The sequence below is a fragment of the Paenibacillus castaneae genome (genome assembly GCF_002884445.1).
GTDB classification, from domain to species: Bacteria; Bacillota; Bacilli; order Paenibacillales; family Paenibacillaceae; genus Pristimantibacillus; species Pristimantibacillus castaneae.
In genome coordinates this window covers 4,190,837-4,421,522 of the sequence record NZ_KZ614144.1, presented here as the reverse complement: position 1 = coordinate 4,421,522, position 230,686 = coordinate 4,190,837, and the positions used below count along the sequence as shown (strand labels likewise).

At 45.3% G+C, this 230,686-nt stretch carries 201 protein-coding genes, 2 pseudogenes and 1 other annotated feature (2 of these 204 cut by a window edge); of the genes and pseudogenes, 179 read left to right on the top strand and 24 right to left on the bottom strand.

The features are described 5' to 3' along the window. The 26 genes from CEF13_RS19990 to CEF13_RS19865 form a co-directional block, all read left to right on the top strand. Positions 1-216 carry the end of a carbohydrate ABC transporter permease gene (locus tag CEF13_RS19990; protein WP_102713317.1) on the top strand. Its footprint begins 654 nt before the window's first position, so the window shows 216 of its 870 coding nt (coding positions 655-870); its start codon lies beyond the left edge, outside the window; the stop codon is at positions 214-216. Between the two features lie 81 nt (positions 217-297). Further along, complete coding sequence (locus CEF13_RS19985; protein ID WP_102713315.1) at positions 298-2,016, top strand: type 2 periplasmic-binding domain-containing protein; 1,719 nt, start codon at positions 298-300, stop codon at positions 2,014-2,016. Between the two features lie 259 nt (positions 2,017-2,275). Beyond that, on the top strand, positions 2,276-2,932 hold the full coding sequence (locus tag CEF13_RS19980) for a response regulator transcription factor (RefSeq protein WP_102713313.1): 657 nt from the start codon (positions 2,276-2,278) through the stop codon (positions 2,930-2,932). Between the two features lie 3 nt (positions 2,933-2,935). Then, positions 2,936-4,375, top strand: a complete 1,440-nt coding sequence (locus CEF13_RS19975; RefSeq protein ID WP_102713311.1) for a sensor histidine kinase — start codon at positions 2,936-2,938, stop codon at positions 4,373-4,375. After that, a complete protein-coding gene (locus tag CEF13_RS19970; protein ID WP_102713309.1) occupies positions 4,372-5,157 on the top strand; it encodes a hypothetical protein in 786 nt (261 codons plus the stop codon). The genes CEF13_RS19975 and CEF13_RS19970 overlap by 4 nt, the downstream gene beginning before the upstream one ends. A gap of 203 nt (positions 5,158-5,360) precedes the next feature. After that, positions 5,361-6,764, top strand: coding sequence for an ABC transporter substrate-binding protein (locus CEF13_RS19965; protein WP_102713307.1), 1,404 nt, complete (start codon positions 5,361-5,363; stop codon positions 6,762-6,764). 79 nt (positions 6,765-6,843) lie between these two features. Then, positions 6,844-7,734 carry a carbohydrate ABC transporter permease gene (locus CEF13_RS19960; RefSeq protein WP_244917104.1) on the top strand — a complete coding sequence of 297 codons (891 nt, stop codon included), beginning with the start codon at positions 6,844-6,846 and terminating at the stop codon, positions 7,732-7,734. A gap of 55 nt (positions 7,735-7,789) precedes the next feature. Next, positions 7,790-8,623 carry a carbohydrate ABC transporter permease gene (locus CEF13_RS19955; RefSeq protein WP_102716463.1) on the top strand — a complete coding sequence of 278 codons (834 nt, stop codon included), beginning with the start codon at positions 7,790-7,792 and terminating at the stop codon, positions 8,621-8,623. A gap of 17 nt (positions 8,624-8,640) precedes the next feature. Continuing rightward, the gene (locus CEF13_RS19950) at positions 8,641-9,765 is read left to right on the top strand and encodes an efflux RND transporter periplasmic adaptor subunit (RefSeq protein ID WP_243864280.1); all 1,125 of its coding nucleotides are present in this window, start codon (positions 8,641-8,643) and stop codon (positions 9,763-9,765) included. Between the two features lie 175 nt (positions 9,766-9,940). Further along, complete coding sequence (locus tag CEF13_RS19945; protein ID WP_102713303.1) at positions 9,941-10,852, top strand: AraC family transcriptional regulator; 912 nt, start codon at positions 9,941-9,943, stop codon at positions 10,850-10,852. Positions 10,853-10,946: 94 nt separating this feature from the next. Continuing rightward, entirely contained in the window at positions 10,947-11,945 is a 999-nt protein-coding gene (locus CEF13_RS19940) for a phytanoyl-CoA dioxygenase family protein (protein ID WP_102713301.1), read from the top strand. A 47-nt stretch (positions 11,946-11,992) separates the two neighbouring features. Further along, positions 11,993-12,784 (top strand): sugar phosphate isomerase/epimerase family protein, encoded by a 792-nt coding sequence (locus CEF13_RS19935; protein WP_102713299.1) that lies wholly within the window; start codon positions 11,993-11,995, stop codon positions 12,782-12,784. 311 nt (positions 12,785-13,095) lie between these two features. Then, positions 13,096-14,328: a multidrug effflux MFS transporter gene (locus CEF13_RS19930; protein ID WP_102713297.1), complete on the top strand. Its 1,233-nt coding sequence runs from the start codon at positions 13,096-13,098 to the stop codon at positions 14,326-14,328. A 329-nt stretch (positions 14,329-14,657) separates the two neighbouring features. After that, the gene (locus CEF13_RS19925) at positions 14,658-17,471 is read left to right on the top strand and encodes a beta-galactosidase (protein ID WP_102713295.1); all 2,814 of its coding nucleotides are present in this window, start codon (positions 14,658-14,660) and stop codon (positions 17,469-17,471) included. A 146-nt stretch (positions 17,472-17,617) separates the two neighbouring features. Next, positions 17,618-18,646, top strand: coding sequence for a LacI family DNA-binding transcriptional regulator (locus CEF13_RS19920; protein ID WP_102713293.1), 1,029 nt, complete (start codon positions 17,618-17,620; stop codon positions 18,644-18,646). Between the two features lie 332 nt (positions 18,647-18,978). Further along, complete coding sequence (locus tag CEF13_RS19915) at positions 18,979-20,370, top strand: ABC transporter substrate-binding protein (protein ID WP_243864311.1); 1,392 nt, start codon at positions 18,979-18,981, stop codon at positions 20,368-20,370. A 134-nt stretch (positions 20,371-20,504) separates the two neighbouring features. Further along, positions 20,505-23,408: an extracellular solute-binding protein gene (locus CEF13_RS19910; protein WP_102716461.1), complete on the top strand. Its 2,904-nt coding sequence runs from the start codon at positions 20,505-20,507 to the stop codon at positions 23,406-23,408. A 42-nt stretch (positions 23,409-23,450) separates the two neighbouring features. Beyond that, positions 23,451-24,386, top strand: coding sequence for a carbohydrate ABC transporter permease (locus CEF13_RS19905; protein WP_102716460.1), 936 nt, complete (start codon positions 23,451-23,453; stop codon positions 24,384-24,386). Positions 24,387-24,391: 5 nt separating this feature from the next. After that, complete coding sequence (locus CEF13_RS19900; RefSeq protein ID WP_102713289.1) at positions 24,392-25,255, top strand: carbohydrate ABC transporter permease; 864 nt, start codon at positions 24,392-24,394, stop codon at positions 25,253-25,255. A 20-nt stretch (positions 25,256-25,275) separates the two neighbouring features. After that, the gene (locus CEF13_RS19895; protein WP_102713287.1) at positions 25,276-26,724 is read left to right on the top strand and encodes a gluconolactonase; all 1,449 of its coding nucleotides are present in this window, start codon (positions 25,276-25,278) and stop codon (positions 26,722-26,724) included. Next, entirely contained in the window at positions 26,702-27,325 is a 624-nt protein-coding gene (locus CEF13_RS19890; protein WP_102713285.1) for a Yip1 family protein, read from the top strand. The genes CEF13_RS19895 and CEF13_RS19890 overlap by 23 nt, the downstream gene beginning before the upstream one ends. A 16-nt stretch (positions 27,326-27,341) precedes the next feature. Further along, a complete protein-coding gene (locus CEF13_RS19885) occupies positions 27,342-29,924 on the top strand; it encodes a DUF5696 domain-containing protein (protein ID WP_102713283.1) in 2,583 nt (860 codons plus the stop codon). Next, positions 29,921-30,820 carry a carbohydrate ABC transporter permease gene (locus CEF13_RS19880; RefSeq protein ID WP_102713281.1) on the top strand — a complete coding sequence of 300 codons (900 nt, stop codon included), beginning with the start codon at positions 29,921-29,923 and terminating at the stop codon, positions 30,818-30,820. The genes CEF13_RS19885 and CEF13_RS19880 overlap by 4 nt, the downstream gene beginning before the upstream one ends. 227 nt (positions 30,821-31,047) lie before the next feature. Then, complete coding sequence (locus CEF13_RS19875; RefSeq protein WP_102713279.1) at positions 31,048-32,064, top strand: carbohydrate ABC transporter permease; 1,017 nt, start codon at positions 31,048-31,050, stop codon at positions 32,062-32,064. Between the two features lie 9 nt (positions 32,065-32,073). After that, positions 32,074-35,031: a glycoside hydrolase gene (locus CEF13_RS29325; protein ID WP_243864281.1), complete on the top strand. Its 2,958-nt coding sequence runs from the start codon at positions 32,074-32,076 to the stop codon at positions 35,029-35,031. A 371-nt stretch (positions 35,032-35,402) separates the two neighbouring features. After that, positions 35,403-35,837 (top strand): SRPBCC family protein, encoded by a 435-nt coding sequence (locus CEF13_RS19865; protein WP_102713277.1) that lies wholly within the window; start codon positions 35,403-35,405, stop codon positions 35,835-35,837. A gap of 294 nt (positions 35,838-36,131) precedes the next feature. Here CEF13_RS19865 and CEF13_RS19860 read toward each other — a convergent pair whose 3' ends face one another. Beyond that, positions 36,132-37,193: an NAD(P)-dependent alcohol dehydrogenase gene (locus tag CEF13_RS19860; RefSeq protein ID WP_102713275.1), complete on the bottom strand. Its 1,062-nt coding sequence runs from the start codon at positions 37,191-37,193 to the stop codon at positions 36,132-36,134. A 265-nt stretch (positions 37,194-37,458) separates the two neighbouring features. On the opposite strand from CEF13_RS19860, the gene CEF13_RS19855 reads away from it, so the two are divergent. From CEF13_RS19855 to tyrS, 4 genes are all read left to right on the top strand, one after another. Next, positions 37,459-38,487, top strand: coding sequence for an ATP-binding cassette domain-containing protein (locus tag CEF13_RS19855; RefSeq protein ID WP_102713273.1), 1,029 nt, complete (start codon positions 37,459-37,461; stop codon positions 38,485-38,487). After that, complete coding sequence (locus CEF13_RS19850) at positions 38,484-39,299, top strand: ABC transporter permease (RefSeq protein WP_102713271.1); 816 nt, start codon at positions 38,484-38,486, stop codon at positions 39,297-39,299. The genes CEF13_RS19855 and CEF13_RS19850 overlap by 4 nt, the downstream gene beginning before the upstream one ends. A 253-nt stretch (positions 39,300-39,552) precedes the next feature. After that, positions 39,553-40,209, top strand: a complete 657-nt coding sequence (gene fsa / locus CEF13_RS19845) for a fructose-6-phosphate aldolase (RefSeq protein ID WP_102713269.1) — start codon at positions 39,553-39,555, stop codon at positions 40,207-40,209. 140 nt (positions 40,210-40,349) lie between these two features. Continuing rightward, positions 40,350-40,574: a binding site (T-box leader), on the top strand. Positions 40,575-40,691: 117 nt separating this feature from the next. After that, on the top strand, positions 40,692-41,951 hold the full coding sequence (gene tyrS, locus CEF13_RS19840) for a tyrosine--tRNA ligase (RefSeq protein ID WP_102713267.1): 1,260 nt from the start codon (positions 40,692-40,694) through the stop codon (positions 41,949-41,951). A 171-nt stretch (positions 41,952-42,122) separates the two neighbouring features. Here the strand turns inward: tyrS and CEF13_RS19835 are convergent, their stop codons facing one another. Continuing rightward, on the bottom strand, positions 42,123-43,325 hold the full coding sequence (locus CEF13_RS19835) for an ROK family protein (protein ID WP_102713265.1): 1,203 nt from the start codon (positions 43,323-43,325) through the stop codon (positions 42,123-42,125). A 296-nt stretch (positions 43,326-43,621) separates the two neighbouring features. On the opposite strand from CEF13_RS19835, the gene CEF13_RS19830 reads away from it, so the two are divergent. From CEF13_RS19830 to CEF13_RS19740, 20 genes and pseudogenes are all read left to right on the top strand, one after another. Then, positions 43,622-44,233 carry a chromate transporter gene (locus tag CEF13_RS19830; RefSeq protein WP_208414282.1) on the top strand — a complete coding sequence of 204 codons (612 nt, stop codon included), beginning with the start codon at positions 43,622-43,624 and terminating at the stop codon, positions 44,231-44,233. 12 nt (positions 44,234-44,245) lie between these two features. Continuing rightward, the gene (locus CEF13_RS19825) at positions 44,246-44,785 is read left to right on the top strand and encodes a chromate transporter (protein ID WP_102713261.1); all 540 of its coding nucleotides are present in this window, start codon (positions 44,246-44,248) and stop codon (positions 44,783-44,785) included. Between the two features lie 34 nt (positions 44,786-44,819). After that, positions 44,820-45,812 carry a formylglycine-generating enzyme family protein gene (locus tag CEF13_RS19820; RefSeq protein WP_102713259.1) on the top strand — a complete coding sequence of 331 codons (993 nt, stop codon included), beginning with the start codon at positions 44,820-44,822 and terminating at the stop codon, positions 45,810-45,812. A 180-nt stretch (positions 45,813-45,992) separates the two neighbouring features. Next, the gene (locus tag CEF13_RS19815) at positions 45,993-46,883 is read left to right on the top strand and encodes a glycoside hydrolase family 43 protein (protein ID WP_243864282.1); all 891 of its coding nucleotides are present in this window, start codon (positions 45,993-45,995) and stop codon (positions 46,881-46,883) included. Positions 46,884-46,916: 33 nt separating this feature from the next. Beyond that, on the top strand, positions 46,917-47,543 hold the full coding sequence (locus tag CEF13_RS19810) for an SGNH/GDSL hydrolase family protein (protein WP_102713255.1): 627 nt from the start codon (positions 46,917-46,919) through the stop codon (positions 47,541-47,543). Between the two features lie 312 nt (positions 47,544-47,855). Continuing rightward, the gene (locus tag CEF13_RS19805; protein ID WP_166742676.1) at positions 47,856-49,862 is read left to right on the top strand and encodes a GxGYxYP domain-containing protein; all 2,007 of its coding nucleotides are present in this window, start codon (positions 47,856-47,858) and stop codon (positions 49,860-49,862) included. Positions 49,863-50,046: 184 nt separating this feature from the next. Further along, a complete protein-coding gene (locus CEF13_RS19800) occupies positions 50,047-51,237 on the top strand; it encodes a GntR family transcriptional regulator (protein WP_102713251.1) in 1,191 nt (396 codons plus the stop codon). A 312-nt stretch (positions 51,238-51,549) separates the two neighbouring features. Next, positions 51,550-51,874: pseudogene (locus CEF13_RS29715) on the top strand (transposase); the annotation flags it as partial. Positions 51,875-52,081: 207 nt separating this feature from the next. Next, the gene (locus CEF13_RS19795) at positions 52,082-53,038 is read left to right on the top strand and encodes a carbohydrate ABC transporter permease (protein ID WP_244917102.1); all 957 of its coding nucleotides are present in this window, start codon (positions 52,082-52,084) and stop codon (positions 53,036-53,038) included. Positions 53,039-53,041: 3 nt separating this feature from the next. Beyond that, on the top strand, positions 53,042-53,968 hold the full coding sequence (locus CEF13_RS19790; protein WP_102713247.1) for a carbohydrate ABC transporter permease: 927 nt from the start codon (positions 53,042-53,044) through the stop codon (positions 53,966-53,968). Between the two features lie 95 nt (positions 53,969-54,063). Beyond that, positions 54,064-55,497, top strand: coding sequence for an extracellular solute-binding protein (locus CEF13_RS19785; protein WP_102713245.1), 1,434 nt, complete (start codon positions 54,064-54,066; stop codon positions 55,495-55,497). An 84-nt stretch (positions 55,498-55,581) separates the two neighbouring features. Then, positions 55,582-58,599, top strand: a complete 3,018-nt coding sequence (locus CEF13_RS19780) for a glycoside hydrolase family 38 N-terminal domain-containing protein (protein WP_102713243.1) — start codon at positions 55,582-55,584, stop codon at positions 58,597-58,599. 183 nt (positions 58,600-58,782) lie between these two features. Then, the gene (locus CEF13_RS19775; RefSeq protein WP_243864283.1) at positions 58,783-60,585 is read left to right on the top strand and encodes a sensor histidine kinase; all 1,803 of its coding nucleotides are present in this window, start codon (positions 58,783-58,785) and stop codon (positions 60,583-60,585) included. Continuing rightward, a complete protein-coding gene (locus tag CEF13_RS19770; protein WP_102713241.1) occupies positions 60,578-62,176 on the top strand; it encodes a response regulator in 1,599 nt (532 codons plus the stop codon). Before CEF13_RS19775 ends, CEF13_RS19770 begins: the two co-directional genes overlap by 8 nt. A 29-nt stretch (positions 62,177-62,205) precedes the next feature. Continuing rightward, positions 62,206-63,561 (top strand): extracellular solute-binding protein, encoded by a 1,356-nt coding sequence (locus CEF13_RS19765; protein ID WP_102713239.1) that lies wholly within the window; start codon positions 62,206-62,208, stop codon positions 63,559-63,561. Positions 63,562-63,790: 229 nt separating this feature from the next. Next, the gene (locus tag CEF13_RS19760; protein ID WP_243864284.1) at positions 63,791-65,629 is read left to right on the top strand and encodes an ABC transporter substrate-binding protein; all 1,839 of its coding nucleotides are present in this window, start codon (positions 63,791-63,793) and stop codon (positions 65,627-65,629) included. 93 nt (positions 65,630-65,722) lie between these two features. Continuing rightward, positions 65,723-66,733 carry an ABC transporter permease gene (locus CEF13_RS19755; protein WP_102713237.1) on the top strand — a complete coding sequence of 337 codons (1,011 nt, stop codon included), beginning with the start codon at positions 65,723-65,725 and terminating at the stop codon, positions 66,731-66,733. Between the two features lies 1 nt (position 66,734). Next, positions 66,735-67,571: an ABC transporter permease gene (locus tag CEF13_RS19750; RefSeq protein ID WP_102713235.1), complete on the top strand. Its 837-nt coding sequence runs from the start codon at positions 66,735-66,737 to the stop codon at positions 67,569-67,571. Positions 67,572-67,575: 4 nt separating this feature from the next. Further along, the gene (locus tag CEF13_RS19745) at positions 67,576-68,631 is read left to right on the top strand and encodes an ABC transporter ATP-binding protein (RefSeq protein ID WP_208414284.1); all 1,056 of its coding nucleotides are present in this window, start codon (positions 67,576-67,578) and stop codon (positions 68,629-68,631) included. After that, positions 68,618-69,418 carry an ABC transporter ATP-binding protein gene (locus tag CEF13_RS19740; protein ID WP_102713233.1) on the top strand — a complete coding sequence of 267 codons (801 nt, stop codon included), beginning with the start codon at positions 68,618-68,620 and terminating at the stop codon, positions 69,416-69,418. Before CEF13_RS19745 ends, CEF13_RS19740 begins: the two co-directional genes overlap by 14 nt. 10 nt (positions 69,419-69,428) lie before the next feature. Here the strand turns inward: CEF13_RS19740 and CEF13_RS29510 are convergent, their stop codons facing one another. Further along, the gene (locus tag CEF13_RS29510) at positions 69,429-69,554 is read right to left on the bottom strand and encodes a hypothetical protein (RefSeq protein WP_279588820.1); all 126 of its coding nucleotides are present in this window, start codon (positions 69,552-69,554) and stop codon (positions 69,429-69,431) included. A gap of 467 nt (positions 69,555-70,021) precedes the next feature. Between CEF13_RS29510 and CEF13_RS19735 the strand changes: the two genes are divergently transcribed. After that, positions 70,022-71,287, top strand: a complete 1,266-nt coding sequence (locus CEF13_RS19735; RefSeq protein WP_102713231.1) for an AraC family transcriptional regulator — start codon at positions 70,022-70,024, stop codon at positions 71,285-71,287. Positions 71,288-71,438: 151 nt separating this feature from the next. Here the strand turns inward: CEF13_RS19735 and CEF13_RS19730 are convergent, their stop codons facing one another. After that, on the bottom strand, positions 71,439-72,428 hold the full coding sequence (locus tag CEF13_RS19730; RefSeq protein WP_102713229.1) for a LacI family DNA-binding transcriptional regulator: 990 nt from the start codon (positions 72,426-72,428) through the stop codon (positions 71,439-71,441). A 170-nt stretch (positions 72,429-72,598) separates the two neighbouring features. Here CEF13_RS19730 and CEF13_RS19725 point away from each other — a divergent pair, with 170 nt between their 5' ends. The 11 genes from CEF13_RS19725 to CEF13_RS19675 all read left to right on the top strand — a co-directional run bounded on the left by CEF13_RS19725 (position 72,599) and on the right by CEF13_RS19675 (position 84,974). Further along, complete coding sequence (locus tag CEF13_RS19725; protein ID WP_102713227.1) at positions 72,599-73,360, top strand: SDR family oxidoreductase; 762 nt, start codon at positions 72,599-72,601, stop codon at positions 73,358-73,360. Further along, on the top strand, positions 73,360-74,634 hold the full coding sequence (locus tag CEF13_RS19720; RefSeq protein ID WP_102716456.1) for a nickel pincer cofactor-dependent isomerase, group 22: 1,275 nt from the start codon (positions 73,360-73,362) through the stop codon (positions 74,632-74,634). Before CEF13_RS19725 ends, CEF13_RS19720 begins: the two co-directional genes overlap by 1 nt. Further along, positions 74,631-76,151 carry a gluconokinase gene (locus CEF13_RS19715; protein ID WP_102713225.1) on the top strand — a complete coding sequence of 507 codons (1,521 nt, stop codon included), beginning with the start codon at positions 74,631-74,633 and terminating at the stop codon, positions 76,149-76,151. The genes CEF13_RS19720 and CEF13_RS19715 overlap by 4 nt, the downstream gene beginning before the upstream one ends. A gap of 20 nt (positions 76,152-76,171) precedes the next feature. Next, complete coding sequence (gene larE / locus CEF13_RS19710; protein WP_102713223.1) at positions 76,172-76,987, top strand: ATP-dependent sacrificial sulfur transferase LarE; 816 nt, start codon at positions 76,172-76,174, stop codon at positions 76,985-76,987. Beyond that, positions 76,984-77,658, top strand: a complete 675-nt coding sequence (gene larB / locus CEF13_RS19705; protein WP_102713221.1) for a nickel pincer cofactor biosynthesis protein LarB — start codon at positions 76,984-76,986, stop codon at positions 77,656-77,658. The genes larE and larB overlap by 4 nt, the downstream gene beginning before the upstream one ends. 1 nt (position 77,659) lies before the next feature. After that, positions 77,660-79,024 carry a nickel pincer cofactor biosynthesis protein LarC gene (gene larC, locus CEF13_RS19700; protein WP_102713219.1) on the top strand — a complete coding sequence of 455 codons (1,365 nt, stop codon included), beginning with the start codon at positions 77,660-77,662 and terminating at the stop codon, positions 79,022-79,024. A gap of 36 nt (positions 79,025-79,060) precedes the next feature. Further along, positions 79,061-79,720: a HoxN/HupN/NixA family nickel/cobalt transporter gene (locus CEF13_RS19695; RefSeq protein WP_102713217.1), complete on the top strand. Its 660-nt coding sequence runs from the start codon at positions 79,061-79,063 to the stop codon at positions 79,718-79,720. Positions 79,721-79,781: 61 nt separating this feature from the next. Next, the gene (gene gndA, locus CEF13_RS19690; protein ID WP_102713215.1) at positions 79,782-81,191 is read left to right on the top strand and encodes an NADP-dependent phosphogluconate dehydrogenase; all 1,410 of its coding nucleotides are present in this window, start codon (positions 79,782-79,784) and stop codon (positions 81,189-81,191) included. Positions 81,192-81,210: 19 nt separating this feature from the next. Further along, the gene (locus tag CEF13_RS19685; RefSeq protein ID WP_102713213.1) at positions 81,211-82,473 is read left to right on the top strand and encodes a glucuronate isomerase; all 1,263 of its coding nucleotides are present in this window, start codon (positions 81,211-81,213) and stop codon (positions 82,471-82,473) included. A 265-nt stretch (positions 82,474-82,738) separates the two neighbouring features. Then, the gene (locus CEF13_RS19680) at positions 82,739-84,118 is read left to right on the top strand and encodes a sulfatase family protein (RefSeq protein WP_102713211.1); all 1,380 of its coding nucleotides are present in this window, start codon (positions 82,739-82,741) and stop codon (positions 84,116-84,118) included. Between the two features lie 169 nt (positions 84,119-84,287). Continuing rightward, positions 84,288-84,974, top strand: a complete 687-nt coding sequence (locus tag CEF13_RS19675) for a helix-turn-helix domain-containing protein (protein WP_166742677.1) — start codon at positions 84,288-84,290, stop codon at positions 84,972-84,974. Between the two features lie 72 nt (positions 84,975-85,046). On the opposite strand, the gene CEF13_RS19670 is transcribed toward CEF13_RS19675, so the two are convergent. Beyond that, positions 85,047-86,558 (bottom strand): sulfatase family protein, encoded by a 1,512-nt coding sequence (locus CEF13_RS19670; protein ID WP_102713207.1) that lies wholly within the window; start codon positions 86,556-86,558, stop codon positions 85,047-85,049. A 147-nt stretch (positions 86,559-86,705) separates the two neighbouring features. Between CEF13_RS19670 and CEF13_RS19665 the strand changes: the two genes are divergently transcribed. Both CEF13_RS19665 and rbsK read left to right on the top strand, forming a co-directional pair. Then, positions 86,706-87,554: a helix-turn-helix domain-containing protein gene (locus CEF13_RS19665; RefSeq protein WP_102713205.1), complete on the top strand. Its 849-nt coding sequence runs from the start codon at positions 86,706-86,708 to the stop codon at positions 87,552-87,554. A 130-nt stretch (positions 87,555-87,684) separates the two neighbouring features. Next, positions 87,685-88,602, top strand: coding sequence for a ribokinase (gene rbsK / locus CEF13_RS19660; protein WP_102713203.1), 918 nt, complete (start codon positions 87,685-87,687; stop codon positions 88,600-88,602). 125 nt (positions 88,603-88,727) lie between these two features. Here the strand turns inward: rbsK and CEF13_RS19655 are convergent, their stop codons facing one another. After that, positions 88,728-90,482, bottom strand: a complete 1,755-nt coding sequence (locus tag CEF13_RS19655; RefSeq protein WP_102713201.1) for a sulfatase family protein — start codon at positions 90,480-90,482, stop codon at positions 88,728-88,730. Between the two features lie 183 nt (positions 90,483-90,665). On the opposite strand from CEF13_RS19655, the gene CEF13_RS19650 reads away from it, so the two are divergent. From CEF13_RS19650 to CEF13_RS19630, 5 genes are all read left to right on the top strand, one after another. Further along, complete coding sequence (locus CEF13_RS19650) at positions 90,666-91,403, top strand: phytanoyl-CoA dioxygenase family protein (RefSeq protein ID WP_102713199.1); 738 nt, start codon at positions 90,666-90,668, stop codon at positions 91,401-91,403. A gap of 28 nt (positions 91,404-91,431) precedes the next feature. Continuing rightward, the gene (locus CEF13_RS28890) at positions 91,432-91,596 is read left to right on the top strand and encodes a hypothetical protein (protein WP_166742678.1); all 165 of its coding nucleotides are present in this window, start codon (positions 91,432-91,434) and stop codon (positions 91,594-91,596) included. 133 nt (positions 91,597-91,729) lie between these two features. Then, complete coding sequence (locus CEF13_RS19640) at positions 91,730-92,500, top strand: helix-turn-helix domain-containing protein (protein WP_342352596.1); 771 nt, start codon at positions 91,730-91,732, stop codon at positions 92,498-92,500. Positions 92,501-92,705: 205 nt separating this feature from the next. Further along, positions 92,706-93,248 (top strand): TraR/DksA C4-type zinc finger protein, encoded by a 543-nt coding sequence (locus CEF13_RS19635; protein ID WP_102713196.1) that lies wholly within the window; start codon positions 92,706-92,708, stop codon positions 93,246-93,248. Positions 93,249-93,413: 165 nt separating this feature from the next. Continuing rightward, complete coding sequence (locus CEF13_RS19630; RefSeq protein ID WP_102713194.1) at positions 93,414-94,301, top strand: glycoside hydrolase family protein; 888 nt, start codon at positions 93,414-93,416, stop codon at positions 94,299-94,301. A gap of 134 nt (positions 94,302-94,435) precedes the next feature. Here the strand turns inward: CEF13_RS19630 and CEF13_RS19625 are convergent, their stop codons facing one another. Then, positions 94,436-95,449, bottom strand: a complete 1,014-nt coding sequence (locus tag CEF13_RS19625) for an LLM class flavin-dependent oxidoreductase (RefSeq protein WP_102713192.1) — start codon at positions 95,447-95,449, stop codon at positions 94,436-94,438. A 320-nt stretch (positions 95,450-95,769) separates the two neighbouring features. Here CEF13_RS19625 and CEF13_RS19620 point away from each other — a divergent pair, with 320 nt between their 5' ends. The 14 genes from CEF13_RS19620 to CEF13_RS19555 all read left to right on the top strand — a co-directional run bounded on the left by CEF13_RS19620 (position 95,770) and on the right by CEF13_RS19555 (position 112,548). After that, complete coding sequence (locus CEF13_RS19620) at positions 95,770-97,143, top strand: ABC transporter substrate-binding protein (protein ID WP_102713190.1); 1,374 nt, start codon at positions 95,770-95,772, stop codon at positions 97,141-97,143. A gap of 93 nt (positions 97,144-97,236) precedes the next feature. Further along, a complete protein-coding gene (locus tag CEF13_RS19615) occupies positions 97,237-98,124 on the top strand; it encodes a carbohydrate ABC transporter permease (RefSeq protein ID WP_102713188.1) in 888 nt (295 codons plus the stop codon). Between the two features lie 86 nt (positions 98,125-98,210). After that, the gene (locus CEF13_RS19610) at positions 98,211-99,044 is read left to right on the top strand and encodes a carbohydrate ABC transporter permease (RefSeq protein ID WP_102713186.1); all 834 of its coding nucleotides are present in this window, start codon (positions 98,211-98,213) and stop codon (positions 99,042-99,044) included. A gap of 236 nt (positions 99,045-99,280) precedes the next feature. Further along, positions 99,281-99,541, top strand: a complete 261-nt coding sequence (locus CEF13_RS19605) for a metal-sensitive transcriptional regulator (protein ID WP_102713184.1) — start codon at positions 99,281-99,283, stop codon at positions 99,539-99,541. A 144-nt stretch (positions 99,542-99,685) separates the two neighbouring features. Beyond that, positions 99,686-101,809 (top strand): heavy metal translocating P-type ATPase, encoded by a 2,124-nt coding sequence (locus CEF13_RS19600; protein WP_102713182.1) that lies wholly within the window; start codon positions 99,686-99,688, stop codon positions 101,807-101,809. A 181-nt stretch (positions 101,810-101,990) separates the two neighbouring features. Beyond that, on the top strand, positions 101,991-103,352 hold the full coding sequence (locus tag CEF13_RS19595) for a multi antimicrobial extrusion protein MatE (RefSeq protein WP_102713180.1): 1,362 nt from the start codon (positions 101,991-101,993) through the stop codon (positions 103,350-103,352). Positions 103,353-103,390: 38 nt separating this feature from the next. After that, on the top strand, positions 103,391-104,332 hold the full coding sequence (locus tag CEF13_RS19590; protein WP_102716455.1) for a DNA-binding transcriptional repressor DeoR: 942 nt from the start codon (positions 103,391-103,393) through the stop codon (positions 104,330-104,332). Positions 104,333-104,477: 145 nt separating this feature from the next. Continuing rightward, positions 104,478-105,143, top strand: a complete 666-nt coding sequence (gene deoC / locus CEF13_RS19585) for a deoxyribose-phosphate aldolase (protein WP_102716454.1) — start codon at positions 104,478-104,480, stop codon at positions 105,141-105,143. Between the two features lie 153 nt (positions 105,144-105,296). Continuing rightward, the gene (locus CEF13_RS19580; protein ID WP_102713178.1) at positions 105,297-106,478 is read left to right on the top strand and encodes a NupC/NupG family nucleoside CNT transporter; all 1,182 of its coding nucleotides are present in this window, start codon (positions 105,297-105,299) and stop codon (positions 106,476-106,478) included. Between the two features lie 29 nt (positions 106,479-106,507). Further along, on the top strand, positions 106,508-107,689 hold the full coding sequence (gene deoB, locus CEF13_RS19575; RefSeq protein WP_102713176.1) for a phosphopentomutase: 1,182 nt from the start codon (positions 106,508-106,510) through the stop codon (positions 107,687-107,689). Between the two features lie 21 nt (positions 107,690-107,710). Next, positions 107,711-108,427 carry a purine-nucleoside phosphorylase gene (gene deoD / locus CEF13_RS19570; RefSeq protein WP_102713174.1) on the top strand — a complete coding sequence of 239 codons (717 nt, stop codon included), beginning with the start codon at positions 107,711-107,713 and terminating at the stop codon, positions 108,425-108,427. Between the two features lies 1 nt (position 108,428). Further along, positions 108,429-109,730: a pyrimidine-nucleoside phosphorylase gene (locus CEF13_RS19565; protein WP_102713172.1), complete on the top strand. Its 1,302-nt coding sequence runs from the start codon at positions 108,429-108,431 to the stop codon at positions 109,728-109,730. A 125-nt stretch (positions 109,731-109,855) separates the two neighbouring features. Next, a complete protein-coding gene (locus CEF13_RS19560) occupies positions 109,856-111,544 on the top strand; it encodes a glycoside hydrolase family 2 protein (RefSeq protein ID WP_102713170.1) in 1,689 nt (562 codons plus the stop codon). 5 nt (positions 111,545-111,549) lie between these two features. Then, a complete protein-coding gene (locus CEF13_RS19555; RefSeq protein ID WP_102713168.1) occupies positions 111,550-112,548 on the top strand; it encodes a Gfo/Idh/MocA family protein in 999 nt (332 codons plus the stop codon). 169 nt (positions 112,549-112,717) lie between these two features. Here the strand turns inward: CEF13_RS19555 and CEF13_RS19550 are convergent, their stop codons facing one another. Beyond that, the gene (locus CEF13_RS19550; RefSeq protein WP_166742679.1) at positions 112,718-113,629 is read right to left on the bottom strand and encodes an AraC family transcriptional regulator; all 912 of its coding nucleotides are present in this window, start codon (positions 113,627-113,629) and stop codon (positions 112,718-112,720) included. A gap of 214 nt (positions 113,630-113,843) precedes the next feature. Between CEF13_RS19550 and CEF13_RS19545 the strand changes: the two genes are divergently transcribed. Both CEF13_RS19545 and CEF13_RS19540 read left to right on the top strand, forming a co-directional pair. Continuing rightward, on the top strand, positions 113,844-115,151 hold the full coding sequence (locus CEF13_RS19545) for a family 4 glycosyl hydrolase (protein WP_102713166.1): 1,308 nt from the start codon (positions 113,844-113,846) through the stop codon (positions 115,149-115,151). Between the two features lie 270 nt (positions 115,152-115,421). After that, on the top strand, positions 115,422-116,312 hold the full coding sequence (locus tag CEF13_RS19540) for a hypothetical protein (protein ID WP_102713165.1): 891 nt from the start codon (positions 115,422-115,424) through the stop codon (positions 116,310-116,312). A 60-nt stretch (positions 116,313-116,372) separates the two neighbouring features. Here the strand turns inward: CEF13_RS19540 and CEF13_RS19535 are convergent, their stop codons facing one another. Beyond that, the gene (locus CEF13_RS19535; RefSeq protein WP_146022740.1) at positions 116,373-116,846 is read right to left on the bottom strand and encodes a ferritin-like domain-containing protein; all 474 of its coding nucleotides are present in this window, start codon (positions 116,844-116,846) and stop codon (positions 116,373-116,375) included. Positions 116,847-116,897: 51 nt separating this feature from the next. On the opposite strand from CEF13_RS19535, the pseudogene CEF13_RS29710 reads away from it, so the two are divergent. Continuing rightward, a pseudogene (locus tag CEF13_RS29710) lies at positions 116,898-117,254 on the top strand (ThiF family adenylyltransferase); the annotation flags it as partial. Positions 117,255-117,477: 223 nt separating this feature from the next. Here CEF13_RS29710 and CEF13_RS19525 read toward each other — a convergent pair. Together CEF13_RS19525 and CEF13_RS19520 are read right to left on the bottom strand one after the other, a co-directional pair. After that, a complete protein-coding gene (locus tag CEF13_RS19525) occupies positions 117,478-117,756 on the bottom strand; it encodes a MoaD/ThiS family protein (RefSeq protein ID WP_102713163.1) in 279 nt (92 codons plus the stop codon). 8 nt (positions 117,757-117,764) lie between these two features. Then, positions 117,765-118,865 carry a WD40/YVTN/BNR-like repeat-containing protein gene (locus tag CEF13_RS19520; protein ID WP_102713162.1) on the bottom strand — a complete coding sequence of 367 codons (1,101 nt, stop codon included), beginning with the start codon at positions 118,863-118,865 and terminating at the stop codon, positions 117,765-117,767. Positions 118,866-119,034: 169 nt separating this feature from the next. Here CEF13_RS19520 and CEF13_RS19515 point away from each other — a divergent pair, with 169 nt between their 5' ends. Both CEF13_RS19515 and CEF13_RS19510 read left to right on the top strand, forming a co-directional pair. Further along, the gene (locus CEF13_RS19515) at positions 119,035-121,296 is read left to right on the top strand and encodes a serine hydrolase domain-containing protein (RefSeq protein WP_166742680.1); all 2,262 of its coding nucleotides are present in this window, start codon (positions 119,035-119,037) and stop codon (positions 121,294-121,296) included. Positions 121,297-121,495: 199 nt separating this feature from the next. Then, positions 121,496-122,311, top strand: a complete 816-nt coding sequence (locus CEF13_RS19510) for a nucleotidyltransferase domain-containing protein (protein ID WP_166742681.1) — start codon at positions 121,496-121,498, stop codon at positions 122,309-122,311. 555 nt (positions 122,312-122,866) lie between these two features. Here the strand turns inward: CEF13_RS19510 and CEF13_RS19505 are convergent. Next, a complete protein-coding gene (locus tag CEF13_RS19505; RefSeq protein ID WP_102713159.1) occupies positions 122,867-123,511 on the bottom strand; it encodes a Type 1 glutamine amidotransferase-like domain-containing protein in 645 nt (214 codons plus the stop codon). 206 nt (positions 123,512-123,717) lie between these two features. On the opposite strand from CEF13_RS19505, the gene CEF13_RS19500 reads away from it, so the two are divergent. The 3 genes from CEF13_RS19500 to CEF13_RS19490 all read left to right on the top strand — a co-directional run bounded on the left by CEF13_RS19500 (position 123,718) and on the right by CEF13_RS19490 (position 127,184). Beyond that, the gene (locus CEF13_RS19500; protein WP_208414290.1) at positions 123,718-125,331 is read left to right on the top strand and encodes an alpha-amylase family protein; all 1,614 of its coding nucleotides are present in this window, start codon (positions 123,718-123,720) and stop codon (positions 125,329-125,331) included. Between the two features lie 133 nt (positions 125,332-125,464). Beyond that, on the top strand, positions 125,465-126,340 hold the full coding sequence (locus tag CEF13_RS19495; RefSeq protein WP_102713158.1) for a DMT family transporter: 876 nt from the start codon (positions 125,465-125,467) through the stop codon (positions 126,338-126,340). A 118-nt stretch (positions 126,341-126,458) separates the two neighbouring features. After that, positions 126,459-127,184: an MORN repeat-containing protein gene (locus tag CEF13_RS19490; protein ID WP_102713156.1), complete on the top strand. Its 726-nt coding sequence runs from the start codon at positions 126,459-126,461 to the stop codon at positions 127,182-127,184. 128 nt (positions 127,185-127,312) lie between these two features. Here CEF13_RS19490 and CEF13_RS19485 read toward each other — a convergent pair whose 3' ends face one another. Then, on the bottom strand, positions 127,313-127,753 hold the full coding sequence (locus tag CEF13_RS19485) for a hypothetical protein (RefSeq protein ID WP_102713154.1): 441 nt from the start codon (positions 127,751-127,753) through the stop codon (positions 127,313-127,315). 469 nt (positions 127,754-128,222) lie between these two features. Between CEF13_RS19485 and CEF13_RS29705 the strand changes: the two genes are divergently transcribed. The 4 genes from CEF13_RS29705 (at position 128,223) to CEF13_RS19465 (ending at position 134,051) form a co-directional block, all read left to right on the top strand. Continuing rightward, positions 128,223-128,351: a hypothetical protein gene (locus tag CEF13_RS29705; protein ID WP_425320553.1), complete on the top strand. Its 129-nt coding sequence runs from the start codon at positions 128,223-128,225 to the stop codon at positions 128,349-128,351. A 105-nt stretch (positions 128,352-128,456) separates the two neighbouring features. After that, positions 128,457-130,454, top strand: a complete 1,998-nt coding sequence (locus tag CEF13_RS19475; RefSeq protein WP_102713150.1) for a putative thiazole-containing bacteriocin maturation protein — start codon at positions 128,457-128,459, stop codon at positions 130,452-130,454. Further along, entirely contained in the window at positions 130,451-132,394 is a 1,944-nt protein-coding gene (locus CEF13_RS19470; protein WP_102713148.1) for a TOMM precursor leader peptide-binding protein, read from the top strand. The genes CEF13_RS19475 and CEF13_RS19470 overlap by 4 nt, the downstream gene beginning before the upstream one ends. A gap of 67 nt (positions 132,395-132,461) precedes the next feature. Further along, positions 132,462-134,051, top strand: a complete 1,590-nt coding sequence (locus CEF13_RS19465) for a SagB family peptide dehydrogenase (protein WP_102713146.1) — start codon at positions 132,462-132,464, stop codon at positions 134,049-134,051. Positions 134,052-134,137: 86 nt separating this feature from the next. On the opposite strand, the gene CEF13_RS19460 is transcribed toward CEF13_RS19465, so the two are convergent. Continuing rightward, positions 134,138-134,557, bottom strand: coding sequence for a hypothetical protein (locus CEF13_RS19460; protein ID WP_102713144.1), 420 nt, complete (start codon positions 134,555-134,557; stop codon positions 134,138-134,140). Positions 134,558-134,755: 198 nt separating this feature from the next. On the opposite strand from CEF13_RS19460, the gene CEF13_RS19455 reads away from it, so the two are divergent. Beyond that, positions 134,756-135,013 (top strand): STM3941 family protein, encoded by a 258-nt coding sequence (locus CEF13_RS19455; protein ID WP_342352595.1) that lies wholly within the window; start codon positions 134,756-134,758, stop codon positions 135,011-135,013. 74 nt (positions 135,014-135,087) lie between these two features. Here the strand turns inward: CEF13_RS19455 and CEF13_RS19450 are convergent, their stop codons facing one another. Continuing rightward, entirely contained in the window at positions 135,088-135,534 is a 447-nt protein-coding gene (locus CEF13_RS19450) for a tellurite resistance TerB family protein (protein ID WP_102713140.1), read from the bottom strand. A gap of 193 nt (positions 135,535-135,727) precedes the next feature. On the opposite strand from CEF13_RS19450, the gene CEF13_RS19445 reads away from it, so the two are divergent. The 15 genes from CEF13_RS19445 to bshB2 all read left to right on the top strand — a co-directional run bounded on the left by CEF13_RS19445 (position 135,728) and on the right by bshB2 (position 149,228). Then, on the top strand, positions 135,728-135,997 hold the full coding sequence (locus tag CEF13_RS19445) for a hypothetical protein (protein ID WP_102713138.1): 270 nt from the start codon (positions 135,728-135,730) through the stop codon (positions 135,995-135,997). A 170-nt stretch (positions 135,998-136,167) separates the two neighbouring features. Next, positions 136,168-137,166 carry a beta-ketoacyl-ACP synthase III gene (locus tag CEF13_RS19440; protein WP_102713136.1) on the top strand — a complete coding sequence of 333 codons (999 nt, stop codon included), beginning with the start codon at positions 136,168-136,170 and terminating at the stop codon, positions 137,164-137,166. Then, positions 137,156-138,325 carry an ATP-grasp domain-containing protein gene (locus tag CEF13_RS19435; protein WP_243864288.1) on the top strand — a complete coding sequence of 390 codons (1,170 nt, stop codon included), beginning with the start codon at positions 137,156-137,158 and terminating at the stop codon, positions 138,323-138,325. The genes CEF13_RS19440 and CEF13_RS19435 overlap by 11 nt, the downstream gene beginning before the upstream one ends. Continuing rightward, positions 138,303-139,322 carry an NAD-dependent epimerase/dehydratase family protein gene (locus CEF13_RS19430; protein WP_244917099.1) on the top strand — a complete coding sequence of 340 codons (1,020 nt, stop codon included), beginning with the start codon at positions 138,303-138,305 and terminating at the stop codon, positions 139,320-139,322. Before CEF13_RS19435 ends, CEF13_RS19430 begins: the two co-directional genes overlap by 23 nt. Then, the gene (locus CEF13_RS19425) at positions 139,319-140,173 is read left to right on the top strand and encodes an MBL fold metallo-hydrolase (protein ID WP_102713134.1); all 855 of its coding nucleotides are present in this window, start codon (positions 139,319-139,321) and stop codon (positions 140,171-140,173) included. The genes CEF13_RS19430 and CEF13_RS19425 overlap by 4 nt, the downstream gene beginning before the upstream one ends. Further along, a complete protein-coding gene (locus tag CEF13_RS19420) occupies positions 140,173-141,498 on the top strand; it encodes a F390 synthetase-related protein (RefSeq protein ID WP_102713132.1) in 1,326 nt (441 codons plus the stop codon). Before CEF13_RS19425 ends, CEF13_RS19420 begins: the two co-directional genes overlap by 1 nt. Then, the gene (locus CEF13_RS19415; protein ID WP_102713130.1) at positions 141,495-142,655 is read left to right on the top strand and encodes an ATP-grasp domain-containing protein; all 1,161 of its coding nucleotides are present in this window, start codon (positions 141,495-141,497) and stop codon (positions 142,653-142,655) included. The genes CEF13_RS19420 and CEF13_RS19415 overlap by 4 nt, the downstream gene beginning before the upstream one ends. Continuing rightward, positions 142,643-143,791 (top strand): GNAT family N-acetyltransferase, encoded by a 1,149-nt coding sequence (locus CEF13_RS19410; RefSeq protein WP_243864289.1) that lies wholly within the window; start codon positions 142,643-142,645, stop codon positions 143,789-143,791. The genes CEF13_RS19415 and CEF13_RS19410 overlap by 13 nt, the downstream gene beginning before the upstream one ends. Further along, positions 143,788-144,816 carry an aromatic ring-hydroxylating oxygenase subunit alpha gene (locus tag CEF13_RS19405; protein WP_102713126.1) on the top strand — a complete coding sequence of 343 codons (1,029 nt, stop codon included), beginning with the start codon at positions 143,788-143,790 and terminating at the stop codon, positions 144,814-144,816. The genes CEF13_RS19410 and CEF13_RS19405 overlap by 4 nt, the downstream gene beginning before the upstream one ends. Positions 144,817-144,992: 176 nt before the next feature. Further along, positions 144,993-146,501 carry an MDR family MFS transporter gene (locus CEF13_RS19400; protein WP_102713124.1) on the top strand — a complete coding sequence of 503 codons (1,509 nt, stop codon included), beginning with the start codon at positions 144,993-144,995 and terminating at the stop codon, positions 146,499-146,501. A gap of 156 nt (positions 146,502-146,657) precedes the next feature. After that, positions 146,658-146,906: a helix-turn-helix domain-containing protein gene (locus CEF13_RS19395; protein WP_166742682.1), complete on the top strand. Its 249-nt coding sequence runs from the start codon at positions 146,658-146,660 to the stop codon at positions 146,904-146,906. An 87-nt stretch (positions 146,907-146,993) separates the two neighbouring features. Further along, positions 146,994-147,563, top strand: coding sequence for a 50S ribosomal protein L25 (locus CEF13_RS19390; RefSeq protein WP_166742683.1), 570 nt, complete (start codon positions 146,994-146,996; stop codon positions 147,561-147,563). Positions 147,564-147,805: 242 nt separating this feature from the next. After that, positions 147,806-148,036, top strand: coding sequence for a hypothetical protein (locus CEF13_RS19385; RefSeq protein WP_102713118.1), 231 nt, complete (start codon positions 147,806-147,808; stop codon positions 148,034-148,036). Between the two features lie 170 nt (positions 148,037-148,206). Beyond that, positions 148,207-148,551 (top strand): YojF family protein, encoded by a 345-nt coding sequence (locus CEF13_RS19380; RefSeq protein WP_102713116.1) that lies wholly within the window; start codon positions 148,207-148,209, stop codon positions 148,549-148,551. A gap of 20 nt (positions 148,552-148,571) precedes the next feature. Beyond that, positions 148,572-149,228, top strand: a complete 657-nt coding sequence (gene bshB2, locus CEF13_RS19375; protein ID WP_102713114.1) for a bacillithiol biosynthesis deacetylase BshB2 — start codon at positions 148,572-148,574, stop codon at positions 149,226-149,228. A gap of 102 nt (positions 149,229-149,330) precedes the next feature. Here bshB2 and CEF13_RS19370 read toward each other — a convergent pair whose 3' ends face one another. After that, positions 149,331-150,236 (bottom strand): helix-turn-helix transcriptional regulator, encoded by a 906-nt coding sequence (locus CEF13_RS19370; RefSeq protein ID WP_102713112.1) that lies wholly within the window; start codon positions 150,234-150,236, stop codon positions 149,331-149,333. A gap of 229 nt (positions 150,237-150,465) precedes the next feature. On the opposite strand from CEF13_RS19370, the gene CEF13_RS19365 reads away from it, so the two are divergent. From CEF13_RS19365 to CEF13_RS19350, 4 genes are all read left to right on the top strand, one after another. Then, positions 150,466-151,317, top strand: a complete 852-nt coding sequence (locus CEF13_RS19365; protein WP_102713110.1) for a sugar phosphate isomerase/epimerase family protein — start codon at positions 150,466-150,468, stop codon at positions 151,315-151,317. Positions 151,318-151,346: 29 nt separating this feature from the next. Then, positions 151,347-152,357 (top strand): Gfo/Idh/MocA family protein, encoded by a 1,011-nt coding sequence (locus tag CEF13_RS19360; protein ID WP_102713108.1) that lies wholly within the window; start codon positions 151,347-151,349, stop codon positions 152,355-152,357. A 147-nt stretch (positions 152,358-152,504) separates the two neighbouring features. Next, positions 152,505-153,617, top strand: coding sequence for an AI-2E family transporter (locus CEF13_RS19355; protein WP_425320552.1), 1,113 nt, complete (start codon positions 152,505-152,507; stop codon positions 153,615-153,617). Positions 153,618-153,740: 123 nt separating this feature from the next. Further along, positions 153,741-154,568: a uroporphyrinogen-III synthase gene (locus CEF13_RS19350; RefSeq protein WP_102713104.1), complete on the top strand. Its 828-nt coding sequence runs from the start codon at positions 153,741-153,743 to the stop codon at positions 154,566-154,568. 117 nt (positions 154,569-154,685) lie between these two features. Here the strand turns inward: CEF13_RS19350 and CEF13_RS19345 are convergent, their stop codons facing one another. Together CEF13_RS19345 and CEF13_RS19340 are read right to left on the bottom strand one after the other, a co-directional pair. Further along, positions 154,686-155,537 (bottom strand): polysaccharide deacetylase family protein, encoded by an 852-nt coding sequence (locus CEF13_RS19345; protein ID WP_102713102.1) that lies wholly within the window; start codon positions 155,535-155,537, stop codon positions 154,686-154,688. Between the two features lie 439 nt (positions 155,538-155,976). Next, on the bottom strand, positions 155,977-156,855 hold the full coding sequence (locus CEF13_RS19340) for an AraC family transcriptional regulator (protein WP_102713100.1): 879 nt from the start codon (positions 156,853-156,855) through the stop codon (positions 155,977-155,979). Positions 156,856-156,987: 132 nt separating this feature from the next. On the opposite strand from CEF13_RS19340, the gene CEF13_RS19335 reads away from it, so the two are divergent. The 26 genes from CEF13_RS19335 (at position 156,988) to CEF13_RS19210 (ending at position 187,439) form a co-directional block, all read left to right on the top strand. Then, complete coding sequence (locus CEF13_RS19335) at positions 156,988-158,067, top strand: Gfo/Idh/MocA family protein (RefSeq protein ID WP_102713098.1); 1,080 nt, start codon at positions 156,988-156,990, stop codon at positions 158,065-158,067. A gap of 27 nt (positions 158,068-158,094) precedes the next feature. Then, positions 158,095-158,931, top strand: coding sequence for a sugar phosphate isomerase/epimerase family protein (locus tag CEF13_RS19330; protein WP_102713096.1), 837 nt, complete (start codon positions 158,095-158,097; stop codon positions 158,929-158,931). A gap of 243 nt (positions 158,932-159,174) precedes the next feature. Then, on the top strand, positions 159,175-161,550 hold the full coding sequence (locus CEF13_RS19325; protein ID WP_102713094.1) for a glycoside hydrolase family 95 protein: 2,376 nt from the start codon (positions 159,175-159,177) through the stop codon (positions 161,548-161,550). 15 nt (positions 161,551-161,565) lie between these two features. Then, positions 161,566-164,394, top strand: a complete 2,829-nt coding sequence (locus CEF13_RS19320) for a glycoside hydrolase family 3 protein (protein ID WP_102713092.1) — start codon at positions 161,566-161,568, stop codon at positions 164,392-164,394. A gap of 167 nt (positions 164,395-164,561) precedes the next feature. Continuing rightward, the gene (locus CEF13_RS19315; protein WP_102713090.1) at positions 164,562-164,909 is read left to right on the top strand and encodes a hypothetical protein; all 348 of its coding nucleotides are present in this window, start codon (positions 164,562-164,564) and stop codon (positions 164,907-164,909) included. 148 nt (positions 164,910-165,057) lie between these two features. Beyond that, positions 165,058-166,860 (top strand): cache domain-containing sensor histidine kinase, encoded by a 1,803-nt coding sequence (locus tag CEF13_RS19310; protein ID WP_243864290.1) that lies wholly within the window; start codon positions 165,058-165,060, stop codon positions 166,858-166,860. After that, on the top strand, positions 166,853-168,397 hold the full coding sequence (locus CEF13_RS19305) for a response regulator transcription factor (RefSeq protein ID WP_102713088.1): 1,545 nt from the start codon (positions 166,853-166,855) through the stop codon (positions 168,395-168,397). Before CEF13_RS19310 ends, CEF13_RS19305 begins: the two co-directional genes overlap by 8 nt. A gap of 255 nt (positions 168,398-168,652) precedes the next feature. Further along, a complete protein-coding gene (locus CEF13_RS19300) occupies positions 168,653-169,612 on the top strand; it encodes an ABC transporter permease (protein WP_102713086.1) in 960 nt (319 codons plus the stop codon). A 12-nt stretch (positions 169,613-169,624) separates the two neighbouring features. Then, positions 169,625-170,518, top strand: a complete 894-nt coding sequence (locus CEF13_RS19295) for a carbohydrate ABC transporter permease (protein WP_102713084.1) — start codon at positions 169,625-169,627, stop codon at positions 170,516-170,518. A gap of 71 nt (positions 170,519-170,589) precedes the next feature. Then, a complete protein-coding gene (locus CEF13_RS19290; RefSeq protein ID WP_102713082.1) occupies positions 170,590-172,302 on the top strand; it encodes an ABC transporter substrate-binding protein in 1,713 nt (570 codons plus the stop codon). A 107-nt stretch (positions 172,303-172,409) separates the two neighbouring features. Beyond that, positions 172,410-174,434 (top strand): beta-galactosidase, encoded by a 2,025-nt coding sequence (locus CEF13_RS19285; RefSeq protein ID WP_102716450.1) that lies wholly within the window; start codon positions 172,410-172,412, stop codon positions 174,432-174,434. Between the two features lie 170 nt (positions 174,435-174,604). Beyond that, positions 174,605-175,096 carry a stage V sporulation protein AC gene (gene spoVAC / locus CEF13_RS19280; protein WP_424991939.1) on the top strand — a complete coding sequence of 164 codons (492 nt, stop codon included), beginning with the start codon at positions 174,605-174,607 and terminating at the stop codon, positions 175,094-175,096. Position 175,097: 1 nt separating this feature from the next. Beyond that, positions 175,098-176,111, top strand: coding sequence for a stage V sporulation protein AD (gene spoVAD / locus CEF13_RS19275; RefSeq protein ID WP_102713080.1), 1,014 nt, complete (start codon positions 175,098-175,100; stop codon positions 176,109-176,111). 6 nt (positions 176,112-176,117) lie between these two features. Continuing rightward, the gene (spoVAE, locus tag CEF13_RS19270) at positions 176,118-176,468 is read left to right on the top strand and encodes a stage V sporulation protein AE (protein WP_102713078.1); all 351 of its coding nucleotides are present in this window, start codon (positions 176,118-176,120) and stop codon (positions 176,466-176,468) included. A 138-nt stretch (positions 176,469-176,606) separates the two neighbouring features. Continuing rightward, positions 176,607-177,563, top strand: a complete 957-nt coding sequence (locus tag CEF13_RS19265) for an AAA family ATPase (protein ID WP_102713076.1) — start codon at positions 176,607-176,609, stop codon at positions 177,561-177,563. A gap of 4 nt (positions 177,564-177,567) precedes the next feature. Continuing rightward, positions 177,568-178,815, top strand: a complete 1,248-nt coding sequence (locus CEF13_RS19260) for a DUF58 domain-containing protein (RefSeq protein ID WP_102713074.1) — start codon at positions 177,568-177,570, stop codon at positions 178,813-178,815. Then, the gene (locus tag CEF13_RS19255; RefSeq protein WP_102713072.1) at positions 178,812-181,064 is read left to right on the top strand and encodes a DUF4129 domain-containing transglutaminase family protein; all 2,253 of its coding nucleotides are present in this window, start codon (positions 178,812-178,814) and stop codon (positions 181,062-181,064) included. The genes CEF13_RS19260 and CEF13_RS19255 overlap by 4 nt, the downstream gene beginning before the upstream one ends. 151 nt (positions 181,065-181,215) lie before the next feature. Further along, a complete protein-coding gene (locus CEF13_RS19250) occupies positions 181,216-181,740 on the top strand; it encodes a YqeG family HAD IIIA-type phosphatase (protein WP_102713070.1) in 525 nt (174 codons plus the stop codon). Further along, positions 181,737-182,864: a ribosome biogenesis GTPase YqeH gene (yqeH, locus tag CEF13_RS19245; protein WP_102713068.1), complete on the top strand. Its 1,128-nt coding sequence runs from the start codon at positions 181,737-181,739 to the stop codon at positions 182,862-182,864. The genes CEF13_RS19250 and yqeH overlap by 4 nt, the downstream gene beginning before the upstream one ends. Before the next feature lie 25 nt (positions 182,865-182,889). Next, entirely contained in the window at positions 182,890-183,759 is an 870-nt protein-coding gene (gene aroE / locus CEF13_RS19240) for a shikimate dehydrogenase (RefSeq protein WP_244917098.1), read from the top strand. 62 nt (positions 183,760-183,821) lie between these two features. After that, positions 183,822-184,127, top strand: coding sequence for a ribosome assembly RNA-binding protein YhbY (gene yhbY, locus CEF13_RS19235; RefSeq protein WP_102713066.1), 306 nt, complete (start codon positions 183,822-183,824; stop codon positions 184,125-184,127). 76 nt (positions 184,128-184,203) lie between these two features. Then, positions 184,204-184,800 carry a nicotinate-nucleotide adenylyltransferase gene (gene nadD, locus CEF13_RS19230; protein ID WP_102713064.1) on the top strand — a complete coding sequence of 199 codons (597 nt, stop codon included), beginning with the start codon at positions 184,204-184,206 and terminating at the stop codon, positions 184,798-184,800. After that, the gene (yqeK, locus tag CEF13_RS19225) at positions 184,790-185,368 is read left to right on the top strand and encodes a bis(5'-nucleosyl)-tetraphosphatase (symmetrical) YqeK (protein WP_102713062.1); all 579 of its coding nucleotides are present in this window, start codon (positions 184,790-184,792) and stop codon (positions 185,366-185,368) included. The genes nadD and yqeK overlap by 11 nt, the downstream gene beginning before the upstream one ends. A 3-nt stretch (positions 185,369-185,371) precedes the next feature. After that, complete coding sequence (rsfS, locus tag CEF13_RS19220; protein ID WP_102713060.1) at positions 185,372-185,719, top strand: ribosome silencing factor; 348 nt, start codon at positions 185,372-185,374, stop codon at positions 185,717-185,719. After that, positions 185,716-186,675 carry a CvfB family protein gene (locus tag CEF13_RS19215; protein ID WP_102713059.1) on the top strand — a complete coding sequence of 320 codons (960 nt, stop codon included), beginning with the start codon at positions 185,716-185,718 and terminating at the stop codon, positions 186,673-186,675. The genes rsfS and CEF13_RS19215 overlap by 4 nt, the downstream gene beginning before the upstream one ends. Then, positions 186,672-187,439 carry a class I SAM-dependent DNA methyltransferase gene (locus CEF13_RS19210; RefSeq protein WP_102713058.1) on the top strand — a complete coding sequence of 256 codons (768 nt, stop codon included), beginning with the start codon at positions 186,672-186,674 and terminating at the stop codon, positions 187,437-187,439. The genes CEF13_RS19215 and CEF13_RS19210 overlap by 4 nt, the downstream gene beginning before the upstream one ends. Positions 187,440-188,047: 608 nt before the next feature. Here CEF13_RS19210 and CEF13_RS19205 read toward each other — a convergent pair. Beyond that, positions 188,048-188,269, bottom strand: coding sequence for a hypothetical protein (locus tag CEF13_RS19205; protein ID WP_102713056.1), 222 nt, complete (start codon positions 188,267-188,269; stop codon positions 188,048-188,050). Between the two features lie 280 nt (positions 188,270-188,549). Between CEF13_RS19205 and nrdI the strand changes: the two genes are divergently transcribed. The 20 genes from nrdI to CEF13_RS19105 all read left to right on the top strand — a co-directional run bounded on the left by nrdI (position 188,550) and on the right by CEF13_RS19105 (position 205,319). Then, positions 188,550-188,909, top strand: coding sequence for a class Ib ribonucleoside-diphosphate reductase assembly flavoprotein NrdI (nrdI, locus tag CEF13_RS19200; RefSeq protein ID WP_102713054.1), 360 nt, complete (start codon positions 188,550-188,552; stop codon positions 188,907-188,909). Then, complete coding sequence (nrdE, locus tag CEF13_RS19195; protein WP_102713052.1) at positions 188,896-190,980, top strand: class 1b ribonucleoside-diphosphate reductase subunit alpha; 2,085 nt, start codon at positions 188,896-188,898, stop codon at positions 190,978-190,980. The genes nrdI and nrdE overlap by 14 nt, the downstream gene beginning before the upstream one ends. Before the next feature lie 98 nt (positions 190,981-191,078). Beyond that, a complete protein-coding gene (gene nrdF, locus CEF13_RS19190) occupies positions 191,079-192,035 on the top strand; it encodes a class 1b ribonucleoside-diphosphate reductase subunit beta (RefSeq protein WP_102713050.1) in 957 nt (318 codons plus the stop codon). 172 nt (positions 192,036-192,207) lie between these two features. Then, positions 192,208-193,185 carry an ABC transporter ATP-binding protein gene (locus CEF13_RS19185; protein WP_244917096.1) on the top strand — a complete coding sequence of 326 codons (978 nt, stop codon included), beginning with the start codon at positions 192,208-192,210 and terminating at the stop codon, positions 193,183-193,185. Next, the gene (locus CEF13_RS19180; RefSeq protein WP_102713046.1) at positions 193,185-193,988 is read left to right on the top strand and encodes an ABC transporter permease; all 804 of its coding nucleotides are present in this window, start codon (positions 193,185-193,187) and stop codon (positions 193,986-193,988) included. Before CEF13_RS19185 ends, CEF13_RS19180 begins: the two co-directional genes overlap by 1 nt. Before the next feature lie 5 nt (positions 193,989-193,993). Continuing rightward, complete coding sequence (locus tag CEF13_RS19175) at positions 193,994-194,776, top strand: ABC transporter permease (protein ID WP_102713045.1); 783 nt, start codon at positions 193,994-193,996, stop codon at positions 194,774-194,776. Positions 194,777-194,911: 135 nt separating this feature from the next. After that, positions 194,912-195,820, top strand: coding sequence for an HPr(Ser) kinase/phosphatase (gene hprK / locus CEF13_RS19170; RefSeq protein WP_102713043.1), 909 nt, complete (start codon positions 194,912-194,914; stop codon positions 195,818-195,820). A gap of 97 nt (positions 195,821-195,917) precedes the next feature. Beyond that, complete coding sequence (locus tag CEF13_RS19165; protein ID WP_102713041.1) at positions 195,918-196,370, top strand: GyrI-like domain-containing protein; 453 nt, start codon at positions 195,918-195,920, stop codon at positions 196,368-196,370. A 156-nt stretch (positions 196,371-196,526) separates the two neighbouring features. Continuing rightward, positions 196,527-197,075 (top strand): hypothetical protein, encoded by a 549-nt coding sequence (locus tag CEF13_RS19160; protein WP_102713039.1) that lies wholly within the window; start codon positions 196,527-196,529, stop codon positions 197,073-197,075. 163 nt (positions 197,076-197,238) lie between these two features. After that, positions 197,239-198,270, top strand: a complete 1,032-nt coding sequence (locus CEF13_RS19155; RefSeq protein ID WP_102713037.1) for a DUF2332 domain-containing protein — start codon at positions 197,239-197,241, stop codon at positions 198,268-198,270. Beyond that, positions 198,267-198,512 (top strand): nucleoside/nucleotide kinase family protein, encoded by a 246-nt coding sequence (locus CEF13_RS29315; protein ID WP_243864291.1) that lies wholly within the window; start codon positions 198,267-198,269, stop codon positions 198,510-198,512. Before CEF13_RS19155 ends, CEF13_RS29315 begins: the two co-directional genes overlap by 4 nt. A 186-nt stretch (positions 198,513-198,698) precedes the next feature. Then, a complete protein-coding gene (locus CEF13_RS29310; protein WP_243864292.1) occupies positions 198,699-198,923 on the top strand; it encodes a hypothetical protein in 225 nt (74 codons plus the stop codon). A 101-nt stretch (positions 198,924-199,024) separates the two neighbouring features. Beyond that, entirely contained in the window at positions 199,025-199,525 is a 501-nt protein-coding gene (locus CEF13_RS19145; RefSeq protein ID WP_102713035.1) for a DinB family protein, read from the top strand. Positions 199,526-199,552: 27 nt separating this feature from the next. Beyond that, positions 199,553-199,948, top strand: a complete 396-nt coding sequence (locus CEF13_RS19140; protein WP_102713033.1) for a VOC family protein — start codon at positions 199,553-199,555, stop codon at positions 199,946-199,948. A gap of 340 nt (positions 199,949-200,288) precedes the next feature. Beyond that, positions 200,289-201,041 carry a spermidine synthase gene (locus CEF13_RS19130; protein WP_102713030.1) on the top strand — a complete coding sequence of 251 codons (753 nt, stop codon included), beginning with the start codon at positions 200,289-200,291 and terminating at the stop codon, positions 201,039-201,041. Between the two features lie 125 nt (positions 201,042-201,166). Further along, a complete protein-coding gene (locus CEF13_RS19125; RefSeq protein ID WP_102713028.1) occupies positions 201,167-201,547 on the top strand; it encodes a VOC family protein in 381 nt (126 codons plus the stop codon). Between the two features lie 25 nt (positions 201,548-201,572). Then, a complete protein-coding gene (locus CEF13_RS19120) occupies positions 201,573-202,319 on the top strand; it encodes a class I SAM-dependent methyltransferase (protein ID WP_102713026.1) in 747 nt (248 codons plus the stop codon). Between the two features lie 294 nt (positions 202,320-202,613). Further along, positions 202,614-203,336 (top strand): RDD family protein, encoded by a 723-nt coding sequence (locus CEF13_RS19115; protein WP_166742684.1) that lies wholly within the window; start codon positions 202,614-202,616, stop codon positions 203,334-203,336. Between the two features lie 50 nt (positions 203,337-203,386). Further along, the gene (locus CEF13_RS19110; protein WP_102713022.1) at positions 203,387-204,403 is read left to right on the top strand and encodes a S66 family peptidase; all 1,017 of its coding nucleotides are present in this window, start codon (positions 203,387-203,389) and stop codon (positions 204,401-204,403) included. A gap of 46 nt (positions 204,404-204,449) precedes the next feature. After that, positions 204,450-205,319: an NAD-dependent epimerase/dehydratase family protein gene (locus CEF13_RS19105; protein WP_102713020.1), complete on the top strand. Its 870-nt coding sequence runs from the start codon at positions 204,450-204,452 to the stop codon at positions 205,317-205,319. A 116-nt stretch (positions 205,320-205,435) separates the two neighbouring features. Here CEF13_RS19105 and CEF13_RS28885 read toward each other — a convergent pair whose 3' ends face one another. Further along, complete coding sequence (locus CEF13_RS28885) at positions 205,436-205,606, bottom strand: hypothetical protein (RefSeq protein WP_166742685.1); 171 nt, start codon at positions 205,604-205,606, stop codon at positions 205,436-205,438. A 206-nt stretch (positions 205,607-205,812) separates the two neighbouring features. Here CEF13_RS28885 and CEF13_RS19100 point away from each other — a divergent pair, with 206 nt between their 5' ends. Continuing rightward, the gene (locus CEF13_RS19100) at positions 205,813-206,778 is read left to right on the top strand and encodes a Gmad2 immunoglobulin-like domain-containing protein (protein ID WP_166742686.1); all 966 of its coding nucleotides are present in this window, start codon (positions 205,813-205,815) and stop codon (positions 206,776-206,778) included. Positions 206,779-206,890: 112 nt separating this feature from the next. On the opposite strand, the gene CEF13_RS19095 is transcribed toward CEF13_RS19100, so the two are convergent. Then, positions 206,891-207,118, bottom strand: a complete 228-nt coding sequence (locus tag CEF13_RS19095; protein WP_102713016.1) for a hypothetical protein — start codon at positions 207,116-207,118, stop codon at positions 206,891-206,893. Positions 207,119-207,478: 360 nt separating this feature from the next. Between CEF13_RS19095 and CEF13_RS19090 the strand changes: the two genes are divergently transcribed. The 6 genes from CEF13_RS19090 (at position 207,479) to CEF13_RS19065 (ending at position 212,387) form a co-directional block, all read left to right on the top strand. Beyond that, positions 207,479-207,901, top strand: a complete 423-nt coding sequence (locus CEF13_RS19090; RefSeq protein WP_102713014.1) for a DUF1801 domain-containing protein — start codon at positions 207,479-207,481, stop codon at positions 207,899-207,901. Between the two features lie 25 nt (positions 207,902-207,926). Further along, on the top strand, positions 207,927-208,403 hold the full coding sequence (locus CEF13_RS19085) for a GNAT family N-acetyltransferase (protein WP_102713012.1): 477 nt from the start codon (positions 207,927-207,929) through the stop codon (positions 208,401-208,403). 303 nt (positions 208,404-208,706) lie between these two features. Then, complete coding sequence (locus CEF13_RS28880; RefSeq protein ID WP_166742687.1) at positions 208,707-209,480, top strand: hypothetical protein; 774 nt, start codon at positions 208,707-208,709, stop codon at positions 209,478-209,480. A gap of 129 nt (positions 209,481-209,609) precedes the next feature. Continuing rightward, positions 209,610-210,197 carry a signal peptidase I gene (locus CEF13_RS19075; RefSeq protein ID WP_166742688.1) on the top strand — a complete coding sequence of 196 codons (588 nt, stop codon included), beginning with the start codon at positions 209,610-209,612 and terminating at the stop codon, positions 210,195-210,197. 552 nt (positions 210,198-210,749) lie between these two features. Continuing rightward, positions 210,750-211,418, top strand: coding sequence for a CalY family protein (locus CEF13_RS19070; RefSeq protein WP_243864319.1), 669 nt, complete (start codon positions 210,750-210,752; stop codon positions 211,416-211,418). Between the two features lie 168 nt (positions 211,419-211,586). Next, the gene (locus CEF13_RS19065; protein ID WP_102713004.1) at positions 211,587-212,387 is read left to right on the top strand and encodes a PhzF family phenazine biosynthesis protein; all 801 of its coding nucleotides are present in this window, start codon (positions 211,587-211,589) and stop codon (positions 212,385-212,387) included. On the opposite strand, the gene CEF13_RS28585 is transcribed toward CEF13_RS19065, so the two are convergent. Beyond that, a complete protein-coding gene (locus CEF13_RS28585) occupies positions 212,376-212,495 on the bottom strand; it encodes a hypothetical protein (RefSeq protein WP_244917166.1) in 120 nt (39 codons plus the stop codon). The two genes, CEF13_RS19065 and CEF13_RS28585, sit on opposite strands and share 12 nt — an antisense overlap. Before the next feature lie 60 nt (positions 212,496-212,555). Next, positions 212,556-212,639 (bottom strand): beta-galactosidase, encoded by an 84-nt coding sequence (locus tag CEF13_RS29590; RefSeq protein ID WP_146022777.1) that lies wholly within the window; start codon positions 212,637-212,639, stop codon positions 212,556-212,558. Positions 212,640-212,974: 335 nt separating this feature from the next. Here CEF13_RS29590 and CEF13_RS19060 point away from each other — a divergent pair, with 335 nt between their 5' ends. From CEF13_RS19060 to CEF13_RS19020, 9 genes are all read left to right on the top strand, one after another. Beyond that, entirely contained in the window at positions 212,975-213,928 is a 954-nt protein-coding gene (locus CEF13_RS19060) for an ABC transporter permease (protein WP_102713002.1), read from the top strand. A 29-nt stretch (positions 213,929-213,957) separates the two neighbouring features. Further along, entirely contained in the window at positions 213,958-214,842 is an 885-nt protein-coding gene (locus tag CEF13_RS19055; RefSeq protein WP_102713000.1) for a carbohydrate ABC transporter permease, read from the top strand. Between the two features lie 99 nt (positions 214,843-214,941). Beyond that, on the top strand, positions 214,942-216,540 hold the full coding sequence (locus tag CEF13_RS19050) for an extracellular solute-binding protein (protein ID WP_102712998.1): 1,599 nt from the start codon (positions 214,942-214,944) through the stop codon (positions 216,538-216,540). Positions 216,541-216,744: 204 nt separating this feature from the next. After that, entirely contained in the window at positions 216,745-219,090 is a 2,346-nt protein-coding gene (locus CEF13_RS19045; protein ID WP_244917095.1) for a helix-turn-helix domain-containing protein, read from the top strand. A 148-nt stretch (positions 219,091-219,238) separates the two neighbouring features. Next, positions 219,239-221,827, top strand: coding sequence for an exo-rhamnogalacturonan lyase family protein (locus CEF13_RS19040; protein ID WP_102712996.1), 2,589 nt, complete (start codon positions 219,239-219,241; stop codon positions 221,825-221,827). After that, positions 221,824-222,501 (top strand): DUF1961 family protein, encoded by a 678-nt coding sequence (locus tag CEF13_RS19035; RefSeq protein WP_102712994.1) that lies wholly within the window; start codon positions 221,824-221,826, stop codon positions 222,499-222,501. Before CEF13_RS19040 ends, CEF13_RS19035 begins: the two co-directional genes overlap by 4 nt. Before the next feature lie 27 nt (positions 222,502-222,528). Beyond that, positions 222,529-223,329 carry a polysaccharide deacetylase family protein gene (locus CEF13_RS19030; protein ID WP_102712992.1) on the top strand — a complete coding sequence of 267 codons (801 nt, stop codon included), beginning with the start codon at positions 222,529-222,531 and terminating at the stop codon, positions 223,327-223,329. 86 nt (positions 223,330-223,415) lie between these two features. Then, entirely contained in the window at positions 223,416-224,675 is a 1,260-nt protein-coding gene (locus CEF13_RS19025) for an FG-GAP-like repeat-containing protein (protein ID WP_102712990.1), read from the top strand. Between the two features lie 16 nt (positions 224,676-224,691). Then, positions 224,692-226,896, top strand: coding sequence for a glycoside hydrolase family 88/105 protein (locus tag CEF13_RS19020; protein ID WP_102712988.1), 2,205 nt, complete (start codon positions 224,692-224,694; stop codon positions 226,894-226,896). Positions 226,897-226,974: 78 nt separating this feature from the next. Here the strand turns inward: CEF13_RS19020 and CEF13_RS19015 are convergent, their stop codons facing one another. Beyond that, complete coding sequence (locus tag CEF13_RS19015; RefSeq protein ID WP_102712986.1) at positions 226,975-228,141, bottom strand: GGDEF domain-containing protein; 1,167 nt, start codon at positions 228,139-228,141, stop codon at positions 226,975-226,977. 120 nt (positions 228,142-228,261) lie between these two features. Here CEF13_RS19015 and CEF13_RS19010 point away from each other — a divergent pair, with 120 nt between their 5' ends. Both CEF13_RS19010 and CEF13_RS19005 read left to right on the top strand, forming a co-directional pair. Then, positions 228,262-229,389 carry a glycosyltransferase family 4 protein gene (locus CEF13_RS19010; protein ID WP_102712984.1) on the top strand — a complete coding sequence of 376 codons (1,128 nt, stop codon included), beginning with the start codon at positions 228,262-228,264 and terminating at the stop codon, positions 229,387-229,389. A 34-nt stretch (positions 229,390-229,423) separates the two neighbouring features. Beyond that, positions 229,424-230,686: the 5' portion of a metallophosphoesterase family protein gene (locus CEF13_RS19005; protein ID WP_102712982.1), read on the top strand. 24 nt of this gene lie beyond the right edge of the window; the window shows 1,263 of its 1,287 coding nt (coding positions 1-1,263); its start codon is at positions 229,424-229,426; its stop codon lies off the right edge, out of view.

Here is a 230,686-nt window from a genome sequence, read left to right as displayed (position 1 = left end):
AGAACCTACTTCCCTATACAATTGCTGCTTTATAACATACTTAATAGTATCACCAGTGTTGAAGTGGCTACACAGGAAGGCTTTTCAAGCCCAGGCCTGTCTGAAACGATTAAATCAGCAACTGTTATGTTTGCCACTGTACCGATTTTGCTCATATATCCGTGGCTGCAGAGATACTTTATATCCGGTGTCACAATTGGAGCGGTAAAAGGTTAATCTTTAACACATGATAGAAATTGACTATGTCAATTTTTATAAATCAATCCAAAATAGTAATTAAAATGAGGGGGAACAAACATGGGATTTCGTAAAGCGGCATCCATTCTGGCGATTAGTACTACTCTTGCTTTAGCACTTTCAGGATGTACCAGCGACAAACCAGCACCATCAGCTTCACCAGCGCCATCAGCTTCTTCAGCACCTACATCTAATACAGCTGAAGACAGCAGCGATCCAAGACTAGAAAAGCTAGGTCTCGATTCCAATTTCAAATTCAAGGAGACTCATAAGATTACAGTAGAGATTTATGACCGTGGTAATGACGGGGGAACCAAACCAGAGGACAACTTTTATACACAATATATCAAAGACGGAATGCTTCGTGACCACAATGTAGAAGTTACTTTTGTTCCTGTTCCACGTTGGACAGAGGGCGAGGTCATTAACAACCTTTTGGCAGGGAATCAAGCGCCGGATATCAGTCTAACCTACTCTTATCCAACAATTCAAACGTACGCCAATATGGGTGGTGTTCTTGACTTAGGCCCCATTGTCGAAGAAAACAAAGACATTCTGCCAGACATGTGGGATTATCTAACCGAAGCAAACATCTATTGGGACAAGGATCCTAGCACAGGAACCTTATGGGCATTGGAAACTCGTTTGAATGTCCTTAACCGTATTAATACCTTTGTGCGCGAGGATTGGTTAAAGAAGCTCAATCTCCAAGCGCCAACAACGTTACAAGAATTTGAAAGCATGCTCGTAGCATTTAAAGACAACGCCTCTACACTTTTAGGAAAAGATGCTGACAAGATGATTCCTTTTTCAACGAGCTTTGACATCGGTTGGCGTGCAGATCATTTGACTTCATCCTTCGTGCCTAATAATTTAACAGACAAGGACATCTACATACAGGGCTTTGATGATCGACATTTCCTTTTTCCGAATTACAAAGAAGGCATAAAAACGTTGAACAAGTGGTATAACGAAGGTCTGGTTTGGAAAGATTTCTCACTTTATCCTGCCGGAGATACAACGGAAGATAATCTTATGAAAATGGGCTATGTGGGTGCATTTATACACAACTGGGATTATCCATATCGTAACGGTGACGACAGCATTCATGCAAGCCTTCAGCGGCTTGTTGGCCCAGATGCAGCTTATATTGCTGTTGAACCATTTGCCAACGATGCTGGTGTTTATAAGAAATTTTTATCAGGTCCTGTTGACCGTAAAATATTTTTCCCAGCTACAAACAAAGAACCAATTGCTTCTCTGCTCTATGTGAATTGGATTTCCAAGCTTGAAAATCGCGTATTCTTGCAATTTGGAGAAGAAGGCGTTACTCACGAAAAGTTGCCTGACGGTTCCTTTAAGACAATTGCAACAACAGGCGAAAAAATTATGAACTCTCCAGCAAACATCGACTACACAATTACAAGTAATGGTCTTAACCTTGGCGATCCTGATAAGACAGTCAAATCAATTGCCAACGGTTATGCTGGTGTTGACTCAAAATATATTGAGATAGCAAATCAAATTACAACTCATGACGGACGTGTAGGCAAAAATGCCAATGTGGGTGAAATCAAGGCAGAAGACGGGCAAGGTCAAGCACTTAAAGAGAAACGTGATACGCTCTTGAACAAGGCTGTTGTGGCATCTGTTGACAAATTTGACGCTATATATGACGCAGGCATGAAAGATTACCTCGGTTCAGGCGGTCAAGCGATTATCGACGAGCGAGCAGCTGCATGGGAGAAATATTTCGGTAAAGATACAATGCTGAAATAGCATTCTACGAGCAAAAGATTGATAAAGCCTAGAGGCTTGCGCATGCAAGCCTCTAGGCTTTTATCGAGGTAGGAATTTTTCCACCATGTAAATCCACAACCGCAAGAGGTTGTGGATTTTTCTTTTCATAGTACCTATAATCTAGAGCAGTCAGTATAAAATTAAAGATAATTAGATTAATCGTCGCTGTTGTATAATGCAAAGGTGGGTGCTACAGTACATTAAAAGAAGAGATATTAATAACTAGGAGATAAAAGGAATGCCGAAAAAAATATTGATCGTGGAAGACGATATTCATATCTCTAAAATTATAAGAATGAATCTTAAACTGGTGAATTACGAAACAATCGAGGTTTACGACGGTTTAGCAGCGCTAGAGGCAATAAAGCGGGAGAAGTTTGATCTTATTCTTCTCGATGTAATGATTCCTAAGCTTGACGGATTTGCACTGATGGAAAAAATTCAACCTCACGGTATTCCTGTCATTTTCCTAACTGCCAAAAACTCTGTCTATGATAAAGTGAACGGACTTAAGTTAGGGGCTGATGATTATATGGTTAAGCCCTTCGAAGCGATTGAATTGTTAGCTCGAATTGAATCTGTCCTTAGAAGATATGGCAAGGAAGAGCATATGATACAGTATCAAAACTTGCAAGTTGATCTGGACAAACGAGAAGCAACGATAAATGGTAAATCTATTGAACTGACTCCGAAGGAATATGATTTGTTAGTGATGCTGCTCAAAAACAAAAACATAGCATTGTCAAGAGAACAATTTATCGATAAGGTGTGGGGTGGCGATTATTATGGTGAAACTAGAACGGTTGACATGCATATTAAATCGTTACGAAAAAAACTGGATATGCAAGAGCATATTAAAACTATCTATAAAATTGGATATAGACTTGAGGATTAACGTATGAAGTTTTGGCAGAAAATTTATTTGATCTCGATCCTCGTCTTTTTTGTTATTTTTAATGCAGCATCCATTATGGTTATTGAGAGAAGTCACAATAAAATAGTAAGCCAAGAAATGAACAATGCGCTCAGTCAGAATATGAGCATCCACTCTAGTGTTGACGCGATTGTTCCTATTTTGCGTATTTATGATTCTATCGATTATGAAAAAACGGTTCTTATCAATATTGCGAATGAGTTTGTTGGCAAAAATAAAGATCAGCTCGTTTATTTGGATATTCAGAGCGACAGTAAACAGACAATATTCACTAATATTGATACTGAAATTCCTGTGCATCGCGAGGAATTGAAAGGGCTAGAGAAGAATGAGATTAATTATATTGTGCGGGACATTGACGAGCGAACACTCGTATTTACAACGAACATTGTAGACATTAACCAAAAAAAATATGTGTTCTCCTATATAAAAGATATATCAGCACTTTACAAGGATCGTATCGATCAATATCGTTTTTTTGTGAATGTAGATGTGGTTGTACTGATAATCTATTTAATTGTTATGTATTTTGTAAGCAAAGGTCTTACAAGGCCAATAGATCGTTTGAATGAAATAGCTCAGCGTATAACGAGAGGCAAATTTTCAGAGCGTGTCAGAATAAAGTCAAAGGATGAAATCGGTGTTCTAGCTAATAATTTTAACGAAATGGCTTCGGTTGTAGAGGATAAAATTAATGAACTAGAACGGATTAATGAAGGGAAACAGCGGTTTATTAACAATTTCACCCATGAATTGAAAACACCTTTAACATCCATTATCGGTTATGCTAATTTTTTGCGGACGACTAAATATAACGAAGAGTTGTTTGTAGACGCTTTGGATGTTATTTATTCTGAAGGTAAACGATTAGAGTCTCTTTCCTTGAAATTGATGGATATGATTGTGCTGCAAGGCGATCATTTCCAACTGATTGAATATGATCTGAGTGCAATCATAGCAGAGTTGGAGCCTTCACTTCGAATGAAAACGAAGGAAAAAGGAGTCATGATTGTAACGGACTGTGAAGCAGGGAAGTTGTTGCTAGAGAAAGACTTGATGATAACGTTGATTTTTAATCTAGTGGATAATGCACTTAAAGCCTCTAGTGAGCGGCAGCATATTACTATTCGTACGTATTGGAACAATAATCGATATGTTCTTGAAGTAGTTGATGAAGGTATTGGCATTGCAAAAGAACATCAGAGCAAAATTTTTGAACCATTTTATATGGCAGACAAAGCGAGAACAAAAAGCAATAATGGGGCAGGTTTAGGACTTTCGATTTGTCAAAGTGTAGCGGCCGTTCATCATGCCGTTATAGAAGTGAATAGTGAAGAGAAGCTAGGTACAACTATTAAAGTTATATTTGACCCATTTGCTCAGAAAGGTGGGACGGGCTTATGAAAAGGCTTAATAGAGCTATCTTATGTGCGACAATTATTGTTCTGCTGTCAGGGTGCAGCGGATATTTTGACACGATCGAAAAAAATAAAGTTATGGTTAAAAAGCTAAATGAAGAACAAACAAAGGGTGAAGCGAGTTACGGAGACCTACTTTCACTAGAAACGGTGAATACGTTAAGTATTAATGCAGTGAATAAATATTTTGACAAAAAACTTAAGGAAGACGATGTTCAGATAGATATAAGGGTCGTAGATCAAGAAAATTTACGCCATTTATTGGAAAACTTAGAGGATGCTGCTCCGCGACCAGAAGGAAGTAAGTCCATTCTTTTTGACACAGAGACGAATCTAAAGGAAGTACCGAGTGGTTTGTTCTATGTGGATTTGGGTGATAAAACCGATTCAACTATTCAGTATGATCTTGTACTTAACGCTAGAGACGGTAAAGTATTGCAGGTTAAGGAGCAAATCGCTCCCAAAGTAATAGTATCGCCGAAAAGTCGGGTGATCAACCCTATAATAGAGATAGACAATAGCGATTCTAATAGGCTGGATAAAGTGATTGAAATTGCTACACGATTTATTAAGGAAAAGGATGGGTCAACCTCGGTTAATTTGGCATTAGGCGAAAAATCAATGCGATGGGAAGGAACTGTTGTTGAATTATTTATTAAAGATGAACACGATGAGTCGTCTTTATATAGTGTATTTGTAGATATAAATACGAATACGGTTGTTGGTTTTAATAGGGATTTAATGGTTATGCTTAGTTTCTTTTCATAAATGGATTACCACAAAGAGTATTGAAGTCAGTTGCAGCCGCAGCTGGCTTTTTTTGTGTTGTGCACGTCTGAATAGCAAATTGACCTACTGAGTAGTTTTGAAAACTTTACAAGTTCAATACAAGTCCATCGTACTTATCATATATTTGGGCAGTACACTGATGAAAGGCCGAAGCAACTTAAATAGGGAAGGGAATGTTTCCGATGAAAAAAACGATATCAATGATGATCATAGTTGTATTACTGTTTTCAATTACTGCTTGTAGCAAGCCTGCCAATACTGGAGAGACAAACAAATCAATAGACGAGGGGAGTTCCCGAGAAGAGGCAGCTAAGGAGAAGCCACCAGCAAAAAAAGATGATAATTCACCCAAAACAATTGTGTTTTCAACTTTTTTTGAAGATGGGTTTTTCGTGGAAGCAAAAAAGAAATATGAAGCTAAACATCCTAATATTACGATTGAGTACAGCTTTATCGATTCGGATGATGCGACATTCATGGGAAAAATGGAAGAGTATATTAAGAAAATAAATACAGCAATGTTATCAGGAAATGGGCCGGATCTCATCCAAATGGACGTATTGCCAATAGGGAAATATGTAAATAAAAACTTGTTGGCAGACATGAGCAAAATGATGGATAACGATCCTGCATTTAAAAGAGAGGACTATTTTACAAACGTGTTGGACGGCTCGAAAGTGAACGGCAGTTTGTACGGTATGCCTTTAAACTTCTTTATGTATGGTTTTATTGGGAATGAAACAGTCATCGAAAAAAGCGGAGTGGCTTTTGAGGATCACAATTGGAGCTGGAATCAATTTTTTGAAGCTGCAGAAGGTCTCAAGGCTTATGGCGACCCAAACTATTCGTATTCGTTAGCTGCTTATCCAGAAGAGTTATTGAATGGAATCGTAATGGACCAGTACACTTCATTTGTGGATGAGCCTAATGGAAAAGCGAAGTTTGATTCGGATTCTTTTATCCAATTACTGAAGCAAGTAAAAGGCTTGTATGATAAGGGGATCGCTACCACTGAGAATGTGCATTCAATCTTTAGGGAAGAGCAAATTAATTCGCCCTCGGACTATTTCCTCGCATTAAAACTAAGTGAAAACTTTGCTAAAGGCTATGAAAGCTATGAATACAAATCAAAGCTATATTCGAGTCCAAAGGGCGAAGGGCAAGGGAAGGGTGGATACTTTAGAAGCTATAAAACGATGGGTATTAACGAAAAGTCTTCAGTGAAAGAAGAAGCATGGGATTTTGTTAAATTCATCTTGTCCGAGGAGATGCAAGGATCAAGGGGCACTGGATTCCCTTTAAATAAAGAGGTATATAAACAACAAGTGGAGGAACTACTGAAGAAGGGCAAAGTTGAGGATCATCCGGAAGGATTTCTAGGCGGTATAGTCTTTACGATAACAGCACAGGATATCGAAGGTCTGGATATATTTTTAGAGCAAGCGCAGTATCCTGTTGCGTTTAATCGTGACCAAGTGCAAGAGATAATCGTTGAAGAGTCTAAAGCTTATTTTAGCGGACAGAAATCTGCAGTAGCGGTAGCGAAACTGATGCAAAATAGAATATCCCTTTATTTGAATGAATAAGAAATGGTTTGTAATAAACCTTGAGCGGGAGTTCAAGGTTTGTTTTTTTACTAGAAAACGGAAAGGTGGGTGGACGAAAGTGGCTACTCGCATATGGAAGAAGGGAGTAAAGGTAATTAGAAGAGATAGTGCGATCGCTCTTCTTTTCTTGGCTCCAAGCCTGGTTGGTTTTGCATTATTTTATTTCATACCCTTTGTAATGGGTTTTTTTTATTCCTTGCAAGACAATGTTGTGGATGGCTCTTTTGTTGGTGTAGATAATTATAAGGAATTGTTGGAGAGCAGCTCATTCCGCAAAGCAATAAACAATACGTTGTTGTTTACTGGTGTAAGCGTACCGCTCATTATTGCGTTGTCCTTGTTGTTAGCCCTTATTTTGAATCAAAAGATCTTTTTCCGAAAAGGATTGCAGACTGCATTTGTTATGCCGCTTGTTGTGCCCATCGCATCTATCGTTATGATCTGGCAAATTTTATTCGACTGGAATGGAACGTTAAATAAATGGTTGCAGGACATGTCGATTGATCGGATAGACTGGATGAAATCTGATTGGTCTATGGGTGTGCTTATATTTGTTTATGTGTGGAAAAATATTGGCTACAACATCATTTTATTTCTGGCCGGACTGCAAAGTATTCCGAGCGATTACTATGAAACCGCAGATATTGAAGGCGCTGGGAGGTTTCCCAAACTGCTTCATATTACGATGGTCTATTTAACGCCTACGACGTTTTTTGTTACTCTCATGTCGATTCTTAATTCCTTTAAAGTATTTCGGGAAACGTACCTGATTGCAGGTGATTATCCGTATGACCGCATCTATATGCTCCAACATTATATGAACAACATGTTCATGTCACTCGATATACAAAAGCTTACAGCTGCTGCAACATTAATGGTCGCAGGCATTCTCTTGCTCGTGTCTGCCATGTTATATGTTGAGCGCCGTTTCAGGCAATTTATTGATTAGCTTCTAGGGGGTGTGCAAATTGAGGATAGTCGGAAAAATTTCATTAACTGTTCTGATGGGGATAATAGCCCTGCTGATGTTATTTCCTATTCTATTTACGGTCTCAAACTCTTTCATGTCAGAAGGTGAAATAGCATATAACTACCAGTTGATTGGCAAGATGATTGATGTCGAGGCAGGGGGGGCCGATGGTTTTATTAACGTTAAGCTTATTCCCGATTGGCTGTCATTTAAGCAATATTCAGAGGTGCTGATTCAAACACCTGTGTTTCTTCATAAGTATTGGAACTCGATATTTATAGTTGTACCAATTATCGCAGGGCAAGTGTTGGTAGCTTCCCTTGCTGCATACGCTTTTGCCAAACTTAGGTTCAAGGGACGGGATGGATTATTTCTAATTTATATAATGACGATGTTAATGCCATTTCAAGTCACCTTAGTTCCTAATTATATCATTGTAGAGAAACTCGGGCTCATGAATACATCCTCTGCACTTATTTTACCCGGTATATTCAGTGCATTTGGTGTTTTTATGCTGCGGCAGTTTATGTTTCATATTCCAAGTTCATATATTGAGGCTGCCAAAATCGATGGTGCTGGTCATTTCCGTATTTTTTATAGCATTATCGTTCCACTAATTGGCCCCGGTATTGCTGCTCTAGTTGTTCTGTTGTTTGTTGACAATTGGAATATGGTTGAGCAACCGCTCATTTTTTTGCAGGATACTTTCAAACAGCCGTTATCACTCTATTTGTCTCGAATTAACGAAGGAGCTCGGGGTGTTGCATTTGCTGCGTCTGCCTTGTATATGGCCCCGATGGTGCTGTTGTATTTGTATGCAGAATCTTATTTTGTTGAAGGTATACAGCTATCAGGTATTAAAGGGTAGGAAAGGAGGTGGAAGCGTTGCAAAACGAAGAAAGAAAGAGGAATGGTAAAAGAATGCTTCGTATTCTGTTTGGATGTTTTATAGGACTGCTGCTGCTGTTTACGCTATTTAGCAACACGCTGCTGTCTCTAACATTACCAACAGTAGCAATAGTAGAATCACGTAAGGGAGAGTTGGTCCATAAGTATCAAGGCAATGGTGTGCTGAAATATAGAGAAGAGCTTCCTTTGACGAACCCTATGGGATGGAAAGTAACGAAGGTGGCAGTAAAGGAGGGTGACCTTGTGAAGAAAGGAGATACTTTAATCGTCTATAATAGTAAGTCTGCTGAACAACAAATAGTGGAGGAGCAAGCGGGTCTGCAGAAGCTGAAGCTGGAAATGGAAGAGTTACAGGACCTTCTTGTTGAGGCGATAAGAAACGGGGATGAAAATAGTAATCGAAGCGTCAAGCGAGATTTACAAAAAGGTGAGATCGATATGAATATGATGAAGAGGAACATCGAACGGTTGCAGGATGATCTGGCTAACAATCGCAAATTGATTGCTCCGTTCAACGGAATTGTGACAAAAGTAAATGCGGTGGAGGGTCTAAGCTTAACAACTGACGGAATTGATGTGATGCTTGCAAATGGAAGCAAGGAGCTGGAGTTTGAATTCACAGCGCCTGCTAAAGTGGCCGCTAATCTTAGGGCTGGAGAGAGGCTAAACGTGTATGTACCGAGTATCCCGGGCAAGCAAGTTGATGGTGTCATTGTAGAAATGGAGAATAGTGTCGCAGGGGGTGAGGAAGCAGTCGCCTCTAGCATTCCGATGAAACGTCTTCTAGTTACAGTCAATGATGCTGAGGTGAGTAGTGGGGACAACGTGGTCATTGATTTGACAAACAAGGTGGCCGAGAAAAAGATGCTGCTGCCTAATAAAGCGATTCATGAAGACGGCAGCGGATCATATATTTATAGAGTGGAAGAGAAGAAAGGTCCACTAGGCAATACTTTTTATGCCCGTAAAGTATTTATTTCTGTAATGGACTCCAATGATCATCAATCAGCTGTAACGGATCAGCTATTTGAATCGGATAAGATCATTATCGAGAGCAGCCAACCATTGCAGGATGGAAGCAAGGTACGAATACATTTTTGATGACCAAGTAAACAAAATGTCTACTAAACTGAGAGGTACTTAAGCGCAACGAATCTATTGGTCTTATACTTATAAAACGAAGAAAAGCTCTTCAGTTACCTGAAGGGCTTTTCTTCTGACTGCGGCCGGCTGTAAAATAAATACAACGGTCAGTATAAATTCAGCGGAGAGGCAGATGAAGAACATGAGCGAACAGGAGCCTAGCCACTGGCCCTCAATAAATAATGTAGGAGACTTCGTCATTCAAGCTGGGTTTGTGCTTGGGCCCCGGCAAATTGACGATTTCGAATTAGTCTACTTTCCCGATGGCACCCAAACGGAATATGAGATAGGTGAGCGCCTATTTGTTCTTAATGAGCCTTGCTTCATATTCACGCGCCCAGGTGACTGGCATACCTACCGGTTCGCGCCGGAAAAAAACGTACGACATTTGTTCGTGCATTTTGATTATGCCTCTCTACGCGAAGCGGACGAGCGATTCGAGGCATTGCTCCAAGAAGGTCATATGTTCCTAGCAAGGCGCCATATGCTCGTAACCAGCTTAATGGAGAAAATGCTTTGGATTGCGAATCACCAGCCAGCGCATTGGCCAAGAAGGCTTGCCGTTTTGGTTTCCGCATCTTTAGAAGAGCTGTCGTCCTTTTCCGCACAAGTCGCGGAAGGGGAGACCATCTCATTGCCTGTCCCTATTCAACACGCGATTACGTATATGGAAGAGCATTTGACCGATCCCGTAAAAATTGAAGAAATCGCTTCTATATCGGGCTGGTCTCATGAATATTTCACACGAATGTTTGTTGCTGCCACAGGCATGTCCCCAAAACGGATGCTGCTTGAGTTACGGTTTCGGCGTGCCGAGCTATTGATGATGGGGGGCTTCAGCACGGTGAAGCAAATCGCCTATTCGGTTGGCTTTAGGGATGAACACCATTTCTCTAAAATGTATAAAAAAGTTCGCGGAATAACAGCATCGGATTACATAAAAAGATGTCAGGATCCATTATTCCGCCACACGGTATCCGTATTGGACCCGTACACACCTTATCCTTTGAATCGAAATATTTTGGTGAATTCCTTGGTCAAATAAACACATCATTTCCCGGTTTTAGACTATGGAGGGTGCTGCTGCAACACGCTACAATTAGCGGGTAAGCATTTCATTCTAAGGAGTGATCGGATAGATGGGGAAGTTTTATGTGCCTAAATCACGTGCAAGGGACAACCGCTATTTAGTAAGCGTGAAGGAATATTCCCACTATCACAGAGAAGGCTACTTAATTGTCCGAAACCTATTGTCAAAAGAAGACATCGCCGAGCTCTATGAATTAGCAGAGCAGTCAAGGCTTAATAGCCTTCAGCTTGATAAGCAGGCAGATAGTGATAATAAGGATCCTCTCAAAGAGGAATTTGCAAAGGCGACACGCATCCATATGATGTCTCGTTTAAACGCAGCAGCGGAGAGGGGCATCCTAAACCCTCGAATTGTCGATGTTACGGAGGCTTTGGTTGGGCCGGATGTATACGCTCTTCAGTCCATGCTTTTTTTAAATCCTCCTGGAAAAGGCGGCCAAGGCTGGCATCAGGATGCATGTTATATTAAAACGCATCCGGATACGCTAATCGGAGCGTGGATTGCCTTAGAAGATGCAGATGAAGAAAATGGCTGCTTATGGGTTGTACCTGGTTCGAACCACGAACCCATATATCCTCCTGATGGTGTCGGAGGAGGAAATGTACATGCAGTGGATGCATTCGAGGACTTGAATGGCGTGCAGAATGTAAGCCATTTGGACGATAATGTGAACACGCTTTCTAAGGTTGTCGCAAACTATCCTCCAGCCATACCCGTTCCGCTAAGCCCGGGGGATGTTTTGTTTTTTCATTCTCATTTGCTTCATCGGTCCTATCCGAACCGTACCCAAGACCGGTACCGCCGCTCGTACGTTTGCCATTATTGCAATGCTCGTTCTTGGGTGCCATGGGACCATGACGGATTCGAAGGCCAATCAGGGAATTACCGTCAAATTCTCGCCCGTGGAAATACCGACCATCCTTATGCAGAGCCTGCATTCGGAACGGAGGTATATTTGGCAGACGAAGAAGAGGAATCGAGCAGCGTAACGATGATGGGGATGGAAAATGGGATGATGATGCCGATGGGCATGGAGAAAGATGAATAAGCAGTATTGTTTTATGTACAGTGAAGATTGAACGGAGGAGGGCTCATATGAAATTGCAACTATTTCATGCCTTTTGGGGTATGGAAGGCTCATTGCGGGAGAAATTCGAACGAGCTGCTCATCATGGTTATCAAGGCGTTGAAACAGCGCTTCTAGAGAATAGAGACAGGAATGAGTTTAAGGAGCTGCTGGAAGAGTTCCAGCTATTATACATTCCGCAGATCTTTACGCACGGGAATCATGAGGAATCGTTCCAGGAGCAATTAGAGCAAGCGATGACATTTTCGCCGGTATTCGTAAATTCACATACCGGCAAAGATTATATGACAGAAGAAGAGCAGTTTCCCTTGTTTGAGTTTGCTTTGAGAAAAGAGCAAGAGCTTGGTATTTCCGTTGCGCATGAAACCCATCGGGGACGCGCAATGTTTACTCCGCGTGCGACTGCGAAGCTGCTGAAGCAATTTCCTGAATTGAAAATAACAGCAGATTTCAGCCATTTCACCTGTGTTTGCGAATCTTTGCTACATGATCAAGAAGCGGATTTAGCCCTTTTGATAAGGCGGACACTTCACACTCACGGAAGAGTAGGATTTACGCAAGGACCTCAGGTGCCGCACCCAGCTGCGCCTGAGTATGCAGAGGAACTTGCCAGATTCGAGGGCTGGTGGGATGAGATTTGGCAGTGCCGACGCCAAGCAGGCATGCTGCAGACAACGGTGACTCCTGAGTTTGGTCCAGTTAATTATATGCCGAGGATTCCTTTCACTGGTGAGCCGACAGCCGATTTGTTTGAAGTCAATCAGTTTATTGCGAAACGTTTCTTGGTGAAATATGAATAATTTCTATTTTTAAAAAATTCAATATGTAGTTAAGACCGTCAGAGCAACAATATGTGCTGACGGTCTTTAGTGTGCACCCAGCATGGGCGCTATCTCTAAGGTTAAAGACCCGAATGGTGAAGGCAGTAGTAGCTATAGCTCCGTACGAGAGTAAATGAAGCAGATAGATGAAGAGGAAGATAGCGCTTTGTCTCTTTCTAGTAAAGGGATCAAATTACTATTGGGTTTATCTCTATCTTCGTCTATAATGAAACAAGTTTACATGATTAGCATGATTCATCATCTGGAATAGTTTAGGAGAAGATTATACGATGTCTGCAACAAAAAATTATGATCGCTTAAGATTAGTATTACTGTTAGGTGCTTTTTCAGCCCTTGGTCCACTTACGATTGACATGTATTTGCCGTCATTCCCGCAAATTACCGCTGATTTCGGAACCGAGGCTTCTCTTGTTCAGCTTAGTTTGACAGCATGCCTCATTGGATTAGGTTTGGGTCAAATTATTATGGGACCATTAAGTGACGTTCATGGGAGACGCAAGCCAATTATTATTTCACTTGTTTTCTATCTGATTGCTTCGTTTGTCTGTGCGATCTCCCCCAATATTTATTGGTTTATAGCTGCACGCTTTGTTCAAGGTTTCGCTGCCTCTGCGGGCATTGTTATCTCCCGAGCAATCGTACGCGATGTATACAGCGGAACAGAATTAACGAAGTTTTTCTCGATGCTCATGCTTGTAAATAATCTGTTTCCTATGATTGCGCCTTTGGCTGGCAGCGGTGTGATCTCATTTACAACGTGGGTAGGTGTGTTTTTCGTACTGAGCATTGTTGGTTTACTACTCGTTATTTTGGCAACGACGAACTTAAAAGAGACCTTGCCTGCCGAGAAGCGGGTATCCGGTAACTTCGGCGAGCTGTTAACTGGTATTCAAGCTCTGCTTAAAGATCGGCAGTTTCTCGGTTATGCGCTTGCACAAGGCATTATGATTGGGGGCGTATTTGCTTACGTATCAGGGACTCCATTTGTTTATCAAAATATTTACGGAGCTTCTCCACAACTGTTCGCGCTATTGTTTGCATCCAATGGAATAAGCTTAATTATTGGTTCACAGGTCGTTGGATGGTTCAGCAAATCGTTCTCGGAACGCAAATTTGTTATCCTTGGCTTACTGTTAGCTTGTACGGCCAGTTTTGCAGCCTTGATCGTTATTTTATTGCACGGTCCTTTACTGGCATTGGTTGTTCCGTTGTTCTTCTTTGTGGCGTCAATCGGTATGACGGCAACAGCTTCTTTTGTTCTGGCGATGGGTTCGCAAAGCCAAAGGGCAGGAAGTGCAGCCGCCCTGCTTGGTTTATTGCCTTTTGTGATTGGTGCATGTACTTCACCACTAGTCGGCGTTGCCGGAGAGTATTCCGCAGTTCCGATGGGGATCATCATCTTGTCCACTAGCCTGCTTGCTCTTTTCGCTTTCTTTGGACTCGCACAGAAGTCGCAAATTAAGATTACTAGTAACCCTGTTACATCAAAGGTTTCTCAATAAAGCCCCTGATTGTCGTATTTGGTGAAATAACTTTATTAAAGTGGAATATAGCTTAGACGTCCTTATATAGGGCGTCTATTTTATTATAATTGAGCTGATGAATACGGCGAACACATGTGGCGATGGCGAAGGGAAACTGATGAGAGGGTAGCCGTTGACAACGTTTACCAAGTAGTTCTATAATTTAAATGCCATTAATGAAACCCATTTCATAAATTATTGTTGAAAATATTAAATACGTATATCGCTGCTTTCAATGCTTAGGTATTCATGTATTCGATCAGCGATTCTACTAAGACAATGCGTTCAGAAAGGAAGGTAAGAGATTCATGACTTATACGAATGAGACCTCTGGATTACAAACATTAATAGACAATTCACAGCAAGGAACGCAGCTTCATTACGATGCGAAGAGTTTTATAATCGGGGGAAAGAGAGTGTTTCTGAACATCGCGTCGATTCATTATTTTCGGATGCCGAGGCAGGAATGGCGGGAAGTGCTGGTCAAAGCAAAGCTTGCTGGAATGAATTGCGTCGATACTTATTTTGCTTGGAACGTGCATGAACCGGAAGAAGGAAAATGGGACTTTAGCGGCGACAACGATTGTGGGGCTTTCCTTGATTTGTGCGCCGAGCTGGGACTGTGGGTTATCGCGCGGCCGGGACCGTTCATCTGTGCAGAATGGGATTTTGGCGGTTTTCCATATTGGCTGAAAACCAAAGAAAACATGCAGTTCCGAACGGACAATGAAGCGTATCTCCGTTACGTCTATCTATACTTTGACCAGATTGTTCCGATTATCCGTTCTCGTCAAATTACGCAAGACGGCACCGTTATTCTCGTTCAGGTGGAGAACGAATACGGATATCTGGCCGGTGACGTGTTGGGCATGTCTTATATGAACGGTCTTCGCGACGCTTTGCTGGAACGGGGAATTGACGTGCCGTTGATCACCTGCGAGGGAGGCGCCGAAGGAACGATAGAAGGCGCGAATTTTTGGTCAGGCGCAGACGGACATTATGAGAAGTTAATGCGCAAGCAGCCAGACGTTCCGAAGCTTGTAACCGAATTTTGGACGGGGTGGTTCGAGCATTGGGGAGCGCCAGCGGCTACGCAGAAAACGCCCGTTTTGTATGAAAAACGGATGATGGAGGCCATTCGTGCCGGTTTTGACGGCATCAGCCATTATATGTTTTTTGGCGGCACCAACTTTGGAGGATACGGTGGGCGTACGGTAGGAAGCAGTGATATTTATATGGTGACCTCCTATGATTACGATGCTCCTTTATCGGAGTACGGAAGAATTACAGCTAAATTTAGAACAGCCAAAAAGGTATCCTTGTTCACGCAGGCGCTTGGCGACTTCTTACTGGAATCGGAGCCAATGGATAACATGGCGCGTTGCGAGGAAGGTATCCAGCTCCAAGGCAGGGAGTGGAACGGACAAAAGCTGTGGTTTGCCGAAAGTGTTAAGCAGGAAAAGGGAATGTTTCCGATTACGCTCGAAAGCGGTCGAACGCTTCCGGTGTCGATCAAGCCGGGGCAGATCGTTCCGATTCTCGACCGGATCGAAATTTGTCCAGGTCTAAAGCTCACTAGCGGCGGATTTCTAATCGGCAACGACCGAATTGGTGAAGTTCGAACCGTGATATTGGCGGGAGACGACGGAGGGCGTACGCATATCATATTCGAATCAGATCAGCCCATTCATTACGATAATGCAGGAAGTATCCCGCATGAGAGCAGCCCGGACGGCCGAACACTGCATATGGACGTTTTCCATTTCCAGACGTCGCAGCGCATTTGGCTGAAGGTTGGCGGGCAACTCGTCGAAGTAATTATGTTAAACGGCTATATGTCGGATAGGGCATGGAAGCTCCAAGGGAACGAAGTCCGCTGGGCAATCGGCTGGGAGGATTTGGACTTAGGAGCCGAGGGGAGAATTAGCGGAGTAAGCGGCGGCTCCGATTGCGATCCGTTCCTTTTAGGGAATTGGGATCGTAAAGGCGACGATGGGCGGGATACTGGAGACAGAATATTACACGGCTCCGGCAATGACACCAAACCGCTGCTCTCGCCAAACTTGTCGGAGTGGAAGCGGAAAACCGTACCTCTTCTCTCGCTTGGATCAGGAGGGATTGCCGAACGTCCACGCGGATTTGCGGAGCTTGCTCTGGCATTCGGTTATCTCATTTACAGCAGTGATGTGGAATGTGATCGAGATCAAGAAAGCACGCTTATTTTCTCAGCCATACAAGATTCTGCACGCCTGTTTGTAAACGGACGAGAGCAAGCGATGATCCGCCAGGTCGGCGCGGCGTCTGCTGTCGTGCGTCTAACGAAGGGAAGAAACAAGCTGCAGCTTCTTGTACAGCATATGGGCAGTCTCAATTTTTCTCCTTATTTGGGTGAAGAAAAGGGAATATTCGGAGCGATATATATGGACGGCTCGGCCATCGAGCTTCGAAGAGGATGGTATTGCGGCGAAGAAGTTGTCCATCTGGACGAGGTTAATCCCGGACCTTTTGCTTCCGCGCTAACGCGAACGTTCGAGCTGATGGAGAATGACCAAGCGATACTGGTTGGTGCATTAAACAGCGGACTTCGGATTAACGGCAGGGAGGTTCTTATCGATGGTTATCAGAATTGGTTTGCTTATCATGCAGTTGACATCTCTGCCTATCTCGTCAAAGGCAGCAACTTGATTGAAATGCCGGTATCTCAAACGCCTTTGAATCGGCTGGAGCTGCTAATGTTTAACCGATCACGTGAATTGAGAAATTGGTCGTCAGTCTTGCTGGAAGACGCGGTGAATTTTGAGGAAGGTTCAGACTCCATCGGATCCGGGCCTACATGGAATCGTAGCAAGTTCGATCTTCCTGCAATTTCAGAGGATATAAATCCTAAGCTAAAGCTCCGAATGACGGGAATGAGCAAAGGCTATTTGCTTCTGAACGGCCGAAACCTGGGGCGCTATTGGCAAATTGGGCCTCAGGAGGATTACAAAGTTCCGATGGCGTGGCTGAAGCAGACCGGCAATGAGCTAATCTTGTTTGATGAAGAGGGAAGACGGCCAGATCGGGTAAAGCTCTTCTTTGACGAGCAATCGAATCGAAGCTGGCAACCGCTAAATGAAACGTAATTAGGTTTTATAGATGGGGCAGGAACGATCGTTGAAGCGACGAGCCTGTCCCTTTTAACGATGACAAATGTAACGCATTACATACCATGTCCGTCTTTGCTATAATGGGACGAGATAGACGTGAAATCAGGAAGGAAGCGTTAGGCTTGAGACAGGTCACCATATATGATATTGCAAAGGAAGCAAATGTATCGGTTTCGACTGTATCCCGGGTATTAAACGATACCGCTCCGGTAAAGGAATCTACCCGTGCCAAGATTGAAGAACTTATTCAAAAATACAACTTTCAGCCTAATGCGATGGCCAGAAGCCTTCTTACAAATGAAACTGGAATTATTGGCGTGATCGTGCCCGATCTAACCAATCCCTTCTTTCCGGAAGTGTTCGCTGGAGCAGAGAATGAGGCCCAGCAGTCGGGACAAACATTCCTGCTTAGCAATACGATCGGCGATTATGCTAAGGAATCACAATATCTCAGCATTCTGCGGGAGAAACGTGTGGACGGTATTATATTTTTGGGCGGAAGAATCAATCTAAAGAACTGCGATGAGCATCTGGTGCAGGAGCTCGTGCAGTGTGCTAGCGTCATTCCGACCGTACTAGTCAATGGAGCCTTGCGGGGCACCGATTTAATTAGGGTAGCTACGGACGAGTCGGCTGGCACCGCTCTGGCTGTACGGCACTTGATTGAACTGGGGCATTCAGAAATCGGATTCATCGGCGGAGAAAGTCATATGACAACAACTTCCAACAAGCTGCGAGCATTCCGTAAGACGATGAAAGATGGAGGGCTGGATGTCCGAGAGGAATGGCTGCTGCCCGACAGCTTCTCCATTGATTCGGGCAAGCGACAAATGCTGAAGCTGCTCGCGATGAAGGAGAAGCCGACTGCGGTGTTCTGCGTCAATGATTATACGGCGATCGGAGCGATCAAGGCGGTGACGGATGCAGGACTAACGATTCCAGACGATATGTCTATCGTCGGATTTGACGATATTCCATTGGCGCATCATTTTATCCCCGAATTGACTACTGTTTCCCAGCAGGCACACGAGCTAGGCAGGACGGCAGTCAAAGTGCTTAAAGCGATGATGAACAAAGAAAAAGTTAAGAAGCTTACCTCGCTCGAGCCTCAGCTTATTATTCGGCAAAGCTCGGGGCCCTATAAGCGATGAACCCTTTACAGCACTTATAATAGTTAAATTCTTTCTAAAAGAGCAGTAACCAGAATATCTGGATGCTGCTCTTTTATTATTTATTGTTCGGAAGAAGGGCTGATTTGTTGCAATATACATTGTGCCGCCGCTGGAAAATATAAACTTTATTATTGACCAAGAACTGGAATGAAGCTATAATGAAATGGGTTTCATGAAAACCGTTTCATAGCTCTGCTAACGATCAGGATGTGCTGTTTTGGGGGGAGGATCGAGCCGATTTCTTTAATTGAACCGTCTTGTTTTTATTCGTTTAATCATTCATTAAGGGGAGTGTGTTAACAGTGAAACAGATGAAAAAGATGAAACCGATGTTGATTGTTTTATTAACAGCTATGTTGATGATTATGTCTGCATGCAGCAGCAACAGCGGAGGAAATACACCGGCAACCAAAGCACCGGCAACCGATGCACCGGCTGCAACCGAAGAACCGAGCGATGAGCCTGAACCGTCTGCCCCTAATTTGGGAGGCAGAGAAATTCGCATTTCGCATTGGTGGGATGCAACACCAGTCGGAGATTCGGAAGCGGACGAATTGGCACGCGAAAGAATCAAAAAGGTCGAAGAGAAATACAACGTCAAAATTAAGTATCTAAACACGGAATACTGGTCGACTTCTGAGAAGCTGTCGTCCTCCGTTATGGCTAACGATCCTTTTGCGGAAATCGTCCGCCTGCCTGACGGATTCATCTGGGGACTTATGAATGGCGGATTCCTAACACCACTGGAAGATTACCTGAATAATACGCATATTGCTCCAGACGTAATCGATTCAATGCGTTTTGGCGGCGAGCATGTATTCGGACTAGAAGGCTGGTTCAACGCGAACGACTCCGGTATGTACTACAATAAACGTATTTTCAAGGAAGCTGGATTGAAAGATCCTCAACAATTGATGGACGAGGAGAACTGGAACTGGACGACAATGCTTGATGCTGCGAAGAAACTAACTGTAGACAATAACGGTGACGGCAAAGTTGACCAATACGGTCTCGCTGGCGCGCATTATATTTTCTCGGAGCAGTTGATCGCAAGCAACGGCGGCCTTATCTACGATGAAGCTTCTAAAAAAGTGAGTTTTGATTCTCCAGCTGCAATGGAAGCGCTTAACTTTGAGTACGAGCTGTACAACACACACAAAGTTGTTAAAGAAAACGAAGGAAACGACTGGGAAGATCCGGCTAAATATTTTGCGGAAGGCAAGATCGCTATGTACCCAGGCGGTTTATGGGAAATCGAGGGACGTCTGACAGATAAGATGAAGGATGAATGGGGTTACGTTTACTTCCCTAAATCACCTAATTCAGTATCCTATTCCGATCCGCTCGGACAAACAGCTGCTTATGTCATTCCTAAAGGCGTCAAGGATGCGGAAGCTATCGTGAGAATTTGGGAAGAGCTGCAAGACTTCGACAACTGGCAACCAAACCGCCAACTGTGGCTTGAGAATGTGCTGCCGGATGAAACCTCCATCGCCAATGCAATGAATGAAGCTGGAAAAGTACAGCGGGTATTCGGCGGACGCTTCGGTGGTCTGGGTGTTAAAGATCAACTCGACACTGTAACAGGCAAGTTCGTTAAAGGTGAAATTACGCCGTCGACAGGTATCGCTCAAGTTATCGGACCAGCGCAAGCGGCTGCTGACAAAGTGATGAGAGGCGAGGTTGAAGAGAAGAAAGAGTAGCTTCGAAAAAGTCTTAGATGTGAATAAGCAAACTGCCCGGTGTTCCGATAATGGTAGACCGGGCGGTTGCTGACAAAATAAGATTCCGTTAGTTTGCAAAAGGGGGAAATTAGGTGAAAATCGCCTTTTCCAGAATGACCGTCTCTTGGCTGATTATCATCACTATGCTGATCTCGATATTGGTTTTCCCTATACCTCAGTCCAACGCGGCTGGTACTGGGGCCGCGGCAAATACAGAAGCCGATGCAATCATCGACCAGAATTCCTTAACGAGAGCATCGGAGAACAGCTACGACCATTATTTGCAGCAGTACAAAGATGAAGAACGGCCGAGTGGGGAGATCGTGATCCGAGGCGCGGACTATACCAGCGCTGATGAAATGAACCCCGAAATCGTAGATAAGCTAGGCGGAATATCAGGCGACTTCGTCAAGACGGGGGAAAGCGGTTCGATTGGGTGGGAACTCGAGGTACCGAAATCGGGCTTATATCATATCGCCATTCGCTATTTTCCGATAGAAGGCAAAAGCTCTGCAATCGAAAGGGAGCTGTTGATCGATGGAGAGCTTCCGTTCTTCAGTGCCCAAAACCTGACTTTTCACCGTGTATGGAAAAACGAGAGCGAGCAAATCACACAAGATAACAGGGGCAATGAGCTGCGGCCGCGCCAAGTCGAATCGCCGATGTGGCAGGAATCGCTGCTTAGAGATACAGAGGGATATTACGAAGATCCGTACATGTTCTATTTCTCGGCTGGCAAGCACACGTTGACACTAGTGTCTTCCAGAGAACCGATGGCAATTGACTACATCAAATTGTATCGATACGATGCGCCTGCTGCTTACGAAGTGGTGAAGGCCGACTATGACTCTAAAGGTTATAAAGAGACTAGCGGGCATCTGATCAAAGTTCAGGGGGAGAACGCCTCTTACAAATCATCTCCGACATTATATCCCATTTCCGACCGTTCCAGTCCGTCTACAGAACCTTATGACGTGTCGAAGATCAGAATGAATACGATCGGCGGCAACAACTGGCGAGTGCCGGGCCAATGGATCACATGGGAAATCGAAGCGCCGGAGGACGGATTATACCGCATTGCCCTTAAGAGCAGACAAGAATTGCTGCGGGGTATTTATTCTACACGCTCGCTATGGATTGACGGGGAAATCCCGTTTAAGGAAATGACACAAATTCCGTTTTATTACAACTCGGATTGGCAGATGAATGTGCTCAGCAGCGAGGAAGAGCCTTATTTATTCTATTTGACAAAAGGTAAGCACGAGCTGAAGCTCGAGGTCAGCCTAGGTGCGGTCGCGACTCTGATTCGCCAAGTAGAAGCAAGTGTGCTCGAAATTAATGCCATGTATCGAAAAATCTTGATGATTACCGGTAACGTACCAGATCCTTACCGAGATTATCAATTAGATAAACAAATTCCCGACATGGTTGATGTATTTAAGAAACAAAGCGACATTTTGTATGCTGTGTCGAAAGAGCTTGTTCGCCTGACGGGCGAGAAGAGCGACAAAACCGCCGTATTAAACAAAACGGCTTATCAACTGGCAGATTTGGCGAAAAAACCGGAGACGGTTCAGAAGCGGCTGGGTCAATTCAAAATCAATGTAGGCAGCGTCGGTGCCTGGCTTCTCGAGGTCAGAGAGCAGCCGCTTGAAATTGATTATCTAGTTCTTGCTTCATCTGACGAGAAGCTGCCTAAAGCGAAAGCTTCTTTTGGCAAAAAAATGGTACATGAGGTATCGTCCTTCTTTCATTCCTTCTTTGAAGATTACAATACGATCGGAAACACGTCTGAAGATCAAGAGTCCATAACGGTATGGATCGGAACGGGACGCGATCAGGCGCAAGTGCTGAAAGCGATGATTGATGATACGTTTACGCCGCTTACAGGAATTGGCGTAAATCTTAAGTTGGTCAATCAGGATGTACTTCTTCGCGCTTCGCTCGCAGGTGAAGGCCCCGATGTGGGCATGCAGGTCGGAAACGATGTGCCAGTCAATTACGGTATGCGGCATGCAGCGGAAGATCTAACGAAATTCCCGGATTACAGGGCGGTTGTGAAACAGTTCAGAGATAGCGCGACTGTTCCCTACCAGTTTGAGGATCAAGTATTTGGTCTGCCTGAGCAGCAAATCTTCAATATGCTCTTTTACCGAAAAGATATTTTGGAAGAGTTGAATTTGGAACCGCCGCAAACATGGGAGGATGTATATGCATTGATCCCGGTTCTGCAGAAGAACCACATGGATTTCGCTCTTCCGGTTGCCCAGACGACGGGTGTACCCGTGCTGGAGGCAAACCGTGCCTTTGCGATGATGTTATACCAGATGGACGGATCATTCTACTTGAACAACGGTGCCAAGAGCGGTCTGGATACCGAAATTGGACTCGGCGCATTCAAGAAATGGACTGACTTCTATACGAGCTATAAGCTTCCGTTGATTTTTGATTTTCCAATGCGATTCCGGACGGGTGAAATGCCGGTTGGCATTCAGGATTATACCTTCTACAACTATTTGACCGTTTCCGCACCGGAAATCAAAGGCTTATGGGAATTCGTTCCGGTTCCAGGCTTGGAGCAGCCGGACGGCACCATTCGCCGTGAGGTCGCCAGCAGCGGAACGGCCACCATTATGCTCCAAGGGGCCAAGAACAAGAATGCTGCTTGGGAGTTCATGAAATGGTGGGTAAGCAAGGACGCCCAGGTACGCTTCGGCAGAGAGATGGAAGGGTTGATGGGCGCCGCAGCGCGTTATCCAACGGCCAATATCGAAGCGCTCAAGGAGCTGCCGTGGCCGGCTCGTGATTATCTCAATCTCGAAGAGCAATGGCAGTGGGTGCAGGGTGTGTCAGAGGTGCCAGGCGGTTATTTCACGGGAAGGCATCTCGACAATGCGCTTCGTGAAGTGATCAACAACGGTACGAACACGGCCGATGCCTTGTATGACTACGTTCAGGAAATCGATTATGAGATCAAGGAAAAACGTAACGAGTTCAAGTTGGACGGTAAGGACTAGGGAGGGACTCTTTTGCAAAAAACGAAAATCGCAGCCGAGATTATGATGCAGTCGAAGGGCAGCTCTGCCCGGTTGCAAGGGAAGTGGGAGTTGTTCGTCAAGGACATAAAGCGGGATCGGCATGCGTACGTCCTGCTTGCTCCTTATGTGTTGTTGTTCCTGTTATTTACCGTGCTCCCGGTCGTTATATCTATTTTTTTTAGTTTTACGAGTTTCAACATGCTGGAAGCTCCGCACTGGATCGGCTGGGAGAATTATTCCAAGCTGTTGTGGAACGATGACGTATTCTTGATCGGGCTAAAAAATACGATGATTTTTGCCGTTATTACCGGACCGGTCAGCTATATCGCCTGTTTCGTCTTTGCCTGGCTCATCAATGAGCTTAAACCGAAGGTCAGGGCACTCATGACACTCGTGTTTTTCGCACCATCGATATCAGGCAACGTGTTTTTTATATGGCAAATTATTTTTTCCGGCGATTCGTACGGCATCATGAATGGATTGCTGATGAAGATCGGTATCATCTATGAGCCAATTCTATGGCTTCAGAATCCCAAATATATGCTTGGGATCATTATTATCGTCCAATTGTGGCTGAGTCTGGGCACCAGCTTTCTGGCGTTTATTGCCGGCTTGCAGACGGTTGATCGCACATTGTACGAGGCGGGGGCGGTGGATGGAGTCAAAAACCGCTGGCAAGAGCTTTGGTTTATTACACTTCCTTCGATGCGGCCTCAGTTAATGTTCGGCGCCGTCATCCAGATCACGTCCTCCCTTGCGGTAGCGGACGTCGCGATGGCTCTAGCGGGCTTTCCGAGTGTGCAGTACGGAGCGCATACGATCGTTACCCACTTGGTGGATTACGGCACGATTCGATTCGAAATGGGTTATGCGTCCGCCATTGCAACCGTGCTGTTTATTCTGATGCTAGGCTCGAATCTGGCCGTTCAAAAGTTGCTGAAGAGGGTGGGGGAATAGGCTAGATGAAGCTGGCTGTACGTCTCAAAAAAAGGGTAAACCGCTCCTGGCAGGTAGATATTATGCTGTTCCTTTTGCTAGGCTTGTTCGGTGCCTTTATGGCAGTCCCGTTGATTTATGTCATTAATAATGCGTTCAAACCGCTGGATGAGTTGTTCGTATTCCCGCCTACGCTGTTTGTAAGGAATGCAACACTCGAGAACTTTTTGGATTTGTTTCAAGTGATGAAAAGCTCTTGGGTTCCATTTTCCAGATATATTTTCAATACGTTTTTTATTACGGCGGCAGGCACTGCAGGACATATTCTGCTCGCTTCGGCGGCAGCTTACCCGCTGGCCAAGATTAGATTCCGTGGTCATAAAGTACTGTTCACGGTCATTGTTCTTTCGTTGATGTTCTCTCCGCATGTAACGGCTATTCCGAACTACATGATCATGTCTGTCTTGGGATGGATTGATTCGTATCAGGCTGTCATCGTTCCGGCGTTTGCGTATCCGCTCGGCTTGTATTTAATGAAGCAATTCATGGAGCAAATACCGGATGCGCTTCTGGAAGCCGCGAAGATCGACGGAGCTAGCGAATACCGTATTTTCTGGCAGCTTGTCATGCCGCTCGTCAAGCCAGCTTGGTTGACGCTGCTCATCCTGATGATGCAAATGCTGTGGGGAACGGATGGAGGCAGTTTTATTTACAGCGAGCAGCTTAAGACGATGCACTACGCCATGGGGCAAATCGTTCAAGGCGGTATCGCCCGCGCAGGGGTGGGAGCCGCAGTTGCGGTTATTATCATGACGGTGCCGATCGTAACGTTTGTTTTGTCTCAAAGCAATGTGATTCAAACGATGGCTTCGTCCGGCATGAAGGACTAAAGCGATGGAGGCGTATAGGTTTGATAATTAAGCGATCGATTCTGATCCTGGCGGCAGCGATGATTATATTCGGCCTAAGTCCGAAGTCGGCTCAAGCATCGCCGTACCAAGGATATACCTATTCGTATTGGGGAGAAGACGTTAAATCGCCAATTGCTTATCTTCCTTCTAGGACGATAACGGGACAGGAATTAGGCATTGGACCATTCACGACGCCGAGTGATATGTTTGCGTCATCGGATGGCAATCTGTACATTCTGGATTCCGGTAACGGGCGAATTGTAGTGCTCAACAGCGAGTGGAAGGCGATTCGCCAAATACAAGACTTCGACAATAACGGAAAGCAGGATAGCTTCAATAAACCGGAAGGCATATTTGTTACCGGCGGGGGTCATATTTTTGTGGCGGATACCGAAAACAGGCGCGTTGTTGTACTAGACGGCAACGGAACATTCATCAGAGAAATCGGCGCTCCGAAGTCGGAGGTGCTTAGCGACAAATTCGAATATATCCCGCGCAAGGTTATCGTCGATAAAGCTGGTCGTATTTACGTTGTCGCCAGAGGTGTCTTTGACGGGATAATCGAATTCGATAGTGAAGGCGAGTTTAACGGCTTTATAGGTACAAACCCTGTGCAATTCGATCCGGTGGATTTGTTCTGGAAAACAGTATCGACCAAAGAACAGCGGGAGAAGATGATCCGCTTCGTCCCGATTGAATTTAACAATGCGGATGTAGATGCAGACGGATTTATTTTTACGACTACGGCTGATAAGAAAACCTCAGTTCCCGTCAAAAGGCTGAACCCTTCCGGCATCGATGTGCTTCGCATAAACGGGGAATGGGGTCCGATAGGTGATCTCAGCAGAGATCGATCGGCTTTTATCGACATCGATGTCAGCGATAATGGCGTGTACCGGACGCTTGATTCAACTCGGGGGCGAGTTTTCACTTACAACGAGGACGGCAATCTGCTGTATGTGGTCGGTCAACTTGGTAATCAACTCGGCACGTTCAAAACGCCGATCGCTATTGAAAGTTTCGGTAATCGAATTTTCGTTCTGGATCGCGATTTAGGAATGATTACGGAGTTTACCGCGACCAAATTCGGAAGACTGGTTAACGAAGCGAATGGATTATACAGCATAGGGAAGCACGATGATGCGGCGAAGCTGTGGGAAGAGGTGCTCAAGCTTGACGCGAATTACGAAATGGCTTATGTCGGAATCGGCAAGTCGATGCTGCGTCAAGGCGAATACAAGCAAGCTATGAAATATCTGAAGCTGGGTAACGACAGGGAATATTACTCCAAAGCGTTAACGAAATACCGCAGGGAATATATGCGCGAGTATTTCGGGATCTACATGACGATTGCAATCGCATTAATAGTGATCGTAATGGCCGTGCGTCGTGGCCTAAGGCTAAGAAAGGGGGGCATGAAACAGCATGCAGTTTCTCAAGGACGCTAAGTACACGCTGCACGTCGCTTTCCATCCCTTTGACGGGTTTTGGGATTTGAAATACGAGAATAAAGGGAAGCTTAGAATCGCGCTTACCATCTTGTTCGGCGTGACGGTTATGATGATACTGAAACGCCAATATTCCGGCTATGTAGTCAACTTTAATTACCCGCTTGATTTAAACAGCATTGACGAGTTGAAATACATTGCCCTCCCATTTCTGCTCTGGTGTGTCGCGAACTGGTCGCTCACCACACTGATGGACGGAGAAGGTAAATTCAAAGAAATAGTTATCGCCACAGGCTACGCGATGCTCCCTTTGATTCTGATCTATCTGCCCAATTTATTGCTCAGCAATGTCATTTCGCTGCGTGAGGCTTCATTCTATTATTTGCTGGAATCAGCAGCTACGCTATGGTTTGTTTGGCTGCTGTTTATCGGAACGATGACGGTTCATCAATATACGGTTATGAAGACGATTATGACGATGCTGTTAACTGTCGTGGTCATGGGTATCATCATCTTTTTGGGGCTGCTGTTCTTCAGCCTCATTCAACAATTCATTGGGTTTGTTTATACGATCTATCAGGAACTTTCATTGCGAGCATGAGAAAGGGGGCCAAGCGATGAAGCGGAGACTTGCGATTATCATGACTGCAGTCATGATCGGCTGCTTGCTAATATCCCAAGGCACCAATTTCGCGGAACCTAAATCGGGGGTAGTGTCTGATTTAGAGGCAGAGGTGGTGTCCGAAGCCGCACCAGGAGACGAGCAGACTTTCGATGTTATGGCTGCGAGTGTCGATTCCGGCAAGGCGGCGAGTTTAGCCGAAGGTATGGAGATGGCGGCGGAGAATGAATTTTTGATTTTGTACATTAACACGGCAACGACGGAAATCGCAGTTCAGGACAAGCGCAGCGGGGCGATCTGGTATTCCAATCCGCAAGATCGCGAAGACGACAAGGTCGCAACCGGCTATAACAAAGCGAAGCTGAACGTACAGATCGAAATTTCTTATTTGGATAGTGCGGGTAATTCGTTAAAGTATGACAATTATACGCACAGTGTTCAGAACGGCCAATTTGTCTTAGAGAAGGTAACCGACGGCTTGAACATCGATTATACGCTGGGGGAAGCGAAAAGCGATATCGACGCAATTCCTAAGTATATTAGCGAGGAAAGATTTCAAACTCTCATCCTAGACAAACTTGAAGACGCAGGAGAAAAAAAAGAAGTTGAGAAACGTTTTAAATACAACGAGCAAGAAAAGCATTACGAAAGAAGAGACTCCTCCCTCAAGGGTGTCGGATTAAAGAAGGTTATGGATGCTTTCGAAAAGGTCGGATATAACGACGAGCAGAAAGCGATCGATAACGCTGCGTTTGGCGTAACTGCTGCCGACCACCTCACGATTAAGATCCCCCTCCATTATCGACTTGACGGAGAGCAGTTGAAGGTGACGATTGAGTCGGGCGGGATTCAATACCCGGAATCGTTGAAAATTCAAACACTATCCCTTCTGCCATTCTTTGGAGCGAGCGGACGCGAGGATGAAGGCTATACGCTCGTTCCGGACGGTTCGGGTTCACTAATCCGCTTCAACAATGAAAAAACATATGCCGCACCTTTCCGTAAAGAATTATATGGAACCGATTCTGCCATTAGCCAGCAGATCCGAATTCAGAATGATGAAGCTGCGCGATTGCCTGTATTCGGGATGAAATACAAGGATCGGGCATTCGTCGGTATCATTGAAGAGGGGGATGCAGTCGCATCAGTTGAGGCAGACATAAGCGGCAGGCTGAACGTCTATAATACGGTGTCCCCTAGCTTTACGCTCCGTAAACTGGAGGAGGTTACGCTGACGAACGGGTGGCGCTCCAGTACGGTTAAGAAGTTTCAAGCAGAGCCTTTCCGTGGCGATATTAGCGTTCGCTACGGATTTCTCGGCGCAGAGGATGCCAGCTACTCCGGGATGGCCACGCATTACCGCGATTACTTAATTAAGCAAGCGGGTCTCACTAGGTTGACGGACGAAGAAAGTATTCCGTTCTATGCGGAGCTTATAGGCGGCATACCGAAAAAGAAATTTTTCCTAGGCATTCCTTATAACGCCTATGAGCCGCTTACGACCTTTGATCAGGCCGAATCCGTATTGGGTCAAATGCTGGATTTGGGAATCGGCAATATTAAGCTGCGTTATACGGGTTGGTTCAACGGGGGGATAAACCATGACCTTGCGAAATCCATATCCGTCGACAAGAAGCTTGGTGGAAGCAAAGGATTGAAAGAGCTGAAAGCTTATGCTGATGCGAACCGCATCTCGCTGTTCCCTGACGCAGCTTTTCTTGAAGCAGCTCCGCATTCGGAAGGTTTCAAGAAATCACAGGCTTCCCGATTTATTACAGGCAAGCTGGCGAAAGTATATCCGTACAGCTTTGCCAATTTCAAAGAAGAAGACTACCTGGATCCAGGTTATGTACTCAGTCCAAAGTCGCTGCCTGAAGTGGTAAGTGGATTTATGGAAGATTACGAGAAGTTGCAGCTCGCGGGATTGTCGCTCAGAGATCTTGGCAATAAGCTGAATTCTGACTTTAACCGTGTGAGCGTCATAGATCGCGAAGAAGCGAAGGGTATCGTCGATGAACAGCTGCAGCGAATGAGCGGCTCCATCAAGGAAATATTGGTGGAAGGCGGTAACGCCTATGCAGCCTCCTATGCAAGGCATATCGTGGATGCGCCGATGACAAGCAGCAACTTTATCATTACCGATGAAGCTGTTCCATTCTTTCAGTTGGTGTTTCACGGTTATGTAAATTACGCGGGAACCGCCTGGAATATGGCGGATGATCAGGATTCTACGTACAACTTCTTGAAGGCGCTCGAAACGGGCTCCGCTATGAACTATACATGGTTTAATGCTGATTCTTCAGTGATAAAGATGACGGAGTTCGATCACTTGTATTCCGCCGATTACCGCTTATGGATCGACGAAGCGGCACAAAAATATCGTGAACTAAACGATGTCCTCCATGATGTACAGTCCCAAACGATTACCGATCATCGGATGCTGGTGGGCGGCGTGTATAAAACTACATTCGAAAAAGGCAAAACGATTATCGTTAATTATAACGATACGGAATCGAATGTGAGCGGAATTAAAGTGGGGGCAAAGGATTATTGGGTTGGAGGTGAAACGCAGCGATGAGGTTCAAGAAGCTTTCGCTAGAACAAAAAAACAGATATTACGGGCTATATTTCATACTACCCTGGTTTGTAGGCTTCTTGTTCCTGTTTATGATTCCGCTCTTGTCCTCGTTCCGGTACAGCTTAAGCAATCTGCAGGTTACGAACGAGGGCTTCAGCTTGAAGTTTATCGGCTTGTCCAACTATCGAGAGGCCTTGCTGTCGCATGAATCGTATGTCAGGATATTGACGGAATCCGTGATGAATATTGCGGTTAACACGCCGCTTATTATTATTTTCAGTTTATTTTTTGCGGTTCTTCTTAATCAGAAGTTTAGAGGACGGGTGCTTGCACGGGCAATCTTCTTCCTTCCCGTTATTCTGGCATCGGGAATTATCGCTAGTATCGAGAACGGAGATCTGATGCAATCCGTCGTTCGAAGCGCGAACGATTCGACCGGAGGCGGTTTGTCCGTTATGAAAAATTTGGAGCTGACCGTCATGCTCGTCGAATCCGGAGTAAATATTACCTTTGTCGAGTATTTGACCGGGGCTGTCAGTCGAATCTATGAGATTGTCAGTCATTCCGGTGTCCAAATTTTGATTTTCCTAGCAGGGCTTCAGTCGATCTCTCCCTCCTTGTACGAGGCTGCCAAGATCGAAGGCTCTACAGGCTACGAGGCTTTTTGGAAAATTACGTTTCCGATGATCAGCCCGCTGATTTTGACGAATCTGGTCTACACGATAATCGATAGCTTCATCAGCGATGATACGAGCCGGTTAGTGGTGGATACAGCATTCAAAAGCTTCGATTTTGGTCTCAGCGCCGCGATGGCATGGATGTATTTTGCCGTCATTGCGCTTGTGCTGTGGATCACGACATCGATTGTGTCGCGGAAGGTCTTTTACCAAGATTAGCGGTTTAAGTGAAAGCTTACGAAGTATGTTTGCTCTGCAAACATTTAAGGCGAATGCTTACGAAGTATGTTTGCTCTGCAAACATTTAAAGTGAATGCTTACGAAGTATGTTTGCTCTGCAAACATTTAAGGCGAATGCTTACGAAGTATGTTTGCTCTGCAAACATTTAAAGTGAATGCTTACGAAGTATGTTTGCTCTGCAAACATTTCAGGAGGGAGAGATTACATGAAGACGGAAAACGCAATGCAACAGCGGCAGGCGAGAGAAGAGCGGATGCATCGGATAGCATCCACTGCCTATTGGGTTGAATTCGCAAAGAAATGGTTATGGGTCGTCGTCCGATTCGTACTTATTTTCGGCATATCGTTTGTCATCATCTACCCAATTCTGTTGAAATTATCGATTGCGTTCAAAAGTATGGACGATTTATACGATTCCACCGTCATTTGGGTGCCTAAGGCGTTTACGCTCGATAACTTCAAGCTCGTGTTCAAAGCGATGAACTATCCGCGCGTTCTGCTCAATACGTTATTTCTCTCTTCGGCAGTTATGCTGCTGCAAACGATAACCTGCGTACTGGCCGGATACGGTTTCGCGAGAGTAAAGTTCAAGGGAAGCGGCCTTTTATTTGGGGCAGTTATTTTTACGATTTTAGTACCGGCCAACACGATTATGATTCCTCTCTATTTAAATTTCAAAAATTTCGATTTGTTCGGAGTGATTGAATTGATAAGCGGCAAACCCTTTAATCTAATCAACTCCTATTGGCCGTTTATTATTTCTGCGATTCTCGGCATGGGCGTGAAGACGGGCTTGTACGTCTATATTTTCCGCCAGTTTTTTAAAGGGATTCCGCGTGAAATTGAAGAAGCCGCTTACGTTGACGGAGCCGGCTACTTTTCAACTTTCAGTAGAGTTATTTTGCCCAATGCGATCCCTTCGATGGTGACGGTCATGCTGTTCTCGTTCGTATGGCAATGGAATGATTCTTTCTTTACAAACATGTATTTAAATGAACCGAAGATCATGTCTTCGATGATGGCTTCTTCCGGGTATGCAATCGCAACTTACCTTAGCGGAGGGGAACAGGCAGCAACGGCATCCTACGTTCAGGACCCGTTCTTTATGTCCATGATGATGAATACCAGCGTCTTGATGGCTATACTGCCGCTCATTATTTTATATGTGTTCGTGCAAAGACATTTTGTGGAAAGTGTTGAACGTTCAGGATTAGTAGGTTAGGAGAGGCGGATGAAGAAAAAATTGATAGTCATTACACTTGTTGCTTTTACATCAGTGCTCGGCTTGTATTTCGGATTCACATCAGGAGGCCAAGGCAGCACCAATAGTTCCAATAGCGTGAAAGAGACGGAGGAGCCTATGCAGCAGCCGGCGCCTCCGGACGCCTATGTAACGATCGATGGATCGGTACGATATCAAACAATTGATAACTTCGGCGCATCCGACGCATGGTCCATGGAGCCTCTTGGCAAACATTGGACGGAACAAAATAAAAATCGTGTAGCGGATCTGCTTTTTTCAAGGGAGAAAGGGATTGGACTATCGGCCTGGCGTTTCAATATCGGCGCCGGCTCGACGGAAACGGACCAGACCATTATTCCGGATCCGTGGCGTCAGGCGGAAGCATTCAAGACTTCGGAGGATGGCGATTACGATTGGAGCAAGCAGGCGGGGCAGCAGTGGTTTCTGCAGGCAGCCAAGGCTCGCGGCGTGGACACCCTGATCGCATTCTCGAACAGTCCTCCAGTCTGGATGACGAAGAACGGACACGCTCAACCGGATCCGGATATCGGCTCCACCAATCTGAAAGATGGCTATGAGGATGAATTTGCAACTTATTTAATTGATGTCTTGGAACACTTTAGACAGGAAGGCCTAGTCTTCCAATATATTAGTCCAATTAACGAGCCGACCTGGGATTGGAACAAGGCGCAGCAGGAAGGGAACCGTTATAACAACGACGATCTAAAGCGTGTCATTCTTGAATTGCACCAGCAGTTAAAGGAAAGCAGTCTTGATGCGCAAATCAGCGCTCCGGACGGTGTGGAAATTACTTCGCTGCTAGATGATGAATATTATCAAATGTTTGCGGGCGGCGGGCAATATTCGAGCGGGGCTAACAGTCTGGGAACGGGAAAATACCGAGAATATATTAAGGATTTGCTAGGCGACCCCAATCTCAAGGAAGCCGTTGGCAATAAAATTGCTTCGCATTCCTATTGGTCCGATTACAGTAAGCCAGGCGACGATCGGTTGGGTAAGCTTAGAGAATTGCTGGATGCCAATTTGAAGAAATACGACGCTGAAGCAAAATATTGGGTCACGGAATATTGCATTCTTGGCGATTACGGTCCCGGCCGCGACCTCGGCATGGATCCCGCTTTGCATGTGGCCCGTACCATTCATTTTGATTTGACTGAGGCGAATGCAGCCGCATGGCAATGGTGGACGGCGGTGTCCAAGGTGGATTATAAGGACGGACTGATCTATACCGATTATAAAAAAGCGGGAGACGAGCAAAATGTTTTGACTTCAAAAATCATGTGGGCTCTCGGCAATTACAGCAAATTTATACGTCCCGGCGCGGAGCGCATCTCGCTTGCGGGGCTGGATGAGAATTCACGGAACGGGTTGCTGGGATCGGCGTACGTTCATGAAGGAGAGCAGACGGTTACAGCGGTGTTCGTCAACGATAGCGATGAGGATAAGCGTATTCGGATTTCATTGAACGGCGTCGATAAGAACCGTGCCATTGAAGTCATGCAATTGTATATCACATCGGCTGGCCGCGACCTTGCCCAAGGAGAGGACGTACCGATTCTAGATGATCATTCCTTTGAAGCGGTTATTCCTGCGAAGTCGGTCGTCACCTTGACGGGAGGCGGGGCAGACGGAACAGTCGAAGCAAACGTAGACAAGGAAAGTGAAGTGACGACGGAAATGGCTGGTAAGCATGGAAACAGCGGAAGTGATGACGAAGCGGTTCAACAGGTTAAAGAAGCGCTAACGGTATACAATATCGACAATGTGCGCGGCAACTTGACTTTGCTTGAGAGAGGGGATAACGGAACGTCGATAACTTGGCAATCCGATAACCCTAGTGTCATTGCGGCGTCTGGGGTAGTAACACGTCCCAAGCACGGCAGTGGAAACGTATCCGTGACGCTTATAGCGGCCATCTCCAGGAATGACGTCAAAGCAGAGAAAAAGTTCAAGGTAGTGGTAATGGAACGACCGGTCAAGGAAGAATACGCCGGTTACCTCTTCTCCTACTTTACGGGTGAAGGGACGCCGGACGGTGAGCAAATCTACTTTGCACTTAGTGAAGGGAACGACCCGCTGCACTGGAAGGAGTTGAATGGCGGGAAGCCGGTGCTTTCGTCCACAATGGGCGAAAAGGGTGTAAGGGATCCTTTTATCATCCGGTCCCCAGAAGGAGACAAGTTCTTTATGATTGCCACCGATTTGAAAATAAACGGTGACTGGAACTGGGATCGAGCTCAAAGGGAGGGGAGCCGTTCCATCATGGTATGGGAATCGGGCGATCTTCTGAAGTGGTCAGAACCAAGAATGATCGAGATTTCGCCTGCAGAAGCTGGAAATACGTGGGCGCCCGAAGTTTTTTACGATGAGACGACGGGTGAGTATATCGTATTTTGGGCTTCCAAGCTGTTCGCGGATGAAAGCCATGTGGGGGATGCTTATCAAAAAATCATGTATAGCAAAACTCGGGATTTCCATGTCTTTACGGAAGCACAGGTCTATATGGATTTCGGATATTCCATTATCGATACGACTATGATCTCTCATAAGGGGAAAATTTATAGGTTTACGAAAGATGAAAGAGACAACCAGCCGTTATCCCTTTACGGCAAAATGGTATTTCAGGAGGTATTGGGCTCTGTATTCGATTCCGGTTATCGAATCATTAAAGAAGGTGTCGGCAGCGTTAAAGGCGTCGAAGGGCCAACTGTTTTCAAATCCAATACGGAAGAGAAATGGTATTTGTTCGTCGACGAATTCGGCGGCAGAGGTTATGTGCCCTTAGAAACGACGGATCTAGACTCTGGAGTATGGAAGGTTTCTCCCGATTACGACTTGCCAAATAGTCCTCGCCACGGAACGGTCATACCGATAACGAAAACCGAGTACGATGCGATTAACGCTAAATATTTTCTTAAGCGTTGATGGTTTAGCAAGACGGGTCTTACAGGCCTGTCTTTCTTGTGCGTTTGGAAGGTATTATATGAAAAATAAAATCTTAGACTGCCGATGCGTCATTGGTCCAAGGGGATACATATAGAAGAGAAATGAAATTTTGTATATAAACCCTAGAACAGTGAATAATATTGTTGAGTATAACTTCTAATTTATAATCGACTCCAATTGCAAACAACATTATAGGTATGAAGTATCAGAATTAGTAAAAAAGCAGTTTTCATGCTGCATTTTTCTTAGTATTTCTAATGCTGAGTGTTGTTTTGAACTATCATATCCTATAAGTTTAATAGTATAATTAACCTTAAATATAAATCTAAAATAGCGAGGCGATAATCATAATGGAAACAGGTGACAAAGTAGTAATAACGGTAGAAACCACAGTTCATGCACCAGTTGAAAAAGTGTGGGAATATTGGACAGAGCCAGAGCATATAACGAAATGGTCTTTTGCTTCTGATGATTGGCACGCACCACATGCCGAAAATGATTTAAGGGTTGGCGGAACTTTTACTACAAGAATGGAAGCAAAGGATGGAAGCTTTGGATTTGAGTTTGGCGGTGTTTATGATGAAGTTAGATTAAACGAATTTACTTCTTACACCCTTGGAGATGGAAGAAAAGTTACGGTCACTTTTATTAGTGATGGAAACGATACAAAGGTAATTGAAACGTTTGAAGCAGAAGCGACCCATCCCGTCGAGCAGCAACAAGCAGGCTGGCAGGCGATTATTGACAATTTCAAAAAATATAGCGAAATTTCTAAAGCAAATTAAATATGATTCGGACATAAGATCTGGCGAATTTTCCAGTGATATATTTCCGTTCTAGGCACCTATCTGAGGGTGCCTTTTCTTCGTATTAACTGTATCTCACAAACGATTGATTAAGAGGAAATGAAATATCCCGGCAGGCTTATGGGTAGCGGCGCTATCGGAATTTCTCATAATGAACAATATAGGGATGCTTCGCTATGGACAATTTGGACTGGTTAATATAATAGCGTATAACTTCCAAATCTTACTGCCTCCCGGTCGGATAGTTCGATCGGGAGGCAGTAGGCTGTTGCACTATTCTGCGACAAAATTCGGATATATCATGACTTTAATGCTAGTATCCTTACGTGTCCGAGCCGTTTCCACAGCTTCCTTAATGTCTGTAAGCGCGTAACGGTGCGTGATGATGGACTCAAGGTCAACGGCGGATCGCTGTAAAGCTTGAATCGCAGCCGGATAAGTGTTGGCATACCGGAATACGCCGTAGGTGTCGATCTCGCCGTCGATCAAACTGGCCATATCCATCGGCACTGTGTCAGCAGTAGGCAACCCGACAAATACAATCCGACCGCCACGCTTGACCAGCTTCACGGAGTCAGCCATCGCTCTGGCATTGCCCGAAGATTCAACGACGAGTGTAATACCTGCACCGTCGGTCAGCTCATTGAGCTTCTCTCCAATCTGATCTGCTGCAGGGTCGAAAACCGCCGTAAAGCCCATCTCCAGGGCAAGCTCCCTCCGAAATGCAACCGTATCGGTTCCATAGATTTCGGTTATGCCGAACAGCTTAGCTGCTTGTCCGACAAGCAATCCAATTGGTCCAAGTCCTGTAATCAACAGGCGATCAAACGGCTTCGCGCTGCCGCGCTGCATCGCATGGAATCCGACCGATAACGGCTCCAGCAGCGCTCCTGTCTCATAGCTCATCGAATCCGGCAGCTTGTGCAAATAGCTGACCGGCATTACAATATATTCTGCCCAAGCACCATTCACAGGCGGTGTTGCGAGGAAGACTACATCTGGGCATAGGTTGTAACGCCCTGATTTGCAATATTCACAGTTCCCACACGCCACACCCGGCTCAACCGCTACACGGTCACCAGGCGATAAAGTGGTTACCGCTTTGCCAACCTTTACAACTTCACCTGCAAGCTCGTGTCCGAGGATGATGGGTTCCTTCACGATATATCGTCCAATTTGGCCATGCTCATAGTAATGTACATCTGAACCACATACACCGATACAATGAACCTTAATCAGCGCCTCGTGTTCCCCCGGAACAGGTATATCCACCTGCTTGATCGCAATGGACAAAGGCTTGTCCATTATAGCTGCATTCATTTTGCCTGACTTCATACGTATTCGCTCCTTTGGAAAAAAAATCACACAGCTGAATAAATAGACCTTTATCACACCACCTTAACACTTCGATATTCGACTGGCATACTCCTTGCGCTATTTCAAATTGCGGTTTAATTTACAGCATTGAGGTATAGAAGCGGACATACGATTAGTAATTGTATGAGTATACATAATTTAAATTTCAGGGCAATCTTCGTTTACATTCCGTTTAAAAACGTGTGTTAGGATGACTACATCATCAAATATTGGAGGAATTGCAATGGATCATGTATACAAGAAACTAGAGCCAGGCAATAGTGAGTGGGCTGTCGAAGCGCGTGGACTCGTTAAATCTTTTGGCAATTTTCGCGCGGTGGATGGCGTAGATTTAAATGTACGTACGGGGTCAATCTACGGTGTGCTCGGTCCCAACGGGGCGGGGAAAACCACTACAATTAGAATGCTGGCAACCTTGCTTCGACTGGATTCGGGTTCGGCTCGAATCTTTGGACACGATGTGGTGAAGGAGTCGCAAATTATCCGCCAATTGATCGGAGTGACTGGTCAATACGCATCGGTAGACGAATCACTTAGCGCTACTGAGAATTTGATCATTTTCTCACGGCTGCTAGGGCTGGGACGTGCTGAGTCGCGGAAGAAGGCAGGGGAGCTGCTTGAGGAATTTGGTTTGACGGAGGCCGCGAAGCGTCCGCTCAAAAATTTCTCCGGCGGTATGCGTCGCCGTCTAGATCTGGCGGCGAGCCTTATTGCACAGCCACCTCTTCTTTTTCTAGACGAACCGACTACGGGGCTGGACCCGCGTACGCGTGCACAAATGTGGGATACGATTCGCCGCTTGGTGAACACAGGCTCAACCGTATTGCTAACTACGCAGTACCTCGAGGAAGCAGATCAATTGGCAGACCGAATCGCGGTTATCGATCACGGCCGAGTCGTCGCAGAGGGAACTTCTGATGAACTGAAAGCTTCGGTGGGCACCTCGTCGCTTCAATTGAAAGTTCAGAATCCGCTTGATTTAGAGGTCGCTCGCAAGACCGTCGAACAGGTGCTCGATATTCGGTCAAACGTGTCCCACGAAGCTGGTAAGATTACTGCACCTTTAGTGAATGCAGACCGGGCCACTGATGTTCTAAATGCCCTCCGTGAAGCAGGCGTTCACTTGGCTGAGATGAGTGTCCAGAAGCCGACTCTTGATGAGGTGTTTCTAACGATTACAGGGAATGGTATTACGGAAGACGCAACATCGTCATCCTCTAAATCCAAAGAAGCGGAGGTGGCAAGCGTATGAGAACCGCTTCCATTAAGCCAGGCGCCGATCGTGAGCTGAAAAACTACACGAGCTTCGGTCAAACATTACGAAATTCGTTAACTATGGCCTATCGAGGTTTATTGAAGATTAAGCGTACCCCTGAGCAATTGTTTGATGTAACGCTGCAGCCCATCATTTTCACTTTAATGTTTACTTACATTTTTGGCGGAGCTATCTCGGGTGATGTGCTGAGCTACTTGCCCGTCATTATTCCGGGTATCCTCGTGCAGACCGTCATCACGACCTCAATGGTTACTGGCGTCCAATTACGCGAGGACATGGACAAAGGTGTGTTCGACCGGTTTAAGTCTCTGCCTATCGCGCGCATAGCTCCGCTCGCAGGAGCTTTGCTTGCAGATACTATCCGTTATACGATAGCGACAGTTCTCACCTTTGTTATGGGATATATTATGGGCTATCGTCCCGATGGCGGCCTGGGCCACGTCGCTATCGCAGCACTTCTTGTCATTGTTTGCTCATGGTCGATTAGCTGGATATTTGCCTTTTTCGGAGTGATCGCACGTACAGCTTCAAGCGTTCAGGGAATATCGATGCTTGTACTTTTTCCACTCACATTTCTTTCGAACGCTTTCGTGCCGGTCGACACGATGCCAAATTGGCTTCAGTGGTTTGTAAAAATCAATCCGATCTCGCATCTCGTCACAGCTGTCCGTGATCTTGCCAATCACGGTACCGTTGGTTGGGATCTCGGAATCTCACTCATTGGAGCTGCTGTCATAGTGGCGATCTTTGCACCTATCACAGTGCGTGCATATATGCGCCGGACATAATCCTATTTAAGACTGCTCGGATTTCGGGCAGTCTTTATCATGATGTGACAATCTACTGCATGAGCTCATGAATCGACCAAGGCAAATATGGAAAACGTAGTAAAGGAGCTTTTATCCTTACAGAAACAAATAATGAGAACCCGGAACCAAAGTCATAGATTACTTTGGCTTCTCCTTGGAGAATGTGGTTCGTTTGACAAAAGAATGGTTTAAGTAAATAAGATGACCCATTATTAAAACGGAGGTAATGAAGATGAAATTTTTTATCGATACTGCAAATTTGGAAGATATCAAAAAAGCGTATAAAATCGGCGTCTTATCCGGTGTTACGACGAATCCATCTTTAGTTGCCAAGGAAGGTGTCAAATTCGAAGATCGAATTGAAGAGATTTTGCGGGAAGTGCCTGAGATTGAATCCGTTTCTGCTGAAGTAACGCCTGATGCGATTACAGCCGAAGAAATGATCGCGCAAGCGAATGAGCTGATCAAAATCAATAATCATGATAAAAACATTACGATCAAGCTTCCAATGACGCTCGAAGGGTTAGAGGCTTGCCGTTACTTGACTAAAAAAGGGGTGAAAACGAATGTGACGTTGATTTTCACTGTAAACCAAGCGTTATTGGCAGCTCGCGCAGGCGCTACCTACGTATCGCCATTCCTTGGCCGATTGGATGACATTTCGGAAGATGGAGTCTTATTAGTTACGAAAATCGCCCAATTATTCCGAACGCATAATCTGGACGCACAAATTATCGCTGCCTCCGTCCGGCACCCAGATCACGTGACTCGCGTAGCAATGGCAGGAGCCCATATTGCAACGATTCCGTTTTCGGTTATCGAACAGATCTCCAAGCATCCTCTAACGAACCAAGGGATGGACAAATTTGCGGCCGATTGGAAAAAATAATTTCACTTTAAGAAGGCAGTCCGGACCTCTATTCAGGTTCCAGACTGCTTTTTTATTTAATCAATTAGGAACTGGTCTAAAGTATTTGTCTTATTGACAATGATTTTGTAATTCAGCTATACTGACTGTAATCTTATAGAACGTATACGTTGAAAGAGCCCAGTAGCAGCTTTGTCCATGTTATAGAAAGTCAGGGGTCGATGGAACCTGATACACACAAGGACTGCGAATTACACTCTGGAGTATCTTGGGTAATGCCAAGCGGAGCAAGCGAACGATAACTCGCTGTAAAGTGGCATGAGCAGTGCTTAAAAGGCTGTTGGTGCAATTTGGGTGGTAACACGGTTTATTCAATCGTCCCTATGTCTACAATAGACAAGGGGCGATTTTTTTATTTGGAATTTATCGTATCCACTCCGTGCTCCTGCTGATTCAACGTTAAATCATAAGAAAATTAATTTATACAAAGGGGCTGTATCGCTTTGAACATTATTGACGAACTCGAGTGGCGCGATGCCATTAACCAGCAGACGGATGCGGAGGGCTTGCGCGAATTAACGAATACGAAAGCGGTCTCGCTCTATTGCGGCGTTGATCCAACGGGCGACAGTATGCATATCGGTCATTTGATTCCGTTCATGATGCTGAAGCGGTTTCAACTGGCCGGACATCGTCCTGTCATCCTGATTGGCGGAGCAACAGGCACAATTGGTGATCCAAGCGGCCGTCAAACCGAGCGCTCATTGCAAACGATGGAGCAGATTCAGGACAATGTAGATGCCTTAACCGCTCAGATGAGAAAGCTTTTTGTAACCGAAGGCGACAATCAGGTTCGTATGGTTAACAACTATGACTGGACACATAAGATTAATGTGATCGACTTTTTGCGTGATTACGGTAAAAACTTCAGCATCAATACGATGCTGGCAAAAGACGTCGTATCGAGCAGGCTCGACAGCGGCATCTCGTTTACTGAATTCTCCTACCAGATTTTGCAGTCGCTTGACTACCTGCATCTGTACCAGCATGAAGATGTACAGCTTCAAATCGGGGGCTCTGATCAGTGGGGCAATATTACGAGCGGTCTTGATCTCATTCGCAAAAAAGAAGGCTCGGAGGCACAAGCATTTGGTCTTACGATTCCACTTATGCTGAAGGCAGACGGGACGAAATTCGGCAAATCGGCAGGCGGAGCGATATGGCTTGACCCGAATAAAACGACACCGTTCGAATTTTATCAGTTCTGGGCAAATACGGATGACCGTGACGTTGTGAAGTACTTGAAGTATTTCACTTTCCTAGATAAAGTGGCGATTGAATCACTGGCAGAGAAGGTCCAGACCGAGCCTCATAAACGTGAAGCGCAAAAAGCGCTGGCGGAAGAAATGACGAAATTCGTACACGGCGAAGATATGCTGGAGCAAGCGAAGCGAATTACGGCAGCGTTGTTCAGTGGAGATATCCAATCGCTCACAGCTGACGAAATTGAGCAGGGCTTCAAGGAAATGCCGACTTATACGACGGACAAAGAATCTAAAAACATCGTTGACTGGCTGGTGGAGCTTGGCATCGAGCCATCGAAGCGCCAAGCGCGCGAAGATATTACGAAAGGCGCGATCTCGATGAATGGCGAGCGTGTCAGTGATGTTGAGCTAAACGTTACGGCTGAGCACGCGATCGGCGGACGGTTTATTATTATCCGCAAAGGGAAGAAAAATTACAGTCTTGTGAAATTGACATAAGAAAAATAAGAGATGACTACTGACTATCAGTGGTCATCTTTTTTTAGGTGCATCAGGGGCTACACGATACTCTTTGTGTCATACAATCTGTTTTATAGCTTTGATCTGTGCTAACGGACATCAGATCCGTTATATCAGAAATCATAAGGTTTTTTGATGGAGCTGCGGATATTAAATCTCCATCCCTCTCCATATCATCAAAGCGGAGCCGGTGACAACGGCTTCTTCCTTAAGCTCACCCTTCGAGAAGGAGGGCTGATGGTTGGGAAAATAATACGAGTTTTTCTGAGCAATTTCAATTGCTGTTTGATAGAACTGTTCACTGGAATTGACCAATACGCCGCCGAGAATGATTTTTTGTGGGTGAAAGACATTGATGAGGTTAGCGAGTCCGATCCCGAAATAGACGGCAGACTGCATGAATAGTTCACGCGCGTAAGGGTTATCTTGAGAAAATGCGTGCAGCAGCATATCGTAATTAATTTTCTCAGGAGAAGTTTGGCCAATGTTCAGCATATCCGTTCGCCCAAGCTTGGCGTGGCTTCTAGCCTTCGACTCCAAGGCTTGTACGGAAACGAAAGCTTCTAATGCACCGTAATTTCCATGATCATGCAGCCTTGGACCGTCCATTTGGATAATCATTTGACCGATGGATCCTTCCATGTCGATTGATCCATGTACAATTTGACCGTAGGACATCATGGCTGACCGAAGACCAACACCTGCATGAACATACAGCATATGCTGTAGATTTTCACTTCGCATCGCCCATTGTTCACCGAGCAATGCGGCATTCGCGCCGTTCTCCAGCTGGGCTGGAATGCCTGTTTCCTCTTGAAGAATGCTGCATATAGAGACGTTATTCCAGCCTGAAGCGGGAAAATTCAAAGGCTGAAGAATGATCCCCTTCTCGCGATCGAGCGGACCTACAGCACCGACTCCAATCCCGATCACGCGGCTGCGGTCAATATTATGGTCAAGCAGAATGGAACGTATATTATTAGAAACGTATTCAACGAATTGATGAGGAGTCATAGCTTCATCCATTCGCCAGCGAATGAGAGATTTGGGATTCATTTTCATATCAAAAAAACCGAGCGAGGAATATCTTCTGGATATTTCCAATCCAAAAAAATAGCCGTAATCGGGATTGATTTCATAAAGAATCGGTCTTCTGCCTCCGTTTGACGGGCCGAGACCGGACATAATCAATAATTTCTCCGCTACCATTTCGTCCAGAAGCCGAGTTAGGGAGCTGCTAGTAAGTGAAAAGGCAGCTAGTAATTCCGCTTTCGAGACAACGCCTTGCTCTGCAATGCGATTATATAGCTGTTTCTTGGAAGAGGGTATTTTGTTTAATGATGGGTTACTCATCTTTCTACCTCTTTTTCCGATTGAAGTAATGGGGATTATTCTTGTTCTATTATATCGTAAGTCCATACTGGTTCGCTACTTCTTAGCTTGGCAGGAATTGAAATGTTCTGTTCCAAGAAATACATATCTCAATTAAATCCAAAATGAATTTAACTAAGTGTAAATATGGTATTGGAATACAATAAGATAGTCGTCAGCAGAACGAATTCATATATTTTTAGTGAAATATGAAAATCTTTATTTCAAAATGAAATAAAGATGATATACTATAAGTAATTGAGTAGAGGAGGAATATGATGAACCTCGAACATTGGAGTAAATTATGGCATTTATTCATTATGTTTCTTAAAATTGGCCCCGTTACTTTCGGCGGCGGCTATGCGATGATTCCTGTTATTGAGCAAGAAGTTGTTGAGAAGCGCAAATGGCTTGAATCCAAAGATGTCGCAGATGTATTTGCAGTTGCCGGGTCCGTACCAGGGGCAATCGCGATTAATTCAGCGACTTTTATAGGTTATCGGATTGCTGGTGTCGCGGGTGCTATTGCTGCTACTATCGGAATTTTGCTCCCGACCTTTTGTATCGTTTTAGCGTTCTCAATCTTTTTCTTAGGAATGAAAGATAATCCAAAGGTTGAAGCAGCTTTTATATCCATTCGCGCGACAATTGTCGCATTGATTGTTTATGCAGCCTACAAGACGGGGAAGACAGCCATAATCGATAAAGCTTCCCTTCTGCTAGTGCTTACTACCGTCGCCCTTATGTATTTCACTCATAACCAAATTCATCCGATTCTTCTCATTTTAGGCGGAGCAATCGCAGGTATTGTAATCATTGGTATACGTACAAGGCTCGGACGTAAAACAATACTTCATGAAAAAGAGCAAGTCTATGATTATATGATCTAATGGGGAGTTGCCATGCTAATCGAATTATTTATTACCTTTTTCTTAATCGGTTTAGTTTCATTCGGGGGCGGCTATGCGATGATTCCATTAATTCAGGAGCAGATCGTCAATCAACATGGCTGGATGGATCAGCAGCATTTTATTGATACGATTGCCATTGCGAGTATGGCGCCCGGTCCGATTGCGACCAATATTGCCGTTTTAATCGGATATAATGAGAAGGGACTATTAGGTGCGGTTATCGCGACAATGGGCACAGTGCTGCCCTCTGTTATTATCATTCTCATTTTAGGTAAAATTTTTTATAAAATTCAGGATCATTCTTTGGTGAAATCGTCCTTTTATGGTCTACGTGCGATCATTACTGGTTTGATTATTTACACAGCGTATATGTTCGCAGATACAAATGGCATGTTTGCATCAATGTCCTGGTACACTTGGAGTCAGATCCTCATTTTTGCAGGTTCGCTCGCTGCATTTATTGTATTCCATAAGCACCCTGTTTCGGTTATTATTCTATCAGCACTAGTTGGTATTGCTGTGTATAGTTAAAGGAAACAATTTGACATAAGAGGAGAATGAAGCGTTGGAACAGAAAAAATCATGTTGTGCAGCCAGCAGGGAGCAAGCTCAGTTCGATAGTACGGAGCGGTCTACTCATTTGTCTACCGCTTCTGCCACCCCTGTCTCTAATCATAAAACGTTAGAACAATTGATAGCGCTGCCTGGCGGTCAGTTTGATATGGGAACCGATTCGGCAGAAGGATTTCCTGCAGATGGCGAGGGTCCTGTCCGAAAAGTGACACTCGCGCCCTTCCGAATCTCTCCTTATGCGGTGACGAATGAGGAATTTCAAGCGTTTGTTAAAGCGACAGGCTATGTGACGGAGGCGGAAAGCTTCGGATGGTCCTATGTATTTCATTTGCTTGCTTCTGATGAAACGAAGGAGAAAGTAAAGGATGTCCCACAGCAGGTCCCGTGGTGGTTAGTAGTTGAGGGAGCTTACTGGGCGAAGCCGGAGGGCCCGGATTCCAGCATAGAAGAACGAATGGATCATCCCGTTGTACATATTTCTTGGCAGGATGCTGAAGCTTTCTGTGGGTGGTCCGGCACTAGACTTCCGACTGAGGCTGAGTGGGAATTTGCTGCAAGAGGAGGACTCTCTCGGAAAACGTACCCGTGGGGAGATCTGCTTAAACTAGACGGCAAGCATATGTGCAACATATGGCAGGGCAAATTTCCGGTCAAAAATAATGCAAGCGACGGTTATATAGGAACAGCGCCTGTTCATGCCTATGAGGCCAATGGCTATGGCCTTTATAATATGTCAGGAAACGTATGGGAATGGTGCGCGGATTGGTTCAGCCCCGGCTATCACAGACAGACATCTTCAAATAATCCAAGATTTGTGCAGCCTACCGGCAGAAGGTCCATGAGGGGCGGCTCTTATTTATGTCACCGTTCCTATTGCAACCGTTATCGGCTGGCAGCGAGAAGCTCCAATACGCCGGACAGCTCGACAGGGAATTGCGGGTTTCGTGTAGCTGCGGATATAGAAGCTATCCCATCGCAATCATAAAAGCTTAAAAATGCAAATACGGAAGGCAATCCTCTTGATCCTTGTGATCGAGGGGATTTTTTATATAGCGATTACATAACAAGGAAAAAATGCTTTTGTGCAGAATATATATTTTATAATTTAATGCAAGTCCGCTTCCCACATAGCGTTTATACTTACACCTTAAGGAGTTGTTCCATTTTGAAAGGGATTACAAATCCGATCGTGCCGGGATGGTACGCGGATCCTGAAGCAAGAACGTATGAAGGCAAGCACTGGATTTATGCGACACGTTCCTATACGGAATACACGCAGCAGCTGAATTTGGATGCTTTCAGCTCGGAGGATCTGATTCATTGGGAGAAGCATGAAAGCATTATAGAGATGTCGGACTTTCCATGGATGTGGAGAGCGGTATGGGCGCCTACGATTATTGAGCATAGGGAGAAATATTATCTCATTTTTGCAACGAATGATATTCAAACCGATGATGAGATCGGAGGCTTAGAGATTGCGGTGTCTGATCGTCCGGAGGGCCCGTTCAGAGGCTATTTAGGCAAACCGCTCATTGATCGTTTCATTCATTCTGCCCAGCCGATAGATGCCCATTTGTTTAAAGACGAGGATGGAACCATCTATCTCTATTACGGAGGCTGGCGTCATTGCAATGTAGCTAGAATGAACGAGGATATGACGGGATTCGTTCCGTTTGCCAGCGGTGAGACGTTTCTATCCATTACACCAGAAGGATATGTAGAAGGGCCGTGCATGATCAAGAAGGACGGGTTGTACTATCTGATGTGGTCGATGGGAGATTGGGTGAATGGTTCTTACCGAGTTGCGTATGGCGTAAGCGACAGTCCTTTGGGACCTTTCGAGAATAAGGGCACAATCCTTCAACGTCAGGAACCCATTGCGGAGGGACCTGGCCACCACGGGTTCCTTCATCTGCCTGATGAGGATGAATGGCTCATCGTTTACCATCGGAGAGTAATTGGAGACCAAGAAGCTGGCAATCGGATGCTGTGCATAGATAAGATGGTTATATCGGATGGAGCAATACAGCCTATAATAATGACGGATGAATGGTAATTTTGAGCAAATAAATAGAGGAGATGGACAGACATGACAATGATTGAAGATGGAGCTGTAGTATTATTTCAAGGTGACAGTATTACCGATTGTGGCCGGAATTATGATGATTATCATAGCTTGGGTCATGGTTATGCGCTGTTTGCAGCAGCAGCATTCGGCCGCAAGTATCCGCATAAGAACGTCCAATTCCTAAACCGGGGAATTAGCGGAAATCGTGCCGTTGATCTGGAGCGCAGGTGGGAAAAAGATTGCCTGGAGCTGAAGCCAACTTGGGTTTCTATATATATTGGCATAAATGATACCTGGAGGCGTTATGACAACGGTGATGCCACTTCTGCGGATGAGTTCTACCAAAGCTACCGCAAGCTAATACTAGATACGCGAGACCGTCTTGACAGCAAGCTGATCCTCATCGAGCCATTTGTTCTCCCGGTTCCAGAGGAACGCAGAGGCTGGCGTGAGGATCTGGATCCTAAGATTCAGGCGGTACGTGATCTCTCTCGTGAGTTCAAGACATTGTACGTTCCGCTCGATGGTCTGTTCGCCGCAGCGAGCTCTAATACGGAGCCTGCATACTGGGCGGGAGACGGTGTTCATCCTTCGCCTGCTGGACATGCACTTATTGCTGAAGCGTGGCTGCAAGCTGTGAAGGCTTAACCGATGATATGAAATGGAAGGGCTGTCCCTAAGGTGAATAACCTTTGGAGACGGTCTTTTTTTGTACGTGATGTTTTGCCGTTCTATCGAAACGGGCTTCTTGATTAAATATATTGATCATTATTAATATATGTTATATGATGATCAGGAAATCGTTTCCTGTATTATATAGTTATTGTGGGAGGTGAATTTTTCAGTTACCCCTAATGAACGAAATGTTGAGAATGAAGGAATATACCGGATCGACTATAGAAATCAGGCTGCGGTAACGGTAGACCGCTATGCCTTGAGATGAAGACAGGAGGAGAGACAGTGAAACAGAAGGCCGGAGGAAAGATTGCTCTAAGTCTTGTCTTAATTGCGGCCGCGCTTACAGTCTATTGGTTTTGGCCGCATAAGCAAGAAGGTATAAGCTGGCCGAAGAATCAGGCTTTGCCCACCTTTGCCGCACCGTCGTCGATGCTGGATCTTGTTAGTCTCGACATCAAGTTGGCCTTTGAGGGGGAAGATCCCGCTTATGGGCATGAGACAGGCAAGGCGGACGGGGATGGCTGGCTGGCCGAGGTTGGCAGCGACTCTCCCGGAGAATTAATCATGGATGCTAAGTCCATTATTGGCGTTCCGACCGGAGAGACAAAAGCAGTATTTCGCATGAGCATCGATAAATTTGCGGATGAGAACGGAGTCGTTGCCAAGCTGGAGGTCCTCGATCAGACTAAAGGAGAGGATTTGGGCAGCTTGGACGTTAGCAATTGGGATTTTGATCAAGAAAATGCTTCCCAGAGCTTTGAGATTCCTCTAACAGCTCCAGGCGAGGAAAAACCGATTGAAATCCGTGTCACCTGGACAGGGAAGTCAACCTTGAAGCTGTATGGTGTCGAGTTCTCATCCCCGATGAGAGCTGATGAATCAGCTATGTTCGAGACGCTCAAAGGGGTCGTTAATAAGTCGAAACCGCGCATCTATGACAAGGATAAGTCGGGGACGTACTGGCTGGATGCTCTAGGGATGGAATATGTGGCTGTTAAGGATAACTGGAAGCTTATGGAGAAGTATCATGCGGAAATCAAGGGGGTTGTCGTGTATGATCCGGAGGTTCCGGATACCTACAACCTGGCGACAACGATCGCTGGCTTGAAGAACGCCGTCGTTGCCTCTCCCTCCCTGTTGGAGAAGCTTACGGGCGCCCCTTACCAGCTGCCTGTCCTTGAGGACCTGCGGGGGAAATTCAGTACGAACATTGAGGTGTACAATCATCTCTATGACAAGTACTGGTCCAAGACGACTCATCGTGTTCTTGTTGGCTTGACCCCTGACCTGAAGACGAACTTGCGTGAATATGCCATAGGCATTCAAGCGGCTGTCGTCTGGCTAAATCCGGCCGTGCCCGAAGAGGAACAATTATTGAACAAGTTCATGAAAGATATGCCCTATGGAAGCGGTCTCTATCTCGGTTGGTGGCCAGATGAAGGAATAGGAGTAAGCAAAACCTCGGAATTCGGGCTTGCCACGGTGGCTGCCGATTACTCTTCCAACTTGTCCGTACTGAGCGGAACGTCCAGAAAAATTACACCGCCGCCGAAGCCTCCTATGAAACCTCCGCTGGAGAATAAGGTTTATGTGACCTATATCTTGAGTGACGGCGACAACCTGCAGTACATGGAAGGAGCCTTCAAAGAGTTCTGGGCTTCGCCGAACCGGGGAGAAGTACCGCTAGGTTGGACGGTTTCGCCGCTGATGGCAGACGCTATGCCGGGAGTGCTTGATTATCTTAACCGAACCGCCACGGAGAATGACGTTCTGGTTTCGGGTCCAACAGGTATGGGATATACTTATCCTAATATGTGGAATGATCCGAAAGGGTTGGATCTCTTTTTCTCACGTACGAATGAGTATATGTCGCAAAGCGGCATCAGGGTGCTTACTGTATGGAATACCGTAAATGGGGTTACCAATCCGAATGTAGGCGAGAGCATAGCGGCTCATGCTCCTTCGCTTCTGGGCTTTACCTCGCAAGGGAATTCTGGAGTCATAACCGTATACAACAACTCTATGCCCGGCCAAGAACTCAATAAGGGCTATGGCTCATCTGAGGGGGATCTTATATCCCATGTAGAGGAAGCAATGAAGAAATGGGACCGAAAGTCCCCGCTCTTTGTCGGCATTCAGGCCAATCCTTGGGAAGTTCCTTATCAGAATTTCATTAACGCTGTCAATTATTTTAAAGCTGACAAAGATATCGTCATTGTAAGGCCGGATATTTATTTTGAACTGGTCAGAGAACATAATGGCTTGCCCATTGAACCAACTGCCCGCTAATAGGATAGCGACAGCCCGCAACTTTATTCTCTTCTTTGTTTGCGGTATCAGGCAGCAAGTTCGATCTCGTTCAGCTTGATGGGCGCTATAAGCGTCTGTCAGGCTTTTTTCCATGAGTTCATTTGACTAAAAGATATAAATGATATATTATCTTCACAAATCCATCCTAGGGAGTACTTAATCGATGCAAAACGATCGTTTACCGCTTTATATGCAAATTCAGGATTATTTTAAAGAGAAGATCATATCTCATAAATTGAAGGTGAATGATAAAATTCCTTCCGAAAAAGAGCTCATGGAGCAGTTCCGGGTCAGTCGAATTACGGTTGCCAACGCCTTGGTTCAGCTTGCCAAGGAAGGGTGGATCGATCGGATTCCGGGTCGGGGAAGCTTTGTGAAGGAAGTGGCTGCCGAAGTGAAGTCCGGCATGACGGATTCGCTCTTTGCTTCTGCGCCGGATGAGCGGCAGCAAGGAAGCTATATGGCGGCAAGGGAAAGAGGGGCTGGGGATCTGCAGAAGAAAACAGTCGGAGTCATCATCCCGACACTTGTGGATTTTTTTGCCCTTCGCCTTATTACAGGGATTAACGAGGTTCTTAAGGCGGAAGGGTACCATTTATTTATCTCCCTTAGTAACAACTGCATTGAAACCGAAAAGAAGCTGATTCTTGAGAGCCTGGCGAACGGAACGTCCGGTCTTATTATTTTCCCGAGCGATGCGGAAACGTATAACGAGGAGATTATTGCGTTGAAAATGTCGCATTATCCCTTTGTTCTAATTGATCGCAATTTGGCTGGAATAGACACTAACTTTGTATGTACGGACAGCATGAATGGGACAAAGCTGGCTTTGAATCATCTGTGGGAGCTGGGTCACCGCGAGATCGCCATTTGTTCGGATACGCCTCTGCCTACCATTACTGTGAGTGATCGGATAGCTGGTTATATGGAAGCCTTGATGCAGCATGGGGCGATGATTAATCCTGCCATGATTCTGACTGATTTCCAAGTGGATTACTCCAGCATTAGCGAGGATCATCCGCTATTCCGGTTCATCCGAAACCGGATGGCAACCGCGTACATTACCCTTAATGCGCGCCTCGGGATTTATATCTCCACTGTTGCCAAGCAAATCGGGCTGAAGGTTCCGGATGATATTTCCATTCTTACGTTTGATAATCCATCATCCGGTTATGACGAGTTCGGAACCTTTACCCATATTTCCCAATCGGAGACTTGTATGGGAAGACAGGCGGCAGAGATTCTGATGAAACTCCTGGAAGAAGGCGAACCTGCATCCAAGTACAGCAAAGTCGTCCTTCAGCCGGAGCTTGTTGTCAGAGCCTCGACAGGAGTGGTCAAGACGACCGTATAAATGAAATGCGCGAAAGAGGGTGCCCCAAAAGCCATATGCTTTTGGGACACCCTCTTCTATTTATTTGATCTGCAAAAGTTAACGGACACAGGTGCCCTTATTTGCTGAAAAAACGACTTTTCGAATTGTTTACGGACCTCAGAGCACTTATTGGCTCGAAAAGTCCCAATTATGACCCGATCCAAGCGAAATAACGGCTCTCATGTCCGTAAATTTTGCTTTTACATCTAATTCACTCATATAACGTACCCCATGTCCGTAACTACTCGTTCAATGATCTTATATGATCCTACGCCATCTTATAAACGATCATCGAGTGGATATGAAATCCGACATCTTCATTACCGTAGCGTGAGCAGTGAAGGGTGTCCAATGAAGGCTGCATATACGAAGGCGCAAGGGAATCGAGAGATTCGGGTCAGTTTGAACTATATACGCTACAAGCAGCAGGCGAGGGAAAAGCTACGCGGCGAGGAAGGTAAGGTTATGCGCTGTCGGTGAGACAAATGATTGAACCCGGAAGTGTATTCGGGCAGATAAAGAATAACCGGGGGGTTCGGCGTTTCCTGCTTGCTGCTTGCCTAAGGGGAGTCTGGAGGTCGGATGGCTCTCGCTTGCCCATAATCTGATGAAGTAAGCAACCATAGACAAAAAAATAGCCGTACAGGAATAGACGCCCTGTACGGCTATTTTTTCATGTTTTTCAACATTTCGGTTCGAAGTGAGCTGTCTCTTCAGCGAACCTCATGCTTTTGGGATACCCTCTTTTTTTATTTCATCATTGACTGAATAAATAATATTTATTATATTTAATAGTGCATATATACATGGAGGAGGGGAAAACGTGGAACAAACCGTGCCTTTGGAACATCCTATACGCAAAACGAGATTTAAACGGCTTCTTGTCAGGCACCGAGATGCTTTTATCGCTGCTGCCATTCTTGGCCCAATGATTTTCTGGTGGCTTGTTACATCCGGCTTTCCAACCTTGTTTGGTTTTGTTCTCGGTTTTTTCGAGTGGATCGGCATTCAAGGGAATCCAAAATTTATCGGGCTGGATAATTACATTCGCTTCTTCCAAGATCCGCTATACTATGGAGCCTTATTGAGATCGATATGGATGGGGGCTTTGGTTAGTATCACAACGCTTTCAGCAGGCTTCGGCGCGGCACTGCTCATGAACATGCCCTTGTTCGGAAAAGGTGTATATCGGTCGATTTGGTATATTCCTGCAGTGACGTCAACGGTGGCGACGACTCAAATTTTCAACTTACTGCTCGATCCCAATAACGGAATGATTAACAATTTCATTAAATCCATGGGTTATGAACCGATCGTATGGCAGTTTTCCGTCCCTTGGAGCGTATTCTGGATCGTCGTTTATTCCGTTTGGAAGGGGGTCGGAGGAGCGGCGCTGATCTGGCTGGCCGGTCTTCAATCCGTGGACGTGACGTTGTATGAAGCCGCTGATATCGACGGCGCAGGCCGCAGGCAAAAGCTCCGGCATGTGACGATCCCTGGTTTGAAACCGATTGCAACTTACATTATCATTACCAGTCTGATCGGCGCCATCCAGATTTATGAGCAGGTCATGTTCATGACTGGCGGCGGACCTTACGGCCAGACCGAAGTTCTTGTGTTCCGGATTTACCGTGATGCCTTCTGGGATTTCAACTTAGGAATGGCAGGAGCCTCATCATTGGTTATGGCGGTCATCGTATTTACGGTCACAACAATTTATTACCGCCGAACAACTCGTTCCGACCGCAGAATGACTATTCCTCTTAAGAAGGTGAAATAGACGATGGCTTCTCCTATTGTTCGATTGAAACCTGTACGGAAGGCAAATCCACTCCACTTCGCAGCACATGTCGTACTTCTCGGGGTCGGCCTAATCCTATTGTACCCTTTGTTTTTCATGATTTTGGCTGGTTTTTTTTCGAAAGAAGAATTCAGCATGACTATTCTCCCGTTTATTCCGATTCCGAATAATCCGACTCTGATGAACTATAAAACCCTCATTTTTGGATCTGTAGACTCTTCAACCAGCACTTATATTTTGAATTCGTTATACCGGACCTTGTACAACACGTTTTGGGCCTTGCTTACTTCTTTTCTGGCAGGGTATGCGTTTGCCCGGCTGAAATTCAAGGGCAAGGACGGGTTGTTTCTGACTTTGCTTGCCACTCAGATGATTCCGGGCACCATCGCCCTTATTCCAACGTATCTCCAGCTCGCCCGTTGGCCTTATGCCAATGGTAACGATATCTTTACCGGCGGTACGGGAATTCTCAATACATGGTGGGTGTATTTAATCGGTGGTCCCGCCATCAACATCATGGGGATGTTCCTCGTCAAGCAATCTCTAGAGAAGGTTCCGATTGAATTGGACGAAGCGGCCAAGGTGGATGGAGCAGGAACGCTGCGTCTGATCTTTCAAATACTGCTCCCACTACAGCTGCCGATTCTGGCCTTTGTCGCTATTACAACGGCACTTGGAACCTGGAACGACTTTGCAACCCCGTTCTTCTATACGTCAAGCGACAGTCTGCAAACGCTTCCTTCTGCTATAACGAGGATGTCTTCTGCGGCGATCGGCCCTGTAGGCACACCAAATTATCCGATGATGATTACGCTTGGGCTCGGGACGACTCTGCCAGCGCTGTTAATATTCTTTTTCTTCCAAAAGTACATCGTTCAAGGCTTAGCCAGCACAGGCATTAAAGGATAATTTGAAATGCTATATTTAAAACATATTGAATACATTAAAGATATGTGATATGTTTTGTTAGAAATAATCATGATCTAATATTTGGAGGGGAAAACATGAGACAACGCGCAATGGCTGCCTTGATGGCAATCGCTTTGATCGCAGCCAGTTTGATTGGCTGCAGCAACGGGGGCGACACAAAAGCAAGCAATAGTCCGAGTAACAATACTGGAACCACTGTCAACCCACCGTCTCCAACTCCGGCAGGTTCTCAAGTTTCCACGATTACGGTGCTGACAGAAGGAGCAACGAACGTAGGAACAGGGAAGCTGGGCGATCTGCTGGCTCCGAAGGAAAAGGAACTAAAAGGAAAAGAAATTGATACGGCCTACAAACCGGGCAGCGTTTTCCCTACAGATGCATTCGGCCTGCACTATCAAACGATTATGTACAACAAGATGAACGAACAAAATATTGAAGTCAAAATGGAAGACTGGGGCTGGGGAGAAGCATTGATCCAGAAGCAGACCGCCGGATTTCTAGCGAAAAACACGCCGGACATTATCGTGGGTGAAACCCAGATGCCTGGATTTGCTCAACAAGGACTGCTTGAGCCCTTCCCTGAAGACATGGCAAGCGAGATTCGTGAGAATGTATCGGATGCTGCTTGGAAGCCGATGGAATACAACGGTAAAATCTACGGCATCGCCGCGCAGCCAGGTGTCAGCAGCCTGTTCTGGAACAAAGGGCTGGTTAAGCAAGCCGGCCTCGACCCCGACAAAGCACCAGACAGCTGGGCGGAACTCGCTGATTTCTCTAAGAAAGTGACGGAAGCAGGGAATGGCAAGTTTTACGGCGGCGGCGTTTATGCGGGAGCCAACTTCGGAGGCTATCTTCGTTTCGGCGCGCTGATGATGATCAATGGGGGCAGCTTTGCAACGGATGGGCTGCCGGCTTTCAATAGCGAGCAGAACGTGGAGACAGTGAACCTGCTTCGAGAACTGAACGGTGACCATCCTCCAGGCCTGATGGTGAATAAAGACGAAGGGGCTTACTTTGACGCTTGGTACAAAGGCCAGTTGGCTTATATCATTGACGGTCCGTGGCAATCACAGCAGGCGAGAGACAAAGGAATCGACGTCGGCATGGCTCCGATCCCGCTCTCTCCGAACGGCAAAGCGGGCAATATAACGATTGGAGCAGCTTTCCATTCTGTAACGAAAGATTCTAAAAATAAAGAAGCAGCGTTCGAATACATTCGCGCAATGTACAGCAAAGATATCCAGCAGCTGATCGCAGACTCCAACGTTCGATCGCCTATTCTGAAAGAAGTGGCGGAATCGGACGATTACAAAACCAAGCATCCGGAACTCTATGTGCATTATCAAGCGATGTCGGGTAATGTACAGGGACTACCTACTTTTGCGAAGGAGAACTCGAAAGCTTGGCAAATGTTTGGCGATGCAGTGGTCAAATCGCTGATGACCAAAGGCGACGTCAAGGCGATTCTCGATGATGCCCAAAAAAGAGCAGAAGCAGTTACCAAATAAATGAAAATAATCACAATAGAAAGAGCGGATATCCGCTCTTTCTTCTTACTCTGGACATTACTGGATTCTTATAGGAGTGATTAAATGCCATATGAAACAAAGCAAATTATGCTAGATAAGGTGAAAGTCGTTCTTTCGCGGCTGCGCGAGGCGATTTACGAGCCGGTTGGGAACTTGCTTGTTCATGCTTGGGCGACCAAAGAACCGGTAGTTTACAAGGAGAGAATGTCAGGCAATCCCATCGGTCCGCTCAATCCGGGCGATCAATGGGCCGAATTATGGGATTGTGCGTGGTTCCGCTTCAAGGGTACTGTGCCGGATTCAGCGAAAGGGCATAAAGTGGTTTTGCTGCTGGATATCAGTGGTGAATTGTGCATCGTGGATAAGGACGGGGAGCCGTACCGGGGACTTACGACCAAAAATTCGACCTTCGATTTGGTATTAGGGCTGCCTGGCAAGCGGGTGGTGGAAGTCAGCGGCTGCGCAGCTGGCGGTGAGAGCATTGACTTGTGGGCAGATGGGGCCTGCAACGACCTGTTTGGAAATTTCCAAGGCGGCACAATCAGGGAAGCGAATATTTCAATCTGCAACGAGCCTTATAGACAACTTTATTATGATTGGGAGGTTCTCTCCGAACTGGCTGAGCAGCTGCCGCAGACAAGCGCTCGCCGGGACCGACTACTCCAGACGTTATATGAGGCTTCTCTCATTCTGAGCGAACTGCGGGAAGAAACGGTCTTCAGAGCTGCCGAAATGCTGCAGATCGAGCTGGGGCGGCAAGGTGGGGATCCGGTACTGGAAGTCAGTGCGATTGGGCATGCCCATATCGACCTAGCATGGCTGTGGCCGATTCGCGAAACTATCCGTAAGGGGGCCCGCACATTCGCGACTGCTTTACGCAACATGGAGACCTACCCGGATTATATGTTTGGCGCCAGCCAGCCTCAGCTTTATGAATGGATCAAGGAGCGTTATCCGAAGATATACGCCCAAATTAAGGAACGAGTGCATGAAGGACGATGGGAAGCCCAGGGAGCCATGTGGGTGGAGCCCGATACGAACATCTCCGGCGGGGAAGCTCTGATCCGCCAGATTTTGTATGGGAAACGCTTCTTCCAACAGGAGTTCGGCCAAGAAATGAAGGTTCTTTGGCTGCCGGATGTGTTCGGGTACAATGCCAGTCTGCCGCAATTGCTCAAGAAATCGGGCGTGGACTACATGATGACGCAGAAGCTGAGCTGGAGTGTCTATAACAGCCATCCGCACCACAGTTTCTATTGGGAGGGCATTGACGGAACCCGCGTACTGACCCATCTTCCGCCAGAAGACACGTACAATAGCCCAGCCGCTCCAAGATCACTGGCGAAGATCGAGAGCCAGTATCTGGACCGCAATGTTTCCAGCCATGCGCTGATGCTCTTCGGAATCGGCGATGGCGGCGGCGGCCCCGGCGAAGAGCATCTGGAACGATTGGCACGGGAGAAAAACCTGCTCGGCATCCCTCCGGTCGTACAGGAAAGCTCACTTTCTTTTTTTCACAAGCTGGAGAATGAAGCCGAACGCTTCCAGATCTACAAAGGCGAACTGTATCTGGAGAAGCATCAAGGCACGCTGACGACGCAGGGCCGGAACAAATGGTATAACCGTAAGTTGGAGAAGACCCTTCGTGAGGTGGAGTATGCTGCCTCGCTATTATGGGTGACCGGTGGCATTCCCTATCCTTCGGATCGTCTTGAGGAGATATGGAAGGAGGTCCTGCTTTACCAATTCCATGATATTCTTCCCGGTTCGTCTATTAAAAGAGTGTACGACGAGTCGCTGGAGCGTTATTCCGTCCTGTATGACGAGGTTTGCGCCATGAAGGCTGATGCCTACGAGCGGCTTGCAAGCATGGCGGGATGGAGCGGAGAAACGGCAGTTTCCAACTCCCTTCCGTGGACACGGGAGACTTGGATCTGTCATAACGAGCATTGGCACAAAATCGCCGTGCCTGCTATGAGTTTCGTCCAATTGAAGGATGCCATCATGGAGCCTTCACCGGAAGTCACGCTTAAGGCAACGGAGCGGCTGCTTGAGAACGATCTTTTGACCGTTCTTTTCAATGATGAGGGCCAGATTACTTCTCTATACGACAAAAAGAATGGACGCGAAGCTATTCTGCCTGGTTCTGCAGCTAACATCTTGTCCGTCTATCATGATGACGGCGATGCATGGGACTTCCCACAGGATTACCGGGACCGAACTGCAGGAACGATGAGACTTGTCCATAGCCATCCATCTGTTGTAGGGCCGAATGCAATTCTGGAGCAGAAGTACCAATATGGGGAATCACAATTTTCACAGCGAATCGTACTGGCCGAGGGAGACTCGGTGCTCAAGTTCGAAACAGAAGTAGAGTGGAAGGAATCGGGGAAAATGCTGCGCGCGTCATTCCCTGTGAACGTTTGGGCAGACGAGGTGAGCTGCGATATTCAGTTCGGCTCCATCAAGCGTCCGACAACCCGCAATACCGGCATTGAATTTGCCAAGGATGAAATTTGTGCCCATCATTTCATTGACCTATCGAGACATGACTATGGGGTCGCTCTGCTAAACGATTCCAAATACGGCCACAGCGTAAGGGGATCCGTCATGGATATTAATCTGCTGCGCAGTCCAGCTTATCCGGATCCGCAGGCGGATCGCGCGTCTCATCGCTTTACCTATGCCCTCTATCCGCATGCAGGCAATGAGATCGAGGCGAAAGTTTATCGCAAAGGGTATGAACTCAACATTCCCTTAACGGTGATGGAAGGAAGTCAGAAGGCGGAAGGCGGATTCCCGCCGATACAGCTGCTTCAAATCCATCATCCCCTCATCATGCTCGAGTCGGTCAAAAAAGCCGAAGACAGCGATCATCTCGTCTTCCGTCTCTTTGAAACCGCCGGAACACTAGCTCGAGCGGAGATTGCAATGGGAATGGAATGCGTTTCAATCGAAGAAACCGACTTGATGGAGCAGCCGATCCGGCTGCTAGGCGAGCAGTGTTCATCGGTTGAGCTGGAATTTTCACCCTTTGAAATTAAAACGATCCGCATTGCGGTTGCAAACCCGAGTGAATAAAGGTGACCTAAAATAAGTTGGGAATGGAAATAGAATCATTAAATAAAGAGAGGCTGCCATTAGCATGGCAGCCTATTTTAGTGTGAGATAAATTTAATTAGAAACGCCCTAATAACGGTAAAAGATTAGAAGGAGCTTCGACAATCGAAGCGAATAATTAATAAAAGCGCATACTGAAGCAGGTTGGGGAATAACAAGACAGAGCTGTTAATGAATGACTTAGACGGCGGTGTTTATGGTATGAGAAATAAACGGTTTTTCAGTATTCGTTCCAAGGTAATGCTGCTTTCTGTTGTACTCGCCGTTTGTCCATTATTAATCGTGAGCGGCTTCTCCTATTTCGAGTCCAACAAGGTGGTCCGAAATCAAGTCATTGATTTAAATTTAGCGAATGCCCAGCAGATTTCGAACAATCTGGACATGATTGTAAACGATGTGAATACCATATCTTTAAACCTCATACAGAATAATGAGATAGCAGCCTATCTCGCATCTCCGAGCACAGCTGTCAAGCAGCAAAATTACCCGCGAATTCTCTCCATTCTTAATGATCAGACCTTTAATAAGAAGCATATCTATTCCATTTACATGCAGGACCTAGGCGAAGTAGGTTTCGATAACCGCGGAGCGGTTAATCTCGTGCCTAACGACATGCTGCTGCAAGCCAAAGCGCTGAAGGGCAAGGACAGCTGGTATTTAGATACCGTATGGGTGCAGAACAAAGAAGTGAAGGTAGTCTCTATGATTAGGGACATCCGAGATATCAATCATATCAGCCGTTCATTGGGCATATTGAAAATAAATATTCTTGAAAGCAGCTTCGGAGATTTATACCGGACAAAAATGAAGGATAAGAGCCTATTCTATTTAATCGATGAGAGAAAAGATATTTTGTCAACCATCTCCGCTGATCAATTAGGAAGTCCTATCGCGACGTCACTGACTAGCCCTGATATGGCGCGCCGGACAGAAGGCTTTTTTAACACCGTCTATAAGGAAAAGGAATATTTAGCCGTCTACTACCGAATGGAAACGAAGAACTGGAACATCTTGGAGCTGACGCCTTATGAGTTAATTATGAAGCCGGGCAATGTCATCAAAAGTGTTACCATTTATTCAATCGTAGTAAGTCTCGTCATTTGTTTGACTGTTATATTTCTTTTCGCATCAAGAGTACTTACGCCTTTGAAACAAATTCGATTGCTGATGAAGCGAGTGGAACGCGAAAATTTTAATTTGGAAATGAAAGTGACAGGCAATGACGAGATTACGCTGCTGGCACTTGGTTTCAATCAAATGTCTCAGAAGCTGGACGAATTGATCAATGAAGTGCATGTATCGAAGATTAAACAGAAAGAGGCGGAATTAAAAGCGCTTCAGGAGCAGATAAACCCCCACTTTCTATACAATACGCTTGATCTTATTTATTGGATGAGCCGAATGGAGAAGGCGTTCGACACATCTGTCATGATTAATTCACTCTCCCAATTGTTTAGGATCGGTCTTAATAGTGGAAGCCGTTTCACTACCGTAAGGAAGGAAGCCGAGCATATTCAACACTATATGTTGATTCAGCAGAAGCGTTATGAGGAAACCATCACCTTCTCGCTTCAAATTGACGACGAGGACATACTCGACTGTACGGTGACCAAGATGGTGCTGCAGCCCATTGTCGAAAACGCGATTCGCCATGGAATCGAAGAAAGGGAAGGCAGCGGGCGGGTTGATATTCACATCTTTCGAGATGGCGTCGACCTTGTTTATTCGGTACACGACGATGGAATAGGTGCAGACGAAACGTCCATTCGCGAAAAGCTGAACAGCTCCTCAGATGAGCCTCAAGGCTTGGGGCTTAAAAACATTCATGATCGAATAAAGCTCAATTACGGTTCGCTATATGGTATCGAATTTCATAGCACCCCTTTGAAGGGGACAACGGTAATCGTCAGACAACCTTATTCGAAAGGACATGTGACGAATGTTTAAAGTAATGATCGTAGATGACGAGATTGTTGTGCGCAAAGGAATCATGACCTCTATCGATTGGGCTGCTCATGGGATTGAGATTACGGCAGACGCAAGAAACGGCAAAGACGCTCTTTACAAACTGCAGCAGGAGCCTGTCGACTTGATCGTAACGGACATTCGTATGCCCTTTATGTCAGGAATAGAGCTCGCCAGATCGGTCAAAATGTTATATCCGAATATTGGAATGATTCTGCTGAGCGGATATGAGGACTTTCAATATGCAAAGGAAGCGATGCTGATCGGTATTCAGCATTATTTGCTCAAGCCGGTCATTGCAGATAAATTAATCAGCACGATAATGGAGGTTATGGATAGCGAACATAAAAAACGCATAATGAGGCAGGCAGACCTTATTAAGAGCAAGCTGTTTAATGAGAATTTGCCATTTATTAAATCCAAATTTATGAACAGTCTGATTAATAAAAGGCTGGATAAGAGTGAAATGATGGAGAAAGCGAACAGTTTGAGAATCAGCCTAGAAGGACCGATGTATCAGATCATTGTGATGGAAATCGACGACTATACCATTTTTAAAGAGTGTTTATCGCAAAAGGAAAATGAAGCTTATTTGTTCGCACTCCTCAATGTAGCAGAAGAAACGCTCGTATCACGTTATCGAGGGTTTGTCGGCTTTGGGGAGTCCGGGAAATTGATCATATTAATCAATATCGAAGCAGATACGTCGATCATGAGTCTTTGTGAAGATATTCAGTCCAAGCTCATGCACTATTTAAAAGTGTCCGTATCAATCGGCATAGGACAGCCCGTTCATTATATAATGAATGCTTCCCAAAGCTATGATCAGGCCGTTCAAGCTATTCAGGAAAAAGCTTTTTTCGGAAAGGGAAAAATTATCGTCTATTTAGAGCAGAATGGAACGAGAAGTCCTGACTCGAAGCGTCTCGTATTTTTTAGAGATGAAGAAAAGAAGCTAGTGCAGTCTCTGTTAACCTTTAATATTGAAGGGCTGCGCGAAACCATAGACCATTATTTCATGCGTTTTAAATCGGAGAGCATCTCATTTGAAGGCATAAAAAGCTACTGCGTCCGGATTATGATTTGTCTCATTCAGACACTGAAGGAAATGGATATTGATTCTGAAAGGGTGTTTCCAGCTCATTTTCTACCTCAGATTGCAGTTGAGAAATACGAGCTGGTTGCCGACTTGGAAATTTGGATCAATGAGTATATGGAGCAAGTGATTGATTTGATTGGAGAAAGGACAAAACATCATTCCAAAAAAATAGTAAAAGAAGTGATTCATTACGTTAGAAATCATTACGATAAACCAATTGGGTTGACGGAAGCGGCGGACTATATCGCAGTGACGCCTCCCCATTTAAGCAAAGTATTCAAAGAAGAAATGGGCATTACGTTCATTAAGTGGCTGAATCAGCTTCGAATGGAGGAAGCCAAGCGGCTTTTGAAGCATACTTTCCTCAAAACCTATGAAATCGCAGAGAAGGTAGGCTTTCAGGATTACAAATACTTTTCGTTGATTTTCAAAAAACACACCGGCTATTCTCCACGGGACTATCGGAATAAATGAGCTAATCTGAAGCAAAGGGAGGCGTTATAATGAGCGATATCTGTAAGCTTCGCACCCTTTTATTCATCGTTTTTTTCATTCTAAGTGGCTGTGCCTCTAATGCTGCCGAAGGTGTTACAGATGCCGAGCGCAAAGATTTCATTGGGACGTCTGCTAAAATCAAGCTGACATTGACAGATTCTTGGTTAGCGACATCAACAGCTGCGGTTGACGTCGTCCATCGCAGCCTGATTGAGCAGTTTGTCCGGGAGCACCCTCAAGTTGAGCTTTCAGAGGATATACTAGACAATGCCTCGCTGAAAACGAAAATCAAAACGCTGGCAGCCGCCAATTCACTTCCGGACGTATTCATGATGCTCGGGTCGGATGCGAAGATGCTGCTGGATAATGATCTAATCATGCCAATGGAAAATATAATGGACCAAGATTCCGAATGGAAGCAGGGGTTTCGTCCACAATCATTCGAAGACTTCATGTTTGATGGTGTACTCGCAGGCGTTCCTATGCAATTAACTGCGACATCCATCATTTATTATAATGAAATTATTTTTCGGCAAGCGGGCTATTATACCTTTCCCAAAACATGGGATGAATTTATCGAAGCGGTCAAAAGGATCAAGGAGATCGGTTATACACCTATAGCTATGGGCAATAAAGATCAGTGGGTTGCAGGTTCATGCTTACTGAGCGCGCTTGCCGACCGTTTTACAGGGACGGAGTGGTTCAGAAGCATTGAAGAAAACAGCGGTGCGGCATTTACAGATAGGCCGTTTGTCAACGCGCTGGCAGCAATGAAGCAGCTCTCGGAAATAGGCGCATTCAGCGAGGACATGATTAGCATGGATAATGCACAGCAGCGCTCGCCCTATTATCTAGGCAAAGCGGCTATGTTTATGGAGGGCGGCTGGGCAGTATCGTCTGTTGTGGCAGATGCGCCGAAGTCGATTCTGGATTATACGCATCTCGCTCTGCTTCCTCCTGTTAATGGAGGGAGAGGACAGGCAGGCACGGCAGCGGGCGGGTCAGGCTGGGCTATTGCTCTCAATTCAAATCTGGAAGGAGAAAGGCTGGCAGAAGCCATTGAATTAGTCAAGCTGCTGACGGGTGAAGCCGCTGCTAATCGAATGGCGGAACGTGGTGATATTTCGGGTTCGTTCGCGACTAATTATGATAAAAGCAGCTCGTCTCCATTATTTGAACAATATTTGGACCTGCTGCAAAAGGCAAAGCTGACTCCGGTCTTTGATGTGAGGCTGGCTCCGGAGGTTGTGCTTGCTATGAATGCAGGGCTGCAGCAGCTGCTGCTGCCTGAATCCGAGTTGACGCCTGAGGTGCTGGCACAAGATATTCAAGCTGCATATGACCGCATGCAAATGTATGAATAAGGGCATCAGCGCTCGCTCCGGCGATGTGTTGGTGTCTTTTTGCTTGAATCATAAAAAAATGGATATAACCACAAAAATACGCATATTTACCGTATATGAAAGAAACTCTATACTAAATATGTAAGCGTTTTCTAGCAGCTGGATAAATCATTTAGGAAGGGGATCTGGGGGCACGACTGATTTGTTTAACGCTTGTAACGAACATCATTTTATGATTGGAGATGTGAAAATGAATATGAAAGCGACTTCGAGGATGCTTTTGCTCGTTTTTATGATCGTTACACTTTTAGCAGCGTGTACAAACTCACCAGCACCACCGTCTGCCACTAACCAGCAAACAGATAAACCAGCAGCAACGGATACTAAAAAAGAAGATCCTCCTGCTACAGAGGAAACGACGAAACCAGACTCGGGAAGCTCAAAGGAAACGGCTAGAAATGAAACGCTATATATAAACGGTTTGCAGTGGGGAGCACCGACTAACTTCAATTTGCTAAGCGGAAACCCTGCATTTCCAATCAACTACGGGAACTCTCGCGAGCTCATTTACGAGACCTTGTTTATGATCAATATGAATGATGGCAACTTGGAGCCCCTGCTTGGCAGTTCATATTCATGGTCTGACGACACAACGCTCAAAGTGGAGCTAAACAAGGATGCCAAGTGGAGTGATGGCACTCCATTTACAGCGGACGATGTCGTATACACGTATAAGCTCGGTCAGAAATATGAAATTAACTGGACTAGCTACTGGGATTACATTCAGGATGTAACCGCGGATGGCACTAACTCGATTACCATTAAGCTCAAAGCTGATAATGCTAATAAGCTGACGGTAACGGAGAGCTTAGAACTGATCCCGATGCTTCCGAAGCATATCTGGGAAGCAATCGAGAAGAAAACGAATAATGACTTGGCAGAAATCCGCAAGGAATTTAATGAAGACCCAATTGGTACTGGTCCTTACAAAATGTTTTTCTACAATGACCAAAAAATTACTGTACAGCGCGATGACAATTACTGGGGCAAAACCTTGTTCGGCAAGCTTCCTGCTCCGAAATACATTACGCACGTGATTTACAAAGATAATGCTTCCGGTGACTTGGCGTTCAAAAACGGCCAGGTTGACGTTTCGCAGCAATTCACTCCACAGGTATGGAAAATGTGGGAAGGCGGAGCACCGGTTAAAACCTACTTGAAGGAAGCTCCATACTATCTGCCGGGCTCGATGCCATCTATTTTCTTCAATATGGAACGGAAAGGTCTGGATAATAAGGACGTAAGAAAAGCGATTGCGATGGCGATTGACTACAAAAAGATTTCTGAGCTGGCAATGAGCGGTTATTCCGCCGACATGAAGCCATCCCTTACGCTTGATACACCGGCTGAATCCAAATATGTTGACCAAGGGGCTATAAAGTCTCTGCAATGGACGACGGATATTGATGCCGCCAACAAATTACTCGACAGCATTGGCGCCAAGAAAGCCAAAGATGGCATTCGGGTTCTTAATGGGGAAAGACTGGGGCCTTTCGAAATCGAGTGCCCATACGGTTGGTCGGATTGGAACGCCGCATTGGAGATTGTAGCGCAAAGCGCGAAAGCAATCGGGGTTGAAATTCGCACCAAATTCCCTGAAGCGCCGGTATGGACCAATGATCTTCAAACCGGCAAATTCGATATTATTATGAACACGCCTGCCGGCAACGTTACTCCGGCGAATCCTTGGAGCAGATCAAGAACGATCATGTATTCCAAAGGTGTAGCAAAAATGGGTGAAATGGCGTTCTGGAACTGGGGCCGCTACAAAAACGACAAAGCGGACGAAATTATCGATAAAATTCCGACGGCAAGCGAGGCGGATGCGAAAGGTCTTTACACGGAATTGACTAAAATTTGGCTGACGGACGTTCCGTCGATTCCACTTATGTATCGCCCATGGGTATTCTATACCGTAAACGAAACGGTATGGAAGGGCTTCCCGGTTGACGGAGACGGAAGCAATATTCCACCACAAATCGCGATAGATGGTGCAGGTGTCAGAGCTTTGTATCAAATTACAAACTAATTAGCGAAAGCACTAGAGGCAGGCCTATATTTGGGTATTCTCTCCCGAGTATAGGCCTCCTTTCACCAGTACTCTATCGGAGGTGGAATACGATTGAATGCCTATACTAAATATTTTATCAGAAAATCGGGATGGTATTTGCTTACGCTGTTAATTGCTCTCATCCTGAACTTCATGCTGCCTAGACTTATTGAAGGCAATCCCGTCAGTACGATCGCATCTCAAGTATCGCAGGGTATGACGGACAGCGATTCCATAAAGCGGGTATATGATAATTTTATGAAGGAGTTTGGTGTAGACAAGCCGCTCGTCGTTCAATTTGGCATTTACTTAAAAAATCTTGTGTCAGGTGATCTTGGCACCTCGTTTGGCTTATATCCAAGGAAGGTATCCAATATATTGGCCTCGGCAGTTCCTTGGACAGTAGGTTTGCAGCTGCCAGCTATACTTGTTGGCTGGATTCTGGGCAACGTGCTTGGTGCCGTTGCCGCTTATCGCAAAGGCGTTTTTGACAAAGTGCTGTTCCCGGTAGCTTTATTCGTGAATTCCATACCGTTTTTCACACTGGCGATCATCATGCTGTATTTGCTCGCCATTACTTTCAAGTGGTTTCCGATGGGGGGAGGCTATGATTACCAGATGGTGCCGCATTTCAGTCTGGACTTCATTCTATCTGTCATCAGGCATCATACTCTTCCCTTCCTGTCCATCGTGTTAGTTACGATTGGGGGCCAAGCGATAGGCATGAGAGAAATGTCCATCTATGAATTGAATTCGGACTATGTTCTCTATAGCAAGCTGCTCGGCATCCGCGATTCACGTGTAGCCAGATATGTATTTAAGAATGCAATGCTGCCGCAAATTACCGGCTTGGCCCTATCTATCGGCACCATGGTCGGCGGCTCTCTTATTTGCGAAATCGTATTCAGCTATCCCGGCATCGGCACTTGGTTGTTCACAGCTATAAGACAGCTTGATTATCCACTAATATCCGGCTGCACGCTGCTTATCGCTTTAACCGTGCTGCTTGCTAATTTCACAATTGAAATCATTTATGGCATCGTTGATCCAAGGATCAAGGCGGCACAAATGGAGGAAAACTGATATGACTCATTCCATTGGCATTTTAATGAAATCCCCCAAATTCCTAATTGGCTCTATCACATCATTGCTCATGATTCTGCTGGTCATGATTTACCCTCTGATTAATACAAAAGATCCGCTGGAGATGATGGCACTTGCATTTCAACCGCCAAACTCGGATTTAATATTGGGCTCAGACAATTTCGGAAGAGATTTATTTCTAGAGCTTATATACGGTATCCGAACCTCCATTATGGTAGGTCTGGTAGCCGGCTTATGCGCAACTTTGATCGGTTTAGTCATCGGCTTGGCATGTGGATATATCGGGGGATTTGTCGATAATATTCTGACAGCGCTAACGAATATGTTTATCGTCATTCCATCTTTCATCGTCTTGATTCTAATCTCTGTCAGTCTTAATTCACGCAGCTCCTTCATCGTCGCGCTTATAATCGGACTTACCAGCTGGCCGTGGACGGCGCGAGCCGTACGGGCGCAGACTACGTCGCTGCGCAACAGGGATCACGTGAACATCGCTAAAATTTCAGGGCACAGCACACCCAAAATCATCCTGTTCGAGATTCTTCCCTATATCGCATCATATGTGGTCATGGCATTCATCCTACAGGTGGCTTCCGGAATTTTATCGGAGGCTTCGATCTCGATGCTCGGCTTGGGGCCCTATAATACGATATCTCTTGGAATCATTATGAACTGGGCATTGGTATTCGAAGCTCCTGTGGCAGGAGCATGGTGGGCTTTCATCCCAGCGGCGTTTGCTATTGCCATCATTACGTTCTCCCTCTATATGATTAACACCGGAATGGATGAGATTTTTAATCCTAAGATAAGGAGCTAACGCCATGAGTCTTAACGCGGTTGAACTGATGGGGGATGTGAGCCCGGCTCCACGGAAAAACATATTAGATGTACAGGGCTTAAAAACGTATTATAAAACCCGTCTCAAAGAAAATGTGTATGCAGTTGACGGTGTCAGCTTCGCGCTGGAGGAAGGAAAAACGCTCGGTATAGCAGGCGAGTCGGGATGCGGGAAGTCAACCTTGGCGCTCAGTCTGATGGGCTTCTATTTCCCGCCGCTTAATTTCGGCAGTGGGTCGATCAATATTAACGGTATAGATATTATGAAGCTGAATAAAGAACAGCTAAGGAAGCAGATTCTGGGCAAGGAAATCGCCTATATCCCTCAGGCGGCTATGAATGCTTTGAACCCGACGCTGAAGATTATACGATTTATCGAGGATATGATGAAGGAGCATCGTCCTGATCTGACCAAGAAACAGGTATGGGATATAGCAGCTGAGCGCTTTAAAACATTAAATTTATCGCCCGATGTGCTTCAATCCTATCCGAATGAATTGTCCGGCGGGATGAAGCAGCGTACCGTAATTGCGATCTCCACCATTCTGAATCCCAAAATACTTGTCGCAGACGAGCCGACCTCGGCACTTGATGTCACCTCCCAGAAGACCGTTATCAAATTGTTGAAGGAGCTTTTGGACAAAAAATTTATCAAATCGCTTGTCTTTATTACTCACGAGCTGCCGCTGTTATATCATGTGACTGACGATATTATGGTCATGTACGCGGGTGAAATTGTGGAGCGAGGCAGCGCTCATCAGATGATATTTGATTCCCTGCATCCGTATACAAAGAAATTAATGGGTTCCATCATCGTACCCGAGGAAGGCATGAAAGAGAATAGGCTAACCGCTATTCCAGGTACTCCCCCGAATCTGAAAAACGTGCCGAGCGGCTGTCGCTTCGCGGATCGCTGTTCTTATGCCCAAGAGGAATGCAAGCAGGGTGATATCCCGAACCGTTATGTAGGTGACCGAGTCTACAGATGTATCTTCGATCCCGATACCTTGAAGGAGTGGTATAAGAATGAAGAACGCTGATGTGCTGTTAAGCGGCACTAACGTTGTGAAGGAATTCGGGTATGGTAAGAAAAAAATGACGGCAGTCAATAACGTGAACTTCGCATTCCATGAGGGCGAAATCATCTCCATCGTTGGTGAAAGCGGAAGCGGAAAAACAACATTGGCGAAGATTCTAATGGGCTTGTTGAAGGAAACGAGCGGAGATATTCAGTATAAGGGGATGCCTAGACAGTTCAGAAGCCATAAGGATCGGAAGAAGTATTGGAAGGATATCCAGGCTATATTTCAGGACCCGTTCTCGTCCTTCAATCTGTTTCACAAGGTGGATAAATTACTGCTTGACTGTATTGAGCTTCAGGGCTTAAAGCTTACGAAGGAGGAGCAGTTCATTAAAATGAAAGAAGCCTGCGCTTTCGTCAATCTAAAGTTCGAGGAGCTGTTTAACAAGTACCCCTTCGAGCTTTCCGGAGGACAGATGCAGCGGCTTATGATTGCCCGTATCTTTATGCTGCACCCCAAAATTCTAATTGCCGATGAGCCGACATCGATGATTGATGCTTGTTCACGATCTACTATATTGGATATGCTGCTTAAGCTTAGAAATGAGAACAATATGACGATTATCTTCATCACTCATGACGTTGGGTTAGCTTATTATATTAGTGACACCTTGTGTATCATGGAGAAAGGGAAAATTGTAGAAAGTGGTCCAGCGGAAGAAATCATTATTAATCCGAAGCATCGCTACACGCAGCAGTTGATTTCCGATGTGCCGAAGATTCATGAGGAATGGAATCTCGCGTGATACGGCGAATTTAATACGCCATTACTTTTGAGCAATCGAAGGTAATGGCGTTTTTTAGTTTTTCAATTAGCAGCACTTCTGCATCACATTCGTCGCTCAGCTGCCGCTTCGAGCTCCATGTGCTGCATATCTGCATCACTTTCGCTGCTCTACCGCCGCTTCGAGCGCCATGTGCTGCATATCTGCATCACATTCGCCGCTCGGCTGCCGCTTCGAGCGCCATGTGCTGCATATCTGCATCACATTCGCCGCTCGGCTGCCGCTTCGAGCTCCATGTGCTGCATATCTGCATCACTTTCGCTGCTCTACCGCCGCTCCGCGCTCCATGTGCTGCATATCTGCATCACTTTCGCTGCTCTACCGCCGCTTCGAGCTCCATGTGCTGCATATCTGCATCACATTCGCTGCTCTACCGCCACTCCGCGCTCCATGTGCTGCATATCTGCATCACATTCGCAGACTTTCACCAGTTCAAGCTTCAAATCTATCCGAAAACAATCTGCAGTTATGTCTCCTTTTTTTGCTCCGATTTCAGTAAGTCCGTATTGTAAATGCATACAAAATGAGTATAATCATATGCAATACGAGTGAGAAGGATAATAAATGCTTTTTCAGGACTGTATTGACGTGGAAAGGGCTGGTTTAGTGATGGTTCAACACCTTCAAATGACATCTGCTAGCATAAATGTGTATCAATTAATCGATACGAATATAGTTATTTTATCGAATGACGGCTCAGTTATTCTGACACATATACGGGACCCTATTCCTGATTTTTTACTCGAAATGCAGCAGAAAGACTTCTTATTGCTTGGCAAGCAAATCGAGCAAGATTCCAGTCAGTGCTATATGAATACGAATGAACTCGGATTGACCTACTTATCGAAATTGATCGAGTTTGAAGGGGATGATGCCCATATATGGTTTATTGGGCCTTTTCTGATGCAAATGCCGGATTTGGAGAAGCTTGATTCACTATTCCATACGGATCAAAACAAGCGGAATAGGATGCAAGAGTTTATACGGAGCTTAAAGCTGTTCAGCAACTCCAAAATTCAGAGTGTTGTTAACATCCTGAGCCTTGCAAGGTCTATTCGTCAGATTCCATATCAGATCGTTAACTTGCATCAAGACCCATTGGAACGGGGAGATGGGAAAACCATGATGCAAATTTTACAGCAGCCGGATGAGAGTGATAGTAAATTTATTGAACTGAAATATGAGCTTGAGAAAGAAATCATGCATGCCGTCGAAAAAGGAGATAAAACAAAAATAAAAAAGGTTATGTCAGAAGGGAAAAACTGGCATGATTTCTCTAAAAGATTTCCGAATCAGCCGGTTCGGGCCATGAGAAATATGCTTATTATTCTTAATACACTGCTGCGAATCGCTGCGGAGAAGGGGAAGGTTCCACCATTTTTCCTTCATCACATATCGGAGAAATTTTCCAAGCAAATTGAACGTTCAGAAAGTATAAATTCACTTAATTCTTTACAAGAATTGATGCAGGATGAGTATTGCGATTTAGTTAAGGCGCATGCCATATCCGGTTATTCGAAATTAGTGCAGCAAGCAGCAAAGCATATTAAGATTCACTTTAGTAAACCTTTGAACCTGAAGCAGCTGGCCGAGTATTGTGTTGTGCATCCTGCTCATTTGTCGAGACAATTTAAGAAAGAAACCGGAATGACATTAACTGATTATCAGAATAAGATGCGAATAGATGAAGCGAAGCTATTACTGAGGGAAGGCCGTACCTCGATTGATCGAATAGCCGGCTATATTGGTTTTGATGATGCAGGTTACTTTGCTCGCATTTTCAAAAAAATAGAAGGAATGACCCCGACCCAGTTTAGAAATTCCTGTTGATTAGATCTCTTTTACGCCTTGATTCGAACACGGATGAAAATAATCATGGCTGCAAAAAAAATCCCCTCAATAGCAACAGCATGAGAGTTCATGTTTGGATGAACTGACACTGTTGAATGGAGGGTTTTTTTATTCAGCTAATTAAGGTAAGTTATTCTCGCAGTTGGGAGGTGGATTGGCGAACAACAAGCTCTGGTTCCAAGTATACGGTTTTAAGCGATTTTGGTGATTCAATAAGCTCAAGAATAGTGGATGCGATAGCTGTTGTTATGTTAGCTATGGCAACGCCAACCGCAGTCATCGGAACATCCAAGTCTTCCATTTGAGGGAGATTGTCATAACTGACGATTGAGATGTCTTGCGGGATGCGAAGACCATGCTCTCCAATAGCCCGAACAATTCCGCGAGTCATGTCTATGCCTCCGCTTATTACGGCAGTTGGATGTGAGGTCTTCTCCAGCATGGATCGAGCAGCCATATATCCATCGTGAAATGCTAAGCCGTTCATTTGTATGATGGCTTCTTCATCAAATGGAAGACCAAGATCTATTATTTCCTCGCGAAAAGCTTCGATCTTGACAGTCTGCAACGGATCATGCGTCTGAGGCTCCCCTATATAGGCGATATTTCTATGACCCAAGCCTACCAAATGACGAACAGCAAGTCGGACAGCCTGACCACGGTTGACATCAACGGCGGAATACGCCGTGTAACCGGCAGCACCGTAAGTTAGAATAGGCATCTGAAGCGGAATTAAGTTGTTGAAGCTGGATATACTATCTCTATCTCCAAATACCAGCACTGCATCTACTTGGTATCGTCGGAAGATTTCGATCGCAGATTCTACATTGCTTATCGATAGCAAAGTAATATAGCCGTTCTTTTCAAGCTGTTCATTGATCAATGTAAGGAGAGAGGAAAGGGCAGCACGTTCAATTGACGGCCATACGACACCGATCGCTCCGCTTCTTCGAGAGACGAGGCTTCGGGCTGCGATATTGGGCTGGTAGCCCATTTCCGCTGCGATTGAAAGGATATGCTGTTTGGTTTTGTTTTGTACGAGCGGACTATCTCTTAATGCCTTGGAGACGGTAGAGAAACTGACTCCAGCCCGGTCTGCAATATCTTTAATAGTTACCATGGCTTCCCTCCGGAAGGAATGTTTACGTATGCTAGTTTATGTCGTTCACTTTATCATAGTATTTATTTTTTGCAACTGAAAGCGTTGTATTTTTTCGTGTGGACAGCAAAGAAATATTCGGATATGATAAAATAACAACGTTGTTAATTTGGAGTAGGGGTGATTTGAGGATGTTTAATTTACAAGATACCGTATCCGTTGTGATCGGAGGCAATGGGGTGCTTGGAAGTGCCATGGCCTCCGCGCTTGCCGAGGCTGGTTCTAAGGTGGCTGTCGTTGGCCGAGATATGGATAAAGCCAGACGAGTATGTGAAGAAATCGAAAGCAACGGAGGTACAGCAACCTCTTTTCAAGCTGATGCTACTAAAAAAGATGAGCTAGAATCCGTATTGAACGCGGTATTGCAATGGGGAGGACGCGTGGATACCCTTGTGAATGCCTCTGGAACAAATAGCTCTACACCTTTTTTGGATTTGGAAATGGAAGAATGGGACCGAATTATGGACGTCAACCTGAAAAGCGTAGTGCTGGCGTGTCAAGTTTTTGGTAAAAAGATGATTGAACAGGGAAGTGGAGGCTCTATCATCAATATTTCTTCTGTTTCATCTGAGCCGCCGCTGTCACGGGTGTTTACTTATTCGGCTTCCAAAGCGGGAGTCAATAGTGTAACGAAGTTTTTAGCTCGGGAATTTGCTCCCGATAAAATAAGGGTTAATGCGATTATTCCAGGCTTCTTCCCTGCAGAGCAAAATAAAAAAATATTATCGCCAGACAGAATTGAATCCATTATGCGGCATACCCCGATGAACCGCTTCGGAAATCCGGAGGAGCTTAAGGGAACCGTTGTATATTTAGCTTCACCACAAGCTTCATCATTTGTCACAGGAGCATTGCTCCGAGTAGATGGCGGATTTGGAGCGATGACCATATGATCGACATCCTAAAAAAACTAGTCGAGAACACGCCAATTCCTAAGCTTGTGAAAATTCGTCAGTCGTTTGACAATACGATTCTTGAAAATCCGATTGGAGAATTGAGTGAGCGGCTGCGAGCATCGGATTCCATGACGAGAATTGCTTCTGGACAAAAGGTTGCGGTAGCTGTAGGAAGCCGAGGCATTTCGAGAATTGACGAGCTGACAAAAACGGTTATCGATGAGCTGAAGTTAATAGGCGCTCACCCTTTCATTGTACCTTGCATGGGAAGCCATGGCGGAGCTACAGCAGAGGGGCAGACCGAGGTGCTTGCCCATCTTGGCATAGATGAGGGAAGGATGGGTTGTCCGGTCCGTTCGTCCATGGAGGTTGTAGAGCTGGATCGTCTTCCGAATGGCCTGCCCATTTACTGTGACAAAATCGCTGCTACAGAGGCGGATGCGATCGTCGTAATCAATCGCATTAAGCCGCATACCGCTTTCCGGGGAGCGATTGAAAGCGGCATGTTTAAGATGATTTCAATCGGGCTTGGAAAACAAAAAGGCGCGGAAGCATGCCATCAGCTTGGGTTTAAATATATGGCTGAGAATGTGCCTGCAATGGCGCGGGTTATGATTGAGAAGCTTCCGATTCAGTTCGGAGTAGCCATTGTTGAGAATGCATATGACCAGATTTGCCGGATTGAAGTTCTTGGAACAGATACGATGGAGGAAAGAGAGAAAGAGCTGCTTATAGAGGCGAAGAGCCGACTGCCGCAAATTCTTTTTAACGATATAGACGTACTCGTTATTGATTATATTGGCAAGAACATTAGCGGAGATGGAGCAGATCCGAATATTACCGGCAGATATCCGACGCCTTATGCACATGGCGGGCCAGAGGTGAACAAGATGGTTGTTCTTGATCTGACTCCAGAGTCCAAAGGAAATGCCAATGGAGTAGGCACTGCTGATTTCACGACGAGCCGCTTAGTAAGCAAGACGGATTGGCCCAGCACGTATGCGAATGGATTAACTTCGACTGTTTGTGCGCCAACGAAGCAGGCTACAACACTTTCCAATGATTGTGATGCGATCAAGGCTGCGATCAAAACCTGCAACATTCTGGATTATACAACATGCAAGCTTATTCGGATTCGCGATACGCTTCATTTAGGTGTTATTGAAATTTCTGAAGCGCTGCTTGAGGAAGCCCAAAAAAATCCTCGTATTGAAATTTTGGAAGGGCCTTATGAGTGGGCGTTCGACGAGGAAGGATTTTTGTCAAAATGAGTGTAAATAGCAAAATTGTATTAGCGGTTGATATCGGAACGACAAGTACAAAAACCTTGGCAGTAGACCGTGAAGGGAATATCCACGGCAGTCACTCTATAGGATATCCGCTGCATACTCCGAGTCCCGGTTATGCAGAGCAGGACCCAGTAGTCATATACGAGGCGGTTTTAGATGGGGTGGCCCATGTCATGAAGCAGGGCGCTTGGACGGCGGATGATATTGTGTGCGTAACGTTCAGCTCAGCCAATCACAGCCTGATTCTTCTGGATGCTGAGGGGAGGCCGCTTACACCCAGCATCACTTGGGCGGATCAGCGCAGCGCTCTTCAAGCGGAGCGTTTGTTGAATGATGGCACAGGGTTGCCTATATATTCTAGAACGGGGACACCCATTCACCCGATGTCTCCTCTCGTCAAGCTGATTTGGATGAGAGAGGAGCGTCCAGATCTATTCCACTCCGCTCACTTATTTGTCGGAATAAAGGAATATATTTTGAATAGGCTATTTGGGATTATGGTGATGGATCATTCTATCGCAAGTGCTACCGGATTATTCAACTTAGAAACGTTGACTTGGGACCGGGAAGCTCTTCTTCTGGCAGGCATCCGTGAGGATCAACTGCCCAGGCTTGTTCCGACTACGGAACGTATCAACGGGTTGAAGAAAGAAGCCGCCGATCGAATGGGACTTAGCAAGGAAACGACATTCATTGCCGGAGCCCAGGACGGTGTGCTGGCCAATCTCGGCATTGGAGCTGTTGATGATGGTGTGCTGGCTGTTACAATCGGCACGAGCAGTGCTGTTCGCACCGCTGTTAATCGTCCAACTATTGATCCAGAAGGTCGTTTGTTTTGCTACGCTCTAACGCAGGACGTCTGGATTGTAGGTGGTCCTTCAAATAATGGCGCTATTGTAGCCCAGTGGATTTCAGATCGTCTCTACCCAGGCCAATCCATGGAAGAAATTGTTCCGTTAGCAGCTGCTTCGCCCGCTGGCTCGAACGGTTTGCTCTTTCTGCCTCTTCTATCAGGTGAACGAGCTCCTTTCTGGGATGCGCAGGCGAAAGGCGTCATGTTCGGTCTGACACTTTCGCATACCGAGACGGATATGCTTCGAGCTGCGCTGGAAGGGGTTTTGTTCCAAATTGCTGCGATCGTTTCTTTAATGAAGCAATCCGGAGAAAAGCATAAAGAGGTTCGAGCATCCGGCGGATTTGCCCGTTCAACCTTATGGTGCCAGATGATGGCTGATATGCTGGGCGTGCCTGTTAGAGTGCCCCTTTCCGTAGAAAGTTCAGGGCTTGGAGCAGCTCAGCTTGGATTGTATGCTATGGAAGGCTGCAAAGGCTCTCTTCTGAGATGGAAAGAGACTGAAGGCAAGCTTTACGAACCGGATGAAACAAAACATAAAATGTATCAACGATTATTGCCGCTTTATCTGAGTCTATACGATAGATTGAAAGAACCTATGCACGAAATATCAAAGCTGCAGCATGCGCCGGAACGAATACTTTAGCTGAAGGAGGTTTTCCTAACATGCATGATAAATATAACAAGCTTCAACAGATTCTTATGGATATGGAATCGGTTGTGGTAGCATTCTCAGGAGGCGTGGACAGTACTTTTCTTCTTGATGCCGCAATAAAGACGCTGGGAAGCGAACATGTATTGGCGGTCACAGCCGATTCGGAAACCTACCCGACGGAAGAACTGCAGGAAGCTATTCAACTGGCGAAGAGTCTTGGAGTGTCTCATCAAGTAATTGAAACCTCTGAACTCAATATACCGGGTTATAAAGAAAATAACGCAAACCGTTGTTATTTTTGTAAAAAAAGTTTGTTTGAGCATTTAGAACCGTTCATCAAGGATGGCAAATATCGTCATATCGTCTATGGGCTAATAGCAGATGATATGAATGAGCATAGGCCTGGAGTTCAAGCCGCGAAAGAGCGAGGCGTGCGGGGGCCTTTGCAGGAAGCAGGTCTTTTTAAAGAAGAAATCCGTGATCTTTCCCGTGAGCATGGACTTGCAACTTGGAATAAGCCATCATTCGCTTGCCTTTCTTCGCGTATTGCATACGGTGAGACGATTACAATAGAGAAGCTAGGCCGTGTCGGAGAAGCCGAGCGTTATATTCGTTCACTAGGCTTTGGGCAAGTAAGAGTTAGAAGCCATGGTGAAATTGCTAGAATTGAAGTTGAACCAGATGCCATGGAGCTGATGATTAGTCATGCTGCGAATATTTCGCATCGATTGAAAGAGCTTGGTTTTATTTATGTATCGATGGATCTAACGGGCTATCGCAGCGGCAGTATGAACAAAGTGCTTGAGCGTGGAGGCTCTGTCGTATGAATGAGTTCGAAGATCTAGGCTTTTGTAAACTTGATGTGGGGCGCAGCGAGCGAACGGGCCATCCTGAAGTTGTATTCGGACAGGGCAAGACAGCTGACCAAGTTGAAACGATATTCTCACGGCTGGTAGAAAATCATGGAAGGGCACTTGTCACCCGCGCAACTGCAGAGATGGGAGAGAGAGTCATTGCCAAGTACCCGGAAGCCCGTTACGACAATGTATCCCGTCTCATCTCCTATGGTAAATCCCCACGGATTCTTCCTGGAAAAGTGGCTGTACTTACTGGAGGGACAACAGATATTCCAGTAGCAGAGGAAGCAGCGGGGACAGCGGAGTGGATGGGCTGCGAGATTGATCGCATCTATGATGTTGGGGTTGCTGGAATTGACCGTCTGCTTAGCCAGAAGGATCGGATTAGGGAAGCGTCTGTTGTGATTGGAGTTGCGGGCATGGAAGGCGCCCTAGTAAGTGTAGTCGGAGGACTTGTACGCAGGCCGGTTATTGCCGTACCTACGTCTGTCGGGTACGGTGCAAATTTACAAGGCATTACAACGCTTCTTGCTATGATGACTTCCTGTGCAGCAGGCGTTACGGTAGTCAATATCGATAATGGCTTCGGAGCAGGTTATCAAGCGGCAATGATATTACAATTGGTAGCGGAGGGAACATAGAATGAGGACGATTTATTTGGATTGCATTTCAGGCATTGCAGGAGACATGGCGCTGTCCGCGCTTGTGGACCTAGGTGCAGACCCGGATTATATTGCCTTACATTTATCGAAGCTGCCCATTGATCCCTTCACAATGGAATTCGTAAAGGTAGACCGACGGGGCATTACAGCGAAGTGGCTAAAGCTAGACTTTGATAAAGGCAGTCATGATCACAGTCATGCACATAGCCATGATCACAGTCATGATCATAGTCATGCACATAGCCATGATCACAGTCATGATCACAGTCATGCTCATAGCCATGATCACAGTCATGCACATAGCCATGACCACAGTCATGCACATAGCCATGATCACAGTCATGATCACAGTCATGCACATAGCCATGATCACAGTCATGGCCACTCGCATGAGCATAGAAAAGCTTCCGACATTATTCATATGATCGAGAGTTCGCATCTGCCGGAGCGAGTGAAAGAGAGAAGTCTGTCCATCTTTCATTTAATTGCGGAAGCGGAAGGTAAAATCCATGGCATGGACCCGGCTGATGTCCACTTTCACGAGGTTGGGGCAATGGACTCCATTTTAGACGTAATTGGGGTATGTTTAGCTCTTGAGAGTCTGGATGCCAGCAAAATAATTGTTTCTCCCGTACCAACAGGAACAGGAAGACTCCGTATGGCGCATGGCTTATATCCCATTCCGGCTCCTGCGACGGCGGATCTGCTTCGCGGCGTACCGTTATCGGCGTTCACGGCTAATGGCGAGCTGACTACTCCTACGGGAGCGGGGATTGTCAAAGCGTTGGCTTCTGAATTCGGCCCATTGCCCGCAGGAACAATTGAGCGAATTGGTTATGGGGCAGGCACCAAAAATTTCGACCATCCCAATGTTTTAAGAGCAATTCTTTATGAGCAGGAGCAAGGGAAAAGAGAAAAAGAAACGATTGTCGTATTGGAAGCTCAAGTGGATGATTGTACCGGAGAGACGCTAGGGTATGCTATGGAAAAACTGTTCGAAGCAGGGGCGCTTGATGTATACCATACTCCCGTTTATATGAAAAAAAATCGTCCTGGTGTCCTCATTAGTGTTCTATGTCATCCGGCTGATAGCGACCGTTGTGAGGAAACGCTTCTTGCGGAAACGTCCACGTTCGGCGTACGTCGAAGCGAATGGCAGCGCAGGGCGCTTGAGCGCCGATGGATTCAGGTGGAAACGCCTTATGGCCTAATAAGAGTCAAGCAGGCACTTGACGGAGAGCGGCTCATCAGGCAATCGCCCGAATTTGAGGATGCGGCTCAAGCTGCCCGAAGCTACGGGGTGCCTCTAGAGACCGTATACCGGGAAGTCTATAAAAGCCTATAAAAGTCTATAAAAGGTAAGACAAATAGGAGGATAATAGTGGAGTTTATAGGCTTATTAGTATTATCTATATTACTGGGGCTCCGCCATGGTGTTGATTACGATCATATAGCAGCATTGGCGGATATAACTGGAGGAAGCACAGGGTCGAAAAAAGATCGGTTGAAGCTGTCTCTTTATTACGCAAGCGGTCATGAAACCGTCATTTTCATTCTGGGCTGCAGTATTTTGCTTTTCGCTTGGACAGTGCCTATATGGGCCGACCACTTGATGGGCAAGGTAGTAGGACTTACTTTAATATTCATGTCAATCCTTATGCTTATGGGGAGAAAAGAAGGTAAAGTTGGCTATTGGAGCAGAGGGATTGCCATGCTTCAGAAGCTTAGACGAAAGAATGGTGAACCGTTTACCTTCACACGCCGAAATGTATTTACGATTGGTGTCATTCATGGCATAGGTGCAGAAACTCCGACCCAGCTTTTGTTGTTCACTACTGTGGCTGGAGCGGCGGCGCTTCATCATGGCGTGTTTGCAGTCGCGGCTTTTAGCTGTGGTTTACTTATTTCCCATGCGATTATTGCAATTATAAGCATATGGTTTCATGATGTATCCAAAAAAATTCGTCCGCTGCTGCCTATTACCATGTATGCGGCATGTTTATTCAGCTTTGTGCTCGGTGTAAGTTATTTAATAGAGTAATTTTAAATCTTTTTAACAACGTTGTTAATACATGGATATATAAGGAAAAGGAGAGACCTATATGAATAAGCAACAGATCGGTGTTATTGGCCTTGCTGTAATGGGGAAAAATCTAGCTTTAAATTTGGAAAGCCGCGGATTCGCAGTAGCTGTCTATAATAGATCCTATGCGAAAACAGAAGATTTAGTAAAGGAAGCAGCCGGAAGGAATCTGAGTGGATATGAGTCGCTGGAGCAGTTTGTCGCATCGCTTGAAGCACCTAGAAAAATTTTGATCATGGTCAAAGCAGGGGCTCCAACAGACGATACGATCCAGCAGCTTATTCCGCTGCTGGAGCAAGGAGATATTTTAATAGACGGAGGCAATTCGTACTTTGTAGATACACAGCGCAGAACGAGGGAGCTGGAGCAGCAAGGCTTTCTCTTTATTGGTACAGGCGTCTCAGGAGGCGAGCAAGGAGCACTTGAAGGGCCAGCTATTATGCCGGGCGGAACCAAAGAGGCGTATGCACATGTCGAGCCATTCTTGACTGCTATTTCGGCTAAAGTCGATGAGGAGCCTTGCTGTACACATATTGGACCAGATGGAGCGGGCCACTATGTCAAAATGGTACACAACGGCATTGAGTATGGCGATATGCAGTTGATTTGCGAGGCCTACCATTTGCTGAAGGATGTCATTGGGGCAGAGCCGGATGAGCTTCATCATATATTCAAGGAATGGAATGAAGGCGAGCTTAACAGCTACCTAATTGAGATTACGCAAGACATATTCACTAAGATCGATCCGGAAACGGGTAAGAGAGTGGTCGATATTATTAAGGATTCTGCGGGTCAGAAGGGTACTGGCAAATGGACCTCGCAAAATGCTCTGGATCTTGGCGTACCTCTGCCTGTCATCACAGAATCTGTGTTTATGCGTTATTTATCATCTCTGGGGGAAGAGCGCAAGAGAGCTTCGGCATTGTTCGACAAGCCGTCAGCTCCAACGTTCAAAGGGAATCGAGCAGACTTTATTGAGCTTGTGCGCAAGGCGCTGTATGCGAGCAAAATATGCTCCTATGCCCAAGGCTTTGCTCAAATGAAAATGGCGTCTGACACTTACGGCTGGGATTTGAATTGCGGGAACATTGCGATGATATTCCGGGGAGGCTGTATTATCCGGGCTCAATTCCTTGAAAATATTAAAAATGCATTTGAAAAAGATGCGAATCTTCCAAATCTGCTCGTAGACAGCTATTTCAGAAATATTGTGAATGAATATCAGCAAGCATGGCGTGAAGTTGTTGCTGCCGCTGCGCTAAACGGCATTCCTGTACCGGCATTCGCTTCGGCGCTATCCTACTTTGATGCCTATCGCACCGCGTATCTTCCTGCTAATCTGCTTCAAGCTCAGCGTGATTACTTTGGGGCACATACATTTGAACGTATCGATAAAGAAGGCAGTTATCACTATCAATGGAATAGCTAAGAAAAGGGGAGATATCATAATGAATACGGAAACGGTTATTAGCTTGGCTGATCTTCGGAATACTGTTGAGCGCTTGGCTCACAGTATGCCTGTCACAGATATGCATACGCATCTATACGCCCCGGAATTTGGGGACCTGCTATTGTGGGGTGTTGATGAATTACTGACGTATCATTATTTGATTTCAGAGTCTTTCAGATGGTCAGAGGACGAGTATGATCATTTCTGGTCGATGTCCAAACGCGAGCAAGCAGATTGGATTTGGAAATTATTATTCATCGATCATTCTCCGGTAAGTGAGGCAGCCAGCGGATTCATTACTATTCTTAAGCGGCTTGGGTTCGATGTGTCTTCACGCAACCTCGACGACTACCGTCAGGCGCTCGCGCAGCGCACGGTGCAAGAACAAGTTGACACTGTCATGCAAATCGCAGGAATTGAGAAGATCGTTATGACAAATGATCCGTTTGATGCTGTTGAACGCCCCGTTTGGCTGTCCGGCCAAGGGAAAACAGATAAACGTTTCTATGCGGCGCTTCGTGTTGATGCCTTGCTGAATGACTGGCCGCACGCGGTTAAGGAGCTTCAGCAGCTTGGTTATGCTGTACAGGCGGAGTGGACCGAGAAGACGAAGGAGGAAACAAGACGTTTTCTGTCGGAATGGATTATTCGAATGGATGCACTTTATCTAGCTGTATCGATGCCTGGCGATTTCAAATATCCGGCCGATGATCATCGGAGCAAGATGATTGATGAAGTTATGATTCCGGTTTGCCGCGAGCAAAACATTCCGTTTGCTCTCATGATTGGTGTACGAAGGAAAGTGAATCCTTCGCTTGGACTAGCAGGTGACATGAGCATGCTGTCAGATGTGTCAGCAGTGGAGGCGCTATGCCGCCGATATCCAGAGCAGAAGTTCCTTATCACTATGCTTGCGAGAGAGAATCAGCATGAATTGACGGTGCTTGCGCGTAAATTCCGCAATTTGATGATTTTCGGCTGCTGGTGGTTTCTGCATATCGAGTCGATGGTGGAGGAGATGACTCGATTCCGCTTGGAGCTTCTCGGCACTTCCATGATCCCGCAGCACTCTGATTGTCGAGTATTCGAACAGCTGATCTATAAATGGGAGCATTCCAGAAAAATTATCGGCAACGTGCTGGCAGACAAATATGAGAAGCTGCATCAAAGCGGCTGGAGCGTTACAGAAGAGGAAATTAAAAGAGATTTGGATGATATGCTGAACCGTAACTTCTGGCGTTTTCTTGGCAAAGAGCAATAAGGGCTAACGGTTAAAAAAAGAGAAGGCGCAGCTGCAGAGCTGCGCTTTTTTTGTCGTGTGCGGAAAATAATAGTTAGACTAACGAAAGTATCAAATATACAAAATAAACGATCAAACCTACATTGCCGGGTGCAGGTCAGTCCTTTAACATAATAAGCAACTAGAGGCGCATTGTATGAAAACGCGTACGATAGCTGGGCAGTTAAAGGTTAATTCAATATTATCCGTATTTTAAATATTAAACTCAAAGGCAGGTGCTTTTATAATGCGAATACTTTATTTGGATTTAGATTCATTGCGTCCCGATCATTTGGGCTGCTATGGCTATCATCGCGAAACGTCGCCTAATATTGATCGTGTGGCAGAGGAAAGCGTGCAATTTACGAATTACTATTGTTCTGATGCGCCCTGCATGCCTTCAAGAACAGCGTTGATGTCAGGAAGATTTGGGATTCATAATGGAGTCGTTGGACATGGCGGTACCGCTGGGGACATGAGACGCGAAGGGAAAGATCGGGGCTTTAGTGATCGTCTGAAGACAGAAAGCCTTCCGGGAATGCTGAGGAAGCTTGGGTTCAAGACGGCCTCCATTAGCACCTTTGCGGAGAGGCATTCGGTGTGGACGTTTAATGCAGGCTTTAATGAAATTCACAATGTCGGCGGCAGCGGGAATGAATCGGCAGAGCAGGTGCTTCCTACCGCTTTGAAATGGTTGGAAGACAATGCAGAAGTGGAAGACTGGTTTCTGCATTTGAATTTCTGGGACCCGCATACGCCATATCGCGCTCCAGAGCATCTGGGAAATCCCTTCGAGAATGATCCGATGCCCGAATGGATTACAGAAGAGGTATTCCAGCTTCATAAGCAAAAAAAGGGTCAGCACAGCATTGAAGACATGAATGCCCTTGCCAAATCACATTATTACAACTATGTCAGACATCAAAAACCAATTGAAGAGCATGATGATCTTAGAATGATAATCGATAATTATGATTGTGCCATTCGTTATATGGATGATCATATCGGACAAGTGCTTCGTACGCTGGAGAAGCTGGGCATCATGGAGGATACAGCCATTATTATTAGCGCTGATCACGGGGAAAATATGGGCGAGCTGGGTATCTATTCGGAGCATGGGACGGCTGATCAGGCAACCTGCCGCATTCCAATGATCGTTCGATGGCCGAATGGGTTAAAGGGTGTACAGGACGATGGACTGCATTACCAGCTTGATCTTGCTCCTACTCTAGCTGAGCTGCTTAATACGCCAAAGGTTGAATCATGGGATGGCTTAAGCTACGCAGGCAGTATAACGAAGGGTGAGCAAACAGGCAGAGATTATCTGGTTATATCCCAATGCGCGCATGTGTGCCAGCGTAGCGTTAGATATGAGGATTGGTTGTATATTCGTTCTTATCACGACGGTTATCATGGATTTCCAAAGGAAATGCTGTTTGATTTGAAGAATGACCCGTATGAGCAGTATAATTTGGCTAGTGAAAGGCGCGATATTTGCAGGGAAGCGGTCTATTTGCTGAATGAATGGCATGATGAAATGATGATGACGATGAAAGAGGACAATGATCCGTTATGGACGGTCATGAAGGAAGGAGGGCCTTTCCACGCCAAAGAATATAGAAACTGATCTGCAGAGGAGACAAATAAATACAAGCATCCAGGATCAACTGCAGGTTTCTCTCTACTACATGGAAGAATCCATTTATAATTATCGCGACCTATTCATTCAAAAGCAGACGTATTGCACGATTTCTTTCATTAAAAAAGGGAATGTCACCCTGATAGTGGAGGATCGGGTGTTTCATGCGAAGGCCGGTGACATCATGATTCATCGTCCGGACGTTAATATTCGTGTGAAGAATGACAGTGAAGGCGTTCATTTGTTTATGAATATCGATCTTAAAGTGCTTGGTGATGTAGATTTTTTTCAGCTGTATCCGCTGAAAAATATTGTCACGCTGCGCGATCCCGAACGCTATGAGAGCAGCTTCTATGAATTATTCTCGCTCTGGCAGCAGGATCACTCCTTCCGCGAGGTGCAAAGCATCTGCTTGGTGTTCTCACTGCTGGGCGAGATTATTGGGAGCGCCAGAAGCAACCCGGACATCGTCCCGCTGGACCTGCTGAAAGGAAAAGACCGCTTTCGCAAAGTAATTACGTACATGCAGGAGCGGCTGCATGAGAAGATTACAAGAAATACGTTAGCGGAGCTTGTGTTTATGGACCCCGTATATTTCAGCCGCGATTTTCAGCGGATTTATGGGAATACACCAATCGCGATGTTGAAAAAACTTCGATTAAGACGTGCGAAGACGCTGCTTGAGAATTCAAACGTGACGATCAAAGTAATTGCTGAGCAGTGCGGGTATTATGATCAAGCCCATTTCACGCGCGCATTCCATGAGGCTTATGGGCAGTTGCCGAGTGAATATAAAGATAGCATACATGATACAAAGCTGTTGTCTGGCGTAATAAAGGATTAGGCAATGGCAGTGATAAAGAAACCCGGCGTAGGAAAGCAATACTTCTCCTATGCCGGGTTTCTTTTGTTTGGGTTACGCGTGATGAATTCTTGGCATTGCGAGCGGCTCTTTGCCGAGCTCAGCCCAAATGTACTTTAAGAAGAGCTCCGACTTTAGCGCTGCAAAGTCGGGATCATTCCATAAATTATTGACTTCGCCGGGATCCTCTTGAAGATCAAACAGCTCCCCATAGGTTTGCTTGTAGTAGACGGTGAGCTTATACCGTTCATCAACATAAGTTTTCTGATGAATTGTTGTCGCTTCATGACGGAACTCGCATATCGCATGGTCTCTAGCCTTGTCCTTCTTGCCGAGCCATACCGCGCTTTGATCAACTCCGGTCATTGCTGACGGTATTGGCAGACCGGAAAAGGAAAGAAAAGTCGGTGCGAGGTCTACTAATGACTGAATAGCTGACGATTGTACAGAGGGCGGTATATGTCCTGGGTAACGGACAATAAAGGGCAGCTTGATGAGATCTTCATAATGAAATCCACCCTTGTATTGAAGCCCATGCTGACCGAAGAAATGGCCGTGATCCGTCGTGAATACGACGATGGTGTTGTCAGCAAGCCCGAGCTCATCCAGCTTATCGAGTATTTGTCCGATGTATTTGTCCATGCAGCTGATCATCCCATAATAAGTAGCCACAAGCTTTTTGCGTTCGTTTTCTGATATTTGAGTATGTGATTGATACCCGTGAATACCATACCCGCTTTCAACCAAATCTGAGAAGTCAGGCTGTTCCAGCTGTGTCTTGCCGAAATGAGGAGGGTTTTTCTCATGCTCGCCCGGCGTTATTGCAGGTATAGTTAATTTCTCAGGATCATACATGGTGTCCCAAGGCTCGGGAACAAGATATGGCGGATGGGGATCGAAGAAGCTTGACCAGAGAAAGAAGCTTTCGCCGCTCTCCTTGTATTGCTCCAATAGAGCATTGCTGCGTTCTGCGATCCATGTATTATAGTGATATTGCTCAGGTATTGCCCATTTATGCAAGGCAGATCTATCCATAGTGCCGGTAGGAGGCAGGAAATAATCTCGCCAATTCATACAGCCCTTCTCCTCCATCCAAAGGGCATAGTGCTGCCCGATATGGGCTTCATTGGTATGATTGCGGGCCAATTCCACATGATCGAAGCCGTAAAAGGGGCCGTGAAAGTCTTTCCAGAACGGCAAATCCTGCAGAAGAGGATAAGATTCGAGTGAAGGATATTCATCGCTGCCGCGCAGCGGTTGGAAATGGGCTTTCCCGACAAGCGCAGTCTGATAGCCGGCTTTCGAGAAATCTTCACCTATCGTGTGCCGGTCCTCCAGCAGCTTCGTGCCAAGTGTCCAAGCCCCATGCTGGCTGGGATACATTCCTGTAATAATGGAAGCCCTTGTTGGTGTGCAGGTAGGATTGGGGCAGTAGGCTCTATTAAAGGTAGTTCCTTCGTTAACGAGACGATCCAGATTTGGGGTAGACAGCTCATGGTTGAAGGCGCCAATGGTATTCCAATGCTGCTGGTCGCTTGTAATGAGCAAAATGTTTGGTTTTTTCATTTAAGAAGTTCCTTTCAAATATATGTTATATTCAGTAATGATAAGATGAAATGGTCGGTAATGAAATGTTCGAATGTTGTGTTTTCACTTGTCATTTTGTTCGGTAAGATGATGACATAAAACTTATAATCCGGAAGGAATAACGGGATGAAGGAACATCAGATGGAGTTTTCAGATAGCTGGTTCTCCTTGCCATCCGCGGTTCAGGGAGCCGGAGGATGCTGGATTGTCCGGGCAGGGCGGAATCGGGCAAAGCCGAATTATGTAATCGGACCCAAAATGATCGGTCAATACGGCCTTCATTTTGTACTGAATGGCAAAGTTACAGTAAACAGCGGCAGCTGTTCCGTTGAATTGGAAAGCGGCGATATATTTTGCTTATTCCCTGAGAAACTTTACACTTACCATACGGCTTCAGGAAATACACCACCTCTGGAAATGATTTGGCTTGCTCTAGATGGTGAACAGACGCCGCTCATCCTTGCGAGCATAGGAATAACGAGTGAAGCAGAATATGCGAAGACGCTTCTAAGTACGGAAGCAAGAGCTGTTTTAAAGCAGCTGCTCATCTATTTATTGAAACAGTCTGGTTACGGTTACCAAGCCCAAAGTATGCTGTATCAGCTTTTCTGGAAGCTGGAAGAAAGTGCGAAAGGGAGAAGGGCTGGCATTATTGCGGACCATAGCGATTGGCTGTATATGGCGAAGGAGTATATGGAGCTGCACTTTGCGGAGGATATAATAGTATCTGATCTAGCCCAAATGGTTAGTATTCATCGCTCCCATTTCACCACTATGTTCTCGCGACAGTTCGGCGTCTCGCCTTCACAATATTTACAAAGGCTTAGAATGGAGAAAGGGGCTAGCTTACTGAAGGACACTTCCCTTAGCGTAACTGAGATAGCTCTATCGATAGGCTATGCGGAGCTTTACGCTTTTACGAGAAGCTTTAAAAAGCATTATGGCATTTCACCCAGCGCATACCGCGGAGGATGAATAAATAGAATGGTGACATGACTGATTATGGAAATAAATATGCAAATGCGACTTCTGCAAATGAATTAAAAACGGTAAAATAAATGGATCGGCACATGCTAATAAAAGTAACCATTAAGGATGATCAACGATGAAGAAAAATAAAATCGTAGTAATTGGAAGCATCAATATGGACTTGGTTATGAGAGTTCCTTACATTCCGAATATTGGCGAAACCATTATGGGCAAATCAGTTGAACGAATTCCAGGAGGAAAAGGGGCCAATCAAGCCTTTACCGCAGCGAAATTAGGAGCAAACGTTTCTATGCTTGGGAAGATCGGCGGAGATGAATTCGGCGCCCGCTTAATTGAAAGCATGCAGAATGCCGGTGTGGATACAAGCTGTATCGATCTCGAAGCAGACGCTTCTTCGGGACTTGCCATCATCCAAGTAAACGACGAAGGCGACAATAGCATTGTAGTGTTGTCCGGTGCAAATGAGCTTTGCAATAAATCATACATAATAGCACATGAAAACGTAATTGGCGAAGCGGGAATTGTTATTGTACAAATGGAAGTCCCCAATGAGGCGGTTTATCAAGCGATCGAACTGGCTAGCAAAAGCGACGCGATCATGATTTTAAATCCTGCGCCGGCTCCTGACTATATTCCTGATCATGTGCTGGAAAAGATTGATTATTTGGTTCCTAATGAGACGGAGCTTCAGAAGCTAACCGGCATGCCAGTCCATTCCATCGAAACGGCGGGAACAGCTTCAAGAACGTTATTATCCAAAGGGTTAAAAAATATGATTGTAACTCTCGGAAGCAAGGGATCATTATTGGTAAATTCAGATGGGATCGTTCATTTCCCTGCTCCTAATGTCCAAGCGATTGATACGACAGCTGCCGGAGACTCCTTTGTGGCTGCTTTTGCAGTCGGGTTGTCAGAAGGGAAAAGTGACAAAGACGCTATAGCATTTGCTACTAAAGTTGCAGCTATAGTAGTTACGAGAGCGGGCGCACAGACATCCATTCCGGATAGAAGAGAAGTGGATGCGGCAACCTGATTTACTAAATAAAGCTTATTTCAATACAATAGCCGATCAGGGTTTCTACACCTGTTCGGCTATTTGCTTCTTGGTCTATTGCAGATCACGATAGAATCGTTCTTATATATACGGGTTCATTTTAGCTATTTAATCCCTCCGTTTGTTTGGACGGGATATAGACGTTTGTGCTGCCGCTGCTCATTCAGCTGGTGCATCATCCATTGCTGTATTCTTCTGGTATATGGCGTTGAGTATAGAGTATGTGCTAGGTTTCGTGTTTCTAAAGGATCGTCAGTTAAATTGTACAGCTCGTATTCATCAGGCGCTGGTTGTGTTTTAACTTGCTCCTTACCATGCGGACTGGAAGCTGGCTGATGGGTTGCGTCTTTTACCCCTGGCTGGCTCCAAAACTGAACATTATCAAAGTAACGTGATAATTTCCATAATTCCTTCTTGCCATTCGGATTCATATTCATGATGATGGTTTCGATATGGTTAGGCTGCACAACAGAGGGGTAAGCCTCACCTAATAAATTCACTTGGTGTTGTCCCCGAGTGACATCATCATCCGTCATGAAATAAATCGGTTCTTCAGCTGGGGCATAATAGTCCTGATCCACAATTTGAGGAGTGAGATCGCGTCCCACTAAAGGGCGGGCTTCACTGAATTTTTTGTGCAAACGGCCTTGTATTTCTTCCACATTCACATGGGCAAGCCCGAGCATGGTCGGAAGGAGATCGACATGGCTTGTTAAAGTATCGACATTTCTCTGCTGCGGAAACAGATGTTTATTATGAATGATGAAGGGGACATGCAGCGCTTCTTCGTAGGCATTGTACCATTTTTGATAGAGATGTCCATGAGCCCCCAATAGATCTCCGTGATCGGATGTGAAAATAACTATCGTATTGTCATAGAAAGATGAGCGGGTAAGAGCGTCAAAAACCTTAATCATTTGCCGATCGGCATTAAGCTGCAGCTGGTAATAAAGACGACGATAGAAGGCTTGATCGATGATGGGCTGCACCGCTTTTGGGTAAGTATCCCGATAGCTTGCTTGACAGCGCGGTTTCGTGACAAGTGTTTCGTTGATGGTTGGAGGAGGAGCGATGAACGGAATCATCGGATCCACATCAAACCGGAACACTGGCAGCTGTGCAGTAATTGCGCCATATAACACAATATCATGCGGATTCACAAATGAAGCTACAACTAACCAAGGCTTGGCGCTGTTGTCATGTTCCTTCTGATGCTCGAGTGCTTCTAGCAGCTCTACGGTTTCCAATCCATAGATTTCATCTCGGCCGCTTAATCCGAAAGACGCGGATGAGCCGGAATTTCGCGGGTTTTTCCCGTGAGGCTCAGGACCGATCCAACTAGAAAAACCGAAGCTGTCTAAGCGGTTGGCTTGATCGTATAATTGTTCTAGCTGGGTGTCAGGCACGCCTGTAAGGGAATTGTAGCTAGGTACTGCTTTGTGCGTACCGGGAATAATAATGTCTTCATCGGAGATATGCCATTTCCCTTTATAGTAGGTCTGGTATCCGGCTTCACGAAAGTAATCGCCCATCGTAGGCACAGTGTTTCGATCCAGCCAATACATATCGGAGTCGAAAGCTCCCTTGGCGAGCCCGTCCGTTTGACTGACACCGTGGAGTGAAGGATAATGTCCGGTAAATAGGGTAGCTCGACTCGGACAGCATGCCGTGCTCCCAATATAATGCCTGTGAAATTCCAGAGCATTAGCTTTCATAAGGTTCTGTGTATGAAGATTTTGTGTGCGCCATTCGCTTATTTCAGCATTTTCATAGACGGGAGGATATCGTTCCTCGTCTACGAGCAGCACTAGGAAATTAGGCTGTTCAAGCTTTCGAGACAATGATTTCTTATCGATCATCGCATACACATCCCTGGTTAGCTGTTTACACTAGCGTATGTAGCAATAACAGCATTTAGTAACATTCGCAAGCAGTTGGCATCTGAAGATATGCATACTTTTACGGATAGAATGAGAAGTAAATAATATAGCTCTCCGTTATGATGAAAACGTAGCCATTACAACATATTCGGAGGGATTGAGATGACAACCGCGGCATTATCTGAGCAGGAGATTCAATTTTATAAGGATAACGGTTATATTCTTCATAAGAAACAATTATTCAGTGAACAGAAAATGGCAGAGCTTTCCGGTATTTTTGAAGAACAATGGGAATTGGTCGGCAGGAGATTGAACAGCGAGCTGGACACGCCGCATTTCCGCGATGAGAGACTGTTGAAGTTTTTGCTAAGTGATGAAGTGCTTGATTTAGTCGAGCCGCTGATTGGACCGAATATCGGATTATGGTCAAGCCATTTTATTTGCAAGGAGCCGTTAATTGGGAAGCAGACGCCTTGGCATGAGGATTCGGCCTATTGGAATGGACGTTTAAGCAGCTTCGACAAAATCGTAACCGTCTGGCTGGCAATTGACCGCAGTTGGCAAGAAAATGGCTGCATGCGTGTCATTCCAGGCACTCATAACAACGGATTTTCTACGTATGAAGAAGTGGACGGCAGCAAAAATATATTTAATACCGAGATTAAAAATATAGATGATTCAAAAGCGGTATACTTCGAGCTTGAGCCGGGAGAAAGCTCTCTGCATGATTCCCGCATCATTCATGGAGCACGTCCCAATCAAAGCCCTTATCGCCGCTGTGGTTATACGATGCGTTACTTTTCGACGGAAGCGAAGGTCTATGAGGAGAAAAATCATAATCATAAAATTTGGCTAGCTCGCGGCAAGGATCTGGCAGGCAATTCTTTCGTCAATGGATAAGAAATGAGATAGAGGGGAGCGGCTATCTATGGAACTGAGACCGTTTAAAGCGTTATGGGGAATGGAAGGCACTTACGCAGAACAATTCAGAATTCGGACCTCCAGGCTATATACCGACCGAGCCTTTTACCAACAAGCCTGTCGCCGATTTATGGGAAGTCAATCAATGGACAACGGATTATATATCGAATAAATACAACGAATGGTTTGACAACTAACGAATGTATGAATAAAGGGGGAAATGAAGCTGGAAAAATATAAAGCTCCTGAGAGGCTGCTTAGCAAAAACTTCTTAACTTTGTCCTCCCCCTTTCGTCTATTTAAACATTGTCATTGAAAGCAAAATTGAAACGCATTGGCATGATTTTTTCGAGTTGGGCTTTATTCTATCAGGTTCCGGCACACATATTATTAACGGCGAGTCATTCCCTCTGAATAGAGGAATGGCTTTTCTGCTTACAACGGCAGATATTCACGAAATCGTGCCAAATGAAGGCGAAACAATACGGTTGTACAATTTCATATATGATGATTCATTCATACGGCCTTCATTAAATGAGATGCTCTTCGAGCAGGCTTCTTATTATGTTCATACCTTTAGTAGTTTGAAAGCAGCTGAAATCGAAATGGAGTTCGGACGCATATGGAAGGAAACGGAGCTGTGGCAGCTTAGCAGTGAAATGCTTGTCCAAGGCTGCTTTGAAAGAATTTTGATTGAGCTGTTCCGAGAAATGGGACAAGTGAAGCCTGAGGAAACACGCTCTGTAAGTAAGATTCACCCTTCCATAAGGAAAGCGGTCATTTATATTCAGCATCACTTTCGAGAGTCGATAACGCTTCAAGACGTTTCAAGTCATGTTGGGTTCTCGATGAATTATTTCAGCGAATGCTTTCGGAAGCAGACGGGAATGACATTCCAAGTACATCTTCAGGAAAAAAGATTGCAATTCGCACAGGCCTTGCTCTGCAGTACGACGCTGCCGATAACTGAGATTTGTTATGCGGCAGGCTTTAATACCATTCCGAATTTCGAAAAAGCTTTTAAGAAAAGGTTTGGTCAACCGCCTCGTGATTATAGAAAATCTAAAATAGAATAAGCCATTCAACCTAATACCTTTCTTGAAATGGATAAAATGGATGTACATAACGAAAAAAATGTATTTATATCATTTTTTTAAAAATAATATTATTTACTCCATCTTAGCTAGCCATAGCGACTCAGACTATTTATTTGTCTGAGTCATTTTTGATCGTACGTGGGTAAGTAAGAAGGAGAAAGAGGATTAGAAGGGAGAGATAGGAATGCTGCATTTAACAAAAGCACAGCTGAAGGAATTAAAGGGATTGCTTACCGAGGAGAAAAAGGAGCTTACAGCTCATTTTGAAATGAATAAAGAAGCTATCGGTGAATTAGACAATTCGCTTACAACATCTACTGGAGAATTGTCTTCATACGATAACCATCCGGCTGATCTGGGTACCGAAACGTTTGAGAAAAGCAGGGACTTGGCTCTCGATGAGACATTGGGCGAAAGGCTCAATGATGTAAACAATGCATTGGAATTGCTGAAAACGGACGAATACGGCAAATGCAATGTATGTGGCGAGAATATTCCTTTCGAAAGGCTGCAGGCGCTTCCGACCGCAACGCGCTGTATCGAGCACGCCTCAGATACCGGGCTGTCTCAAGATCGGCCAGTGGAAGAGCAGGTAATGACGCCGCCTCCTGCCGGAGCGGGCGAGAAACGTCAAGCGGACTCCGGTCATTTCGACGAGGCAGATGCCTGGAACGCTGTTGAGAAATACGGTAATGCAAGCGATACGGTAAAACCCGATGCGAACTAGCATCGGGTTTTTTAAAAGGCAAAAAAAGATTGCCATGCGGCACCCTTTCGTAATCTGCTAACTATATAAAGAAAATAAAGTAATAGATTGCAATAATCGATAGAATAGTCTTATATTTGAATTATTAACTGGCTGCAATGGCGCCGGCAAAAGGGAGAGAAGTAAGTGGAAACGAAACGCAAGCTTATACCGATACAAGATGGTCCTTGGAGTCAGCTGTTCAAGCCGGAGAAGACAGGGTCCTATATCAATGATAATAGCTTAATCCAGGCAAGTGACGGCAGCTGGCATGTGATTGGAATTACTCGTTTATCGGAAGGAATCGATCCTGAGGACGAGCGCTATTTTGCGCATGGCTGGGGAGACAATATTCTTGATTCCTTTAGCCATGAGGAAAAGGTGATCGATCATGGTATAAAGGCATGGGCACCAGGTATAATCGCTCATAAGGGACGTTATTTCATGCTGTACGGACCTTCTCCGACGAAGCTGGCTGTTTCCGGCGATCTGCATCATTGGATCAATCACGAGGTGGAGTTAGTTGGGGCACCGCTGGAAGCCTGCCACCGAGATCATATGATTATGAAGCTAAACGAAGATACATGGCTTATGTATGCAGTTGGCGTTAAAGACGGACGTGGTTGTGTATCGGTATTCGTTTCCAACGATTTTATCCAATGGCGCTTCGTGCAATATGCGCTTGTCACTTTACCTGCTGCTCCGCTGCGGCCAGCTTGGGGCGCTGTCGAATCTCCATTCGTACTGAAGCATGAAGGCTATTATTATTTGTTTATCACGTATACGGACGGCAGGAAAGAAAACTATCATGACACACTCGTTTTTCGATCAACCAATCCATACGATTTCGGCAGCTACGATGGAGCCGGCGGAGGCACTGAACCGATCGCTCGCATGTTCGGTCATGCATCTGAGGTCATCCAGAATCCAGAGGACGGCGCTTGGTATATAACTACATGCGGCTGGCGAGGTATGGGAACGCCTCATGAGGGTGCGGTGTCTATTGCACGCCTTGTATGGAAGGAAGCAGAATAGCAATAAGAGGCTTTTTTCAGGAGTTTTTGATATATGCAAGCACCAAAAAATAAACACGCCGATATTGGCGTGTTTATTTGTATTTCGAGTAATTTCGTAAGTTCTCATTAGTTTTACGGATCCTTATTGTTACCTTACTGTGCGTTCATCCCGAATGCATCAGCAATGAGCTTATAAGAATGAATTCGCGCTTTCTCGTCATGAATCGGGCTATTGATGAGGATTTCGCCGACATTGTAATCCTTGCTCATCTGAATTAGCTGCTCCTTCACTTGCTCCGGTGTGCCGATAATTCGCCGCTGGCGTGTTTGCTGAATATGCAGCAGATCCATCTCCGAGTATGGGTAATTGACAGCTGTCTCTGCTGAAGGCAGGAATGGTACCTCTAGTCCTGTTCGAATACCAAGGAACAACAAATCTCCGCTCTTCGCCAAACGATCCGCTTCTTCTTCCGTGTCAGCGCAGATCGCTAGTGTTGCTATCATCGAGCGCGGATGATCCTCCAATACATTATTGGGTTTGAAATGCTCGTTATAATGCTGTGTTGCCGCTTCTCCTCCAGGTGTTCCGAAAAACTCGGCAAAAGCATAGGAGGTGCCCAGCATGGCGGCTATTCTTGCACTCTCGCCGCTGGAACCCAGCAGCCATATTTCAGGTGCGCTTGAAATAGCCGGAGCGGCCAACAGTTTATCGAAGGGATGCCCAGCAGGAATGGAATCATATAAGTAACCGATAATATCAAGCACCTGCTGCGGATATTTATTCACATCAACATATTTATCTTGTTGAAGAGCTCTCGTAGCAAGGGGCATGCCGCCCGGTGCGCGGCCGAGGCCTAAGTCAATGCGGCCGGGATGAAGAGCCTCCAGCAGTCGGAAATTCTCGGCAACCTTGTATGCACTGTAATGCGGGAGCATGATGCCACCGGAACCGACACGAATATGAGAAGTTGCAGCAGCGAGATGGGCTACCAGCACTTCGGGACTTGAGAATGCAAGAGCACGCATAGAATGATGCTCGGACACCCAGAAACGGGAGTAGCCTAGAGACTCCGTAGCTTGAATGAGACGAGTCGATTGCTGCAGACCCTCCGTAGCCGTTCGGCCTTCTGGGACATATACCTGATCAAGAACACCTAACTTTACCATATGAGTGTAACTCCTTTTCTCTGTTGTGTAGAACAAACAGCCATTAAAAAAGCCCTTTCTGGAAAGGGCTTCACATATTCATAATGAAGTTCTCTTATCGCGAAGAAATGAAAGTTTATGTTATAGCTTAATTTAACCTAAAGTATAACATCTAAATCTGGAGTGTTCCAGAAAGCGAAAAACCTAGACTCGGTTGATATGTCATCTAAAGAAAAGTTCGAATAAATATATTGTTATATAAATAAGTTAATAAAACTACCGATAAACGCATACATCAAGACAAGGAGTACCAAGCATTAAATCAAAAGGGAGGTAACATCATGGCAATTAATAAAAACAGATTTATGCTCTTGATCACGATTCTAATGTGCGTGTCGTTGCTGTTCGGCTGTTCCAGCAGCACAGGAAAGGGAGACAGCAAGTCTGGCAAGAAAACAATTACGATTACCTACAGAGATGACGGAATAGGGGAGGAGGGCACGCTTTATAAATGGATCAAGGAAGTATCAGCCAGCTATCCTGATAAAACTGTGGAAATTAAACCGACGCCCATTCAAGCGTCAGAAGGAGATTATTTCGCAAAAATTGCCTTAGCATTGAAATCAAAGGATACGGCACCAGACATTGTAACAGAAGATACCTTTATTCTGAATTCGGATGCCAGTGCAGGCTATTTGGAACCTTTGGATGGGAAATTAAAAGGCTGGGAAGATTGGACGAATGGATCATTTATTGAGGCTATGAAGAAAGGCGTTACAGCGAGCGACGGAAAAGTATATGGCGTGCCTTATAATACCGATTCCAGGGGACTTTGGTATAACAAAGACATATTCAAGCAAGCAGGTCTTCCTGAAGATTGGAAGCCGAAAAACTGGGATGAAGTATTGGATGCAGCGAGAACGATTAAACAAAAAGCAGCGAATGACGTTGTTCCGATCTGGATGAACCTAGGCAAGGCAACAGGAGAAGCGACCTCCATGCAAACCTATGAGATGCTGCTCTATGGAACAGGGGAAAGGCTCTACCAGGACGACAGCAGCAAATGGATTATTAAAAGCCAAGGGATATTGGATGCATTAACCTTTATTGAAACGATTAACAAAGAAAAACTAGGGCCTCCGCTGTCTAAAGTATTAAATGGTCAAGCAGGAAATACTTCTTCGCGTGAATTATTACCGAAGGGCAAGCTTGCCATCTCCCTAGACGGCTCATGGATCACAGGCAATTATTTCGATACAGGCGCTGCGCCTTGGCCGGAATATAAAGATGTGCTCGGTTTTGCGCCTATGCCGACAAGCAAAGGACAGGAACCAGGCTCCATTACGCTGGCCGGAGGCTGGGCATTATCGATTCCAAGCAATGCGAAGCACAAGGATGAGGCGTGGGAATTTATTAAATATGCGCTGAACAAAGAGAATACACAAAAGCTTGTCATCGCCTCAGGCAATATTACGGTTCGGGCAGATGTTGCGAAGGACCCTGGCTATACGAAAATGCCATTTAACGAAATTGCGACGGAATATTTGCAAAATGCTGAATTTAGACCAGCGCAGGATAAATATCCGGAAGTATCTACGCAAATTCAATCGATGGTTGAATCGGTCACAACGGGTACATCGCCTGCAGACGCGCTCAAAAAGTATGCGCAGGATGTAACAAGAATTGTTGGAGCGGATCATGTAGTGGAGAAATAAAGGCAAAAGACTTTCCCAAGTCGTTCCTGATGCGCAGGAATGACTTGGGAAAGCGATTATTGTCAATTCCAGCGTGCGGGAGGAGAAATACGCATGAGCAGCTTGACGGTTCATTTACCTAGTAAGAAAAGAAAAACATATACATGGTTATACTTTTTGCTGCCATCGATAGCGATTATGCTCGTTTTTTTCATCTATCCCATTTTGTTAACTTTTTTTTATTCGTTCACGAATCTAGCATTAACCGGAGAATCTGCCAAAGAACTTAAATTTATCGGGCTTGATAACTATATTCATATGTTCCAAGATCCGACAGTCAAAGTCAGCATATGGAATACGCTGATCTTCTTGTTCGGTTCTGCTGTTATCGGCCAGCAGGTGCTTGGATTTCTTATTGCACTTTTGATGAAGCACAAAAGCAAGATGTTTCGACGTGTAATCGGTACGATTGTACTGGCAGGCTGGGTCACTCCTGAAATTGTGTGTGCTCTATGCTTATACAGCTTTTTTGGCGATGAAGGCACACTTAACTCCATCATTTCATTCTTTGGCATCCCAGGGATCACGTGGCTGTATACCGTACCTATGCTTACGATTATTCTTGCGAACATCTGGCACGGTACTGCTTTTTCTATGCTTGTGTTTCAAGCGGCGCTGGATGATGTGCCGAGAGAGATTGAAGAAGCGGCAGTTATGGACGGGGCATCGAAATGGCAAAACCTGACTCGAATTATTATTCCGGTTATTAAAGATACCATCACAACAAATATGATGCTTGTTACCTTGCAGACGCTGGGTGTATTTGGACTCATCTATGCCATGACAGGTGGAGGCCCGGGAACATCAACCACAACATTACCCATCTTTATGTACAATCAAGCTTTTGTTAATTATCAGCTTGGTTATGGAACAGCGATATCGTTATTGCTGCTCATCATCGGTGTTGTTCTAAGTCTATTTTATATTCGGTCAATGAAATAGTACATAATAGCGAATGCTTTCGAGGATCGTTGTGTTCGAAGCTTAACGATAGCGGCATCGCTCACAAAACGTTAAGGAGAATTCGTATGAATACGAAGCAACGTAACGCGGTTTACCGGATTATGCCGTATACGGTCCTAATTTTAATTGGAATATGTTTTATATTGCCACTTCTATGGGTTTTTGTTGCATCGGTCGATTCCAATGCGATGCAATCACTGAAAATTCCTCATCGACTAACCGGAGCCAACTATGTGGACGTAATTACGAGCAGCGCAAATCAGCGTGCCTTCGTAATCGGCCTGATTATGTCAGTTGGCCAAGCTATAATCGTCGTCATATTGGCATTGCTCGCTGCCTATCCATTGTCACGCTATCAATTGAAATATAAGAAGTCGTTCATGCTCACTATTTTATTTATGACTTCTTTGCCGATTACAGCTGTAATGGTGCCTGTTTATCAGCTGTTCTTAAGTCTCAAGCTATATGATAATATTGCGGGTGTCGTTCTTTTCTACGTTGCATCCTCCATGCCTTATGGAATTTGGATGCTAAAAAACTTTATGGATTCGGTCCCTAATGATCTGGAAGAAGCAGCGTGGGTGGATGGGGCGTCGGTTTTCGCCGGTATTCGTAAAGTGGTTGCACCTTTAATGGTACCCGGCATCTGTACAGTAGCTATTTTCACGTTCTCTGGAAGCTGGGGTAATTTTTTTGTCCCCTATATTTTATTACAGAATCCTGACAATTTTCCGGCATCTTTGAAGCTGTATCAGTTTTTTGGACAATACGGTATGGTGGACTACGGTAAATTGGCTGCATTTTCCATGCTGTATGCAACACCTTCCATTATTATGTATATTCTTTCGCAGCGCTTTATGTCCAAGGGCTTCGGACTGCAAGGCGGGACGAAAGGATAATAAAGCTGGGCAAGAGTCTGTTTCCTAAGATTACTGCTGATGCCGGCTGGACAGCGTATTAAGAAACATAAAGGCTATTATCTAATAATACCGAAAAGCCGCGTCGATGGGGACGTGGCTTTTTTGCATGAATGAACACGGAGGAAATTGGCGCTTGCCTTTATTCATATTGTTTTCGTTAACCAAATAGGCAATAATATACCTATACCGGTATGAACGAAAGGAAGGCAATATAGATGAACTACGATGATGATGTGAAAAAAAGATTAAAGCGCATGGAAGGCCAAATTCGCGGGGTGCTGCGGATGATGGAGGAAGACCAGGATTGCAAGGATGTCGTGAGTCAAATCTCAGCTGTTAGAAGCGCGGCAGATAAAGCGATTGCCTATATTGTTGCGGTTAATTTAGAGCAATGTATTCGCGAAGAGCAGGAATCGGGCGGAGACACAGGCAAAATGGTTAAACAAGCGGTTGAATTATTAGTCAAAAGCCGATAATAAGAATGAACAAAAGTAACCCAAGCCATTCCAATGGTGAGGGTTATTTTTTTGTAATTAGGTTTGACAGTTTTAGCTAACTGACATAACATATGAATATGTACTCATGTTAACATATTTATAACAAAGGGCGAGGTAACTTTTATGAACGAGTATCGTGTGAAAGGCTTAACATGCGCCAACTGCGCTCGGGAATTACAGGAGCAAATTCAGAAGCTAGAGCATGGTGATAGTGCGATTTTGAGCTATAACACCGCAAAGTTGAAGCTGGACCCAAAAGTATCTATGAACGCTGTTAGAAATGTGTTGAAATCAGATGGCGCTTATATCGAAGAGAATACACATGATCATGACCAAGAGCATGTTCATGAACATGAGCACAGCCACAAGCATGGGGACGAAGGGCATTCACATGTTCATGCCCCAAATACTGCAATAAAACGTTTATTAATCATTGCGACGGTCATTTTTGGTACTGCTTTATTCGTTGATGGGAAAATAGCTGTACCCCTCGTCATTTCCTTGTATCTCATTTCGATGGCTTTAAGCGGGTATCAAACATTTATGAAGGGCATTCGCAATCTGCTTCACTTTAAGTTTAATATCGAGACATTGATGACAATTGCTCTAATTGGAGCTATCGGCATCGGGGAGTGGAAAGAAGCGACTCTTGTTGCGTTGTTATTTGGCTTGAACGAGCTGCTTGAAGGTTTAGGAATGGAGAAAGCTCGCAAATCGATGGAAACACTGCTGCAAGTCGCTCCCAAGAAAGCAACTGTGCTGAAAGACGGAATGGAAAGTATTGTTCCCATCGCTTCATTAAACGCCCTAGATATCGTATTGGTTCGCTCTGGCGAGAAGATTCCTTCGGATGGAGTTGTCGCAGAAGGCAGAAGCTCTGTTAATGAGGCAGCTATTACCGGTGAATCGCTTCCTGTTGAGAAAAAGGTTAACGATCCGGTATTCGGCGGGAGCATTAACAATGAAGGCGTCTTGAAAATCAAAATCGAAAAAGCGTATCAGGATTCCTCGCTTGCCAAGATTCTTCATCTCGTGGAAGAAGCGCAGGAGACAAAAACACCAACCGAATTATTTATTACTCGGTTTGCGAAATATTACACGCCAGCGATCATTACCGTCAGTCTTCTCGTTCTGTTCATTCCGCCTCTCTTCTTCGGTGGAGAGTGGAGTAAATGGCTTTATCAGGCTCTTGCCGTTCTAATAATTGGTTGTCCTTGTGCTTTGATCCTATCTTCACCTATTGCCATCGTCTCAGGTATTACAAGAAATGCACGAAACGGGATTCTTGTGAAAGGCGGCGTTTTTCTAGAGCAGCTTGGTCATATAAACACATTAGCCTTTGACAAAACCGGCACGCTGACGAAAGGCGAGCCGCATGTCGAGCAAGTGAAATGCTATGATGAGCAACGTTTTTATGAAATAGCCTACGCTGTAGAGAAATCATCGACGCATCCGCTTGCCAAAGCCATTATTAAGCATTTGGATGAACAAGCCGTTTTTGCAGCTGATCCGGACGAGATCGAGACAGTTTCCGGCCTTGGCATTAAAGCGAAAATAAAAGGCTGCTCATATTATGTTGGCAATGAGAAAAGCATGGAACATATACGAATGCCTGACGATATTCGCCAAGCTATTAACGGTTTCAAAGAAGAAGGCTTAACTTTAGTATTAGTTGCGGATGATTCGAAAATTTTGGGCATGTTCGGAATTGCCGATGAAGTTCGTGAAGAGAGCAAGGCTGTCATTCAAGCGCTTCATGCCAGAGGGGTTAAGCATACGGTTATGCTCACTGGTGATCATCAGAAAACAGCAGAGAAAGTTGCCAAGCTAGTAGGAGTAACCGAATATTACAGCAGCCTGCTGCCAGAAGATAAAGTGAATAAAGTAAAAGAAATGGCGACAAAGGGCGTCGTTGCGATGATCGGTGACGGAATCAATGACGCGCCTGCTTTGGCATCAGCAGATCTAGGCATTGCGATGGGGAAAGGGACGGACAGCGCAATTGAGACAGCCGATATTGTGCTTATGCAGGATCATTTGGGCAAGCTGCCTGAAGCGATTTCAATAGCCAAAAGGGTAAATACCATTATTAAATTCAATATTTCTTTCTCGCTTGGCTTGAAGCTGATCGCACTTCTTCTCGCTATTCCGGGTTGGCTCACACTATGGATTGCTATTCTCTCTGATATGGGAGCTACGATATTTGTCACGCTTGTCAGCTTAACTGTTCTGATTCAAAAAAAATAATGGATAAATTTAACCCTTCAAGCCCGGACTTTAGTCGTAAAAGCTTGAGGGGTTATCTTGTTTTTTATGCTTTTGGCAAGATGATAGTGAACTTCTAGTTGACAATAAGTGCTATTATAGAATTAGGAGTCTAATAGAGCAGATTGCGAATGAGCTTGCTTGCTTCGAAGGAGCCGCATCGATGAACATACCCGTATCGAATAAACAATCCGTGACCATGAAGAAGCTATGGTCTTTTTTTCTACCGCTGGGTGTTTCGGCAAGCTTAGTTACGATTTCTCACGTTATCATCAACAGCACGTTAAGCCGTGCAGCTGATCCCGAGCATGTCATAGCCAGCTATGCAATTGCAATGAGCTTGCTAGGCATTACAGAACGGCCAGCTGTGCTGCTGCGGCAAACCTGCTCAGCGCTTGTTCGGGACAGGCGGTCATTTAAAGCGACGCTGACCGTCGCACAGATTGTGTTTGCCAGCATAATCGCCATGGGGTTCGTATTCAGCTATACTCCACTAGGCACTATTATTTTCAAAAATGTATTCGGCGTTCATGAAGACAATGTTCAAGCGGTCATTAACGTGTATCGAGTACTCATGTTCGTAAGCCTATTTTCCGGCATTCGTTGTCTATATCAAGGCGTAATTATTTATCAGCTGCGAACCAAATGGTTAACTATCGGCATGGCGATACGATTGGCCGGCATGTATATGCTTTCTCTTTATTTCATTCATACAGGAGTGACAAGCGGTACTGTTGGGGCAATTATATTTCTATTCGGTATGATGATTGAAGCGGCAGTCAGTTTCTCAGAGGGCCGGTTACTTGTGCGAAAGCTTCCAGACAAGCTGGATAATCATGCCATTGGACACAAACGTCATGTATTCTCTTTTTATCGGCCGCTTCTGATGTCCTCCGTTATTTCGGTATGGATCGGTCCGGCGATTAACGCGATGCTGGGAAAAACATGGGATGCTCAGCTGGCGATCTCTTCCTTTGCAGTCGCAGCCAGCTTGGTTATGCTTCTCAGCAGCTTTTTTAGTTATTTGCATCAGATTGTCATCAATTTCTATCGAATTGATCCAGCAGCGGTTAAGAAATTTATTACTATGCTCGGATTCATTCCTGCGCTATTAATGGGATTAATCGCATTTACGCCTGTAGGTGTTTTTCTGCTGGAGCATATCATTGGCATTCATGGCCGGCTGCAGGAGGAAAGCATACGGGTGCTGCAAGCATTCGTGCTGTTTGCACTTGTTATGCCTTGGCTTGATGTTCTCAATGGGCTTGTTCTCGTGCGCGGACAAACGAAGCTGATTGTTGGCTCGCAGTTTTCTAATTTAACATTTACACTTATTACGCTCATTATATGTATAGGGATATCTCCGGAATGGAACGGTACGATCGGGGCTTGGGCACAATCGATCGGCATGACTGCAGAGTGCATCTTCGTGGCGCTGGCGCTGCGTTTTATAAAGCCTATGAATTCTTTATCGCCAGGCAAGCTTCCCCATGATCCTCATATGGAGAAGAGAAGTAAGGTATAATGGCTGAAGCACATCATAATAAAGTGGGTTGAATGATTATGGATAAAGAAAAACAGCGTTTAAGCATCGAAGCTGCTAAGCTTTATTACCAATCGGATTACAGTCAGCAGGAGATATCTTCTAAACTGGGATTGTCCCGGCCGACGGTATCGAGGCTGCTGCAGTATGCCAAGGATAAAGGGTATGTAAAGATCGAAATTAGGGATCCTCGCGAGGACGCCGATATTTTGGCTAATGAGCTGAAGTTGAAATATAAGCTCGATACGGTCCAGCTATGTCATTCGCCTCTTAACGAGCCGGATGAAATCAAAAAAAATATTAGCAAAGAAGCTGCTTTGTTCCTTAACAATACGGTGCGTGATGGTGACATTATCGGAGTTACTTGGGGCACGACCATGCATGCAGTTGCTCTTCAGTTACAATCGAAGCCTCTAAAAGGTGTGGAGGTTGTTCAATTGAAAGGGGGCGTCAGCCACTCTCAAGTCAACACATATGCTTCTGAAATTGTAAATTTGTTTGCAGAAGCCTATCAGACTATACCCCGATATTTGCCGCTGCCTGTTATTTTTGACCGGATTGAAGTCAAACAAATGGTCGAAGAGGATCGTCATATCGGACGAATCATTGAGCTAGGGAAACAAGCCAATATTGCTGTTTTTACGGTGGGAACCGTAAAGGAAGATGCGCTTTTGTTCCGTCTAGGCTACTTTAATAAAGAAGAACGGGAGCTGCTGCAGCGAACGGGAGCAGGAGATATTTGTTCCCGGTTTTTCGATACAGAAGGTAGAATAATTAGTGAAGAAATCAATAATCGCACCGTTGGGCTTGATCTGAATGAACTGCGTAAGAAGGAAAAGTCGATTCTTGTTGCAGGGGGTCAGCGTAAACTTGAAGCCATTCAGGCTTCGCTAGCGGGAGGATTCGCCAATACATTAATTACGGATCAGTTTACTGCAAAAGCATTGTTAGCCCAATTGTAAGCCTGCTGTAGCTCATACAGCAGGTTTTTCTTTGTTTTAACACTGCGTGAACATAATTTCATAATTGAGTTTACATATGTTCAAGAGCGTGTTATTATAACGATGCACTTGAGGATTCGTATAAGAGGAGGATGAAATGTACATGATAAATTTGTCCAGTATGATTGACCATACGTTACTTAAAGCAGATGCGACAAAAGCTGAGATAACGACTTTAACGGAAGAAGCTAAAAAATATGAATTTGCATCCGTTTGTGTAAATCCAACATGGGTAGCCTATTCTGCTGAGCAATTAGTAAACAGCAAAGTAAAGGTTTGCACCGTGATCGGCTTTCCGCTAGGAGCATCTTCTTCAGAAACGAAAGCTTTTGAAGCTCAAAACGCCATTTCGCATGGCGCGACAGAGGTTGATATGGTTATTAACATTGGTGCTTTGAAAGACGGAGATGTTGAGCTCGTTGAGCAAGATATCAAAGCAGTAGTTGATGCAGCGTCCGGAAAAGCGATTGTGAAGGTCATCATTGAAACTTGTCTTTTAACCGATGAGCAAAAAGTTACAGCATGCCAATTAGCAGCAAAAGCAGGAGCTGACTTTGTCAAAACCTCGACAGGTTTCTCAAGCGGCGGTGCTACGGCAGAAGATGTAGCTCTGATGCGTAAAACGGTTGGAGACAAGATGGGGGTTAAAGCCTCAGGCGGAATTCGCAGTCTTGAAGATATGAATTCCATGATATCGGCAGGAGCAACAAGAATCGGTGCCAGCTCAGGCGTGAAAATTATGCAAGGTCAAGAATCCGACACTTCCTATTAATTCTAGTGAATGTCAGTGCTGCTCCTTATTGGAGCAGCACTGCAATTTCTCAAGTTTTATAAAGGAGAAACGGCTTCATACACTGCATGTGATGTAAGCGCTCTATAGTAATCTATCGATTCATAACATCATGAGTGACAAGGAGAATAGACAATGAAATTTTTAATTACTATATTGGGTGTGCTTGTTGTATTTGGCTTGGCTTACATCGCTAGCAACAATAAAAAGAAGATCCGTTATCGCCCATTGTTAATAATGGTCATCCTGCAGGTGATTTTAGCCTTTGCGCTATTAAATACGTTTGCGGGCGAATTTCTAATTAGAGGATTTGCCGGCATGTTTGAAAAGCTGTTAACCTATGCCGGAGAGGGTATTAATTTTGTTTTTGGCGGCATTCTTAATGAAGGTCAATTTTCATTCTTCTTATCTGTATTATTGCCGATCGTGGTCATCTCAGCGCTTATAGGTATTTTGCAGTACTTCAAAATAATGCCGTTTGTTATTAAATATATCGGTCTTGTTCTGAGTAAGGTAAACGGAATGGGAAAATTGGAGTCCTACAATGCAGTCGCTTCGGCTATATTAGGACAATCTGAAGTATTTATTTCTGTCAAAAAACAAATTGGCTTGCTTTCACAGCAGCGTTTATATACATTATGTGCTTCCGCTATGTCTACTGTATCGATGTCGATCATCGGATCCTATATGCAAATACTTGAACCGAAATATGTCGTTACAGCGCTTGTGCTCAATTTATTTGGAGGTTTCATTATCGCTTCGATTCTGAACCCGTATACCGTCTCCAAAGAAGAGGATATTTTGCACGTACAGGAAGATGAAAAACAATCCTTTTTTGAAATGCTTGGCGAGTATATAATGGATGGATTCAAAGTTGCCATTATCGTAGCGGCAATGCTAATTGGTTTTGTAGCATTAATCGCACTGGTCAATGGAATATTTAATGGAATATTCGGCATTTCATTTCAACAAATACTCGGGTATATATTCGCACCTGTTGCTTTTATTATGGGTATACCATGGCGTGATGCGGTTGACGCGGGAAGCATTATGGCGACAAAGTTGGTTTCCAATGAATTTGTCGCTATGCTAGAATTAAGTAACTATCCAACACTTTCATCAAGATCAGTTGGAATTGTTTCCGTGTTCTTAGTTTCATTCGCAAACTTCTCTTCCATCGGTATCATTGCCGGTGCTGTTAAAGGACTGAATGAAAAACAAGGAAACGTAGTAGCTCGCTTTGGTCTAAAGCTGTTGTATGGGGCAACCTTGGTAAGCGTCCTGTCTGCAACTGTAGCTGGATTGTTTATTAAATAGTTTCAAAACAAATGGGAGGTAAATGAAAAATGGCCCAATTTAAACGGATTCATCTCATCGTCATGGATTCGGTGGGAATTGGCGAAGCGCCAGATGCTGCTGAATTTGATGACTTTGATGTCGACACGATTGGACATATCGCACGTGAATGCGGCGGTCTCGAGATGCCGAACATGTCAAAGCTCGGACTTTCCAATATTAAAGAAATTGCTGGTGTGCCTGTTGCAGATCAACCGCTTGCTTATTACACGAAGATGCAGGAGAAATCAGTCGGCAAAGATACAATGACAGGCCACTGGGAGATCATGGGCCTCTATATCGATACGCCCTTCCGCGTATTCGAGAATGGTTTCCCTGATGAGCTCATCGCACAAATCGAAGCAAAAACAGGCCGGAAGGTAATCGGCAACAAACCGGCCAGCGGCACTGAAATTATTGTAGAGCTGGGCGAAGAGCATGTGAAAACGGGCGCATTGATCGTCTATACTTCCGCCGATTCTGTACTGCAAATCGCAGCACATGAAGATGTAGTGCCTTTAAAGGAATTATATGAGATCTGTGAATACTGTCGTCAAATCACGCTGGAAGATCCGTATATGCTGGGGAGAATTATTGCACGCCCCTTTACTGGAGAACCTGGACACTTCGAGCGGACCTCCAACAGGCATGACTATGCCTTGAAACCATTTGGCTCCACGGTCATGAATGAAATGAAGAACGCAGATCTAGATGTTATCGCCTTAGGGAAAATCTCGGATATTTATGATGGCGAGGGAGTAACCGAATCGATTAGAACGAGCTCGAACTCGGATGGCATGGATAAATTCATTAAAGTGTTCGATGAATCATTCACCGGACTAAGCTTCATTAACTTAGTTGACTTCGATGCGTTGTATGGACATCGCCGTGATCCGCAAGGGTATGGGAAAGCGTTGGAGGAGTATGACAGCCGTCTGCCAGAGGTGTTTGCCAAGATGACAGATGATGATCTTCTTATCATTACAGCTGATCATGGAAATGATCCGACCTATCGCGGAACAGACCATACACGTGAATATGTGCCGCTTCTCGCCTACTCACCGCGTTTCAAGCAAGGCGGCCAAGCACTGCCATTGAGAGATACATTCGCAGATATCGGCGCGACAATAGCAGACAACTTTGGCGTAAAAATGCCGGAGTATGGTAAAAGCTTCTTGCCAGAATTGAAATAACAAAGCAGAGGGAGAGATAATATGAGCGTTCATATAGGAGCTAAACAAGGTGAAATTGCCGAAACGGTATTGCTGCCTGGCGATCCACTTCGGGCTAAGTTTATCGCAGAAACATACTTGGAGGATGTCACTTGCTACAATCAGGTGAGGGGCATGCTAGGCTTTACCGGTACTTATAAAGGTCAACGTATTTCTGTGCAAGGAACAGGAATGGGAATTCCTTCAATCAGCATTTATGTGAATGAATTAATTCAGGAATATGGCGTGAAAAACCTTGTTCGTGTTGGTACATGCGGCGCTATGCAAGAGAAAGTGCATGTTCGCGAAATTGTTTTGGCACAAGCTGCTTGTACAGATTCAAGCGTCAATCGTCATGTATTCGGCGGTTATGATTTCTCTCCAATTGCCAACTTTGGTTTGTTAAAAGCAGCGTATGAACGCGGAATGGCGAAAGGCTTAAAGCTGCATGTAGGCAACGTGTTTACATCAGACACCTTCTATCGCGATGACAAATCAGTAGTAGAGAAATTGATGGCGCACGGCATATTAGCCGTAGAAATGGAATCAACAGCCCTATACACATTAGCTGCCAAATATGGCGTTAATGCCTTAACGATTCTAACCGTTAGTGACCACTTATTGACAGGGGAAGAAACGACATCGGAGGAGCGTCAATCCACATTCAACGAGATGATGGAAGTTGCTCTTGAGACGGTAACTAGCAAGGAGGATATATAAGATGAGAATGGTTGACTTGATTGAGAAGAAGCGTGACGGCGGGGAACTGTCTACCGAAGAAATTAATTTTTTTATAGATGGTTATACGAAGGATGAAATTCCTGATTATCAAGTAAGTGCAATGGCAATGGCTATTTTCTTTCAAGATATGACGGAGCGTGAACGAGCTGATTTGACGATGGCTATTGTCAATTCCGGTGATACGATTGATTTATCGGCCATTGAGGGTGTGAAGGTAGACAAACACTCCACAGGCGGAGTAGGCGATACGACTACGCTGGTTCTGGCGCCATTAGTTGCTGCGCTGGATATTCCGGTTGCGAAGATGTCAGGCCGCGGACTTGGTCATACCGGCGGTACAATTGACAAGCTGGAAGCTATTGCTGGCTTCCACGTCGAGATTGGCAAGGACGAATTCGTAAGCTTGGTGAATAAAGATAAGATTGCGGTTATCGGCCAGTCTGGTAATCTGACGCCAGCCGATAAGAAATTGTATGCACTCCGTGATGTAACGGCAACAGTGGACTCCATTCCATTGATCGCCAGCTCGATTATGAGCAAGAAAATTGCGGCGGGTTCCGATGCTATCGTATTGGATGTGAAAACAGGTGCAGGTGCGTTTATGAAAACAGTGGATGATGCGAAGGAACTGGCGCATGCAATGGTTAGTATCGGGAATAATGTCGGCCGCAAGACGATGGCTGTCATATCCGATATGAGTCAGCCGCTAGGCTTGGCTATCGGTAATGCACTGGAAGTCAAGGAAGCGATTGATACGCTGCAAGGAAAAGGGCCTAAGGATCTGGAGGAGCTTTGTCTTGCGCTAGGCCGTCAAATGGTTTTCTTAGCGAACAAAGCAAGCTCGCTTGAAGAAGCAGAGGAAATGCTTAAGGAAGTTATTCGCAACGGTAAGGCTTTGGAGAAGTTCAAACAATTCATCGCTAACCAAGGCGGCGACGCTTCGGTAGTAGATCACCCGGAAAAACTGCCGCAAGCCTCCTACCTAATTGAAGTGCCTGCTAAGGAATCAGGTGTTGTTGCTGAAATCATTGCTGATGAAATCGGTACAGCTGCTATGCTGCTAGGCGCTGGAAGAGCGACGAAAGAATCGGAAATCGATCTTGCTGTCGGTCTTATGCTGAACAAGAAAATCGGCGATTCTGTCCAAGCGGGAGAATCATTGGTTACCATTCATGCGAACAGAGAGAATGTAGAAGATGTTATAGCCAAAATCTATGACAATATTCGGATTAGCGACCATGCTGAGCCTCCTGTATTAATCTATGGTTTTGTAACGGAGTAAAGCTGCTCTACTTGGAAACACTAAAGCATTTATTGCTTTAGTGTTTTTTTGGTTGTGGTGCAATGATATAATGATACAACGTTCCATTATGAAAGCGAATTCATCTGAAAAGGAGATCTGCACATATGATCCGTTTGTTTCAAACCAATGATATTCGTTCAGTAACTGAGCTGGAGGGAGTGTGGGATTTTGCTATTATAGATCAAGAGTCTGATAGAGAGCTTAACTATACATACCGCCTTCCAGTACCAGGATGCTGGGAGATGCATCCGAATCTGCTGACTTACAGAGGAAAAGGCATGTACCGCCGAACCATTGTGACGGACAAACAGACGGCGCTGCGCTTTGTTTTCAAGGGTGCCAGCCATACGGCGGAGGTTTATTTCGATGGGGAAGAAATAGCAAGGCACTACAACGCTTATACCGCATTTTCTGCTGTCGTAAAGCATGTTGAACCCGGAAAGCATGAGCTGAGGGTCATGGTTGATAACTCCTTTCACGAGAATTCGTCTCTGCATGTTCCGAATGATTATTACGCCTATGGAGGATTAATTCGGCCTGTCGTAATGGAGGAAATCGGTGGTGTATGGCTTGACCGTATTCGCTGCACTCCTTTTTGGGAGAATGGCGTATGGGGTGCGGATATTAGCGTTACTGTGCACAGCATGGAACAGACGTCTGGGCTAATAACCGTTCGTGGGGAATTGGCTGGGCAAAACCTTGAGCTGGGAACCGGTACAGTTCAGCAAGGAGAACCGTTCGTTCTGAGCACCAGGCATTTATTCCCAGAAGCCGAGCCTTGGTCAGAACATAATCCTTCTCTTTACCTATTGAAGGCGAAGCTGTATCGTGAAGGCTCGGTAGAGGCGATAGACGATCTGAATGAAAGAGTAGGCTTCCGTATCGTTTCAACGAATGATGGCAAAATCCAAGTAAACGGAACAAATGTGGTTCTTAAGGGCTTTAACAGGCATGAGGATCATCCGATGGCCGGCTCTGCGCTGACCTTGCCTCTTATGGTAAAGGACATGGAGCTAATGCGGGATATGGGAGCCAATTGCGTCCGTACAAGCCACTATCCGAATGATGAACGTTTTCTGGATTTGTGCGACGAATTAGGGATGCTGGTCTGGGAAGAGAACCATGCAAGAGGATTAAGCTTAGAGCAGATGAGGCATCCTCGGTTTATTGAGCAGTGCGAGGCAGTGAATAGGGAAATGGTAGAGCAGCATGGAAACCATCCTTCCATCGTGACATGGGGGATTTTGAATGAATGTGCCAGTGATACGGAAGAAGGCAGAGAGCATTATAAGAGACAGCTGGAGCAGATTCGCGAGCTTGATGGCAGCCGCCCGCTAACGTTCGCCTCGGACAAACGCATGAGGGAGCTGTGCTTCGATCTAGCGGATATTTTATCATTTAATCTGTATCCTCAGTGGTACACAGATGAAGACCCGGGAGAGTTGATTGATGGGCTGCGGGAGTGGGCGCAGACTGCTGGCGGCAGCGGCAAACCGATTATTATGAGCGAATTCGGCGGTGACGGGTTTTATGGACACCGATCGCCTACGAGGGTGAAAGGAACGGAAGAACGGCAGGCTGACATCATTGAAAGCAATTTAGCGGCCTACACAAGCCGGGATTATATATCCGGAATTCTGATTTGGCAGTTTTGCGATTGCCGAGTGACGGAAGAAGGGCCTTGGCCAATGTGGCGGTCGATGACGAGGAACAGCAAAGGCATTGTAGATGAATACCGCCGTCCGAAGCTCGCTTATTCGGTGGTGAAGCACTATTTCGAAGGGGGAATGTGACAGGTATGACTAATCATCGCATTGTTCTTATTGGACACGGTACAATTAGCGGAGCCTATTTGAAAGCTTTTGCATCGCTTCCGAATAATGAAATCGTGGGCGTTGTGGGCCGCAATGAGCAACGGGCAGAAGCATTTGCGAAGCAGCACGGAATTGCGGTGTCAGGAATCAGTTTGGCGGAGGTTGCTTCTAGATCAAACGCGACCGCGGTGGTCATTTGCACGCCAAATGCACTGCATGAGGAGGCTGTTCTATCTGCTGCACAGCTAGGGCTGCATTGTCTTTGTGAGAAACCGCTGCACATTTCAGTAGCGAAGCAGCAAGAAATGATCGCAGCCTGTGAGCAGGCTGGCGTTAGGCTTGCCGTTTCCTTTATGCGCAGATTCACCGAGCATTGGCAGCTTATCAAGCAAATGATGGATGACGGTAAGCTTGGAAGAATTATCGCTGTCGATACCACCATCAAACATTACCGAACTGCGGCCTATTATGATTCCTGGCATGGTACTTACGAAATCGACGGCGGAGGGCCGTTTATTCAGCAGGGCAGCCATATCATCGATCTGGCGCAGTGGTTGTGCGGTGGATTTCAAGAAGTGACCGATGCGCGGTTATTTCGTTTGGTGCACGATATCGAAACGGAGGATCACGGATACGCGATCGTCAGATACGGGAATGATGCAGTCGGTATGATCACTGCTTCCACCGCTTGTGCGGGTATGGGCCGCGAGCTCATTGAAATATCGGGGACCGCGGGCTCTCTTTCGGCTGATTTCAATGGTCTTGTTAGCTGGTCGGTTCCGGGAATGGAGCAGCCGCTGAAGCAAGAGGGAGGAATCGTTGCCGAGTCACTATTCAATCGTCTAGCGGATGATTTCCTTCGGTCGATTGAACAGAACCGTCCGCCGTTTGTAGACGGTGTTTCTGCTGGAGTTACAACGGAGCTTATTAGTCATATTTATAGTAAAGCAGGTCTCCCTGTCGTTACACATACAAATAGTTAAACGCAAAAAACAGGATGACGGAGCATTAGTTGATGAGCGGTTAGCAGCCATTATCGGACGTGACTGGAAGCATAATTTATGATTTCAATAAAATCGGGGTACCTTGTTAAGGTATCCCGATTTGCTTGTTTTTAATGCTGAACGACGATCATCCTAACTCCGCTGGAGCTTACTCCCTAGCAAGCTCCAGCGGAGTTAAATAGTTTAAATTATTATGCTCTTTTTTGCGAAACGCGCCAGGTGTCATGCCTGTCCACTTTGTAAACTGCCGGATAAAGCTTTGGGCGTTCTCGAAGCCGATACGATGGGCAATTTTTTCTACCGTTTCACTGCTTCCGAGCAGCATATGCATCGCCTCCTGCTGACGGATGATGGAGAAGTATTGCCGCGGAGACATGCGGTAAGCCTGTTGAAATACGCGATGACAGTGGCGCCGGCTAATTCCGAGCTTCTGAGATATTACTTCAAGCCAGTTGGCAGGCTGAATTTCTTCATCCCATGGTTCGACCGAGAACGTCAGCACCTCAATTTCTCTAGCAATTTGCTCCGCTAAGTTATGCTCCTCCTGTGGTAAAGCATCGTTCATTACATCTGGATTTAAGTCCTCCTCCAATTGGATGAGCAGCTCAGCGCAAGCGTGCATAATACGGTTTTGGGAACCGTTTTCTTGTAATAAATCAATTAATCGAAGAAGAACGGGTCTTATTTTGTCATTCAGTTCAGTCCCAACCGGATAAAGATAGGTTTCGGATTTGGAAAGCAGCTGCATCAACTGCCTTCCGACATTTTGGATATGAATGACAAAAAACTTAGCTTCTTCGAAGGGCTGTACCATAAATTCATGGAGCCGCATAGGAGGGATCGCGATGAGGTCTCCAGTCTGTTGAACATAATGCTGAGAGCCTATAATAGCTGTCTGGCTTCCCTCTAGTACAAGGTTCAACTCAAGCATTCGGTGATGCAGATGACGGTCGCACAGCATGCCTGATCCAACGGAAGCCATATGCATCCCGTGCAAGTAAAGCTCTATTTTTCGATTGGGGTAGGTTTGAGATTGCCAATTCACTGACTTAACTGCCAAGTCCATTCGTCCTCCATATGTCCCAATTGGTTAATTGTTTTTGCACTAAACAGCCCTAATGGTTATCACACAATGACTCTATACAAATTATACTTTAATTATTCGCTAGTTATAGTGAAAATTGCAATAGTGATTTTTACAGAAAATTTCAGTTGGCAAACTGATAGTGTAAATCGAATCATAATAGACAGCTATAGAGAGGAGTAGATTCATTTTGAAAATCGTATTAATCGGCGGAGGAAGCTTTGTATTCGCTCCTACCGTATTAGAGGACGTTATCATAAAACATAGATTGGATAGCTGTGAGCTCTTGCTTGTGGATCCAAACGCAGAAGCAGTTGAGGCTATGGCTGGAGCAGGAAGACAAATTGCTGCGAAGCTTGGCGTGAGGGCGGTTATCCAATCGTTTACGGATCGACGGGCAGCTCTTCCGGGTGCCGATTTCGTTATTGTTTCTGCTTCCGTGCAGGGAGCAAGAAGATGGCGTATGGACTATGACTTATTATCCGAAGCGGGAATGGCCGACCAAGCAAGAGAGTGCGGCGGACTTGGCGGGCTTGTAAATGGATTGCGTTCAATAACGTTGCTGCTGGATGTATGCAGGGATATGGAAGTGCTCTGTCCGCAAGCGTGGCTGCTTGATGTGACGAATCCAATGCCTCGCGTGGTTACAGCCATTAACCGATATTCTTCAATACAAGCAGCAGGCTTTTGTAATATCGCTTATCGGAGCAATGGAAGCTACGGTTTCTTAGCAAGGCTTGTCGGCAAGCATCCTTCTGAAATAACCGTCGTAACCGGCGGTCTGAACCACTTTGCTTGGGTACTTAGCATCCAGGATAAACAAACAGGCGATGACCTGCTTGTGCCGCTAATTGATTATATCCGTTCCGGAGAGTTCGAAGAGCAGGATCAGGAAACGAGAAGAGAGCTGCTTGTTATGCGCCGCTGGCTGAATGAGTATGGTGCGGTGGCAGCCGGTCATATTGATCACCATGCAGAATATTTGCCTCGTCAAGCAGATATTGTGTATACAACGGCTCCACCCTATCATGGTACGGAAGAGGAACGCATTCGCAGATTGTCGGAGCTGCAAGAGATTGGGCGAGGTGAACGCAGCATGGATGATCTATTTACCAATCCAAGCTGGGAGCATCCGGTATCTGTTGCAATCGCTCTATATCGGGGAGAAGAGCTGCCGCTTGATATTTTGAACATACAAAACAACGGAGCGATCGCTGAGCTTCCAGATGAGCGCATTGTCGAAGTGCCCGTAGTTATTAGGGAAGGAATGCTGCAGCCGCAGACGCTGCCGGCATTACCTCCGAAACTCGCGGACATCTGCCGATTGATTTCCGATGTGCATGAGCTCGTTGCCGAGGCCGCTGCAACCGGCAGCCTGGATGCAGTTAACCGCGCCATTACGCTCGACCCTGCAATAACAGATAAGCAAGCCGCTTATGAGACAGTGAAGCTTATGCTGCAAGCGCATGCGGATATTTTGCCTCAGTTTAACAAGTAATAGCTGCAAATCAAAAAAGACTTTCCGCCACATGCGCGGCAAGTTTTTTTTTGTTTTCATAAAGCTTTTACGTTTGAATAACCTGTCCTAGAGACGAAGCACACATCCTATTTGAATACAAAGGAAATATTTAAGCATCTACTTTTTAAGTGAAAATTGATAAGGTGGAAAATAAGTATAGTGCTTATTAAGCTTATAAGCTTATTTATCACGAATTTGCCCTGATTTTAGATAAGATGTTCGAATAATATATAGAGGTGATTTACGGAAATGGTAAAAAAGACTTGTCTGTTTTGTGATGAAATCGTTCCAATAGAGCCAAAAGGCGATCTCGATAAATACGTAGGGTGTCAATGCTCACCTAATGGATTTTATAGCTTATTAAGAGAAAGCTATGATTCAATCTTTTCCATATCGTATCAAAGGAAACGCAAAATATTTCCTATTATTTCTGCATATATCCGGGAGCTGACAGATAGCGATGAACCGGTCGAAATAGCATTCGAAGATATAGATACGATCGAGAATTCGCCAAGAATACCAGTGGCAATTGAAGAGAAGGGGATGCGTCTGCTGCAATATTTGTACAGGCATTCGGAGGAGCCGGAGCAATCCGTTCTTATTCATCCCCTAGCTGCTAACTATAACTTGACGTATTCTCCAAACTTACAAGAGTTTGTTTATATTATCGAGAAGCTAAGAGAAGAGCAGTCCATTATACGAGATGGCATGAGCTTCAAGCTTACTGAAAAGGGAAGAAGCGAAGCGGCGGCAAGAGCTGGAGGCAGAAAGCTGAAAGCCTGCTTCGTGCTGCTTTCCGATGATGAAGAGATCCGTTCGGATTGGACAGAAAAAGTATTGCCTAAAATTGAACAATGCGGCTATTTCCCTCGTTTATTTAATTCGTACGGGAAAGGAAATATCGATAATCATACCATCGAGCTCTTATCCGAGAGCAAACTGATTATCGCGGATCTGACTAATCATGCGAATGAGGTGTATTTTGCTGCTGGTTATGGGCTCGGTATGGGTATTCCAGTTACATGGACGATCAAGCGAAGCCATTTGGATAAGTTAACTGTGAAATCTCACCAGCTTCGTCCGCTCATTTGGGACACGGCAGAAGAATTGGCTGACATTTTGCAGCTAAGATTAAGTTAAAGCTATACTGTATGCAAGGAGCTTGGTTTAACCAGACTCCTTCTACAATTTGTTCAGTAGTTAACCTTTGAATTCATTTAAGGTAAATAAATAATTATATTTGCTTGCGTGTTTCAGTTCGTCAAAAATAATGCCTAATACCGTATCCCGATATATGCCAGGAGACAAGCCAAACCATATTTTTCTGTATTTTTCGACTGCAGACAGCTCACCTAGAAGAGCTCGCTGTAAACCTTCTACATAAGACGTTACCCGTTGGTATTGCTCATTGCTAACTCCTGTAATGTCTTGCCCGGTGATTTCTTTAAACATATCCCTGAACATTTGGTTATGGCTGCGTTCATCATCCCGTATAGAAGCAATAATGGAGGCTTGATCTTGATTTGGAGCAAGCTTGATAAGTTCATCATAAAATAATTCGTCATTACGTTCTCCTTGCACTGCTTCTTTCATTAAAGCTAATGCTTCCGAGGGAGTTATAAACCAGACCGGCTTAAACATGGACCTTTTCCAATAAGGGTGCATCCAATACATCTGATAAACCTCCTATTACCTTCATCATTGTTAGAAACAATATATGTGCCAATGTCCCGCTTGGTTTTTATTGTTGCGAAATATGGGCGGGTGTTTTTGTTCAATGGTGAAAGAGGAAATATTCAACTTCTGGCGGAAATACTTGCGCGTTCGGGTGTTGGGAGGATTACTCTTGCAGATCGTGATTATGTGGAATGGAGCAATCTTCAGAGGCAGCAGCTATTTTGCGAAGATGATGCTATACACCGAATACCTAAAGCAATTGCAGCCAAGACTCGTCTTGCTCAAATTAATTCTGAAATTGAGATAAACGGGGTTGTTGCCGATGTTTCATGCCAAGAAATAGAGTCGCTCTGTGAGAATGTTGACCTGATCATCGATGCGACCGATAATTTTGATACCCGTTTCTCGAAACGGGAAGGCATCGTAGCGCGGAATGCTTATTTATTGTCTATTCAGCTGGAAGACCGACGTTTGATCATATTTGAGGACGGAAGAGCACTTGTTCAGGGTACGCAGGATCTCGTAGAAGCCAAACGTCTTTATCACCGTTATTTGCGGAAGGGTTATGAGATTTAGAGAAATAGCAAAGCCCAGCTCCCGCAATAAGCAGAAGTTGGGCTTTCATTCTTTATCCGCCGGAAACGGCTTGAAGAACGGTCAGCCGATCACCCCGCTTTAATGGAATATTATACGTATCAATCCAAGCTAAATTGTCCTCGTTGTAGAACAAAAGCACATGCTTGCGAACGGCTCCCGTCTCGGTAAAGAGATGAACGCGAAGCAGAGGATACGTATTCTGCAGCAGGATTAATGCTTCTTCTAAGGTGTCAGCTTCTAAGGTGAAGCGGCTTTTGCCGCCTGTACAGTCGCTGATGAGGGAGGGAACGGAGCATTCGATAATTGGCATGCCAGACTTTACACCTCCACAATCCAAGACTTGACGTTCAGTATACGGGAAAGCTGGCCGGGAAGGCGCTGCCAGGATTGTCCGCTATCTAGCGAGCAGAATACTTCACCGCTTGATGTGCCTATATAAAGCCCGAATTGTTCCATAGCATCAACAGTCATACCGTCTCTAAGAACGCTCACATGCCTTAGCTCATCCGGCACGACATCCCCGATAGGCTCCCATCTTGCACCGCCGCGAGGGCGCGACCATACGATCAATTTCCCATCCCGCATGGAACGTTTCTCGCTGCTTTCGAGAGGGATGAGGAATAAGTCGCCATTCGAACCAATAGCGATCGGGAAACCGAACGGGCGATCGTCGCCATGCATGTCCAGCCCTTCCTCGTAGATTTGCCAAGAGTCTCCTCCATCCTTCGAAATAAATACGCCGCTATGTTCCTGCATATAAAGCGTATCTGGATCGATAGGATCGGCAACCATCTTGTGGATGCAATAACCGATACTCTCGTCTGGCTGACCGGTAGCAGCACGATTAAGCCCTTTGTTGCATACAACCCAGCTTTTGCCGCCGTCATCGCTGCGGAATACGCCTACCGCTGACATTGCAGCCCATATGCGATTCGGGTTTCTTGGATCAATAAGAATGGTATGCAAGCACATGCCGCCAGCACCGCCAAACCATTCTGGACGCGTCGGGTGTTTTGTAAGCCCGTCCAGCTCAGTCCAGGTTTCACCACGGTCATGACTAACGAACAGCCCTGCTTCTTCAACACCGGCATAGAACGTATCAGGCTGTGTGTCTCCCCCAGGAATTAGCTGCCAAATACGATTGAGTGAAAAACCACTCTCCGACGAATAGCTGGGACTTTGCGCCGCCTGACGCCAGGTTTCTCCATAATCATCACTTATTCGAATGGTAGCACCATATGCTGCATGAGAAGTGCCTGCAAACATTCTGCTTCCTGATCGGCTGTCTCCCAATACGCTATAAGCTTCCCAACCGTTTAAGAAAGGGCCTTTCAACGACCAATCTTTTCTTTTCTCATCGGAGCTGTACATAAACACGCCTTTGGCAGTGCCAACTAACAAATGAATAAGCTTACTCACATAAAACCTCCGTTCGAATTGTAAATAGTTTGCATCTATGAGATATGGTTCTACATAAAGTTTAATTTTCCTTCTACTAGTTAACTTTAATTAAAGCGTTTACATGGCATGTATCGTGGGATATTATGAAAATAGTGGTCAAAATTCCAGTTGGAGGGTGGATTTTGGGATGAGTTTGGAGTTTATGGCGGGAATGGCAGATGTTAAGCCGATTAATGACGGCATAGATGTCGAGAGATTGTCTGCATTAAAAACTTTTTTTGAGGATCAACTTCAAGACAAGCGCATTCAAGGAGCCAGCTACCTGATCTCTAAGAATGGAAAGGTTGTAGCAGAGGCTGCTGTTGGTCGACGAACATGCCGCGAGGGCAGTGATGAACTGACTACTAGAGCAAGTGGAAACATATATGAAGTGACGATGACTTTTACAGCAACAGCTATTTTACAATTAGTGGAACAAGGAAAAATCAGTTTGCATCAGCCGGTGGCTGACCTATTAGACGAATTTGATAACCCTCATTTCGAATCCATCACGGTCTTTCATCTATTAACACAAACTTCCGGACTTATCGCGAACCCGCATATTCGCGGGGAATCTTTTCATTTCCCTCATTTCGAATGGCAATCGACTTTTAAAGGCCATTGGCTGCAAGGCATTCTTTCTTTCCCGCTATCAGGTAAGCCTGGCGAACGGCATGAGCTCAGTTATGCCAACTACGCCGTATTAGGTGTCATCATTGAGAAAGTGACAGGCGCAAGTTACGAGACCTATATCGAAAATCATATTCTACAGCCGCTGGGCATGAACGATTCATTCTTTGCTGTACCGCAGGACAAAAGGAATCAGGTGCTTTACTCGTTTGAGTGGCAGGAATGGGGGATTAATGATTCAGATACTCGGATGCCAAGATCCTTTATAGGCTTGAATGCCTCTCTTCATGATTTAATAAGATTCGGACAAATGCTGCTAAGCGGAGGAATGCTGGATGGAACTCGAATATTAAGCAAGCGTTCCGTGACCATGATGACGAGTAACAACCTATCGGATGTCAAAGAAAGATCTTGGGGGAAAGAAACGGACAATTGCCAATTTGGCTTAGGCTGGAATGTGTTAGATGGACAAGGTGTAATGATGAGTCCAGGCACATACTGGCAAGGAAATGCAATGTGCGGACTTTATATCGATCCAAAGGAAGGACTTATTTATACTTACTTTGTGCCAAACTCGACTTGGAACTTTGAGGTTGCAAATGCTCTGCCGCGCAGCATCGTTTGGTCTGCTTTGTCCCCTGCTCGGAATGAAGGCGAGGCTGCCCAGCGGACGGATACCCACTCCATCTTGCAAGAGAATACAGTGAAACAGCTTGATAGGCATCTGAAGGAGCTTGTTGCTAGCGGCAGCATTCAAGGGGCGAGCTATTTACTTGCTTGTGATGGAGAATGCTTGGCTAAGAATGCAACAGGCATATTGGAATATGGCAGCAAAAAAACGCTGGAACGGGACACTGTTTATTTGGTCTCCTCTTTAAACAAGCTGCTGACCATGATCGCAGTGATGCAGCTGGTTGAAGACGGAAAGCTCATGCTGACGCAGCCAGTGAAAGACATTATTGCCGAATTGGATACGGATCAGCATCGCAAGATCGAAATCTTTCATTTGCTGAATCATACCTCTGGCTTATCCCCTGAACCTGGAATGTTCGGTGAACCGAGTCCTAATGGCTGGTGGGAATACCGCTTTCTTTATGACGGTGAGCAGGAGAATAGCGCAAAGTGGATTAAGGCTATTCTTACGGGTCCCTCAATTGCAGCACCTGGCAAGAAAAGATTGTACTCCACTGCGGGTTATATATTGCTAGGCGAGGTTATCGCCCGTGTAAGCGGCATTCCTTACGAGCAATATGTAAAGGAACGGATTCTGCAGCCTCTTGGCATGGAAGCTACCTATTTCACTGTGCCGGAGCATTTGCATAACAAAGTGGCTGTTGCAGATGAATGGCAGGATTTATTGCTTCGTACAAACCGTACCGTTCAAGGAGATCCTCCTCGTTCCGGTGCTGGGATCTATTGTACAATAGATGATTTGCACAGGCTTGGACAAATGCTGCTCGACGGAGGGGTTGCGAGGGAAGGGAGCAGGGTTTTGGGCCGATCCTCTATCGAAATGCTGGAACGAAATGAATTTATGCGAACACCGGGCTTGTTGTGGGCTGGTGCTAATGATCGTCATTTCCCATGCGGGGACGGGCTTTATCCGCTTAAACAGCCTGATTTTCCAATGCCGTATTACCATGATTCTGTTATCAGCTGTGCCCTAATTCTTGAACCTTCTTACCGCTTTGCTGCGGTTGTAGTCGTCCCATCGACGATCGATTGGTCTCCAGAACCGCTCGTACAATCCAAAAATATCATTTTATCCGGCTTGCAGTAACGCACCGATAATTTCAAAAGAATGAAGAAGAGGCATTTGTCCGAAAAGGTGTGACTAGCTACGGGGACAGCCTCTTTTTATCGTTTGCTGCGAAAATAGGAAAGTAATCATTTGGAAGTTTCTCTATATTATTATTCTTTTTGAATTTATGATGATCGTAAAGAGATTGCTATTACGATTTATAAAGGAGAAAAGAGCTTTGAATTCAAGAATACCCATTGAAATCCAGCCTCTCATTTCCGATTTTAGCCGGTTGCTTCGTTCTAAACTGCCGAATGCCGCGATTGGACTATATCTTCAAGGATCGGTTGTACTGCAAGGATTTAACAAAGACAAGAGCGACATTGATTTTGTCGTCGTATTCAATCACGAATGTACAGAAGATGAGCTTCTTATTATTCAAGCTATTCATGAAGAGCTTAAAGGAAACCATCGTAGTTATATGGTTGCAGAAGGACAATACACGACACTTGCACATCTGAATAAAACCATTCACGCAGCTAATGATCGTTATCCGAAATTTTATTACGGTCAATATGAAGGACTTAGAAATGGTTGGCTTGACCCTACAGCTTTATGGATTGTTAAGTATGAGGGGATCGCCGTTTTTGGACCAGAAGTTAATGAATTAGACATCGTAGTGGACTGGAATGATTTGCTTTACGCTATGAAATACAATCTCCATCATTATTGGACAAATAAAGCGCAGAACGTTGAGATCTTTATGCATGACGATTGGATTGACTTTACCGTGCTTACTCTCGGTCGAATTATGTTTACCCTACAAAACAAAAGCATCATTACAAAAGAGCAGGGCGGCTATTATCTATTAAAGGAATTGCTGCCGCAATGGCATCCCCTTATTCATGAAGCCTTACAAATAAGGAAAGGTGCAGCAGAAATAAGTCATTTTGGCTCAAAGGAAGAACGGGCTTTTGAAACACAAAAAATAATCCATTTCATCATTAATTTGTGCAATAAGAAATACAATCTATTAGATCATACTGAGAAATAACCAAGAGGGAATCGATGTCTCCGATAAAGCTGGAAATAAGGCGCAGCAATGGAGGTCGACCTTCAACGTAGCAGTTGATCAAAGCGAGGGTAAAGCGCTTGCGCTAGGCGACTCTTTAGCGGCAGGTATAACTCCTTACTCAGCGTTTGATATCGGTTAAACAGACATGCTGGCAGAAGATATGCGCAAATATGGAATCCTTTATGAGTAGTTACGGACATGAGGTACGTTATATGAGTGAATTAGCTGAAAAAGAAAAGTTTACGGACATGAGAGAAGTTATTTTCATTGAATCGGGTCATATGCGGGACTTTTCGAGCCAATAAGGGCTCTGAGGTCCGTAAGCAGTTCGAAGAGTGTTTTTGCAGCAAATAAGGGCTCCTGTATCCGTTAATTTTTGCAGACCAAATAAATAGAAGAGGGTGTCCCAAAAGTCAATGGTATTTGGGACACCCTCTTCTTAGTTCGCCTTACAGTGCCATAGCCGAAGTTACCCTGCTGTAGACTGTTTTTATTAAGATTGTTGTGATTTAAAAACAGTTAAACGCAAATTGTTCAACCATTACCGTAGTAAAAATATACTTGTCCCGCAGTTTCCGAAACCATTTCATTTTTAAAATAAATGCCGGAATCATCATCAATCCCATAACCCTGTGAAATATTAGTTTTAGCAAGTGCAGTTTTTAAATTGTTTTCTTCGTCCCACTTTGAAAAATGCGCACTTATTAAGCCATTAGTTATCAAACCTAGGCCTTGCAAGAAGAGATGCTCATTTTTTCTATTGTCGATTGGCGGAATAACGCACACAGTAGGACTTATTAAGGCACCTGCAGAAAAACCTGCGATAGGAACTCCTTCTAAATATAATGTTTTTACTATTGTTCCGACCTTTGTATCGACGATATAATCGCGATACAGCTCAGTATCACCGCCACAAATGATAATTCCTGTTGCTGAATAGAGTTGTCCCATTAAGTCGGCTGACGGTGTTGAAGTCAATGGGAAATATAAAAAATCCGCAACGCCGTATTGCGCTAATATATCGGTATATTTAGGCATGTATTCTTGCCATCCTTCTCGTTCTATCAACAAAATAACGACCTTGTTCAAACCGTTTGAAGACAGAGTTGCGAACTTTTTACCTAAGCTTTCATTAAACGGTGCTCCTCCGCCGAATAAAAACAAATGCTTATCTGTCATCTGAATCTCTCCCTTGGCTATTTAACACCAAATTATACCAGACAAGAGGGATTGTTGTCCAAGGCAAGTCTCAATTGGTTCATTTTTATTGTGAGTCCGACCCTGATGGTTATCCCTTAATAATGGATTACTCCTTATACTTTATTTAATCGCAGAGATGATTTGAAATGGCGAAGTATGGTGGCCGAGGGAGGAACCAAGCAATCATGTTATTTAATCGCATGCATCAACCGGATATGGTTATTGCCGAAAGTGAGAATGAATGGGTCAAGCTAATAAAAGACAGTGACGGTGTATGGGAGAAGAACGGATTAACCGTTTCCCTTTCCGCGAATCAAACAGGCATAGAGGCGGATCTGTCGCTGCAGTCCCCTAAGCTTGCAGTCAAGACTGTCAAGCTTAGATGGAATAGGCCAATGACAGGCCAATTAACGATTGTTGGTGATCAATGGGAACGGGCATATGGGAATTTAGAATGGCGCGGTATCGTGGCAGAGAGAGTAATGCCTTGGTATTTCTTGTTATATGATGGAAATCGCACAGATGGCTTTGGCGTGAGCACAGGCCCCAATGCATTCTGCTACTGGCAGGCAGATACTGAGGGTATAACGTTTACGGCCGATGTCCGGAATGCGGATGCGGGTGTACAGTTAGGCAATCGAATGCTTAAAATTGCGAGACTCCTTTTCCACGAAGGACGGGTCGATGAATCTTCTTTCGCATCTGCACAAAGATTTTGCGCAGCAATGTGCGAGCATCCGCTTATGCCTGCTCAACCGGTATATGGTGGGAATAACTGGTACTATGCGTATGGAAACAGTACACATCACAATATTTTGGAGGATTCGAGATTCATTTCGTCGCTTGCTGATTCGAATACAAATCGTCCTTTCATGGTCATAGATGATGGTTGGCAGCTCAGCAGCGGAGGCGGTGCTTGCAACGGGGGACCCTGGATTGGCAATAAGAAATTCCCTGACATGGAGAAGCTGGCAGCAGAAATGAAAGTTACAGGCGTAAAGCCAGGAATTTGGTGTCGTCCGCTGCTGACTTCTCAGGCTGTTCCTCAGGAATGGATTAGGTACGAGGCCAACAACGGTTTCGTTCTTGATCCGAGCCGGCCAGAAGTGCTGGAACATATCTCGAGCACGATTTCGACCCTTTCCGCATGGGGATATGATTTAATCAAGCATGATTTCTCAACCTATGATCTAGTTGGCAAATGGGGTTTTGAAATGAACTCCAATCTAAACGGTATAAGCCACCCCTTTCATGACCGATCGAAGACAACTGCTGAAATTACAATGGATCTTTATCGGGCGATATCGAAAGCTTCCGGCAATAGTATGATTATTGGCTGCAACACCGTGAGCCATATGTCGGCAGGCTTGTTTGAGATACAACGTACGGGCGATGATACGAGTGGAAAGTCCTGGGAAAGGACACGATATATGGGCATTAATACACTCGCCTTCCGGATGCCGCAGCATGGGACCTTCTACAGCCATGATGCGGATTGCATTGGGATTACATCTGAGGTTCCTTGGCATTTAAATCGTCAATGGCTCGATCTTCTGGCAGGAAGCGGAACGCCATTGTTCGTATCCGCAGCTCCCGAAGTAGTGACGAAGGAGCAGCAAGCTGCGCTCCGTTCAGCTTTCGACGTCGCCTCGCGTTCGCTTCCGTTAGGAGAACCATTGGATTGGATGGAAACAACATGTCCGCGCCGATGGCTGCTGGATGGGAAGGAAACGGAGTTTTTATGGAATGATCCCTTGGTAAGCGCATCTGGTAACAATGATAACCATTGGTGGGTATAGAATGATTGGTATAGAAGAGATCGTCGATGTTTATCGGCGGTCTTTTTTGGTATTTGATAACCTGTATGAAGGAGCGTATTATAAATGATTGGGATTTACACGAAATAATTTGAGAAACAAGGGGACCGGCATCATGAATAAACTAACTAGTAAACAAACGGTATTGCTAATTATTTTTTTAGTATTGGTCTGGGGAATTAACTGGCCATTATCCAAATTTACATTGGCATACATACCACCGATTCTTTTTTCGGGAGTGAGGACATTATTAGGCGGCATTCTTCTGTTGTTCATCGCCATTCCGAGATACAGACAGCTGCGTTTCAGAGAAACATGGCCGATCTATCTCATATCAGCTTTGTTTAACGTTATTTTGTATTATGGTTTGCAAACGGTGGGACTGAATTATTTGCCAGCTGGATTGTTCTCCGCTATTGTGTTTCTTCAGCCTGTACTGGTCGGTATATTCTCATGGCTGTGGCTGGGAGAAAAAATGAACGCCTTGAAAATAACGGGGCTTGTTTTTGGTTTCTCAGGTGTTGGAATCATTTGCAGCGGTGCCGGCGGTTTATCTGGACATATTTCGGTAGCGGGTATTTTGCTTGCGCTGGGCTCCTCGCTCAGCTGGGCGCTTGGAACGATATATGTTAAGAAAAAAAGTTCAATTGTAGACCCGATTTGGCTTGTCACGCTTCAATTAATAGCTGGTGGATTGTTGATGACCAGTCTTGGTTCTGGCATCGAGAAATGGTCTGATGTCAGGTGGGAGCCGCTGTTTATCATGAGCCTGTTATTCATTTCAATATTCGTAATAGCTATTGGCTGGCTCGTGTTTTATAAACTAATTGATTCAGGTGAAGCAAGCAAGGTGGCTTCCTTTACATTTCTTATTCCTGTAGTAGCGATTTTGACTGGAACCTTATTTCTAAATGAACCGTTTACAATTACTCTTCTGCTTGGTCTTATGTTGATTTTGTTCAGTATTTATTTTGTGAATAGAAAGGCATAATTGCCAACTAAAGCCTTATTTTCACAGAATGAGCAATTCATGTTTGGAAACTGCATATCGCGTTTATTATTGTAATAGTATGAACTAATTAAATACAGAAATGGGGAAGTGATGTACATTGAGAAAAGCAGCTCTAATGTTACTCAGCTTAGCGATTGCATTCGTTTTCGGCACAGCTTCATTGGGAACGGATACTGCTCATGCAGCCTCAAAAAAAGAATACCTCAAAATTTCTGATCAAGTGATCTATTACGGACAATTGAAGGATGGCAAACCCAATGGAAGAGGTACAATGACTTGGAATATGCAAAAATCATACTCTGGTGATTGGGTGGATGGCAAACGAACCGGTACGGGCAAATATGTAAATAACTATACAATCGATGGCAAAGTATTTTTAATTACTTATAATGGTGCTTGGAAAGATGATTTAAAAGTAGGCAGCGGCACTTATATCGTGAAAACCTCTGATTCTAATGGAGCGGTAGCTTCTCATAAGATCCAGTCAGGTACTTTCTCGAATGATCAATTTGTTGCAGGGTATTCTGTTGCGCATTCAACAGCCGATCCGCCATATAGCTTTAACTACAAGGATAGCAAGCTGTTCATCCAATTGAATGGTTCCAATCATAATATGCAGGAAGCATGGAAAAACGGCGAGTTTGTAACGATGCAATACAAAAAAGGTCAGGTACTGAAGCATTATTCCCCTCTATTTAATGACAACCCTTCTATGGTGAAGCAAAATAAACAAGTGCTTAAATATTTACAAGGCATTCAACCCGAAATAAAGTCTTATTTAGATAAATTCCAGCAGCTATCCAAACAAGTTCCGCTATCATAAAATAGATGAAATAACGAGAAGATCCATGCAATTGTGCATGGGTCTTCTCGTTTTCTTGCGATATGTATGATGATCTTGCAGGTTGCCAAGATGCTCTCGGCAACCTGAGATCGTGAACTGATTCGGTCTTAGCGGCCGCTGCGCTTGCCTCTTGAGCCGTTGTTACGGTTGCCCTTTGAGCCGTTATTACGGTTACCCGCAGTAGCGTTGTTACGGTTGCCTGCAGTGGCATTGTTGCGGTTGCCTGGAGCGGCGTTGTTGCGGTTGCCTGCAGTGGCATTGTTGCGGTTGCCTGGAGCGGCGTTGTTGCGGTTGCCTGGAGCGGCGTTATTACGGTTGCCCGCAGTAGCGTTGTTACGGTTGCCAGCGGTGGCATTGTTGCGGTTGCCTGCAGTGGCATTGTTGCGGTTGCCTGGAGCGGCATTGTTGCGGTTGCCAGCAGTAACGTTGTTGCGGTTGCCAGCAGTGGCGTTGTTACTGTTGTCCGCAGTGCTATTGTTCCGGTTGCCTCCAGTACCGTTGCCGCTATTCTCTTCTGAACGATTACCTCTTGATAATGGTCCTGGCATTCAATCTCCTCCTTTAATTGACTCTTTATATGCTATGAAACGAATCTACCAGCTGTGTTAGTCATAAGCTCATTTTGCTAGAAAACAGACAGAAAAGGACCATTCATAAGAATAGATTAATAGATCAACTCCAAAGAGCGGGTTTGTTATTAGCGTATAAATAAATGAGTACAGCTGTATTAGGAACACAAGCGGAGGAATTTTCATAAATATAAGGAGTGAAGTGTCATCGGCACTGAAATTAATTTTTCCAGCTGAAATTTTGCATTCTTATTTCTTTCCCGTCGGTGGTCAAGTAACGAATAGCAAACGGAGGTTATTGAGATGACTGATTTCCAAAATGAGCTTCAGAACTTGAATATGGACGCTTTCCAAGCAAGTGGGATGACGCCTAATGGAGGGCAGGGCCCGAATGTTCCAAGTGATCCACGTCTATGTCTTTTCTTCTGCGTAGGATTTTGTGGCGGTTGTGGCGGCTGCGGTGGTTGTGGCGGTTGTGGAGGCGGCTGTGCCCGCTGTGCTCGCTGCGGTGGCTGTGCCCGTTGCGGCGGCTGTGCCCGTTGTCGCTAATGTAAAGCAGACGGTTGTGTTTATTTGAGAATGAAGGTGCCCCTGCAAGCGTTTAATCGCTGACAGGGGCACCTCTCTACATAAGTTAAGGAATGAGGGACAAATAGCTCTACATAGCATGAAAGAGGGAACTATGCACTTGTTTTTGAAAATCGAAGGTAAGGAGGAATGGAATTTGAATCCTTCTATGCGTCTTAAAGTGAAAGGGGACATGTTTTTTCTCCCTATGCAGGATGGTGGCGTTTATTTTCGAAATAATGTTGGATCATTCCGTATGGAAGGCAGCTCAATCAATCAGTGGATTGAAAAATTGATGCCTATGTTCACCGGGGAATACACAATGGGTGATTTGACGAATGGATTGCCGGAGCCATATCGAGAACGGGTATACGAAATCGCCTCTGTTCTAGTTGCAAACGGTTATGTTCGAAATGTGAGTGAGGATCAGCCGCATCAATTGCCAGACAGCATTCTGCAAAGGTATGCATCTCAAATTGAATTTTTGGACAGCTTTGGCGGATCAGGCGCATATCGCTTTCAGCAGTATCGTCAGGCGAAGGTGCTGGTAATTGGTTCTGGATCGTTTTTATTATCTCTTATGAAGTGCCTGCTGGAATCTGGAATGCCCAAATTCCATGTTCTGATCACAGATGCAGTCTCTACTAATCGGGAACGCTTAACTGAGTTGGTGCAGCATGCTCGTCAAATGGACTCTGAGGTTGAGGTTGAGGTTGAGGAGACCTGTATGTCGCAAAGTGAGGAGGGGGTGGACTGGCGCAAGGCTGTGCAGCCATTTCAATCGATATTATACGTATCACAAGAGAGCGATTCTTTCGAATGGAGGACTATTCACGCTATTTGCAGAGAGGAAAAGAAGCTGCTGCTGCCGACTATGTACTTAGGGCAAAGAGGTGTAGCAGGTCCGCTGATACATCCAGAATGGGAGGGCTGCTGGGAATCGGCACGGAGGCGCATCCATCAAGCCGCGCTTTGCAGCGACCGTGAGCAGCATGTGAGATCCTCTACATCGGATGCCATGCTTGCGAATGTAGTTGTGTTTCAATGGTTTAAAGCGGCTGTGGAGGTATTGGTCCCGGAACTGAGAAATAGTTTGTTTTTGCTGGATTTAGAAACATTGGAAGGAGGCTGGCATCGCTTTTATCCGCACCCGCTTGTTCATGGGAGTCTGGCGGCTGAGAGGATAGAGGATTTGGAGAGTCTTCTGCTGCAGAGTCCAATTGAAAAGGAATCAGATGGCATACTCCATTATTTCAACCAGCTAACATCCATGGAAACAGGAATTTTTCATGTATGGGACGAGGGGGAACTGACACAGCTTCCGCTAGCTCAATGCCTTGTTCAGCCTGTCAGCCCATTATCCGACGGGCCGGCAGAGCTGCTTCCCGCCATTGTCTGCAATGCACTAAAGCATGATGAAGCACGAAGGGAAGCGGGGCTCGCCGGTTTAGAAAAATATGTATCACAAATGGCGGATCAGCTCGTAAGGTCTACTTCAGCTCATAGCGAAGCAGTAAGCACCACTAATCTTTTTGTAGGTGTTGGAGCGGGAGTGACGGCTTCAGAGGGCATCAGTCGAGGATTGCAGAAGTGTTTAGCAGAAGAGCTGCGCACACAGCTGGCGGAGAGCAAGCCATCTATCAAATATTTGCAGCTAAGCGCAGTCGAGGATAAACAATGCCATTATTATTTGACAGTCTTAACAACCATGCTGGGAGCACCGCTGATTGGATTAGGGAACAAATTAATGGGCTTTCCTGTCGTGTGGATTGGAATAAATGGCGGTTGGCATGGCAGTGTTGGCTTGAATCTAACGCTCGCGCTGCGAAAAGCGCTCCAACAGGCTTTATTAGAAGCTCAGAATAAAGAAATTTTCCAGCAAGAACAAGCGCTGAGGATTTCTTCTGTCTCTCTGGAAGCTGAGACACCGCAAAATATGTTGATTTCTGCCTATGAAGACTCTGATCATCGTCTCGCTTTACAGTCAGCCTTGCAAATTTTGAAAGAAAATGACAAGCAAATTTCCGTCTACAATCTGGCTTGTGAATCATTCCTGAAAGAGGAATTAGCGGGCGTGTTTGGCGTATCGCTGGGAGAGGAGGAATCAGCATGAATACTGTCGTAGCGCTAATTGGAGAAGGCCTGCTCTCGGATTTCGTCTATGAACAGTTGGCTGATCATTACAAGATCACGCGTCAAAAGGATCTGGTTTCCGAAATCCCGGAAGCTGTGAAATTAGCGTTGGTGTTGAATGATGAATGGAATCCTTCAATACACGAGATGGCGGAAGAGGTGTTTCAGCAGTCAGGAACGCCTTGGCTGCGTGGATTTGTTTCATTTGGCGAGGGTGTGGTGGGACCGCTGGTTCGTCCAGGCGAGCAGGGATGCTCCCAATGTGCGGATATGCGTCGTTTATTGGCAGGTAATGACCGCAAGGAAATGTGGGAGCTGCAGCATAGGCAGTCGATGCAAAGTTTCATACGCCGTGATGCTTGGGCTTCGCGAACAGCACTTTTGCAGATGGCGCATTTGATTGCGGAGGAAGCTGGAAAGATATTGCGAAACAGCCGTGCCAAGACGGAAGAGCGGGTATATTTAATTAATCTACAAACGCTAAGCAGCTCCATGCACTTCTTCTTGCCTGATCCGCAGTGCCCAGTCTGCAGCTTCCAGCCGGAGGATACGGCGAGTGCGGCCCTGATCTCGCTGCGGCCAAGTCTCAAGGTCAGCGCAGATAGTTACCGTTGTCGTCCGAAGGATGAGCTGAAGGGCGTACTATCCAAAGAGTATCTAGACGCTCGAATGGGTTTTCTGAATGGAAAAATGATTGACCTCACATCGCCGTTTGCAGATGCTAGTATTAACCTGCCATTTTTCTCGGGAGACGAGGGTTGTGCGGGGCGGACTCATTCCTACGCAGACAGCGAGATGACTGCTATATTGGAGGGCTTGGAGCGTTACTGCGGAATGTCGCCCCGCGGCAAACAGACGACAGTCCATGACAGCTTCCACAATATAAATGATCAAGCGCTTGATCCCGTACAAGTGGGTGTTCATGCGAAAGAGAACTATGAACGGCCTAATTTTCCATTTATGCCATTTGATCCCGATCAGCAAATCGATTGGGTGTGGGGTTATTCTTTTTTGCAGAAGCGTCCCCTTCTTGTACCCGAGCGGCTAGCTTACTACAGTTCGGGCTGCGGCCACGGCTTTGTCTATGAAACTTCCAATGGATGCGCATTAGGCGGCAGCCTAGAGGAAGCCATTTTCTATGGCATTATGGAGGTAGTAGAACGTGATTCATTCCTGATGACTTGGTACGCGCAGCTGCCACTCCCACGCCTTGATCCGTTCTCTGCCGGCGATCTGGAATTAAGCTTGATGGTGGAGCGCTTGCAGGAAGTAGCAGGATATGATGTGTATTTGTTCAACTCCACGATGGAGCATGGGATTCCGAGCGTTTGGGCATTGGCCAAAAATAGGACTCAAAAAGGAGTAAACCTCATTTGTGCAGCAGGAGCCCATCCTGATCCCGTGAAAGCAGTGAAAAGCGCGATCCACGAAGTGGCGGGCATGCTGCTGCCATTTAACGATAAGCTCGAAAAAAACCGAGAGCAGTATGAGGAGATGCTCCATGATCCATTTCTGGTGCAGCAAATGGAGGATCATTCCATGCTGTACAGCTTGCCGCAAGCAGAGGAACGATTGTCATTTCTGCTGAATTCCAATGTTCCGCTGCGCACATTTCAAGATGAATTTAAACCAAGGAGCAGTCATAGTGACTTGACCGAGGATTTAAAAGGAATTCTAAGTGTATTCGATCAACTGAAATTGAATGTGATCGTAGTAGATCAGACAACGCCGGAAACGATTCGAAATGGCCTACATTGCGTGAAGGTATTGATTCCGGGTATGCTTCCGATGACATTCGGTCACCACCTTACCCGTTTATCAGGTTTGGAGCGAGTATTTAAAATTCCAATGGTACTGGGCTATACGAAAGAACCGCTTACTTCCGCGCAGCTTAACCCGCATCCCCATCCTTTTCCATAAGACCTGCTGGATTATTTTTTCTAAGCGGTTTGCTTTAGCTCTAGCAATTGCTTGAGGAGGAATAAGGATGAGCTTGAAAACATTTATGCACCAGCTGCAGTTCGAACCGGATATGGTTAAACCTCACGATTGGCAAGCAGATTGGGAGGACGCTCCGCTTCCTTATAAGCTCTATCGGCGCTTGCCGTCGGTAGAGCTGTCTGCGGAAATACCGCTGACTTTAGAAGAGGGGGGGAGGCTAGCGCAGCCAGATATTCGGAATTTGGGTCATTTTCTCTGGTACGTATATGGTCTTACGCAAATGAGCCATACCGTAACAGATCCCGATTCAAATGATTACGAGGAGCCTTCTTTGCTTAGGTGCAGGCGCTTCATTCCATCCGGCGGAGGGTTGTATCCAAGCGAGCTGTATTTATATTTGAAATTGGAGGACTTGCCCTCTGGTATCTATCATTATGATGTGGCGCATCATCGCTTGATTTTGCTGCGTGAAGGTAATTTTGACTCTTATTTGACTCATGCTCTCGGGAATCGCTGTGAGGTACCCGCTTGTTTCGGTGTCGTTTTTGTTTCCACCATGTTTTGGAAAAACTTTTTCAAATACCATAATTTTTCTTATCGCTTGCAGGGGCTGGACGCTGGTGTTCTGATCGGGCAGCTGCTTGAGGTTGCGAAACGGTGGGGAGCTGCGGCAAGCGTATATTTTCAGTTTCTTGATAAGGCTGTCAATCAGCTTCTATGCTTGTCCCAGGAAGAGGAGAGTGTATACGCAGTTATTCCTCTCTCGGCAAGGCTTGATATGAATTGGTTTGCTTACGGTCAAGAGACTGCATCAGCGGCTTCCGCAGCCGGATTGACCCGGGAACTTACTCCGAATCGCCATGACCACTTCGTTAGGTCTAAGAAGATTGTGGAATTTCCCATGCTGCTCCGAATGAATGAGGCATCTTTAATGGAGCATGCTTCTTTATTCCAGCAGTTGGGAAGGAAGCATGAGCACGTCCCAAAGAGCGATCTGGATGTTTTGCCTAGAGTGAACAGGCTGATCTATGATATGGCGTCGATTTGCCGGAAACGCTATTCGCCGGAGGCTGATTTTGTTCTGCGCCAAGTCAGCCGTACACAGTTAGCTGCTTTGCTTCAGGAGGCAATGGCTTCCTTCATGTATCGGAATGATTTGGACGCAGCGGAGGAAGAGAAGGACAATGCGCTTCCGCGTGTTTCCTTATATGGCTGTTTCTATGGGGTGGAGGGACTAAGGGACGGTGCTTACCGCTATGATGCTTCTGCTCATGCGCTTCAGATGATGCGGCCCGGGGATCATCGTTCCTGGCTGCAGCAGGGGATGTCACTTGATAATGTGAACTTGTCTCAGGTTCCTCTTTGCTTTCATGTGGCAGGAGACATCGACCAGCTCTATTCCCAGCTGGGTTATCGTGGCTACCGCATTCAGCAAATGGAGGCAGGAATGCTCGTTCAACGATTATTGCTTGCTGCATCCGCTTCTGGGATGGGAGGCCGTCCGCTTCTCGGGTTCGATGCGAGTATGAGCGATGATATATACGGAATGGCTTCGTACGGGCAAACCAGCCTGATCCAAATTCCAATCGGTCCCTATCGTGGGTGTGTCCGACTAGAGGGAAGCATGGGCTGCTAATCATGATAGACAAATGAAAGAAATGGCGTGGCAAGAATAATTCTTGCTCCGCCATTTCTTGTTTGGATACTTCTGCAGGTGTTAGATTACCAGTGGTGCCCATCGTCATCCCAAGAGTGGTGTCCAACGGGATGGTAGTCATGCTCGTGATAATCACTTGGGTGGAACCAACCATGGTGATAGTCGATAGCGGTGAATTCCCAGCCTGCTGCATGGTGAGGATGAGGATGAAGATGGTCGTGGAAATCCCACGGATTGAACATTGCAGGATGGATGTCATGCATGGAATAAGGATCATGCATGGAATAAGGATCATGCATAGAATAAGGATCATGCATAGAATAAGGATCATGGAAGCATATGCAATGGGTTATTTGGTGTGCGCCTTCTTGGGCCATTGGATTCACATTCATAGCAGGCTGCATCTGCTTTGGTGAATTTAAATCATGAACATTTTCCGTGTTTCGATAAGGCTGATTAAACGTATTAGGTTGATTTTGTATCATGGTATTCCTCCTCTTTTACATACTTTAGAATATGCGGGGAACAGAAAAAGGGCACTTATCCCTATAAATTGGGCTATTGTGAAGAACATGCACCAGTACAATGCATTTCTGGCACTTTTCCTTAAGTTGGAGTTTTGATATATTTTATGGGTGAGTGCATGGTTGATTATTCCTTTTTTGTGTAATGGATAAAGGGGGATAGGCGGCGGCAAGCTGAACTGGACAGATATACAGGAAATTTCGATCTATGAGTTTATGGGGCAGAAGTTTATCGGATTGAAGCTGGAAGATACAGATCATTTTATGTCTCAGCAGAGCGGTTTGAAAAAATGGTTGATGAGAATGAATAAAGGCATGGTGCAAGCGCCCGTCAATATCGCTCAATCAGCCATATCAATCTCGCTTGAGGAATTGTACGTTATGATGGTAAGTACGTGGCAGCGTGCAAGGGAATAGGGGAGAGAGCGAAGCTTGACCTCATTGCCTGTGAGCGATGAGGTCGGTATGTTTCCAGTTATGCATATCATGTATTATATGTTGAATTCGCTTGGGTTTAGCCCTAGAGTATTGCAGATTTCGCTTACGGCTGCTCTTTCAGTTGGGTCAAAATCGCCGTCAGCTGCCCCGATTGCACAGCATACACCTACAATAACACGGCCGATTTCGGGCTTGCTGTGAAATTTCGCAATAGTTTTCAATGCTTCCTGTTTACCAATCATGGCATCGAACTCGATATTTCCTACATAATGATTGAACCGATTGATGACATCTGAGATATCAAAAACTTTCAATTCTTCGCTTCTGCTTATGTAGCCGACCATTTTTTGCTTTTCGCTTGAGTCGATCGATCCGTCGGCACCCGCCACTATTGCGCAACCGGCAACTACTGCATCCATAAAGTCTTTGTTCTTGAATTTTTTGACCTGATCCGTTAATCCTTGCTTGCTGTTTTGCAGCCAAGTTTTAAATGTACTCATGCTTATTGCCCTCCTAAAGTAGATATGATCTCATAATCTCTATTGTAGTTGTAGTCAGCAGTCTAATGCAAATTTTGTAGACTAATGTCTAAATACCGTTCCTAAGTTTATAAGGTACTAAGGAAATATAGTACTATGTGGATGAATTATCCTACTGTATAGTGGAGTAAGGATAGTAGGAAGGTGAGTATGTATGGTGGAGACGACAATAAGCAGGAAGCAAGAGCTGCAGCGAAAGGCAGCAGTTCTTAAACAGTATGAGGTCTACTGTTACCAAATGGCTTATTTCTTGCTTGAAGATGAAGCTTTAGCTGCACAAGCGGCCAAACAAGCCTTATTTCACTTGCTGAACGACGAGACCTTCTTTCTTGATCATGAGCAGCTGCAGAAACAAAAAACGAAGCAAATTACGATAAAATACGCATTGCAGACCAAATCTGCCTTATTGCAACAAGCTCTCTGACGCTAGTTCGGTTCATAATTTCAAATGAATATGAAGAGCTTTTGCAGCAAACAGGCAGATGCTTTTTTTTGTATATCACTAACAAAGCCCTTGAAAAAGATAGTACTTCTATATGGAAAGCTAGATCAATTAATATAAGTTGAAAATTAGCGAAAATTGGCTGGTGACTCATGCAAACTAGACGAACTAAAATTTTAGGTACCGGAAAATATTTGCCGAGCAGACAAGTAACTGCGGAGCAGCTTGATGAGCAGCTAGGAAAACGAAAAGGCTGGGTTTTTAAAAAATCCGGTGTTCGAATTAGGCATTATGCGGATGGCGAGACGGTATCTCAAATGGGGGCAAAGGCGGCAATTGCAGCGCTTCTTGATGCGAGGCTTTCCTTTCGGGATATAGATTGCATCATTTGTACGAATTCAATTCCGGAGCAGCCCATTCCGTGTACGGCAGCTATTATTCAAATGGAAATGAATCAAGGGGAATCAGGTGTACCTTGCTTTGATGTCAACTCGACCTGTCTTTCGTTTCTGGCTGGCTTCGATTTGATTTCGTATTTGGTAGACAGCGGAAGATACAGGAGAGTATTGATCGTTGCTCCTGAGATAGCATCTGTTGGCTTAAATTATAAAGATCCCGAAAGCTCCATTCTATTCGGAGATGGCGCTGCGGCAGTCATTATTGGCAAATCCACAGATGACGAGCATTCGAGGATTCTAGCCTCGCGCATCGAAACCTATGGATCGGGCCATTCACTTTCCGAGGTGCGGGGTGGCGGCTCCAAGCTGCCGTCTACGCAGTATGGCAGGAGCAATGCCGACGAGTACCTCTTTCAAATGCAGGGGGAAGCCTTATTTAGGAAAACATCCAAGCTGCTGCCTGAGTTTCTTAATCGTTTGTTTGCCGATGCAGGCGCTCAAATGTCCGGGATGAAGCTGGTCATTCCTCATCAGGGAAGTGCGATGGCCATGCGTCTGCTGCAGAAGAAATTGGAAATATCTGACTCGCAATTTATGAATATAATCGAAAATCATGGGAATACGATAGCCGCCTCCTTGCCAATGGGTCTTCATGAAGCCATTCATCAAGGCCGTCTCAAGCGAGGGGATTACCTTGCATTAGTCGGTATATCCGCAGGCGTATCTTTAGGTGGGATGGTTCTTGAATATTAATGAATCAACTGGCAATCAGGCAGTTTTAATAACAGGCGGCAGAGCTCCAGCCGCATTGGAGCTGGCAAGGCAGCTATCGGCGCTTGGACATACGGTTTATGCGGCCGACAGCTTGGCTAATCCGCTTATCCGGTTCTCCAATTGTATAAGCCGATTCTATAAGCTTCCCAGTCCGAGGGAGAACGAGCAAGCTTTTGTAGCTCGAATCAAAGAAATCGTTCAAGCCCATCATATCGAGCTGCTCGTGCCCACCTGTGAAGAAATTTATTATATATCCCAAATAAAAAACAGCATTGCGGGCTGCAAAGTGTTTACAGATGATCCCGAAAAGCTCATTATGCTCCATAATAAGTGGGCATTCATTGGGCTGGTTGGTGCGGCTGGCTTGCATGCTCCGGAAACCATATTGCTGCAGTCCCAGAATGACTTAGAACTGCTGCATAACGCTTCGTCTGACGCGAAGTGGGTGCTCAAGCCTGTGTATTCCAGATTTGCAAGCTACACCCGCGTATATGAGGCTCGTGAGCTTCCACCGGCCTTATTCCTATCGAAGGAGTATCCGTGGGTTGCTCAGCAATTCGTAAAGGGACGGGAATATTGCACATACGCGATTGCACAACAAGGAAAAGTATACGCATACACAGATTACGAGGTCGATTTCACCGCAGGAATGGGGGCAAGTATTTATTTTAAGCCATGCGGTCATCCTGAGCTTCTTAAGTGGGTTCAAGCATTTGTCCATCATATCGGCTTTACGGGACAGATCGCATTTGATTTCATTATCGATGAGGGCGGTGAGATCAATCCGCTGGAATGCAATCCAAGAGCAACGAGCGGGCTTCATTTATTTTGCGAGAAGGATAAGATTGACCAAGCGCTATGGGATGCAGATGCTGGGATGATTATTCCGAGCGAAGCTAAGCCGAAGATGATTTCGTCAGCCATGCTCTATTATGGGATTAAGCAGCGAAAGTCGCTGCGAGGCTTTGGGCACTGGCTTGTCTCGATGGCAAGCGGCAAGGATGTTATTTTTCAGTGGAAGGACCCGAAGCCATTTCTAGCGCAGGGCTATGTGATGTTCGATTTATGGCGGAAAGCACGCAAAGCGCGAAAAACGATTAAAGCATTCTCCACACATGATATTGAATGGAATGGTTAATATGAAGGCGCTTATTACGGGTGCAACCGGATTTCTAGGTAAAAACTTGAGCGGCCGCTTGTTGGCGGAAGGGCATGAGGTTACGGCTGTCGGCCGAAATGAAAGAGAAGGTAAACTGCTGGCAGACAAGGGCGCGCGGTTTCTGCGTCTCGACTTGTCATCGCCCGACTTGGCAGAGGCGATAAAGGACCACGATTTTGTTTTTCATTGCGGAGCACTGTCATCGCCTTGGGGAGCTTATAGAGATTTTTTTGAGTCTAATGTTGTTGGAACACGGCAGGTGATTGAGGGATGCTTCAAATACGGGGTAAAGAAGCTCATTTATGTTTCCACTCCTTCGATTTATTTCGATTACCGCGATCGCTTGTTAATAACAGAGGATGAGCAACTTCCAAAGCGTGGCGTTAATCGCTATGCGGCTACGAAACGGTTGGCGGAGGCGGAAATTGATCGGGCATTCGAGGCGGGACTGCCTGTCGTGACGATTCGTCCGCGCGCGCTGTTTGGGCCTGGGGATACAGCGATTTTCCCACGTTTAATGAGGGCAAATGAACAACGTTTCTTGCCGGTTTTTGGAGGCGGACGCGCACTGATCGACGTTACGTACATCGATAACGTAACAGAAGCGCTCCTATGCTGCTTGCGTGCGGATAGCAGCACCTTGGGACAAAAATATAACATTACGAATGGCGAGCCAGTACAGCTGTTTGATCTATTATCGCGATTGTTTGAGCGGCTTGATACGCCTTTCCATTACAAATCGATTGCCTATCCCGTTGGCTTTGCCGCTGCCGCTTTGATGGAGTCTGTAGCAAAGCTGCCATGGGTGAAAAAAGAGCCGCTTATGACTAGATATACGGTAGGGATACTCGCATACAGCCAAACGCTGGATATATCAAGGGCCGAACGAGAGCTTGGCTATCGGCCAATTGTTACGATTGACGAAGGCATACAGCGCTTTTGCCAGTGGTGGAAGGAGCAGGAAACGATACATTGAACATTTCACTCTTTAGTACAGGGCATTGCAAGCAATTGGAGGCCCTTTCGATCCGGGGAGGAAGATGGGGAAATATCTCCTTTCCTGGTATTTTTGCAATGATCGAGCATCCCGAGCTGGGCTTGATTTTGTTTGATACCGGCTATTCAGAGCAATTCTATGAAGCGACACGACGTTTTCCATATCGTTTGTATCGTTGGATTACGCCAGTCAGCATCCGTCATGAACGTTCGGCGGCTCAGCATGTCAAGGCAGCAGGCTTCTCGCCTTCAGAAGTTCGAATGGTTTTTATTTCACATTTTCATGCCGACCATATTTGCGGTCTGAATGATTTCCCTAATGCGGAATTCATTTGTTCACGGGCTGGTTATCAATCAATCAAGCCGCTTAAAGGGTTTGCGGCTGTGAAGCGTGCCTTTCTGCCAGAGCTCATTCCGTCTGGCTTTGAAGCAAGAGTTAGGTGGATCGAGGATGCGCAAGTCGTGGCACTGCACGCCAGCTTTGCACCCTTCAAGAACGGTTTCGATCTGCTAGGCGATGGGAAGCTCATTGCTTTGGAGCTGTCAGGGCATGCCCTGCATCAGTTCGGCGTTATTATGCAAGATGAAAGTGAAAACCACATTCTGCTGGGAGCGGATGCATGCTGGTCAGCCCGTGCAGTGAAGGAGAATCGCCTGCCGCATCCGCTGGCCTTTCTTGTGTTTGACCATGCCAAGCAATATAAGGAAACCTTCAGCCGTTTAGTAGAGCTGAATCGATTGAATCCCGAGCTGCCTATGCTATTTACGCATTGCGAGGAGGCTTGGCGAATGTGCGGAAGTCGACTAGATCCAACAGAGGGTGATCGTTGATGAGAGTAATAAAGCTTCTCATGCATTATGGACTGGCAAAGTACCGCAGAAATCGATGGAGAAGCAGAGAAGAGCTGGAGGCTTGGCAGCAGCTTAAGGTGAAGTCATTTCTGAAGGGCATTCGAAGAAAGTCGAAGTTTTACGGGCAATATTATAAGGATTTGCCCTTGGACAATTGGCGAATTTGGAAGACAACCAACAAGGCGATCATGATGGAGCAATTTGATCTTCTGAATACGGCGGGCATAACGAAAAAAGAAGCGTTCGAGATAGCTATTCGCGCGGAACGTGAACGGGACTTCTCCTCTCAGTTGAAAGGCGTTACTGTTGGGCTCTCGTCCGGTACTTCCGGAAATCGCGGCATATTCCTTGTAAGCGAGGAGGAGAGAGCAGCATGGGCGGGTACGGTTTTGGCGAAGGTGCTGCCGGGCTCGCTATTATCCAAACATCGGATTGCTTTCTTCTTAAGAGCGGACAGCAATCTGTATCAGACCGTTCATTCCAGGCGGCTTCAATTCCAATTCTATGACATGATCAAGCCGCTGCAGGAGCAAATCGAGAAATTAAACCTGCTGCAACCGACCATTCTTGTAGCTCCTCCCTCTATGCTTCGCTTCTTGTCGGAAGCTAAGCTGCAGGGGACTTTGTTAATAGCTCCCATCAAAGTCATATCTGTGGCGGAGGTGCTGGAGCCCATCGATAAGCGCTATATAGAAGAAGCTTTTCAGACATCGCTGCATCAGGTTTATCAATGCACGGAAGGTTTTCTGGCAGCTTCTTGCGAGCATGGGACGCTTCATTTAAATGAAGACATTCTCGTCATTCAGCGTGAGTATATCGATGCCACACGACGTATTTTTACGCCGATCATTACGGACTTCTCAAGGCTGACCCAGCCGATTATACGATACCGTTTAAATGATATGCTCACGGAGAGTGAGAAGCCTTGTCCTTGCGGCTCTGTTTTTACTGCTATTGAATCGGTAGGGGGACGCATGGATGATTTGTTCTTCGGGCTGCACGATCAGACGAACCATCGTATTCCGATTTTTCCTGATTTTATCCGTAGAGCGGTTATGATGTCATCTGACCGGATTCTGGAATATAAGATCGTCCAGCTGTCAGAGACTGAGCTCGTTGCCGCTCTCCGAATTGACGGAGAGGAAGAATCTGTAAAGGATGCGCTAACAGGCCAGCTGCGGAGCTTGTTTGCGGAAATACAATGTAAAGCGGCGCATGTTCGCTTCGTTCCATACCGGTCTCAGTCAGGACTGCAGAAGCTGCGCCGAATTGAACGCCGGTATGCGGTGGAGTCCGGCGGATGAAGCTGCTTATAACGGGAAGTCGATCCTATACCGCTCTGGATATGGCGAGGCAGCTTAAACGTGCGGGGTTCGATGTGTATACAGCTGATTGTGTAAAATACCCTGTTTGCAAAGCATCAAATGCAGTGACAAGAAACTTTACGATTCCCTCCCCGAGAGATCAATATCGATTATTTATAGATAGCTTGATAGCGATTATTCAAAAATTCCGCATCGATATTCTTATCCCGAGCTGCGAGGAAATATTTTATATTGCCAAAGGCGCACACATTCTGAATAAATATTGCCGAGTGTTCTGCGACAGCTTTGAGAAGCTAAGCAAGCTTCACAACAAGTGGGAATTCTCGCTTTTAACCGAGCATTGCTCCGTTCGAACACCACCGACGACCTTACTGAGGTCAGCGGAAGATTTGCAATTGCTCCCTCAGAAGAGCGAGCATTATGTATTTAAGCCGATCTATTCCCGTTTCGGAGCTCGCACGTTGATTGCTCCAGCCGCTGACAAGCTGGCCAGAATTGAACCTTCTGAGCATGACCAATGGATCGCTCAGCAATATATAGCCGGGAAGGAATATTGCAGCTATCATATTGCGGTGGACGGACGAATACAGGCGCATTCCTGCTATGAGCCGCTTTATCGTCTCGGGAAGGCGTCCAGTTACTATTTTCACCCCATCAGACATATGGAAATGGAGCGCTTCGCGGAGCAGTTTGTGCATCAGCACCATTTCACCGGCCATATCGCGTTTGATTTTATACAAGGGAATGACGGGCAGTTGTATGTACTGGAATGCAATCCCCGAACGACAAGCGGCCTGCATGTGATGGCACCGAACATGCTGGCTCGTATGATGGAACAATCGGTTGTTGATCACAATCCGGGAGTTCATCCCGAAGCTAAGACGAAGCCTAGAATGATTGCGTATGCGATGCTTGCTAATCCGCTCTATCATGGCTTCCAGGGAATACGTCGCTGGGCAGCAGATGTGAAATATGCCAAGGATGTTCTCTATGACCGTGAAGATCGTCTTGTACCTTTATTCCATGCCCAGAGCCTGGCTGAGACGATTTATGATTGCTTCACGAAGCGAATTAGCTTTAAGGATGCCGCTACAGCAAATATCGAATGGAATGGGGAGGACTTATGGGATCGATGATTGATTGGCTCGACTCGAGTCATCCCTTGTTAGCTCAGCTGCAGCAAAGCGGACAGCACCAGATGGAATTGGCATATGCTTTGCCACTAATGCAGGATGGAACAGAGAACCATTTCCGCAACGTCCGCACGAGCTTTTATTTGCTGCAAGCAGGAAGGCAGCTGCTGCCGATGACAGTGAACGATACGGAATATACGAATTCCTATGTTTGCTCTCCGTATTCCACCTATATCAGCTACGCGGAGGAAGAGCTTTATTTATTTAATATGAAGCTGGTTCGAGGCGTGCTGCGCGCCATTATTTCTTCAATCGCTCCTCTATTAAAGGCTGCGAGAATCAACCGCAATATCCATTTGAATAACTGGCTCTTATCAACAAATCTTTATGATGGTCGAGAAGGGGAGCAGCTTCCACAGCTAACAAGCCGTTTAGTGGAGGGTTTCCCCGATCATGCCCTTATTTTTCGTTCTTTAAATGAGGTTACGAACGGGACGTTCATGAAGGAATTGCTTGAACAGGGGTATGTGATGGTGCCCAGCCGCCAGGTTTATTTTTTTGACGGCAGAAACCCGCTTTATCTAAAAAAACAAAACAGCAGCTGGGACCAGAAGCTTCTGCTTCGCTCTTCATACAGCCGTATTTCCCATGCTGACATTAATCAGAATGACTATAAACGAATAGAAGAGCTTTACAAGCTTCTCTATATCGATAAATATTCGGCTCTTAATCCTCAGTTTACGGAGGCGTATATTCGCAATGCTCATGAGCATAAGCTTTTGCATATGATGGGTTTGCGCGATTCGGATGGTATATTGCAAGGCGTTGTCGGCTGTTTTATTCGCGGCGATGTGATTACGGTCCCTCTCGTTGGCTATAACACGAGCTTGCCTCAAGAAATTGGACTTTATCGGATGCTGATGGCTATGGTGCTGAAGGAAGCGGCTGAGCGTGAGCAGCTGCTGCATCTTAGCTCGGGCGCAGCCCATTTCAAACGAATTCGCGGCGCAGCGCCGGCTATAGAATATAGTGCGGTATATGTAAAGCATCTGCCCCTTGGAAGAAGATGGGCCTGGACAATTCTTGGCGCAATATTAAATAAAATCGGGGTGCCGCTAATGAGGAAATATAAATTATGAGCGATAACTATTTAACAAAATATTGGCTGGTTGCTTGTCGTTCCCAGGAGCTTGGCAAAAAGCCGCTGTCCCTATCTCTGCTCGATACGCCGATCGTGCTCTTCCGAACAAAGAGAGGCATTCATGCCCTGCTTGACCGATGCCCTCACCGCAATGTGCCGTTATCCAAGGGCAAGATTAGAAATGATGTACTCATTTGTCCGTATCATGGCTGGGAATTTGATGGTCAAGGTGAATGTGTGCGCGTACCCGGGCTATGCTCTTACTCTCCAAGCGAGCATACCCGGGCGACTGTGATAGCAGTTAAGGAGCAGGATGGTTTCATATGGGCTAAGCTTCCTTCGGATTCATCGGAGGAGGAGAAGGAAGGGAAGAGAACTGATCAGCCCTTTGCGTTACCCTTTATGCGGGACGTACAGTATTATTCCTTTGTATGGAAGACATCGGTCGCAGGAAATTTGAATAATACGGTGGAAAATTTTTTGGATGCGACGCATACGCACTATGTTCATGCTGGATTAATTCGAACGGATAAGCATAGGCAAACCGTTACGGCCAAACTAGCAGCAAGCTGTGATTTCGTAGAAATAGAGTATAGCGGAGAATCCAAGCAGGCTGGCTTCATCTCCAAAGTATTTGAACCCGAAAGACAAACAAGCTATGGAAGATTTTTTATGCCGGGAATCGCTCAAATCGAATATCGTTCATCGAAGGGCTTGACTCTTATGATTACAGCGATTATCCGCCCGACATCAGAGTCCTTCCAAGACATATACGCGGTAGTTACGATGAAGCGGGGCTTGATTCCAAATGCGCTCAAAAAAATGGTTCTCTCACCATTTCTTAAGAAAGCATTAAAGCAAGATATCGAAATTGTAGAGCTGCAGCAAGCGTGGCTTGAACGCTTCGGAGCTTCGGACTTTCATTCCACGCAAGCTGATCTAATTCGGCCGTTTGTTGAACAGCTGACAAGTGGAAAATATTATGATAAGCCGTTTGAAAGATCATTTCAGCTGCTATTGTAGTTCAGAGAGGGATGCGGGATTGAAACGTGTTTCCCCCCATCAGAGCTATTTGGGACTCATATTCTGTTAATATTTGACATGATATTAGAATTTCCATAATATAATTTTCAGGGCAATTGTCCACGCGAGACTAACGAGTTCAGTCACTTCGTTAATTGAAGGGGAGGATTTGGAGGATGAGCCAAGCGTCTGCAAGTGAGGGAACAGAGCCGGAATTTCGTGTTAGAACTATTTTAGTACCGCTTATTGCTATCATTTCTGGTATTTTTATGGTAATTCTCGATGCGACGGCGATGAATGTCGCTTTGTCGAGGCTTGTTGTGGATTTTAAAACGGATTTGCCTACCTTGCAATGGACTGTGACGGGGTATATGCTGGCAACGGCAGCTGTCATTCCGCTAGCAGGGTGGTTATCGGACCGATTCGGCGCCAAAAATGTATTTCTTACGTCTATCATTTTATTTACGATAGCTTCAATGCTGTGCGCAACGCCAAATAGTGCGGAATGGCTGATTGTTTTCCGTATTATTCAGGGACTAGGCGGCGGATTCGTCATGCCCGTAGCGATGGCATATGTGTTCCGGCTAAGTCCTCCGAACAAGATCGGTGTGGTCATGGGCATGCTTGGCGTTCCTGTTTTGCTCGCGCCTGCTATTGGCCCCGTCTTATCCGGCTGGTTGATTGAGTATCATTCCTGGCACTGGATCTTTCTAATCAATATTCCTGTAGGTATTTTTAGCGTCGCCTTTGGATTGTGGAAGCTGCCTAAGGTAGGGCGCAAGAAAGTAGCAGGGTTTGATTTGCCGGGAATGATCCTCGGGCCGATTGCATTCGCATCTTTATCGTATGGGGTTTCGCAAGGCGCCGAAAGCTGGACCTCGGATAAAACGCTCGCTGGACTCATTATTGGTGCTGTCGCCCTCATTGCCTTTATCATCGTTGAGCTTAGAGCGAAAATTCCTTTGCTTGAGCTTCGAGTATTCCGATCTATTGATTTTTCATTTAGTATATTCGTTCAATGGATTCTTCAGTTCTCCTTGTTCGGAGCTATATTCCTGCTTCCGCAATTTCTTCAGCAAGCACGCGGATACGGGGCATTCGATACAGGTATGACATTATTTCCGCAAGCATTAGCTTCAGCCGTCATGATGCCGATAGGCGGTTATTTGTTTGATAAAATCGGTGTAAGATGGTTGGTTGTTGCGGGGCTAAGTCTTGTATCAGGTGCAATATTCCAATATTCACATGTGAGTCTAACGACAGAGGGAAGGGATCTTACTTTGCCGCTCATTATGGCGGGTGCAGGCATGGGGCTGATGATGATGCCGCTTAATTCACATCTGATCAAGAAGGCACCCGCTGAACTAGTCAGTCGCGTCACCTCATTGACCAGCGCGATGCAGCAGGTAATCAGCTCATTTGCCGTCGCAACGTTGGTAACGATACTTACTTCACGCATAACCAAATTAGTCACTGAGAAAAATATGGTCATCACAAGTCCGGCTGATCTTCAAAAAGCGATGCTTTCCGTAGCGCCAGAAGCGTTCGGATATACGTTCAGCATTATGATGGTCATTGCGATTATTGGCGTTTTTCTTGGGTTGTTTCTCCGCCGCGGAAAAGCCGAGCTGGTTGATTCGATTGGGGCGAGCAAGCAGGAAACAGGCTTTGAAGGCCTTCACTGAAAAAAGCGGGATCTTTGCTGCATGAACGCAGCGGCAAAGATCCCGCTTTTTTTGTAACATTTATTTGATGCTCATGCATGGAAACGACCGTTGCTTCTGGTCAATTATATTGACTCGCCACTATTCTCCCTATATATTATGGGAGGAGGTGGAAGAATGCCAGTCATACGCAGCAAACTTAAAGAAGTCATGGAAAATCATGATCCTAAATTGTCAATACGCAAGCTTGCAAAAGATATTAATTACCACTTTGATTCTGTGCGCCGCATGTATAAGGATGAGATGGTGCAGTATCCAAGGGATCTATTGCTAAAGCTTTGTCTATATTTTAATGTACAGCCGGGCCAGCTTATTAGAATGGATGAGGATGAAGAAATGAATAGGTTGCAGGAGCAATTAAAGTAAAAGCCGAGTCTCGTTTGACTAGATTCTATGGTCATGTTATAATGATATTGACAAGAATTTATGGTCAAAAGAGAGCGGGAAAAACAAATGAGTACATTTATTCAATTAAACAAGCGCACTGGTGAAACAAAGTCCCAAATGAATCAAGCAAGAAAACAGGGACGCATCCCAGCAGTGCTGTACGGGATTGGTAAAGATACATTGTCATTTGAAGTAAGTGAAAAAGAAATAACCGACGTTTTGAAAAAAAATCCACGGGCTATTTTGCAAGCCAAAACAGCGGATGAAAACATGGTTCCAGTTCTTGTTCAGAACATTCAAAGAGAAATTATTTCCGGTAAATTACTGCATATCGACTTTCATCACGTGAATATGTCTGAAAGTATGGATAGCAAAGTAACCATCCATTTCTCTGGAGACGCAATCGGGCTTAAATCTGGCGGCGTGCTGCAGGTGGAAATTTATGAAGTAGAAGTCCGTTGTATGCCTAATGACCTGCCAACTTCTCTGGAGGTTGATATTAGCGGTCTTGCTGTTGGCGACCAGCTTCTCGTTTCCGACCTGATTTTCAAGGATGGAATTGAAGTGTTAACAGATCCCAGCACGGTTATGATTCAGATCAAAACCGTACATGAGGAAATCGAAGAAACAGCTTAATTATTAAGCATCCTATATATTGGTTTAAGGACTTCCTCTCTGGCAAATAAGGTTAGGACTCATGAATTCATGAATTCCAACTCTCAGCCAGAGAGGATTTTTTTGTTCTTTTATCAAACTGTAACCACCAACCTGACTCATTACTCATTCATCCTATTGTTTCAATCTATGGAAGTTGGGTTAAAAAGAAGGGAGAAAGAAGAAAAAACATAATCCATAACAACTGGAGAGGGGATTTACACATGAATAAGAAAACAAATAAACAAAGAACAGCCAAGCTGCTACTAATCGCTATGATGAGCGTTACTGTTGTTTTTACAGCTTCGGCTTGCAACAATGATGACAAAAATAATAAACCTGTCATTATCGAGGAAGATAACAATGCGCCTGTCATAATTGAGGAAGATCATAATGCTACTGACACTCCTGACGCGACAATGGCTCCAGATGCCACGGAAGCTCCAGCGAATTAACGAGCTATTTATTTTCAAGAAGCCCTGCAGCCTACCCTTGGCTAACCATTGGTTAACCGAGGCTGGCAGCGGGGTTTCTTTGCTATGTAGAAAAGAGCCTGATGTGGTATATTGAAAAGTGTGAATCAAGTGAAAATAAATTACGATAGTTGTAATTAATGGAGGGAATTATGCAGCTCATAGATCAGGTACAAGTTCAAAATAGAATTAATAGCCTTATCGGTCAGGAGCTTTATGTTCATCTGGAGATGACAACAGGAGCATATGCCTCACATCTAGATAGCTCTAAGCATCCTGCAGCCACCTTTATTTCGAACGCATTAATTCAGTATTCTCAAGGCTCTATCGCTGGCAATGGACCGTTTCGAGTCGGACTCAAAACGTTGAACGGCTGGATTTACTCGGAAGGGCTGACCCACTGGGAGAACAATGACGCGGAGAGGCTGATTATGGCAGGACATGATACGCAGGGCAAGCTGGTAGTGGCTTTGCAATTAAGCCGCGAGCCTTTTTAAGAGAGGAGAGGTGAAGAACGATGCAGCAACATATTCTAGTTATACTGCCTCACCCGGATGATGAAGCGTTTGGCTTAGCGGGTACGATGGCGAAATATTTGAAAAATGGCGATAAAGTGACATATGCATGCTTGACCCTAGGGGAAATGGGAAGGAATATGGGTGTCCCTCCTTTTGCCAATCGAGTGACTCTTCCTGAAATACGAAAAAAAGAGTTGGAAGAATCATGCCAAGCTATTGGAGTAACCGATCTGCGTATGCTAGGGTTTCATGATAAAACGATCGAATTTGAAGATCAGGATCATTTGGATAGCGTAATTTTGTCACTGATCGAAGAGCTGAGCCCATCACTCGTCATTACCTTCTATCCAGGCTACAGTGTTCATCCCGATCATGACGCATGCGGAGAGGCTGTAGTTCGAACTATCGGCAGGCTGCCGGAAGAGCAGCGTCCTATTGTGCATGCAATGGCATTTTCTAAAAATACGATTCAAGTGCTCGGCGAACCTGACATTCATCACGATGTGAGAGCTTTTTTGGGACAAAAAATGGCCTCTATACAAGCACATCGTTCCCAGTTCCAAGCTGCTGAGCTGCTTGGCAACAAAACGCTGGATGATAAAGAAATACAAGATCGATTCGGAACGGAACGGTTCTGGACCTACCGCTTCGACTAACTGAAGCAAATGATTGATAAACCATAGAGGGGCTATCGCGTAAGGTCACAATCCTTATGCGATAAGCCCCTTTTTTTGTGGTTTCCAATTTATGAAATACGTTTATAATATTTTGGAAAATTTACGGTATTCTGAAGCGGATATCCCTTCGTGACGGCGGAATATACGGCTGAAATAGTGAATATCCGAATACCCGACTCGTTCCCCGATAACCTCTATGGAAAGATTCGTTTCACGCAGCAGCCTTCTTGCTTCGCGGTGCCGAATAGATTGCACAAACTCGCTTGGCGGAAGGCCGGCGATCCCTTTAAATAGCTTCGCGGTATGATCAATGCTTAAATCCAATTGCTCTGCAATCGCTGCATTTGTCCAAGTTCTGGCAGGTGCTGCCTCAATCTGTTCCATTAGCTTTGCCAGCTTCCAATCATGCTGTGAGGCATTCGAATTGGATCGCAGGAGCGGGCTGCGCAGAAGATGAGCGAGAATGCTAAGCATCAACGCTTTACATACGAGCTCGTAGCCAAGCGGGCGATTCGTAAACTCGTGAACGAGCTGCTCCATCAACTGCACACAAACTAATGAAGGCGTATAGACGGGATTCGATGACAATGGCGGAAAAGTATCCGAAATAGCTTCTGTAGCAAATTTATCCTCTTGAACAGCTGCCTCGTTGACAATCATATCTGCTTCCGTATGTATATCCAGTTCATCAAAGAAATCGAAATGAATGCCAAGAAAACGAGCATTTGGAGCAGATACAACCTCATTCTGATGATATACGCCAGATGGCAAAAAAATAAGCTGACCAGCTGACAATAGATGCTTTTGCCCTCGCATTCGGGTAGCGGCTTCTCCTTGACAAACATAAAGCAGCTCAAAGTTATATAGTCTTCTCTCTGCAAGCACAGCAGTGTTTAGTTGTTGAAATTGTGCATAGTGGATACGAGGCGACCACTCACGAAATGGAGCTTGCCGGTGAAGCGGGTATATTTTATCAACATTTTCCATAACGCATCTCCTCTTCTAAGAATGTGAATATATGATAACGGAATTGTCCAAAAAATAACTATTACGGCTAAATAAATATGGTGAAATATCTATTAATATATAACTATTATCGCATGCATTGCATTTGCTATCAATATAACGGAATAAGTAAAAATGATAAGGCACAGTGGTTTGTTACGGAGGCAGAAGCAGGCAAAGCGGCTAACTTAATTATTAGGAGGTATTGATCATGAAAAAAGGGATTAATATTTGGTCTTTCAGTGGAGATAGTTCGATTACAGATTGTATTCAGCTAGCTAAGAAGGCGGGATTTGATGGAATTGAGCTGTCATTGAACGAGACAGGCGAGCTTGGTCTCCAAGCAACGGAGAAGGAAGTTAAGGAAATCGCATCTCGTCTTGCAGATGCAGAGCTCGAAATTGCCGGTTTAGCTACTGGTCTATATTGGTCGTACCCCATGACAAGCGAAAGTCCGATTGTTCGGGAGAAGGCTGTCGATGTATGCAAAAAGCAGCTGGAGCTTGCAGCCTCTTTGGGTGTTGATACGATTCTTGTCATTCCTGGCGCTGTTGGCGTTGACTTCATTCCTGGAAGTGAAGTAACCGATTATGAGTATGCATACGAGCGGGCATTAGAATCCATAGCTAAGCTTGTGCCTTTTGCCGAACAAGCAGGTGTGTCCATCGGTATCGAGAATGTATGGAATAAATTTCTGCTATCCCCGCTGGAGCTTCGCTCATTTATTGATGAATTGAACTCCAGCTATGTCGGTTCATATTTTGATGTAGGAAATGCTTTGCAGAATGGTTATCCCGAACAGTGGATTCGCATATTAGGCCACCGCATTAAGAAAGTGCATTTCAAGGATTATCGGCGCCAAGCTGGGGGCTTGCACGGGTTTGTTGACCTGCTTGCAGGAGATGTGAATTACCCAGCTGTAATGGAAGCTTTGCAAGCAATCGGTTATGACAATTATGTGACTGCCGAGATGATTCCTCCATATACGCATTATTCGGAGCAAATTATTTTCAATACATCTAATGCTATGGATGCGATTCTAGGCCGCAGCAACAATAACTAATCGAGGTTAACGAAGGAGGAAATATTTTTATGCTAAAAGTAGCATTAATCGGATTCGGGTTTATGGGACATATGCACTTTGAGAATTATGTTCGCTTGGCAGCGGAAGGGATGCCGATACAATTGGTGGCCATTTGTGATTTGCGCATCGAAGAGTTGAAAAAAGCGGGTGCAGGCGGTAATATCGCGACGGATCAGGATGTATATGATCTATCTCCATACCGATTATATGACAACATAGATAAAATGCTGGAAAACGAGCAAGTGGATATCGTTGACATTACGCTGCCTACACCGTTACATGCGGATTTGACTTGCCATTTATTGGAGAGAGGCCTGCACGTTTTGTGCGAGAAGCCTGTAGCTAGTCATTCAGCGGATGCATGGAGAATGGCGAATACAGCAGAGAGAACGGGCCGAACGTTAATGATCGGGCAATGCTTGCGCTTCTGGCCTGCTTATGAATATTTAAAGGCATGTGTAGAGGATGGCAGATACGGTGCAGTTACAGCGGGGTACTTCTATAGAGGCTCAGGCTTGCCGAGTGAATGGTTTCTGGATGGAAGCAAGAGCGGCGGCTGCATAACGGATATGCATATCCATGATGCCGATATGATCCATTGGCTGTTCGGCAAGCCGGATCGTGTATCGACGCTCGCACGCAACGTTATTCCAGGCAGCGGCTATGATACGGTATCTACGCATTATATGTATGAGGATGGAAAAGTGCTGAATGCTCAAGCAGACTGGACTTTGCAAGGGGACTATGGCTTTTCGATGACCTATCGGGTCAATTTCGAGGGAGGCAATCTCGTATTTGAGAATAATGTATTGAAAGTAAATCCAAATCATGCCCCAGGCTTTATCGCCGAATTGTCGCCGGATATGGGCTATTATCGGGAAATAAAGTATTTTCTAGAATCGATTATCGCGGGCAAGCCAGTTTCGGTATGTATGCCGGAGAGCGCTGCAGGCACGCTTGAAATTATTGAAGCGGAGATACGCTCGGCAGATCATGCCGGCTCGATTGAGAAAGTCTAATTACTTCTATTCAACAAACAAACAAACAAACAGACTCGTGACCACTATTCAAATAGGGGCATGTGTCTGTTTTTTGTTTCTTACGCTAACGCAAAGGGTATAAAGCAGTATGCAATATTCAGATTCAATGGAACGGGGACGATTTATTTGATTGATAACAGAAAATCCGGTCGCATCAGGGCGAATAAGTGGAACAGCTTTACCAGATGGTGCTTTACGATTATTTTGGTGCTGGTTATCATTTATTTGGGATCGCGTGTCGATTTTATTTTTAAGCCGATATTGTCCTTGTTCAGCATGATCATCGTCCCATTAATGCTCGCAGGTTTTATTTATTATTTATTAAGACCGCTCGTTAATGTGATGGAGCGGCATAAGGTGAATCGGACGTTCGCGGTTGTGCTTATTTATTTGGTTTTTGGCCTTCTATTAGTTGGGTTTAGTATTGTAATATGGCCTTCCTTGCGAACACAATTAATGAATTTGGTGGAAAATGCGCCAGAGCTATTCTCTTCTTTGAGTGCGCAGGTAGCGGAGCTTGAGCATAACGGCTTTCTCTCTTCCTTTCTGCCGCAGGATTCCAACCCGCTTTCCAAACTGACGGAGTATTTGAACAAAGGCTTTACAATTCTTACGGAGTATATGACCGGCTTATTTGCTTTCTTCTCTAATTTTGCGATTGTATTGTTTACTTTCCCGATTCTTCTGTTCTATATGCTGAAGGAGGGGGGCAAATTCGGAGAACGGATTGTAGCCTTTATTCCGATTCGTTTTCGTAATCATGGGACTGAAGTATTGGCTGAAATTGATCAAATGCTCAGCAGCTTTATTGTAAGCCGCGTCATTGTAAATGTGGCGCTTGGGGTATTATTGTATGTAGGCTTTCTCTTTATTAACTTGCCTTATGCGCTGCTGCTATGCGTTGTTGCAATTATATTGAATTTCATTCCGTTTATCGGGTCATTCCTGTCTTCCGTGCCCATTGTCATTATTGCCTTTATCGACTCGCCAACGACTGCGATTTGGTCCATAGTCATTATTACAATTGCGCAGCAGATTCAAGATAATTTGATTGGGCCTTATGTGTTCGGCAGACAGCTTGATATACATCCCGTCACAACTATAATTTTGGTATTGGTCGGTGGCGATATAGCGGGAATACTCGGTATTCTGCTAATTATTCCAGTTTATATGATCCTGAAGATCGTGTTCAGAAAAGTATATGCATTATTTTTCAAAACCATTTGGGAAAATGCGTGATTACTCATCATGGCAAGGTAATGAAATGATCAATTAACGCATTAAAGGATGCGCTTTTGCCATGCTTTTGGTATAATGACCACGGCTAATGCTAATTTACCGAAAGTACGGTGGCTTAAGACGATGGGGATAGCAGCTTTGAACAATAAAACAATCGTTATTGCAGGTTCTCGGAAGACAGATGAGATGGGTTTAATTATAGAAAAGCAGGGCGGCACGCCATTGGTACGTTCGCTTCAAGGGCTGACGATGTTTGAGGAGGACCTGCTCGAAGAGCCGCTGCGGCAGTTCGCGAAGCAGGGTGCGGATTGGGTTATTCTGACTACGGGCATGGGCTCAGACAGCCTGCTGAACGCCGCCGATAAGCTGGGCATTAAGGAAGAGGTTCTGGCAAAGCTGGCGCAAGCGCGAATAGCGACCAGGGGCTATAAGACATCAGCGTTCCTCAAGCAAAACGGTCTTCAAGCAGAGGTTAGCGATGCGGATGGGACAATGCGGAATTTGAACGACAATTTATCCTCCCACCATTTCGAAGGAAAACGAGTTTGGATTCAACTGCACGGAGAAGAGGCACCTGAGCTTGTGGCGTTTCTAGAAAACAAAGGAGCCGCACAGATTGTATCCGTATTGCCGTATAAGCATGTTCCGCCGGAAATCGACACATTAGAAACTCTGTTGTCTGAGCTTATGTCCCGCTCTGTCGATGCGGTCTGCTTCACAACAGCTGTTCAGGTGCATTATTTGTTCAAATATGCGATTGAAACGGATCGTGTCGAGCTGCTGCTAACAGTTTTTAATGAGAATGTGGTTGCTGCCGCTGTCGGCAAAGTAACAGCTGAGGCTTTGAGGGAATACGGCGTGAACCGAATTGTTGTTCCCGAGCTGGAGCGAATGGGCGCACTAATTATTGAGATTTCCCGTTATTATGAAGCTATGGACAAGCAGGGCTAAGGAATAGGAATGCTGCTTGCAATGTAAGCATATGAATACAAAAGATAGTCCAAATCCTTCCAATTGAAGGCTCTGGACTATCTTTTTTTATAGCTGTTATGAGATCTAATAAATTCATCACTTCCAGATGGGCGAGCCAGCGTCGGCAAGTTCGCCAAGGCTTTCCAATGTGAAGTCCAGCTCATAAAATCCAATGGCATAAATAGCTTCTTCAAATATCGTCATTGTTTTTTGGCCATTTTTTTCCTGTATCCACCAGTTTTCTGAATTAAGATTGCTCATAAAGGCATCTGCGTCGCTTATTGATTCCTCAGCGCCCTTTGGGCGTAAATGACCGAGCAAAATCTCATTCTGGGTAAGCTGCTTGAATGCGGCTTCTATCGTAGAGGTACGGGACAACGCATCCTTAATCTGCAAACGATCTCCGGTTTGGAGGTCGAATACGAATGCTTGCTTTTTCTTTAATGGATGAGCCTCCGGCATCATACTGACATAACCGTCAGAAACGACACTGATGATATGTGGATTGAGATAGGTAACCGAGAATTGGTTTACAATATGGCCATAAAAGAAAGACTCGTCATTCGTATCATATAATTCAAGCCATTTCTCCTTCTCTTGCAGCAGCTCCGTAACGTTTTCCTCGGCGATCATTATCGTTTGAGCAAGCTCTTCATCGGCATATGCCTGCAGCGTGCGATTAATTTTATTTTGAATAGTCTGATCTGTCATTCCACTCACCTGTACGATGACCGAGTCCTCGCTGTAGCTAACATGCTTGTCGTCCGAGTGCAAAGGGAATTGTTCAATTGTAATCTGCTCCACAGCGTCTTCCGGTGTTTGTGAATCCGGGCTTAAGCTGCTTTCCAGAACTGGCTGTGTTGGAGATTGTAAATTTTGATAGTTAGTGCAAGCAGCAAGCAATCCAACAACAAGGCTCACAATCATGAGATAGGCTGTCTTCTTCATAGCTTCTCCTCCAATTTTGGTGATAGAAAGCTGATGCAAGGAATGAGGCCAGCAATGGGGATAACCTGTCGATGTTACTCAGCATTTGCTGCCGGGCAGCATTCATTCTATCATTACGTTATTCTAACAAATCAAACCAGTAAAGCAAAGGCATCTAGGGCGTTGAGGGGATTTGCACATTTAATTAGTCGGACAATTTCCGCGTTTGTCCCGATACACATACATTAATGGTGTATAGCCTAATCGGTGCTGGAAGGGGAGAAGCGCTGTGAGTAAGCGGACATTAATGATTGTGTCGCTTGTACTTTACGCTTTGCTGGCCATCGTATTTATAATCTTATCCATTGTAGATTAACCCAAACACATAGCAAAGCAAGGGCTGCCTCACATGTAAATTCGTTTACATGCAAGGCAGCCTATTGTTTTTTGTTTGTTATTGTCAATTCAGTTTTTCCTGTGTGAGCTTCATTTTGCGATAATCTTTAGGTACGACGCCCTTCGTCTCGCGAAAAATGCGGGAAAACGTCTTATAGGAGCCGTAGCCAACCTCAAGCGCAATTTCGGCAACGCTCATATCGGTGGAAACGAGCAGGCTGCACGCGTGGCGCAATCGAAGATCATGCAGGAAATGTACAAAGGTCTGTCCTGTCGTATGCTTGATCACCTCACTGATGCGCGAGACGCTAAGCGAGAACATGCTTGCTAAATCGGACAGCGCGAGATCATCCTGGTAATGGCGGTGTATGTGTTGAATAATGGGCCATACCGAGGCCGATGTTTTGTTGGCTGGAGCGGCAACAGAGGCTGTTGGCGCAGATTTTCTGCGAGACCGATCGAAGCAGGCCAATATTTCCTTAAGCCTGACCTGAAGCATCGTTCGGCGCCAAGGCTCCTGTCCTTTATATTCGTGATACATATCTTCTATTAATAGGCGCATTCTCTCATTATCCGGCCCATCCAGCTGTATGGAGGATGGAAGCGTATTTTGAGCAATGAGATCCATCAGCCCTTCCTCTTGCCCCGGCTCCATCAATAGATCCATGCTGAAATTGCAATTATATAGCACTAATGTGCTTCCAGGCTCGGTAAAGAGCTCATGCACTTGATAGGGAAGGACAAAAGTGAATGTGCCGGGAAGCATTTGATGGTGAGCGTCATTGATAGATTCGGAGCCTCTGCCGTCCACAACATATGAAAACTCCAAAAAGTCATGACGATGGGGACGGAAGCCATGATACAAGCGGTTCAGACTAATGTGAAGAGGAGATGATGTGTTCATATTTGGATACGTTTTCAAATAATCGGGTATGTAGGTCATAGAATAGTCGATTCCTCCGAAAAACTGAGACTTTTTCCGAAAAACAAGCACGCTTTCTTCTTTTGTTTATTCTAACATAAATAACGAGAGCAGGACTTATTTGAATAGCAGCCATTTCGAGGAGGAAATCTGATGACGATTTCGAATAAAATAAGAGTTGGTATTATTGGTGCAGGCAATATTGGCGGCGTACATGCTGGCGAGTTTTCAAAGCTTGCGGATGAATGTGAAATTACGGCGATTGCGGATATTAATTTGTCAGCAGCCGAGGAGAAAGCGAAAAAATTCGGAATTGCTAATGTATTGGGCTCCGCTGAGGAGCTTATTCAGCGCTCTGACGTAGATGCAGTCATTATCGGCGTCCCCAATCAATTCCATGCTCCGATTGCTACACAAGCTATAGCTGCTGGGAAGCATGTTCTATTGGAGAAGCCAATGGGCATTAGCGGTGATGCTGCACGTCAAATTGTGAAAGCGAGCCAGGCATCAGACAAGGTTGTAATGGTTGCTCATCAAATGCGCTGGGAATCCGTTCCTATGCAGATTAAGGAGCAGATCGACCGCGGTGAGCTAGGCAAAATTTATTCAGCCAAAACAGGATGGTTTCGCCGTAAAGGCATTCCCGGCTGGGGAACCTGGTTTACGCAATCGAATCAATCAGGCGGCGGCCCGCTAATCGATATTGGCGTTCACATGCTGGATCTCGCACTCTACCTGATGGGTAATCCGAAGCCGGTATCCGTATATGGTGCTACTTATGCCGAATTTGGTCCAAGCCGTAAAGGAATTGGCAGCTGGGGAACTCCGGACTGGAACGGTACATATGACGTAGAGGATTTAGCAACAGCCTTGATCAAGATGGAGGATGGCAGTACACTTTCACTAGAAGTAAGCTGGGCTGTTCATATGGATACCGATAATTCGCCATTTATTCATCTGATGGGATCGGAAGGCGGAGCAAGCTATCGCGGTGCGAGCGGTAAGCTTCTCACAGAAAAATTCGACCGTCCGTTCGAAACGGAGCTCCACAAAGCGGATAATGATGAAGGCGAGCGTGCACGGTTAAGCCGACATTTCTTGGCTTGCATTCGTGAGGGCAAACAGCCGATCACAACCGTGATGTCAGGTTTAACGAATAATCTTGTGCTCGATGCGATTTATGAATCCTCTCGTACAGGCAATGAAGTGAAGCTGGACTGGAATTTAAATTAATGAATAGATGAAAGAGGTGCTAATCTTATGCTAAGAGGATTAACCGGGGCAGGTCTAGGCCGTATTGAAAGTGATGAGCAATTAATTGAGCTTGCTGCTGCACATGGATTTCAAGCCGTGGATATAGATGCTGGATCACTCATCAATCGTCACGGAGTAGAGAAAGCTCGCGAGCTATTAACAAGCAACGGATTAATAATCGGTTCGATCGGGCTTCCCGTAGAATGGAGAACGACAGAAGAGGCATTTCTTGAAGGTCTGGAGAAGCTTGCTTCTGCGGCGGCAGCAGCTGCAGCACTGGGATGCACCAGCTGCTGTACTTATATTTTGCCATCTACAGATTACAAAGCTGCGCATTTCATGGCACTAGCGACACGCAGATTGCGGACTTGTGCACAAATTCTCGGCGCATACGGCATTCGCCTTGGCCTCGAATTTGTTGGGCCACATCATCTGCGTACGCGTTGGGAGAATCCATTTATATGGACGCTTGAGGAAACGCTGGACTGGATTGCAGCCATTGGCGAAAGTAATGTCGGTTTATTGTTCGATGCGTATCATTGGTACACAAACGGCTTGACTGTTTCGGATATCGAAGCGCTGCGGGCGGATCAGATCGTTCATGTTCATATCAATGACGCGCCTAATGTTCCAGTTGAAGAAGCGCTCGACAACGGACGCTTATACCCAGGAGAGGGTGTTATCGACTTAGTCGGTTTTCTTCAAGGATTAGCCAAAATCGGCTATAAAGGTGCCGTATCACAAGAAATTTTAACGGCTGAGGCTCCTTCAGATTCGCCAGAAGTGCTTGTGCTGCGTTCTAAGGCAGGCTTTGACAAGGTGTTTGGCGCAGCTGGTCTTTAAATCATAAGTAAAACGAATTCTTTTATGGGACGGGGCCAACCGGTGGTGAAGGTTGGCCTCTTTTCATATGTTTCTAAGCATGAGAAATGAAAAAGGTCTTAAAATAGGTATATTCATGCAACAAGCGCTAATTTTGATATGATTTTACATGAAATCTCAAGGGTACAGCTTCAGAAGGCTATTCCGTTATGATAGAAGGAATACACTATTATAAAATGAAAGCGATAACAGGAGACCTGATATATGGGGAAGTGGATAGAGAAGGAACATCCGTGGACACTGTGGTACAATCAGCCGGCTTCGAGATGGGAAGAAGCGCTGCCGATTGGAAATGGCCGTATGGGCGGAATGGTGTTTGGCGGCATTGAAAAAGAACGAATCCAATTAAATGAAGACACGCTCTGGTCAGGCTTTCCGCGCGACACGAATAATTATGAGGCTGTTCGATATTTGAGACGGGTTAGGGAGCACCTATCGGAGAAGCGCTTCGCTCAGGCGGAGCAGCTTGTAGAGGCAAGGATGCTCGGAAAGAATACCGAATCGTACCAGCCGATGGGCGATTGGCATATTGAACAGCATTTTGCTGAGGGAAATAGGGAGCTAGGCAGCTACATTCGCAAATTGGATATGGACGCTGGGATCACGACGACAAGTTTTCAAATGGGAAATACAATCTATCGGCGTGAAACTTTCGTTAGCGCTGTTGATCAAGTAGTTGGCATGAAATACAAGGCGACTGGTGATGATCTGATTTCATTAACAGCTTCACTGCAAAGCCCGGTTCAATTTGAGCTCACAGCGGAAGGCAATGCGGTAATAGTGCTGCACGGCCGTTGTCCGAGTCATGTTGCGGATAATTATATGGGCGATCATCCCAAGCCTGTGCAGTATGATGAGACCCGCGGAATAACGTTTCAAGCTCGTCTTCAGGCGATTGTTGACGGAGGAGCAGCTTCTATAACTGCTGCGAAGGAGTTGAAAATTCAAGGAGCACGGACGGTCACGTTCTTGCTTAGCGCTGTAACAAGCTTTGAGAGATATGATCGTCAGCCGCTCAATAATGAAGAAAAGCTTCGTCAGGAAAGCAAAAGAGTGCTGGACGCGGCGAGCTCCTTCGGTTATGAGCAGCTTCGTGACCGGCATATGAAAGACCATCGCAGCCTCTTCCAGCGTGTGGACATCGGGCTTGGAAGAGCAGCGAATGGAATATTGCCTACAGACGAGCGTTTGGAAGCTTATAAGAAAGGCGATCAAGACCCAGAGCTGGAAGCGCTCTACTTCCAATATGGCCGTTATTTGCTAATGGCAAGCTCGCGGCCAGGGACGCAGCCGGCAAACTTGCAAGGAATATGGAATGATCGTGTGCAGCCGCCCTGGAACAGTAATTATACGACAAATATTAATACGCAAATGAATTATTGGCCGGCGGAGCTTGGCAATTTAAGCGAATGCCACGAGCCTTTGTTTCAAATGATTGAAGAGTTAAGCGAGAACGGGGCACGCACAGCAGCTATTCATTACAATTGCGATGGCTGGGTTGCCCATCATAACGTTGATTTATGGCGAAGCTCAACACCGACTGCCGGACATCCAAGCTGGGCATTCTGGCCAATGGGCGGCGTATGGCTCACTCAGCATTTATGGGAGCATTATTTATTTAACCCCAGCGACACCTTTTTGCGGGAGAGAGCTTATCCCGTTATGAGGGGAGCAGCTTTATTCTGCTTGAGCTGGCTGCAAGAGAGTAAGGAAGGACTGCTCATGACGTCCCCATCGACCTCGCCGGAAAACAAATTTATTACCGCAGAGGGAGAAGTGAGCAGCGTTGCTGAATGTTCTGCCATGGACATTACGCTAATTAATGAGCTGTTTGAGCATTGCCTGACTGCCGTGCAATTACTGCAGATTGATGAGCCATTTGCGGAAGAGCTTGCCGCAGCACGGCGAAAGCTTCCTCCGCTTCAAATTTCTCCAAAAGGCTTATTGCAAGAATGGCATGAGCATTTCGAAGAGCATGAACCGGGACATCGCCATGTTTCGCATTTATACGGCTTATATCCCGGCACTACGATTAATAAGGAAGCGACGCCGGAGCTGGTTGAAGCAAGCCGGCTGTCACTGGAGAGTCGAATAAGTAACGGAGGCGGACATACGGGATGGAGCTGCGCATGGCTTATTAATCTGTATGCACGGCTTGGCGATTCGGAGTCTTCTTACCGCTTCATCCATACGCTGCTGGCAAGATCGACTCATCCGAACTTGTTTGATGATCATCCGCCTTTTCAAATCGACGGCAACTTTGGCGGCACTGCGGGAATAGCGGAGCTGCTGCTGCAAAGCCATCTGGACGCTTTGGAGCTCCTTCCGGCATTGCCTGCCGCATGGCCAAGCGGATTTGTAAAAGGCTTGAAAGCTAGAGGCGGCTTCATCGTGGACATCACGTGGGAAGCTGGAAAGCTGGCTTCCGCTCGAATTCTATCGACACACGGCCGTAATTGCAGTATTCGTACTAAGCATGCAGTAACGGTTCAAGCTTCAGACGGCATGATATTAGACGCATCGAAACCATTTCCTACGAAAGCAAACGAATGGTATACCCTACTACCAGCTGCTCATTAAGGAGAGAATTCAATTATGACGAACAAAACAGGCTATCCTTTTGAAAATATTGAATTGCCAATTGAGGAACGAGTAACCGATCTTGTTTCCCGATTCACGCTTAACGAGAAAATTGAATCAATGGTGCAATATCAGCCAGAAATTGAACGGCTTGGCGTTAAGCCGTACAAGCATGGAACGGAAGCGGCGCACGGCATGGCTTGGCTCGGCGAAGCAACGACCTTCCCGCAGCCAATCGGTCTTGGCTGTACGTGGAATCCGGTACTTCTGAAGGAGGTCGGCTCAGTAATTGGCGATGAGGCCCGCGTATACTTTCAGCGCAATCCTGCCATTAATGGCTTGACCCTCTGGGCACCGACCGTCGATATGGAGCGCGATCCGCGCTGGGGCCGAACTGAGGAAGCATATGGCGAAGACCCGAGGCTGACTGGCGAGCTTACCGCTTCGCTCGTGCAAGGGATGCAGGGCGACCATCCGCTTTATTTCAAAGCGGTGGCTACGCTTAAGCATTTCATCGGCAACAATAATGAAATTAACCGCGGCAGCTGCTCAGCGAGCATTGACCCGAGGAACATGAAGGAATATTACCAAGCTGCGTTCAAGCCTGCCTTCGTTAAGGGTGGTGCACACTCTATGATGACCTCGTACAACTCCGTCAACGGTACGCCGACTATATTGCATGAAGATGTCAATAAAGTGGTGAAGGAGGAATGGGGCATGAACGGCTTTATCGTCAGCGATGCAGGCGATTTGCTTGGCCTCGTGAATGATCATAAATACTATGATTCCTATAAAGACGCAGTAGCGCATTCGATTAAAGCAGGAATAGACAGCATTACGGATGATGCGGAGAAATCCTGCGCAGCCATCCGTGAAGCGCTGGCGGAAGGACTGCTTACGGACCAGGATTTGGATAAAGCGTTAATCAATACGTTCCGAGTGCGTTTCCGCTTAGGTGAATTTGATCCAGCGGATCAAAACCCGTATGCGAATATGCCGGAGTCCAAGCTGTGCGCGCCTGAGCATGGCGAGCTGTCACGGCAAGCAGCGCGCGAATCGATCGTTCTGCTTAAGAATGAGAATGAGGCATTGCCATTAAACAAAGAGAAGCAGAGCAGCGTGGCGGTAATTGGACCGCTTGCGGATGTGGTCTACCGTGATTGGTACTCGGGCTCGCTTCCTTATAAGGTAACCCCGCTGGATGGCATTAAAAGCAAGCTTGCCGGTAAAACCGTAACGTTCAGCAGCGGCAACGACCGAGTGGTGCTGAGATCCGCTGCTAGCGGCAAAGCACTGAAAGCAGCTTCGAATAACGAGAATCGGCTGCAGGCTGCTGAAGCGGGTGCTGCCGAAGAAGCATTCGAAGTGACCGATTGGGGCTGGGGCAGCTATACGCTGGAGAGCAAAACTTCCGGTAAGCTGCTTACGAGTGCAGATGATACCCATATTGCTGCGGCTGCAAACGAAGCGTTCGGCTGGTTCGTTAAGGAAGTGTTCCATTTAGAGGAACAAGCGAATGAACAATTTGTGATTCGGACGTGGAATGGAAAGCTGGTAACGGCGCCAAACGGCGGAGCCGACTCGCTTCAAATCGCGGCTGAAGAAACGATAGGAGCAAATGAGCTGTTCTCCAAAGACGTGGTGACGGACGGCCTGGCCGAAGCGGTAGCGGCAGCCAAGGCAGCAGAGACGGCCATCGTTATAGTCGGGAACAATCCGCTTATTAACGGGAAGGAAGAAATCGACCGCCCGGGTCTGGATTTGGCAGCTTCGCAGAATGAACTGATCCGCGCTGTGCATGAGACTAACCCGAATACGGTTGTAGTTGTCATAGGCAGCTATCCTTTTGCATTGAACGCTGTAAACGAGCATGTTCCAGCGATCATCTACCTGTCGCATGCCGGACAAGAGCTTGGCAACGCGATAGCAGATGTGCTGTTCGGTGATTACTCGCCGGCGGGACGCCTGAATATGACATGGTACCAATCCGAGGAGCAGCTGACGGATCTAATGGACTATGACATTAGAAAAGGCAAAAGAACATACCAATACTTCGACGGCAAGCCCTTGTATCCATTCGGACACGGACTCAGCTATGGCTCCTTCCGCTACAGCAGCTTAGAAATAACGAATAATGAGGACCGATTAGACGGGGAAGTGAAGGTAGAGCTAGAGGTAACGAATGAATCAGCCATTGAAGCAGACGAGGTCGTCCAATTGTATGTACACATTGCAGGCTCCCGCGTACAGCGTCCGCTGAAGAAGTTGGTTGGATTCACGCGCATCACATTGCAGCCGGGCGAGACGAAGGCTGTACAGCTGCTTGTTCCGGCAGAAGAGCTGGCGCTATGGGATGTAACACGCGACCGTTTCTGCTTGGAGGCAGCCGAGTATACGTTCATGGCAGGCGGATCGTCTGCAGATGTTCAATTATCCAAGACGATTGCGATTGCAGGAGAAACGATTCCGGCACGCAACTTATCGCTGCAAACACGAGCAGACAATTATGATGATTACGCTAATGTTTATTTAGATGAGAGTAAAGAAGGCGGCACATGTGTACGTTTATCACAGCCGGAAGGCTGGATAAAGTTCGTAGATATCGATTGGACAAAAGGAGCTGCAATCATGGAAGCGCGCGTAAGCGGCGGCGAGCAAGGCGGCGAACTATCTATTCGAATCGGCAGCGAAGTAAGTGAGGCTATCGCATCCTGCGCAGTTGCTGCGAGCGGCGAGCAAGAGTGGCAGGACGTTCGGATTGAGCTGCCAGCAGGATGCGCGTCTGGTGACTTGATTATTGCTTTGACTGGAAGCACGAAGCTCAGCTTCTTCCGCATATCATAATAATAGTAGCAAGGAGCTGTCTTCAAGGTCGCTGTTTAGGCCTTATGCAGCTCCTTTTTCTACTGCTTCAGTCATATAAAGGATTTAGCAAAAGGTTGCAATTTCATATATGTCGCTTTATCCTAAAGTTTAATGATAGATTTGAGGATAGGAGTTGCTTTCATATCATGAATGATATTCAGATAGATTTATACAGAGATTGGATTGATACCGTAAAGGAAATATTCCGTGGCTCAGGACAGCCGCTGGCTGACAATATAAGCGATGCCGAGGCTGCGCTTGCTTATTTTATGGAAACAGCTGTGTCAGAGGAAGAGGCGATACAGCAGAGGGACGCGAATGAAAAACGGCTGTATACGTTGCAGAATGTCATATTGGACAACTTTGAAACTGTAATAATATCAGACATTAGAAATAGAACCGGCTATTCCGGCAATAAATTTATATTCAAATGGGTTTATAATAAAGGCGAGCATATTATCGAGCAGCATTCGGCCTACCGCATCCCGTTGTAGTAGGCTTTTTTCTTTTTATCTCATTTCCATATGATAAAATATCGAATAAATGATGTATGCAATATTAGGTGCCGCCTTTATACTATAGGTTGCTTCTAGATGCTGTATATAAAAGTAAACGCTTTCCTTGAAGGAGGAGGCAGCCTGTATGAGGCTAATCATGAGAGAGCTGGCGCATAAATTGAACAATATACGAATTAAAAACAAGCTTATTTTTTCCTTTCTACTCGTTGTATTCGTTCCGGTGCTTATCGTTGGCATATTTCTTACAGTTGCTTTGCGACAAAATGTGCTCGATCAAGCGACTCAGCAAATTACGAATAACGTGGAGCGAATTAAGAAGCAAACCTCAGATATTATTAGGATGCCAATCGAAATATCGGATAAGCTGCTCGTCGACTCTCGGCTGATGAACGTTGTAAATACACAATATAAATCTACTTTTTCTGTAGTCGAGGCTTTCTGGGACTATCGAGATTTCCGTAATTATGTTCAGCTTTATAACGAGATTTATAATATCCGGTTTTATACAACAAATACGACTATTCTGGACAATTGGGAATTCATAAAGGTGACTGATCCCATTACTGAAAGCTCTTGGTACAAAGCGGCGCTGGAGAAGGATGGCATACATTGGGCTTATATTAATGATGAAACGAAAAATAATAGAAATTACTTGAGCCTCATTCGTAAAATCTCATTCCCTACCTATCGGTCAAGTGGAGTGCTTGTTATTGGCATTGATCAGAATCAATTGGATGCTATGATCAGCCGAGAGCCGTTCGATACGATGATTATTGATAATAGCGGGATTATCATTGCTGCCAAAAATCCACAATGGGTCGGCAAAAATATATCGGACTTGGATTTCGCTAGCCAACTGACGAACAAGGCTGAGGGAACCTATGAATTTAAATATGAAGGCAAGCCTTCCAAAATCGTGGTTGAAAACTTATTGCCTCAATCCAGTGTAAACGGATTAAAAATTATTTCAGTGTTTACGATTGAAAGCATTGTCAGTGGTGCGAATCGGATCAGTCTTCTTGGATTTAGTATTATTATGATCAGCCTGCTTATTGCGGTCATTTTAATTTATATTTTCTCGGCGATGATTTCCAAGCGTATGCTCGTGCTGAATAAAGATTTGAACAAAGTGGCGATGGGCGATTTAAATGTTGTATCTCATGTGACTGGAAATGATGAGATTGGTGTATTGTCTAGGCAATTTAATAACATGGTCGTAAATATACGAGGCTTGATGGATGAGGTTGCGGAATCCCATAAGCAGAAGGCTCAGCTCGAGCTTCGGCAAAAGGAAATTAAGCTCAAAATGATGGCAAGTCAAATCAATCCTCACTTTCTGTTCAATGCGCTTGAGTCGATCCGAATGAAGGCTCATATGAAGGGTGAAACGGAAATTTCAGCGATCGTGCGCATGCTGGGCAAAATGATTCGTCGCAATCTGGAGGTAGGCACTAGAAAAATTGCACTGAAGGATGAGCTTGAAATGGTGCGCTGTTATTTAGAAATTCAAACCTTCAGATACGGTAATGAGCGACTGACCTTTCATCTAGATACCGACCCCTCTGGTCGGGATATCGAAATACCGCCGCTTATTATTCAGCCGCTTGTCGAGAATGCGGTCGTTCACGGACTGGATCACATTGCAGAGGGAGGCTTCGTTTCGCTGCATACCAAATTGAATGGAAATATGCTTCGAGTAGAAATTGCGGATAATGGTGTTGGCATCAGCGAAGACAAAATAAATCAAATTAACGATTCTTTGCACGATATGGAGGAAGACGGGGATTATAGAATCGGCTTGCGGAACGTTCATCAACGTCTAGTTATGATATATGGCGACAGCTGCGGATTGACGATTAACAGCACACCCGGCTCAGGCACGCGAATAAGGTTTGAAATTCCAGTGGGGGGTCATCTTAATGCATAAGGTGTTAATTGTAGACGATGAACCGATGATTCGAGAAGGGCTAAAAACATTAATTGATTGGAACAAAAATGGATTCACCGTCGTCGGTGTCGCATCGAATGGACGCGAGGCAGTCGAGAAGCAAACGGAGCTTAGTCCCGATCTTATTCTTATTGATATTCGAATGCCGTTTATGGATGGGCTGCAAGCTATTGAAGAAATAAGGAAAACCAACTCTACTTGTCATTTTTTGATTTTGAGCGGCTATGCTGATTTCAACTATGCTAAGAAGGCGATCACCCATAACGTAGATGGCTATATTCTGAAGCCGATTGATGAGGATGAGCTGGAGAGCTATGTTGAACGTATTAGTGCTGAGCTGAGGAAGAAATCTGAAACGCAGGTAAACTCGAAGCAAACCGCTGTGCTTCTGCGGGATGAGCTGCTGCAGCAGCTGAGTGCTGGCAAGCTGGAACAAGAAACAGCCAGCAGCGCTGAGCTGCTTTCACTTCTGGGACCATCGGCCAAATGCTATCAGCTTCTTCTCATTGAAATTTACAGCAGAGAGCATTCACTAACGATGAATGCAACGGCTAAGAAAAAGCTTGTAGACATAATTGAAGAGAAGCGGTTCGGGTGGGTATTCTCAGCGGAGCCATTCATAGGCGTATTGCTTAAAGATTATGTGCTGCAGAATGGTTCCCGCGAGCAAATGAGAGGCTGGATTGAGGAATGCTGCGGGACGAGAGTGCGATTCACAGCAGCAGCTAGCGAACCAGTTCGTGAATTATCCGAGCTGCAAGCATGGGCTGATCCCGTACACAATCTACTGAAGCAGCGCTTTATGCTGCAGGGGCAGCACATTCATTTGGCATCGTTGTATAATAGCACTGCAACTGCAAAGCCAGCTCAAGAAGACGAGCTCTCTATCGAGAATCTTGCTCAGAGGCTTTATTATATGCTGGACATAGGCAGCCGAGAGGGTATTGATAAGGCAACTCTGGAAGCTTCAGAGCGGATTTGCGAGCATGATTCCTCAGAGCAATTCGTGAAATCAAGCTGGGCGCAATTGCTTACCAGCATACTCAATAAAGCAGCCACTGCTAATCCGAATGTTTCCGTACAAGATGATTTATTAATGATAACGGCATTATATCTAGCGCATCATTATAATGAAATGTTGGAACAGGTGCAGCAGCGACTATTTGCTCTGACAGAGAAGATCAACAGAAGGGACAGCACATCTGTTCTTAAGCAGATGACCGATTTCATAGAGCGCCACTATAGTGAGAATATCAAGCTTGAAACGCTAGCGGAGCTGTTTAACTATAACAGCAGCTATCTTGGCAAAATGTTCAAAAACCACACGGGCGAGCATTTCAACACCTATTTGGACCAGGTTCGTATCCAGCATGCCATCGAGCTGCTTCAGGAAGGGTTTAAGGTACATCAGGTTTCGGAACGTGTCGGCTATGCAAATGTCGATTATTTCCATAGCAAATTCAAGAAGTATAAAGGTGTCTCCCCTTCCTCGTTTAAGAGCGGATCAAGCAAATAAACCGTATCGTACTGTATAAAAAAGACGTATATGCCTCCTTTTAGTTAGAAAAAGAGTGGGGGCCATACTCGTCTTTTTTCTTTTTTTTGCCAATAATAGCCGTTATGAAAGCGCTTGAAAGTGCTTATTTTGATATGATTTTAGGTCTAATTTATCGGGTGCAAGGGAGTCTCCTCCATCGTTTATGATAAGTACAGATAAGAAAGAGTAAGCGTCACGGACAAAGAGACAGCTTATATAGTAGGAGGAGCAGCGATGAAACCGCTAACAGAAGGAATCCCAAAAGCAAGCGTGAGTAAGAAAGAAAATCGGTTTTGGTCCAAAGCATTCCAGCAGCGATACTTGTACATGATGTCACTTCCATTTGTTATATGGATTTTCATTTTCAGCTATGTGCCGGTATGGGGCTGGTTAACTGCCTTTCAAAATTACAAGCCTAAAAATTCGATATTAAATCAGAAATGGGTCGGATTTGATAACTTTATTGAGCTTTTCCAAGATGAGAGATTTTATCTCGTTTTGCGCAATACATTAGCGATGAGTACGATGGGATTAGTTGTAGGATTTACGATTCCTGTCATTTTCGCCCTATTGCTGAATGAATTGAGAGGACAGTTCTTCAAACGCTCGGTACAAACGATTTCATATTTACCACACTTTGTATCTTGGGTTGTTGTAGCTGGTCTCGTAACGAAAATGCTCTCCACAGATGGCGGAGCCGTTAACCAATTGTTAATCTATCTACACATTATAGATACACCTATTCAGTTTATGGCTAAGGGAGAATTGTTCTGGGGAATCTTAACGCTATCCGACCTGTGGAAAGAAATGGGCTGGAATTCGATTATATTCCTAGCGGCCATGGCGGGGATCGATCCTGAGCTTTATGAAGCATCGACGGTAGACGGCGCAGGCAGATTCCGCAAAATGTGGCATATTACGCTTCCAGGCATTCGGACAACCTTTATGGTGCTTTTCATTCTATCAATTGGGCATTTAGTCAGTATTGGATTCGAAAAGCAGTTCCTTCTTGGAAATCCTCTAGTAACTGATTTCTCTGAGGTACTCGATCTGTATGCGCTCAAGTACGGTATTCAAATGAGCCGATATTCGTATGGTACGGCAATCGGTATTTTCAACTCCGTAGTCAGCATTCTATTAGTACTTATTGCTAATGGAATATACAAGCGAGTCACCAAAGAATCGATCATATAGGAGGAACGACATATGCAAGGATATACGCAAAGAAGTGTAAGCGACAAATTATTTGACACCTTTGTCTATGTATTTATGGTCATCGTGGCGATTGTAACGCTGTACCCGTTCCTTAACGTACTGGCGATTTCGTTCAATGATTCAATTGATACCGTAAGAGGTGGTTTGACGATCTATCCGCGTGAATTTACGTTGAAGAACTATGAAACCATATTCGGCTTCGACGGGCTGCTCGTCGGATTCAGAAACTCTGTTATTCGGACAGTTGTTGGTACACTGATTGGAGTAATATCAGCATCCATGATGGCGTACACGTTAAGCCGTCCTGACTTTCAAGCGAGAAGGTGGATGTCCTTCGTATTCGCGCTTACGATGTATTTCACAGGCGGTCTTATTCCAGGCTTCTTGTTAATGAAAAATCTAGGTTTGATCGGTACGTTTTCTGTATACATCATTCCTGCTATTCTGAGTGTTTGGAATGTGTTCATCGTCCGCTCTTATATCGACGGACTCCCATATGCGCTTCAAGAATCTGCAAAGATTGACGGCGCGAATGATTGGACGATTTTCTGGAAAATTATTCTTCCACTATGTCAGCCTGTACTGGCAACGATTGCCTTGTTTATTGCGGTCGGACACTGGAATGCATGGCTTGACACTTACTTGTTCAATAATCGGAATCCTGGGAATACGACGCTGCAGTATGAATTGATGAAAATACTTCTTTCCACACAAACGGGCAGTAATTATCGTGACCCGAATGCGCAGCAAGCGATAGCAGCAGTTTCTCCGGAATCGATCAAGATGGCGATTACAATCGTTGTAACGGTACCGATCCTTCTCGTATATCCGTTTCTTCAGAAGTATTTCGTCAAAGGCATGACGCTTGGTGCGGTAAAAAGTTAAATTTGGTAATAGCAGAAATTCTGTTATATACATGTAAACATGCACAAGAAAAAAAGGGAGGCTTTACAGAGATGAAGAGAAGAATGCAGATGGTTCTTAGCCTGATGTTGGCACTCGTATTCGTATTCGTCACAGCTTGCGGCAAAACGAATAATGAAGGCAGCACGAACACTGGTACAACAAACGGTACACCTAATGTAACATCTGATGTAACAGAAAAAGCGGATCCAATAACCATTCGCTTGGCTTCTGGCGATAGCAATCCAAGCTGGGATGATATGAAATCCGACCTTGGCAAATATTTACTAGAAAAAACAGGAATTACAATTAAACAAGAGTTTCCTGTTGGCGGAACCGATTCTGACATGTTCGCCCTTATGGTAGCGAGCGACGATTATCCGGACCTTGTTATGCCTAAAGGCAATGCAGGCAAATTGGTAGATGCAGGTGCGTTGCTTGACCTTCGTCCTTTGATCGAAAAGTATGGTCCAAACTTGAAAAAGGTATACGGTGAATATTTCAACCGTCTTCGCTGGAGTGAGGATGATGATGCGATCTATACACTTCCTCAAGGCGGCGTAGGTCAAATATACTTCGAATCAGGCGGCGGCTTCCAGCTGCAGCACAAAGTGCTTGAATCAGCTGGCTACCCGCAAATCAAAACAGTTCAAGATTATGAAGCAGCAATTAAAGCATACGTAGAGAAAAACCCAAAAACAGCAGATGGCCAGCCAACAATTGGAATGTCGCTTAACGGCGGTGAATGGCAAATTCTGATTTCCGTAACAAATCCAGCGTTCTATGCAACCGGCGCTCCTGATGATGGCGAATTTTATGTTAATCAAGATACGCTTGAAGCTATTATGCACTACCAACGCCCTGAAGAAAGAGAGTATTTCCGTTGGTTGAACCATATGAACGATATCGGGCTTCTTGATAAAGAGAGTTTCGTACAAAAATATGATCAATACAAAGCAAAAATCGCATCAGGCCGCGTCCTTGGTCTGATTGACCAAAACTGGGATTACGGCGAGGCTGAAAATGCTTTGAAAGCTGAAGGCAAATTCGACTCAACTTATGCTCGTTTCCCTGTAACATTGAATGACACGTTCCAAGATCACTCTTTCCAAGGCACTGGCTATATTGCAGGCTACGGACTTGGTATTACGAAAGATGCTAAAGATCCTGTTCGCTTAATCAAATTCCTTGATTACCTTGCTTCCGATGAAGGTCAAGTACTCGTTAACTGGGGTATTGAAGGCAAACATTATAATGTAGAAGATGGCAAACGTGTCATTCCGGCAGATGTTCAAGCTATGAAATCCAATGATAATAACACGTTCAAGAAAACAACAGGTATCGGAAACTATTTAATTTCTGCTCGCTATGGTGACGGTGTGTTGGATCCAACTGGAAACTACTACACAACTACATTCCCAGAGCAAATTCAAACTTCTTATTCCGATGCAGACAAGAAGACGCTTGCAGCTTACGGTGCAACAACATACAAAGATTTGTGGCCTGCAGATGATGCGTTCCCAGAGCGTAAATACGGTGCAGCTTGGACTCTTCCATTCGAAACCGGTTCCCAAGCAAACGTTATTTTCCAAAAAACGCAAGATATTATGAAAAAACGCATTCCGGAAGCTATTCTTGCAAAACCAGCTGATTTCGATAAAATTTACGATACATTCCTAAAAGAACTTGATGGTGCTGGCGTCGATAAATTAAATGCTGAATTTACTAAAATGGTAAAAGACCGCGTAGCCCTTTGGTCGAAATAAGTTTATAGTAGAAATAGCAATTAGGGAAAAGAGCTCATTATATGGGCTCTTTTCCCGCATTATTTAATGGTTTGCTTAACGTTTATGAAAGGATGGAGAATGGCATTATGATAAATAATAAGCTTCCAAAAATATGGTATGGCGGAGATTATAATCCCGAGCAGTGGAATGATGAGACTATGGAAGAGGATATCCGTATGTTTCAGCTCGCAGATATTGATGTTGCGACAGTCAATGTATTTTCCTGGGCAAGCATTCAACCAAATGAAGATACATACAACTTTGAGAAGCTTGATCAAATGATCAATCGGCTTCATCAGGATCGTATTTCCGTTTGTCTGGCAACGAGTACTGGCGCTCATCCCGCATGGATGGCAAAGCGGTACCCGGACGTTACTCGCGTCGATTACGAGGGACGCAAACGGAAATTCGGCGGACGCCATAATTCCTGTCCGAACAGCCCGACCTATCGTAAATATGCCAAGCTTATCGCAGGCAAAATAGCAGAGCGCTATAAGGATCATCCAGCTCTGGTAGCTTGGCATATTTCGAATGAATATGGAGGCTACTGCTATTGCGATAATTGCGCAGACGCTTTCCGCTCATGGCTGCAGCAGCGCTATGGCACGATAGAAGGGTTAAATAAAGCGTGGTACACAAGCTTCTGGGGACACACATTTTATGATTGGGACGAAATCGTAACTCCTAATGCGCTTAGTGAGGAGTGGGGCGGCAACCGAACAAACTTCCAGAGCATTTCGCTTGACTACCGGAGATTCCAATCCGACAGTCTGCTGGAGTGCTACTTGATTGAATATGACGAGATTCGCAAGCATTCTGCCAATATTCAAATTACAACAAACTTAATGGGAACTTATCCGGAGCTTGATTATTTCAAATGGGCTAAGCATCTGGATGTTGTTTCATGGGACAACTATCCTTCCATCGACACGCCAGTCAGCTATACCGCGATGACTCATGCATTAATGCGCGGCCTGAAGAGCGGTCAGCCCTTCATGCTGATGGAGCAGACGCCAAGCCAGCAAAACTGGCAAGCCTATAATGCATTGAAGCGCCCCGGCGTCATGCGGCTATGGAGCTATCAAGCGGTGGCACATGGCGCAGATACGGTTATGTTCTTCCAGCTGCGACGTTCCATTGGTGCATGCGAGAAATATCATGGAGCTGTCATTGAGCACGTCGGACATGAGCATACTCGCGTATTCCGGGAATGTGCCGAGCTGGGACATGAGCTTACTGCGCTATCGGACAAGCTTATCGATTCTCGGATTGATGCGAAGGCAGCTATTGTATTTGATTGGGAAAACCGCTGGGCAGTTGAGCTCTCAAGCGGCCCAAGCATCGCACTCAAATATGTGGATGAGGTTCACAAATATTATGACGCGTTGTTCGAATTGAACATTCAAACCGATATGATCAGTGTAGAAGAAAGTTTGGAGCAGTATGATCTTGTCATAGCGCCAGTTATGTATATGATCAAACCGGGCTTTGCCGAGAAAGTAGAGGCTTTCGTACAACGCGGAGGCACGTTCATCACCACTTTCTTCAGCGGCATTGTCAACGAAACAGATATTGTTACGACAGGCGGCTATCCCGGCAAGCTGCGCAAGGTTCTAGGCATTTGGGCGGAAGAAATAGACGCGCTGCTGCCAGGCCAGCAAAACCAAATCGTGATGAACAACGTGTATGGCGCATTGAGCGGGACGTACACTTGCAATCTGCTTTGCGACCTCATTCATTCTGAGGGAGCTGAGGTCGTTGCTGAATACGGCTCAGACTTCTATAAAGGCATGCCTGTCGTTACGGTCAACAAGTTCGGCAAAGGCGAAGCATGGTATATTGCCTCAAGTCCTGACGAGCATTTCTTGAAAGGGCTGCTGACGAATATATGCCAGGACAAGGGAATTGAGTCATTGCTTGATACGCCGACTGGCGTTGAGGTAACACGCAGAAACAAAGATGGCAAATCGTTTACCTTTATATTGAATCATAATTCAGAAGCAGCTGAGCTTCAGCTTGGCGCTGAGCCATGTACGGATTTATTGACTGGCGAGCTTGTTAGCGGTACTTATAGGTTGGCTGCTAAAGGCGTATTAATTATTGAGAAATAGAGTTGTGAAAAAAAGGATTGTCCTTGACTGATTATAGTCTCGGGCAATCCTTTTTTGCATGAGGAATATTGAATCATGTTATGACAAATAATGAAAAAGAAGTAAATAAAGAGAATGACAGGTTGCCTCATAGGCTTAAGTGGCGACCCGCTAGATAAGGAGGGGCTATAGTGGCTACCAAAAGCAAGGGCGGTCCGAAATACAAAAAAATGACAATGTCACCAAAAGAATACCAGTCTTTCGCCAAAACCATGGAACCGCCGCGCTCCATTCTAGGAAATTGCTTAAAGGCTTTTGTATTCGGAGGCGGTATATGCGTATTCGGTCAATGTATTCAAGAGCTGTTTGTTCATCTGATGGGAATGACCGAGGAAGCTGCCAGCAATCCCACTGTTGCAACTCTTATTCTTATATCCGTTATTTTAACGAGTCTTGGCGTATACGATAAAATTGCGCAGTGGGCAGGTGCAGGCTCTGCTGTTCCCGTCACCGGATTTGCGAATTCCATGTGCTCAGCAGCGCTTGAGCATCGTTCGGAGGGACTTGTGCTAGGTGTTGGGGCTAATATGTTTAAGCTGGCGGGTTCTGTTATTGTTTTCGGGACGGTTGCGGCATTTTTCGTAGGTATTGCCCATCTCATACTGGGTACTGGGGGACAATAAGATGCTGCGAGGAAAACAAACGTGGTGGTTTGAGAAGCGCCCAGTCATTATCGGAGAAGCAACTGTTGTAGGTCCTGATGAAGGAGATGGTCCGCTCGCAGCGGACTTTGATCTCGTACATCCAGAGCTGGATATGCAGCAAAAAACGTGGGAGAAGGCGGAGAGGCTGCTGCTGGAGCAAGCTTCTGAATTTGCCTTACAGAATGCTCGTGTCGAACGTGACCAGATTCAGTTCTATGTCGGCGGAGATTTAATGAACCAAATTATTAGCAGCAGCTTCGCGGCAAGGACATTGGGAGCTCCCTATCTAGGCGTATTCGGCGCATGCTCGACCTCGATGGAGTCGCTTGCACTCGCATCGTTAATTGTGAATTCTGGATCGGGAAGCTTTGTGCTAGCAGGTACATGCAGCCATAACTGTACGGTTGAGAAGCAGTTCCGATACCCAACTGAATACGGGGCGCAAAAACCGCCGACGGCTCAAAACACAGTAACAGGAGCGGGGGCTGTGATCGTATCCGATAAGGGAGCCGGACCGGTTGTGGAGTGCGCGACAATCGGAAAAGTCATCGACCTCGGCATTACCGATCCGTTCAATATGGGTGCGGCGATGGCTCCCGCAGCAGTCGATACGATTCAAGCCCATTTCAACGATACGGGCCGTTCACCAAAGGACTATGATTTGATTGTAACAGGAGATTTGGCTGCTGTCGGGCATCCCATTGCCAAGAAGCTGCTGCTGCAAGATGGAGTGCCGATTAATGAAACTGTTTTTACGGATTGCGGTTTAATGATCTATGATTTGGAGCAGCAGAAGGTGCAGGCTGGCGGCAGCGGCTGCGGCTGCTCGGCAGTCGTAACGTATGGGCATCTACTTAAGCGCCTCAAAAAGGGAGAACTAAAACGGATTCTTATCGTTGCTACAGGTGCTTTGCTGTCGCCGCTATCTTATCAGCAAGGCGAGAGCATCCCATGTATTGCTCATGCTGTCGCCATTAGCTCAGGAAAGGAGTAAGCATTTATGATTTTTGTGTGGGCTTTTCTAGTTGGTGGGGGTATTTGTGTGCTCGGGCAGCTTATGTTTGATGTATTCAAGCTGACTCCTGCGCATACGATGTCTACACTAGTCGTAATAGGGGCTATCGTCGACGGCTTCAATTTATATGAACCTTTAGTCAAGTTTGCAGGCGCAGGCGCCACAGTGCCTATAACGAGCTTTGGCAACGCGCTTGTGCACGGCGCCTTGACCGAGCTTCATGATCAGGGCTGGATAGGGGTTATTTCGGGAATATTCAAGGTGACGAGCGCTGGTATTTCGGCAGCTATCATCTTCTCCTTTCTGGCCGCGCTGGTAGTCAGGCCGAAAGGCTAATACTTCTCATTATTTTGGAGGATCCTGTAGGATCTTCCAATTTTTTTTGGAACGAAATCGTTTGTGCAGCGTAGAGGAAGTACTGTAAACTAGTAGTATTGTAGTTTGAATTCAAGCATTATTTCGGGAGGCTATGAAATGGATATTCGTCCTGCAGACATGCAATTATGTTCTACGATTCTACGAAACCTAGAAACTTGTATCCTTGGCAAACAGGAAGAAATCCAGAGACTGCTTATTGCCGTTATCGCAGGCGGACATGTACTGCTTGAAGATGTGCCTGGCACTGGAAAAACCCAATTAGTGAAGGCTTTGGCTAAGTCCATCGGAGGTCAGTTCCGCCGTATTCAATGTAACCCTGATTTGCTTCCTACAGACATTACAGGCGTTTCTATTTATCATCCGAAGCAAGAGACGTTCTTATTCCGACCGGGTCCTGTAATGGCTAATATTCTATTAGCTGATGAGATTAATAGAGCAACAACAAAGACGCAATCGGCTCTGCTGGAGGCGATGGAGGAAGGCCATGTGACCGTGGATGGCGACACTTATGAGCTGCCGCAGCCTTTCGTTCTGCTTGCTACGCAGAACCCAATTGAATTTGAAGGAACCTATACGCTTCCTGAGGCACAGCTTGACCGCTTTATGATGAAGCTGTCGCTCGGCTATCCAAGTGAATCCGACGAGCAGCGCATGGTGCTATCTAATGAAGGAATACATCCATCTGATCGTATCGAACAGATGATAAACATATCGGATATGATCCATATTCAGGATCAGGTAGAGCAAGTACATATCGATGACGCGGTAGGGAAATATTTAGTATCGTTAGTTCGCGGGACAAGGGAGCATGCAAGCGTCATGCTGGGCGCTAGCCCGCGTGCGGCGCTGGCGTTGACAAGAGCGGCTAAGGCGAGTGCCTATATTCAGCAGCGCCAGTTCGTAACTCCCGATGATGTGAAGGAGCTGGCACCTTATGTGCTTTCGCATCGATTATTGTTAAGGACGGAAGCAAGGATGAATGGACTTCGAGCGGAGGATATTATTTCGCAGGTGCTGCAATCTACGAAAGTGCCGGTTCGGCTAGAGCGCTAGTCCGATGGCAGCCATGAAATCAACAAAGCTGCGTTGGCAGCTTGTCGCTGTTATTTATATAACCAGTCTATTCTATTTATTATTCCAAGGCGGGAAGACCGCTATTATGCTCTTTATGATCCTCAATTTGCTGCTTATTTATTTGCTGCTCGGACGATGGAGCGGCATTCATAGAGTGAACGGGCACAGAGCCTATACCGCTTCAGGAGCAGCAGCGCATGAGCAGTCTTTATTCGCAGGCAGCTCGTTGGATGTAAGCTTGCAAATGAAGATTCCCGGTTATTATCCTATTCCTTATGTACTTGTGCGAGATTTGCTGTATCGCCATAACGGACAAAAACTAGCTTTTGAAACTACTTTTGTACCGAATTGGAAGCGCGGAGGCCAGGTGGTCTATCAAACTCCTCCGCTGCAGCGCGGTGAATATCGTTTCAAGCATACGGAATGCGTAACCTATGATGTGTTCGGTTTGTTTGAGCATAAAGGGAAATTTGGGTCTGATACGGTATTTAGCGTTCTCCCTCAGACGGTGTCGCTGAGGCAATGGAACGGAGTTCAACGCGGCATTCGCGGTCCATATTCGCATGCAATCGCATCGCGTTCTGCGAAGGAAACGACGCAAATTAACGGTGTTCGAGAATATTTGTACGGAGATCGCTTGTCGCGCGTGCATTGGAACGCTACAGCTAAGACTGGGGAGTGGAAGTCTAAGGCGTTCGAGAGGGAATCACTGCCGCGTACCATTGTCATACTTGACCGAAACCATGACGGATACGGCGGTGAAGTGGCTACCCGTTTCGAGGTTGCAGTATCCGCGGCCGCTTCCTTGCTGGAGAACGGTTTAAAAGGCGATACGGCGATGGGGCTGGTCTCTATTGGCAAGGAAATAACGATGTTCTCTCCGAAAGCAGGCATGGACCAACGCAACCTTATTATGAAGCATTTGACCTTTGTTGATGCCGATGCTTCCCATTCGCTTTCTGCTTCACTGAAGCGGGCGGATTCCATGCTGGAGCAAGGCAGCTTTGCCATTGTGATTTCGCCTGATTCAGGCGCAGATGTTATCCGCAGTATGGAATGGCTCTCTCGCAGAGGGCTGACGCCATGTTTGCTTCATATTTCATCTTCAATAGATCTTCTGAGCCATCAAACATCATGGAAGCATGTCATGAATGAACGAGGCTGGCTCGTATTTGAAATTCGCCAGCTTCAGGATCTCCCTGCTGTGTTGGAAGGGGGCGGAATTGCATGAAGCATATGCTAATGAAGCTAATCCGTTATTTATCTGCTAATTGGTATGAAAAACTAGTATTTATTTTCATCGGTGTTATTTTGGCAAATATGATTGCGGTTTTCGAAGGCTTTTGGTGGAAAGAAACCTACCAAATCGCCTACTTTACGATCTTTACAGCTGTTGCTATCGATATTTTGCTGCCACTCCGAAGTCAGTTTGTTAAGATTTTGCTTCAGATTATTGCCAGCTTATTTATTACGATCAAGTTCGCAAGAATGGACTGGATCATAAGCAAGGTTGATCGATGGCAGGATTGGCTGTGGTGGCTGCAGGTGCATGCCGTTCAGCTTCATCCGTTTATATGGATCAGCGCTGCATTGCTTGCGTTGTATGTTCTATTTGGTATTTGGACAACTACTCGGGTGCGCATGTTCGGATTAATCGGGGTTAGCCTTGTATCGCTTACAGTTGCTGATTCGTTTACGCCGATCTGGCTTTGGGATGAAGTGGGAATGATCGTATTTATAGGTTTGCTTTGGCTTGCGGCAAGCCACATATCAAAGCTGCAGCGTGAGCATCCGAGCAGCTTTAAGGAACTCATTGAATATCCGCTGCAATTAATACTGCCGGTCGCTTTAGTCCTTACAGTGCTGATGTCAGTAGGGCTCAGCATGCCGTCTCTTGCTCCGGTTCTGCAGGATCCTTATACGATGTGGAAAGAATCCAAGGGCGAGAGGGTGCAAGTGTTTCTGGGGGATAAGGGCTCAGAGAGCCAATCCTCTCTCAATAAAGGTAATGCGAGCTCAGGCTACAGCAGAAGCGATGAGGCGCTTGGCGGCGGCTTCGATTATGATTATTCACCGATGATGACGGTTTCCACCTCCCATCGCAGCTATTGGCGCGGTGAGACGAAAGCTTTCTATACAGGTAATGGTTGGATCAACGCAAGTGGATCTGATACGCCTTCGACCATTGTTGCCGTACAGAAAGGGGTTGCCTTCCCTATAGTGGAGGAGCCTGTTGCAGGAACGCTTCAAATCGATCAGATCGTGACGATGATCCGTAAGGATGTATATCCTGTATTATTCGCTGCTGCGCCTGTATCGAAAGTAAATTGGATAGACAATGATGAAGTCGCGATGAGGCAGGACTTGATATGGGAAGCTGACTCTTGGGAGCTTAGGCTGCTTAATTGGTCGATGAAAAATAAAACATATCCGGAAGCTTACTCCTTGACCTCGATGGTGCCTGTGCTGGATGAGGATGCATTAAGAAAATCGCAAGCTGGCTGGGCGAATAAGGACGAAGCTGCAGACAATTCATATTACTTGCAAATACCTGCCTCTATGCCGGCACGAGTCAAGGAATTAGCCGAGCAAGTAACTGCAGAAGGAACTAATGATTATGATAAGGCCAGATTATTAGAGCAGTACCTAAGACTTAATTTCAATTACAATAATAAGCCAGACACAAAGAAAATTACCGGTTTGACTTCTGATTTCGTGGATACGTTTTTATTTGAGCTTAAGGAAGGCTATTGCGACTACTTCTCCACTTCAATGGCGATCATGGCAAGAAGTCTAGGCATGCCTGCAAGATGGGTAAAGGGCTTTGCTCCAGGCGTGCTTCCGGCCAGTACATACGGGCCACCCGGCGGTTTCATGGAGGAAGATATGAACCCAAAAGGCGCTGGTACCTATACGGTTCGAAATTCTGACGCGCATTCATGGGTCGAAATATATTTCGAGGGATTCGGTTGGATTCCGTTCGAAGCAACCGCAGGCTTCTCGTTCCCTTACTCCTATGCGGAAGAGGAGAAAGCGGCTCTTCCTGATACGGTTATAGAAGACGGAGATGAGTCCGCAGCCGCAGCCAACGGAAGAAGCTTTAACTCGAGGCTATGGGCGTGGAGCAGTGCTTCTCTGCTGGCTGTTGCAGCAGCAGCTTGGCTCATCGTACGCCGCAAGCAGCTGATTGCATCATGGCGCAGAATTCGACATGGCTCTTATACGCCAAACGATCAAATCGTGTTTGAGACACAGAAGCTGCTCCGTATGTGTAAGAAGCGCGGAATGGAAAGGCAGGAGCATGAAACATTACGTGAAGCTGTACTGCGCTGGTCGCAAAGCCAGAAGAGGCTGCGTGAAGATTTCAGATGGGTGCTTGACGGTTTTGAGCAAGCCAAGTACAGCCCAATGATTGTCACAGCGGAGGATGTTGACCGCTTTGCTGCTAAGGTTAAATCGCTTATTGAGGAGCTGCGATGATAGCTGCCATCAGATGAGATGATATACGAAGCGACTTATGGAACAAATACCGTCTGCCAGTGAAATTGGCAGCGGTATTTTTTTGCAACAAATTTAGTTTGTATGGTATAGTTTCGTAAGATAGCAGGCAGAAAGCAGAGGGATATCGATTATGTTTGAACGGCTGTTGCCGCACATGCGCGTGAATACGGTGTATGAAATAAATTTAGATGAGCTGCACGCGCGAGGCGTACGCGGCATCATTACGGATCTAGATAATACGCTTGTCGGTGCTAAAGAGGCGTTAGCAACGCCTAAGCTTGTGCAGTGGCTTGATTACGTGCGCTCGCGAGGCTTCGAGGTTGTTATCGTTTCTAATAATAATGAAACCCGTGTTGGAAAGTTTGCTGTTCCGCTGAATATTTCTTATATTCATGCAGCTCGCAAGCCAGCAGGCAAAGCGTTCCGCAAAGCTCTAGCTATACTGAAGCTTCCGGCGGAACAAACGGTTGTTATCGGCGATCAAATGCTGACCGATGTGCTTGGCGGAAATCGAATGGGACTATATACGATTCTAGTCACACCGATTGCGCCGGCTGATGAAGGCGTTATGACACGTGTAAATCGTAGAATCGAAAGGTTCGCATTAGTACGTCTTAGAAAAAAAGGGTTATGGTATGAGGAGGAAACAAAGTGAAGGAACAACAACTTAGTCAGGCATCTTCATCATGCGCAGGCTGCGGGGTACAACTGCAGTCTGAGCATCCTGAGCGGGCAGGATATTTGCCGGAATCGGCAATGGGACGTGAGCCGGTTATATGTCAGCGATGCTTCCGCATTCGCAATTATAATGAAGCATCATCGGTTGCGGTCGATCAGGACGACTTTTTGAAGCTGCTTGGAAGCATTGGAAGCACGGATAGTCTAGTCGTGCATATCGTTGATTTATATGATTTCGAGGGAAGCTTAATTTCTGGCTTGCAGCGTTTTGTCGGGAATAATCCGGTATTGCTCGTTGTAAATAAGATCGACCTGCTTCCGAAAGCGATGAATGTGAATCGGCTGCGGAACTGGGTACAGAAGCAGGCTAAGGAAGAAGGGCTTCGCACGGTTGATGTTGTGCTTTGCAGCGCGAAGCGGAACATGGGCTTTGAGCATGTTATCGAAGCGCTTGATAAGTATCGGAATGGTCGTAATGTTTATGTAGTCGGTGCTACGAACGTAGGCAAATCTACATTAATTAATCGTCTTATACGGGATTATAGCGATATGGAGCGCGAACTTACAACCTCCCGCTATCCGGGAACGACGCTAGACGCTGTCCATATTCCGCTGGATGATGATAAAGCGATTATTGATACGCCGGGAATTGTTTATTCATCACGGATGACGGAGGTAGTACCGCGCAGCTTCCTAGGCTCCCTTCTGCCGGACAAGCCGATTAAGCCGCTCGTTTATCAATTAAACTCAAGCCAGACATTGTTCATCGGCAGTCTGGTCCGATTTGATTTCGTGGAAGGCGATCGCCAATCCTTTACTTTCTATATATCCAATGCATTGAATATCCACCGTACCAAACTGGAGCGGGCTGATGAGCTTTATGCCGATCACCGCGGCCAATTGCTGGGCGGACCTACGCTTGAGGAGCTTGAGACTATTCCTGCGTGGACAAGACATTCCCTTCGGGTGAAGCGCGGCGAGAACAAAGATGTGTTCATCTCCGGTCTTGGCTGGATTCAAGTGAATGGAACAGGGGGAGCGCTGCTTGATATTTATGCGCCGAAAGGCGTTAAGGTCATGCTTCGCGACTCCATGATTTAACAAGCTTGGAAGGGGAAAACTCACGGTGACGATTTCAGGTGCAGGACATCATATTGACAGCAATACGATATTGTTCGGAGTAATCGGCGATCCCATTCGGCATTCGAAATCGCCTATTATGATGAACCGGGCTTTCCGGGAAACTGGAATTAATGGCGTATATGCCGCATTTCATATAACGAGCGGCCATGTAGCTGATTTCGCTGCCGGGGTAAGAGCCATGGGCATTCGAGGTGTAAACGTTACGATACCTCACAAGCTGGACATTATGAGCGTATTGGATCATATTGATGCCGGAGCAGCCGCTATTGGTGCAGTCAATACGATTGTCAACGATAATGGACGGCTTATCGGTTATAATACGGATGGAATCGGATATGTTCGATCATTGAAGGAAGAAGCGGAGTCTCACCTAGCCGGCAAGAGAATTGTCGTTATCGGCGCAGGCGGGGCGGCCCGTGGTATCCTGTATGCACTCATCAGCGAGAAGCCGGCTCATATTACGATTTCCAATCGTTCCATTGAGCGAGCGACCGAGCTGGCAGCTGCCTTCCGTGACAAGGTGGATATTGAAGCGGTTTCCAATGATTCGCTGCAGGCTGCGTGTCAGCAGGCGGATATTGTCATTAATACCACATCTGTCGGGATGTTTCCAAATACGGACGAAACGCCTATTGACGCTGCATGGCTGAAACCAGGCGCAGTGGCAAGCGATTTAATTTATAATCCATTAAAAACAAAGTTTCTACAGCAAGCTGAGCAGCGCGGCTGCCGTATTCACGGCGGCTTAGGCATGTTTATTTATCAAGGCGCCTATGCTTTTGAGTATTGGACAGGCCAGCCTGCTCCTGCAGCTGCGATGCGCGAGACCGTTCTAGCTTCGCTGCAAGGCTGACAGCTCTATTTTCAATAATAATAAAACAGACGAACTATTTGATGAAAGAAGGAACACTTAACATGCTTACAGGTAAACAAAAACGTTATTTACGATCATTGGCTCACCATTTAACACCGATCTTCCAGGTTGGCAAGGGCGGCACAAACGACCACCTCGTTCGTCACATCGAAGAGGCGATTGAAACTCGTGAGCTTATTAAAGTATCTGTCTTGAACAATTGCCTTGACGATCCTAAAGAAATCGGTGTTGAGGTTGCGGCAGCAGCAGGCGCTGAGCTTGTACAAGTTATCGGCAAAACGATTGTCCTCTATAAAGAATCCAAAGACTACAAACAAATTGAGCTGCCTAAGCCAGCTCGCAAATAAGAGGTAAGACGTTGGACTCAAAACCTAGAGAAGAGCGTGAATTCATACACTTCTCGCTCTTAAGATGGAAGGAGCGATGCGTGTGAGTAGAATAGGCATCATGGGCGGAACATTCGACCCTATCCATATCGGGCATTTAATTGCAGCAGAAACAGCGCGCGAGCAATGTGATCTGCATGAGGTTTGGTTTATACCTTCCTATGCTCCTCCACTCAAAGCGAATGAGCCGGGAGTCAGCGGCCAGCAGCGTTATGAGATGGTATGTGAAGCGCTGGAAAGCAATTCGGCTTTTCGAGCGCTCGACATTGAATTGCAGCGCGGTGGGGTAAGCTATTCCTATGATACGATCATGGAGCTGAAGCATCGTTATCCAGACCATACATTCTTCTACATTATCGGCTCTGACCGGATCAATGATCTGCCCCAGTGGCACCAGATTGAGCAGTTGGCGAATCAGGTCAGCTTCATAGGAGTGGAGCGCCCTGGCGATCCGATAAATCTTGATGCGCTTCCGGCATTTATACAAGCACGGGTTCAGCTCATTCCAATGCCGGCCATCCCAATTTCATCGACGGCTATCAGAGGCAAGGTGAAAGCTGGGAAGTCGGTTCAATACTTGGTGCCGGATCGCGTCTATAGCTACATGAGGAGGAACAGCCTGTATGAAGCGTGAGCAAATGATTGAGAAAGTGAAGGCACAAATGCCGGAGCGCAGATGGCTTCATACTCAAGGCGTCATGGATACAGCTATCCTGCTAGCGAAGCGTTTCGGCGAGGATCCCGTTCGCGCGGAGCTTGCTGCCATCCTTCATGATGTAGCTAAATACTGGCCAACCGGGCGCATGGAGGAAATGATTCGCGATAAAAACCTGCCGTCCGAGCTGCTGCTTTACGATAAAGAGCTTTGGCATGCTCCAGTTGGGGCTTGGGTGGCCGAGCACGAGTATGGCGTAACAGATACCGATGTTCTCAATGCAATTCGGTATCACACCTCTGGTCGGCGAGAGATGTCGAAGCTCGAGAAAATTGTGTGCTTGGCCGATTATATGGAGCCAGGACGAGACTTTCCAGGCGTAAATATCATCCGCGAGCTAAGTGAGCAGCATTTAGAGCAGGCGCTTCTAGCAGGCTTTAATTCGACCATCACTTTTTTGCTGGAAAAGGGAAAACGTATATTTCCATTAACGATCGAAGCGCGGAATGCGTTATTAGAATCAAACAATACAATTACTGGAGGCTGAGCTATGGCGCTACATTCAGATAAACTTCTTCAAATTACGGTTGATGCAGCAGAAGACAAGAAAGCGGTCAACGTTATTGCATTAAATTTAAAGGAGATTTCTTTAGTTGCGGATTACTTCGTTATATGCAGCGGTAACTCTGATACGCAAGTACAGGCGATCGCGACTGAAGTTAGAAAGCAAGCGGAGAAAAACGGTGCTCGCATCCGCGGTATTGAAGGCATGGATACCGCTAGATGGGTTTTGATCGATCTTGGCGATGTTATCGTACATGTATTCCATCGCGATGAGCGCGAATACTATAATATTGAGCGGCTTTGGTCGGATGCGAAGGTTGTGGAATTCGCATGAGTTTTGTAGCAGGCACGACAGAAATGCTTAAGGTGGACCGCGAGGTTTCACCCTATGGCTATTTCTTGACCAACGGGGAATCTGATGTGCTTATGCACTATACGGAGCTCGTGGGCTCCAAGCCGAAAATCGGCGATACGGTAGAAGCGTTTCTGTTCTACGACTCGGAGGATCGATTAGCGGCAACGATGAAGAAACCGTTCTTGCAGCTCGGTGAGCTTGCACGCTTGCAGGTTGCAGACGTGCATCCGCGACTTGGCTGTTTTCTGGAAATGGGTTTAGGCAGACAATTGCTGCTTCCTCTCTCGGAGCTTCCAGAGAGCATCGATTACAGACCGCTTCCAGGTGACGAGGTATTTGTCGTGATGAAGCATGATAAAATCGGCAGACTCGTTGCCAAAATTGCGTTCGAAGAAGAGCTCTCCGAGCTCGTATTTCCCGCGCCTACAAGCTGGAATAATCAATGGGTGGAAGGCTGGGTTACAAAAACGCTGCAAATCGGCTCATTCGTCATTATTGACGGCGGCGTAGTCGGCTTTGGCGTCTATGGACATATTCCAAGCTCCGAGAGAACTCGTCCGCTTCGTCTTGGCGAGCGTGTCGGTGCCCGCGTAACCTATATACGCGAAGACGGCAGAGCGAACCTATCGATGGCGCCGCGCAAAGAAATCGGAAGACTCGAGGATGCGGATCGCATTCTTGCGTTTCTCAAAGAGCGTCCGGGTGGCGGGATGCCGTATTCCGATCAGACGGATGCCGATATTATTAAGCAGAAGTTCGGAATCAGCAAAGGTGCTTTCAAACGCGCCATTGGGAAGCTGATGCGCGAGAGGCTTGTTACGCAAAAGGGAAGCTGGACGTATCTGGCGGAAGAAGCTGCGGCTGATTCGCCCGAACAAACAGATCAGCAATCGGAGGTTAACCGTTCATCCAATGAAGGAGCTGAGGGTCAATGACGCGCTCCTATGGTCAGTTCGCGACGGTTTATGATCAACTGATGGAGGACATGCCGTATGCGGAATGGCTTGGCTTTGCAAGAGCTGGCTGGTCGCGTTATGGCATGCCGGCTTCGGTTGTTGATCTAGGCTGCGGAACCGGAAATATATCGATTCCGCTTGCCCGCTCAGGCTTCCATGTTTATGGAATCGACCTGTCTTCAGACATGCTGACGGTTGCCCGCAGCAAATGGGATGAGACGCCGCAGGGGCTTGCACGGCCGCGTCCAGGCACCATAAGGTGGCTTCAACAGGATATGCGGGAATGGGAGCTTCAGGAGCCGGTTGACGCCGTTATATCATTCTGTGACTGCTTGAACTATTTGACAGAGGAGTCCGATATCGAGGCTGCTTTCCGTTCTACATATTCAGGTTTGCGCAGCGGGGGGACATTCTTGTTCGACATGCATCCTCCAAAGCAGCTGATTCGTTATGCAGAGGAACAGCCCTTTGTGCTTGATGAGAAGGATGTCGCCTATATATGGACATGCGACTTTGAAGAGGAACGATGTGAGATTGAGCATAGCCTTACGATTTTTGCGCGTGAGCACGACTCGAAGTTTAGTCGATTTGAAGAAACGCATGTGCAGCGCGCCTATGATCCTGATTGGGTAGAGGCAGCTTTGCGCCGCGCAGGCTTTCAATCGGTTGATCGTTATGCAGATTTCGAGCTGAAGCCAGCAGACAGCGAGTCTGAGCGGTTGTTTTTTGCTGCTGTGAAATAGAAAGGCAGTAGATGAGCGAAATAGAGCTAGAAACTAGCTCTATTTCGCTAACTTGGCTTACTTTTGAAGAAATAGAGCTAGAAATTAGCTCTATTTCCAAGAAAATGAGCAGATATGAGCTCGTATGAGGATAGATGAGCGAAATAGAGCTAGAAACTAGCTCTATTCCACTAACTTGGCTTACTTTTGAAGAAATAGAGCTAGAAATTAGCTCTATTTCTAAGAAAACGAGTAGATACGAGCTCTTATGAGGATAGAAGAGCGAAATAGAGCTAGAAACTAGCTCTATTCCACCAACTTGGCTTACTTTTGAAGAAATAGAGCTAGAAATTAGCTCTATTTCCAAGAAAATGAGCAGATATGAGCTCATACAAAGAAGGCCTTATAGAAAGGGCTGTCCAAAAAGCTATAAACCTTGAGTGGTAGCCCAAGGTATATAACCTTTTGGGACAGCCCCTTTGTTTTGGCTTATGTCAAAAAATGAGCATAATCGACATATCATGAATTGTTGTAATCAGAAATAACAGATTGATTCTGCGAATTTCTGGTAGGTTCAGTCCAGCCTTTGCGGCAATTCGCCGATCTAGATGTTGTGTTTCGGCATCCTGCTATTCGCGCAGGGCATCCTTCAAGCGGCTGTTCATACCTGCTGCTGCGGATGCTTTTCTTACCGCATCGAGCTTTAATTTTTTGATTGTTTGCTGCATCTGATCCGTATCTCGCTCTAATTTCTCGATGTATTCTAGCAGCTCAGGCGCCGCATATCCAGCGTCCAGAAACAGCTTGTCTATCGTCTCTCGAATTTGTTCTGCGGTTGTTTTAGCGTCCATTGGGGCCTCCAAAATAGCAATAAAATGACACTATCCCATCATAGCCTTATCTGTTAAAATAGTCGAGTGCGCCAAAAAAATAGATTAATATTTTCTCCATAATTTTCATTGACTCCACCTATATATTGATGTAGAATCAAGATCAGCAACTACATATTGATGTATTAAGTGGCCTACAATGCTTAACTAGTGGTAAATAAGATTTAAGCGCAACTGACCAGAGAATGCTAGTCGGGAGCGCTTTTTGATTGCTTAGATTCAGTAAGGGAGCGAACGTGCAATGCTAGTTGTCTATGATTCCAGAACAGGTAATGTCAAGCGTTTCATCAAGAAATTGAATATGCGGGCAGTGCCTATCGATGCAAAGGATGAGGTGGACGAGCCGTTCGTGCTGGTCACGTACACAACAGGATTCGGTCAAGTGCCGGAGAAGGTACAGTCCTTCTTGAAGAGCAATGCTGAGAACCTTCGCGGCGTATCTGCCAGCGGCAACCGCAACTGGGGAACAGGCTTCGCCAAGAGTGCTGACACGATCTCCGAGATGTATCACGTTCCCGTTATATTGAAATTCGAATTATCAGGTACGAGTCAGGATACGCAACATTTTGTCGAAAGGGTGCGAACCATTGAAGCATATTGAGTTAAATAACGAGTTAATGCAGCGCGGAGCAGACGGATTCTATCAGCTGGACAAGGATAAAGAGGCTGTTGTCGCATTTATGGAAGAAGTTGAAGAGAAGAGCGTGAAATTCGACTCTCTTCGCGAGAAGCTTGATTACTTAATCAAGAACGATTATTACGATAATGTGTATGACAAGTATACGTACGAGCAGGTCGAGGCTGTATTCGAGCTAACGGCAAACAGCGGCTTTCAATTTCAATCCTACATGGCTGCTTCCAAGTTCTACAAAGACTATGCAATGAAGACAAACAATAAATTGCAGTACTTGGAGCAATATTCGGATCGTGTAGCGATCGTTGCTCTACATCTTGGTGAAGGCGATTCGGCGAGAGCGCTTAGAATTGCTGAGGCGATGATCGATCAGCGCTTGCAGCCTGCGACACCAACATTTCTTAACGCAGGAAAAAGCCGCCGCGGCGAAATGGTTTCATGCTTCCTGCTGGAGATGGACGATTCACTTAATTCCATTAACTTCGTGCTTGGCACATGTATGCAGCTTTCCAAAATCGGCGGCGGAGTTGCCGTCAACCTATCGAAGCTTCGCGGACGCGGAGAGCCGATCAAAGGTGTTGAAGGCGCAGCGAAAGGCATTATGCCTGTATTGAAGCTGATGGAGGATGCATTCTCCTATGCCGATCAAATGGGTCAGCGTAAAGGCTCGGGCGCAGGTTACTACAACATTTTTGGCTGGGATATCATTGAGTTTCTAGATTGCAAAAAAATTAACGCCGACGAGAAGGCACGGATCAAAACGTTGTCGATCGGCCTCATCATACCGAATAAATTTTATGAGCTAGCAGCACAGAACAAACCGCTTTTTGCTTTCGGACCACATTCCGTACACAAAGCATACAACAAGCATCTCGACGATATGGATATGGACGAGATGTACGAAGAACTGCTCGCTAATGAGCTCGTGACGAAGAAGAAAATTATGAACGCTCGTGATATGCTGACAAAAATCGCCTCGATTCAGCTTGAATCAGGCTACCCATACATTATGAATAAATCCAACGCGAACAACGTTCATGCACTGAAGGATATCGGCTCTATCAAAATGTCCAATCTGTGCACGGAAATATTCCAATTGCAAGAAACATCAGAAATTAAAGATTACGGCTATGACGACATCATTCGCCGCGATATCAGCTGCAACCTTGCTTCCCTTAACATTGTAAATGTAATGGAGCATAAGAAGGTGAAGGAATCCGTACATGTTGGTATTGAAGCTTTGACGACTGTAAGCGATTTGTCGAAGATCGACAATGCCCCAGGTGTACGCAAAGCCAATGAGGAGCTTCACTCCGTTGGACTTGGAGCAATGAACCTGAACGGTTATTTGGCCAAGAATAAGATTGCTTATGAAAGTGAAGAAGCAAAGGATTTTGCCGGCGTGTTCTTCATGATGATGAACTACTATTCGCTAGAGCAAAGTATGGAAATTGCCAAAGAGCGCGGTGCTACGTTCAAAGACTTTGACCGTTCGGAATATGCGAAGGGCACGTACTTCACCCGTTATGTGGAGAATGACTTCCGTCCGAAGACAGCTCGCGTGAAGGAATTGTTCGAAGGCATGGAAATTCCATCGCCTGAGGATTGGGCAGCATTGAAAGAAAAAGTCATGCAGCACGGTTTATATCATGCTTATCGTCTGGCTATTGCGCCAACACAAAGCATTTCGTATATTCAGAATGCGACCTCAAGTGTTATGCCGATCGTTGAACATATCGAGACGCGTACGTATGCGAACTCAACAACTTACTATCCAATGCCTTATTTGGAACAAGACAATTACTTCTACTATAAATCGGCTTACAACATCGATCAGTTCAAGCTTATTGATCTGATTGCGGAAATTCAGCAGCACGTCGATCAAGGCATTTCGTCCGTTCTCCACGTAAATAGCAACGTGACGACTCGTGAGCTGGCGCGCTTCTATGTATACGCCGCACAAAAAGGGCTTAAATCCCTTTATTACACGAGAACGAAGCGTCTTTCCGTAGAGGAATGCACGAGCTGCGCCGTTTAATATTAATGTAAGAGACTATAGAAGGTAATCGAAACCGACAGCTTGCGTTTGTGATCGATCTTATCGGTGATTTACGGGGCAAAGAAGGAGTTTATCTAATGAAAGCAGTAAACTGGAACCGGCCAGATGACGATTTCACGTTAACATTCTGGCAACAAAATGTCATGCAGTTCTGGACGGATGAAGAGATTCCGTTATCAGATGACAAAATGGATTGGATGGAAATGACGGATGCTGAGCGCTTGCTTTACAAAAACGTGCTCGGCGGCCTGACTTTGCTTGATACGATTCAAGGCGGCATTGGCATGCCGAAAATTTTGGAGCATGTGGATGGCTTGCAGCGTAAAGCCGTGTTGTCCTTCATGTCGATGATGGAGCAGATACACGCGAAATCGTACAGCAGCATTTTCACAACACTTGCATCCGGTGAAGAGATTGATGAAATCTTCAACTGGGTCGAGGAGAACGAGCAGCTGCAGAAGAAAGCTACGCTCATTTCAACATGGTATTCCAACATTACCACTCCGATTGAGCTGTACAAAGCAATGGCTGCTTCCGTATTCCTAGAAAGCTACCTGTTCTATAGCGGCTTTTTCTACCCGCTTTACTTGGCAGGCCAAGGCAAAATGACAAGCAGCGGCGAGATTATCGACTTGATCCTGCGCGATGAAAGTATTCACGGCTTGTATGTAGGAGTTCTAGCCCAAGAGCTGTTCGCAACGTTCAGCCCAGAGGAGCAAGCGCAGCTTGAAATCGAACTGCATGCTTTGCTAAACGAGCTTTATGAGAACGAGCTAGTGTATACGAAGCACTTGTATGACCCCGTAGGTCTAACCGAAGAAGTAAACATCTATGTTCGTTACAATGCGAACAAGGCGTTAATGAACCTCGGAATGGAGCCGCACTTCCCAGAAGAAGCGGTTAACCCAATCGTATTTAACGGAATCAGCACGCATACGAAGCAGCATGACTTTTTCTCGAAAAAAGGAAATGGCTATGTACGCACCATTCACGTTGAACCGCTTAACGATGAGGATTTCGTTTTTAACTTCTAAATTCATATACTAAACAAAAACATATAAATCGCTATTGATTCTTTCTTTCCTTAGAATTAATAGCGATTTTTTTGTCTGTTTATTTAATATATTTCCCGTGAAATAAAAGGATTGACATCCAAAATGTTCAATGATAGTATCTTTATCCCAAAACAAGTTCGGAGGTATAGCAGTGATTACAATAAACGGTATTAGTAAAACGTATCAGGTTGCGAAGCGTTCTTCAGGGATAGGACAAGCTTTCAAGTCATTATTTCATAGGGAGTACACGGATGTGGAAGCGCTTAATGACATTTCCTTTACAGTTAAGCCTGGGGAAATTGTCGGTTATATCGGACCGAATGGTGCCGGCAAATCGACGACCATTAAAGTAATGAGCGGCATACTCGTGCCCGATAGCGGATCCTGCACCATAATGGGCTATACGCCATGGAAGGATCGCGTCGCTTATGTGAGAAATATCGGAGTGGTTTTTGGTCAGCGCTCTCAGCTTTGGTGGGATGTGCCTGTCATTGATTCCTTCGAGCTGCTGCGGGACATTTATAAAGTGCCGGAGCAGGAATACAAAGCGAATCTAGCGCTGTTAACGGAAACGTTGGAGCTTCAGGATATTATCGGGATGCCGGTAAGACAGCTAAGCCTTGGGCAAAGGATGCGCTGCGAAATCGCTGCCTCACTGCTGCACAGCCCTAGCATTCTCTTTCTAGATGAGCCTACGATTGGACTGGATGCTGCATCCAAAATCGCTGTTCGCCGGTTCATTCGAACCATAAATGAAGAGAAGGGTGTGACGGTTATTTTGACGACGCATGATATGAATGATATTGAAGCGCTGGCGCAGCGGATCATTCTAATCGGGAAAGGCAAGCTTCTTTATGACGGGAGCATTGATGCCATTCGTAATCAATTCGGAACACGCAAGACGATTATAGCATTGTATCGGCAGCAAGAAGCGCCGCTGAAAATAGCAGGAGCTGTGCTTGAATCCTGGTCGCCTGAACGGGCTGTGCTAAGCGTGGATACGGAGCAAGTGCTCATTTCAGAGGTATTGATTTCAATATCCCAGCAGGTCGAACTGATCGATATTATAATCGATACACCGCCGATCGAGGATATGATTATACAATTGTATAAGGAGCACCAAATATAATGAAGGCGTATGTATCGGTGTTTAAGCTGCGGCTTTATCATGGTCTGCAATACCGTGCTGCCGCTCTAGCGGGAATCGCGACGCAATTTTTCTTTGGTTTCATCTTTATTATGGTGTACGAGGCTTTCTACAGCCAATCGACTGCAGCATTCCCTATATCGTTATCACAGCTGATCACCTATGTATGGCTGCAGCAGGCTTTCTTGGCGTTTGTTATGCTCTGGTTCCGCGATAATGAGCTCTTCCAGCTCATCACTTCGGGAAATGTAGCCTATGAGCTCTGCAGACCAAGCGGGATTTATGGGTTATGGTATGCAAAGCTGCTCGCGCAGCGGTTGTCGAGCGCTCTTCTGCGAAGCATGCCAATACTAGTTATCGCTTATATTTTGCCAAAGCCATATGGCATGCCGCTGCCTCATAATAGCGTAAGCTTCCTCTTGTTCGTCCTTACATTGCTGCTTGGATTGCTAATGATGGTCTCTCTCTCCATGCTGATGTACATATCTGTATTTATTACCTTGTCCCCTGCAGGTTCGCTGCTCATGTTTGCCGTAATCGGCGAATTTCTGGCAGGCATGGTCATTCCCGTTCCGCTTATGCCCACTTGGCTGCAGAACATCGTTTATGTGCTTCCATTTCGCTGGGCGGCTGATTTTCCATTCCGAGTTTATTCCGGACATATTCCACAAGACGAGGCTCTGATCGGTGTTGCGATCCAAATTATTTGGCTTGTTCTACTAGTAGGATTAGGCAAATATACAATGACGAGGGTGCTGCGAAAAATAGTTGTACAGGGAGGGTAACGGAGATGAGGCTTTATTGGAAATATATAGTTATTTTATTCAAGTCGCAAATGCAATACCGTACCTCGTTCTGGCTGCTGACTTTAGGGCAATTTCTTGTGCCGTTCTCGGTATTTGCTGGTTTATATTTTTTGTTTGAGCGCTTTGGACAAATCCAAGGATGGAACTTCCAAGAGGTAGCGCTTTGTTTCTCGATCATTCATATGGCATTTGCAATTAGTGAATGCTTTGCGCGGGGCTTTGATTCCTTCTCGGGAATGGTTGTGAATGGAGAGTTCGATCGTGTGCTGGTACGTCCTCGCAGTACGGTACTCCAAGTGCTTGGCTCCAAATTTGAGTTTACTAGAGTGGGTAGGCTGGCTCAAAGCACACTCGTTTTAATTTGGGCCATTAGCCAGCTTCCAATAGAATGGACAATGCTTAAAGCTATTACTCTGTTTTTTATGGTGATTAGCGGATTTTTTATTTTTGCAGGAATTTTTATGCTTGCGGCAGCCATGTGCTTCTGGACGATCCAGGGTCTTGAGGTTGCGAATATATTTACAGATGGCGGTAAGGAGATGGCTCAGTATCCGCTAAATATTTATCAGAAATGGGTAACTCGCTTTTTCACCTTTATTATCCCGTTCGGCTGCGTCAACTATTTGCCATTGCTCTATATTTTGGACAAAACAACCGGGAACGATCTGCCATACATCTTAGCACCTGCTGCTGGAATCGTCTTTATTGCACCATGTATGCTTGTATGGCGAGTAGGCGTGCGGCATTATCGGTCAACAGGCTCGTAGCTAAAGAAGGGCAATTGTCATGTAACAAAACGATGACGATTTCGTTACAAGAGCAGGGAAACGCTGCGTGCTGTTGAATAATAGCTCTAAATAGAGTGAATAACGTTATACGATTAGAAAGAGGAGGGGCAGAGCTTGAAATCGATTGAAGTACGAGAGCTTGCAAATAAATTTTCATTAGAGGTTCTTGCGGGTGCGGATAAGCTGGATCGGAAAATAGTAAAAGCTCGCGCATACCGTCCAGGGCTTGAATTTGTTGGTTATTTCGATTTCTTTCCGCAGCAGCATGTGCAAATTCTTGGAAGGAAAGAGATTACTTATTTGCATACACTAACGGAGGATGAACGTAATCATCATATTGGAAATATAGTGAAATATCATCCGCCATGCTTTGTCGTTACCTCCGATCAGGAGGGATTAAAATATTTGACCAAATATTGTGAAGAGGAAGGCATTCCGCTGCTTCGGACTAAGGTCATGACAGCGCCGTTCCTCGGTATGCTGGATGCGTATCTGCTTAAAGCACTCGCACCGGAAATTTCCATTCACGGTGTATGCCTGAATGTTTCGGGAATCGGAATTATATTGCGCGGTAAATCAGGCATTGGCAAAAGCGAGACAGCGCATACGCTGATCCGTCGAGGCCACCGGCTTGTAGCTGACGACATTATCGTACTGAAAAAGCTGAGCTCGCAAACATTGCTTGGCTCTCACAACGAGACTACAAAGGAATTTCTAGCACTTCGCAGCGTAGGTCTTGTGAATGTGGTTAGGCTTTATGGCAGGAAAGCTTTTCAGGATGAGACACGAATCGTGCTTGATATTGAGCTGACGAAGTGGCGTGATAATGAACTGAACAACGAGCTGGAGCTGGAGCAGAAGTTCACAGAATACATGGATGTGAAAATCCCGCATATTGAAATTCAGCTGCAGCCGGGCAGAGATGTGGCAGGACTGATCGAAGCAGCAGCTAATAACTGGTACCTGAAGCAGCAAGGATATAGCGCTGTGGAAGAATTTATGAAGCGTTTGGAATTTGAATAGTAAACGACTACCATATAAGAATGAAACATGTTACACTATTTGCAGATCAAGCTCATCCTAGCGCACAAGTCCTGACAGATTAGAAGGAGGAAATCGCGTGGAAAACTGCTCAATCGTAACAAAGCCTGCTCTCCACTTAGTTGGAATTAGCTACTGCGGTCCGTATTCAACCTTTCCGGACGAGGCCATTCGGCTGCAAACTGAGTTTTTGAAACGAAAGCATGAGCTGAATGACGCATCAAAATCTACTGTACTGTATAGTCCTTATTTCGGAAATGAAGTGTTTGCGACTTATTGGGCTTGTTATGAAGTGCAGCATTTGGAAGAAGTTCCGCCAGGTATGGTGCAATTTACAATCCCAGAGCATCGATATGCGATGGTAGCCTGCTCCAATAAACGGATCGGCGAAGGCTATGAACAGCTGCATACTTGGATAAACGAAATGCGCATTGAGAAGCAAGAAAATGCGGTTTCCCTAGAATTGTTTTATATTGACGAGCATCATTTGGAGGAAGAGCCGGTCGAACTGCTCATTCCGCTCAAAGATTAATGCATATGAAGTACTTGCACGCAGACGAAACGGAGTAATGAATGGCAGACATTCACTCCGATTCGTTTTGCGAGGGCAGGTTCTTTTTTTTTTGCCATCATTAATGGTAACTTTTGCATGCTGGAGTGCGTTTATAAATGAAAAGGGGTGAAGGCTATGAAAACAATAGCACGAAGCAGTATTATTTTAATAGCAGCGCTGCTTACTCTTCTCATTATATCTCCAACCAAAAGCAATGCATGGTCATGTTTTGAAAGTACAGAGCCGAAACAATTACTTGAAAGAAATGATTCGGTCTTTATCGGCAAAGTGATCGACATATCTTATGAGAACGTAGGAAGTATCAATAAGAAAAGCAGGGCAACATTTGAAATCGAGTCCTCCTGGAAGGGGAATAACGCTAACCAAGTAACGGTCGTTACTTCAGTTGGCAGTCAATTTCAACAAGGGGACGAATATCTTGTATATGCTTATCAAACAACGGAAAACAATTATTTATATAAGTATGAAGCGGGTGAATTAGCAACAGATTCTTTATGTAACGGAACGAAAGAGATATCGCTGGCTGCTTATGACATTGAACAGTTGGATAAAGCGGGACAATCGAACAAAACGATTCTGTTTATTCTTTTTCCAATACTGCTCCTCTCACTGGCTATCGTGATGTCATTACTGATCGTAAAACGCAGACGCAAGAGAAACTAATAATCGATTAATGAAGGAGTCTGAGGTGTGATAAGAAAGCTTCGATAAATTATATTTATATATTTGATCAAAACAATAATATTTCCTTCATTACGCATGAATGATATGATTCCTATACTAAGAAAATATGGGTTTTTATGTGTGTGGAGGAGTGATGACAGTTATGGGAAATGAAGAAATAGCTAAGCGGTTCGAGAACTTTGCCAGCAAGGAATGCAGGGGTTCAAGTGAATGGTATGAGTATATTTCGATTCATATTGCTGGAGATGTTGAGATTCTTGAAATCGCTTCCCATGCGAGAGCAGGACAGCCAATTCCGAATCTGTTCTTTGGCGCGGTTCACTATTTGCTGCTGAGCGGGACAGATCACAAGCTGGGACAGTATTATGCCAGTATGGTACAAACGCCCAAGAAGCTGGACCAGCAAGCTTACCCTCATTTCAAAGATTTCTGTCTTTCAAATCGAAGCAGAATCGTGTCACTCCTTCAAAATAAACTAGTCCAGACGAATGAAGTGGCACGCTGCGCCTATCTTTACCCTAGCTTCTGCTTTATTTATAAGAAAGCACTAAAGCCTTTAGCATTGATTGAAATAGGGACAAGTGCGGGCTTGCAGCTTTTGTGGGATAAATATAGTTACACTTACCATTCGGATGATCTGTACGGTGACCGCCATTCGAAAGTTATTATCAGCTCGGAAATAAGAGGGGACAAGATGCCCTTTCTGCAAAAAGAGATTCCTCCGGTAGCCCTGAGATATGGTATCGATCTGCATATAAATGATGTGAATAACAAGGAAGACTATGTTTGGCTGAAATCCTTAATCTGGCCTGAGCATGAAGATAGACGTTCTTTATTTGAGCAAGCTGCCAATTGTATGAAGGAAAACCACGTACAATTGATTGAAGAAAACGGCGTTACCTTTCTCCCCCACATCATAGAACAAATTCCTCATGAAACAGCAATCTGTATATTTCATACGCATGTAGCCAATCAATTCCCTGAGCAAGCCAAATATGAGCTGCTTCACTATATAAACAAGATAGGTAAAACAAGAGACGTATTTCACTTATACAATAATATGTGGGATTCTAAGCTTCATCTTGATTATTTTATAAGTGGGAGAGAATATAACGAAACGGTAGCCGAGACAGAAGGTCATGGCAGATGGTTTCAATGGGAGCTTAAAGAATGATAATCATAGGAATAGAAGGTGCAAGTGCTGTTGGAAAGACAACTACATCTGCAAAACTAGCTGCTGAACATGGCGCGTTTCATATCCCAGAAGTGAATACATGGTGGAAAGAACGGCCTGTTCCGGAGTATCAGGAATGGTGGTTTGAACGACAGGTTGATCGCTGGAGCATTGCCCAAAAAAATGCAAAAAACCATCCTTTTGTAGTCATTGACATCGATTTATTTCAATCGTTCTGGTAAAACTGGTCGTTTGATTTTACATTATTTGATAATCAGTCCTTAGAATTTGTGGATAACTATTATCGGAAGCTTATTTTACAACAAAAAATCGACTTTCCTGATCAATATTATGTGCTTGTTACGAATGATCACGAATTAAGAAAGAGGAAAGAGAATGATGCAACAAGAAGGCGTGGAGGATTTGAAATGAATTTGCAAATCATCGAGCCTCAGAAGTATTACTTCGAAGCGTTAAATGCTTTCGTTCCAGGACTTGTTCATTTTATAGAGGCCGCCGATATTGAAAAAAATGTTGATATCATTATGAATACGATGCCAACACAAACGCGAGAGCATACTTATTCCATTGAACTATATGATTATATGGTGGATTGGTTGAGAGAGCATAAGGCTTCTCAATTTAGAGCGTAGTTTATCAATGATCCTATTTTACTGTTGCCCCGGGGAAGATGATTACCAAATCGGTGTTATACAGGCTATTTAACATTTAAGCTATGTTAAGGGGTGAGCGAATGTTAGAAATCTTACAGCAACAATACGATTGGATCAAATCCGCAAGAAAAAACCTGTTTACGTTTTTGGAAGAGATTCCGCCTCAATTATTACATCAAACGAATCCTAATTTTGGGCAAGGATCAATCATACGGGCTCATATTCATGTTGCCGATTCTTATAGGTTCTGGCTGGAATCCTTCGCGTTAAAGAAGTTAAGCGAACATAAGGATACTACTGCAAACGAGATTGAACGTGCAGATGTGAGGTATGTCCGTGAAAGATTTGCGGAAGTAGATGAAGTTGTGCAACGATTCATGAACGTATATTGCGATCGCTGGTATGAACCCATCGAGCAAGATGAGGAATGGAAGAGCTATCCGAGGACACCTATTCCGTTGCTGCTGTTAACCCATGCTATAACACACGAATTTCATCACAAAGGCCAAATCGTATTAATAGCAAGACATTTGGGTACTCCGCCTCCTGCCGATGATCGCTTAGGCGGGCTGTTTACCTAATTCCAAAAATTGAGAAGAGGTATACGAATGGAAAATTTAGGGACTATGAACGTAAATGTCATTACTTTGTTCGTTGAGGATCTGCATGCTTCGAAGTCGTTTTATCAAGAGGTCTTTAGCCTTTCCCCCGTTTATGAAGACGAAAACTCCGCTGTTTTTAACTTCGCCAACATGAGCATTAATCTGCTGGTCATTCCTGCCGCGGTGGGGCTAATAGCTCCCGAAACGGTTGCAAGTAGAGAGGCCGGGTCGCGGTTCCAGTTCACTATCCGAATAGAAGACGTGGATGCAGTCAGCGACGAACTGAAGGCGCATGGTGTCGCTCTTCTCAACGGCCCGATGAATCGGCCGTGGGGCGTGCGCACCGCAAGCTTTGCCGATCCGAGCGGACATATTTGGGAAATTGCGCAACAAATAGGCTAAAGATAAGCATAAAACGAGGTGATAAGAAGTGATGTTGACATGTGAATCGAATGATTTAGAAGATTATTTGAAGGAATCAGACGAAATTGATTTCAGTCACCATTCAATTAGACAATTATCATCAGAATTATTTAATAGCTCCATAAATGAAATTGAATTTGTGAAAAAAACATATGAATTTGTTCGTGATGAAATAGCACATTCATGGGATATATATACATCACCAAATCAGCAAACCATAGATGTACTAAAGAAAAATACAAATTGCCTGAACATGTATATTTACAAATTGCCAACAAGCCTATAACGGATGAGGATAATGTTAAAGGAGATCGTTTAATTGCTTCAATTAGCCAAGGAATTTAGCTTGCATCAAGAGATTACCGTTTATGAAGCTGGACAATTATATGGAGAAATAGGGAAATTCCGATTTTTACAGTTTTCAGATGATGCTGTGCAGGGTGCAATTGATTTGAAGGATCCGAAGCGCATCGTTCTGGAATATCCGAGAGCTATTATTCATTTAATGGAATGTAATCACTTGTTATTCGACGACGTATTTGTTATTGGACACGGAATTGGAACGATTGCCGGGCATTATCCGAACAAGTCATTTACAATAGCGGAAATAGACGAAAAAGTTGTAGAGCTGAGCAGGACATTTTTTAATTATCGCAAGGATAATGTGATGGTCGGAGACGGGCGCCAAATGCTGGAGAATGAAGCTCCACAAAAATTTGATTATATTATTTTAGATGCTTTTACTAAAGAGGGTACTCCTTTTCATTTAACGACTATAGATTTTTTTGAAATGACTAAACAAAAGCTCAACGCCCGAGGATCGATTATTCTAAATCTTATGGGGAAAACCAAAAACGATAAATTAATTAATGCTATTTATTCCACACTTAAAAAAACATATGCTTACTCCAAAGTTTTCGTTCTTCCTGGAGCGAATGCGGTAGATATACAAAATATGATTGTAATAGGCAGCAACAAATCCATTGATTATGAGCAGCGCGCAATGGCCGGTTTCATTGAAATTGAGTTAGAGGAAGGTCATATTATCGTCGATCGTAAGTCAGGGCTATAAAATGAAGGGTTTGCTAGAGCCTCATACAGGTAATGAGCTATTAAGCAGCAATAAAGGTTATTTAAATGTAGTTCAAGAATTAAAAGGTATGGATCAACCATAATCTTTCCAGAGGAGAGGTTTCGATGTCGGCAAATTATGAAAGCAAGATCAAGCATTTCTCAGCTATCTTCTTTGTTACAGACCGAAAGCGAGTACTGGACTATTACAGCAAATTAGGTTTTTGGTGTGATTACGATATGGGCTTTGCCGAACGTGAAGGCTTAATGATGATTTTTCATGAAAGTGACAAAGCAGCGGCTACTCCTCCAAACTATCCTGTTCATGGACATAATGCCGTAAACGTATATGCGATGGTAGAAGGTATTAATCAATTGTATGAGGAATTTAAATCCAAAGGGGCACTATTTCAATACGATCTAACAACCAATGAGTATCAGATGCAGGAATTTGCAATAAAAGATCCACATGGGTATACGATTGGCTTTGGAGAATCTTTAGTATAAAAAAGAAAAGGCAGGCGGCTTCTTTATGAGACAGAATAAATATGATGATTCAGCATTTTTTGCAAATTACAGTAATATGCCGCGTTCAATCGGCGGTTTGAATGCAGCTGGGGAATGGCAAGCCTTCCGTGCATTGCTCCCGGAGCTTAATGATAAAAAAATACTTGATATTGGCTGCGGCTTTGGATGGCATTGCCGATATGCGCGCGAACAGCAGGCTCAATCGGTTGTAGGGATAGACCTCTCTGAGAATATGCTAGAGCGTGCAAGAGCGATGACGAACGATTCACAAATAACTTATAGACGATTGGCAATTGAAGATATGGATTTTGCCGCTGGCGAGTTCGATGTGGTCATAAGCTCACTGGCTCTGCACTATGTGGAGCACTTCCACATCATTTGCCGGAAAATTTATGAATACCTGGTACCTGGCGGCACATTCGTGCTCTCGGTCGAGCATCCAGTCTTCACCTCGATCCCTGCGCAGGATTGGGTCTACAACTCGCAAGGTGAGAAATTGCATTGGCCTGTGGATGACTATTATAGCGAAGGTATACGGCAAACGAGGTTTTTAGAAAATGATGTTATTAAGTTCCATCGAACAGTCGCTACCTATATGAATGCATTGCTTGAATCAGGTTTCCAAATTACAAAGCTGTCTGAACCTCAACCAACGGCAGAAATGTTGGCGAATATTCCAGATATGCAAGATGAATTGCGTCGACCGATGTTTCTCATGATTGCAGCGGTTAAGGTAGAGGGACCTCAATAAATATGTTACATACATATGAGCAGGCGCGATGGTAGCCTGCTTATTTTATTAAGGAAAGCAAGATGTGGTTCTAGAGAGGTATGTTTATTTAGCGAGAATCATAACCATTTATTCATCTCCGAAATCAATTATAAACCATGGAATTTACAGAAAGTTAAACGTGAGGTTTATGAAAACTAGATGATTAATTTCCCGGGAATTAATATTGCAAAGTCTTTCAGTGATCACAACTGCACAAGAATAGATGTACTATATGGCCATTAAAGCCAATTTCAATTAGAAAGGTTGGTTAAGTTGAACAGAGTTTTAGTTCCTGCTTCTAGAAAAATTCGTATATTTGCATCAATCATTAACTATGTACCTATTTTGTTGTTTTTCATAGTGGCAGGCCGCGGTGGGGAGTTTAACAGCTGGGATATGGTTGTTTTCCTTTTTACCCTGATTTTCTTAATAACTCAGCTGATTCTTTATTTTACGAAAGGACAAACAGTAGGGAAAATGATATGTAAGCTTCATATTTATACGTATGATCAGCAGAAAGCGAAAGCTGACAAACTGTTTTTACGGTTGCTCCTCGGTCCATTTCTGAGTATGTTCTTTCCTTATATGTTCGCCAATTACGGCTTCATTTTATCGAAAGATAAACAGTGCCTTCACGACAAATTCACAAAAACATATGTTGGCATTTGGAGAAATGAATTTGAACTTGCTATTAAAACTCCAGCAGAAATGATGGCAGCACGTCGCAAAGCAGCTTTAGCCATTGATATTCTTATTCCAGTATTTATTACAGCAATCATGTTGGGCTTGTACTTTATCATAATCCTTCTCTGGATTGCCCTCGGAATTATAACTGTGGGATATACATTTTTTATGGATTGGCCGTTTATTAATAATCTCCCTAGATATCTCATAATTAGTGGCGTTGCAATAACAGTTATCATTTACATTGTTGAAGCTATTCTTATATCTACTCGACGTACTACAATTGGAAATATGATCATTAAGGTTAAATAGATGAGCTTCATTATTTCTTTATATATTCTCATAAGTATAGGTGGTTGAAGATGATTAAATATCCAAGTTTAAATACTGGTGCAGCTATAGGTGTGACAGCACCTTCATCTGGAGTGCCAATGGAATTACATGACATATTAAAGCTTGCATGCAATCGTATGGAGTTGAAAGGATTCAAAATCATTTGCGGAGATACGGTATGGACTCAAAGCAAAGCAAAATCAACAACTGCTAAAAAGCGTGCTGAAGAATTTAATGAAATGATGAAAGATGAGAATATTGATATCATTATTCCTCCGTGGGGCGGAGAGCTATTGATTGAGATGCTAGAATATGTTGATTTTGATCATATAAATGAAAAGTGGATACTGGGATATTCAGATTTAAGTGTACTATTACTAGCAATCACTTTAAAAAGAGGGATAGCCACTGCTCACGGCACTAATCTCGTTGATTTAAGAGGGGAATATTGGGATGGAACAACAGCTATGTGGCATAATGTTTTGTCAACGCATACTGGCGGGTCAATTCTTCAATGCTCTTCGGCCAAATATCAGAAAGAATGGCAACATGATAAACCTTCACCTTGTATTTTTCATTTAACAGATCAAACCTATTGGAAAACGACTTCAAATCATAATTTGAAAATGAATGGGCGTTTATTGGGAGGATGTATAGACGTAATTAGACATCTTGTCGGTACACCATTTGGTAATGTACATGCCTTTAGAAATCAATTCATTAATGGAGAACAAGTTTTATGGTATCTAGAAAATTGCGAGTTATCGACAACAGACTTACGCAGATCACTTATTCAGATGAAGTTAGCAGGTTGGTTTGAACATTGTTCAGGTATTATGTTCGGTCGAAGTTCGGCAAATCATCCCGTTGATGATTATACAGTCGAGGACGTCTATAAAGAGCTTTCAGATGAGCTCCAAATACCAATAATTTACGACATTGATTGTGGCCATGTTCCTCCACAAATTACTTTCATTAATGGGGCTTATGCTGAAATAGAAGTAGAAGAGGGCAGAGGAAAAGTATTGCAGTACTTTAACCCGTAATTACTATTAAAGTAATGTCTGATTTTTACTAAAAGGAGGTAGGCGCATGAAAATATTCGTAGCCGGGTCAACAGGCGCTATTGGCCGTTTGTTACTTCCGAAATTAGTACAAGCAGGTCATAAGGTTATTGGAATGACCCATAACAAGTCAAACAAAGATGCCATACAGCAAATGGGTGCAAGAGCTATTATCGCTGATGCTTTTGATCGGGAGCGGATGATCTCAGCAATAGGTGAAGTGCAGCCAGAGGTTGTCATCCATCAACTCACTTCATTAAGCAATTGGAATCTTGCGGATAATGCCAGGATTAGAATAGAAGGAACCCGAAATCTAGTTGACGCTATGTTGGCAGCAGGCGTGACACGAATTATAGCGCAAAGTATTTCATGGGCATATGAACCGGGCAAGATGCCCGCATCGGAAGATGTATCTATGGATGTTGGATCACCGATGCCGCGGAAATCGACTATAGACGGCGTAATCGCGTTGGAACAGGCTGTTGCTGAGATACCCCATCACGTTATTTTGCGGTACGGAATGCTCTACGGGCAAGGAACTTGGTACGATCATAAGGGAATGATGGCAGAAAAAGTACTACATAAGGGAGTCGAAGCAACGGAAGGAGTTACTTCCTTTCTTCATGTGGAGGATGCTGCTGCTGCAGCACTGCTCGCATTGGATTGGCCGTCAGGCCCTGTTAACATCGTGGACGATGAGCCTGCTGCGGGAGTAGACTGGCTTCCTGTCTATGCGAATGCGTTAAAAGCGCCAAAGCCTGAATTTAAGCCTGGTAGAAACCGAGGAGAGCGTGGAGCATCAAATGCTTTGGCACGAAAGGTTTATGGCTGGGTCCCGCTTTATCCAACCTGGAGGTCAGGATTTGCTCAAGACCTTAATCCAGACAATTATTCGTGATACAAATGAACTCGTCATCTCGTTATGCCGCAATCCAAGTCCATTTGATAGTATTACCTGAACTAACAAGTCTGCTTTAATGGTATATACAGCCATTAGAGCAGACTTGTTGCTGCTTAACTTTCTTTTTTGGAAATACCATTTAAACTTGGGACATAATCGGCAGCTTTATCGTTTGTTAAGGGATGAACGGGTTCAGTGAGATTATCGTTATCTTGTACGTTGTTTTTCTTATCTGCTCGGTTATCTTCGCGGTCCAATTTAGGATCGGCGCTATTTTTGGGCATGAATTTCACCTCCATCTTCTCATGCATAGTATGAGAAAATCGTTTGCATTTTATCCCAGCCGTTCGGCTTGATCGGCGCATTAGAGTTATCAAATGATATGTATTAATTAAGAAACAACATAATCAAACAACGGCGGTCTAATTTCTTGAAAAAGTGAAACAATATGAAATATTGCTTCGTCTTCATGAATAAGGAGTTGATAAATATGTCGCTTAAAAAAAGCGGGCTTTTCATATTCATGATATGCCTCATACTGTTGTCAGCTTGTTCTGGAGGAAAGCTTGGAGGAAACAACTCTAATCTGACAGGCAATGACAATCAGCCGCCTGCGCAGACTGAAACAACGCCAGTAAAGGCCATTGCTAAAGGAGAAATCATACAAAAAAATGAGGATCAATGGTTGATTACCACTTATGTCGATAAAGGTGAAGACTCTTATGTAGATGCATATTGGTTTAAGTTGAATGATTCCACGGAGCTGCTAGATAAGCAAGGAGCAGCAGTGGCAGTCGAGGAAGTACCAATTGGATCACAGGTTGAAGCCTGGCATGATGGAAAAGTAGTGGAGATTTCTCCTGGTAAAACAAACGCTGTAAAAATCATTATACTCGATGATGAGAACTATTCTACAGCTGTACATGTTGGCAGAGCAGCGGCTATAAGATTTGCGCTGGATGCGCAAACAGAGCTTGGTGGTACATGGGCAATTAAGCAAGCCGCTCTTGATTCGGCAAATGAATTTTGGTCCGTCGAGCTTGTGCAACAACAACATATCAATCAACCGATAACTGTGCGCCTGAATGCCAAAACGGGTGAGATCGTTCCAGTTCCTGCAGCGGAGAATGACGCATTCCGTGTATATACACCTCGGCCTGACGAAGAATTAGGTCCTGTATTCCATGTGGAAGGGGAAGCTCGCGTATTCGAAGCTGCATTTAGCTGGCATTTGGAAGACGGTCATACCATTTTGGATGAAGGCCATGTGACCGCGGAGGAGGGCGCACCCGGATGGGGGAAATTCCAATTCGATGTAAGCTACGAGCACGCTTCGCAGCCCAACATAATGTTATTTCTTTATGTCTACAGCGCCAAGGATGGCAGTATAGAGAAACAATTGATTATCCCGTTGAAAGTGCCGAAGGAGCTCATCAAATATTCAACTGACAAGTAGTGCGGTAACTAATTGCGTAAATGGCTAGCCGCCCACGGGCGGCTTTTTTTATGATGTGGAGAGGTTATGATGTTAGAATAGAAAAAGACCCTCATGGAGGGTCTTGTGGTGATTAAATCAAGGCGATGGCAAGAAGGGTAAACAGAGATAAAGTTAGAATCCCGGCTCCAGACCATCCCGATATTTGGGCTTTACCGGACGTACGAACTCCGCCTGACATCTGTAAGTAAACATTGTTACTATCAACGCCGACAATTTCACCCTCGTAGCATCGGCCATAGCAATCATGAATGCGAACTCTGCGATTCATATATCTTCTGCTTAAATGATACATTTCCATACTAGTTCTACCTCCTCTCATCATCAACACATGGTGTCCAAGTCAGATTATTGAGAAAGAATAGAAGGAAGTCTATTCGTCTCAACTTCTATATTCTATGAGGGCAAGAACTACGAGGACTGGACTTCTCACATAATGTGCTAAAGAATCAGAGTATTACTCAGCTAATAGACTAAAGGTGAGAAACTTTACTTTCATCCCTCGTTTCATTTATGCTATGAGAGAATGCTCTATAACACGATAAGTCTTCTAAAGCGATTCGCGAATAAAAGCTTGTAGACATTAGGCTAATAGAATCGGTTGCCGAATGAACGGTGGCCGATCATTTTTGTATATTACTAAGAAACGGAGAGATTAGATATGTACGAATTAAAAACAAAAGAAAATGATAACAGCGTTCTTGAGTTTATTGAAAATGTGGACAACATGAACAAAAGGGAAGATGCGTACAAATTATTAGATATTTTTACGGAGACAACTGGTTATAAAGCGATGATGTGGGGGCCAAGCATTATAGGATTCGGTTCCTATCATTATAAATACGCATCGGGCCACGAAGGAGATGCGCCGCTTGTTGGCTATTCGCCTCGTAAAGCAAAAATCAGTTTGTATTTTCCGCAATGTTTTGCACAACGAGAGGAATCATTACAAAAGTTTGGAAAACATACGTCTGGAAAAGGTTGTGTGTACATAAATAAAGTATCAGATATTAATATTGATGTATTGAAAGAGTTAATTAATCATTCTGTAGCCTATTTGAATGAAACTTATCCCAATCATTAGATCAGGTTCACAAGGAGACTGCCAAATGATTATTAGAAAGTTCAACGAATCAGATATTAGTGGAATTGTCTCCTTGTTCTACGAGACGGTACATACGATAAATAAACAGCATTATTCGCAAGAACAGCTTGAAGCCTGGGCACCCAAAGATGAAGAGAAGTGTAAGCATACAGTTTGGAGGGAATCTCTTCGTCACAATATTACATATGTTGCTGAAACCAACGATCAAATCGTTGGTTTTTCTGATATGTCGGAAGATGGCTACATAGATAGACTTTATGTTCATAAAGATTTCCAAAGACAAGGAATAGCTAAAGCCCTGCTTAACACGCTTGAATCCGAATCAAGAAAACGTGGACTTCATGAAATGAGTACAGATGCAAGTATTACAGCGAAACCTTTTTTTGAACGACAAGGGTTTGTAATCATTCAAAAGCAGATTGTTGAACGAAGAGGTGTTGCATTAACGAATTACAAGATGATTAAGCAGCTGCTACCGTAAACCGATCTACTTTGTCGTACAACATAACCAAGCCCATCATAATCTGCTTCAGCAAGTATTCGAGCGGCTGGCTGGGAAGGTCTTATCGCACAGTACTTCTCAAGGTGTTCAAGCTTTATTTATGTCTGGATTTAGTGAATGCAGACGAATTTGCGGAGGGTCGAACGACGAATTATATAGTCCAAAAGAACTGAGAAGAAAGTATTGCTAAAATAAAAATGTTCTGTATAATATGTTTTGAAAGCGTTCTCGAAAAAGAACCGTACATATACTTTTTAAAGAACGAAAGTGAGGATGAGCCTCATGAGATCAACTAGAAAAAAAATATATAGTAAAAATAAAAGAAAAACAATTAATCGAATAATAGTAGGTGCTACAGTGACATTATCACTTATAGTGTTATCACAAGTTACTGAAAAGACATTCGCATTTTTTACTGACTCACAAACAATAAATGCTTCATTCAAGACAGCTTTTGTGTTTCCAAGTTCTTTACAACAGATTATTGGAAGTTTACCCAAAATTGAATGCGAAGCTTGCGATGAGAAGCAACTTAAAGCTTATGAAGAATTGGCCAATAAACTAGATCAAGAAATTACTTTTTATTATATCCGAGCATCAAGAGAGTCTGATTCAAATAATACTGTTAATTCAAAAATAGTTTATAACTATGTATCAGATGCATATCATGAGTTTGAAATGAAAAAACAAATACTCTTAGACCAAATAACATCAATTAGAGATGAATTAGCAAGAAAAGAATCGGAAGAAAAAGAGAAAAAGGAAAAAGAGAAAAAAGAAAAAGAGAAAAATGAAGCTGAAGCGAAAGAAAAAAAGGAACAAGAAACACAACTGAATGAAGAGATTGAAAATCAAACTTCAGATCATAATAATGATATGTTTCAGCCAGAAGAACAAACAGAAACCCTCAGTGAATCAAATAACGAAAATAATGAACAAAAAGAAAATCAAGTTGATGAAATGGATAAGCAAAATACAATGACACAAAATAATCAATTATATGGAGTGGAAGATAACAATAACGAAAGTATTACAAATAATGATGATAACCAATAAGTAAAATCTGGATTATTCAAACTAAGTGTGTTAGTTTAACAGTTCAAATTATTGGTCTTGTATTGAAATTTTGTTCGTTATTAAGAACATTTTTCGAGTGTATTAATCGTTATATGAAAGGAGATAACTGTGGATAATCTGTTTAAGAAAACACTTTGGATTATTGGGAATGTAATTTTTATTTTAATACTAATTTTTTCACTGACTATTGGGTTCTTTTTTATTAAAAGCAAGATTAATGGCGAGGCGCCTAACATTGGCGGAAACAAAATGTACGTTGTGTTGACTGGAAGTATGGTGCCTGTGTTTGAACCTGGAAGTATTGTTATAGCTAGAGAGATTAAAGCAGATCAAATTGTCCCAAATGATATAGTTGCCTTTAAGGACCCAAGGGATACAAGCAAACTAATTACACACCGAGTTGTTCAAGTTAACCAAAATAATGGTTCATTAAGTTTTGTTACCAAGGGCGATGCAAACGATAGTGAGGATCCTTTCGTTGTTCCAGCGGATAATCTAACGGGCAAAGTAAATTATTGGGTTCCTTACGCGGGGTATATTTTACAATTTTCGAAAAGTTCAACGGGAATTAAGCTTTTCCTAATCATAATCCCAGGAAGTCTGTTCATTTTAGGCCAACTATTAAAAATAATAAAGATTTTAAAGGAAGAGAAAAGGAGAAAGCAAGAAGTGAAAAACAAGGGAATTATGTCATGAAATTTCCAGAATAAACTTGGTTAATTTATTGCACACTGTACGCTTTTAAACCTACTAAACGATCTTACTAATATAAAATGCCTATGTACAGTTGTGTATTTTAAATTAAATAAATCTATTAGTAAAGGGGGTGATTAATTTTGTAGCTCGGTCAAGAAAGTTGACACAGTTTTAAGCATCCAGAAGTTGCTCGTAGTACTTTTCTCGCATTGATGCGGGTCATGTAGGGCAATTCCCTTTACGACTCATACGCCCAAACATGAAGTTAGTTACTGGTCGCTCGCGGTATACCATTTAAGCATACTGCGATCCTCGATCAAAATGGTGGATTAAGTCTTTGGGTGGCTTTAGGCGCTCAGCGGCCTTATCGAATTGTTCTAGCATAATCTCCTTAGTCAAACAGGTGTTTATGAAAAACGATCTTTTTTATTTGAGTTATTGTAACAGGTTGCTATTACGGTGTGTCCGCTTTTTAGTCTAGCTTCATTGTTATGGGCTTTAGTAGATACTAATCGATACATAATACTAATAAAGGGAGAGATTTAATTGAAAATGAAAAAGAATTTATTACTAAGCGTAGGATCTTTGGCTTTAGGGGTAGCGCTTGTTACTGGAGCGATATTCTCTGATTTCTCGAGCAGTGGAGAAGTTAAGGATAACAAATTTACTGCAGGCACTTTAACAATGGATTTAGGCGATGCTGCTAATACAGCGAAATGGGTAAGTCCCGAAAACTGGGCTCCGGGTGAAGAAATAACATCAACACTTAATATTAAAAATACTGGAAATGTTGATGCACACCATATTTATTTCGGGTTTAAAGATGTTAATAATGGTGGCGGCTTTAATAATGTAAATCTTCTAGATAAAATTATTGTAACAAGTATTACAGAAACAGTTGATGGTGTAGCAACTGGTGTTGATTCTGCACCATCTATTGATTCTCAAATTGGTAATGGCGATGGAGTACTAACATTAAAAGAGTTTTCTGACTTTATGCAAAATGGTTATGGATACTATACAGTTGATGATAGCGGTGATGGGGCCATATTGAAGGCTGGTGACGAAGATGAGTATTCTTTAACATTGACTCTCAAATTCGCTAATGATGCAGGAAACGATTATCAAGGAACGACAGCAGGATTTACATTAATGGTCAATGCTACTCAAAATTCACCAACAGATGGACTTATTGACATTCACAATATTAAGATGCAATAGGGTAAGATAAGGATATAAGGTAAAAGGGGGAAAGCACTCGCTTTCCCCTTTTGAATTATTTCGGAGGCTCGGGCAAGCAAATGCTGCGGGGGTCAGTTATTATTTGCAACGCTAAACTAAGGAAGAATAATGCTAAGCATTGTAATGATTCGAGAGGAATGATGAAGCGTGAGTTATCCCATCTATATGGTCGATGCATTTACAAATATCAAATTCAAAGGGAATCCTGCAGCGGTATGCTTGCTTGACGCTCCTCAAGAGGAGGAGTGGATGCAGCAGGTAGCTGCTGAGATGAATCAGTCGGAAACGGCATTTGTCTCTCCAGGCAGTGAGGGATATGATCTGCGCTGGTTTACGCCAACCGTAGAGATGGACTTATGCGGACATGCTACTCTTGCTTCTGCTCACGTATTATGGGAAACAGGGAGATTGGATAGGGGTGAGGCTGCTCGGTTTATAACGAAGAGCGGATTATTAACCTGCAGCCTTTCGGGTGATTGGATCGATATGGATTTTCCGTCTGAAACGGCGGAAGCGGCGATTGCCCCTGAGGAGCTTGTTCAGGGACTTGGCCTCATACCTAGATATGTGGGCCGCAATCGAATGGATTATTTGGTCGAGGTAGACAGTGAGGATACGGTTCGATCACTGCGTCCAGATTATGGTATGCTAGCACGGATTCCAGCGCGCGGCGTTATTATTACGAGCCGGGCATCTCGTGCTGAAGCCTATGATTTTGTGTCGCGAGCTTTTTACCCTGGTACAGGCATAGATGAAGATCCTGTTACCGGCTCTGCGCACTGTGCGCTAGCTCCATATTGGGCGAAGCGGCTGCGTAGAGATGAGCTCACAGGCTATCAGGCATCGAAACGAGGCGGTATCGTAAAGGTAAAAGTAAAAGCAGCTGGGGAGCGGGTTCAGCTGTCTGGACAAGCAGTTACGATCCTTAAAGGGCAATTAGAAGGATAGCTGTTCATGAAAGGCAATGCTGTTGTTATGCGTAATGGGCGCTTTGGAGAAGCGCCTGATAATGCAACTCCATATTTGTGTCCCCCATACTTCATTTAATAGCTTAATGTCTTCGTAATGCTCCTCCAGATAGATATGCCCTAAGCCCAGACAGCCTTCACACTACATTCAAATATAACTCCCCTCATTGTGATCCATGAAAGACCAAGCAAATTCTCCGGTCCTTACCGCATTAGTACCTGCTTCCTTCATTATCGTAATATCCTACTCCAGCACTCCCTCATCCCACAACTCGGGATACCAAGCAGCGCCCATAATATAGCTCCATATTCATCTTAAAACAATCCATTCATATCTAATTGAATTTCACTCTATAGAAGCGGCATTTGGCTTTCAATCATGCATTTTTGTTGAGTCGTATCAAGGGTTTAGGACAGTTTTGCATCGTTTGCACTATCTTGTTTCAAGGCTAGGGAAGCCACAAATTGCAGTCTCAAAAATGTCTAATTGCTGGAAAAAATTCGCTGCCTGCATAATAAGGCTACACCGCTGACGAAGCGTTGAACGACATCCGGAGGTGAACGAATATGAAGCAGGTTGCAACTCCAAACGTAGAACAGCCATCTCCTATATACCGGGCAAGCGTGCTGCGGAGGTTGAAAAGAGATAAGTGGCTATATATTTTGCTGCTGCCTGGCTTGCTGTATTTTCTAATTTTTAAATATGTTCCGATGTGGGGTGTACTGCTCGCCTTCAAAAACTTCCAGCCCTATACCGGATTTTGGAATAGCGAATGGGTTGGAGTGGAGCACTTTCGATTGTTTTTCTCGAATCCCGAGTTTTTCATGCTGCTGCGAAATACGCTTTTACTTTCCCTTTATAATTTAGTTTTTTTCTTTCCTGCACCGATTGTATTAGCCATTTTATTAAATGAGGTGCGGCTTGCTATTTTCAAACGATCGGTTCAGACCTTGATCTATGTGCCGCATTTTATTTCGATGGTTATCGTGGCGAGTATGACATATGTGTTTTTGACCTCGTCTGGAGGGCCGGTCAACGAACTGCTTTACGCTTATACAGGGCGGAAGATAGAGTTTCTGGCAAGTCCAGATTGGTTCCGGCCGATCATTATACTGCAAACCATTTGGAAAGAATGCGGCTGGGGAACGATTATATTTCTTGCAGCACTTTCTGCGGTGGACGTCGAGCAGTATGAGGCTGCGATTATGGACGGCGCGAACCGATGGAAGCAAATTTGGCATATCACGCTGCCTTCGATTTTGAGCACAATTATTATTTTATTGATTCTTCGTATGGGCAATGTACTGGAGAATGGCTTTGAGCAAATCTACTTGATGCTTAATCCGCTGAATCGGGAAGTGGCGGAGGTATTCGATACTTACGTGTACATGATGGGAATTACACAAGGAGCATTCAGCTACAGCACAGCAGTAGGACTATTTAAGTCAATTATCGGAGTTATTCTTGTGCTGGGGAGCAACTATTTGGCAAAAAGATTTGGGCAATCCGGACTCTATTAAGCGGACTTGCGAGAGAGGGGAGCATCACTGTGGCCAAAACATACAAATCCGTTTCGGGAACGGTATTCGACGTTTCAAATAATATTTTTCTAGGCTTATTTGCCATCGCGGCGATCTTGCCGTTCATTTATGTCATATCGGGGTCCTTTGCAACGGATGCGGAGCTTACGAAGAGAGCAGTATTTCTTATTCCCGAAACCTTCACTATGGCTGCTTATGAGTTTATTTTCTCGACCAACACGATTCTGAAAAGCATTGGGGTATCGATGTACGTTACAATCGTGGGAACATTTGTCAACCTGTTCTTTACCGTCACGATGGCTTATCCACTTGCTAGGCGCAGCTTGATGGGACGAAATACGGTACTGAATCTCGTCGTTTTCTCCATGCTCTTCGGAGGCGGCATGATTCCAACCTATCTCGTTATTCGCGAATTAGCTCTGCTGGATACTTATTGGGCGCTTATTTTACCTGGTGCGATTAGTGCTTTTAATCTTATTATTGTGAAAAACTTTTTTCAGGAGCTTCCGCCTGGCTTAGAGGAAGCGGCCAAAATTGACGGCTGTACCGAGCTTGGTTTGCTTTGGCGAATCGTTCTACCGCTTTCGAAGCCGGTTCTTGCCACGTTTACGTTGTTTTATGCGGTCGGGCATTGGAATGATTTCTTCACTTCCCTGCTTTATATTAATAATCCTGAGAAGTGGCCGCTTCAAGTGCTGCTGCGGCAAATCGTTTTGTTATCTCAGTCTTCTGCAGGAGATTTAAACGCAATGGATCCGAATTTCGTCAAGCCGCCTGATCAATCGATCAAAATGGCCGTTATCGTAGTCGGCACGGTTCCCATTCTGCTCGTCTATCCGTTTCTTCAGAAGCATTTCGCCAAGGGGGTTCTGATCGGTTCGATCAAAGGTTAGGTTAGGCGATTGTCGATGTAATATCCTTCTGCCGGCTGGTTGTATGCCGAAGGCAGACGGTTTTGCGATATAATACAAATATCTGAGGGAGGTACTTTTATGCAAGGAAATCGTAAGAAGATGAACAAAATGGCTTCATTGCTGATGGTAGGCGCACTTGTTGCCAGCACGCTCATTGGCTGCTCGCAGACAAATAACGAGAAAAACAATCCAACACCTGGAGCCGCGACGCCAGAGGCAGCAGCACCAACGAATGAAGCAGTGAAGGAAGAGGCCCCATTAAAGCTGAACATCATGCTGCCGATCTTCAAAACCAATTATCCTAAGGATGACAGTCCCGTTGCAGCGGAGCTGGAGAAGAGAACGAATACAGATATCCATTTCGAGTGGGTACCGAATGCTTCATACACTGATAAATTCAACATTACTCTTGCTTCAGGCAAGCTTCCAACCATTATGTACGTACCTGACGTGAAATCGCCAAGCTTCGTCAATGCCGCCAAATCCGGGGCGTTCTGGGAGCTGGGCTCGTACTTGAAGGATTATCCGAACTTAAGCGGAGCAAATCCAGTTATTCTGAACAACTCCTCCATCGATGGTAAAAACTACGGCATTTATCGCGGCCGTGCACTCGGAAGAAATGGTGTCTATTATCGCAAGGATTGGCTAGACAAGGTTGGTTTGCCTGTTCCTGAAACGATTGATGACTTTTACAATATGTTGAAAGCGTTTAAAGAGCAGGACCCGGACAATAATGGCAAGGCGGATACATATGGCATGGTGCTAGTGAAGTGGACCGGACAATGGTCAAGCGGCTTCGATAACATCAAGCTATGGTTTGGAGCTCCGAATAAATGGGGCGATGTGGACGGAAGCTTAGTGCCTGACCATCTGACAGCAGAATACCTCGAAGCGTTGAAATTTATGAAAAAGCTTTATGATGAGAAACTTATTAATCAGGACTTTGCGATTATGGACTCTGCGAAATGGACTGATCCGCTTGTGAATAATCAAGCTGGCGTTATTATTGACGTTGTTGACGGAGCAGCACGCGTCGATGACAAAATTCATGCAGCGCTCGTCGCTGAAGGAAAAGACCAGCCGGGTGTCCACTTCATGGACGTATTCAGCGGCGTGAAGGGCCCGGATGGCCAGCTTCATACGCTTCCGACTTCAGGCTTTGCTGGGATGCTGGCTGTTCCAAAGTCAGCAGTGAAAACGGAAGAAGAGCTGAAGCGGGTTCTTACCTTTATTGATCAGATAAACCAGCCTGAATTGCAAACCATGCTTGGTTATGGCTTGGAAGGAACACATCATACCGTTGAAGAAGGCTCGGTTGTCGTTAGCAAGGATACGGTGCTTATGGAATCAGAGGTGGAAGGGCTGAATCAAATGCTCACTTTCATCCCTGAGGATCTTGTAATGAAGGTGAAGCAAACACCGCTTCGCTTGAGGCAAGCAGAGCTTCAGAAGGAGAATGAGAGCTATATCGTAGCGAATCCAGCGGAGCCTTTTATTTCCAAGGTATACACGGAGAAAGGCGCGCAGCTGGACAATATTCTTAATGACGCTCGTATCAAGTTCATCGTCGGTCAGCTGGACGAGGCTGGCTTTAATGCGGCTCTGGAATTGTGGAAAAAGAGCGGCGGCAACGATCTAATTAAAGAAATGAATGAGCTCTACGCAGCCAGCAAGTAAAGCATTCAGCTGCCATAATAGACAGAGTCCGTATTCCAATACGGGTCTCTGTCTATTGCTGTAGTTCTTGAGTACTATAATAATGTTGGAGGAAAAGGACTTGTTCATTTTCCTTAGGAAGTATATTCTTGGAAATACAGTTGAATGCGTTTACAATAAACGAATTCAATTGGCAATTCCATTTTAAATTCGGTTGGTGAGAATATGCTAAAGCAAATGAAGTCAAAGCTGGGTAATCGAAAAAAAAATAGGAACGGAAGAAAAGGAAGATTTTATCGGAAGAGTCTTATTAGCATTCTGATTGTAGCCAGCATACCCGGGCTTATAACGGGAGCTGTCGTATATTGGATGACTGGCGGGAAGCTGGAGAGCGAATTGCTGTATTTACATAATAAACAAATCGAGCAGCGAGCACGCAACATCGATGCGCAGCTGACTAATTTAGAGCTTATGCTCTCTCACTGGGCATTCGATACGAAGTTTGATTATAGCTTGGGAAGCCGTAATTTTATTCGAGACTTTGAGAAGGCGCATGATATAACGAAGACGCTTCTCGTTATGCAGGGCTCTAATACGATGAATAAGCTGGTTGGTTTATATTTGGGAGGCGAGGAGCAGCCTGTTCTGTTTGATCCTGAATATGCACTGTTAACCTCAAAGTCGGTTAAAGACATATACGAAGAACTGCTCCATTCTGACAAGGTAACCTATTGGACACAGAAGGCATTCGACTATCAGCGTCCCGCGCTTAAGGATCTGACTCTTGTACATCTTATACCGGGAGGAAGCTTGAAGCCCTTTGGCGCACTCCTTATCCGCCTTGATAACGAAAAGGTAGGAGATATGCTGCGAACAATGACGCCATATGACGGCGGGCAGACGCTTTTCATGCAGGATAATGGACAGCTGTATGCATCTACAGGCGAGAATGCAGCGGATTCCCCGTTCGTTGATGCGCTGAAGGAAGGGATGGCTGCTAGCGGCAGCAAGCAAGGCTCCTTTTTCTTAGAGTGGAAAGGAAGTACCTATACGGTTACGTATGGGAAATTTTCACGAATATCGGATGATTGGACTTATGTTTCGGCTTCACCCATTTCGAGCATTACGGCGCCTGTCGTATTCATTTCCAAAATGATTTTTGCGGTTAGTCTTAGCGCGCTGCTGCTTGCAGCCTTGCTCGGCTGGCTTGCCTCCCGCAGCATCTACTCGCCTGTAAATCGGCTTATGACTGTGCTGCTCGCTGGCAAAGCGCTGCCGCATGCCCAGGATGACGAGTTTTCACTTATTGAACGGCAATGGCACAATTTAAATAGAGAGAGCACGGAGCTTCATTCGAAGCTTACGGAGCAGCTTCCTTACGTTAAGGAAAGCTTCCTGCATCAATTACTGCAAGGTTATTTATACGCGTATTCGGAAGAGGATTTGCTCGGAAGAATGGAGCGTTACAAATGGGAAGTGAATAACCGCTGTTTTGTCGTTCTCTATGTTCAATTAACGGGCATTACAAGCTTAGAAGGGAAATTCAAGTATGGCGATGAGGGGCTGGTCACGTTTGCTGCTGTCAATATGGTGGAGGAGCTTGCCGCTCAGTACTTCGAACAAAGTAAAACGATTAATTTCCATGATCTTGCAGCAGGCCTTCTTCTCATTATGCCGAAGGATGCTTCCTATCGGGAGGAGCTTCAAGCATTCAGCGAGGAGCTCACCCATGCGGTCAATCTTATTCTGAAGATGCGTCTAACCATTGCAATCAGCGCACCGACGAGCGCGATCACAAATATTCCTCTAGCCTTCGAAGAAGCGAAGCATGCGGCCAGCCAACGGGATTTCGAGAACGAGAATCAAATGATCGATATGGGTCAGCTGCACGCTAACGGAGAAGGCATTACGGAGCAGCAGTATCCGTTCAGTCTGGAAAGAGAGTTTATTCAAGCGCTTCGTACTGGACAAGGAAGTGATGCGTATGAGCTTCTGCATGCTTTTCTAGAAGCATTGTCATACAAAGGAGCGAAAGCAGTCGATGTGCAGCAGGGCATGCTGCATTTGCTCGGAAGCGTTCAGCACGCCATTATGGTATCCGGCATTCAGCCGACCCGATTGTTCAAATGTGTAAATATGTATGAGCAGCTATCCCAAATACGCGAGCCCCAGCTCATCTTAACCTGGTTTCAAGAGCGGGTGTGCTTGCCGTTCCTAGAGGAGCTGGGCAGCCGTTCCGATTCTCAGGTTAAGCGGCTGATTGAACAAGCTATGATTTATTTGCAGCAAAATTATATGAACGATATATCGCTCGACAACTGCGCGGATTTTATTGGCACGAATCCGTTTTTCCTGAGCAAATCATTCAAGCAGGTTACCGGAAAAAATTTCATTGATTATTTAACAGGCCTTCGCATGGATAAAGCGAAAGAGCTGCTGAGGGAATCGGGCCTGAAAATAAACGACGTAGCGGAGCAGGTTGGTTATCAGCACAGCTATTTCAATCGCATATTCAAGAAATCCGAGGGGATGACGCCAAGCCGTTACAGGGAGCTTAGCCAAGCAGAATAGCAGCTCGCAAAAAAGTACTAAGTTTCAAAAAAAGTCTAAAGGCGAGCATGCCAGCAATCAAAAATGTCTCATTGTTTATCAAAGAACACCACTATACGATGGAGGCAAGCCATAATTAAATCCGAATCGTATAAGGAGGCTGTAATCATTGTTATCTTCATTGTCTATTAATCTGCGTTGGTTGAACAATCCTTCCGACATACCGGTCGGATTAACCTGGGGCATCCCATGGAAGGAAGGGGAGCTGCATCGAGACGAGCCGCTTGCTTTGCAGCACGCGGGCAGCGGGCAAGCAGTCGCGATGCAAAGCTGGCCTGCCGCATATTGGCCTGACGGCAGTGTGAAGTGGTCCGCGCATGCGGCAGCATCACTATCTCCAACATCCGGTGGATATAGAGTAGTGAAAGGGAATAGTGTTGAGGCAGCCCATAAAGTAACGGTACAAGAAACGGAAGAGTCCATTATATTGAACTCTGGCATAATGACTTGCTCCGTTCGAAAGCGGGGTGACAAGCTGATTGATAGCATCGTTCGAAACGGCACCTTGGTATGCAGCGGCGGCTCGCTTATTGCGGTCAAGGAAAGCCGGCATGCCGTATCGGGCGCGCGGACGATTCGCGAGGAAAGCTTCACATGCGCAATCCATAAAGCGACTGTTGAGCAGAGAGGACCGGTCAGAGCGGTCGTGAAGCTGGAGGGCAAGCACCGTTCAGAATCCGGTACGAGGGAATGGCTTCCATTCTCACTGCGGGTATACGTATATGCAGGCTTGGAAACGATTCGAATCGTTCATACCTTCCATTACGACGGCAATCCGAACGGGGATTATATTAAAGCTTTGGGCATATCATTCAAGGTTCCGATGAGAGGGCCATTATATAACCGTCACGTACGGTTCGCGGGAGATAGCGGATTTTTCAGCGAATCGCCTAAGACATTGCATACGAGACGCACCAAAGGGAAATATCGTGAGATGTTTGAACAGCAGACGCAAGGCTCGCTGGTCAGCTTTGATGCCGAAGACGACCTTTACTTTCTAAGTCTGCTTGATGACTCAGCCGTTTGGGATGATTATAAGCTCGTGCAGCGTTCCTCGGAGCATTATGGCGTTTGGAAGCGGACGAAAGAGGAGTGCTGCTGGCTGAAAGCAGCTGAAGGCCATCGAGCAGGGGGCCTTGCATACGTCGGAAGCGAAGGCGGTGGACTTGCCGCGGGAATGCGCAATTTCTGGGAGAAGCATCCATCTGGTATAGATATTCATGGTGCGGCCAAGGGAGAGGCAATGCTTAATGTATGGTTCTGGTCGCCAGACGCGGATGCGATGGATCTTCGTCATTATGATACGGAGACGCATGTTGAATCTTCCTATGAAGGTGCGGAGGAGCTGCGAGCAACGCCATACGGCATTGCGAATACAAGCGAATTGACGCTCTGGTGCACGGCTGATACGCCGGGGCCGCATAAGCTTGGGGCCATGCAGGAGCAGACCCAGTCGCCATCGCTGCTTCTCTGTGAACCAGAATATTTTCATGAGACGAGAGCATTCGGGCTTTGGAGCTTGCCAGATCGAAGTACGCCGGTCAAAGCGCATTTGGAAGAGCAGCTGGATCGAATTGCAGCCTTCTACTTATCGGAGGTTGAACAGCGGAAGTGGTACGGCTTCTGGGATTATGGCGATTTCATGCATAGCTATGACCCTGTCCGTCATGTATGGAATTATGATCTGGGCGGCTGTGCATGGCAAAATTCGGAGCTTGTGCCGAATATGTGGCTGTGGGTCATGTTTCTTCGTACGGGACGCGAGGACTTGTTCCGGCTTGCAGAAGCGATGACCAGGCATACAAGCGAGGTGGATGTGTATCATTTTGGGGAGTATGCGGGCTTAGGCTCGCGCCATAATGTTGTCCATTGGGGCTGCGGCTGCAAGGAAGCCAGAATCGCGATGGCGGGACTTCATCGCTACTATTATTATTTAACCGCCGATGAACGTATCGGTGACGTGATGGACGAAGTGAAGGATTCTGATTTCACAACTGTAAATCTTGATCCTATGCGGGCTTATTTTCCAAAGGACGAGCATCCTACGCATATTCGAATCGGACCGGATTGGGCGGCCTTCAGCTCCAATTGGATGACGAGATGGGAAAGGTTCGAGGACAACGCTTACCGGGATAAAATATTGACTGGTATTGATTGCGTTAAGCAGGCTAATTTTGGTTTGCTGTCAGGGCCAACTTACGGCTATGATCCGCGAACAAGCAAGCTAACCTCCCTCGGAGATGATAATTGGGGCCGCCATTTGGCGATTAGCATGGGTGCTCCGCAGGTATGGTTCGAGCTGGCGATGATGCTTAAGGACCCGGAATGGGAGTCGATGATGGCTGATTTCGGGCTGTTCTATAATATGACACCAGAAAAGAAGGATCAAATTACCGGCGGTGCTATCGGCCATAATCGTTTTGATCATCCTGTGCTCAGTATAGCAATTGTCGCATTTGGCGCTTTTTATAAACAGGATGAAAAGGCAGCACGGCAAGCTTGGTCTATCCTTCTGCAAAATCCGTTCGCAAGCGTTAATCTCCAGAATGCAGCTGAAACGGTAATGTACGTCAGCGAATTGCAGGAAATCGATTGGATGAATACGAATGAAGCGGCGCAGTGGTCACTGAACACGATCATTAGCCTTGAGTTAATAGCCAATTGGCTGCCGAGTGCAGTAGAAACGAGTATTCGATGATTTCGCAGGAGTGGAAGCTGCTCTATGAGAATCCGCTTCGCACTTCCAAGGATGCTGAAGGCTTCCGAATGGAAGGTGAGGGGCGCATGAGCTTTCCAGCCGGAAGAATGGTGCTGGAGAGCGGGAATGAAAGGGACGGTGAGCAAGCGAACTTTGTGCTGTGGCTTCCTGATGATTTCCCACCCGACATTACGGTGAAATGGGATTTCCGGCCACTGAGGGAGCCTGGACTAGCAATTATTTTTTTCGCTGCCAAGGGTGTAGGTGGATGTGACCTGTTTCATTCGTCGCTTGCCAAGCGAACAGGTAAATATGAGCAGTATCATCATGGGGATATTGATGCGTTCCATCTATCTTATTATCGAAGGCGCTGGCCGGAGGAGAGACAATTCCATACTTGCAATTTGCGCAAAAGCTACGGATTCCATATGGCTGCACAAGGGGCCGACCCATTGCCCGCGGTTGCCGATTGCACAGTATCTTATCGCATGTTACTCATAAAGCGCGGCTCGTGCATCCAATTCTCAATCAACGAGCTTCCCGTGCTGACATGGGAGGATGACGGAGAAGCATTCGGACCGCTGCTTGGTGCGGGGAAAATCGGTTTTCGCCAAATGTCGCCTTTTATCGCGGAATATGCAAATTTGAAAATTTACGGGCTGGCTGCGGGATAGGTGTAGAAAGCCGAGGGGGAATGTGAAATGACGAAAATATTATTATGTTTTCCGGAAGGCAAGCATAAAGCGTTGACAATGAGCTATGACGACGGAACGACAGCGGACAAAAGACTCGTATCGACGTTTAACCGTTATGGCATTAAGGGAACCTTTCATCTGAATGCTGGATTGCTAGGAACAGGCAACCGATTGACGGAGAAAGAAGCAGTGGAGCTGTTCGCAGGACATGAGATTTCCGCTCATACGCTGACTCACCCTACAATCGCTCGGTGTCCGAAGGAGCAAATCGTGCACGAGGTAATGGAGGATCGAAAGCAGCTGGAACAGCTTGCCGGCTATACGGTTCGAGGGATGTCGTACCCCAATGGTTCTTTTAATCAAGCGATCAAAAACATGCTTCCTTCACTGGGAATCGAGTATGCAAGAGTTGTTCAGACGACTGGAGGTTTCGGCATGCCAGATGACTGGCATGAATGGCAGGCAACCTGCCATCATAATGATCGTCTGATTGAGCGAGCACAAACCTTTATTGAACTTCATAAAACGCAATATTTATATTTGATGTATGTATGGGGACATAGTTATGAATTCGACAACGATAACAATTGGGAGCTAATCGAACAATTTAGCGAGCTGGTCTCCGGCCAAGATAACATCTGGTACGCTACAAATATAGAGATCGTGGATTATATGAATGCCTACAGTCAGCTGAAGTTTTCAGCAGGTCTGACCTTTGTATACAATCCAACTGCAATTAGTGTGTGGCTTAGCGTTGACGGAAAGATGGTTGAAGTAAAGAGCGGCAGTCAAGTTGCGTTTTCATAGAGCAGCTTACATGCAAGGTTTGCTTCGCAAACCTAAGATAATGCTTACGAAGTAGGTTTGCTTCGCAAACCTTTAAGGAGGATACAATGACAAACACACAGGAAGCGATTCTAATTGGAGAAATAGATATTAGCGCAGCGGGGCCGCGCTGCAAAATGCTGCTGGGCGACCTGAACGGAGACGGACGAATGGAGCTTCTGCTCGTACAGCCGGATAATCGGCAGGATGTTCGCTACATTCCGCATCAGGTGCAGTGTCTGACGGCATTCGATCTTCAGGGCAATCTGTTGTGGCAAACAGGAAAGCCTGATCCTGGTGCGGGGAGTCAAGGCTCGGATTATCCGGCACAGATTTATGACCTCGATGGTGACGGTCGGCTGGAAGTATTGTGCGTAATGGATGATCAGTTCAAAATTGTTGATGGAGCAACTGGCGAGATAAAGGAAAGCTATCAACTGCCAGATCCGCATGCACATGATTGCATCATCATAGCAAATTTGTCTGGGAACGAACGAGCTTCGGATATTATTTTGAAGGACCGTTATCATAAGCTGTGGGCTTTGAATCGGAATTTTGAATTATTATGGAAACATGAAGGAAATCCGGGCCATTTCCCTTGGGTTTATGATTTGAATGGGGATGGCAAGGACGAGGTGATGGCGGGCTATGACCTGCTGGATTCGAACGGCCGCCTCCTCTGGAGCTGCAAAGATTTGGATGATCATGCGGACTGTATTTGGATTGGTGATGTTAACGGGGACGGCGAACCGGAGCTCGTCGTCGGTGGCAGTGTGACGGTCATGTATGATCACTTAGGCAAGGAGCTGTGGCGTCATGCCGATTCAGTAGAATCGCAGCATATCGCATTGGGTAAATTTCGCAAGGATTTGCCGGGCTTGCAAATCGCAGGACTGGATCGTCTCGTGCGAGAAGATGACGGACTAGGCAAAAAGGGCAAGGACGCGTTGTTCCTGCTTGATGCAGAGGGACTGGAGCTGTGGAAGGAAGATCGCCAAACGGATGGCTGGCTGACGATTATAGAAACGCTGAGGAATTGGGAGCAAGCAGGACCGGATTATATACTGGCATATCGGAGAGGCGGCGGAGTATTTCCAGCGTTATACGATGGCTATATGAATAAGGTCGTTCAGTTTCCGGCAGAGGGCTATGCGGTTCACGCGGATTTGCTAGGCAGCGGGACGGAGCAGGTTATCATATATAACGATCTTAAGGCATTCCTATATTCCAGCCGAAGCTTCAGCCTGTCGGATCAACCGAGCGGTCAACAGCTTTCGCAGCCGAAACGCCTGTACAGCTCAACGCTGTATCCGGGAGGAGAAGCATGAGGAAAGGAGTGGGCCTATGAGAGCCATCACCTATATAGATAAGCAGCAATCTATAGCAAGTATCGCCTCGGACAATGCGGAGCTCGTATTGTCAGCTGTAGCGAACCGCTTCATCGGCTCGCACCCGAAGCTGCCGCCCGTTTATCGAACACATACAACGAGGGGATTCCGACGAGGAAATGACTACCGCTATCATATGGATTTAGCTGAAAAATGGCCTGAGCTGACTGACGGTCAGTTTGTATATGTATGGGGCAAGCTATGGTCGGATCAAGACTCGGAAAGTCCGTTCAGCATTAGCTGCTTCGGTCCGGTCAACGTTTATATAAACGAAAGCAAGGTTTTTGCCTCCAATTTGAATGATGATGTTTTTCCTGATCGTAAAACTTATTTCCGCTCCAAGCTGCGTCAGGGCTGGAATGATATTGTGCTGGAGCTAGTCAAAACGGGTACGGGCTGCGGCTGTCTGTTTGGCAGCGGAAGCGTGAAAGGATTTCCTATGCACATTCTGGCTCCAACTTTCGACCGTGATGGTCAAGAGGGATGGGTATACAGCGAGCCGCAGAGAGAGAGAATGTCCGTACTTCCTGGGTCTAATGAAGCGACTGCTGAGAAATATACATGGTATCCAAGCCTGGAATGGCAGCCGGATGAAGCGGATAAGGGCAGCTTTGCTAAACTATTCGGGAACCACCCTGGTATGACGGCGTTTGCCTGGTCCAAGCTGGATAATTCCAGTCCTGTGAAAAGAATGGTTAGACTGGAAGGCCATCATCACGGTCAACTTACAATCTATTTGAACGGAACAACTCTATATGAATCAGAAGCTAGTGAAGGCCAGTTAGAGATTGGTATGGAGCTGGCCTTTGGCTCCCATGATCTCATTGTGCAATCTGCTAACACGGGCTCCGATTGGGGCTTCGAGCTTTCCTTGGCTGCTCCACAGGAGCCGACTGTTGGTTATTTATTTCCGCAGCTGAAATTGCCTTTTGCTGTGGCTGGTGCAGTAGGGCCTTGGCTTTATCTAGGACCGTTCGAGCCGGATCGAGTGCCGCATGCAGCTGAAGTGGCCTGTGTCCATCCGGCACTGACAAGCAAGGCTGGCGAAGGCTTCGGCTGGCGTACGAATCAGCCTGATACGTGGGTGAGGCCTTATCTTGAAAATACGATGTTCGGAAAATGGAATTATCCGCTTGGAGTGACGCTTTACGGAATACTTAAGACCGGCGCTATGCTATCTGATTCCCATTACACGAATTATGCATCTGATCATATTGAACAGTGCACCTCGATATTTGCGTATAGCTTGTGGGATAGCCGGCATTTTGGATCACCGGGCACGAATCATCAGCTCGCGGCCATAGACAGCTTGGATGATTGCGGCTCCTTTGGAGCAGCGATGCTGGAAGCGCACAAAACAAGGAAGCTGGAAGGTGCGGAAATCGCAGCCGAATCAATTATGAGCTATATTACAGACGAACAGGCGAGGCTTCCGGACGGAGCCTTATATCGAGTAAGAGGCACAACTGATTTCATGCAAAATACGATGTGGTGCGACGATTTGTATATGAGCACGCCTTTTCTGACTAGATACTATGAGCTGACTGGAAAGGCGAGTGCGCTAGACGATGCAGCTGAACAGTTTTTGCGGTACAAAAAAAGATTGTTTATGCCTGATTTGAAGATCATGCATCACGTCTATGATTTTAAGTTCGATAAGCCAAATGGCGTGCCTTGGGGGCGCGGCAACGGCTGGGTGCTTTTCTCCCTCTCAGAATTGCTTGCGGTTATGCCGACTGATCATAAGCATTATGAGCAGCTGATGGTATTTTTCAAGGATTTGTGTGAAGGATATGTATCACTGCAGGGAGCAGATGGCTTATGGCATCAAGTATTGACCGACAAGGATTCCTATGAGGAAGCTTCCTGTACCTCGATGTTTATGTATGCATTTGCGCGAGGCGTTCGATTCGGTTGGCTGGACGATGAGGAAACATACACGACGGCCGTATTTCGTGGCTGGGAAGGGCTGACGAGCCATTGCATCGACAAATGGGGCAATGTGTATGGCGTATGCAGAGGTTCAGGTTATTCGTTCTCTTCTTTGTATTATAAAGATGAACTGACTTGGCAGTTGAATGATACACATGGAATCGGAATTGTGCTGCTCGCAGGCATTGAAATGCTTCAGCTGCATAAGCATATAAATAGTAGAAAGTAAAAAGAAGGACTGTCCATCAGGCGTATTGCCTGCTCTGGTCAGTCCTTCTCTGCGCTGCTCCGTTATTGCTGTTCTCACTTAGGATGATCTATAAGTTTTGATGGACTTGAATGCGGTCACTTTGTTTTTGCCGGATGTCTTCGAGTAATACATGGCTTCGTCGGCTTGCTTGACCATCTCTTGAATGTCCTTAGTCTCTTTGGATGTACTGAAGCCTACGCTAATTGTAACCATCGTCTCCTGTTCGACTCTTTTGCGAATGGATTCGGCGACAAGCTCCGGCTTTACTCGTTCGGTGCTTATACAGGCAAGAAGCTCTTCGCCCCCATAACGTCCTGCTGTGCCGATGCCGCTCGATTCTTCTTTCAAAATTTCGGCTACCTGTTTCAGCACAATATCCGCTTTGTCATGTCCTTGTGTGTCGTTTAATTTCTTGAAATTATCAATATCGCAAAAGAGGATGGCCATTGGCTTGTTTTTGAGCAGTAGCTGCTGTGCCTTCACGTTGAAATGACGGCGATTATACAGACCGGTTAATCCATCCATAATGGATGATTGGTAAGTATGGATTAGACGTTCTATAACCCATTCGAACAAAAGAAGAAACAACAGCGTGTAATACACAATCGGTAAAAGCTGGCCAAGCAAAAGGAGCCATGTAAGCGAGCCTTGAAAAACATAAGCATTCGCAAGCCGGGCAAGCTCGCTAACGAAAAAGACGATTAAGCTCGCATAGTATTTCGTATTCATATCTGCGCTTCTAGTGCCTAACAAAATCATGAAAATGACGACTAAACCATAAAAATCGAGTGCAGGAAAAGTAAAAGCTGCTGCACTTATTTCGGTATCCATCGTAAAGGGCGTTATAGCGAATTGAATACCTGCAATTATGAAAGCGAGCAGCCCCATAACAATAAAGGGTACGGCTTTAAGATGAGCGGAACGATGAGTATATAATTTCATGAAAACAAAGTTTATAATAATAAAAGAGATGATTTGGAGTATAGTGAATGCCAAATAAAGCCAAGGCGATAGAGTCCAGCCCGGAAAGGCAAGTACGACCAGCAGGCACTGTTTGGCCATAATAAGAGGAATAGTCGTAATCAGCAATCTATAAATATGTTTATTTCGGTAGCTGACATAAAGCTTGACCGACATAAAGAGCATTAAGATAAGAATCATAATTTCAGCCGATGATGAGAAGAGCTGACCGTTCGGGCCGGAAAGCCAGTGCGCAATTGTCATTTGTTAACCACCAGTATGTAGTATTAGGTATAGCTTTACAGAAACATATGTTCTAATATATCATGTTTTACGATGAACGAATAGAGCTGACATATGGATTACACCGAAGGGATGGTACACATGAACATTTTACAAGCGCTATTTTTTCCACCGGAGCAGCCGGGCGGAGTATCGTCCATGATCCCTTATATTCAGGAACGATTTTTGAAGATCGGATGGCAAATGGAATTATTTTCGCTGCCTAAGCGCGTTAGAAGCAAAGGCCAGGAAGAGGTTATTTTTGAAACCTTCGATCATACAGTCTATAGCGGTAATCAAATAATAGATAAATATATGCAAACCTTTAAGGATTACGTATGGTGGACCAAAATGCGCATCAAAAAGCCTTATGATATTATTCATGCGCATCATCCGATTGCAGCGCTAGTCATGAAGCAGCTGTTCCCGGAAACACCACTTATTGTAACGATTCACTCCAGCTATGAGCGCGAGCTTATATTAAACGGAAAAATAAAAGAAGGCGGACCGGAGCATCAGTTTCTGATGAGCATCTATGGAGAGCTGGAAGCGAAGGCTGATCAGATGCTTACCGTTTCTGAATCTTTCCGTTCTTATCTCGCTCCTTATGTTAAACAGCCTGAATTAATGAAGGTAATTCCGAACGGCTTTGACGAGAAACGCTTCAAACCTATTGCACATGAAAATGCGGTAACGCAGCTCATAACGGTATGCAGGCTTGTTCCAGCGAAAGGACTTGATGTGCTGCTGCATGCTTGCGCGATACTCAAAAAGAAAGGCCATCCCTTTGTTTTGCACATTATTGGAGATGGGCCGATTCGCGAAGAGCTGGAGAAGCTGGCAGTAGAGCTGGACTTGTATGACGATATTATTTTTTATGGCTATATGCTCCATCCAGAGGAATTCATGCCGTTCTTCGATGTGTTCGTGCTTCCTTCCCGGGCAGAAGCGTTCGGATCGGTATTTGCAGAGGCGGCTTTATGCTGGCTTGCGCTCGTAGGCACGAATGTGGGCGGTATTGCGGAGCAAATTGATGATGGCGTCAATGGATTGCTCGTTCCGCCTGAAGATCCGGCCGCTCTCGCGGTGGCGCTGGAGAAGGTTTTGACAGATCCCACTTATCGCTATCATTTAGCGAGAGCAGGCTGGGATAAAGCCAAAAAGGTGTACTCTCTACAGCGCGTTATTGCACAGCTGAAGAAAGTATATGTAAGTATGAAGCCGGAGTAATGCTTGAGCCATTATTGAGATAGGTGGGAATAAGATGTCGGTACCTTTTCGTTTTATTCATGCTGCGGATTTGCATTTGGACAGTCCGTTTCGCGGACTTGCAAAAGCTCCGGAAGGGGTTCGGGACGCTTTAACGAATTCAACTTTCGCAGCTTTGCGTCATTTGACGGAAACAGCTATTCACGAAAAAGTGGATTTTATCGTGCTTGCAGGCGATTTATTCGACGAAGCGGATCGTTCGCTGCGGGCACAGCTGATGCTCGTACGAGAGTGGGAGAAGCTGGAGCAGCATGGGATAGCCGTATTTGTTATTCATGGCAATCATGATCCTTTAAACGGAGCGCGGGCAGCATTAAAGCTGCCTAGCAATGTTTATGTCTTCGGCGCAGACCAGATGGAATATCGGCCGGCTTATCGCAGAAGCGGTGAGCTGGCTGCTTTTGTATATGGAATATCTTATGGTACGCGGATTATGACGGACAATGTGGCAGCAAGCTATGCTATTCAACCGGAAGCGCCGTTTCATATCGCTCTGCTGCACGGGAATGTAGACGGCGATGCTGCACATGATCCATATGCCCCCTGCACGCTGGACGAGCTTACATCCGGAAAGGGCTTCGACTATTGGGCGCTTGGTCATATCCATCATCGAAGGGTGCTCCATCAATATCCGCATGTTGTCTATTCCGGCAATACGCAGGGAAGAAATCCGCGTGAAACCGAAGCTAAGGGCTGCTACATCGTTGATGTAACAGCTGCGCGTGCAGTAGAGCTTACTTTCGCACCGCTTGATGAGGTTCGCTGGTTTGAGCACTCCTTTCCCATTGATGCGGCGGGTACAGAGCAGGAGCTTTTGCAGCAGTTGGACTCTTTAGTTGAACAGCAGCTTGCTGATGCGGATGGCCGCTCCGTTATGCTGCGTCTTTATTTGTCGGGACGCGGTGCTTTGCATCAGAAGCTAGCGGAGCCTACTGTCGTTCGGACGCTGCTGGAGCAGCTTCAGGAAAGCAGGCCCATAAGGAGCGATGAGCCATGGGTGTATGTGTATGGGCTTGAGGCGAACACGGGTGCCTTGATTAATTGGGAGCAGCTGGAGTCGGAGGACAGCTTCGCTGGTGAGCTGCATCGTTACAGCCAGCTGCTTAGTGACGATGGGAAGCTGTGGCGCGAATTCGCGAAGGAGGCTATAAGTCCAATCTCCAGTCATACAAAGCTTGGCCGATTAATGCGGGATAGGTGGGAAGAGCCTCCTGCTCGTTGGCTGGAGCAGGCGCATGAGCTGACGCTTGGCTTCATA

Bases quoted from the DNA above. Each gene is read 5' to 3' on its own strand.
- CEF13_RS19610 (WP_102713186.1), top strand. From the start codon at position 98,211: ATGAATACGAAGCAACGTAACGCGGTTTACCGGATTATGCCGTATACG.
- yhbY (WP_102713066.1), top strand. From the start codon at position 183,822: ATGCTTACAGGTAAACAAAAACGTTATTTACGATCATTGGCTCACCAT.
- CEF13_RS19780 (WP_102713243.1), top strand. From the start codon at position 55,582: ATGCCATATGAAACAAAGCAAATTATGCTAGATAAGGTGAAAGTCGTT.
- CEF13_RS19380 (WP_102713116.1), top strand. From the start codon at position 148,207: ATGCAGCTCATAGATCAGGTACAAGTTCAAAATAGAATTAATAGCCTT.
- CEF13_RS19965 (WP_102713307.1), top strand. From the start codon at position 5,361: ATGAAAAAAACGATATCAATGATGATCATAGTTGTATTACTGTTTTCA.
- CEF13_RS19260 (WP_102713074.1), top strand. From the start codon at position 177,568: ATGGCAGCCATGAAATCAACAAAGCTGCGTTGGCAGCTTGTCGCTGTT.
- CEF13_RS19865 (WP_102713277.1), top strand. From the start codon at position 35,403: ATGGAAACAGGTGACAAAGTAGTAATAACGGTAGAAACCACAGTTCAT.
- CEF13_RS19060 (WP_102713002.1), top strand. From the start codon at position 212,975: ATGAAGCAGGTTGCAACTCCAAACGTAGAACAGCCATCTCCTATATAC.
- CEF13_RS19615 (WP_102713188.1), top strand. From the start codon at position 97,237: ATGAGCAGCTTGACGGTTCATTTACCTAGTAAGAAAAGAAAAACATAT.
- CEF13_RS19020 (WP_102712988.1), top strand. From the start codon at position 224,692: ATGAGAGCCATCACCTATATAGATAAGCAGCAATCTATAGCAAGTATC.
- CEF13_RS19420 (WP_102713132.1), top strand. From the start codon at position 140,173: ATGAGAGTAATAAAGCTTCTCATGCATTATGGACTGGCAAAGTACCGC.
- CEF13_RS19340 (WP_102713100.1), bottom strand. From the start codon at position 156,855: ATGACCTACATACCCGATTATTTGAAAACGTATCCAAATATGAACACA.
- CEF13_RS19835 (WP_102713265.1), bottom strand. From the start codon at position 43,325: ATGAGTAACCCATCATTAAACAAAATACCCTCTTCCAAGAAACAGCTA.
- CEF13_RS29510 (WP_279588820.1), bottom strand. From the start codon at position 69,554: ATGCAGATATGCAGCACATGGAGCTCGAAGCGGCAGCTGAGCGACGAA.
- larC (WP_102713219.1), top strand. From the start codon at position 77,660: ATGAGGACGATTTATTTGGATTGCATTTCAGGCATTGCAGGAGACATG.
- CEF13_RS19915 (WP_243864311.1), top strand. From the start codon at position 18,979: ATGAAAAAGATGAAACCGATGTTGATTGTTTTATTAACAGCTATGTTG.
- CEF13_RS19365 (WP_102713110.1), top strand. From the start codon at position 150,466: ATGAAAAAAGGGATTAATATTTGGTCTTTCAGTGGAGATAGTTCGATT.
- nrdI (WP_102713054.1), top strand. From the start codon at position 188,550: ATGCTAGTTGTCTATGATTCCAGAACAGGTAATGTCAAGCGTTTCATC.
- CEF13_RS19505 (WP_102713159.1), bottom strand. From the start codon at position 123,511: ATGACAGATAAGCATTTGTTTTTATTCGGCGGAGGAGCACCGTTTAAT.
- CEF13_RS19735 (WP_102713231.1), top strand. From the start codon at position 70,022: ATGCTTTTTCAGGACTGTATTGACGTGGAAAGGGCTGGTTTAGTGATG.
- CEF13_RS19205 (WP_102713056.1), bottom strand. From the start codon at position 188,269: ATGGACGCTAAAACAACCGCAGAACAAATTCGAGAGACGATAGACAAG.
- CEF13_RS19250 (WP_102713070.1), top strand. From the start codon at position 181,216: ATGTTTGAACGGCTGTTGCCGCACATGCGCGTGAATACGGTGTATGAA.
- CEF13_RS19315 (WP_102713090.1), top strand. From the start codon at position 164,562: ATGAATGATATTCAGATAGATTTATACAGAGATTGGATTGATACCGTA.
- CEF13_RS19445 (WP_102713138.1), top strand. From the start codon at position 135,728: ATGGTGGAGACGACAATAAGCAGGAAGCAAGAGCTGCAGCGAAAGGCA.
- CEF13_RS19635 (WP_102713196.1), top strand. From the start codon at position 92,706: ATGCTGCATTTAACAAAAGCACAGCTGAAGGAATTAAAGGGATTGCTT.
- bshB2 (WP_102713114.1), top strand. From the start codon at position 148,572: ATGCAGCAACATATTCTAGTTATACTGCCTCACCCGGATGATGAAGCG.
- CEF13_RS19930 (WP_102713297.1), top strand. From the start codon at position 13,096: ATGTCTGCAACAAAAAATTATGATCGCTTAAGATTAGTATTACTGTTA.
- gndA (WP_102713215.1), top strand. From the start codon at position 79,782: ATGAATAAGCAACAGATCGGTGTTATTGGCCTTGCTGTAATGGGGAAA.
- CEF13_RS19180 (WP_102713046.1), top strand. From the start codon at position 193,185: ATGAAGGCGTATGTATCGGTGTTTAAGCTGCGGCTTTATCATGGTCTG.
- CEF13_RS19320 (WP_102713092.1), top strand. From the start codon at position 161,566: ATGACGAACAAAACAGGCTATCCTTTTGAAAATATTGAATTGCCAATT.
- CEF13_RS19360 (WP_102713108.1), top strand. From the start codon at position 151,347: ATGCTAAAAGTAGCATTAATCGGATTCGGGTTTATGGGACATATGCAC.
- CEF13_RS19430 (WP_244917099.1), top strand. From the start codon at position 138,303: ATGATATTGAATGGAATGGTTAATATGAAGGCGCTTATTACGGGTGCA.
- CEF13_RS19940 (WP_102713301.1), top strand. From the start codon at position 10,947: ATGGGGAAGTTTTATGTGCCTAAATCACGTGCAAGGGACAACCGCTAT.
- CEF13_RS19500 (WP_208414290.1), top strand. From the start codon at position 123,718: ATGTTATTTAATCGCATGCATCAACCGGATATGGTTATTGCCGAAAGT.
- CEF13_RS19090 (WP_102713014.1), top strand. From the start codon at position 207,479: ATGTACGAATTAAAAACAAAAGAAAATGATAACAGCGTTCTTGAGTTT.
- spoVAE (WP_102713078.1), top strand. From the start codon at position 176,118: ATGATTTTTGTGTGGGCTTTTCTAGTTGGTGGGGGTATTTGTGTGCTC.
- CEF13_RS19785 (WP_102713245.1), top strand. From the start codon at position 54,064: ATGAGACAACGCGCAATGGCTGCCTTGATGGCAATCGCTTTGATCGCA.
- CEF13_RS28880 (WP_166742687.1), top strand. From the start codon at position 208,707: ATGAGATCAACTAGAAAAAAAATATATAGTAAAAATAAAAGAAAAACA.
- CEF13_RS19475 (WP_102713150.1), top strand. From the start codon at position 128,457: ATGCACTTGTTTTTGAAAATCGAAGGTAAGGAGGAATGGAATTTGAAT.
- spoVAD (WP_102713080.1), top strand. From the start codon at position 175,098: ATGCTGCGAGGAAAACAAACGTGGTGGTTTGAGAAGCGCCCAGTCATT.
- CEF13_RS19670 (WP_102713207.1), bottom strand. From the start codon at position 86,558: ATGAAAAAACCAAACATTTTGCTCATTACAAGCGACCAGCAGCATTGG.
- CEF13_RS19325 (WP_102713094.1), top strand. From the start codon at position 159,175: ATGGGGAAGTGGATAGAGAAGGAACATCCGTGGACACTGTGGTACAAT.
- CEF13_RS19985 (WP_102713315.1), top strand. From the start codon at position 298: ATGGGATTTCGTAAAGCGGCATCCATTCTGGCGATTAGTACTACTCTT.
- CEF13_RS19580 (WP_102713178.1), top strand. From the start codon at position 105,297: ATGAAATTTTTAATTACTATATTGGGTGTGCTTGTTGTATTTGGCTTG.
- CEF13_RS19850 (WP_102713271.1), top strand. From the start codon at position 38,484: ATGAGAACCGCTTCCATTAAGCCAGGCGCCGATCGTGAGCTGAAAAAC.
- CEF13_RS19310 (WP_243864290.1), top strand. From the start codon at position 165,058: ATGAGGCTAATCATGAGAGAGCTGGCGCATAAATTGAACAATATACGA.
- CEF13_RS19140 (WP_102713033.1), top strand. From the start codon at position 199,553: ATGGAAAATTTAGGGACTATGAACGTAAATGTCATTACTTTGTTCGTT.
- yqeK (WP_102713062.1), top strand. From the start codon at position 184,790: ATGAAGCGTGAGCAAATGATTGAGAAAGTGAAGGCACAAATGCCGGAG.
- CEF13_RS19450 (WP_102713140.1), bottom strand. From the start codon at position 135,534: ATGAGTACATTTAAAACTTGGCTGCAAAACAGCAAGCAAGGATTAACG.
- CEF13_RS19370 (WP_102713112.1), bottom strand. From the start codon at position 150,236: ATGGAAAATGTTGATAAAATATACCCGCTTCACCGGCAAGCTCCATTT.
- CEF13_RS19620 (WP_102713190.1), top strand. From the start codon at position 95,770: ATGGCAATTAATAAAAACAGATTTATGCTCTTGATCACGATTCTAATG.
- CEF13_RS19495 (WP_102713158.1), top strand. From the start codon at position 125,465: ATGAATAAACTAACTAGTAAACAAACGGTATTGCTAATTATTTTTTTA.
- CEF13_RS19650 (WP_102713199.1), top strand. From the start codon at position 90,666: ATGACAACCGCGGCATTATCTGAGCAGGAGATTCAATTTTATAAGGAT.
- larE (WP_102713223.1), top strand. From the start codon at position 76,172: ATGCATGATAAATATAACAAGCTTCAACAGATTCTTATGGATATGGAA.
- CEF13_RS19725 (WP_102713227.1), top strand. From the start codon at position 72,599: ATGTTTAATTTACAAGATACCGTATCCGTTGTGATCGGAGGCAATGGG.
- CEF13_RS19765 (WP_102713239.1), top strand. From the start codon at position 62,206: ATGAGCGATATCTGTAAGCTTCGCACCCTTTTATTCATCGTTTTTTTC.
- CEF13_RS19600 (WP_102713182.1), top strand. From the start codon at position 99,686: ATGAACGAGTATCGTGTGAAAGGCTTAACATGCGCCAACTGCGCTCGG.
- CEF13_RS19515 (WP_166742680.1), top strand. From the start codon at position 119,035: ATGAGTTTGGAGTTTATGGCGGGAATGGCAGATGTTAAGCCGATTAAT.
- CEF13_RS19875 (WP_102713279.1), top strand. From the start codon at position 31,048: ATGAAGACGGAAAACGCAATGCAACAGCGGCAGGCGAGAGAAGAGCGG.
- CEF13_RS19345 (WP_102713102.1), bottom strand. From the start codon at position 155,537: ATGAAGAAGACAGCCTATCTCATGATTGTGAGCCTTGTTGTTGGATTG.
- CEF13_RS19100 (WP_166742686.1), top strand. From the start codon at position 205,813: ATGTCGCTTAAAAAAAGCGGGCTTTTCATATTCATGATATGCCTCATA.
- CEF13_RS19590 (WP_102716455.1), top strand. From the start codon at position 103,391: ATGGATAAAGAAAAACAGCGTTTAAGCATCGAAGCTGCTAAGCTTTAT.
- CEF13_RS19070 (WP_243864319.1), top strand. From the start codon at position 210,750: ATGAAAAAGAATTTATTACTAAGCGTAGGATCTTTGGCTTTAGGGGTA.
- CEF13_RS19970 (WP_102713309.1), top strand. From the start codon at position 4,372: ATGAAAAGGCTTAATAGAGCTATCTTATGTGCGACAATTATTGTTCTG.
- larB (WP_102713221.1), top strand. From the start codon at position 76,984: ATGAATGAGTTCGAAGATCTAGGCTTTTGTAAACTTGATGTGGGGCGC.
- CEF13_RS19160 (WP_102713039.1), top strand. From the start codon at position 196,527: ATGAAAACAATAGCACGAAGCAGTATTATTTTAATAGCAGCGCTGCTT.
- CEF13_RS19460 (WP_102713144.1), bottom strand. From the start codon at position 134,557: ATGATACAAAATCAACCTAATACGTTTAATCAGCCTTATCGAAACACG.
- CEF13_RS19045 (WP_244917095.1), top strand. From the start codon at position 216,745: ATGCTAAAGCAAATGAAGTCAAAGCTGGGTAATCGAAAAAAAAATAGG.
- CEF13_RS19625 (WP_102713192.1), bottom strand. From the start codon at position 95,449: ATGGTAAAGTTAGGTGTTCTTGATCAGGTATATGTCCCAGAAGGCCGA.
- CEF13_RS19145 (WP_102713035.1), top strand. From the start codon at position 199,025: ATGTTAGAAATCTTACAGCAACAATACGATTGGATCAAATCCGCAAGA.
- CEF13_RS19595 (WP_102713180.1), top strand. From the start codon at position 101,991: ATGAACATACCCGTATCGAATAAACAATCCGTGACCATGAAGAAGCTA.
- CEF13_RS29310 (WP_243864292.1), top strand. From the start codon at position 198,699: ATGAATTTGCAAATCATCGAGCCTCAGAAGTATTACTTCGAAGCGTTA.
- CEF13_RS19655 (WP_102713201.1), bottom strand. From the start codon at position 90,482: ATGATCGATAAGAAATCATTGTCTCGAAAGCTTGAACAGCCTAATTTC.
- CEF13_RS19390 (WP_166742683.1), top strand. From the start codon at position 146,994: ATGAGTACATTTATTCAATTAAACAAGCGCACTGGTGAAACAAAGTCC.
- CEF13_RS19400 (WP_102713124.1), top strand. From the start codon at position 144,993: ATGAGCCAAGCGTCTGCAAGTGAGGGAACAGAGCCGGAATTTCGTGTT.
- CEF13_RS19555 (WP_102713168.1), top strand. From the start codon at position 111,550: ATGACTAATCATCGCATTGTTCTTATTGGACACGGTACAATTAGCGGA.
- CEF13_RS19300 (WP_102713086.1), top strand. From the start codon at position 168,653: ATGAAACCGCTAACAGAAGGAATCCCAAAAGCAAGCGTGAGTAAGAAA.
- CEF13_RS29325 (WP_243864281.1), top strand. From the start codon at position 32,074: ATGAAGAAAAAATTGATAGTCATTACACTTGTTGCTTTTACATCAGTG.
- CEF13_RS19525 (WP_102713163.1), bottom strand. From the start codon at position 117,756: ATGCCAATTATCGAATGCTCCGTTCCCTCCCTCATCAGCGACTGTACA.
- CEF13_RS19810 (WP_102713255.1), top strand. From the start codon at position 46,917: ATGACAATGATTGAAGATGGAGCTGTAGTATTATTTCAAGGTGACAGT.
- CEF13_RS28885 (WP_166742685.1), bottom strand. From the start codon at position 205,606: ATGCCCAAAAATAGCGCCGATCCTAAATTGGACCGCGAAGATAACCGA.
- CEF13_RS19155 (WP_102713037.1), top strand. From the start codon at position 197,239: ATGGGAAATGAAGAAATAGCTAAGCGGTTCGAGAACTTTGCCAGCAAG.
- CEF13_RS19980 (WP_102713313.1), top strand. From the start codon at position 2,276: ATGCCGAAAAAAATATTGATCGTGGAAGACGATATTCATATCTCTAAA.
- CEF13_RS19830 (WP_208414282.1), top strand. From the start codon at position 43,622: ATGAACCTCGAACATTGGAGTAAATTATGGCATTTATTCATTATGTTT.
- CEF13_RS19685 (WP_102713213.1), top strand. From the start codon at position 81,211: ATGAATACGGAAACGGTTATTAGCTTGGCTGATCTTCGGAATACTGTT.
- CEF13_RS19085 (WP_102713012.1), top strand. From the start codon at position 207,927: ATGATTATTAGAAAGTTCAACGAATCAGATATTAGTGGAATTGTCTCC.
- CEF13_RS19900 (WP_102713289.1), top strand. From the start codon at position 24,392: ATGAAGCTGGCTGTACGTCTCAAAAAAAGGGTAAACCGCTCCTGGCAG.
- deoB (WP_102713176.1), top strand. From the start codon at position 106,508: ATGGCCCAATTTAAACGGATTCATCTCATCGTCATGGATTCGGTGGGA.
- CEF13_RS19935 (WP_102713299.1), top strand. From the start codon at position 11,993: ATGAAATTGCAACTATTTCATGCCTTTTGGGGTATGGAAGGCTCATTG.
- CEF13_RS29315 (WP_243864291.1), top strand. From the start codon at position 198,267: ATGATAATCATAGGAATAGAAGGTGCAAGTGCTGTTGGAAAGACAACT.
- CEF13_RS19385 (WP_102713118.1), top strand. From the start codon at position 147,806: ATGAATAAGAAAACAAATAAACAAAGAACAGCCAAGCTGCTACTAATC.
- CEF13_RS19350 (WP_102713104.1), top strand. From the start codon at position 153,741: ATGGGGATAGCAGCTTTGAACAATAAAACAATCGTTATTGCAGGTTCT.
- CEF13_RS19715 (WP_102713225.1), top strand. From the start codon at position 74,631: ATGAGTGTAAATAGCAAAATTGTATTAGCGGTTGATATCGGAACGACA.
- CEF13_RS19030 (WP_102712992.1), top strand. From the start codon at position 222,529: ATGACGAAAATATTATTATGTTTTCCGGAAGGCAAGCATAAAGCGTTG.
- CEF13_RS19415 (WP_102713130.1), top strand. From the start codon at position 141,495: ATGAAGCTGCTTATAACGGGAAGTCGATCCTATACCGCTCTGGATATG.
- CEF13_RS19175 (WP_102713045.1), top strand. From the start codon at position 193,994: ATGAGGCTTTATTGGAAATATATAGTTATTTTATTCAAGTCGCAAATG.
- CEF13_RS19010 (WP_102712984.1), top strand. From the start codon at position 228,262: ATGAACATTTTACAAGCGCTATTTTTTCCACCGGAGCAGCCGGGCGGA.
- CEF13_RS19880 (WP_102713281.1), top strand. From the start codon at position 29,921: ATGAGGTTCAAGAAGCTTTCGCTAGAACAAAAAAACAGATATTACGGG.
- CEF13_RS19305 (WP_102713088.1), top strand. From the start codon at position 166,853: ATGCATAAGGTGTTAATTGTAGACGATGAACCGATGATTCGAGAAGGG.
- CEF13_RS19265 (WP_102713076.1), top strand. From the start codon at position 176,607: ATGGATATTCGTCCTGCAGACATGCAATTATGTTCTACGATTCTACGA.
- CEF13_RS19110 (WP_102713022.1), top strand. From the start codon at position 203,387: ATGATTAAATATCCAAGTTTAAATACTGGTGCAGCTATAGGTGTGACA.
- rbsK (WP_102713203.1), top strand. From the start codon at position 87,685: ATGAAGAAAAATAAAATCGTAGTAATTGGAAGCATCAATATGGACTTG.
- CEF13_RS19945 (WP_102713303.1), top strand. From the start codon at position 9,941: ATGAAGAACATGAGCGAACAGGAGCCTAGCCACTGGCCCTCAATAAAT.
- CEF13_RS19095 (WP_102713016.1), bottom strand. From the start codon at position 207,118: ATGGAAATGTATCATTTAAGCAGAAGATATATGAATCGCAGAGTTCGC.
- CEF13_RS19905 (WP_102716460.1), top strand. From the start codon at position 23,451: ATGATGCAGTCGAAGGGCAGCTCTGCCCGGTTGCAAGGGAAGTGGGAG.
- CEF13_RS19215 (WP_102713059.1), top strand. From the start codon at position 185,716: ATGAGTTTTGTAGCAGGCACGACAGAAATGCTTAAGGTGGACCGCGAG.
- CEF13_RS19410 (WP_243864289.1), top strand. From the start codon at position 142,643: ATGGGATCGATGATTGATTGGCTCGACTCGAGTCATCCCTTGTTAGCT.
- deoD (WP_102713174.1), top strand. From the start codon at position 107,711: ATGAGCGTTCATATAGGAGCTAAACAAGGTGAAATTGCCGAAACGGTA.
- CEF13_RS19105 (WP_102713020.1), top strand. From the start codon at position 204,450: ATGAAAATATTCGTAGCCGGGTCAACAGGCGCTATTGGCCGTTTGTTA.
- CEF13_RS19535 (WP_146022740.1), bottom strand. From the start codon at position 116,846: ATGTATTGGATGCACCCTTATTGGAAAAGGTCCATGTTTAAGCCGGTC.
- CEF13_RS19465 (WP_102713146.1), top strand. From the start codon at position 132,462: ATGAGCTTGAAAACATTTATGCACCAGCTGCAGTTCGAACCGGATATG.
- CEF13_RS19540 (WP_102713165.1), top strand. From the start codon at position 115,422: ATGGTAAAAAAGACTTGTCTGTTTTGTGATGAAATCGTTCCAATAGAG.
- nadD (WP_102713064.1), top strand. From the start codon at position 184,204: ATGCGTGTGAGTAGAATAGGCATCATGGGCGGAACATTCGACCCTATC.
- CEF13_RS19825 (WP_102713261.1), top strand. From the start codon at position 44,246: ATGCTAATCGAATTATTTATTACCTTTTTCTTAATCGGTTTAGTTTCA.
- CEF13_RS19395 (WP_166742682.1), top strand. From the start codon at position 146,658: ATGCCAGTCATACGCAGCAAACTTAAAGAAGTCATGGAAAATCATGAT.
- CEF13_RS19925 (WP_102713295.1), top strand. From the start codon at position 14,658: ATGACTTATACGAATGAGACCTCTGGATTACAAACATTAATAGACAAT.
- CEF13_RS19560 (WP_102713170.1), top strand. From the start codon at position 109,856: ATGATCCGTTTGTTTCAAACCAATGATATTCGTTCAGTAACTGAGCTG.
- fsa (WP_102713269.1), top strand. From the start codon at position 39,553: ATGAAATTTTTTATCGATACTGCAAATTTGGAAGATATCAAAAAAGCG.
- CEF13_RS19335 (WP_102713098.1), top strand. From the start codon at position 156,988: ATGACGATTTCGAATAAAATAAGAGTTGGTATTATTGGTGCAGGCAAT.
- CEF13_RS19565 (WP_102713172.1), top strand. From the start codon at position 108,429: ATGAGAATGGTTGACTTGATTGAGAAGAAGCGTGACGGCGGGGAACTG.
- CEF13_RS19330 (WP_102713096.1), top strand. From the start codon at position 158,095: ATGCTAAGAGGATTAACCGGGGCAGGTCTAGGCCGTATTGAAAGTGAT.
- CEF13_RS19680 (WP_102713211.1), top strand. From the start codon at position 82,739: ATGCGAATACTTTATTTGGATTTAGATTCATTGCGTCCCGATCATTTG.
- CEF13_RS19120 (WP_102713026.1), top strand. From the start codon at position 201,573: ATGAGACAGAATAAATATGATGATTCAGCATTTTTTGCAAATTACAGT.
- CEF13_RS19210 (WP_102713058.1), top strand. From the start codon at position 186,672: ATGACGCGCTCCTATGGTCAGTTCGCGACGGTTTATGATCAACTGATG.
- CEF13_RS19770 (WP_102713241.1), top strand. From the start codon at position 60,578: ATGTTTAAAGTAATGATCGTAGATGACGAGATTGTTGTGCGCAAAGGA.
- CEF13_RS19285 (WP_102716450.1), top strand. From the start codon at position 172,410: ATGATAAATAATAAGCTTCCAAAAATATGGTATGGCGGAGATTATAAT.
- CEF13_RS19290 (WP_102713082.1), top strand. From the start codon at position 170,590: ATGAAGAGAAGAATGCAGATGGTTCTTAGCCTGATGTTGGCACTCGTA.
- CEF13_RS19730 (WP_102713229.1), bottom strand. From the start codon at position 72,428: ATGGTAACTATTAAAGATATTGCAGACCGGGCTGGAGTCAGTTTCTCT.
- CEF13_RS19405 (WP_102713126.1), top strand. From the start codon at position 143,788: ATGAGCGATAACTATTTAACAAAATATTGGCTGGTTGCTTGTCGTTCC.
- CEF13_RS19855 (WP_102713273.1), top strand. From the start codon at position 37,459: ATGGATCATGTATACAAGAAACTAGAGCCAGGCAATAGTGAGTGGGCT.
- CEF13_RS19255 (WP_102713072.1), top strand. From the start codon at position 178,812: ATGAAGCATATGCTAATGAAGCTAATCCGTTATTTATCTGCTAATTGG.
- CEF13_RS19860 (WP_102713275.1), bottom strand. From the start codon at position 37,193: ATGAAGTCAGGCAAAATGAATGCAGCTATAATGGACAAGCCTTTGTCC.
- CEF13_RS19790 (WP_102713247.1), top strand. From the start codon at position 53,042: ATGGCTTCTCCTATTGTTCGATTGAAACCTGTACGGAAGGCAAATCCA.
- CEF13_RS19890 (WP_102713285.1), top strand. From the start codon at position 26,702: ATGCAGTTTCTCAAGGACGCTAAGTACACGCTGCACGTCGCTTTCCAT.
- CEF13_RS28890 (WP_166742678.1), top strand. From the start codon at position 91,432: ATGGAACTGAGACCGTTTAAAGCGTTATGGGGAATGGAAGGCACTTAC.
- CEF13_RS19740 (WP_102713233.1), top strand. From the start codon at position 68,618: ATGAAGAACGCTGATGTGCTGTTAAGCGGCACTAACGTTGTGAAGGAA.
- CEF13_RS19050 (WP_102712998.1), top strand. From the start codon at position 214,942: ATGCAAGGAAATCGTAAGAAGATGAACAAAATGGCTTCATTGCTGATG.
- CEF13_RS19955 (WP_102716463.1), top strand. From the start codon at position 7,790: ATGGGGATAATAGCCCTGCTGATGTTATTTCCTATTCTATTTACGGTC.
- CEF13_RS19015 (WP_102712986.1), bottom strand. From the start codon at position 228,141: ATGACAATTGCGCACTGGCTTTCCGGCCCGAACGGTCAGCTCTTCTCA.
- CEF13_RS19125 (WP_102713028.1), top strand. From the start codon at position 201,167: ATGTCGGCAAATTATGAAAGCAAGATCAAGCATTTCTCAGCTATCTTC.
- CEF13_RS19440 (WP_102713136.1), top strand. From the start codon at position 136,168: ATGCAAACTAGACGAACTAAAATTTTAGGTACCGGAAAATATTTGCCG.
- CEF13_RS19025 (WP_102712990.1), top strand. From the start codon at position 223,416: ATGACAAACACACAGGAAGCGATTCTAATTGGAGAAATAGATATTAGC.
- CEF13_RS19035 (WP_102712994.1), top strand. From the start codon at position 221,824: ATGATTTCGCAGGAGTGGAAGCTGCTCTATGAGAATCCGCTTCGCACT.
- nrdF (WP_102713050.1), top strand. From the start codon at position 191,079: ATGAAAGCAGTAAACTGGAACCGGCCAGATGACGATTTCACGTTAACA.
- CEF13_RS19745 (WP_208414284.1), top strand. From the start codon at position 67,576: ATGAGTCTTAACGCGGTTGAACTGATGGGGGATGTGAGCCCGGCTCCA.
- CEF13_RS19605 (WP_102713184.1), top strand. From the start codon at position 99,281: ATGAACTACGATGATGATGTGAAAAAAAGATTAAAGCGCATGGAAGGC.
- CEF13_RS29590 (WP_146022777.1), bottom strand. From the start codon at position 212,639: ATGAAGGAAGCAGGTACTAATGCGGTAAGGACCGGAGAATTTGCTTGG.
- CEF13_RS19910 (WP_102716461.1), top strand. From the start codon at position 20,505: ATGACCGTCTCTTGGCTGATTATCATCACTATGCTGATCTCGATATTG.
- CEF13_RS19800 (WP_102713251.1), top strand. From the start codon at position 50,047: ATGCAAAACGATCGTTTACCGCTTTATATGCAAATTCAGGATTATTTT.
- CEF13_RS19750 (WP_102713235.1), top strand. From the start codon at position 66,735: ATGACTCATTCCATTGGCATTTTAATGAAATCCCCCAAATTCCTAATT.
- CEF13_RS19885 (WP_102713283.1), top strand. From the start codon at position 27,342: ATGAAGCGGAGACTTGCGATTATCATGACTGCAGTCATGATCGGCTGC.
- CEF13_RS19760 (WP_243864284.1), top strand. From the start codon at position 63,791: ATGAATATGAAAGCGACTTCGAGGATGCTTTTGCTCGTTTTTATGATC.
- CEF13_RS19470 (WP_102713148.1), top strand. From the start codon at position 130,451: ATGAATACTGTCGTAGCGCTAATTGGAGAAGGCCTGCTCTCGGATTTC.
- CEF13_RS19665 (WP_102713205.1), top strand. From the start codon at position 86,706: ATGAAGGAACATCAGATGGAGTTTTCAGATAGCTGGTTCTCCTTGCCA.
- CEF13_RS19295 (WP_102713084.1), top strand. From the start codon at position 169,625: ATGCAAGGATATACGCAAAGAAGTGTAAGCGACAAATTATTTGACACC.
- CEF13_RS19975 (WP_102713311.1), top strand. From the start codon at position 2,936: ATGAAGTTTTGGCAGAAAATTTATTTGATCTCGATCCTCGTCTTTTTT.
- rsfS (WP_102713060.1), top strand. From the start codon at position 185,372: ATGGCGCTACATTCAGATAAACTTCTTCAAATTACGGTTGATGCAGCA.
- CEF13_RS19485 (WP_102713154.1), bottom strand. From the start codon at position 127,753: ATGCCAGGACCATTATCAAGAGGTAATCGTTCAGAAGAGAATAGCGGC.